Here is a 230,686-nt window from a genome sequence, read left to right on the forward strand (position 1 = left end):
CCCGAAGGCAAACGCGTGAACAAGGTACTTATAGCGGAAGATGTTTACTACCCCGGGCCCTCTGAGCCAAAGGAGTACTACCTGTCTATCCTGCTGGACCGGGCCAAAAACGCCAATGTAATTATGGCCTCCACCGAAGGAGGTATGGATATTGAAGAAGTAGCCGAGCACACGCCCGAAAAGATCATGAAGGAGTGGGTGGACCCTACCGTTGGATTGCAGCCTTTCCAGGCCCGCAAAATCGCGTTTGCGCTGGGACTGGAAGGAGATGCTTTTAAGGAGATGGTGAAGTTCGTATCGGCCCTGTACAAAGCCTACATGGAGAGTGATTCGTCAATGTTTGAAATCAATCCGGTTCTGAAAACATCTGACAACAAGATTTTGGCCGTTGACGCCAAGGTGAACCTCGACGACAACGCCCTGTTCCGTCACCCCGTCCTGGCCGAAATGCGCGATACCAACGAGGAAGATCCGCTGGAGGTAGAAGCCGGAGCCAACAACCTTAACTACGTAAAACTGGACGGTAACGTGGGTTGTATGGTAAACGGTGCCGGTCTGGCCATGGCTACCATGGATATTATCAAGCTGTCGGGTGGTGAGCCGGCCAACTTCCTGGACGTAGGGGGTGGAGCCAACGCCAAAACCGTAGAAGCCGGCTTCCGGATTATCCTGAAAGATCCTAACGTAAAAGCTATCCTGATCAACATCTTCGGAGGTATCGTACGTTGCGACCGCGTAGCGGCCGGGGTGGTTGAAGCTTACAAGGCCATCGGCGAAATACCCGTTCCGATTATCGTTCGTCTGCAGGGCACCAACGCCGAAGAAGGTGCCCGTATCATCAACGAATCCGGTCTGAAAGTATACTCAGCTATTGAGTTCAAAGAAGCAGCCGAGAAGGTATCTCAGGTACTTAAGGAGCTTGGCTTGTAGTTTTAAAACTACTATGTATCCGAAAGGCGGCCCGTTGGGTCGCCTTTTTTGTTAGCAGTTGGATACCAGGTATTCTACCTGGTACTACCTTTTATTAAAATTGATCATAACCACCCATTCCGTAGAACTTAAAAATCCCTTTCATCGTAACTACCCATCTCCTTAGAAATTATCTGCCACAAAAATTGCGTTTGGAGCAATTTTGCTGTACATTCACAGTAAAATTATTGCTATGAATATTAAAAAAGAAGAAACCGCAGGAAGTACCCAACGGTATAACCCCAATGGTAGCATTCAACGGGCAAGGGCCACAAAGCCTAAAAGCTATAAGTTCTGTATTAAATCTACTGGAAGTGAAATTGTATGGGCCACCAGGATGGATAGAGTAAATATTATCAGAAAAGGACTTCCCTACGAGTCAATTGAAGTGATAAGCAAAAGGGCCAATTTACCTATAAAACAGCTTTTGAACTTGTTTGGTGTCCCCCAAACTACCTACAATAAAAAAAAGAGGGATAAAGATCTACTGAGTGGCAGAGATAGTGAGATAGTGCTAGTAATGACCGAATTATTGGATTTTGGGGTAGAGGTTTTTAATAATGAAGAAGAAAAATTCCAACGTTGGCTTAAAAAACCTAACATTTCACTGGGAGGCGCTACTCCAGAAAGTCTCTTTGACTCTTTGACGGGAATTCAGGAAGTCAGAAACAGTCTTAATAGGCTGGAATACGGAAATCTGGCCTAATGAGGGTATATCGAATCGAAAGAGAAAAATACCTGGACCTAACCTTGAAAGGAATCGGAGCAGCACTAACGGAAGGATATCGTTGGAATAGCCTGAATACCTATTTGGTTTACACCGCCGAATCCCGGGCACTTGCCACGTTGGAAGTGTCCGTTCATCTTGACCTCAGCGAAGATTTACCCACGGATAGGTACTATGTAGAGATAGATATTCCGGATGATGTTGATCTTCTTGAATTAAGCAGCGAAGACCTGCCTGAAAACTGGGACGCCTCTCCACCAATCCTTGAAACCCAGTTCATAGGGGATGATTTCGTCCAGGAAAATAGTGCGGCAGTCCTGAAAGTACCGAGTTGCCTTGTTCCTCCCGAATTCAACTACCTAATCAATCCCAATCATTCTGATGCAAAAAAGATCACTGTCATTTCAATTGCACCGCTAAGATTTGATCAAAGGCTTAAGCAAAGCAAGAAAACATAATTACATTTCTATTCACGTAGGGTCTTGGTACCTAATACCCACATTATAGGCCTGGGAATGCAAGTACCCACACTTTCCTACTTAAGGTCACGCAACTTCCCCTGGTCAAAGGGCATCAATGCAAAAAGTAAGACCTTTGGCTATGGAATAGGTTGGCTAAGTGTAGAGTCCTATAAGGGTGGACAGTCAATGCAGCGGAATTTTAATAAAAAGAGATTTATCACTTATTCATGAATCCCAAAAGAGTAGCACACACACTTGCACGTGTCATACAGAACTAACCTGAACAACTCAGGAAATGAACGTCAGGTACCGGTGTGCCGGGAGGGTAAACCTCTAACCGATGATTAAACTGATTGATTCTCCGCTTGCTGTCAGACTGCCACAACCTGAGGCTCAATAGGTACCGTTTAATAAAATTCACTGACGTGGTCAATACTTTATTCCACTTTTTCTTACATTTAAAACTGGTAAGGTAGGGTTTATTACACCTTCTCTTTAAATAAGTACGACAGCAAAAGTACCATTATTTATTGGAAAAATATAAATAAATACAATAAGTACTGCAAAACTTGCGTATATTTACGAGTTGTATGCCACTTTAGACAGACCTCATGCCGAAGCGAAAAAACTTAAATAGAATTCCTCACAACATCACAAAGAGTTTTTTTGGGACAGAACGCTATTACAACGGCGGCTACATGGGTGATTGGTTATTAAATGCCGCTAAGAGACTTCATTTGACAAATGCTTCTTTAGATGTATTGCAAGTTTCATTCAGTCCGACAGAATTGAATATTCATCCTTTGACGCTAAATGCAAAAGATTTAAAAGCAATTATTGACAAGGAATTATTAGCAAATGGTTTTGACACAAACTTTATTAAAGAAGCCGTTATTGATTTTAAATTTCCAGACCCCAAGATTTATAGAACGACATTTTACTGCTTTCCTTACTTGGTTGATATAGACGGAAAGCGATACGACGCCGGACGAATAATTGAAGAAGGGCTTGAACCAGAATTTGACCCATTTGATGAATTGAATATTTATCCAACAAAAAAACAAACGGGGCTTCTTGACAAAATCAAAAGCCTTTTCGGTTGACAGAGAAAAGCGGCATACAACAATCGTATTGCCAATAGTTGGGCGGGACGTTGGAGCATTTGGCTTCACTTAGCTATTTGGCTTTTGTTCCAACGGAAGAATTTCTATTTGGCTTTTGAATATATTTTTAAACATTAGTAATTACATTGTACTTCGGTTGCCGGGCTGGAAGTTCAGTGAATACCCAACCATCGGCAATACGTAACGTTAGCGGTCATGTTATTTTCACCCGGAGATGTCATCGACTATTAAAAAATATTCGTAACCATGAAATTTCTTATCGCTCTGTCTCTATTGCTCTTGAAATGTATCATTGTCTATTCTCAAAATATCATTTCGTCGCCAACGAAGGCTGATTCTATTTTAATTAGTGTCTATGAAAAATTAAACAGCTTGAAAAACATTAAGTATGACAACATAAGAGAACTTAATTATTCTTCAGAGAACTATCACAATACTTCGAAATGGACTATTTATTCTGATTTTCAAACGGCAGACACAATAGTTGGACTGAAATATCAAATTGAGGATTCTACTTCAAAACAGGTTTTTAATGGTACGGAAAAATTTGATTTAGACAAGAAAGCCAAGACAATTCAATTAAACGACAATCCTAATAAAAACTCATTTAGTAGTCTTTCAGCTTTTTATAATTCAATCATTACACTAAAAAACGTACTACCTTTAATTACGGGCGATAAAACAGCAATAAAAGTTGTTACAGATACAACCATTAATAACAAGGTGTATAGTTTAGTTACCATTAATATCGGTAAACGACGAATACAAAATTTGGGTAATGGTTTTGATGCAATGACGACAAAAAGCAACTTTATTTATAAAATTATAATAGAGAAGAATAATTACCTGCCATTTGAAGTATTGCAGAAAAATGATGTAAACAATGATTTCATTAAAACAAGTTTCAGCAATATTGAAACCGATACAAATGCGCCATCCGAAATGTCATGGTATTACTCAACCTATGCAAACGATTATAAGCCACTAGCAGATGTATCCAGTCACAAATTATTGTCAAATGGGTCGTTATCCCCGGAATGGAAATTGGAAGCATATAACAAAGACAAGACGATTTCATTGAGCGATTTGAAAGGGAAAGTAATTTTATTAGACTTTTGGATAAAGAACTGCGGACTCTGCATACAAAGTATACCACATTTAAACGAACTAAAGAACAAGTTCAAGGATAAGGATTTTGAGATTATAAGTATCAATTCTTATGATTCTAAAGAAGAGGTAAATTGGTTTTGCAATAAACATAAAACTGATTATTCTGTATTGTTAATGGGCAAGGTAGTAGCTGAAAAATATGGTGTAAGTGCCTTTCCTACGTTCTTCATTATTGATAAAACAGGGAAAATTATTTATTCTAAGGCTGGATTTAATGCATCTGTCCAAACAGAAGTAGAACAAGTTATTCAGAAAGCATTATAACGAAATTACAGTAACATATAGTGATGCAAAACACGAACCTCTAACAGTGTGTTTAAAAAATTGTGGCTGGACGTTAAGCTTTCAACTATAAATCATTATTTTGCTTTTGTGGTTGATTGAAACTGACGTTTTTCAATTGCCGCCACATCGCAAACGCTTTTACGTTATGAGTAACCTTATGTGCGACGTATATCAAACTTAAAAAATCATTAAACCTACTTCAATTAATCCATTATACTTTGCTTGTAATCAGCAAGTTATCAAAGAAGCTTCTTCTACTTCAACAAAGCCAGCACCGCCTCATCCCCCACTACTGCATTGGCCGGACGGGGATGGGCTTCGTCAAACACCGTTAGTACTTTCCGGTCCAGTACCTGCACCCGGCTTTCATCTACCTGCTTCTCGTCCAGCTTGAGGTACTTCGCCATGAAGGGGTACATGGCCGCCCGCTTGTTGGGACCAAAGTCGTGCTTCTCAGCCGGGAAATGCACATTGGATACCTGGTCTTTTTTTCCGTAAAGCCCATAAATCTGCTGAATGTGCGGGTACTCTACTTTTGGGTTATTTTTGGTCCAGTCGCCGCCATCCGAAATCAGCAGCATGGGACGGGGAGCGGCCAGGGCGGCAATCTCTACGTTGTTGGTCTGAAATTCTCCTTTTTTATGAATGGGCATACCGCTCTCACAGGTGCAGCCACCAAAGAAGTAAGCCGATACCATTACGGTAGGTGCGGCAACCTTCACGCGGGAATCAAGGGCCGTTAACACGAAGGTTTGGGTACCACCTCCCGACTCCCCTACCACCGCCAGCCGCTCGGGGTCGGCATTGGGCAGGGACAACAGAAAATCCAGCGCCCGGATATTATTAATGGTCTGCAGCTTCAGGGCTTTGCTCAGCTTGTGTTCACACTGTTTCATATCGCCCTGTCCAATCATGTCGGGCACAAAAACCAGGGCTCCCATGCGGGCCAGGGTACCGCAGCGCTTCTGGGTCTGCTGGTGGAAGCGCATATCAGGGCCGTGGCCGTGCGGACTCAGGATAACGGCGTAGGACTTAAGCTGCCGGGCCGGCCGGTACAGATTGCCCGTAACGTAAATTCCCGGTAAGCTTTCGAAGGCTACATTTTCGACGGTGTAGCCGTCCATTTCCCGGCGGCTGTGGAGGAGTGGCGCCGATTGGGGCCGGGGCGGAACCTGCTGTAATTCCATGCCTTCCCGTAACCGCTCTTTTATCTTTTGCGACCGCTGCTGCCAGGCCGCCAGCGAAGCAGGTACCTGACTCTGTAAAAATGCCTGTCCCTGCTCTTCGGTGAAGTAAGGCCCCTGACATAGCTCTGATTGCGCCGAAACCGGCTTATTTAACAGTGTAAAAAAATATAACAACAGGAATGGGGCGTATTTCATAGCAGATGGGTCTTTGAGGTATATACCGGATAAAGACGCCAGCCCCCTCCGGTTACTGTTTCTGGCTAAATGGAAAATAAGATCTGCCGAAGAGTTACCCAATTTAGATTTTCATAAAAATGGAGGTACAATGAAGCATACCTCCTAACTTCGCCGCTCGAAACAAGTACTTGTCTGATGATAAAATTTTACAGAACTATTTTGTGGGTGGCCATGGGGCTGACGACACCAGCCCTGGCCCAGGTAGTACCCGATACCACCCAAAGCCGTTCGGGTGGTACCTTTAATGAAATCATAGTGTCGGCCTCCCGCACGGCCGAGCGGGTCATGGAAGCCCCCGTAACCGTAGAGCGTATTACCGGCGCGCAATTACAGCGTCTGCCGGGGACGGAGCTAATCTCGAGCCTTTCCCGCTATAAGGGTATTGATGTCAACCAGTCGAGCTGGTTGATTACCAGTTTTAGTACCCGGGGCTTCAACAGTTCCAAAGCCGAGCGGGTAGTACAGCTGGTTGACTACGTTGACGTAACTTCACCAACCGCTTCCCTGTACTACGGCAACTGGATGGGCGTACCTGACCTTGATCTGGAAAGTGTCGATATTATCCATGGTGCCAACTCGGCCCTGTACGGTTCCAATGCTATTAATGGAGTACTCCTTTTAAATACCAAAGATCCTTTCCGGACTCCGGGCCTTGCCGTTTCGTTGCGGGGTGGTAGCCGCAGTCTGCTGGATGCCCAGGTTCGTTACGCCAGGGTCTTCGGGGACCGATTGGCTTTTAAACTCAACGCCAATTACTTTACGGCCGATGAATTTATTGCCTCCGGCGAAGCCGCCATCAAACGTACTACCTCGGGCGGGCTGGCCGGTGCCGATCCGCTGAACAATCCGGCCGGTTCGCCGCTGGGCTGGAATGCCATTAATCGCTATGGCGACGTAGGTACTACGGTTTCCGCGCCCGTCTTAACGGCGTTAAATAATGGAACACCTTACCGATTATACGCTCCGGGGTACTCTGAGGCCGATATGCTGTGGGCCAACGCTCCGGGCGATCTGTTCAGCCTGAGCGGCAATCAGTACAAAGCGGGTAACTTTCGTATTAATCCGTCGCTGCACTGGCGGGTCAATGACCGGGTAAAGGCCGTGTACGAGTACCGCTATTCGTTTAGTAACGGAGTATTCCAGAGCAGCAGCCGCTACGCCCAGCGGGCCATGCAATATGACCTCCACCGGACCGAGGTAAGTGCGAAAGGCTGGTTCCTGCGCGCCTATACCATGTTCGATTACGGTGGAAAAGCCTACGATCTGGGTTCGTTGGGTAACGGTATCATGGGTGCCCCCATGGCAGTAGGTACCCAGGCTAACGGCAGCCGCTACCCCACCTTTGCCCAAAATTACTTTACCCTTTGGAACCAGGTTTTCAGCGCGGCCCGCACCGGCGGCTTACCGGCAGGTGCCAATCTGGGGGGAGTTTATCAACCCAATCCGGCTGGTGGTCCGCTGGCAGCCTATTCGCTACCCCAGGCTATTCCGGGTGGATTGGGCATTGAAGAGGCGCAACGCCTGGCAACGCAGCTTGCCGCAGGAGTACAGTTACCGGTGGGTAGCCCCCTCTTTAACCAAATGCGCGAACAGATTGTAAGTGGGGTTGGCACGATTGACGTGAATGGTACCCGTACGGTACGCGGAGCGGCCTTTGCCAATACCGCCCGCTTCTGGGACCTGAGCGGACAGCGTGAGTGGCAGCTGATGCCCAAAACCAACCTGGTGGCCGGTGCTTCTTACCGTACCCACATTCTGCGCTCGCAGGGTACCTTGTTTTCCGACGGCGACAAATCACCCATCCGGCCGGGAAGCAATGACGTACAGCAGCGGGATAAAATAGTTAACTGGGAAGGCGGTGCTTACGCGCAGCTACGCCAGGACCTGTTCAACGACCGTCTGCGCCTGGCCTTTGCCGGAAGATTCGACCAGTTCCGTAACTTTGGTGCCCGCTTTTCTCCCCGGATTTCGGGGGTACTTGCCCTGGGTGAAAACCGTGATCAAACCATCCGCCTCAGCTACGCCCAGGCCTACCGGCAACCCGCCCAACTCGACCAGTTTATTTACCTTGACTTTGGTTCGCTGCTGGTTCAGGGAAATATTGACCAGGGATACGAAGGACTCAATGCCGTTTCAACGTTACCCAACGGGCAACCTAACCCTAACTTCCTGAAGCCGCAGCGCGTCAATAACCTCTCGCCCGAAAAAGCCAATACCTGGGAAATCGGGTACCGGGCCCAACTAACCAAAGGCCTGTACGTTGACGCCAGCTACTACCGTTCCAGCTACCGTGATTTTATAGGTACCCTCCGCTTTTATGGTCGCGAAGATGGCCTGCCGGTAACGGGGGTTCCCCTCCCCGCCCCGACGGGTGACTTCGCCAAACCTACCACCGACCGTACCCGCGGACGGCTCATTCAGGTTTGGGCAAATGCCGAACAGCAGGTACAGACGCAGGGAGTGGTACTTTCGGCTGAATTTTTTCTGAACAAATATTTGCAGCTGTACTCCAACTACACCTGGTCCCATATCAACGAGGAAGATGTTCCCGGACTTATTCTGGGTTTCAACACGCCCGAACATAAGTTTAACGTAGGGCTGGGTGGTCAGCGCCAGAACCTGGTATACAGCCTCAATTACCGTCGCCAAACGGGTTTCACCTTTTTTATGCCCTTTGACGAGGGGTACATTGAATCTTTCGGAACGGTGGATGCCCAACTGGGATACCAGGTACCTTCTCTTAAGAGTACTCTGAAATTAGGCGGCACCAACCTCACCAATTCCAACGCGATTTACGCCTACGGTTCAGCTCCCATCGGTCGTGTAGTGTACGTAGGCTGGGTCTATGGTTTATAAGATAGGAATATTATCAGCTAAAAAAGGGTACCCCCAGAAGGCACCCTTTTTTATTTTTCCTACTTTAGGCAACTTGAGGGTATTAATTTTTGTCTATATAAATAGCGGGGTAAAATAAAAAAATACACGAAGCATTTATAACTTTTTCAATCTCAACCGTTAGAAACCTGGTATTCCTGCCTTACCTAATAAATAAAAAATTTTAATAATAGATGAAAAGACGATCAGCTATTAAAAGCTTAGGGCTAGCCCTGGGTGGTATAGTGAGCCTGCCCGCCTGGGCCAACGGCTGGAACCCTGAATCCGTAGCCGAGGTTACAACGCTTTCGGTCAATGATGAAGCCTTACTGGCCGAAATTGTAGAAACCATCATTCCCGAAACAAAATCAGGAAGCGTAGTTTCGCCGGGTGCCAAATCTCTAAAGGTACATCAGTTTGCCCAAAGAATGATTAAGGATTGCTATCCTGAGGCCGCGCAGGCTACCTTACAAAAAGGATTGACAGCCATTGATGAAACAGCCCAAAAATCGTTTTCCAAAACCTTTACTGCCCTCGCTCCTCAGGACCGTATTGAAGTTCTGAAACAGCTGAGTACTTCTTCCGACGCAACGGGCAAGCAATTCGTGAATATGATTAAGAACCTGACCATTCAGGGCTATACCAATTCGGAGTACTACCTGACCAACGTTCTCAAGTACAACATGGCCCCCGGCTTCTACCACGGCTGCGTACCAGTAGCGTCATAAGTTAATGAGTGAATGAGTGGATGAGTGAATACTAATTCAGCCATATAATTACTAATCAGCTCAGTTATTCTGTAGATAATTCAAAATTCCTAATCGCACCGGCGATCCGGTCAGCATTCAGAATTAAAAAGACATGTCATACTTCAATATAGATTCCCTTAACGAACGCACCTTTGACGCCATCGTCATTGGCTCAGGTATCAGCGGTGGCTGGTCAACTAAAGAACTGTGCGACAAAGGGCTTAAAACCCTGGTACTGGAGCGCGGCCGCGACGTTCGGCACGTTACTGACTACCCTACTACCATGATGCAACCCTGGGAGTTTGAGCATAACGGGCAGATCAAACGGGAGGTCCGGGAGGCGAATCCAATTGCTAGCAAGTGCTACGCTTTTCACGAAGGTTCCCAGCAATTTTTCCTGAAAGACGAGCAGCAGCCTTACATCCAGGACAAACCATTCGACTGGATTCGTGGTAATCAGGTTGGCGGAAAGTCGCTGATGTGGGCGCGGGGTACCCAGCGCTGGTCGCAGTACGATTTCGACGGTCCGGCGCGGGATGGCTACGCGGTGGAGTGGCCCATTGGCTATAAAGACATTGCCCCCTGGTACAGCTACGTTGAGAAATTTGCGGGTATATCGGGAAATAAGGACGGATTGGCCCAGCTACCGGACGGGGAGTTTCTGCCGCCGCACGAGCAGTCGTGCGTGGAGAAGCACTTCTCGAAGGAGATGGCTAAGCATTACAAAGGTACCCGGCCGGTCATTATCGGTCGCTGCGCGCACCTGACCAAACCCCAGCCTATCCATCTCAAGCAGGGACGTGGGCAGTGTATGAACCGTAACCTGTGCGAGCGGGGCTGTCCGTACGGAGGGTACTTCAGCAGTAATTCCTCTACCCTTCCCTGGGCGGCCAAAACCGGCAACATGACCCTGCGGCCCGACTCGGTAGTACATTCTATTATCTATGATGAGCAGAAAGGAAAAGCGACCGGCGTACGGGTTATTGACGCCAATACCAGGGAGATGACCGAGTACTTCGCCAAAATCATCTTTGTAAATGCCTCAACCCTTAATTCAAACCTGATCCTGCTGAACTCAACGTCCAATCGCTTTCAAAACGGATTGGGTAATGATAACGGTCTATTGGGTAAATACGTAGCTTTCCATAATTTCCGGACCACTATTTCTGCCGAGTACGAAGGGTACCTGGAAACTACTACCGCCGGTATCCGGCCCAATGGCAGCTACATACCGCGCTTCCGTAACGTGTTCAAGCAGGAAACTGATTTCCTCCGCGGTTATGCCGCCGGTTTCAGCGGTAGCCGGATTGTTACTACTGACCGTTCCGGCTTTGGAGAAGAATTAAAAGCCAACCTGATGCAGCGGAAGCACGGCAACTGGCGGGTGGGTTCTCACATGATGGGTGAAACTATTCCAAAAGAAACCAACTTTGTGGCGCTGGATAAAAGCCTGACAGACCCTTATGGTATTCCACAGCTACGCGTATCGGTAGGCTACGATGATAACGACGAAAAGATGATCCGAGATTTTCACCAGCAAATGACTGAAATGCTGACCGTAGCCGGTTTCAAAAATATTCAGACCCACGACAAGCCCGATAAGGCTCCCGGACTGGATATTCACGAAATGGGTGGGGTACGTATGGGTAAAGACCCGAAAACGTCCATGCTGAACAAGTGGAACCAGCTGCACAGCGTGAAGAACGTATTCGTGACCGATGGCGCCTGTATGACTACCAACTCCACCCAGAATCCTTCGCTGACCTTTATGGCCATTACCGCCCGTGCGGCCAATCATGCGGTTGAAGAACTGCGAAAGGGAAATCTGTAGGTAGCAGTTAGTTATCAGTCGGTAGCTTTTAGCTACTCAGGCAACTAAAAAAGTACTCTACTCCATAAAAAGTAAGCCCCGCCAGGAAGATTCCTGGCGGGGCTTTTCAATTCGAATAATACTTCAAAAAATTAGTCCATACCACCTTTACGGGTAGCGGTTCTTTGAGCAGGCCAGGCCGTGGGTTCGCCCCGTTGCCCCACCGGAACCCGTACCTCACGCGACGCTTTTTCGTTATCCTCACTGGCCATATAAGCCAGGATGGCCGCCAGGATTACATTGCTGCGTACGTCGTCAAAGACTATTTTGTCGTAGGTGTCGAGGTTGGTATGCCAGGTATAGTTGGAATAGGACCAACTCAGTGAACTTAGCGAAAAGGCCGGAACGCCCGCCGCTAGGAAAGAGGCATAGTCAGAGCCGCCCCCACCCGGATTACCCGGAAAGGTGTACTTGATATCCTTTGTTATTTCATCCGGTACTTTACTAATCCAGCGGCCCAGGTAGTCGTACGCTTTGACAAACCCCTGACCGGAAATAGTGGCTACCCGACCGGTACCGTTATCCTGGTTAAAAAGGGCCTGTATTTTAGGCATCATATCGGCATGGTCCTGCACAAACGCCCGCGAGCCGTTCAGGCCCTGTTCTTCACTTCCCCAGTGACCGACAAGGATGGTCCGTTTAGGATTAGGGTATACTTGTTTCAGGATTCGCATTACTTCCATCATCATGATGGTACCGGTACCGTTGTCGGTGGCTCCGGTGCCGCCGTCCCACGAATCAAAGTGCGCTGACAGCATGACGTATTCATCCGGCTTTTCGCTGCCTTTGATTTCGGCAATGGTATTAAAGGTAGGTACCACGCCCGTTTCTTTGGATTCGGCTACCAGGTTAAGCGTTGGTTTCTGGCCGCTTTCGGCCAGGCGGTATACCAGGCCGTAGTCTTCCAGGCTCAGGTCAATGGTAGGTACTTTTTTGGTGTAGGCGCTAAAAATTTTATTGGCCCCAAATCCCTGCGACCAGTAAGAAGTCACAATACCCACGGCTCCGGCCTGTTCCAAAGCAAGGGGCAGGCCTCTGCGGTCCTTCCCGGTGCGTTGCAGGCGTACCGCCCAGGCCCGGTTTGCCTCCTCTTTTTCCTTCCGTATTTTGGCAAGAGACTCTTCCGTGGCAAACTCCTTCCAGTTATAGTCAGGGCGGCCGGTGGGCTGATTCACCGAAATCATCACCAGTTTACCTTTTACGTTGGGTAGCCAGCGTTGAAAAGCCAGCGAATCCGCAAACTCGGGTAAAATAACTACCTCCGCCCTGACGCCCCCTTTGGGGGTAGCCGGTGACCAGGCCAATTGAGTACCTGACAGGGTTTTTACCCACGGACTAACCAGGTCGATGTGGGTGATGCCGCGCTGCCAGCCCCGCCATTCGCCCCACTTTTCGTTGCGGGCTGGTATACCCCAGGACCCATATTTCTGCACGGCCCAGTCGTGCGCTTTCTGCATCTGCGGACTACCCACCAACCGGGGACCAATGCCGTCCATCAGTTCATGGGCAATGGTTTCGAGTTGGGAGTTCGTATTGGCTTCTTTGATAATTTTGTCAATAACTTCATTCTGCGCCTGCGCAAACGTAAGCTGTCCCACCAGCAGGAACAGCACCATTAAATTTCGTTTTTTCATTGAATGGGTAGTTGTTTTGCTAAATATAAGAATAGCCTGTTAATAAACGTAACGGAGTCGGACTATCTAAACTGAACCCGTGGCACGGTTGCAACCGTACCACGGATAATTAACTTTCAAACGCCCGCAGGAATTCAAAATATTGCCAGCACCCCAAAATTTAATACCTTTACCTCATTAAAATCTCTCTGTAAAATATAGGTCCAATTCGCAGCTCAAGCTGAGCTGTTGCCGCTTTCACGCGAAAGCGCGGTAGAATTATTTATCCTGATTTTTACAGAGAATTATGAATCAAACTACCACAATTGCCCTCCTGGGCGGCGGAGGCAAAACAGGTACTTACCTGGTTAATGAGCTACTCAGCCGGGGCTATTCCCTCAAACTACTTCTGCGGAAGCCAGAAAATTTTACCCTACAAAGTACTGCCATTCAAATCTGTCAGGGTGATGCCCTGGACTATGAGGACATTTGTAGGCTGGTGACTGGTTGTCAGGCGGTGGTAAGTACCCTGGGGCAGCGACCCGGTGAACCGCTGGTAGCCAGTCAGGCCACCACACATTTGCTGAAAGCAATGCAGGACCAGCAAATCATGCGGTACATCCTGGTGGCGGGACTTAACTTGGATACCCCTACCGATAAAAAGGGAGCCCAAACCCGGATGGCTACCGACTGGATGAAGTCGACTTTTCCGGCCATTCACGAAGACCGGCAGCGGGCGTATTCCATTCTGCAACAAAGCCGGATCAACTGGACTAGGTGAGGGTACCTTTTATTGAATTTACCGAGCAAAAAGGGGCAACTGAGGTACTGCCAGACGATTGTCCCGGCGATAAAATCCGGGCAGCCGATCTGGCGGTTTTTCTGGCTGATCAGCTGACTGACACCCGGTACTTCCGGCTGTCCCCTTTTATTGCTAGCGTTTGAAAAGACGTATGAACCGGTGCCACAGTTGCAACTGAGTTCTATACCGGTGCCACGGTTGCAACCGTGGCACCGATATGGGTACCCCCAACTCACCTAGTACTACATTTCGGGTATACAAACTCACGTCCCCTATCTACTTCCAGTAGCCACTTTTGTAGCTAGACCATTTCAAAACTCCAACTGATACAGCAACTCCCCTAGCCCCTTTACACAACGCTCCACTTCCTCCCTTGTATTATAGTGCGAAAGGCTGATGCGGAGTACCCCGTCGTTCAGGTCCTTTACCCCCATAGTTTCCAGGAGGCGGTAGGCGTAAAAATGTCCGTTCTTGGCGGCCACATCGTACGCCACCAGTCCGTCGGCCAGGGCTTTGGCAGGTACCTTAGGGGAAGCAAGGGCTATGTTAGCTTCGCGCCCATCCGAGGTACTTCTTCCATAAATGCGAACAGGCAGGTCCTTCAAATGATCCAGCAGGTAGGCACTCAATTCGGTTTCGTGCTGGTGCATAAGGGCCGAAACGACACGGGCTTTTTCATGCAGAGGTACTTCTCCGGAGGAACCAAAGTTATGCTCATAGACCGTACTGAAATAGTCACCAATACCGGCCAGGGCGGCAATAGCGGCATGGTCGGGACCGGCGGCGTCCAGTTGTTTGTACGGGTAAGGTACATTAAAGAAATGGCACTGCGGCTCCAGTTCTTCCAGGAAGCTTTCTTTGACTACCATCACACCCTGGTGGGTTCCGTAGGTTTTGTAGGTACTAAAAACGTAGGCATCCACGTCCAGTTCATCCAGGTTTGGCCAGCTATGGGGCGCGTAGGATACGCCATCCACTACCAGACGGGTGTTGTTCTGCCGGGCCAGCCGGGCAATCCGGTTTATTGGATTGATAGTACCTATTATATTGGAGCTGTGGGTAACGCAGAGGATAACCGTCCGGGGACTTAATAACTTTTCCAGGTCTTCCAGGTCGAGTTCGCCGGTTTCGGGATTAACCTTCCAGAATGTAAGGGTAGCCCCCTGCCGCTGACACAGGCGTTCCCAGCCGCCAATGTTGGACTCGTGGTCTTGTTCAGTCACAATAACTTCGGTATCTTTTTGAACCAGCGGCGTGCAGGCAATGGTGAGGGTGTTGAAGTTCTGAGTGGAAGAAGCCCCCAACGTTACCCGCTCCATGGGTACATTCAGCAGGGCAGCCATGGTACTTCGCCCTTCATCCATGGCCTCACCGGCCTGGTTGGAAATTGGATTGGCCCCGTAGGGCTGTACTTTGTAATTGGTGTAAAAGTCGGTCAGGCGGTCAATTACGGCCCCGGCCACGTAACTACCGCCGGCATTGTCCAGAAAACCGACTTTTTGCCCCAGTTCCGTTTGAAACACCGGGAATTGCTGGCGTATGAAATCAATATCTAATACTTTCATGTGCTTCTAACTGGTTACTTTTTGGAATTGATGTGGCCAAAATAACAAAAGTTTACCATCCGCGCCCACCCTACATACTACTTTAAAATAACCCTTGACTTATATATAATTTGTTTATACATTAGTTCCATTTCAAACCTTCCTCCAATTCGTACTTTACCTATGAAAATAAAGCCAACGATCACAGCAACCCTTGTCGGTAGCCTACTTTTTATTTTATCCTGTAGCCAGTTTCAGGAACATGAAAGAAATGAAGAAGTGATGGTAGAAGTGGATTTAATGAAAGTTCCACTACCACCAGACGCGGCTTCAGTGCCACCCCAGCAAGGAGAGCCTTTGCCTTCTACGCCTCAGGCAAATCAACAAAAAACGGTACGAAAAATAATCAGGAGTGGAAGCCTCGGGTTTGAAACAATGGATGCAGAAAATACCCGTGGCCTTATAGATAAAAGCCTAACAACTTATAAAGGATATGTTTCCAATGATGAGATTGATAAAACCTCTGATAGAATTCAATATAGTTTGACGATAAGGGTACCTGCAGAAAACTTTGACCTATTTCTGGAATCAATTCAAAAAAGCACCTCGTCATTTATTGATAAAAAGGTTGAAGCACAGGATGTCACGGAAGAATATATTGACGTAGAAGCCCGGCTGAGAACAAAAAAAGACCTTGAAAGTCGCTATAAAGTTCTGCTTCAGCGTGCCAATTCTGTGCAGGATGTTCTGGCTATCGAAAAAGAAATTGGAAAGCTGCGAGCCGAAATAGAATCGACTGAGGGTCGTTTCAGGTACCTGAATGACAGAATTTCCTTTAGTACTGTCCGGATTGAGTACTACGTAGTAACAGGGCAATCCCTTGCTTTTATCTCCCAGGCAGGACCTGCATTTAAACAAGGCTGGGACAACCTTCTAACTTTCTTTATTTCCTTGATTTACGTTTGGCCTTTCTTGTTAATCGTAGTAGTGGCAACCTTGATTTTATTGCGATCGTTAAAGAAAAGTAGAAGTAATAGAGTGATTCCGGAAATACAATCTTGATAAGCACTCAAATTGGAAGCAAAAATCTACTTACGTTCGGAGAAGCATTTTGGTTATGAGCAATGAATAAAGGGTATAGTTTACCTTTACAACGAAGTCCGGGCGGTACCGCCCGGACTTCGTTGCTTAACGCTGTTCAAATGCTATCAGCCAATTACTGCTTCTTTAAAGTTGCCAGGAACTCTACTACGTCCCGAATTTCACGCTTGGACATAATGTAGCCCATGGGTGGCATGCTTGACGGCATGTTGTCGCGCTTGGCGATACGCGCTACGGCTACTTTCAAAGGCTCTGCTTCGGAAGTCTTAAGCTCCAGCAACTGGTCCGATTCGTGAAGTAAGGTACCGGTTACGGTTTGCCCGTCTTTCAGCGTCAGGGTAACTACCCCAAAGCCGGGGGCGAGGCGCGCACTAGGCTCAATGAGAGCCTGCAGGAGTTGCTCGCGGGTCAGTTCGTCGCCGATGGTAGTAAGCGAAGGACCTACGGCTCCGCCCCGGCCGCCAATGGAGTGGCAGCGTACGCACTGGCCGGTGGAGTTGGTAAAGAAGTACCGGCTACCTACCTGCCGATTGCCCCCGAACAGGGCCTCCTGGTACTCGGCCATGCCAGCACCAGTGGGTTTTAGGGCGGTCAGTCTGGCCCTGAGTGCCTCCGAGTGCGTTGAGTCAACAGCTTCGGCCAGTTCCAGATTCAGGCTGGGTGACAGCTCTTTATTGCCCATTCGGGTTACCAAACCTTCCAGTATTCGCTCGGTTTTGGAGGCAGGCATGGTACTGAGTACCCGTAGCATCTGCTGCTGTTCTTTTACACCTCCTTTTTCAAAAGTTAGTTTTACCACTTCTGCCAAAGCATCCTGCGACATATTCAACTCACTTACCAGTCCCAGGGCGGTGGTACGAACATCCTCATCGGCATCACTCATTCCTTTTTTGATAATAGAGTCCATGTCGCTGTACCGCAGCTTGTGCAGGGAAGTGAGCAGGGCCGAACGTACTTCCGGCGACTTGCTTTCGTTCAGCACCCGTACCAGACTGGTATTGCTATCGGTAATTCCCAGCTCACCCAGCATCTGGGCGGCGGCTATTACCACTTCATTGTTCTGGTCCTGCAGCAGGTCATTGATATGCGGCATAACTTTGGCGCGTACCAGCGCGGCGTCGCGCCGGAACTCTCCCCGGTAGCGGCCATCGACCCGGTCCAACACCGATGGATTGGCCCAGGTACCCAGGGCAGCCAGGGCTTCCGAGCGTATCTCTTTCGGCACATCGGTTCTTTTGGAAAAAGCAATCAGGTCGTTCAGCTCGTCCTCCCCACCAACCCGCAGCGCAGCATTGATGGCCCGGCGCAGCAGGGGCTCCGAAGTAAAGCGTTTTTCTTTCAGAATGGCGGCCAGATCCGGCAAAGCAGATGGAATTGACTCATCATCGTTGATGGCACGGGCCGCTTCGGTAACTATGTATTCGTCTTTATCCCGCAGGAAAAGCCTGACTTTATCACTTTTCAACCGGCGAAGAACCAGTACGCCCGCCAGACGAAGTGATTTGTTTGGGTTGTTTGCCAATGCGACAATGGGTTCAACTTCACCAATCCGGGTCAGGGCCATAACGCCGGCATGACGCAGGTACAAGTCCTCATCGTTGTTGGTCTGGATCATTTTCAGCAAGGGAGCCACGGCATCCCGGTAGCCAATCCGACCCAGGGCCTGAGCGCTAAAAAACTTCACCCGGGGATGGGTACTTGACAGCAAAGGTACCAGTACCGAACCGGCCTCCGCTATGTTGGCGTCGCCGATAACCTTGGCGGCCTGGGCTACGATTTCGGGATCAGAGTCTTTCAGCAGGGGCAGCAGACCACTGGCGTAGGACTTGCTCTGACGGGCCAGCTGACCCAGCCCCCAGATACCATGAATCCGGGCCAGTTGGCTTCCGGTCTGGGCGGTGGCTTTGCTCAGGATGAGAGCGCCTTTCTGACCACGACGGGCCAGTTCAAGCTGTGCCTTCTGCCGAATTCGCATATCGGCGAAAGACAACAAGGAATAGAGCCGGTCTTCGGACTGGGCCGCGTAGTCAAGCTGCATCAGCTGTTTGGTCTCAGCCCGCAGGTCTTTAAGATCATTTTTGTCATCACTTACATCCAGCTTCCACACCCGGCCGGCGTCTTTGGTATTCCAGCCGTTGATCCAGTCGGCAACGTACAGCGCGCCATCCGGGCCAAACCGAATTCCCGTGGGAAGAATGCCGCTTAGTACATCGGTTTCCCCGTCCAGTACAAAGGAAGCTCCTTTGGGCTTGAGGCCGAATGACCAGATGTGTGACCGGGAAGGATTCCCTACGAATTCCACCAGGAAAAACTTATTTTTCCAGGCGGAACCCAGGGCAGTACCGGGGTTGTAAACCATACCGGTAGGTCCGTTGTGGAAATTCTGAATGGGGGGAATGATGTAGGCAGCCTGGCCTTCCCAGCGGGGGGTGTACAGTTTTTCGTCCATCCATACCTTATAGGAATTGTTGCGGGGGTCGGTGTACTTACCGTACTGCCAGTTGGCCCGCCAGCCCGCATCCGATCCATCTACAATGTGAACCAGACGCTCGCTTTCGCCGGGGTGGTCTCCGTCGTTGTCGGCGGTAATGAGGTTACCGTAATCATCAAATACAAACTCGTGGGTGTTGCGCAGGCCGGCGGCAAATACCTCAAAGCCGCTACCGTCGGGGTTTGACCGTACAATAACGCCCTCGTTGGAGTACTTGTGGTGTACGCCTGCGGCGGTGGTAATATTGGCCCCAATATCACCTATACCCCAATAGATCCGGCCGTCGGGGCCTTCTATCGCGCCTGACATGCCGTGCCCGCCAAACCCGATGTGGATTCCATACCCATGACTAATAGAAGTCTTTTCGTCCAGAACCCCATCCCCATTGGTGTCGCGCAGGCGCCACATATCCGGCGCGATTCCCACAAAAACATCCTGGGCCCGTACCAGCAAGGCACCGGCGACATCGGAAACTTCTTCGTAGAAATCGTTCAGGATACGCATGGATACATCGGCCAGGCCGTCGCCGGAGGTATCTTCCAGGCGCCATACCTCTTCCTTCTCCACGGTCAGGTCGTGCCAGTCGTGGATACCATCTTCATTCAGGTCGGGCAGCCATTCGTTTTCCTTACTTTTCTCGGTAGCAAAGGTACTGCGCAAAAACGCCCGGCGGTCTTCTACGGTCTGTAGAGCAATGGATTGGGTCATCCAGTTGCGGTGCCCGCGGATATCAAACTCGGAGTTCCGGCCCCGGTTGGTACTTGTGAGGTATACCCTGCCTTGGTCATCAATGGACATGGCAATGGGATCCGGCGCCAGCGAATCGGTAGCCCACAGGTCCAGCTTGAGACCATCGGCAAGTTTAACGGGGGTATTTTCCCGGATTTCCTTGGCTCTTTGACGAGCCTGGGCGGGATCTTCCTTAATGGTTAAAGCCGTTGATTTGGTACCCGAAGGCGAAAGTTTCATACAAGATACCACTACCATAGCGGTCAGGGCCATGAGTGGTACTGGTTTTCGAAGTACTTTTCTAAAATTCATGGATGGAGTACTTAATATAAAAGGTTAATTGCCCTTGACTTGTAAAAATCGGCATTATTTAACCAATTAGAGCAGTAAAAAGAAGATTTTTACTGTAAAAACAACAGAATTTACCGAATACTACCGCCCGGAAACTATAACCTGATTACACTTCCAGGGGCTCGGGGATGGTTATGGAAAGTAGCTGAGGTACCATATGAGCGGTAACCTTTTTTACCTGTCCCTTGTATTCACCGTCAATTTGAAAGTCTACCTCCTGCTCAATACATTCAATTTCAGCCTGTGTCACCGAAAGAATAGTTACTACCTCGGGATCAAATTCGGTGTTGCCGGCAATTAATTTGGCGAGTTCAATGACGTCCCATTTTTTGGCAATTACAACTTCAAATTTACCATCCATAATACTGCCATGCGGGTTGATAGTTACCCCGGTACCGTACTTACGGGCATTGGCAATTATGACTATGATGGCATCGGATTCCACTACTTCCTCCCCCGCCCTGACCCGCACCCGGAAAACTTCGTGTTCGGTAAGGGTCTTAAAAACCTCCATGGCGTAGCCAATCTGCCCTCTGGTATCTCCCTGCTCGTAATTCTTGATCAGCAGCGCGTTTAGCCCCAAATCACTGAGATGAAGACTGATTTCACCATTTATTCTGACGCCATCCATCCGAATGACTTTATTGCTCATCGCTACCTCCAGCGCCTCCACCATGTCAGGCGGCACATTAAAACTGGTAGCCAATCCGTTGGACGACCCGGCGGGTAAAATACCCAATATGGCGCTACGCCCTTCCAGGGCCTCAGCGGCCAGGCAAATAGTACCATCGCCCCCCGCTACCAGTACGCGCGTTGGCTGAAGAGTGTCAATTATGGTTTTTATAGCCCGAAGGTCGTTTTCACCGGTTGTAGTATAAACTTCCAGTTCCTTGTTTTCCATCTGACAGCGGTTGACAATCATATCAACAATGTCCTCTTTTTCCAGGTTACCCGAAATAGGATTGACAATCAGTAATAGCTTTTCCAAGAATGGCATATTATTTTTTATAGTATTATCATTATTCATTAAAATGGACCTGAATGCGACAATGCGAACTTAAACTCTACCGCGGCTACGCCAACAACAACGAATTGGTGGTTTTCGGTCATGCTTTCCGTAAGTACCCTTCGGCGAATGATTTGTACGACCGGAAGGGCTTTAAGTACATTAACTCAATACTCCAGTTATTTACTATAAAAACTATTGCCAACGCCCGGGTAGTTCTCCATTTTGGGGATTTTAAGGTAGAAACCAAAACGCTCAATGATGGTTTTTTTGAGTTTAACCTGCCTCTCGACCACCCATTATCCTGTGGCTGGCACAACTACGAGGTTCGCTTAGAAGACACCGTAGAGGGCGATTGTATCAGTTTTAGCCGTAAAGGAGAGTTGTTGGTACCATACGAAGGTGCCTATACGATCATTTCTGATATTGATGATACGTTCCTGATTTCTTACAGCGGCCACCTGTTGAAAAAACTCTACGTAATGCTAACCAAAAATGTGGAGTCGCGGTTGCCCTTTGAAGACGTCGTTAAGCATTACCGCTTGTTAAGCTTTGCCGGCCGGGGCCAGAACGAAAACGATACCGAAAGCAACACCTTCTTTTACGTATCCAGCAGCGAGTGGAATCTCTATGAATTTATCACCCGGTTTACGAACTTTAATGGCTTACCGAAGGCAGTACTTAAACTTAAAAGTATTAAAAGCGGCCTGGGCGACTTTCTGATGACGGGTGGGGGCTCCCACGAGCACAAGGAACGTAAAATTCGTAACATCATTAAGTTTTATCCGCACCTGAAATTTATTCTGCTGGGTGACGATTCCCAGCGTGACCCGCACATTTACGAAGTCATCTGTAAATCGTTTCCGCTCAGCGTTCGGGCCGTATATATTCGTCAGACCGAATCCACCGAAAAAAGAGAAGCCCGAAGGCTCCTGGACAATATGACCGGTTTGGGGGTAGATATCTGCTATTTTCGGCACAGCAGTGAAGCCATTCTGCACTCGGTAAAGTCCGGAATTATTACCCAGGACCAGGTGATGGCGTTTGAGCGAAAGGAGGCCGAGCTACATCTGTAGTGATTTTTTATTGACAGTACCACCCAATTAACTACCTGCTTTCGGTCGGGCTTAATATCTTGCGGGCCTAAAATTATATTTCCTGCTCTATGGACCTTTCTTATATCCTGAATGAATTGGGCGAAGACCGCGCTGAGTACTTCAATGCGGTGGCTCCCCCCATAATCCAAACCAGTAATTTCTCGTTTAATTCGTTTGCTGAGCTGCGGGGCGCTTTTCAGGATGAGATGTCCACCTATGTATACTCCCGGGGTATTAACCCTACGGTTGATATTCTTCGCAAAAAACTAGCGGCCCTCGACGAAGCCGAAGACGCCCTTGTCTTCAACAGTGGAACTTCGGCCATCTTCTGCGCGGTGCTGGCCAATATAAAAGGTGGCGATCACATCGTGTCGGTCCAGAAACCCTACACCTGGGCCTACCGGATGTTTGACAATATCCTCCCGCGGTTTGGGGTAAGTACTACCTACGTGGACGGCACCCGCCTTGAAAATTTTGAGGAAGCCCTGCGACCCGAAACCCGGATTATTTACCTTGAATCTCCTAATACCCTGACCTATGAACTCCAGGATCTGGCGGCGGTAGCTGCCCTGGCCCGGAGCCGGGGCATTATTACCATTATTGACAACAGTTATTGTACCCCCCTGTACCAGAAGCCCCACAACCTGGGTATTGACCTCAGCCTGCAGTCGGCGACCAAGTACATTGGTGGCCATAGCGATACCGTTGCGGGGGTACTTACCGGTTCCAAGACCTTGCTCACCCGGATATTTAATGAGCAGCTGCTCAATACCGGCTCGGGTATTATGCCGTTTAACGCATGGCTGCTCCTGCGGGGCCTGCGTACGCTGCCCATGCGCCTGGACCGAATCAGTCAGACCACCCAAAAAGTAATCGAGTACCTGAAGCAACACCCCAAAATTGAAAAGGTACTCTTCCCGCTCGACGAAGACTTCCCCCAGCTTGACCTGGCGCGCAGGCAAATGACCGGTGCCTGCGGCCTCCTGACCGTACAACTCAAAGCGACCAGCGCCGAACAAATTGAGAAGTTTACCTACGCGCTGAAACACTTTCTGGTGGCAGTTTCATGGGGCGGGCATGAGTCCCTGATACTACCACAGGCCGCCGCCCTTCCACCCGATCAGTTTGACGCTACCAATGAGCGTCACCGCATGGCCCGGATTTACATTGGCCTGGAAGATGCCGATTACCTGATTAAAGATCTGGACCAGGCATTGGAAATGCTTTAATCTCCAATTGTTTAACCTGGAAAAAATATTAGACCTACCCGTTTTCCTGATTCCAAAGTGCAGTTCTGTGCCCGGTCATTTGGTGAAAAATCCTGAATAATAACTTTGGTTACAAAATATTTTGATGGAACGGCGATGCCATAAAAATATATCGTGATAATATATATCTTTACACAGTTAAAACAATACCCTTTTCGCCCATCCAATCCTTCATGCTAGTACCTATTACATGCTTTTTAATTGATGATGATCCTGACGATCAGGAGATATTTACCCTGGCTTTAAGCAAAGTCGATCCGGCCATTAGCTGCGTCACAGCTGATGATGGAATAGATGCATTACAAAAGCTAAAAAAAGACGAGAGCTTCGTTCCGGAGTTTATTTTTCTGGACCTGAATATGCCGCGCATGAACGGCAAACAATGCCTGGCCGAACTGGTAAAAATTGACCGCCTGGAGCAAACCCCCATTATCATTTACTCCACCTCCTCAGAGCCCCGCGACGTAATGGAAACAAAAGAACTGGGGGCCAGTGATTTTATTGTAAAGCCCTCTTACTTTGATGCCTTGGCGGCCTCGCTTTCAAAGGTAATCAAAGAAAATCCCAAGGGGTAAAAGCAGGAAACAGGAAGCCGGATATTACTTCATAGCCGCCCGTACTTCGGCCAGAAAACGGGGTATCTGTACCCGAGGGTCGCCGCTGAGGGTTTCCAGCGGAATATAGCCCCGGTATCCTGATTCTTGCACGATCCCGATGATTTTGCCGAGATCCGTTTTTTCTTCTTTGCCGTAGCGGTACACGTTTTCCTTGATCTGCCAGGTATAGGCGTAGGGAGCCAGTTTTTTTATTTCCTCATAGGGGTCACCCGCCCGCAGGCTACCGATATCCAGGTTTATTCCGAGCCAGTCGGAAGCAATTTTTTTACGAATATAAAGTACCTGTTCAACGGTTTTAAGCAACTCGTTGTGGTTTTGCAGGACAATCATCACGCCTTTCTGACGACCAAATTCCACGCACTGTCGGATGCTCTCTACCGCCCAATCCATCACCGTCCCTTCGGCATGTCCCTCAGGTACTCCTTTTCCCGCGAATACCCTAAGTACCGGCGCGTCCATTTTGGCCGCCACGTCCACCCACTTGCGCACCAGTTCCACATCAGCCGCCCGTTTTTCAGGATCGGGTGCCGAAAAATCAGTTCTGACGCCGGTGCCGCTAATATCCAGCCCCAACAAAAAGGCTTTCTTCTTGATTTCATACACGTACTCGTCCGCAGGTACCTTAGGGTAATCCGGAAAGTAATAACCCGTTGGGTCCACGGCTTCAAAGCCAGCATCGGAACAAAATTCAAGTACTTCGGCCAGGGTCATTTCCCCCTTTCGGAGCGGGTCATTGAAGGAGTACAAGTTGCAGCTCAGCTTGATTTTTGACGTACGGTTGGCTGGGGTTGCCAATGCTTCTGCATTTAAACCAGGGGCACTTATCAGGGCTGCCGCTCCCATTGGGGCTCTCTTAAGGAATTCTCTTCGGTTGAAAATCATAACCAGCATTTTATTTAAGGTAAGGCAAAAGCCACGTACCTGTCACCTGATTTTGTCTTGAGCTTACCTCCCCCACAGGCTATAACCACATACTGTTTTCCGTTGACGAAGTAAGTACTTGGGCTGGCATACCCTGCTGCCGGCAGGGGAGCCTGCCAGAGAGTTTTGCCGCTTTTCCGGTCGATGGCCCGGATCATCGCGTCACGCGAAGCCGCAATAAAGAGCAGTCCTCCTTTTGTGACTACCGCCCCGCCGTAGTTGTCGGTACCCGTGGGCGGAACGCCCTGAGCCGTCAGCTCCGGGTACTCGCCTAAGGGTACCTGCCAGAGGTGATCGCCGGTATTCATGTTGATAGCCGTAAGAGTTCCCCAGGGTGGCTGGCTAACGGGATAGCCTTTGGAGTCGTACCAGCGGTTGTAGCCGGTATGCGAATAAGGTAAAGTAGTTCGGGCGGGCCGGGGGTCTGCCGTTACGGATGATTCCTTTCCAAATAAAAAATCAACAATAGCCTTACGCTCAGCTTCTTTCAAATGGGTAAAGGCGGGCATCATTCCCCTACCCTTGCTCAGTAATTGATGAACGGCCGGTGCAGTTTGCCGGGCAGACACATTCAGCAGCGAAGGGTAGGTACCGTCATGGCTGCCTTCCCGCGTAGTACCGTGGCAGGCTCCGCAGTTAGTTTCATACAGTTTTTTTCCGGTCAATGAAGTGGTACCTGTCTGGGTTTTAGGAGCATCCCGGATAGCCGTATAAACGGGGTTTTCTTTGGCCGGAACGTACAGGATACCGTTTTCATCCACGGCGGCCCCTCCCCATTGGGGTCCGCCATCAGTACCCGGAAAAAAGACGGTTCGCTCGCGCCCCAGGGGAAGAAAAGGCTGTCCCGATCTGGACTGCTTTAATTCTGTCAGTACCCCGGCCCTGTCTTCCGCTGTCAATAGTGGACTCAGATCTTTTTCTGTAAAGCCCTGCCGGGTAAAGGGGGTCGGCTTGAGCGGAATGGGTTGCGTAGGCCACGTCTGCTCACCGGGAATGTCAGATGCCGGAAAAGCCCGTTCCTCAATGGGGAAAAGTGGTTTGCCGCTTACCCGGTCAAATACAAATAAAAATCCCTGCTTGCTAAGTACCGAAACCGCATCAATCTTCCTGCCGTTCTGATTAACCGTAAACAAATTTGGCGGAGCCGGAATGTCACGGTCCCAGATGTCGTGGTGGACGGTCTGGTAGTGCCAGAGTCGTTTGCCGGTTGTCGCGTCCAGCGCCAGCAGGCAGTTTGCAAAAAGGTTGGAGCCGTGCCGGTTGCCTCCGTAGAAGTCAAAAGCGGCGGAGCCCGTTGGGGCATACACAATGCCACGTTTCCGGTCAATGGCCATGCCCATCCAGTTGTTGGCCGCGCCTACGTTTTTATACCCGTCTTTGGGCCAGGTATCGTAGCCGTACTCACCCGGCCGGGGTACCGTCCGGAAGGTCCAGGCGAGTCGTCCGGTCCGGACGTTGTAGGCCCGAATATCCCCGGGAAGGGCGGCCGCGCTTTCATTGACCCGGGTACCCATGATGATGAGATCTTTAAAAATGGTCCCGGGGGTGTTGGAAATCACGTAGTCGTCGGCACCAGCCCGGTTGAGTCCTTCTTTTAAATCAATTTTTCCATTAGTACCAAAGCCCGGTATCGGTTTGCCGGTGCGGGAGTCCAGGGCATACAAAAAGGAACCATAGGCAAAGAAAATCCGGCTCTCCTTTCCGTCGGTCCAGTGGGTTAGGCCCCGGCTGGTCATGCTGAAGGTTTGGTCGGTGATGGATGTTTTCCAAAGCTCCCGACCCGTAGCCGCCTCCAGAGCAAAAGCCTGCGACCCAGCCGACACCCCGTAAAGTACGCCCTCAATAATGATGGGGTTGCACTGCATCTGAGTAGTATTACGTACGGTATCCGCTCCCCCCGAGGCGTATTCCCAGGCTACCTTTAGTTGCGCTACATTGGTTGTATCAATCTGGGTCAGGGGTGAAAAATGATTCCGGTCAGGGCCGCCGTTGTACTCCGGCCAGTCGTGGCCCGGCCAGTCGTGGCCCGGCCAGTCGTGGCTTGTAATGGCATTTTGGGGGTACTTGTTTACCTTGGGTTTTTCCCCCAAAGTACCCAACAGGGCAACCAGGAGCAGAGAAGGCAGGAGGTAGTATAGAGGATAATTAGACATGAAACGAGATCAATAGGTACGTAACCCGGGCGTTTTATTGTTTCTACTAAAAGTCCTTATTTAGTTAAGTCTACCTTAGGCTCGGAAAAACCCGTTGGCGAATGGAACAAGATGACCATTAAATGCCTTAATGACTCTATAAAAGTCTGGGTCAACGATGATTTTGTGAATTATGGCTACAATGCGACGGCCCGTTCCGGACAAATAGCCTTACAGGCGGAAGGCTCGGAAGTGGAGTTTAGAAAGGTGTTGGTAACGCCCATCAAAAAGTTAACGGAGTTAAATAAGTGCCTTATGAGCATGAGAAGGTCAAATAACCACTTTTTCATGCACATAAGGCCAACTGTTACATCAGGTGCCGGACTATACCTTAATCAACATTTTACCTCTGTTCTTACCCGAAAACAAGCCCAGAAAAGCCTCAGGAAGCTGATCGAATCCTTCTATAATTGTTTCTCGGTACGTTAGCTTTCCTTCCTGTACCCAACCCGTCAAATCCTTGAATGCCGTACCATACTCAGCTCTATAATCGTTCACGATAAAGCCTTTGATAAGCGAACTGGTCGTCAGGATTCGGGGCAGAAACCGGGGACCTACCGAAACGGAGGTTTCATTGTAAAGCGCTATTTGTCCGCAGAGAGCAATCCGCGCCTGAAAATTAAGAAGACTTATTACCGTATCCGTTATTTCTGCTCCTACATTATCAAAATATACATCCACTCCTTCGGGACAGGCCATTTTCAAATCACTCCGGAGGTTAGAGGTAGTTTTATAATTAACTACTTCATCGTACCCAAACTGCTCTTTCAGCAAAGCTACTTTTTCGTCCGTGCCCGCGATACCTACCACCCGGCACCCTTTCAGTTTGGCTATTTGTCCTACCACTATTCCCACGGCACCGGCGGCACCCGACACTACAACCGTTTCTCCGGGCTGGGGCTTACCAATGTCCAATAATCCAAAATAGGCGGTTAAACCCGGCATACCCAGGATGCCCAGGTAGTAAGTGGCCGGAGCGAGCTCTGAATCCACTTTTTGAAGCCCTTTCGCTTTTTTAACACTGTAAGTAGCCCAGGGAAGCATACCTGAAACCATTTCCCCTGTCTTAAAATAATCACTTTTTGACTCCACTACCCTGGCGACTCCTCCCCCTTCCAGCGGTACCTCCAACCGGAACGGTGGCACGTAGGATTTGGCGTCATTCATCCGGCCCCGCATGTAGGGATCCACCGACAGGTACAAAGATTCAAGGAGTACTTCTCCTTCGGCAACCGGTGGTACATCTACCTCTTCAAAACGAAAAGTTTCCGGTCCGGGCATGCCAACCGGACGACTGGCTAATACTATCTGGCGGGCTTTCATGAATTGCGCATTTAGTTGATTGATGAATAAATATTGAAGCGAATGTAGTCACATTTACCTGAATTGATCCGGGTTTAGCATCAACTTCACCACTCCCCAGGCCACACCCAGCATGAGTACTAAGGCCGGGAAGCCGCCCAGATTTGACAGGATCCGGATGCCGTCCAGCCCCTTGTTTTCCCCCGTACCGGCAAACGATACCATAACCCAGGCAACAAGACCGATCAGAATGCCCCAGGCTACTTTGATAACTAAAGGAGGTTCTTTCTCGTCGGAATTATTTACAACGCTGATACCACTCATGGCGGCGGTATTGGAATCGGCGGCAGTTACGTAGGAAAGAAATGCAGTACCCAGAAACACAAAACTGGTTAGTTGCGCCAACGGCAGCCGGGCCAAAATCTCAAATATAACCTGACTGGCACCTCCTTCCCGGCTGACTACCTGGTACAAGGGCGAACCTTCGCCGGCCATATCCAACTGAACGGAACTAACGCTGAATACCATGATCCAGACGCAGGCAAACAGCGCCGGAAACAGCAGGTTGAAGTGAATAAACTCCCGGACGGTATAGCCAACAGAAATTCGTCCCAGAAATAGAGCGGTAACGGGGGTCCAGGCGAGCCAGTTGGTCCAGTTGAAAAGAGTCCAGTTTTTGGCCCAGTCGGTATCGCTGGTGACGGTACCAATCAGGCTTCGCTCAAAAAAGTGGATGAAGTACTCGCCTAAGGCCTCCATTCCAAACGTCACCAGGTAGGCGGTAGGCCCGGCGATGAACATGAATACCGCCAGAATAATAAAAATTATAATGTTGATTTCCGAAAGGATACGTATGCCCCTGAGTAAGCCACTCGCCGCCGAGGCAACAAAGGTAACGATGATACCCAGGGCAATCAGGCCTAAGGAGGTGATAGAATAAGGGATGCCCGCCAGCTGACCCAGTCCGCCCGATAAAATGAGGATACCCGCCCCCAGCGAAGCCGACATACCTGCCACCAGACAAAAAAGACATATAGCATCAATAAAATTGCCAAGCGAACCATGCGCCCGCCTGCCCAGAACCGGAAAAAGCAGGGAGCCCAGACTAAAAGGCTGGCGCAGGTTGTAGTGGCATAAGGCAAAAGTGACACCCGCCAGGGTGTAGATGCCGTAAGGAATCAGGGACCAGTGCATGTACATGGTCGAAACGGCAAAGAGAGCCGCTTCGTGAGAAGTAGGACTTATACCCAGGCTGGGCGGAGGATTGTGCAGGTGAAAAAGCGGCTCGGCCGTACCCCAGAACAGGATACCGGTGGCGATGGTAGTACAAAGCGTAATGGCAAACCAGCGCCACCGGGTCAGCAACGGGCGGGCCTCAGCCCCACCTATACGTACCTTGCCCAGCGGTGATACGTAGACCGCCAGGCACAGGAGAAAAAAGAACAACGCCCCCAGCGAAAATAACCACCCGAACTGATCCATCATGCCGCTGTTGAGGGCCGTAATAGTACCTATCATTTCGTCCGGATTGAACAGGCTGTAAAGCCCGACCCCAATCAGGACCAGGTAAGGCGGCCAGAAAACACGGTGACGGAGGGTTGACATGCAGGGTTGGGACGGTTGAAGCCCACAAAGTACTAAATTACTTTGTTACCTCCACTCCCTTCCAGAATGCCACCATTCCTTCTATGCTTTTCGCCCGATCGGTAGGATTTGGGTAATACCAGGCCGCGTCAATATTTTGCTGACCCTCTACTTCAAGCGTATAGTAGGAAGCCGTTCCTTTCCAGGCGCAGGCGGTGTGGGTATCCGTTTCTTTAAAAAATTCTTTCCTGATGGAGTCGGCCGGAAAGTAATGGTTATTCTCAATTACAATGGTTTGATCACTTTCGGCAAGTACCTGGTTATTCCAAATGGCTTTCATAAATCAAGGTTGCTAGGTGTGAGTTGGTTCAGTAGCCGGATTGGGGCATTTGCCTCCCCTTCCTGCTCCTTAACTTACAATTTTAACTTTTGGTTATATTTGCGCCGGTTGTCCCGGTGGCAATGCCAGATTAATGATACCCCCAAATACTCAATCAAAATTCACTCATTCACCAATCAAAATGCTCAGCCGCGTTCACCACATTGCCATTATCTGTTCGGACTACGAAAAGTCTAAATCGTTTTATACGGATATTCTTGGCTTAACTCCTATTCGGGAAGTATACCGGGAGGCCCGGCAATCGTACAAGCTGGACCTGGCCCTCAACGGACAGTACCTGATTGAACTGTTTTCTTTTCCAGATCCCCCCGTTCGTCCGTCACGACCCGAGGCGGTGGGTCTGCGTCACCTTGCCTTTTTGGTCGAAGATCTGGATCTAGCTATTGCTCAGCTAAACGCCAAAGGGATTGAAACCGAACCAGTTCGTACCGATGAATTTACCAAAAAGCGGTTTACTTTCTTTGCTGACCCGGACGGCCTGCCCATTGAACTTTATTGCCAGTGATTTTTATCTGAGCCCTTATTTAGAACCTATTGGTCTGCAAAGCAGGTGTAAAAGAAAAAGGCGTCAACCTGTCAACAACTCATTGGTCATTGATCACTGGTTATTGATCACTGCCAATCGTTCATTGAAAAATACAATTCTGGATAAATATTATATAGCTCTTTTTCAGTCCCTTTTGGTTAATTTTGCCGGATAAAAATGATTGTTTATCCGCATCAACAAACTCATGAGTAAAAAGGAATTAAATAAAGTCATACTACTACTGGGAGTCCTGTCGGCACTGGGGCCTTTCAGTATTGACATGTACCTGCCGGGCTTTCCGGCCATTGCCAAAGATCTTAACGTAAGTATCGCTGATGTGGGACTGTCCCTCACCAGCTATTTTATTGGAATAAGTGTAGGGCAGCTACTCTACGGTCCCATTATTGACCGCTACGGACGTAAAAAACCGCTCCTTTTTGGCCTGGCTCTCTATACAGTGGCGGCGATAGTCTGTGCGCTGGCACCTACCATCCATTGGCTGGTTGCGCTGCGGGTCCTGCTGGCGCTGGGTGGTTGTGCGGGTATGGTAGCCGGTCGGGCCATTGTTCGTGATTTATTTCCTCCGGCCGATATTGCCAAAGTTTTTTCTACGCTGATGCTCATCATGGGGGTAGCGCCCCTGATTGCCCCTACCATGGGAGGCTTGGTGGTGGCTACCATAGGCTGGCGGTACATCTTCGGTTTTCTGGCGCTAATCAGCGCTCTTATGCTGGGGGCCGTTTTGTTGTATTTACCCGAAAGTCGCCAGCCCGACAAGTCCGTGACTCTTCGGCCTTCGGCGGTACTACACGACTATTGGGTCGTTTTAAAAGAACCGGCATTCCTTTTTTATGGGTTGGCGGGTGGTTTTGCTTTGGGTGGCCTGTTCGCTTACGTGGCCGGCTCCCCGTTTATCTACATGGACTTATTTCATTTTACCAATACCCAATACGGCTGGTTGTTCAGCTTTAATGCCGCTGGCTATATTGCGGGTAGTCAGGTAAATCGTTTTGTGCTGCGCCGCTCCAACAGCGCTCAGATTGCCAGTACCTCCTCCCTCTGTTTGGCAGGATTGGGCGTAGTAATGGCGGCCGGGGTGGCTGCCAACGCACTACCTATGGCCGGAATACTGGTCCTGATTTTTCTGTACCTGTTTGCCCTGGGCTTCCTGACCCCCAATACCTCCGCCCTTACGCTGGAGCCTTTTACCAAACATATCGGAAGTGCTTCGGCTTTTATGGGTTTTCTGCAACTTCTCTTTGGAGCTATAGCCTCGGCCGTAGTTAGTTTTCTGCACAACGGTACCGCCCTACCCATGACCGGCATTATGGCCGTTTGTGCCCTGGTTAGTGCCGGACTAATCGTGGTACAGCGGGTCCGGCCTTCGCAAAGGAGTATGGAAGTACCGGCCTGATATTTTCCGGTAGGTACTCAACTTGCTATTTTAGGAGTATATTTGGAGGCTTAAAACCCTTCTTTTTCAGAACCGTGATCACTTCCCTTTTAACCTGGTTAACGCGTCACCGCTGGCCCGCCTGGCTGTGGACCTTCCTGATACTGCTGGCCTGTACCTGGCCGGGGAAGGATTTGCCGGAGTCACCCATTACTTTTTTTGACAAAATAGTCCACATGGGCCTTTTTGGAGGCTGGACGTTCCTTTGGTTAGTAGCCCAACCAAAACATACGGGCCGGATTATTATCCTGGGACTGGCTTACGGAATATTTCTGGAATTTTATCAGCAATGGTTACCCTTTGACCGCAGCTTTGACTGGTGGGATATAATGGCCGATAGTGCGGGGGTACTGGCCGGGTACCTTTCTTTTTTGATTGTAAAACGATTTGTTCCTGACCATCGGCAACAGGTATAATTATCCGAAGTACCTAAAATTTTACCTACCTCAATGCAGCCCAATTCGGCTACTGATTTACCTGTAAAGTACCTCCATTCCTGAAATCGAGATTTCCTCCCTTGTATTGAATGGATTTTACCTGCCTACCCGGAATATCTATTTTTACGGTATGCCCAATATGCAGAACAATCTCCGTTTGGTTACCCGGAATACATCCGCACGACCAGGTCGCCGGATCATCCCAGGCACCACTTGCCAAGGTTTCAACGCTGGTAATTACGGAAACATTCAACGCGCTTTGTGCCTGACAACCGTAGCTATTGGTACCGGTTACCTGGTAAGTACCTGCCCGTGAAGCCGTTGCGTTGGGTATCGTTATGTTTGACAAAGTACTGTTAAAATCAGCCGGGCCATTCCAGGCAAAAGAACAGGCATTGGTGGTCAAAACCTGAAGCACAATATCGCTACCGGCTGCTACAGTACGATCTCCGTTACCGGAAACGGTGGCGGTTGTGGAAGCAGGTACCTGTACAAGCGGCGAATAAACCGTATTGTTCAGCGGGTCTTTTACTTTTAGCCGGTAAGTACCTGTGTTACCTGTCCACTGCGGCTGATCAGAAAGTACCTGATAACAATCCGACTGTGGCAGCCACTGATAGCTGGCCCAACCGGCAGGAGCACCGAAGGCAAGTGCATTGTCCCCACCACAGGTAGCACTCAATACGGGTGGCGGTGTGGGAAGGTAAGGGGTAGAGGCTGAGGTAAAAAAACTGGATGGTATACTGTTATTCCAGGCCTGCGCCAGAGCTATGAGACCATTTCCGGTAAAATGTATCCCATCAGGTGCTCTCATTCCCTCAACCATGGGGTCGGTTTCGGGACCGGCAAAAACCTGGGGAAGCGCAATAGCAGGATTGGGATCATTAAGGCCAATGACATCATTCTGGGCATCAATAACGGGTTGCCATATACGGGAGGTACCGTCTATTGTAAATCGGGAAGCCCGCGCCACCACCCACGCCAAATCTGCTTTTCCGCTCAGGGAGCGGCTGTTTTCGATTAGTTGCCGGAGATCAAAACGATAGTCTTCCCGGCTGCGGTTCTCGTAGTTATCGGCCTCGCCCTGGTGCCAGAGTACCGTTCGGTACCCTTGCTGGGCAATGTAGTAGTTTAGGGCCAGCCGTAAGTGCCCGTAGGGCATCCCCTGAGGATATGGATAACCAAAAGAACTAATTGTTGAGTCACTTGGATTGATTGTTTCACGCCAGTTCCGAATGCCTGAACCAGACCAGCCGGCATTAAATATCAGGACGGGTACATTAAGGCGACTGGTTACCATATCGCCAAATGCCCCCCAGCACCAGGCGTAATTACCGAATGGAGCCGTTTTTACCTCCGCATCCAGGTGAACAAATTCGGGACAGGGCAACTGAGCATTGGGGTAGCTAATGGGTCCCTGCTCGTTGAGATTCTGGAAGTTGACGCTATTAACCCGGTCGTCGGCGGCACCGGGACCATTGGGAAGTCCGTCGCCACCAGTCGCATTGGATTGCCCCGCCACCAGAAACACTTCCCCTACCCCTACCCGATCCAATATATTCTGGCCAAGTACCTGTTCGTCCCGAACCCCGCGAACTTCCAGCTGGTACCAACCCCCCATAACCGCCATAGAACCATAAAACTGCCCCCCCTGCGGATTATGCTGAATGGTAAACCAGCCACCGCCAAGGGGTGCCTCGGTGCCCTGCCCCGCTGCCCGGGGCACAAACCGAGCCTCTACCCTATCAAGACATTCGGAGTGATAACCCGCAATATAAACGGTGGTTTGGTTGGCATTATCCCGCTGGAAAACGGCTCTGGAAGTAGGAAATGTAATGGTGAGTTGGGCAAAGACCGTAAAAGGTAGTCCGACTACCAGGAGAAGGAAAGTAAACAGGTAACGTATAGTCATAGATGGTAGGATGAGTGCCACTACGGGTAGCCAAGCTTGTAACGACAATTGTCCAATGCTTGTTTTGTAGTGGCACTCCTCTTTAGTATACGTAACTACCGCCAGCGCTTATATTGATTAATCAGCCCGTTGGTAGAACTGTCATGGTCCGAAACCGGCCAGTCGTTTTGTAGTTCGGGATAAATTTTGTTAGCCAGCTGCTTCCCTAACTCCACCCCCCACTGGTCAAAGCTGAAAATATTCCAGATAACCCCCTGTACAAATATTTTGTGCTCGTATAGGGCAATTAAACTACCCAGTACACGGGGGTTAATTTTTTTAACCATGATAGAATTGGTAGGGCGGTTTCCATCAAATACCTTAAATGGTGCCAGAAACTGAACCTCTTCCTTGCTTTTTCCCGCCGATTCCAGTTCAGCCGCGGCCTGTTCGTAGGTTTTTCCGTTCATGAGCGCTTCCGTCTGTGCAAAGAAGTTGGACAATAACATCTTGTGGTGATCGCCAATGGGGTTATGGCTGTTGGCGGGGGCAATAAAGTCACAGGGGATAAGCTTGGTACCCTGGTGAATGAGCTGGTAAAACGCGTGCTGCCCGTTGGTACCCGGTTCTCCCCATATCAAGGGGCCCGTCTGGTAGTTAACCGGTTGTCCATCCCGACCTACCGACTTACCGTTGCTCTCCATATCGCCCTGCTGGAAGTAGGCCGCAAACCGGTGCAGGTACTGATCGTAAGGCAAAATGGCGTGGGACTCGGCCCCGAAAAAGTTATTGTACCAAATCCCCAGCAGGGCCAGTACTACCGGAATATTCCGCTCAAACTTGGTAGTCCGGAAATGGTTGTCCATGTCGTGGGCACCCGCCAGGAGTTGTTCAAAATTCTGGAAGCCGATAAAGCAGGCAATGGACAAACCGATGGCCGACCATAGCGAATAGCGGCCCCCGACCCAATCCCAGAAACCAAACATATTGTCCGGATCGATACCAAACTTTTCGACCTCTTTCCGATTGGTCGAAATCGCCACAAAATGCTTTTTCACGTACTCGTCTTTCCTGGCCTTTTCCAGAAACCAGGCGCGGGCGGTATGCGCGTTGGCCATTGTTTCCTGGGTGGAAAAGGTTTTGGAGGCTACCATAAACAGGGTCGTTTCGGGGTCAAGGCCCTTTAAGGTTTCGGCAATATGAGTACCGTCTACATTGGAAACAAAATGAACGTTCAGCCCTTTTTTTCCGTAGGCCTTTAGGGCTTCGGTAACCATCACCGGCCCCAGGTCGCTGCCTCCAATACCTATATTAACAATATCCGAAATCTCCCGGCCGGTATATCCTTTCCAGCCGCCCGACCGCACCTGGGTAGAGAAGCGCTTCATCTTTTCAAGTACTTCATTTACCTCCGGCATCACGTCTTTTCCATCAACCAGAATGGGGGTATTTGAGCGGTTGCGAAGGGCTACGTGCAACACGGCGCGATCCTCGGTGGCGTTGATCTTCTGGCCGGTAAATAGTTGTTCAATGGCATCCGGCAGGCCACATTCCTCGGCCAGTTGTACCAGATAAGCCCTGGTACGCCCGTTGATGCGGTTTTTGGAATAGTCAACCAGCATATCCCCCAGACGAATTGAAAATTTCTTAAAACGGTTTTCATCTTCCTCAAACAGTTCACGCAAGGGTTTCTTTGCGATGGTCTTGTGGTGAGCTTTGAGTTTTTTGAAAGCAGCAGTTTGGTCAAAGGGAGTAACTGGAAGCATAAGCAAAAAGAGATATTGTTAGTAATGTCAGATTCACGAAAAAATGCCGCAGCTCGTGCAGGTGCGGATTACAAAAGTAGCTGTTTATAGGATTTAATAGGAGCATTTGCCAGATTTTGTATATTCGCGTGGTTTTAACCCACACCTATTTACATGACTTCCTCCGTCAAGACCCCCTGGTCAGTATGGTTGCTGGCGCTATTCAGCGTAGCACTTCACCTTTCCTTTTATCCTAACCTCGAATACCACCGCGACGAACTGCTTTATTTTTCGCTGGGGAAACATCCGGCCTGGGGCTACGCGTCGGTGCCGCCGTTTATAGGTTTGCTGGCGTGGCTGGTACAAACGCTCGTTGGGTCCTCGGTATTTGCGGTAAAGCTGGTGCCAGCCCTGATGAGCGGGGTTATGGTACTACTGGGTGCTTTTACAGCCCGCGAACTGGGTGGCCGCACCTACTCCATGATTCTGACTTCCATTGGCCTGATTGTCCCCCCACTCATGTTAAGGGCCTTTTTTCTGTTTCAACCCGTTTTTCTGGATATTTTTTTCTGGACCCTGGCCTTCTACTGGCTCATCAGATACCTCAATACGGAGTCGGGCCGGTACCTGTACCTCCTGGGAGCTACGGCTGGTTTGGGGGTACTGAATAAGTACCTGATGGTACTGCTGGTACTTAGCATGATTGCCGCTTTTCTACTTTCCCCGCGCCGCAGACTGCTGCATACTATTCATTTTTACGGCGCTTTGCTGCTGGGCTTCGTCCTGGTGTTGCCTAATATTATCTGGCAATTTACGCATGACCTGCCGGTCGTTACGCACATGGAGGCCCTGAATGGCACTCAACTTACGCACGTTGACCGCGTTGAGTTCCTGCTGGAACAGATACTTATGCCTTTTGCGGCGGTAGTGCTGGTGGTACCCGGCCTGGTCTATCTGCTCCGAACCCGGCAGCACCGCATCGTTGCCATGACTCCCCTTCTGGTAGTGGGGGTACTTTTTTCCATTCAGGGAAAAAGCTACTATACCGCTGGTATTTTTCCGGTCCTGATTGCGGCCGGTTCCCTCTTTTGGGAACCGATCCTGAAAACTACTTTTACCCGAATGGCCCTGCCCATTGGTATGGTGGTACTTACGCTGCCGGTACTGCCTTTGGGGCTGCCGGTGTTTGAAGTGAAGGGACTGGTCGCTTATTTTAACAATCTGGAAGAAAACTACGGGATTGATTTTGGCCGGCGCTTTGAAGATGGTACCGTTCACCCGCTACCCCAGGACTACGCCGATATGCTGGGCTGGAATGAACTCACCTTGATTGTAGACAAGGCCTACCGGCAGACCCGGAATAAAAACAACACCCTGATTTACTGTGAGAACTACGGACAGGCCGGTGCCGTAACGGTCATCGGGCCCAGGTACGGGTTACCCGAACCCATGTCGTTCAATGAAAGTTTCTACTACTGGGCTCCCAGACATCTGAAAAAGGACATTCAGGAATTTATTTATGTCAATGACGAATTGGGAGAAGACATTCCCCAGTTGTTTGCCGAGGTAAAAGAAATCGGTCGCATTGCCAATCCCTACGCCCGCGAAAGGGGTACCCGCGTGTACCTTTGCCGCAAGCCCCGGCTGAATATGAATGAATTTCTGAGGGGGCGAATTGCCGAAGAAGACCCCTTTTAAGCTTGAACCATTAGCATTGAGAATAAATGGTATTTTATAGGCTCCCAACGCTCGCTATTTTCTTCTCAAAACCACCTGATAGGGCCCTGACTCTTTTCCCTCCTGCTCCACAACTACCCGAAGGTCGGTTGGTCCGGAGGGTAGGTTAATATTTTGGATAAAGCCTCGGCTACCATTGTCGGTGAGCGAACCTTTGAACGACCTGCCGCCACCAGTGAGGGTAAGTACCCCCCGCGGAAGCGGCTTTTCCAGAATAACTTCGGCCTCAAAACTGGCCGGTTGCGCTACGTCTACCTTCCATAAGCCCTGATCGCCCCAGCCTTGCCCTTCGGTAAGTAGCCAGTCCTGACGACTAAGTCGGGTGGTTGTTTCGTTGGGGGTACCCAGTATTATGCGCGGTTTGGCGTAGTTGTCGGGGCGGGTAGCTGACACTTCCCGAAACCAGACCATATAGTCCTCTTTCATCTGCTGCACTACCTGGGGTAACTCTTCAACCAGGTTTTGTTTCTCCCCCGGGTCCCGGAGAATATCGTACAACTCAAATTTTTTTCCGTCGGTACTTAGCAACTTATAGCGGGGGGCGCGGGCGGCAAAATTGACAAAGGGTAGAGGTTCATCGCCCCGGTGCCATTGCAAATACAAACTACGGTCCGGCCAGTGGGTGGTACGTCCCTCGGCTAAGGGAAGGAAGCTTCTTCCGTCGATTTTCCGATCAGTGGGAAGTGGCGCGCCTGCGGCATCCAGCAATGTGGGCATGATATCCAGGTGAGCCACCGGGCGGTCGCTGATGGTACCGGCTTTGATTCGGGCAGGCCAGCGCATAAAGTAGGATGTACGAATTCCTCCTTCCCTGGGTTGCCCCTTTCCTCCCCTAAACGGACCGTTATAGCGGGTAGTCTGGGGGCCATTATCCGTGAGAAATATAACAATTGTATTTTCTGTCAACTCCCATTCATCCAGCTTCCGAAGCAGTTTCCCTACATTCTGGTCCACATTCTCAACCATCGCGTAAATCCGGGCCAGGTCATCGGCCCGTTTTTTAGGGTTTGGGAAATCGCCGCGCAGGGCCGCCGCTACATTTTTGCTTTTGTATTTGGCCAGCAGTTCCTGGGGTACATCATGAAAAGGATCGTGAGGAGCATTGGTGGCAATGTAGGTAAAGAAGGGTTTCCGCTGCTGCGCACTTTGCTGAATAAAACTGAGGGCGTTGTCAAAGTAGACATCGGTACAGTACCCTTTGGTTTGTATTTCCTCCCCGTTGTGAAACAGGATAGGGTCCGTGTATCGACGGTTGTTATGCAGGGGCTCGGAAGGTTGGGCCAGGCCACCGCCAAAATGAACAAGTACTTCATCAAACCCCTGATCACCGGGACGCATGGGATAGGCATCGCCCAGGTGCCATTTGCCAAATATTCCGGTCTGGAAGCCCCGGGATTTAAGTACCTCGGCCACTGTTACCTCCTCGGTGTCCATCATTGAACGACCCAGGTAGGTATCAATAACCCGCGTCCGGTAGTTGTAACGGCCCGTCATGAGGCTAGCCCGGGTAGGGCTACATACCGGACTCACATAAAAATGGGTCATGCTCACACTTTGCCTGGCCAGAGCATCAATATGGGGCGTCTCAATAACCGGGTTCCCCGTTACGCCCAGGTCACCATAACCCTGGTCATCGGTCATGATCAGAATAATATTCGGAGGGTTATCCAACGAGTTTTGATTCCGGACCGCGCTGCTCCGGTGGCAGCTCAAACCGAATACGAATATAAAAAGGAAAAACGCGACAGTAAAGCGAAGCATAGTATTTAGGGAATATACAATACAAAGCAGCCGGTAAAATAGAGCTACTGACCCAAAGCGCCCTATTATTGTCAGGTACCTAATCGTAGGCTTCTTCGTCCTCGCCCCGGGAAGTACTCAGGTAAGAGCCTTCCTCGGTTTTTGTGGAGCCAGCGACCAGTTTATTGATTTGGTCCATTTCTCCGACCGTCAGGTTACGCCACTTGCCCGGGGGTAGGTCGCGCAGGGTAATGTTCATGATGCGTACCCGCCTGAGTCGGGTTACGCTGTAGCCCAGGTACTCGCACATACGGCGTATCTGGCGGTTAAGGCCCTGAGTCAGTATAATTGTGAACACATAACTGCTTTCCTTGCGCACGTAACATTTCTGAGTAACGGTATCCAGAATAGGTACTCCGTTGCTCATTCTTTGTATAAACTCCGGCGTTACGGGTTTATCAACCGTTACCAGGTACTCTTTTTCGTGGTTATTACCGGCTCGTAGAATCTTATTAACGATATCTCCGTCGCTGGTCAGGAAAATAAGCCCCTCCGAAGGTTTATCCAGACGGCCGATCGGGAATATGCGTTCAGGGTGGTTGATATAGTCAATAATGTTTCCTTTTATGTGTCGCTCGGTGGTGCAGGTAATACCTACGGGTTTATTAAAAGCCAGGTAGACTTCCGCATTGCGCCGGGCTTTAAGTAATTTTCCATTAATGCGGACCTCGTCTTCCCGGGTTGCTTTATCCCCCAGTACGGCCGGTCGGCCGTTAAGGGTTACCTTTCCCTGTTCAATGAGTTTGTCCGCTTCGCGGCGCGAGCAAAAGCCTGTTTCACTGATGAATTTGTTGAGCCGGGTGGCTGATGCGCTGTCGTCTGCCATTTTAGTTTTGCTTACTACTTTTCAAACTTTTCCCAGGTTTCGGCATCATAGAGGTACACATTAAAGTCGACGTAGCCCTTCACGCCGTCTACCCAACCTTTTTCGCTGTGCTGCCAGAATAGTACCTGGGAGTTGTCGGCCAGGTCGCCCAGGTGGGTGCGGGAGTAACCGGCCAGCCAAAGCGGATAGTCATTAAAATTACCGGCGATGTACTTCAGGTAAAAATGTTCGTTGGTATAAATTATCGGCCTGACTCCGTAGTGTTTTTCAATCAGGGTAAGCCAGTTCCGAACGCCTTTGATAATAATATCAGCGGGTTTTCCGGCCTCAACTTCCAGGTCAAGTACCGGGGGCAGGTCGCCCTTTTGCATTTTTACTCTTTTAATAAAATTTTCGGCCTGAAGGTTAGAGTACACCCTGGGATTATAAAAATGGTAAGCCCCCCGTTTCATCCCTACCCGACGCGCTTCCCGCCAGTTTCGTTCAAACTGCCGGTCGTAGTGGGAGGCACCCTCGGTCGCTTTGATATACACAAAATCAATACGGACTCCCTCGGATTTAACAGCTTTAAGTTTTTCCCAGTCAATGCGGGCATTGTGGTGGGAAATATCAATACCGTGTACCGGGTACTTCATGGGCAACCTGATTCCAAACCGCTTGATGTGGGTCCACTTGTTTTCATTGGGGGTTTTCATCCACCAGGCCAGGCCCGCCACGAGCAAAGCTACCCCCAACACAATACCCCAACCTACCAGGGGTAATGGTTTCTTTGCGGGTTCTTTTTTACTTCCTGACTTTCTTGCTTTAAGTGCCATACCATCACAAAAATACAAAAGCCGGTTGAAATGGCTCTGCCTCCCAAAAATTGTTTGCACCTTAAGTATTGACAAAATAAAAAGTCCCTCCTCAAGCAGAGGAGGGACCCGAAGGTACATATAAGTTTCAGCCAGCCAAATTACTTGTTTGGCTGCGGAGTATAGCGCAGGTAAGGCTTTACGATACGCAACCCTTTCGTAAATTTTTTCTCGGCATCTTCGGTACTTATCGCCGGTACCACTATCACATCGTCTCCGTCTTTCCAGTCGGCCGGGGTAGCTACTGAATGGTTGGCGGTAAGCTGAAGGGAGTCTACCACACGTAGTAGCTCGTTGAAGTTACGACCCGTGGACGCAGGATACGTCAGTGTCAATTTAATTTTTTTATCCGGACCAACGATAAATACCGAACGTACGGTAGTTTTTTCGCTGGCATTGGGGTGAATCATATCGTACAACTCAGCCACCTTGCGGCCTTCGTCGGCAATGATAGGAAAATTAACCTCCGAACCGGTTACTTCATTAATGTCCGGAATCCAGCGGTTGTGGGAGTCCAGGTCGTCTACACTTACGGCCAAAACCTTTACGTTGCGCTGCTCAAACTCACCTTTTAACAGGGCTGTTTTGCCTAGTTCGGTAGTACATACGGGGGTAAAATCGGCCGGGTGGGAAAAAAGCATTCCCCAACTGTTTCCTAGCCATTCATGAAAGCGGATGGAACCCTGGGTGGAACCTGCCTCAAAATCAGGGGCAATGTCTCCTAAGCGAAGTGACATAGTTGTGTAGGTTTTTAGGTTTTAAAATTAAACTCTATATAGTTTATAGACTTTAAACACAAAGATAAAAGATAAGATTCATACAAACCGGTCTTTTTCTGCACCACATTTTTCGGCTAATCAGAGAAACAGCATAAGTAAAAAATTGAACATTTCTAATTTGAAGTCAGAAATTACCAATAAAAAAGTTCTTTTCCCGCTTTTTGCTTTTCCCCTTATTTAACCAAAAAAATGAGAAAAGATACAGTTGGTCGAAATTTACGGAGATGGACTTATCATAACCGTTATTTTCATAATTGTAAATATCGCTTTTGTAAAGCATAAATGAATAAAGATAAAGCAAATTAAGAGGTAGGTCCTCCTGATCAGGCTTATCACACACACGGCTATGACATACGTAATGAATTCCCCGAAAAGCTCGCATACCGCGACCGAAACCCTTGCCCTGCTTATTCAGGGTATCAACGCCGGTGTTTGGGACTGGGATATCAGGTCAGGACAGGAATGGTGGAGTAACCGGTTTTATGAACTTCTGGGGTACGACGACCTTGAACTGGAAGCTTCTAACGAAAATTTTCTGAACGTACTGCTTCATCCCGACGACCGGGAAAGGGTAATAGAAATTACGAAACTTCACCTGAGAAAGCAGCTACCTTACCGGATAAATATCCGGCTGAAAAACAAAGAAGGCCGGTACCAATGGTTTGAAACCGCGGGACAGGCCAAATTTGATGACCTTGGAGAACCCATCCGGATGATTGGGTCGGTGGTTAATATTGACCAGAAAATCCGGAACCTCAACGAATTGGAACGCAGCAAGCGGTTTTTGGAAGAAACCGAGCGAATGGCCAAAGTCGGGGGCTGGGATTTTAACCTGGGTAGCGACGAAGTACGCTGGTCAAAAACGGTATACGATATTCATGAACTACCCCACGGGGGCAACATACGAATTGAGGAAGCCATTCAGTATTATACCGAGGAGTCACGGCAGGTTATCCGGGAAAAACTAACCTTGGCGTTGGAATTCAGAATACCCTTTGACCTTGAATTACAACTCTTGACGGCCAGAAATAACCGGATATGGGTCAGGGTGGCGGGTAAGCCTATTCTTAACCCGGAAGGAAAGGTCGTGGGGCTGATGGGTACTTTTCAGGATATTAATGAACAGAAAAAAAGGGAGATACAGCTGGAAGATTCGCTTCGGGTTATTTCCTGTCAGAATAACCGCATGCTGGATTTTGCCCATATTGTCTCCCATAATCTGCGGTCTCATACCAGTAATCTGCAAATGATGCTGGAAGTAATGAAAATCACCGATAGCAGTGAGGACAGAGCGGCCATTATCAACCACATTGACCAGATATCCGAAGAATTAAATCAAACCATAGTCCACCTGAACCAAGTACTTTTTGTTCAAAATAATATTGACCAGCATAAACAGGTACTTAACCTGGCCGACTATATTAAGGTGACGGAAAAAGCTTTGCAAAAGGAGATTGAGGAGCATGACGTACTGCTAGTACACGATGCACACGAATGTCCGGAAGTGGAAGGCCACCCAAAGTACCTGGAAAGTATCCTGATAAATCTGGTTTCCAACGCCATCAGGTACCGGCAGCCCGGGCGCGCGCCCATTATCACCCTAAGATCATTTCTGGAACACAATAAACCTGTACTTCTTGTTTCCGACAACGGCAGTGGTATTGACCTCTCGAGGTACGCATCTGATTTATTTGGTATGTACAAAACCTTTCACGGAAACCCGGAAGCCAGGGGCATCGGATTGTACCTAACCAGGAATCAGGTAGAAGCAATGGGTGGAAAAATTGAAGTCAGCAGCGAACCCGGCCTGGGTTCTACTTTTAAAATTACTTTTTTATGAAAAGGATTGAAACCGCCTACATTATTGATGACAGCCGGATCTATGTTTTTGGTTTGACCAAAATCATCCAGACCTACAAGCTGTGCGATAATGTAATGGTATTTGAGAACGGAGAAAAAGCAATAAGGTACATTGCTGATAATATTACTGATAAGGGCGCCTTGCCGGAAATTATTTTTCTGGATATAAACATGCCCATTATGAACGGCTGGGATTTCCTGGATGAGTTTATAAAGTTAAAAGACAGTATCCATAAAAATATTGTCATTTACATGGTAAGTTCATCCATTAACCCGCAGGATCTGGAAAGAGCTAAAACATACAGCGAAATTTCCGAATACATCATCAAACCCATTGCCATTAGTCGCCTAAGGGAGTTGCTGACTGAGGCGTAGGTTCGCAGGTACTAAAAAGGGGCTTTTACCATAATATAAAGCGGAGGATACTGGTTTACAGTACCCTCCGCTCGTTTATAAAGCCTACTGTACCTGTAAATTGACGGCAAAATCGGGTACCGGACCCAGTACTGTTTCCAGCCTGAACTTTACTTTGTTACCCACTTTACTTCCAGCCTTAGCCGACACGGGAATCTTTAATTTTTCACCCTTTTTTAGTACGAGCGGAAAAGCAGGCAGCTTTACCGAAAATTGCTCCAGTTCCTTACCTATCAGTTCGGCCGCAATTAGTTCGACAGCTTCTCCCTGGTTTTGTATTTCCAGGGTCTGAATTTCCTTTTCCGAAACCTTTACGTCCTGCCGGGTACTTACCAATTTAGGACGACCCACCTGGACAAAATTGACTGGTCGCAGTTCAATGTTTCGCAGGAAATGCTCCGCACCCTCGCTCTGAAACTGAATCTGCCCCCCGGTGGTTTGTTCCTGCAGGTCGGCCCGGTAAATATTATACAGTCGATTGACCACAAAACCATTGACAATAAATACTGCGTCGGCACCCCGTGCTACCAGCTCACCGGTCGTCCACTGGTCAGGGGCACTTTCAAAATTTCCCGACCGGAAAACGCGCTTGTCGGTAGGCTGGAGGGGTGCCAAGGGATCATACTGGTTTACCTCATCGGCATCATCTTTGGCGGGCGAAAAAGCCAGCTGCGGTACCCCGGCACCTACGTTGTGGTAGTCGCCGATATCAGTTTCCTGAATCTGCATTTCAATGGAGCGCATCCAACACTTGGAGCCGTAGTCGTAGGGCAGCGAACAATGAAACAGCAGTCCGCCGTCGGCCACGGCGTTTTGGCGGGGTGCCCATTTTTCTTTACCAAACTTCACCTGGTACCGCAGGTGGTAGTTGCCGTAAGACTGCTCGGTAAATACCCCGCCCCAGTCCTGACCGGATACCCGTATCATGCCGTTTTCTACTTTGAATACCCCGTGGGGATCTTTATTCAGGCCAATGGGGGTCTGGTCGGCGGCGGCTCTGGATGGTAAAAGATAAGTACCCCAGCCCCGGAGGTTTTTGCCGTTGAATAAGCTTTGCCAGGTACTAACCGGGCTGGGCTGTTCGCTCCCGGAAAACCCGGCGGACAGGACCGTAAGTACCAAAAACGAGAGAAGTAGTAAGATTGGCTTTTTCATAATACACAAATGGTTAGCTGTTACACTGGATTGAGCGTTCAACTTTCTGCTGAAAGATTGGTACGCCAAAAGTAGAGAAGGTAAGTACAATGCTTATTGTATAAATCTACTATTTATCGGTAAATACACTATATGAAGCGTTATATCCAGTACGAGCCATTCAATATCTACACGTTTGAGGCCAGTGAGTGGCCGCATCCGGTCCATAATCACAGCTATTTTGAAATCATTTTCATCCGCAGCGGACGGGGTAATCATTGTATAAACGACAACAGCTTCCACTATTCAGCGGGAGATGTTTTCCTGCTGGGGCCGGAAGACTACCACTATTTCGAAATTGCGGAGCTTACCGAGTTTTGCTACATCCGGTTTACCGAAGTTTTTCTGGAAGACCATACCCAACCCAAATCACCGAACTGGATACGCACCGTTGAGTCCCTCCTGAATTCGCCCTATCAGTCGTGTGGCTCCCTGGTTGCTGATCGGCAGGAAAAGACTTTACTCGAACACCTGCTTACGGTACTTATCCACGAATACACCCACCGGGAAGAAGGCTCCTACGACCTGATTATGAATGGCATTATGAAAGCTATATTGGGCATTCTGGCCCGAAACGGCGTCAGGGAAGACCTGGTCAAACGAAAGGATATTAAAAGCGCTAAGCTGATTGAAGATATAGTACTTTACGTAAGGCAGCATATCCGGGAGCCCGAACAGCTCCGGATCGAGCACCTGGTTGGCAGATTCAACTACTCGGCCAGCTACCTGAGCGCCCTGTTTAAAACCCAGACCGGCGAGTCGTTACAACAGTATATTCTGAAGTACAAGCTCAAACTTATTGAGAATCGCCTGCTGTACAGCAGTCTGAGCGTGTCACAGATAACCTACGAATTTGGCTTTACGGACGGAAGCCACCTGAATAAACTGTTCAAGAAGTACTATGGCATGACGCCGAATGAGTTTAGACATTCTCTTTCGGGCAAAGATGAGAAATCAGTGGGGTAGCAATTTAGGTTAAGATAAAGCGATTTTAGGTGGCACTCTGGTGGCAATTAATAAAAAAAACCTCCAAATTTTTAAAATTTGGAGGTTTCTGTGGAGAATATCGGATTCGAACCGATGACCTCTTGCATGCCATGCAAGCGCTCTAGCCAACTGAGCTAATCCCCCTTCGTGCCTATTACCGCTAACGGAGTGCAAAGATGTTGTACAGATTTTAGATACACAAGTTCAATCGCTATTTTTTTTCTTTTTTCTAAAGAAGTGTCACCTGTCCAACTTCGGAAGTTACTCCATTTTATTTGTTTGATACCAGACTAAACTATTTTTCGTTAACTTTGAAATTGGCTTTCAGGTAGGTTGATCTAATTTTTAAAGTTGGTTCTTCTATTTGTCTTCTGCCTCAGTACTAAAGAACTAAAGAGCAACCGATCCCTTCAATGAAACTTAAAGGAAAAGTTAAATTTGTTAACAAAGACAAAAATCAGTTCTTCCATACCCTACGGAAACGCGTCGATCAACATTTTATTGAAAAAAATATTTCCCGGCACGCCAACGGTACGATGGTCCTGAAATCGGTGGTCATGTTAGCCGCTTATATTCTGCCCTTTGTTTTTATTCTTTTATTTCAGCCCCCTTTTGCGCTTAGTCTGCTGTTATGGGTTGTGATGGGCCTGGGGGTAGCCGGCATCGGAATGAGCGTGATGCACGACGCCAACCACGGTGCCTATTCTTCGAATCCCCGCATTAATGACCTCATGGGTTGTACACTGAACCTGGCAGGGGGAGGAGTACTTAACTGGAAGCTGCAGCACAACATTCTGCACCATACCTACACCAATGTGGTACCCATGGACGAAGATATTCAGGACCGGGTAGTAGTACGTTTGTCCCCGCACACGGTTACCCGTTTTATCCATAAATTTCAGTGGATCTACGCTTTTTTCTTTTACGGAATCTTAACCCTTTACTGGGTGCTGCTCAAGGACTTTGTCCAGTTTGTATCTTTTATCCGCTCCGGAGTAAATACCCAAACCAAAACCGAAAACCAGCTTTTACTCGTAAAGATGATAGTAATGAAGGTGGTTTACTTCCTGGTTCTTTTTGGAGTACCTGTAATTTATTTCAACATTCCGTTTTCCTATATTCTCCCCGGTTTTCTGCTGATGCACTTCACCGCCGGAATGGTACTTACGGTGGTATTTCAGTTGGCCCATACGGTAGAAGGTACCGCGCATCCGGTGGCTAACGAACATGGTGTGATTGAAAACGACTGGGCAATTCACCAATTACAAACTACGGTCAATTTTGCCCGTCATAACAAATGGCTTTCCTGGTACGTTGGTGGACTGAACTTTCAGATCGAACATCACCTTTTCCCGCGCATCTGTCATGTACACTACCCCGACATAGCTCCCATTGTAAAACAGACCGCCGAAGAATATGGGCTGGTTTATATGGAAAATGAATCCTTTACGGCAGCCTTCCGTTCGCACGTAGCTACCTTACAGCGTTTTGGTACACTACCCGATATTAATGAAGCCATTGGCTGATGCCTTATAGTTGCTTCCTAACCCCAACAAAAAAGCTCCCCGGACCGGGGAGCTTTTTTGTTGGCAGGATAGCTCCTATACTTCGGGTACCTCTCTCCGTTTATCGCCTTCCGCTCATGAGCTTTGCAAAAAGCCATATTACCACCACAATGACCAAAATTACCATAATGGCACCAACCCAAACGCCCCCCTTGAAGATCGTGCCGATGAAATCACAGCTGGTTAAGCCCAGGGAAAGAAGCAGAATTATCAATAGATTCAGATAAGCTTTCATGATTTGTATGAGTTTGAGTGAAACTATATTCTAAAAAGTAAAAAATCATTCCAAGTCTTAAAAACAAAGCCTTTTACCTGCGTATAGCCTCCCCTACTCAGCGTTTCTTACTTTCCAAGTACCTCCCGCTCACATTAATTCTTCTTTTCCCCCTGAAAGCACCTTCTCTCCTCCAGGTTTTCTGCTCCTAAACCATCTGTGGATACTTTTTAAATAATTTCTTAAAAATCGGCACGGTAGTTGCCAATCACGTAGTAGTACGTACGCAATCACGTAGTTAATACCTGATTTTCATGGTCAAATACACACACAACCGCCGCCCGTTTGCCTTGCAAAGTTTTGATAAAGAAGCCTCTACGCCGACTGCTTCTGTCAACACTCAACTCCATTCCCAAAAATATCCCTGGCCCGGACCGCCCTGAGGCATTGTCCAAAAGGAAAGTACCTACTTCTTTTTCTATATATAATACCGTTTACCGTGACCCGTAAGTCCTCCCTCATGAAAAAATTTTACTCTCTGATTTTCCATAAAACTACCCTCCTGCTCGCCGGTGCGCTTCTGTTTTTTACAGCTTCTGTATCACGGGCGCAGATACTCTCGACGGGGGCGGTAAAAGCCAATTTTGGGGTCGATGCCGGCTTATATTCCGGTACCGTGGAGTTTGGTCTCGGCAGCCCGGCAGCGGGCACCAACGACTGGTTCAACGGGCCTTCCGGAAGGGGTCTCATCAGGGAACTGTATCCTGATTCAATCAAAACTCTGCTTCAAACCTCGGCGAACCCCACCTACGAACGCCGGATGAAGGGAAACCTGAGCAGTTTTGTAGACGTGGCAGGTACTAAAAGTCAGATACTAATTGATGGGGTTTGGGCCCGCGACCATTTTGGGGGTACCGGCGGAACTGATCAAACTTCCTATACCACGGCGAGTAAAAATGGCGAGGACCCGGCTATCTGGAGTCCCGGCTCTTCCAACGTGCTCGGCAAAAATGACTTATTAGACGTGGCCGGGCACATGGTGCGGGATATTGATACCGATCCGGCCAATGCAAAAAATAATCTCTGGTTTTTTGGTATAATCAACCGGGCCGAGCCCGGTGGTGACGCCTACATGGATTTTGAATTTTTTGCCAAGAGTATTTCCTACACCCCCGGCAGTGGATTTACGTCAGGAGGGGCTGATTTGGGACATACCGCTTTTCAATTTGATGCCCAGGGCAACATTACCAAGGTAGGAGACTTTATCTTCAACGTAGCCCTCACCGGCGGTGGCTCAACCCCCACCATTGAAGTACGGGTGTGGGTGAGCCGGACCGCCTACAACTCTATTACTCCCAAAACCTTTACCTGGGGCAGTAGTTTCGACGGGGCGTTTACCGGCTCTCCTTTTGGCTATGCCACTATCAATCCCCTGCCCGGAAATACCGATGCCGTTGGCCTGGTTAACCAGAGCGGACAAAATCCGGCCGCTCCTCCCTGGGGTACCAAAGGTACCAAATCCAATACCTGGGGTACCAGCTACCTTGACTACTCGGTGGCCGAGGTGGGTATTAACCTAACCGCCTTTGGGATGGACCACGCCTCTCTTTCCGGACTAGACCCTTGTCTTTTCCCGTTGCACACCTTTATAATCAAAACGCGGGCGTCCTCTTCTTTCACCGCCCAGCTCAAAGACTTTTCGGGCCCCTACAAATGGGGGCAGCCCAATGTGGATCCTACCATACTGGGTAATCCACTGCTCTCCTGCCTGAACCCGACCACCACCCTCTCTACTGATATTGACAGGAAGGACGTAGGATACGCCTGGACTACAATAAATGGCAAAATTGATACTGACCCCAACCAGAGGACAATTCAGGTGAGTAAGCCCGGTACCTATACGCTGGACGTCACACTACCTACCGGCTGTCATAATCAGAAGAGAAGTATCTCTGTTTCGTATGACCCTACCAAACCTTTTTTAAATACTCCCACTACAACTACCAAAGTGGCCTGCAATGGCAATGACGGCGCAGTAACCCTGAACGTAACGGGTGGCACGGCCCCGTACACCTACCTTTGGTCCAATGGGGCTACCACCAAAAACATCACCGGACTGGTACCCGATACCTATTCGGCTACCATAACCGATGGCAACAACTGTACTACCACGGCTTCGGCCACAGTGGCAGCGCGGGTTTCTACGACTATTACCCACTCGAGTACTTCGGCCACCTGCTTCGGTCTAAAAAACGGAGCTATTGACATTAGCACAACCGGCAAAACCCCGCTGACTTTTCTTTGGTCCAACGGAAATACCACCGAAGACATCTCTAAAATCGGAGCGGGCACCTACACCGTTACCGTAACCGATGCCGATGGCTGCAAGCAGTCTCAGCCGGTAGTTGTGGCGCAGCCAGCGGCCATAACGGGTACCATAGCTAAAACCGACGATACCGACCCCAGCCCCCTGGTGGCCACCGGTACTGCTAACCTGACGGCCAGTGGCGGAACGCCGGGCTACACCTACCTCTGGTCCAACGCGGCTACCACCGAGAATCTCTCGGGCCTCAGCCGCAACAGCTACACCGTGACCATCACCGACCAGAACGGCTGCACCGGGACCGCTACTACCCAGATCTGGGAGCCCGAAATCTGTAACGACGGCATTGACAACAACGGCAACGGACTCACCGACTGTCAGGACTCAGACTGTACCCCGGCCAGTCCGGGTACTATTACTACCAGTGACACAAAACCGTGCGTCGGGGAAAGTACCGTCTACTCAGTGACTGCGGTACCAAATCTTCAGTATACCTGGACGGTACCTGCCAACGCCACCCTGGTAAGCGGACAAGGTACTTCCAGCATTGCGGTGAGCTGGACAACTACTTCGCCCGGACAGATTTGTGTAGTGGCCGACAACGTAGGATGCACCAGCGCGCCGGCCTGCCTTTCGGCTACTCCCCGGGAAGCCCCCGCCACGCCCAGCCTTATTCTGAAAAACTAATAAACGCAGGGCCAATTCACTCACCCTCATGAAGATGTTAACTGTACAGAATCGAATGAAGAAACTTTTACAAACTACCTACTGGCTCCAGCCTATACCTGTATACAGGAAGGTAGCCCAGGCGGTGGTTCTGCTGGTAATTTTATTTGGTTTTTCCCGCCCCTTACTGGCTCAAACCGTTACCAAGCAGCTTTATCTGAAAAGCGGTAATATCCTAAACCGGACCGTACCAACCGGTAGTACGGTAACTTCCACTATATCCCTGACCAAACAAACTGCGGTTGTTACCGGCAGCGGCACCTTTCAGACCAGTAATAGTGGCTCATCTACTGGCTCTCTCTCCAGTAGTTCTACCTTTGCACCTACGGGTTCCAATCGGCTGCTACTGGTCAGTATTGCCTCCACCCCCGGAGCAAGTAATGCCGTAACCGGAGTCACGTTCGGGGGTACCGCCCTTACAAAATTGAATCAGGTTGTTACGGGAACGGACGCCAAAGCGGAATTGTGGTACCTGATTAATCCCTCCACTACAGCAGCTTTGGTTACCATATCCTGGCCAGCCGGACAGACCCTGGAAGCGGTGGTGGGGGTTGCTATGTTTGATAATGTAGACGTGACGGCCCCTTTTGGCACCAATGTTACGGGCACCGGTACTACCACACCGGCTTCGGTAGCGGCGCCATCAGCGCTGGGTGATATTGTGGTAGACGTTGTGGGTACACGCGCCAAGAACAATGCCAGCAGTGGAGGTCAGACAACCATTTTCAACAGCAGCACCAATAGCATCGGTGCCTTGTCCAGTTACAAAGGAGCTACCGCTGGTTCAACTAGTATGTCCTGGAATATTTCGGGAGGGCCAAGTCAGGCCTGGGCGCAGATTGGGGTGGCGGTGAAAGGTGCCTCTACGGATGCTTCTTTTACCTTGTCGCCAGCTCTCTGCAGTAGTTTTAGTATTCCATCCGGGCAAAACATCGTAGTTACGGCTCATGCTACTTCCTCCTCCCCAATCAGTACCACTAGTTCTTTCCCCTTTATTACTGCACTTCGATACGGCACAACCACTATCGCTACCAGTAATACCGCGACCTGGACGGCCGGAGCTGGTAATACCGGTATAATTACAGCAACTTATACGCTGGCAGCTCCCGTTACGGTACCAGCCGGGCAGGCAATAGTTCTGGAGCTGTCCAATGACTACACCAGTGCCAATGTAGTCGTGAACTACGATGCTTCCACCACAATATCAAAAATAGATATTCCCACTACTACTTATATAAACATTAATAGCCTTGACGGCTACAATGCTGCCTATGCCTCCGGGGGCTCGGTAGTTACACAACGCACCGTTGGTAATACCGTTTACATCAGGTCGGTAGTGAGTGACCCATTTGGTGAATATGATATTAACGGCCTGGACCTGCTGATTAGCCGTTCGGGTGGCGGGTCAACCACCGTCGCTGTCCCCTATGTGACCTCGGTGGGATGTACCAAAATATACGAGTACGCCTGGACGCCCACCCAGGCCGGTACCTATACCCTGCAGGGTACGGCCAAAGAAGGGACCGAAGGTACCGTTACCCATGTATCTTCAAAAAGCTTCACGGTGGTAGCCCCCTCTCTATCGGTTACCAAAACCATAACTTCGCCCGCATCAGGTCCCTACACAATCAATAGTACTATAACCTACAATATTGCCATTGCCAATACGGGTGCTACCAGTATTACGACGCTGCCATTAAAAGACATTTATTACAATTCCTGTTTACAGTACGTCAGTGCCTCCGTAACGCCTACTAATGTCTCGGGTGGTACCATTACCTGGAACAACCTGGGAACTTTGGCTTCGGGTGCTACTCAGAATATTACCGTAACCTTTAAGGTAATTGGCAACTATGACCCGGCCCGAAATATTGCTCAGGTTGATAATGCTACCGATAATATCGGAAACACGGTTTCGGCTGTCAGTAGCCCCCTTGATATCACTATTGAGGAACCTCCCGTAGTCAACGACGACCAGGCCTGTGTCCAGGGGGCTGCGGCCATACATGTACTAGCTAACGATACTGACCCCGATGCGGCAGGTTTTCTGTCGGCTCATGCCAATTCATACACCGTTACCATTCTATCGGCTCCTGCGGCCGGTAAAGCCACCGTAGCCGTTAACCCCGACAACACCATTCAGTTTACCCCGGTCGGAGTGGCCGAAAACGAAACCCTGACGGTTGTATACCGCCTTACCGACAACGCCGGCTATACCGATGACGCCACCGTGGCGGTGCTTTATTCTACGGTGAATAACGCCCCCGTCGCCACCAACGACCTGGCAAGTACCACCTCTGAACTGCCGGTTGTCATACCGGTACTGTCCAATGACAGCGACGCCGATGGTACCCTGCAAGCACCCACTATCGTTGCGCAGCCTTCCTTTGGAACCGTAATAGTGAATGCGGACGGAACCATCACCTACACCCCAAGCCCCGGCTTTACCGGAGTAGATGAATTTACCTATCAGGTATGTGACAACGGCTGCCCGTCTCCTGCCCAGTGTTCTGTCGCTACCGTATCCGTTCAGGTTGACTTTGCCGTGTACGTCTGTACTTCCGGTCCCAGTACATTGAAGGTTCCGGCCATCCAGGATGCAGTCAGCTATACCTGGGGTTTACCAGCGGGCGCTGTGATTGTCAGCGGTGCCAATACCAATGAAATTCTGGTTGACTGGTCCGCCGTGGTACCAGGCCCTTATAATGTTTGCGTAAAGTCGGTGAACGAATGCGGTGAAAGTGCCCAGCAGTGTGTGCAGGTGGTGGTCAATACCCTCCAGCTTTCGCTGGTACCTGCCAATGCTACCTGCTTTGGGGTAAGTAATGGTTCCATAAACCTCAGCGTGACCGGAGGCATTGGCCCCTATTCCTACGCCTGGTCCAATGGCGCTTCGGTAGAGGACCCGGGCGGACTAGCCCCCGGTACCTATACGGTTACCGTTACCGACAAGTATGGCTGTACCACTACCGGTAGTACTACCATTACCCAACCCGCCTCAGCTTTGAGTATCAGCGGAGCAGTCACCAATGAAAACCCCCACGGCGCTTCTAACGGATCCATAAGTCTTACCGTAAGCGGTAGTACCCCCGGCTATACCTACCTGTGGTCCAATGGTTCTACCACCAAAGACCAGAGCGGTTTACTGGGAGGTACTTATACCGTAGTGGTTACCGACGCCGCGGGTTGCAGCAAGGAAATGATTTTTACCGTCGACCGGGTAGGTGGTCCGTTGGCTATCAGCTCCCTATCCAAAACGGATGTACTTTGTTTTGGGGGTAGTACCGGAAAAATTGAGCTGGAAGTAATTGGCGGAACCAAGCCCTATACTTATAGCTGGACCCGTTCGGGTACAGTGGTAGGTACTTCGCAGGATTTATCCGGCCTTATCGCCGGTACCTATTCGGTTACTGTTACGGACAATGCGGGAGCTACTGCAACCGGTAGCATTAGCGTAGGTCAGCCCGCCGGTGCGTTAACCCTAACCAGGACTTCCGTTAACTCAACCTGTAACGGAGCCAGTAATGGCACCATTGACCTGACCGTAACGGGTGGTACGGCTCCTTATACTTACCTCTGGTCAAACGGCTCCACCACCCAGGACCTGAGTTCACTGGCGGCAGGTACCTATTCGGTTACCGTAACCGATGCCAATGGCTGTACGGCTACTTCCTCCGCTACTATCACCGAACCCGTCGCCCTGGTCGTTACGGGTCTTGTTACCAACGCCGTTTGCAGTCTGCCCAATCAGGGTGCTGTCAATATCAGCGTTTCGGGAGGTACCGGTCCCTATACCTACGCCTGGACCAACGGCTCCACTACCGAGGATCTTACGGGCCTGACTACCGGCCAGTACGCGGTTGCCATCACTGACGCCGCCGGTTGTAAAACAGTAACTACCTTCACCGTCGAAAACCTTTGCATTGGTGTTGCTAAAACCATCAGCAGCGCCCCGGTCAATAACCGCGACGGCTCCTACACCCTTACCTATCAAATTAAGGTAGAGAATAAAGGGAGCATAAACCTATCCGGAGTACAGGTGGTGGAAGACCTCACCGCTACGTTCCAGGGCGCGGCCTTTGCCGTGAACAATGTAGCGAGTGGTAAATTTGTAGTAAATCCTTTCTTCAACGGTAACTCTGATAAAAATCTGCTGGGCGCTTCCCAAAGCCTCGTGGTAGCGGAGTCAGGTATTGTAGAGTTTACCGTAACGGTTACCCCAGGAGCGGTACTTGGCGTGTATACTAATACCGCCACCGGCCAGGGTCAGGACACCAACGGACTTTCGGTAACAGATAATTCTCAGAATGGTACCTCTACCGACCCCGATACCGACGGCAACCCCACCAACAACGACGTAGCCACCCCGGTAACTTTTACCGAAGCCCCGCTCCTGGGGGTAGCCAAGGCTCTGACCAGTGCCCCGGTCAACAACGGCGACGGCTCTTACAATTTGACCTTTACTTTCACCCTGCAGAACATGGGGAATGTACCCCTGAAAAACCTGCAGCTGACCGACAACCTGACTACGACCTTCGGGGGCGCGCCCGTTGCGGTAACAAATCTGGCCGCCAGTTCGGGTCTGACGGTTAACGCTGATTTTAATGGTACCAGTATCCAGAATTTGCTGGCCGGTGCAGACGAGTTGCTGGTTAATGAAATAAAAACCGTTACCCTCAGCCTGACCGTAACGCCGGACGGTGCGGGTCCCTATACTAATTTCGCCACGGGAACGGCCAACGGTCCGGGTGGAACGCCCACCACCGACCGCTCACAGGATGGTACCAGCCCTGACCCGGATAAAGATGGCGACCCCGAGAATGACGATGAGGAAACTCCTATTTCATTTCCCGAAAATCCGGGCATAGGTCTGGCCAAGCAGCTGGTAGCCGCACCCGTTTCCAACAATGACGGTACCTTTACGTTCACCTACCGGTTTACCGTTGAAAACACCGGGGATGTAGACCTGAAAAACATCCAGATTACCGATGACCTGACTGCTACGTTTGGCTCCAGTACCTTTGTTGTGGAGAGCATCCTGAGTGAAAACCTGGCGGTAAATACGGCCTATACCGGTACTACGAATAAAAATTTATTAGCCGGTACTGACCTGCTGGAAGTAGGGGAACAAGGTACCTTGCTGTTAACAATAAAGGCCACCCCCGGCACCAACCTGGGACCTTACCTGAACAGTGCCACCGCCCGCGGAACCAGCCAGTTTGGTACTCAGGTAGAAGACCTTTCGACGGATGGTATTGATGTGGACCCCGAAAACGACGGTCCCGGTGATAACGATGAACCTACCCCGGTCAGCTTTACCGAAACTCCGTTGTTGGGGGTAGCCAAAGAAGTAGGAAGTAGTACTAATAACCGCGATGGCAGCTACGCCGTTTCCTTTACCCTGCGGGTCCGGAACATGGGCAACGTACCATTAACCGGGGTACAGATTACCGATGATCTGGCCGCTGCCTTCTCGGGCGCAACCGACTACGTAGTAACGGGAGTCAGTACTTCTCAAAATTTAACAGCCAATGGCTCTTACAACGGAAGCACCGACCTGAATCTCCTTGCGGTGCCCAGTTCGCTGGCCTTCAACGAAACCGGCACGGTTACGCTTTCGGTACGGGTAACACCCGGAAGCAAACTGGGTGTTTATACCAATTCGGCTTTCGGCAGTGGTGTGTCACCGGGCGGCGTAACCGTGACCGATGTATCGGAAGACGGTCCAGAAGTAGACCCCGATGATGATGGCAATCCCGGTAACAACAGCACCGAAACGCCGCTCACCTTTACCGAAGCGCCCCAGATAGGGCTGGCCAAACGGGTAACAGGTACTCCCCTTGCCAACGGAAATAACACCTATACCCTTACCTACGAAATCAGGGCGGAGAATACCGGCGATGTACCTCTGAGCAGCGTGCAGGTAGTAGAGAACCTAAGCGAAACATTTGAGGGAGTGGATTCTTTCGTGGTGAACTCGTTTGGCATTACCCAACAGCCCTCCAGCACGGTACTTGCCACCGACCCAACCTACGACGGTACCAGCGCAAAGCCTACCCTGCTTACCGGGACCGGCAGTTTAATGGCTGGTGAATTTGCCCTGATGCAGGTCACCGTGACCCTGGCCCCCGGCAAATTGGGCGGTCCTTTCGAAAACTCAGCCATTGGTACCGCCATGAGTCCGGGTGGAACCTTTGTGATTGACTACTCGGAAGACGGTACCGAGGTAGACCCCAACGAAAATGGCCTGACTTCCGATGACAATACTCCCACCATAACTACCTTCTTCGAAAATCCAAAGATTGGTCTGGCTAAAAGTGTCGTGAGTGTGGAAGACCAGGAAAATGGAAAGAAAAAAGTTACCCTTCGATTTGTCCTGCAGAACCACGGTGATGTTGACCTTTCGGACTTAACACTGCACGACGATATCGTTTCACAGTTTGGTACGGTTTCGCCAACTGAATTTACCGCCATTGAAGGTAGTCTGTTTGCCAACGAGGCCTGGGACGGTACTGCTGCTTCCAATATTCTGGTTGCTGGCCAAATGTCTGCCGTTGGGGCCGTAGACTCCGTGTTTGTCAGCTTCGTGGTGACGCCCGGTGCCACCACCGTACTGAATAACCGGGCCACCGCCGAGGGTAAAGGTCCCCTGGGAGGCGATACGACCGATACCTCCACCGATGGTACCGACCCGGACCCGAATGAGGACGAAGTACCCGACGAGGAAGTACCTACTCCGGTTTACTTCTTCGGTTCTTTTGTAGCCGCGACCTACGATAACCTCGGAACTCTCGTATTGGGTGACAGCATCAGTTATCCTATCCTGGCCAATGACACCCTCAACGGCGCCAGCCCTATTGACCCGGCCCTTGTAAACATTACCATTACCCAACAACCCACTAAAGGTACCGTAACCATAAATGCTGCGACCAGTGAAATAACCTACGTAGCGGGCCTGACTGAGTTCGGTATGGATACGCTAATATATCAGGTTTGTGATAAGTTGAATGAGTTGGTGTGCGATACGGCCCTGGTATTAGTGAACATGGAAGCCCCTTTGAGGTACCAGCCGCAGGTATACCTGCAGGGCGCCTTGTACGGGATTACCTACCCCGATGGGCCGGCCAATACGACCGTTGACTCCCTCATGCGAGACGACCTTCGTGCCAAAGGCTTACTGCCGCTTGCCTCGCCCTACGCCAGTTGGGGTGCTACTATGACGGCCGCAGCTCTTGACCCGGTGGTGTTGACTATAACCGGAAAAGACGCCATAGTTGACTGGGTTTTTGTTGAGCTTCGTAATGCTGCCGATCCGACCCAGGTAGTAAAGAGCCAGTCGGCCCTTCTTCAGCGCGACGGAGATATCGTTGAACTTGATGGGGAATCGCCCCTGGAAGTCATTGCTCCCACTGGCACGGCCTACTACATTACGGTGCGGCACCGCAACCACCTCGGGGTCATGACGGCCGCGGCCCTGCCGCTCACAAGTACTTCAACCCTAATTGATTTCCGGAAGCCTGCCACGGCCACGTACGTCAAAGTACCTTCCAATCCTATTCATCAGCCGCAGGTGGAGGTAGTTCAGGGCCGGGCGCTATGGGCTGGCAATGCCCAGCACGACCACGAAATAGGCTACCAGGGCACCGCCAATGACGTGGTGCGAATCGGTAACCAAATTATGGGAGCCCCCGCCAACCAGCTACAACTCCCCTTCTACCGATTGACCGGCTACTACGACGCGGATATCAACCTGAATGGAGAGGTAATCTATCAGGGCCACCAGAACGATATTGAATTTATTTACCAAAACATCATAAAAAATCACCCCGGCAATGTACTACTAGAAAACAACTTCATGATTCAGGAGCAACTCCCCCGCTAACCGATGAAGGGGGAGAAGATCCAGTATCCCTGCTACGTCACACTAATCTCATTTTCCAAAACAAAAACTTTAAAAAGTACCGTAAGCCCACTAATAAATTATGAACTATTGTATACAAAACCTTCCTGTGAAATTAAATAGACTCCGCCATCGGCTATCCCTGGTAGCTTTTCTTTGCTTATTTTTTCTAACCAAAACAGCTTTCAGCCAGGTATCGGACAATACCGTCAAGTACCGGGTTTCCTACGATCCTCAAGAATCGCTGTATACCGTTTGGGCGGTACCTCAATACAATACGCCCAACGCCAACAACCCCGCTACCGAGGAATTTGGCTCCACGGCGCAGGTAACTTTGCGGGTACCCGTAGCCTTTGAAATCCTGACCATAACCGACAGCCTAGGCAGCTGGGATAAAAATCCGACTAAATTGGGTGAGCAGGCTAACTTTGGTACGCCAGGTGCTTACCGATACTATGCCATAGGCAAAGCCCCCCAGGAAACCAACTACGGAACTTTCACCGCCGGTGATTCCGTAGCGCTGTTTTCCTTTACCGGAAACGCCTGTGCCGGTGCAGTAGAAATTATGCCGGTAGACGACCCTTTTGTAACGGCAGCCATGACGGCCTACAATCTGCATGTCCAGAGCAGCTTTTATTCCCGCTCTGGCCAACCCGCCGGTGGTAACGTAGTTCCGCTCGAACAGTACATTGGAGTAGACGGACCTCCTGCCTATTGCCCACCTATCGCTACGGATGACCTGGTATCGGGACTGGCTCCGGGCAGCAATGCCGTGGTGGCCATTCTTACCAATGATAAATTGAGCGACAGCGCTGTTCCCCTGCCTAATCAGGTGACTGTGTCACTTTCGGTGGAGGTACCTTCATCGGGCCCGGTTCCGGGTACTTATTCCAGTACCGAGGTGGACGGTAAAATAGTGATGGTAGTAACGGGCCAGGGTACCTGGACATACGATCCTTCCACGGGTGATCTGACCTTTGATCCCGAAGACGGCTTCACTGTTAACCCTACCCCCATTACCTACAAGCTAACCGAAACATTATCAGGCTTGTGGGATGAGGCAACCGTAACGGTGGAATACGAAAAAGTGCCGCCCGTTGCTGAGGACGATACCAATGCACCTGACCCGACAGTTCTGGCCCAACTCGCCAAACCCGGTGACCCCGTAGTACTTACTATACTTTCAAATGATGTACTGGCCGACTCTACCTCTGCCCTTCCTACGCTCGTCGATGTAGACCTGGATACTACTACTGTGGAGGTGCAACATGAACTGGTTGTGGCAAATGAAGGTACCTGGGCCTACAACCCCAGCACGGGCGAGTTGACCTTTACACCCGCTGAAAACTTTACCGGCGACCCAACGCCTATTGTGTATGAATTGATTGAAAATTACACGACGGAGTCTGACTTTGCTACCGTAACGGTACTTTACAACGATCCGCCGGTGGCTGTGAACGACAAGTACGAAACCGACGAAGACACCGAACTGGAAGTTTCTATTCCAGGAATTCTTGCCAACGACACCGACCAGGATACTCCCGCCGAGCAACTGACCGTGGAAATAGTGGAGTCTACTTCAAATGGTACTGTCACTTTGAATCCGGATGGTTCATTTACCTACATGCCTAAGCTGGATTACACCGGGGCCGACAGCTTTACCTACAAAGTATACGACGGCGTGTCGTACAGTAATGTAGCCACCGTTTCCATTACCATCAAGCCGGTTAATGATACCCTCCGACTGGCGGCAAAGGTATACCTTCAGGGAGCGCTTTACGGAGTTACCGAAGGCGCGCTGATGCGGGATGATTTGCGGGTGAAAAACCTGCTGCCACTGGCTTCGCCGTATGCGGCCTGGAATCCAGCTCAGGGCCTGGGCGACGCGGCCGAAAGCGTACCATCCGTAGCAGTATTTGACGCGGCCGACGAGGGCAATGACATAGTGGATTGGGTGTTTGTAGAACTACGCAATGCCGACGACTCCACCGTAGTAGTAGTTAGCCGTTCGGCTCTGCTACAACGTGACGGTGATATTGTTGCCGTGGATGGTACCTCACCCGTTGAATTTGTCATGACCAAAGAAGCCAGCTACTATGTGACCATTAAACACCGGAACCACCTGGCCGTGATGAGCGCAGAGGCCATAGCCTTTACCGCTACTCCTGCCACCGTAGATTTCCGCCAGGCCGGAACGCCTACCTTCGTGAAGGAAAAAAGCAATGCTATTCATCAGTCGCAGGTTGACGTACTGCAGGGCAAAGCCATGTGGGCGGGTAACAGCAACAGTGACGGCAAGGTAGGATTCCAGGGTACAGGTAACGACGTCGAAACCATTTCGACGCAGGTGATGGGTGCCCAGACTACCCCTGACCTGCAGTTCCCGAACTACGTGCTGAAAGGGTACCACACCGGCGACGTGAACATGAACGGGGAGGTGATCTTCCAGGGTACTTCCAATGATATTGAATTTATTTACCAGAATATCATTAAGAACCACCCTGGCAACGTCCTGAAGGAGAACAACTTCATTCTTCAGGAGCAACTACCAAATTAGTAAAACCGGTCAGCCGGGAGCGGATAAAATTTTCCACTTCCGGCTGACCAAATAAATAACCCATAAAAACAAATTGGCAAACCGATTCCCGCACTGGAAGAAAAGGCCCTGGTCCATTTTTTACTTATTTGCTAAATGAAAAAATTCACCACACTAGTAGCTATTGCTGGTTTACTGATAATGGGAGCCTTAACCTCCTATGCCCAGCTATCCACCAACCAGGTGAAGTACCAGATCACCTTTGACCAATCTACCCAAACCTACACGGTATGGGTGGTACCTCAATACAATACCCCCAACCAGCACAACAGCAGCGCCGACGAAACGGGAAGTACGGCCCAGGTCACGCTGAAAATACCCACGGACTTTGTGATGAAAAACATGAAGGACGTGAATGGTGTCTGGACCAAAACCCAAACCAAACTCGGTGACCCGGTAACCCAACCGAACTTTGCCAGCCAAACCTACGACAAGGACTTCCGGTACTGTGCTATCGGAAAAGTACCCGGCGAAACCAACTACGGAGCCTTTACCTCGGGTACTCCGGTGGCGTTGTTTACTTTCCAGAGCGCTGGTTGTACGGGTCCGGTTTCGGTATTGGAAAAAAATGATCCCTTCGTGGCCGCAGCCTACAACGCTTATTCCCTCAACGTGGAGTGTAGCTTTTATTCCCGCTCGGGTCAGCAACCCGGAGGTAATGTACAGCCCCTCGAACAGTTTGTTCAAACGCTGGGAGCCGCCGCGGAATGTAAGGTACCAACCAAAATGATTGACCTGTCCTTAACCTCCCGACTTGACAACAAACTACCTGCCGTTGATGACGTGGTTACCATAACCGTAGTAGTAAAGAATAGTGGCCCCGACGATGCAACGGGGGTAGAAGTAAAACACAGCTGGCCTTCGGGACTGGAAATGATGAAGTCGTCGGCTAATCAGGGTACTTATAACGGAGGTACCTGGACGGTAGGTTCCCTGGCCGTGGGTGACTCGGTCGCAATGACCTACACCGCCAGGGTAGTAGCCACGGGGGTACAGTACTACATAGCGGAAGTTTCCAAAGCCGACCAGGAAGACGTGAATTCGGTACCCGATAATGATATTCCTGAGGAAGATGACCAGGACATGGATTGTACGGGTGCGCCTATCCAGCTTTGTTCGGGACAGGCGGTGGAGCTGAGTATCCCGGCTTCCTATACCAATATTCAATGGTTCAAAAACGCAGTTCCTGTGCCGGGTGCCAACGCCGCTACCCTTAAAGTAACCGAACCCGGTAGCTACACATTTACCGCCACCAACGTCAGTTGCTCCACCGGAGCCTGCTGCCCCATAGTGGTGGAAGACGGCAACTGCTGCCCGGCCGAAGTATGCGTACCGGTAACTATTAAAAGAGTACGGACGGCCAAAAAATAGGTACTTGTAGACAGGCTACCAATCAGAAGCCCTCCCCGGTGCGGGGAGGGCTTCTTTGGTTAAAGGAGAGTAGGTTCGGTATCTTTCGGAATCAGACGCTGGTGGTCGTGGCGGAGGAGCATTTCAAAAAGCGTTACCGTGGCCTCCGCGTCGCCCGCGGCCCGGTGGCGATCCTTTACATTTATAGCAAGACTTTGGCATAGATTGCCCAGGCTATAGGACTTAAACCCGGGGAAAATACGTCGGCTAAGCCGAACGGTGCACAACTGATCGCGCTGGTAGTACTCATCCAGCCACAGAAATTCTTTTTTTATGAAATTGTAATCAAAACTTACGTTATGGGCCACAAACCAGGCATCCTGGGTAAGGGAACGAACCGGGTCGGCGATTTCGGCAAAGGTAGGGGCATCCTTGACCATTTTGTCTTCGATACCCGTTAGTCTGGAAATAAAGGGAGGAATAAAGGTTTCCGGATTAACCAGGGATTGAAACGAATCAACTACCTGTTGACCATCGTGACGATAAATAGCTACTTCAATAATACGCGTAGGGCCTTTTACTCCACCGGTCGTTTCAATATCCACTATGCAATACATGTATCAGAAAAGGGTAAAACGGGGCAGCCCGACTCGGTTAAAACCGACAAATACTGCCATCATGATTAGTTTTCAACTTGAATAATACAAAGAAATAAAAAAATTCACGCACACGGTTATTACCGCCCGGGAATATTCAGGAGTAGCAATAAAATTATCTGGAAAAATAAAGAGTGTGATTAGGCAAAAAAGTAGTGGCACAGGGCGGGCAAAAGACATATAACCCAGAATAGCATTAAGCCCAGTAAGGTAGCGATCATAACATGGCCGGGGTACTCCCGGCGAAGGACATACGCTCCGTAGAGTTGGTTCCGGTTTTCAAACACGATATCGGTCAGTGAGGCATCCGAAGCAAGCCAGTGCTTTCTTTCAATTTGCAGGTGAGTAAGTACCAGCGGGTCGGCCTCCTGGACCAAATCCTGCAAAACAAGCTCGAATGGATCACCTTCCCAAAGCCGCTCCTCCGCCTCGCAGGCCAGGTGGTCCAGCAGTTCGGGTAAAAACGCCGATTCTGTACCACTTTTTTCCAAATGGCGACGAAGCTCGTTCAGGCGATTTTCATTGAGCGATTTCATGGGTATATAGTAGTGTAGTGTGGAAATAGTTTATCATTTTTTGGGCCGCGCCGCTATTCAACCGAAAGCCGGGCTGGTTTGAGTAATAATTTCATGGCTTCCATAAACTTTTCCAGTTCGTGGGTTTTGGTCTGGGCGGTTTCACTTCCCAGGGTCGTGAGGGTATAGTACTTGCGCAACCGGCCATCCACCGCTTCCGACTCGGTCAGCAGGTGTCCTTCCTGCTCAAGCTTGTGCAGCACCGGATACAGCGCACCAAAGGTCAGGGTTATATTCCCATCCGTGCGTTCTTTCACTTCCTGCGTTATTTCATAGCCGTACATCCGGCCCCGCTCCGCCAAAAGATTCAGGACAATGGTCTTTAAGGTACCCCGTACGTATTCGTTACTTCCGTTATTTTCCATAATTGATTCACCAGTTACTACACAAATATATAAGATTCCGGCATATAAAAACCCAAAACCGAAAAAATTTATTCTCCCCAGCCCATTACTCCTCCCCCAGCGGAATGGACCGATTGATACGTTCGTCCAGCGAAATGAAGGTTTCGGTACGCTGAATGCCCTGTACCCGCTGAATTTTATCGTGCAGTACTTCGCGCAAGTGTTCGGTATCCCGACAGACAATTTTGGCAAATATGCTGTAAATACCCGTTGTGTAATGAATATTGACCACTTCGGGAATCCGTTCGAGTTGCTCGGCCACCTCTTCGTACAGGGAGCTTTTATCCAGATAAATACCCAGAAAGGCGCTGATGTCCCAGCCGAGTTTGGCCGGGTCAATGATAAGTTGGGAGCCTTTTACAATTCCCATCTGCTCCATTTTTTTCATGCGTACATGCACGGTTCCGCCCGACACAAATACTCTTTTTCCGATTTCGGTATACGGCAAACCCGCGTTTTCCATGAGTAAAGCCAGTATGCGCAAGTCGGTATTATCAATTTCTAAATTTTTGTTCATTTTTGCTCTCCATTTTGTGGATATTCTAATGTAACGGTACAAAAATTGAAAATTATCTAAATTTTAAGAAATTTTACTGCAATTATTTTAATTTTTCAGCTTTGTCCTATACATTTGTATTGTCAATTCAGCGAAAGAACAAGCATCGGACGGGAAGTGACAGCGTTTTTTGACTATACTGTAGGATGATGAAACTGGCAGCCATGCCCTCCTGTCTCGGGGGTGGTGAGAACGGGAAAAACGCGGTATAACGTCGGCCTTTGGCTGACTGGGGTTGACCACCAACTCTTTGTATCGTAGCTAACCGCACCTTGGGTGGTTCGACTCCCCCTCCTACAGCTCTGAAAAACTTGACAAGCGAGAATAATCGCAAAAGTTTTATTTGGTTTTTAGTTTGTTGATGAAGTGTAATTTGACACGCGGGTTCATTTTGAAACCTGCGTGTTTTTATTTTATCCCCTTTCCGGCTTTTGCCGCTACCTGCGCTGGCATCAAGTCTGATTCTTTGCCTATCTTGCGCCACAAATAAAGGTATTATAAGAAATATTTCCCGAATTATTTCTTCAGGTACCTTGAAAGCTAACAGCTGCTACCTCTCACCAAAAACCAACGTATGATTCAGAATGACGCAACGGTACTGGGCATATTGATGCTGGTACTGGCGCTGGTATTCTATACCGCTTCCCTGCCGCAGCGCGGCTGGCAACGCTTTTATGGTGTAGTACCTCCCCTGTTGCTCTGTTACTTTATTCCGGGGGTACTTAACTCCCTGGGGGTTATTAACGGAACTACCTCACAGCTGTACCCCGTGGTGTCTAGGTACTTCCTGCCTGCCTGTCTGGTTCTGTTCACGCTGGGGATGGACTGGCCTTCCCTGCGCAAATTAGGTCCGCAGGCTTTGATAATGATGTTTGCCGGTACGGTGGGAATTATGCTGGGTGGGCCCGTAGCGCTCTGGCTCGTCAGTCTTTTCAGTCCCGAAACCGTGGGTGGCGAAGGACCGGAGGCCGTCTGGCGCGGCCTGGCTACCATCGCCGGTAGCTGGATTGGCGGCGGAGCTAACCAAACGGCCCTGCGCGAGGTATTTACCCCCAGCGACCGGTTGTTTTCGCAGGTAGTGGCGGTGGATGTACTGGTGGCGGAGCTGTGGATGGCGGCTCTGATATATGCCGCCGGCTACACGACCCGCATTGACAAGGTACTTCGGGCTAACAGCGGCCACATTGTCCATATTCAGAAACGCCTGGAAGAAATTGAATTGACCAACCAACGTATTCCGGCCACCCGCGATCTGATATACCTCGGCGCGGTAGGCTTCGGTGCCACCGGACTGGCCCACTGGCTTTCGGAGCAGATAGTACCCTACCTGGCCACCAACTATCCCGACCTGGCTAAGTACAGCCTGACCTCTACTTTTTTCTGGATTGTAGCGCTGGTTACCTTTATGGGTATCATGCTGTCGCTCACGCCTCTGCGGAGACTGGAACACGTGGGTGCCTCCAAAATGGGAAGCGTATTTTTGTACGTCCTGGTCGCTACCATCGGGATGCAGATGGACCTGGGGGCCGTAGCCGACAATCCCGGCTTATTTGCCATTGGCCTCATCTGGATGCTTATTCACGCTGCTTTTATTATTGGCGTGGCCTGGTTGCTTAAAATACCTTTCTTTTTTGCGGCGGTAGGTAGTCAGGCCAACGTGGGCGGGTCGGCCTCGGCACCGGTAGTAGCGGCGGCTTTTCATCCTTCCCTGGCACCGGTCGGGGTATTGCTCGCGATCCTGGGCTACGCGGTGGGTACTTATGCCGGGTACCTGACGGCCCTGATGATGAAGTGGGTAAGCGAAATGTAACAGATTGCCCCACCGCTACGTTACAAAGCCGGAGAGAGGTTCTCCTGTTAAAATAAAAGGGATAATCTGTAATAATCCCCGCAAGGCTTGTAATTTTGTATCCTTAAAAATAAAGAACCCCTGTTACTACTTATAAACTTCCCTTGGGGGTTAGGGCTAATACCTACATGAAAAACATTCGCAATTTTTGCATAATAGCGCATATTGACCACGGTAAAAGTACCCTGGCGGACCGTTTGCTGGAATTTACCAAAACCGTAACGAATCGTGAAATGCAGGCTCAACTCCTGGACGACATGGACCTGGAGCGGGAGCGCGGTATTACCATCAAGAGTCATGCGATCCAGATGGACTACCTGCTCGATGGCGAGCAATACACACTCAACCTGATCGACACACCCGGCCACGTGGACTTTTCGTACGAAGTGTCCCGTTCCATTGCAGCCTGCGAAGGCGCGCTGCTGCTGGTGGATGCCGCCCAGGGAATCGAAGCCCAGACCATTTCAAACCTGTACCTGGCCATTAATCATAACCTGGTTATTATTCCGGTCCTGAACAAGATAGACCTGCCCGGTGCCATGCCGGAAGAAGTAACGGACCAGATCGTAGACCTCATCGGCTGTGACCGCGACGAAATCATCCACGCCAGTGGCAAGGAAGGTATCGGTATTGAAGAAATCCTGCACGCCATAGTACACCGGGTGCCGGCCCCAAAAGGGGACCCCGAGGCACCGCTCCAGGCCCTTATCTTTGATTCAGTTTTTAACTCCTATCGGGGAATCGAGGTAATTTTCCGGATCAAGAACGGCAGCGTCCGGAAAGGAGATAAAGTAAAGTTTATGGCGACCGGCAAAGAGTACTTTGCCGACGAGATTGGAACCCTCCGCCTGCAGAAACAACCCAAGGACGTAGTGGAGTGCGGAGACGTAGGGTACCTGATATCGGGAATTAAAGTAGCGCGCGAGGTAAAAGTCGGTGATACTTTTACGCACATTCATCGTCCTTCGACTACTATGATCAAGGGATTTGAGGAAGTGAAACCCATGGTTTTTGCGGGTATTTATCCCGTGGATACTACCGAATACGAAGACCTGCGCGATGCTATGGAAAAATTGCAGCTCAACGACGCGGCCCTGGTGTGGGAACCCGAAACGTCGATGGCGCTGGGTTTTGGTTTCCGATGCGGGTTTCTGGGTATGCTGCACATGGAAATTGTACAGGAGCGTCTGGAGCGCGAATTTGACATGACTGTGATCACGACAGTACCATCGGTACAGTTCAATGTGATCAACACCAAAGACGAATTGCTGAAAGTAAGCGCGCCCTCCGAAATGCCCGAGCCCAACCATATTAACTGGATCGAAGAGCCGTTCATTAACGCGCAGATCATTTCCAAGTCCGAGTACGTGGGCGCTATTATGACCCTGTGTATGGACAAGCGCGGCATGCTTAAAAACCAGATCTACCTGACCGCCGACCGGGTGGAACTACAGTTTACCATGCCGCTGGCCGAAGTAGTATTTGACTTTTTTGACCGGCTCAAGACCATCTCGCGCGGCTACGCTTCGCTTGACTACGAACTAAGCGGTTACGAGGAGTCAGACATGGTGAAGCTGGATGTCATGCTTAACGGTGACCGCATAGACGCCCTTTCGGCCATTGTACACCGTACCAAAGCCTACGAGTGGGGTAAGAAATTATGTGAAAAACTTCGGGAGCTGATTCCCCGCCAGATGTTTGAAATTGCCATTCAGGCCGCCATTGGACAAAAAATCATTGCCCGTGAAACCGTAAAGGCCATGCGCAAGGACGTATTGGCGAAATGCTACGGGGGAGATATTTCGAGGAAACGAAAACTGCTTGAAAAACAGAAAAAAGGAAAGAAACGGATGCGTCAGGTGGGGAACGTGGAGATTCCCCAGGAAGCATTCATGGCCGTACTGAAGATTACCTAAGGCGCCCGCCAGGCGACAATTTTAATTACAAAAGGACGTGCTTATCGTCCTTTTGTTGTATTTTTGGCTGATTAATACCAAAACTCCTGAATCTAAATATACTACCGAAGTAATATGGCAGAAGCAATCCGTATGCCCAAGATGAGCGACACCATGGAAGAAGGTGTCATTGCCGAATGGCACAAAAAAGTGGGTGATCAAATAAAATCAGGCGATGTAATCGCCGAAGTTGAAACCGACAAAGCGACCATGGACCTTGAATCGTATGAGGAAGGTACCCTTCTTTATATTGGCGTAGAAAAAGGAGCTTCTGTCCCTATCAACGGAATTATTGCGGTAGTTGGAAAGCAGGGAGAAGATTATAAAGCACTGCTGGATGGCGGTGGAAGCAACGGCAGTTCTAAAAAAGAAGAACCCGTAGAGGAAGTAAAGCAGGAGAAAGAAAAAGTTACTTCCAATGACGCCTCCCCGGCTCCTAAGAAGGAGTCCAAACCTGCCGCACCGGCCGAAAAGATAAACGCTACGGTAGTGCGCATGCCCAAGATGAGCGATACCATGGAAGAGGGTACGCTGGTGTCGTGGCAGAAGAAGGTAGGTGATAAAGTTAAGTCGGGTGATATTCTGGCCGAAGTCGAAACCGATAAGGCTACGATGGAACTGGATGCCTACGAAGAAGGTACCCTGCTGTATACCGGCGTCAAGGAAGGCGAAGCAGTACCCGTTAACGGTATTATTGCCGTTATTGGCGAAGAAGGTGCCAACGTTGAAGCCCTGCTGGCCCGAGAAAATGGCGAAGGATCTGACGAACAAGTGGAAGACATTACGGATACTGCCAGTAAAGTATCCGAAGTACCTTCTACCCATGAGTCTTCCAAAGAAACGGTTTCGGCCAATGATTCAGACCGTATCAAAGCCTCACCCCTGGCCCGTAAACTAGCCGAAGAAAAAGGAATTGATATAAGCAAGGTGGAAGGCAGTGGTGATAACGGTCGCATCGTAAAACGCGACGTCGACAGCTTTGTACCTTCCGCCAAAGCCGCACCCGCCGCTGAAGAACCCAAACAAACCGAAGCCAAAGCGCCCGCCGCTGCTCCCGAGCCCGTGGGCGACTACGAAGACATACCGGTATCGCAGATGCGCAAGACGATTGCCCGTCGCCTGAGCGATAGCCTCTTTACCGCACCGCACTTCTACCTGACCATGGAAATAAACATGGATAAGGCCATGGAGCTGCGCCCCAAACTGAACGAGGTAAGTCCGGCCAAGATTTCCTTCAACGACATGGTTATCAAGGCCTGCGCCGTTGCCCTGAAACAGCATCCAGCGGTTAACTCGGCCTGGCTGGGCGACAAAATACGCCGTTACAAATATGTCAATGTAGGTGTAGCCGTAGCCGTGGAAGAAGGCCTGCTGGTACCTGTAGTACGTGATGCCGACAAGAAAACACTCTCCGTAATTTCGGGGGAAGTGAAAGAATTTGCCAGTAAGGCCAAAGACAAGAAGCTGCAGCCCAAAGACTGGGAAGGCAATACCTTCTCCATCTCCAACCTGGGTATGTTTGGCATTGATGAGTTCACGGCCATTATTAACCCGCCCGATGCCTGTATCCTGGCGGTAGGTACCATTAAGAAGGTAGCCGAATTTAAGGAAGATGGCTCGGTGTATCCCGTCAATATCATGAAGGTGACCCTGTCCTGCGATCACCGCGTCGTGGACGGAGCTACCGGCTCTGCCTTCCTGCAGACGGTAAAGAAACTGCTCGAAGAACCAATGAGCATGTTGGTTTAAGCCCAATCATATAGTTCATAAAAAAGGAGCGTCGGCTAAGCTGTCGCTCCTTTTTTGTGTAGCTTTAAACCAGTAAGTACTATTATCCATCCGGCCCTTTTTTCCTGCTACCATGAACCGCCTTGACCGACTCACCTCCATCCTGATTCAGTTGCAGTCCAAACGGATTGTAAAATCGCAGGAAATCGCCGACCGGTTTGGAATCAGTTTACGTACCGTTTACCGCGACATCCGCACCCTGGAATTGGCCGGACTGCCCCTCATCAGCGAGGCCGGTGTGGGGTACTCGCTCGTAGAAGGGTACCGGCTACCACCCGTACACTTCACCCGGGAAGAGGCCATGTCATTTGTAACGGCCGGAAAACTGGTCCAAAAGCTAACCGACTCTACAACCCGGCAGTCCTACCAGTCGGCACTTTTCAAGATAAAAGCCGTTTTGCGCACCAATGAAAAAGAGCTGCTGGATGACATTACGAACTACATTGAAGTACTTGACAATAAGTACCTGCCCAAAGACCGGCACAAAAATCTTTATATAGAACAAATTCTGAATTGTATTCTGAACAGGTACCTGGTCCGGATTGCGTATTACTCCACCAAAACGCTCCAATCCTCCTCGCGCGACCTCGAACCCATAGGTATTTATTCCAATGGCCCCTACTGGTACCTTATTGCTTTTTGTAGGCTCCGGGCCAGTTATCGTAATTTCCGGCTGGACCGGGTTCAGTCCATTCAGGTTCTGGAGGAGCGCTTTTCGACCCGCCACCCTTCCCTCCAGAACTTTATCGAGGAAACATCCCAGCAGAAATCGGTGCAGAAGGTAGTGATACGCCTGGAAAAAACCTCCTACCAGTACCTGTGCGACCAGCAGTACTACCACGGTTTTATATCCCAGACCGAAATCGGTGACCAGATTGAGATGACGTTTTTAACGGCTTCCCTCCCTGGATTCGCCCACTGGTACCTGCTGTTGGGGGAAGTGGCCGAAATAGTGGAACCCGAGGAACTGAATGCGCTGGTATTGGAAAAACTGGAAAAGATACGGCTCAGAATTTCTCAAAGTCTGCTGACATAGGGTTGTCACGGGGGTACCTGACCTTTGTACCGTTCACCAAAAAAACAACTACCTATGATTTCATTTATTGAAGCTTTCCAGAGAGAATTAGCCGACGAAGCCAAAGAAACCCGCCGGATGCTGGCGATAGTACCCGCCGATAAAATGGATTGGCAGCCTCACCCCAAAAGCATGATCATCAAGTCCCTGGCCACGCACTTGGCCGAAATCCCGCTGATGATTCAGTTTGCGCTCGAACGTAACAAGTGGGATTTTGCCGATGAGCCTTACAGTCCTGCCGACTTTCCTAACGCAGAGGCGCTGCTGGCTCGCTTTAATGAATGCGTAGACCTGGCACAAAACGCGCTGGCAAATGCCTCGGATGATGTACTTACTGACACCTGGCAACTCTGCTCGGGTAACGTGATTTACCTGGAAATGCAGCGGTGGGAAGCCATCCGCCATGCTTTTGGCCAGAATGCTCACCACCGGGCTCAGCTGGGCGTGTATCTACGCTTACTGGATATCCCCATTCCGGGTCCCTATGGGCCGAGTGCCGACGAAATGTAAAACCCGGATGGTACCGGTACCCAAGTACCTATACTCCTGAACCTTACCGGCTAACGCAACTACCCAGGTTTCGCAGGTGGACAGGTACCTCCGGCACCTGAACGTTCCCCCCCGGTTTCCAGTTATATTTACAATTCGGCGCTGACTCAACAAAAGTTCGGCGCTGAGTTGTAAATTGCCTTTATTGTTTAACCAGGATTTATGGAAAAAATTCACGCAACTACCGTCCTCGGAGTACTGCACAATGGTACCGTTGCCCTGGGCGCGGATGGACAAGCTACCATGGGAAATACCGTAGCCAAAAGTAATGTCCGGAAAGTACGCACCCTGCACGGGGGTAAGGTACTGGCTGGCTTTGCCGGCTCCACGGCGGATGCCTTTACGCTGCTGGAAAAATTTGAAGAAAAACTCAACGGCTACGGCGGCAACATGAAACGCGCCGCTATTGAGCTGGCCAAAGACTGGCGCACCGACCGCTACCTGCGCAAACTGGAAGCCATGATGATTGTGGCCGGTAAGGACGAGATTCTGGTTATTTCGGGAACGGGCGATGTACTGGAGCCCGAAAATGGCATTGCCGCCATCGGCTCGGGTGGAAACTTTGCCCTATCGGCCGCCCTGGCCCTGAAAAAACACGCCTCCCAGCTTTCGGCCGAAGAAATGGTCCGGGAAGGACTTTCCATCGCCGCCGACCTGTGTATTTATACCAACCACAACCTGGTGCTGGAGAAACTAAGCTAATTGGCTCCGCTCTCCCAGGGTACTTACGCTGGGAGAGTCTTTAAATATTGCCCAGTAAAAGCATCAGTTTCACCAGTTCCTGCCCGATGGCCCGGCTGTTGTCAGGCTGGTATTTGTGGGCAATGATAGAAAAACTGAGCCGCTCGCCGGAGCGGGTAGTTACGTAGCCCGCGTAGGCGCGGCTCCCCTCAATACTCCCACTTTTCGCCCGAAGATTGCCCGCCGCCCGGCTGCCCTTCCCCAGATTCCGAACCGTACCCGTTTGCCCCATAACGGCAATGCTTCGGTAAAAATCATTAAAATTCTTATCCTTAGCCACGGCATTCAAAATATCCGTCAGGTTATGGGTGGTCAGGGAACCGGAGGGTGAAAGCCCGCTCCCATCCTTGATAAAAAAGCCCCCGGTATCTACGCCGCGACCTTTCCAGTAGTTGGCCACCGCCTCGGTCGCACTCTCAAAGTCCGAACGTTCCGTCAATTTTTTGGAAGTTGTTTTTAGCAAGGCGTCGGCGTACAGATTGATGCTCCACCAGTTGGTTTGCTGGCAAATATCCCGTAAATAGGGGGATGTATAGGTATCCAGGGTGACCCTGGTAAGCGGCTGGCTGGGCGTTTCGTTAAGTACCAGGGGTTCTCCGGCTACCCCGATGGAGTCTCTGATTAAACTTTGCTGAAGCGCATAGGCGGCGTAGAAGGCCGCGTCGGGAAGTGCGCCCCTGACCGAAAAAGACGAAACTCCGCGGGGTACGGTACCGGTCAGCCGGGCCCCGTTACTGGTAGGACTGGAATAAATTATCACCTGATCGCCCGAGCCGGACTCCCCGGTCGTGACGCGGTTGGTAAAGGTGAGGTAAGGTAAGGCGGGCGTGGAATAGAGTACTTCGGTGGGGTCGCCCAGGTTTTGGCCCGGCTTGAAGTACACCCGGTACTGATTTTCGGTAAAATTCAGCCCCTGGACTCCGGCCCCGTAGTAATTGCCTACATCGCCCCAAATCCAGCTATCGGCCAGTGGCTGGTCGTCGAAGTAACTGGCGTCGGCCACCACCTGCCCCTGCACGTAGCGGATACCGGCCTTGCGTACGACTTCTTTCCAGCGCCGGAGCAAGGCCTCGTCGTCGGGATAGCCTTTAAAACGGTCACTGCCCAGGGAAGGGTCGCCGGTACCGCGCAGGTACAGGTTCCCCCGCAGGGTGTCGTTGTCAATCTGTCCGTCGTACTCCAAAAAAGTCTGGTACCTGAAATCTCCTCCCAGCACCGAAAGCGCCGTTGCTGTGGTAACCAGCTTAAGCGTAGAAGCCGACGGCAAAGACTGCTGCTGATTCAGGGCGGCAATAATTTTGCCATCGTTTACATTTTTGACACAAACCGACAGCACACCGTACTGCATCAGTTCGCTGTTCTGCAACTCCACCACCGCATCCGTAAACTGGTTTACAGCTGCCGAATCAAGGGATGGTGGTGGGACCAGGCCCACCAATAGTAGCCAAAGAAAAAGACTAAGCTGATTCATCTTATCTGAGCGTAATATTGCACTTTACAGCACCTGTTGCACGTTTTTCGTGCCAGTCCCCGTAAAACATGGGGTAAACTGTCCTGTTTTTGGTACTTTTGCCTGAATTATACTATCGTAACAAATGAAAGGCGTTTGATGTTAAAGCTTTTGGCTAATAGCAGAAAAAGACCTGATTACTGCATAAATTTTCTATGAAATTGACATTTTGGGGAGCCACCCGACAGGTAACCGGTAGCATGTATCTTCTGGAAGTAGATGATTACCGTGTCCTGATTGACTGTGGCTCCGACTTTGACCTGGACTCAAAAGAAAAAGAAGTACTTTATCAACAACAAAAAAGTGTTTTCCCCTTTGATGCTTCCCTGATAAACACCGTTCTTCTTACCCACGCTCACATTGACCACTCCGGAAACATCCCGAACCTGTATAAGGAAGGCTTTGAAGGACGGGTAGTATGCACCGACCCCACCTTTGGTCTGGCGGCCCTGCTCCTGAAAGATGCGGCTATGCTGCACCAGAAAAAGCTGAACGCCCAAAATGGAGCCGGTACCCGCCGACGGGGGAAGAAAGCGAAAAATGTACCGAAGGATTTTTTCCTGGAAAAACAGGTAAACGAAGCCTTGGATAACTTTGTACCCGTGGCCTTCGGCCAACGCTACAAAATTGCCGACCACATTGCCGTTACCTACATTACAGCGGGACACCTGCTGGGGGCCGCCCATATTGTGGTGGAAACCTGGGAGAACGGCGAGAAAAAAACGCTTTGCTTTTCGGGTGATATTGGACGAAAAAACTACCCACTCCTGCCTGACCCACAGCCCATACCACAGGTTGATTACCTGATTTGTGAAAGTACCTACGGCAACCGGCTGCACGAAGACAAGCGAACGCCCGAGGCTGCCCTGGCCGATGTAATTAACCGGACCTGCGTCGAAATACCGGGCCGATTGATTATTCCTTCCTTCAGTGTGGGGCGCACCCAGGCGCTGCTGTATACCCTGAACCGGCTCTACGTGGAGCATAACCTACCGCCCATCAAGGTATTTACGGATAGTCCGCTGGGCTATGGCAGTACCAAGGTGTACCAGAAACACGTACGGCTGATGAATAAGGAAGCGCGGGAGTTCAAGGAAGAAAACGATATGCTTTTTGACTTTGAAAACCTGATTTATCTGGAAAGTACTGATGCCAGCCGGGCCGTTTCCAACTACAACGAGCCGTGCATTATTATTTCCTCGTCGGGAATGGTGCAGGGGGGGCGCGTGGAGCAGCACGTAGCCGCCAACATTGGCAATCCGTATGCTACTATTCTGATGATTGGTTACGCCTCCGAAGGTACCCTGGGCTGGCGACTGCTGAACGGACAGGATACCATCACCATTAAAGGCAAGCAGTTTCCGGTCTTGGCGAATATTGAAAAAATTGACGTATTTAGCGGCCACGGCGACCTCAACGACCTGCTGGGTTTTGTAAATTCGCAGGATGCCAGCCGGTTAAAAAAAGTATTTCTGGTGCACGGAGAGCATCAGAGCATGATTAATTTTCAGGAAAACCTGCAAAGCAAAGGCTATAATGATGTGCTAATCCCTGAGCGGGGACAAACTTTTGACTTATAATCGACGGTCCGACGCTTTGGACCACCGAAGCGTTGGACCGTCGAACCTATCTATATTGGACGAATTAGCATTATGAGAACGTATCTCGATTTTGAAAAACCCATCGCCGAGCTGGAATCCAAGCTCGCCGAAATGAAGAAACTGGCCGAAGAAAACAACGTGGACGTTTCGACGGCTACCTCTTCGCTCGAAAAAAGTATCATTACCCTCCGCAAAGAGATATTTGAAAACCTGACCCGCTGGCAGCGCGTACAGCTTTCCCGCCACCCCGACCGCCCCTATACCCAGGACTACATTAAACTGATGTGCGATGAGTTTATTGAGTTGCACGGCGACCGTCAGATCCGCGACGATCCGGCTATTATCGGGGGCTTCGCGAACGTAGGCGGACAAAGTATGTTGCTGCTCGGCCAGCAAAAGGGCCGTAATACCAAGGAGCGGCAGCACCGGAACTTCGGGATGCCTAATCCGGAAGGGTACCGCAAGGCACTCCGGCTCATGAAACTCGCCGAGAAGTTTAACAAACCTATAGTAACCTTCATTGATACGCCCGGTGCTTTTCCCGGTCTGGAAGCCGAGGAGCGCGGGCAGGGAGAAGCCATTGCCCGTAACCTCAAAGAGATGTTCATGCTCAAGGTACCCGTTATCTGTATCATTATCGGGGAAGGAGCTTCGGGGGGTGCCCTGGGTATCGCCATTGGCGACCGCGTTCTGATGCTTGAAAACACCTGGTACTCGGTTATCTCACCGGAGAACTGTTCAACGATTCTCTGGCGTAGCTGGGACTATAAAGAACAGGCTGCTGAAGCCATGAAAGTAACGGCCCGCGACATGAAGGATAACCGTCTGATTGATGGCATTGTCCCCGAGCCCCTGGGTGGTGCCCACCTGGACCACGCTGTTATGACCGAAATCCTGAAAAAGGTAATTCTGGATACCCTGAAAGAACTTTCCGCGCTCAGCCCCGAAGACAGGATAGATCAGCGAATTGAGAAATTCTGCTCCATGGGAGTGGTTGTTGAGTAGCCGAAGATTTCCACCACTGTTTACCCGAATAACCCCTATTCATGGCTTTACCGGAAAAAATAAAGAATATCATTTTCGATTTGGGTGATGTAATCATCAACATTGATGTTCCTTTGGCGGCCCGCTCTTTTGCCCAACTCTGCGGACAGGAAGAAACCGAAGTACTTGAGTTGTTTAAAGAAAAAGAACTGTTCCGGCAGTTTGAAACCGGGAAGCTCGACGAAGCCGCGTTCCGCACCTACGTGCGGGAAATTCTGAAACAGGAGCATTGGGACGATGCTGCCATTAACAAAGCCTGGAACGCGCTGCTGCTGGACATCCCCCCCGCCCGAATCGAACTATTACAGAAATTAAAGGAGCGCTACCGCCTCTTTCTGCTCAGCAATACCAGTTCTATTCATATTGCCGAGGTAAATCAGATCCTGGAATCAACCACGGGGATACCCCGCCTTGATGGCCTTTTTGAGAAACTGTTTCTTTCCTACGAAATGGGGCTTATGAAACCCGACCCGGAAATTTACCACCAGGTACTGCTAGAAGCGGGCATCCGGGCGGAGGAAACCTTGTTCCTTGATGATAACGCTGACAACATCCGAGCCGCCGCCGAAATAGGCATCCACACCATTCACGTCCAGAAACCAACCACCATACTGGACTATTTAAAAGATTATGTCGCCTAATACCCGAACGTACCTTATTCAGGGGCTGCTTTTTGTACTTACGCTTGTTACCACTACCCTGGCCGGAGCCGAGTGGATGTTCGGAAACTTGTTTGTATTCGTTGAAAAACCGATGGGTTGGGCCCAGTTCTGGCAGGGATTGCACTTCTCACTACCCTTTCTGTTTATCCTGACGGTACACGAATTTGGTCATTACTTTACGGCCAAGGCCCACCAGGTAGGGGTTACGCTCCCGTACTACATACCCATCTGGTTTGGTATTACGCAAAGCATAGGTACCATGGGCGCATTTATCCGGATTACGACCCTGGTTCGCTCGCGTAAGAAGTTCTTTGATATTGGTATTGCCGGGCCGCTGGCGGGTTTTGTCGCTGCCCTGTTTGTACTCTGGTATGGTTTTACTCACCTGCCTCCCCCCGAACATATTTTTACCATTCACCCCGAATACGAACGCTACGGCATCAGCTACCCGCAGTTTGTGTACGAAAATGCCACCGGTAACCTGCGCCTGGGCGACAACATCCTGTTCTGGTTTTTTAAGACCTACGTAGCGGACCCGGCGCTCGTACCCCATCCCAACGAAATCATTCATTACCCCTACCTCTTTGCGGGTTACCTGGCCTTATTCTTTACGTCCCTCAACCTTATCCCCATCGGACAGCTGGATGGCGGACACATTTTATACGGACTGCTGGGCAAAAAACGCTTTGACCTGATTGCCCCTACCCTTTTTGTTATTTTTGCGACCTATGCCGGCCTGGGCCTGTTTCGTCCGGAAGAATTCGGAGTACCCAACGACGAAGATTTCTTTACGCTGATGGCCTACCTGTTCTTTTATATCTATTTCCTGTACATCTGTCTGCGACGAATCAGCGAGAATGCACGCACGGCCCTGATGCTGAGCCTGATGGTAGTGGTAGTACAGTTTGCACTGGTATTTCTAAGACCCGAGTGGGAAGGGTATCCAGGCTTTCTGCCGTTTATCTTCATCCTGGGCCGTATCCTGGGCATCTACCATCCCGAAACGGAGGAGAATGAACCCCTGGGCAAAACCCGGATTTTGCTGGGTTGCCTGGCCCTGCTGGTGTTTGTACTCTGCTTCAGTCCCAAGCCTTTTGTTATTATCTAACAGAAACCCCCTTCCCCGTTTCTCCTATGCTTCGCCACCTCATTGCTTTCCTGTTCCGTATGGCTGGCTGGCGGGTAGTAGGTCCTTCACCCCGATTGGTGCCGAAGGCCATTTGGGTAGTGGCACCCCATACCTCGAACTGGGATTTTCTGGTAGGATTAGGTACCCGGGCTACGCTGGATATCTTTATCGGCTACTTGGCAAAAAAGGAATTGTTTACATGGTACTCGGGCTGGCTATTCAAAGCGCTTGGTGGCTATCCGGTGGATAGAAGCAAGAATAAAAATCAGGTAGATGCCGTAGTGGAAACGTTCAGGAACAATGACTATCTGCATGTTTCTTTAGCCCCCGAAGGTACCCGATCTGACGTAGCCCGGTTAAAAACTGGTTTTTACTTCATGGCACTGGGTGCCGGGGTACCCCTTATTCCCGTTGCCTTTGACCATGCCAGCAAAACGGTAACCGTGGGGGAAGCCCTTTACCTGACGGGGAAGTACCAACAGGACATGAAGCAGTTGTATGAATTCTACCTGGCAGCCGCCAGCGAAAAGAAAAGCTGGCTCAAAGAGTACGAACGCACCGGGACCATACCCGAGCCGGGGCGACAGGCAACGGCCTAATCCTGCTTTGCCATTAGTTCAATGGTAAACTCCGTCCAGCCATCGGGTTTTGAACGCAGCGAGAACGTAAAACCGTGATTCAGGAGAATGTCGCGGGTGAGGGTGAGACCAATGCCCTGTCCGTCGGGTTTGGTACTGAAAAATGGATTAAACAGCTGTGCTTCCACCGCGGCCGGTATGGGGCAACCATTGTTCCGGATAACAACCTGGTGTTCTGAGATAAGTACCTGAATTTCGCAGCCCTTTTCACAGGCTTCAATGGCGTTTTTGAAAACATTAACCAGTACCTGTTCCATCTGACCGGGGTCAAGCGGTATCCTTATGGACGTTTCGGCCGGGGAAGTACTTATTTTTACCCCCCGTTGCCCGGCCATGGGCTGCATAAAAAGTACCACTTCGTTCAGGAGCCTGTTCAGGTCGGTGGGTTCCCGGCGGGGCAACGGCAGGCGCACCACGTCGGCAAAGTTGCGCATGAAGCGGCTTAGCTGATTATTCCGGCCCGAGGCTACCCGTAGCGCTTCTTTTAGCTCCGGAAAGTCCGCGTCGGGGAGGTAGGTTAGGGTGGTTTGCATGATGGAATCCGTGGCTCCCAGCGTATTGTTTACCTCGTGCGCCATCATCCGGATTACCTTTCCGTAGGCTTTTTTCTCCGATTCCAGAATATCCACCGTCAGCTCCTCCACCATCAGAAACGACCGTCGAAATCCGCGGTCCATAAAGTGTGAGCGCTGTACCTTGTAGGTCTCTACCCCGTTGTTCTTGATCGTCCGTGACTCCCCGTCCTGGAAGGTCGCTAACTGATTCAGCAGGGGGTTATTGAGTTCATCGAGCCGTTTGCCCTGGTAGTTTAAGGTACCTAATTGCAGCATACTCCGGGCCCGGCTGTTAACGGTGGTGATTTTCTCATCAAAGTCCAGAATCAGGATGGCAATGGGAGAAGCTTCAATGAGTTTTTCCAGGAAATAGTGCTGCTCGTTGAGCTTGGTACGCTCCTGCCGGAGCTGGTCAATCATGAGGTTATACACGTTGATAAGTACATCAATTTCCTTTTTCCCGGAGGGAACAAACTTGATGGTAAAATCCCGCTCCTTGATGGCCTCAATTCCGGCCCGTACAAATTCAATGGGTTTCAGGAAATCGCGGTAAATCTGGACGGAGGCAATAATGGAAAGTACCAGCAGTACCTCAGAGGCGATAAACAGGAGTTCATCTTCTTTGAGCCAGTTAAAGGTCAGGAGAATTAAAGCCGCGTGCAGCAGAACGACAAACAAGATGTAACGGGTGCGGAGGGAAAACTTCATCAACTTTCGGTATCGTAGGAAATGCCAAATTTCTCCAGACGTCGGTAGAGCGCAAAACGGGTTATTCCCAGCGAACGGGCTACCTTGGATACCTTGTTCTGGTGGAATTCCATGGCCCGCCGTATCATTTGAAATTCTATTTCTTCCAGCGTCATGGTACCTACTTCGGGCAGCGACTTCTGCACGGAAGGCACCGGGCCGGACGTAAGATTACGCTGAAAATCGGCCGCTTCCAGCAAGTCCTGGTTGGAAAGGAGTACCGTTCGCTCCACGATGTTTTTCAGCTGACGGATATTGCCCGGCAGCTGTAGGGTGCCCAGCCACTTCATAGCCGCCGGACTGATGCGCAGGCTGGGGCGGTCGTAGATTGTTTTCAGGTTATTGACGAAGTACTCAGCCAGCAAGGGTATGTCGTCGGGGCGTTCGCGCAGGGCGGGAAGTTTGACCGTAATCAGGTTAATCCGGTAAAACAGGTCTTCCCGAAAAGTACCCCGGGCTACCATTTCTTCCAGGTTCCGGTTGGTGGCGCACACTACCCGCACATCCACCGTTCGGCTTTTGCTACTACCCAGTGGTTCAAAGGTGCGTTCCTGCAGCACGCGCAGGAGCTTCACCTGACTCGACAGGTCCAGTTCACCGATTTCATCCAGAAAAATAGACCCCCGGTGCGCCATCTCAAACCGGCCTATTCTATCGGACTTGGCGTCGGTAAAGGCTCCGCGCACGTGCCCGAACAGTTCGCTTTCAAACAGGGTTGATGAAATCCCGCCCAGGTTGACCTTGATGAACGGACGCAGACGACGCTTGCTGTTGAGGTGGATGGCCTCAGCTATGAGCTCCTTACCGGTACCACTCTCGCCCGTAATTAGTACCGGGGCTTCGGTATTGGCAATTCGCCCGATGGTTTCGAGGATTTCGAGTAGTTTGGGGTCCTTGCCTACGATATATTCAAACTGGTACTGCTTGTCCAGTTTGGCCCGCGTAGCCGACTGCGGTTTTTGATTGGCCAGATTCAGCGCCGTCCGTACCGACTGCAGCAGGTGCTCGTTTTGCCAGGGCTTGGTAATAAAATCACGCGCTCCGGCTTTCATGCCCTGCACGGCCAGGTCAATGCTGCCCCAACCCGTAATCAGAATTACAGGAATAGACGGATGCTTATTTCGAATGACGTTCAGGAGCCGCATGCCTTCTTCCCCCGAAGTTTCTATGGAAAAGTTCAGGTCAAGGATAATCAACTCAGGAGTTTCATGGCGCAGGAAGTCGAGGGTTTCGGTGGGCGAGCCGCAACTCTTCACCTCAAACCCTTCCTTCCTGAACAACAAAGTCATGGAGGTACGGATAGCTATATCGTCGTCAACTATGAGGAGCATGTGGTTTAATGTATAATTGATAATGTAGAATCAGTAGTGTACGAAGGAATTATTATTGGTGCAAAAGCGGCCCCAGAGGGGCTACACCTTAGTAGCAGAATAGCGACTAGGAGAGTTTTAAGCCCCATCGGGGCGACACTAGGTCTTACATGTGCCGCCCCGATGGGGCTCAAAACTACTTTGTCTACCCATTTCTACTGAGCTTTCGCCTCGCTGAGGCTAAACTTAAATTCTTTCGTACAATACTGATGTAGAATATAGAATGCATAATGGTAGTTTTAACCACCATTATACATTCTACATTATTCATTCTTAATTACTTTCTACTCCTCGTGCAGCGCTACGGCCGGGTGTATCCGGGAAGCCTGCTGACTGGGGTACCAGGCACACAGGGTTACGATCAGGTAAATAACCAGCATGGACACTGCCATGGCCACGACATAGGTACCTCCGGCTATCTCAAATACGTTAAGCAACGGAAACTGTACCGCAAACAACAGCCCCAGCAGGATACTGATGGTGGCCAGCACCCATATTTCGCCCAGAAACTGACGGGTTACCGCCTTTTCGGTAGCTCCCATGGCCCGGCGCAGACCGATTTCATTCTTGCGCTTGGCTATGTTGAGGTTCAGAATGCCGAAAAGTCCCAGGGCCACGTTTATCAGCAGAAAGCTACAAATAACCAGGAATATTATTACAGGTACCATGGTGAGAGAATGCTGGTTTTTCCGGGAGTCAGTCATGTAGGAGACCTCCACATTCCAGTCCTTAACCATACCGGCTATGTCTTTCACTAGTTTGGCCTCAAAGTTAGCATCCGTACCGGGCTTTACCTTCAGGATAAATTCTTTTTCCCAGGCATTTTTGTCTTTGATGAAGGTAAACAGACCTGGTTCATCACTCATAAACTCGCCCTTAGCCTTATAATTATCCACCACTCCTACTATCCGCCAAAACGTTTTATCATCCCGCTTTACCAGCTTCCCTACGGGATTTTCATTTCCAAACAGCTTTTCCCGGGCGGCATCGTTGATCACTATGGGTTCATGCTTAGCCACCGCATCGGCCTCTGTAAACCAGCGACCCGATGTAACGGGCAGGTCCATGGTGTTGGCGTAGTTTTCATCTACCGGATAAAAGTTAGTCATGGTGCTCGCATCCTTATAGCTGACCGAATTATTCATCGTATTCATCGAAAAAGGCGTATTGGAGTCCGTACGGGTTACCTCCTCTATTTCCGGATACTGATTCAGCCGTTGCATAATGCTGGCTACTTTATCGCCAACGGCTACGGTATCCTGGTTGTTGGATAGGTTCAATACCCAGCGATCTTCGTAGTCGAAGCCGATCGGCTCCACGTAGTTGCGGACGTTGTACACAATCAGGGAAAGTACCCCAAATAGTACCATAAAGGAAGCCCAGATCTCCACCATCAGCAGCGAATGTGCCCTTTTTTTATTCCATATCAATTTAAATAAATGCCGTATCATAGTAGGTGTTAGTTATTAGGAGTTAGCTTTTAGCTTTCGAAACACTTTGATTTTGATAGTTGAACTTATGTAAGCTTCTGTCCGGCTGAGCGTACAGGGCCGCCTGGCGGTCGCCTTCACTGCAATCGGACTGCCTTCGACTCCGCTCAGGCTGACCTATTCCTACGCTTTGAGCGCGTCCACGATTTTCATTTTGGACATCCGCAGGGCGGGAAGTACTCCTGACAGTAATCCAAACACCAGACATACCCCCATACTGACCGCAAACACGTTAAAGTTGATAGTCAGGTCAGCATAGGCAAGCCAGCCGCTGGAATTGATTAGCTGAATGATCAGGAAGGACAGCAACAGGGCCACCCCACCGCCTATAAAGGTGATGAAAATATTCTCTACTATAAATTGCCACAACAACGCGCGGGACGGAGCACCGAAAGATTTTCGAACCCCGATTTCGGAGGCTCTTTCCAGAATGCGGCTCACGTTTACATTCACCAGGTTGATAGCGGGCAGGCCCATCACCATCAGCATAATCAATCCTATGATGGAATAGAATATGGCCTTACGGGAATCCGAATCCTGAAAGAAGGTACTTATGAAATCGTCCAGGTACTGATTTGCCTGCACCTTAACAATGTGGAACTTAAAGCCATTTTCTATGCCAGGCAGTGGAATCCGTCTCACGGCAGTATCAAATTCTTCCCGGATAGCTGGTATATCCGCTTTATCCTTAGCCAGTACTATTCCCATATAGCTCCCTCTCAGGCCCGTCCCCTGGTAGTTGCTCTTGGGTGCGGTATAGGGGAAGTACACATCCCCGTAGGTGTACGGACGAGTAGCAGGACTACCCTTCACGACACCAATCACCCGGTAGTTGATATTTTCGATATCAATAGTTTTCCCAACTACTGACTCATCGCTGTCTTCAAAGTACTGCTTCCGCAGATCGTCGGTAATCACTACCACCTGCTCTCCGTTGGCAATATTCTGCTCGTTAAAGGGCTTACCTTCCAGAAACCGGAAGTCCGTCACGTACCAGAAGTCGGCGTCGGTGTACTTGGTATTCAGCTTGATGCGCTTGCCATTGATATAGGTATTGGCAAAGCCAAACATGGTAGTTACCCCCACTCGTTCGGGGGTCTTGAGGGTTTTGGCGTAATCCTTCAGAAAGCGGAAGCTCACCGGTCCCATGTTGCGGCCATTCTGGGAAGTATCCTGCTGCATCATGCGGGTAATGTACAGGGAGCGGTCACGCTTGCCTTCGGGGTAGTGCGTCCCGAACAGGTGGTCCAGGAAAGAGGTAAGTACCATCAGTACCGTGAGGGTAAGGCTAATGCCGAACAGGGTAATGAACGTATAGAAAGGGTGCCGCAGTAGGACCTTCCAGGCTATTTTTATGTAGTTTAAAATCATGGCTTTTGTAGGTGTTAGGTATTAGTAGTTAGCTTTTAAATGCTACACACCGGTAGCCAGATTGGTAGATAGTACTGAGTCGGTTACCTGGGTACCGTCGAAGAGGCGGATCAGGCGGTGGGTCCGTTTGGCCATGGCCTCATCGTGCGTTACCATCACAATCGTGGCTCCTTCTTTATTCAGGTTCTGCAGGATGCTCAGGATTTCGTTGCCCATAGCGCTGTCCAGGTTACCGGTAGGCTCATCCGCCAGAATGATTTCGGGTTTACCTACTATGGCCCGGGCAATGGCCACGCGCTGCTTCTGTCCGCCGGATAGCTCCTTGGGAAAGTGCTTCGTGCGGTTACTGAGTCCTACTTTTTCCAGGGCTTCCTGGGCCAGTTCCCGGCGCTCCCGGGCCGACGTAGAGCGGTACAGCAGCGGAATCTCCACGTTGTCCAGTACCGACAGGTCATTAATCAGGTGGAAGCTCTGGAAAATAAAGCCCAGCTTCTCGTTGCGCAGACGCGCCAGGGCCTTGTCGCGGTACTCATCTACCCGCTTGCCGGCTATCTCTATAGTACCTTTGGAAGGTTCGTCGAGTAGCCCCATGATGTTGAGCAGGGTACTTTTACCGCAACCCGAAGGGCCCATGATGGATACAAATTCGCCGGGGCGGATGTGGATGTTGACGTTGTTGAGAGCTAGTGTTTCGATGGAGCTGGTCCGGTACACTTTTTCGATGTTCTGTAATTTAATCATGGCTGGTAATTGATTTTTTGGTTTAGTTCAAAGTCGTATAATGTAAGTAAGCGTAAGGTATAGAAGGCTTGCCAGTAGTCGCGCAGGGCCAGTATATAGTCGCGGCGGGCGCGGTCTTTTTCCTGGGTAGCAATGCCCAGGTCCGTCACGCTCAGGTTACTCAGGATAAAACGCTCCTGGGCTATCTGGTACCGGTTGGCCGCAATCTGGTCGGCCAGCGCGGTGAGTCTGACCTGCTTTTGCAGCATCTGTAGAAGAGTTACCTGCGTAAAAATCTCCTGTTCAAAGGTAAGTTTGTTCTGGTCTACCGACTGCTGGGCCAGTTCCTGGTTGGCTTTGGCTACCTCGGTACGGGCCTGGTTGCGGCCCCAGGTCATAATAGGTACCGTAAACTGCACCTCCACAAACTCCCGGTCCTGCGGCCGCTGGTACACATCGCTGGGGTGCGCGCCCCGATTGGAAAGTCCGAAGGCTACATTAAGCGAAGCGTTTATTCCGTTTTCTTTTTTGGCCCGATTTACATCACGTTCGGCTTCCAGTAATCTGCGCCTAAACAGGATGGCGTCGGAGCGATTGGCAAAGGCTTCGTCCAGGGCTTTGCGGGGGTCCACTTCTATATCATTCATTTCTTTGGGAATTTCCAGCTGCAGCTCGCGGTCGTCCCGGGAGTTCAGGTACATTTTCAACCGCAGCGAGGCCACCGCCGCCGCCTGCCGGGCCGAGGCCAGGTCTTTCTGGGCGGTAAGTACCCCCATCTGCAATTGCAGCAGGTCATTCTGAGAAATTTTACCTAGTTCAAGCCGTTGCTGGGCAATCTTAAAGAGGGTGTCGTTGTTGCTGAGGTTCTTTTCGGCTATTTGTAGATTTACCTGCGCTACCAGCAGTTCAAAATAAAGTCCGGTGGCATTCAGGGCTACGTTTTCCATGGACTCAATAAACTGCTGATTTCCTTCCTGAAATTTCAGGGGCTCAATCCGGCGCTCCCACTTCATGGGGTTGAAGCGAAGCAGCGGCTGGTTCAGGCCAATGGCGAGCGGAATACCGTTATAAATCGTATTGTTGCGGGCAAAATCGTCAAACCGCTGCAACTGCTGCTGCACGAACACGGTACCTCCGGTCAGGGGCAGGCTCTGGCTCAGCGCCAGGTTGAGCATGGAGTTGTTGTTGGAGACCGGCAGGAATGACAAGGTCCCGTCGGGTTGAAGTACCTCCACAAAAGAGCGGGTAAAACCGGGCAAAGTACCGTTGAGGCTGAGCTGCGGCTTGTAGTCGGCCAGGAACGAACGGTACTGCCAATAGTTGTTCTTCTTCTGAGTGGTAGCCTGCCTGGACGCGATGGATTGCTCCCGGGCCATCTCTACCACCTGATGCAGACCGAGGCGCTGGGCTGTGAGCTGTACCGGTGCCAACAGCAGCCCGACCAGTACCCACAGCATTATTGATATACAGAGTAAATGATTTTTCATAACGGGAAGGGCTTATTGTGTGATATCCAGCTCTGACAAATGCTCGTACTGACTCAGATCCGTCAGAATTACCTTCTCCCCCGCCTGTACGCCACTCCTGATTTCCACAAAATCAAAGTTAGAAAGCCCTACTTCCACTTCCCGGCGCCGGGCCTTACCGTCGGCCAGTACATACAGGAATTGCTTACGCTTCCCCTTAAAGGCTGGACCGTTGGCTACGCGCAGACTTTGGGAACTACGGTCGGTTACGACAAATACTTCTACCTTCATATTGGGGCGCAGGGAGGCGTTCTGAGCGTCGTCCAGTTGTACCACAAATTCGACCACGCCATTTTTTACCACCGGCTTCACCTGGGTAATAGTACCCCGTAGCGAGGTTTCGTTGAGTTTGACTATGACTGGCAAGCCTGCTTTCAACTGGTCAGAATATACGTCGGAGCAGGTACCTTCGATTCGGAAGCTACCCAGGTCGGCCACCTTCGCCAGCATCTCCCCTTCGTTTACCGAGGAGCCAATGTTCTCGTTCACCCAGGTAAGTACCCCCTTCCGGTCGGCGACGATGTCGGCCATGCGTAGCTTGTGCTGCATTTCTTTCAGGCTCTTTTCTTCTATCTGGGCGCTTAGCTGCGTCTCGCGCAGGCTGGCTCCCATGGACTCGCGGTTGTAGGTAAGGTCGTTTTCCAACTGCTTCTTTTCCAGTTCGGCAATCCGGAGGGCGTTCTCGGCGCGGGTAACGTCCTCTACAGTACCACCCCCTACTTTTTGCAGCCGTTTGGCATCTTCATAATCGGCGCGCAACTTGTTAATGTTCAGGGATTTAATTTTATCATTGATTTCTGCGTCGTACAGATCTTTGTTGAGCTTCATCCGGAGTTGGTCAATGCTGTTGCGCTTAAGAGCTAGCTGGTCCTGCATTTTCTCAAATTCAATCTGCGTAAACGACTTGTCCAGCTCCACAATGGCCTGACCGGGGCCTACCTGGGTACCGGGCGTAAGCAGGATACGCTTGATGCTGGCCTTAATGGGGCTGATGATAACCTGCTCATAGGCGGGAATTACTTCACCGGAAGCCGTCAAAGTATTTTCCACATCCCCTACCTCCACGGCGGCGGTCCGGATGCGGGAGGCTTCGACGGAGCTGCGAAGCGAGTTTCGAAAGGCATACACGACGGTAAGCAGGACTACCAGGGCTACGGCACCCAGCAACCAGCGCCGGCTTTTTTGTTTTTTTAGGTACTCGGGGGCTACTTCTCGATCCATGGGAAAGGCAGGGTTGTTTCTTTGAAATTTTCATGGCTAATACACCACTATATATACTATACTATATATACTATTGCCGTGCCAATGTGTAACATCTTAAATATCAGTACATTACTCGAAGTACATAAAGAAAAAACCGTGCGGTTTCGCACGGTTTGTGTGATTTGGAACGGGGTAGGTACCTTAGCTTACTATTGGAAGTACCAGTAGAAAAAGTACCGTTGGATAAATTTTTGCTAGCGAAGTACCTGATAATAAATCTTTTCTTGTAAGTTACCTACGTCATTTATGATGGTCCTGTAAAATTACCATTAATCCGTTCATTTTTAGTATTGGGATGGGCCTGCGAGTCAGTGAGATTTTAAACCTTAAAATCAGAGACATTGACAGCCGGAACAAACAGGTCTTTATTGAACGGGCAAAAGGCAAAAAAGATCGCTATGTAAATCTACCTGAGAGCATTCTTGAACAATTGCGGGAATACTATAAAGAATACCACCCCAAAGTATATTTATTTGAAGGACAGCACGGTGAGCAGTATAATAGGCGCAGTGCCCAATTGGTTTTTAAACAAGCATTGAAGAAGGCTAGAATAAATAAGGACGTTGGAATTCATGGACTAAGACATAGCTATGCGACACATCTTTTAGAAACTGGAACTGATATCAAGTTTATCCAGGAACTCCTGGGCCATAATGATATTAAGACAACGATGAGGAACACGCAAGTCAGTAATCATAGCTTGAAAAAGGTTAGAAGCCCCTTAGATACCCTTTTTTAAAACTTCGCATTTTGTGTTGTCAATGCCACATAACAATACAAAATATGAAGTTCGCATTCTATATTGTTAAAACGCCTGGTCATCAATATCACTTATACAAGATGCTATGAATCAAATACCTGAAAGTAAATTTATGGCAAAATACTTAGCTTTCAACGCTAATAAATTAAATTAAAGTACAGATCAAACCTTCGCCTATTTACTAGTTGGCGGCAATTTTAAAAGCGAATGAAATCATCAGAATTAAACAAGTTTTTATATACGGGTTTGGGGGGTGATGATTTCAAGGCTTTAATTGAAAATGAAGCTGCTTCATACGGACAATTAATGGAGAAAGTAGGGTTACGTATTTCACTAATTTTTGACGAAGATGAAGAACTACTCTTAAATGATACATCAATTAAGAAACTGCTTCAAGAAACTCTATCAGGAAGTTTAAGTAATGTTGATTTAGCTTATATCTGTGACTGTCTGACTTTAGGAGAAAGGGTTGATTATGAAAGTGAAGAGGCAAAGAATATCATATTTGAGATTGCTGACCCAGAAATTAATGGAGGCTATAAATCTGACGAAGAACTAAAAAGTATGATAAACGCTCTGACCACCGAGTGAACTAAAACTGCCTGTAACATTGTGTTTATAAAATTGTGGCTGGACGCTAAGCATTCAACTATAAATCGCTATTTTGCTTTTGTGGTTGATTGAAACTGACGTTTTTCAAAAGCCACAACTTCATAAACACTTAAACGTTAGCTGTTATTTTATGAAAACTGTTGCAGAACAAAAATTTGACACAATAATTAAGGATTGCTTTCAAACTTTTTTAAAGCCATTGGAATTTAAGAAGAAGGGGAATAACTTTTATAGGCAGCTTGCGGACATTGGACAAATCGTAAATATTCAAAAAAGCTCATTTTACTCTAAAGAACATATTTCATTTACAATAAATACAGGACTTTTTATACCAGAATATTGGTTGACTTATTATACTTATCATAAAGGCGAAATACCTAATTATCCAACAGAACCTGATTGCGCAATCAGACAGAGAATTGGGAAGCTGAAATATAACATTGACAAATGGTTTGACATTGAAGCAGCAACCGAAATAAGCGAGTTGAAGCAGGAGATGACTGACAATGTTGTTAATTACATTATTCCTTATTTTGAGAGTAACAAAACCAAAGTTGACGTAGTACGAATATTGCAAGATGATAACCTAAACCTTCAAAATTTTACGAGATTGATAGTTTTTGGTGAGTACCAGCATTTTGACAAAGCCCAAGCCGAGTATAACAAACTGAAACAAGACAAGTATATCGTCAACAATATGAAGTCTTCGCTTGAGGAGTATAGAGATAAATACAAGCTGGTGGACTAAAAACAACAGCTAACATTGTGTTTATAAAATTGTGGCGGGTCGTTAAGCATTCAGCTATAAATCATTATTTTGCTTTTGCGGTTAATTGAAACTGACGTTTTTCAAATGCCACAACTTCATAAACACTTAGACGTTAGCTGAAACCTTTAGAATTACCTCTGGAACTTCAATTATGCTTACCAATAGAAATACTTATGATAAAGCAGTAGTGGAAGCCATTATGAAATGTAAAGAGTTTAGCGGGACTGAAGTACATAATCTGCGACGTTTGAAATCCCTATTTTATAAAGAAGACGAATATCAAAAAGTAATTCAACAGGTAAAAGATAAAAAGTTAGAGGAATTAAACGAATTGGACATTCATGGAGAAGGATTTAGGGAATACTTGGACATAATGAAGTTTCAGGACCAAAGTGGTACTGCATTTATTGTAACCATTTATGATAGCGATGAAATGTGGCAAGACCCACAAGTATTAGACGTTTTCCAATACGAACAGTAAGGCTTCAGCTAACAGTGTGTTTATAAAATTGTGGCGGGACGTTAAGCCATTCAGCTATAAATCGCTATTTTGCTTTTGTGGTTAATTCAAGCAGCCGTTTTTCAAATGCCACAACTTCATAAACACTTAAACGTTAGCGGCCATACTAGGACGACCAATCGATATAGAGACAATAAACACTAAACAAACAAAAAAATGACAAAACTACTGACATTGAAACACTGGCAATTATTTGGACTTATGATTGGCGTTATGCTTATTAGTTCATTTTTTGACATAGCAACAAGTCAAATTGCTTGGGCAATTTCAATGTTACTATTTGTTGCCGTTTACTTCGGTTGGTTTTGGGCAATGGGTATAAATCTTTATCACAAGCTTCCACCTAACACAAATATGAATTTGAGCAGATTTAAACTGTTTTTGTTTATTCCTGTTGTTTATATTGCCATCATATCTTTTATATTTGGCGGAATATCAGTAGGAACGCAAGGAGATAGCACAGGTGGCTATTCAGCTATTATAGTTCCGATACATTTATTCAGTATGTTCTGTATATTTTGGTGCTTAGCTTTTGTTGCGAAATCACTTAAAGCAATTAAATTACAAAGACCAGTTACATTTAGCGATTATGCAGGAGAGTTTTTTCTGATTTGGTTTTTCCCGATTGGCGTTTGGATTATTCAGCCGAGAATAAATAAAATTTTTGACTCGACAGTTAGTGCTGACAATAACCAAATACTTGATAACAATACGCAATAACATGACGACAGAAGAATCACGAACCGCTAACAGCGGCTTTGCAATATGGTGGCTGAAGAACAATTGCTAAGCAAATGAACTTTATTCAACTTTATCAATAAGTTTAAACTGATGGAACACGGAATACCGCTTCTGCAGAAAGCCGATGACCGTTAGCCGACATTGCACAAGCAGTCCTCAATTCACACTATGTTTTTCAAGAAGAAGCAAAAGAACTTTAAAGAAGCGGACAACACAGCCGTCTTTACGACCAAGTATGTTATCAAGGATAAAAAGCCAATCACTTATGTGACACACGAAGAAGAAGATGGCGCCTGGCAATTTTTCAGCAGTGACGAATTTGAGAACTTCGAAGAGGTAGCAATGATTGTCGGATTAGTAGAAATCGTTTCAATAGACTCTTCCCTATTAGAGTTGGCAGATATGCCTGTTGGACACTACGCAATACGGGAAACGGCTAATGATAAATGGAGTATCCGACAGCAGGTAAAGCCACCAAACGTCGGCTAACACAAGTTTGCCAAAATAGCGGCTCAGTGCTAAATTCAACTGTAAAACAATAATCAACGGATGGAAGTAAGCCAAACAGCAGGAACACAGACTTCTGCTACTACGGCAAGCCTCTTTCCATTAGGTGCAATTAATGGAAGCTAAAAAGAAAATAAGAGCAAAGGTGGGAGACCTGTTCCAAATTCCTATTGACAGCAGTCGTGTGTCATATGGACAAGTTGCAGAAAATAAAAGAGGCGTTCTGCGTATCATTACATTCAATAAACTTTTTCAAATTACAGACAACACAACAATAGCGGAGATTGTTGACTCAAACATTGTCCTTCTAACTGATACAATGGATGCAAAAATTTATAATGGTGATTGGAAAGTTGTCGGTAATGCACCAGTAAAGGCTAATCTTCCTGTACCCAAATTTAAGTTTGGACTTGACACTGTTTATATTACCGATTACAGCGGTAAGAGAAGACGCTTAGCGACACAAGAAGAAACTGTTAATTTAGACTTCCAATTTTCTGTAGCACCTATAAGAGTACAAAATGCAATGCAAGCTCACTTTGATGTAAAAGAATGGGATGCAGATTATGATAAGCTTACTTTTGATTACTGCTTTCAAAAGTCACTGATTGAACTTTAACTGCACCTAACCGTGTGTTTAAAAAATTGTGGCTGGACGTTATGCATTCGCCTATAAATCATTATTTTGCTTTTGTGGTTAATTGAAACTGCAAGTTTTTCAAATGCCACAACTTCATAAACACTTAAATATCGGGCGTAATTATGCCGAGACAGCTTAAAATATTTATTTCATTAGCAATATTGTTCAGTTTTTCCTTCGCTGGAGAAAAGCAAAAAGTATTGGTTTTTCCAGGAGTAGGTATAGCGATTAATAACGATACTATTTACATTGAAAAAACATCCCCTAAGCAATTATCAAAGACACTTAAAATCAAAGAGCAATTTGGTACGTCCGATAGAATATGGGATGGCTATAATCCGGAAACAGGAGAAAGTGTAAGTGGCAGTGAAATGGTAAAGAACATAATTTATAAAGGAATCGACTTTGAGTTTACAGGAAAAATAAGAGATAGCTTGACCCTGAAATGGATAAAGATTAAAGTCAATAAAAACTTCAATGTTTATATAAATGACTCATTGTATTTAGGACAAATAAATCCTCCATTGGATAGATACTTTAAAAAAAACAATAAGTACGATTACATATCTGATAGTCGGATGACTTATAACTTGTACAGTGTTGGAATAAGTTTTCAATTAGATAGTTTGAAAATGAAACGTTGTTTGAATGAAGTTTCAGTTCATTATACGATAAAAAGCAAATAACTATGCACAACAGTGTGTTTATAAAATTGTGGCTGGACGTTAAAAGACATGTCCATAACAATACAAAAAGTACGGCACCAAAAGTACCATATATTATCGTTAAAATACAAATAAATACAAAAAGTACTGCAAAACTTTCGTATATTTAAGAGTTGTACGCCACTTTTTATGACACTCACTTTAGAGCAATTAACGAAAGACATAACAAACACTGACCTTCACGACATCTTATCTTGTTGGCAATGGCGGTTAGCAGGCATGAAAGGTGTGGCGACAATTTCGGCTTTGGGTGACATTTTTCTGCTTGGAGACGACGGCGCTATTTACAGGCTTCAGACCGACACCGGCGACCTGACTAAAGTTGCAGACACGTTGGAACAGTATCAACAATTTTTAAGTAACGAAGAAAAGGTTGAAAACTGGTTTCTTCCCTTACTTGTAGAGAAATTATTAGCTGTCGGCAAAACGTTGAAAGAAAATGAAGTTTATAGCTATAAGAAGCTGCCTGTTATCGGCGGCGAGTATTCGGTTGACAATATTGAGCCGACCGACATGAGTATCCATTTTGCATTCAGTGGGCAAATATGCGAACAGATTAAAGATTTGCCAGACGGAACAAAAGTGAACATTAAGTACGAACAGTAGGACGGCGGCGTACAACATTGGGCTTTCTGCTATGCTGGCAGAAGAATAAATCATCAGCTTTGTATTGCTACTCATCTGCTGCTCCGGCTGACAGGAACGCTGATGAGGCTTTTGAATAATCAATGAACTGTTTATCTTTAATCACCTTCGGCACCGGGCTGACTGAACCCTGAATACCAGCACAGCAGAAAGCCCTGTCCGTTGTGCGCAATTATAAAACTCGATTTTGGAATCTTAGCAAATGACTGGACAAAGTGCTGATAGAGAAAAAATGCTTGCCGAACTATCATGTGAAATCCTAAACGCAAGCCAAGTTTCTTATATTCTTAATACCCCAAAAGAGTTTCCAACAACATTAATTGAGGCACTATCAATTAATGTTGCTTTAAAGTACTGGAAGGAACAATTAAGTTATGAAGCTGCTGATTGTATTATGAATAATCTTTATTCATTTTGGGTGACCAATGATTATTTCGTCAAAACCTATCCATTTACAGAAGTGGCGTGGGAATGTTATGAGGCTTTTGATGCTGGTGAATACTATCGAGACAACGATGACAAGAATGTTAGCCCTGATGTAAAATACACAAGACCACTTGTTGAAGAACTATTGAGGAAAAGAATGTTGATAAAATAAACTGCACACTACACGGGTTTTGCGTTAGGCGGGCTGAAGTGCAAAATTCAACAGCAGTTTTACAATTGAATTTTGGTAACCATATCAGATTTTGTGTTTTGATTGCCCGCCCGAACGCAAAGCCCGAAACCGATTGCTACTACCCCCTTCCTCCATATCCAAACCTCCATCCATGAATACCCCGACCCCTACCGTCGACTTCTACTTCACAAAAGCCCAAGAGTGGCAGCAGGAACTGGAGCATTTGAGAAGGATTGTTCTTGGCTGCGGACTGACCGAAGAGTTGAAGTGGGGTGTGCCCTGCTACACCTTTCAGAAGAGTAACGTCGTATTGATACACACGTTCACGGACTACTGTGCCCTTCTGTTTGTCAAAGGCGCCTTGTTACAGGATGCAGAAGGTATACTTGTCCAGCAAACGGAGAATGTGCAGGCCGCGCGCCAGGTCAGGTTTAGCAGTGTTGGGCAGGTAGTAGAGAAGGAGGCCATTCTGAAAGCCTACCTCTACGAAGCCCTGGAAGTAGAGAAAGCCGGTTTGAAAATAGATTTCAAAAAGACTACCGAATACCACATTCCCGAAGAACTGCAAAAGAAACTAGATGAAATCCCGGCCCTGAAAACGGCTTTTGAGGCCCTGACTCCGGGACGGCAAAGAGGGTACCTACTCTATTTTTCGGCACCCAAGCAAGCCAAAACCCGGGAGTCAAGGATTGAAAAATGCACGGAGCGAATCCTTAATGGAAAGGGACTGAATGACTAATCATTCATCATCATGCTTTTTACCTCTTTTGAGATAAATACTCCGCCTATACGCCTATCCATACCGCCTGGTTTAAACTTTTCCACCTTCTGTTTGACCGGTTTGAGAGTCTGCAGATAGGTGTACATGGCACCCAGGTCTTCTTCGGACATACCGCTGTAAAAGTTCCAGGGCATCAGGGTATTGTAGCCATCATGTACTTCAAAAGGAACAAAAGTACCGGGCTGGTACGCTTTGAAACGGGCAATAAAGGCTTCTTTGGTCCAGGTACCCAGGCCGGTTTCTTTATCGGGTGTCAGGTTGGCGGAGCTCAGGGTACCTCCGGGCAGCTTCATGCTCACGCCTCCGGCCATAGCCTTACGCTTGATGGGCATGCCCATGCGTCGTTTGGTGTGGCAGTCGTAGCAACCGGCGGCCCCTACCAGGTACCTGCCATAGGCAACCGTATCCTGAGGTGAGGGCATAGGTTGGTGAGCCGCTTTATGGGGCATCTTTTTCAGGATGGGTTTCGCCAGGGCCACGGGACGGGAAGGAGGTACTTCGTTGGTAACGGAGGGTAAGGTACGCTGGTAGGCAATGATGGATTTTACATCTTCCTGATCCATTTTTCCGTAGGCCAGGTAGGGCATCATCGGTAACAACACACCACCGTCTTTAGACACTCCCGAGGTGAGAGCCCGGTAAATTTCCCCGTCGGTCCAGGTACCGAGGGCGTGGGGAGTAATGTTTTTACCGTAAAAAGTACCCGGCAGGCCCATCTTTTTGTCAAATTGGTCCCCTCCTGCCCCTAAGGTACCCGGTTTTACGGGCCCGGCAAATTTTGAATAGTCGCGTTGGGAGTGGCAGTCGAGGCAGGCGGCCACATTATTGACCAGGTACTCGCCCCGCTGGAGGCGTTGGGGAGTGCGTTCTACTGTTAGGTCCGGTGCGGCACCGATACGTTTCTGGTAGCTGGTACAGCTGTTGGCCGTAACCAGGCAGCCCACCAACAGGAGTGGAAATAAGTCACTTTTTTTCATGGCTGATACTTTTAACTAAGATGCCACAAAATTACCGGGTATTTGCAGAATTAAATAACCGCTCAGCTACTTGTTTCAGCCTTTCAACAAGTACTTAACCATCAAAGCCCCGGCCCGCCGGGCAATGGAAGTGGAATGAAATTTTATTTTTATATTGAGGAGCGGTAATGGATGGATAGAACACTAAATCCCTGCACGCATAGAGACAGCTAAGTATGGCCAAAAATGCTTTTTGGTCTTTTTTATACCGTTAATATAAAAATTGTATGGCAACATCAGTAAACTTAAACGAAATTCTTTCGCAAGTAAAACAGCTTGATAAAGAAGATCAGCTCACATTACTTCAACGGATGGCTTATCTGCTTAGAAGAGGAGAAGCGCCAAAGAAAGCTTCCATGCGCCTGACTTCTCTTTCCGGACTGGGAAGCGGTATTTGGAAAAATACAGATGACATTGACCAATACATTGACGGAGAAAGGCAATGGTAGCCCAGAATTTCATATCATAAGTGGTCTACCTTGACACGGCCCCCTTGATCTACTTCATGGAAGGAAACAATCTGTATCAACCCATTCTTGCAAGTTTTTTTGACCTACATGATAATGAAGGCTTTTTGCTTATTACTTCTTCTATTACACTTCTCGAAGTATTGGTAAAACCTTTGCGGGAAGGACAAACAGCGATTGCTAAACAATACAGAGACATCCTGACCAATGCACCCGGCATGGAGATAATTGAGGTAACTTCTGCAATCGCTGAACACGCTGCCCGGCTAAGAGCCAAATACAATGTAAGTACACCGGACGCTATTCACCTTGCCACTTGTATTAAGGCAGGAGCTGACTACTTTTTGACAAATGACAATAGATTAAAAATAGTCAGCGAAGTAGATGTTGTGACAGTCATGGAATTAACAGAGTAGTTCTGCTCAGCTACTTGTATCAGCCTTTCAACAAGTACTTTACCATTAAGGCCCCGGCCCTCTGGGAAGCCCCCGGCCCGCCTACCAGTTCGTGGAGCCGGGCGTAGTCCTGCAACTGGACGGCCCGTTTGGTACCATCCGGCAGAATAGCCCTTAACTCTTCCACCAGTTGCCGGGTGTTCAGTTCATCCTGAATCAATTCTTTTACTACCTCTTTTCCGGCAATGAGATTAACCAGCGAAATGTAAGGTACCCGAATCAGGCGTTTGGCAATGGCGTAGGAAATACCGCTGGTGCGATAACACACTACTTCGGGAATATTGAGCAGGGCCGTTTCGAGCGTAGCCGTACCCGAAGCTACCAGCGCCGCCTCGGCCACCGACAGAATATCGTACGTAGCCTCAAAGACAACCTGCACGTTGGGGAGAGCTGCGTACTTTTCGTATAGGGAGGCCGGCAGATTATTAACCCCGGAAATCAGGAACTGGTGTTTGGGAAAGTGGGGTTGCACCGTTAGCAACGTATCCAGCATGTTGACGATTTCCTGGCGACGGCTACCCGGTAGCAGAGCGATAATGGGTTTATCGGCGGGAATGTGGTGCCTGGTTCTGAACGCCGGGTCGGGCCGGAAGGCCGCGATGGCATCCATCAGCGGGTTGCCAACGTAATCAACCTTGTAGTCGTATTGGTTGTAAAAGTCGGTTTCAAAGGGAAAGATCACAAACATCCGGTCCACCGTAGCCTTGATCTTCAGCGCCCGCTTCTGGTTCCAGGCCCATACTTTGGGCGATATATAGTAATATACCTTAATGCCCTGTTTTTTGGCGAAGGCGGCAATCCGCAGATTAAAGCCCGGATAGTCAATCAGAACGAGGGCGTCGGGCTTTTGGGTCAGGATGTCTTTCTTACATTTTTTCAGAAAGCCCGCGATTTTCCTCAGATTAAGTACCACCTCCAGAAACCCCATAAAGGCGGTATCCCTGTAGTGCGTTACCAGCTCCATGCCGGCTTCCGCCATCATGTCCCCTCCCCAGCCCCGAAACTCCGCTGCCGGGTCGTGCTGCCGTATTCCCTTTATCAGGTTGGCCCCGTGGAGGTCCCCCGAGCGTTCACCGGCTATGAGGTAATATTTCATGGTTTGGGGAGAAGGAAAGGTTTTAAGGAGGAGTAAAGGTTAAAGGGAGGAAAGGAGGAAAGAGAAAGGGTTAGGTAAAAATGGTCCGATGAGGCGGCAACAAAAGTATCAATACTTTACTTTTCGCTTCTCCCTCTACACAGCTACTCCCCGTAGTACTCTACGTAGTTTTTTGGAGTTTCAATGAGTTTGATGTAGTGCAGCTGCGCTTTGGGGGCAGCTTTAGAAATAGCGGGTGCCAGCAGTTGCCAGATTTCCATGACGAATATTTCGCAGGATGCCATTTTGCCCTGCATAAAATCCACATCTATATTCAGATTGCGGTGGTCCACTTTCTCTACTACTTCCTGCTTAATAATATCGCCAAGTACCTTTAAATCAATAACAAAGCCGGTATCCGGGTCGGGTTTGCCTTTGACCGTCACTATTATTTCAAAATTATGGCCGTGGTAGTTCTGGTTGGCACAGGGGCCAAATACTTCCCGGTTTTTTTCGTCCGACCATTTCGGGTTGTACAGCCGGTGGGCCGCGTTGAAATGCTCTTTTCGGGTTACATACATCATGGTACTCTATCCTTTCAAATCAGCCACAAAATTACACCTTATCCCGTTAGTTTGGAACCATTTAAGCGATCCGACTAAAAAAAATCCTACTTTGTGGGCGGAGCGGAGGTAGATTGGTAGCTGTATTTATTTTAACTTTACCTTTTGAACAGATTTGGCGTTCTTACTATATACTCATAATCTACACGTATGATCGTTGTCACGGGTGCTGCCGGTTTTATTGGCAGTTGTCTTATCAGTAAACTAAACCAGGAAGGTTTTAATTTCATCGTTGCCGTTGATGATTTCTCGAAGATAGAAAAGGCAGAGAATCTGGACGGGAAGACTATTCAGGAACGGGTCGAGCGCGATCAGTTTTTTGGGTGGCTGGACCAAAACCACGAGGAAGTTGAATTTATTTTTCACATTGGTGCCCGTACGGATACCACCGAGTTTGACCGGGCTATTTTCGAAGAACTGAACGTAAACTACTCCAAGGAAATCTGGAAGCGGTGCATTTCCTACCAGATTCCGCTGGTGTATGCTTCCTCGGCGGCCACCTACGGCCTGGGTGAGTTGGGCTACGACGATAACGAAACCATTATCCCTCAACTTAAACCGCTGAACCCTTACGGGGATTCCAAGAATGAGTTTGACCAGTGGGCGCTGGAACAGGAAGAGAAGCCTTTTTTCTGGGCCGGTCTGAAATTTTTCAACGTATACGGGCCCAACGAGTTTCACAAAGCACGCATGGCCTCGGTGATTTTTCACGCCTACAACCAGATAAAGGCCACCGGAAAAATGAAGCTGTTTCGCTCCCACCATTCCGACTTCAGGGACGGCGAACAAATGCGGGACTTTGTGTACGTGAAAGACCTGGTGGAAGTATGCTCTTATCTGATGCACCACCGCAAGAATTCGGGTATTTACAACCTGGGTAGCGGGAAGGCCCGCACGTTCCTGGATCTGGTTAAGAATACCTTTTACGCCATGGACCTGGAACCTGCTATTGAGTTTATTGATACTCCCGCCGACATCCGGGATAAGTACCAGTACTTTACCGAAGCCAACATGAGCAAGCTACAATCCATTGGCTACACCAAAGCTTTCCATACGCTGGAAGAAGGCGTTGAAGATTACGTAAAAAACTACCTGATACCACACAAATACTACTGATTCCCGGTTAATGGTCCGTAGCAGACCTTATCTATTCCAAAATTTTCCGTATTTTTGGCTTAGTCCAAAACTCAAGTCACATACACTTTGTTATCCTTTTGAACTAAGGTAGGTGACAAATATTATTATGAGCAAAGAAGCAGAATTATTAGAAGAGATCACCAGTTCGGAATATAAGTATGGCTTTGTCACGAACATTGAAGCAGATGAAGCCCCTCCCGGTCTGAGTGAAGATATTGTACGGTTTATTTCGGCTAAGAAACAAGAGCCGGAATGGATGCTGGAATGGCGGCTGAAGTCGTACCGCCTGTGGGTACAGCTGGTGGAGCCCACGTGGCCCAACGTATCTTACCAGCCCATAGATTTTCAGGGCATTAAGTACTATTCCGCTCCAAAAAAGAAAAAGCAGGTTGAAAGCCTGGACGATATAGATCCTGAACTGCGTAATACATTTGAGCGCCTGGGTATTTCGCTGGACGAGCAGAAACGCCTTTCGGGGGTAGCAGTAGATGCCGTTATGGATTCGGAGTCGGTATTTACTACTTTCAAATCGAGCCTGAGAGAAAAAGGTATTATTTTTTCTTCCATCTCCGAAGCCATTCGGGAGCATCCTGACCTGATCAGGAAGTACCTGGGCTCGGTAGTACCTCCCAAAGACAACTTCTACGCGGCCCTGAACTCGGCGGTATTTTCGGATGGTTCCTTCGTATATATTCCCAAGGGAGTACGCTGCCCGATGGAGCTTTCGACTTATTTCCGGATTAATGCCTCCGGTACCGGTCAGTTTGAGCGTACGCTTATTGTGGCCGACGAAGGTAGTTATGTAAGTTACCTGGAAGGTTGTACCGCTCCCATGCGGGACGAAAATCAGCTTCACGCGGCCGTGGTAGAGATATTCGCCCACGAAAAAGCCGAAGTAAAGTACTCGACCGTACAGAACTGGTACCCCGGCGATGCTAACGGTAAAGGTGGTATTTATAACTTCGTAACCAAGCGTGGTATTTGTGACGGAGCTAATTCTAAAATATCGTGGACGCAGGTTGAAACCGGTTCCGCCATTACCTGGAAGTACCCCTCGGTTATTCTGAAAGGTGATAACTCCATTGGTGAATTTTATTCGGTGGCGGTAACCAACAACATGCAGCAAGCCGATACGGGTACCAAAATGATTCACATCGGCAAGAATACCAAGAGCCGGGTGGTGTCGAAAGGTATCTCCGCCGGAAAGAGCCAGAATTCGTACCGGGGGCTGGTACAGGTATTTAAGCGGGCTGAAAACGCCCGTAACTTTTCCCAGTGTGACTCTCTCCTGCTGGGCGATCGCTGCGGAGCGCATACGTTCCCGTATATAGAGGTGAGTAATCCGTCGGCTACGGTGGAGCACGAAGCTACTACCTCGAAAATTGGGGAAGATATTCTTTTCTATTGTAACCAGCGCGGTATTCCTTCGGAACAGGCCGTTGCCCTGATTATAAACGGCTACGCCAAGGAAGTACTTAACCAGTTGCCCATGGAGTTTGCGGTAGAAGCGCAGAAACTACTTGAAATAAGTCTGGAAGGAAGTGTAGGATAATCAGGCTATTTCTTCCCCACATAAAGTAATTCTCAAAAAGCCTTTGCCTCGGTCAAAGGCTTTTTGTATTATATTGCCTGTCATTAAGTAAAGAATGCAGCAATAGGACCTATGAATCATGTACCTCAATTAATCGTTGATCTGGCCCTGATTCTTGGTGCGGCGGGAATCACTACCCTCATTTTCAGGCGCCTGAAACAGCCACTGGTACTTGGCTATATTCTGGCCGGGCTGTTGGTAGGACCTAACTTTCCCCTTTTTCCCACCATCCTCGACCTCGAATCCATCCGTATCTGGGCGGAAATCGGGGTAATATTCCTGCTTTTCAACCTCGGTCTGGAGTTCAGTTTCAAGAAATTGATGGTGGTGGGAAGTACCGCGGCCGTTACCGGGCTGTTCGAAATTGTGTTTATGCTGTTGTGTGGCTACACCGCCGGGCGAATCATGGGCTGGTCTTTTACGGACAGTCTATTTTTGGGAGGTATCATTGCCATTTCTTCGACAACCATTATTATCCGGGCGTTTGACGAACTTCGGGTCAAAACCCAGCAGTTTACCAGTGTCGTAATGGGTATCCTGGTCATTGAAGACCTGGCGGCCGTATTGCTTATGGTATTGCTCTCCACCATGGCTATCAGTCAGCAGTTTGCCGGGGTCGAAATGCTGGTTTCGGTGGGTAAGCTCCTGTTTTTTCTGATTCTTTGGTTTTTGGGCGGCATTTTCCTCTTTCCGTCTTTTCTCCGCACTTTCAAAAAGTTATTCAATGATGAAACTATCCTGATTACCTCCATTGCCCTGTGCTTCCTGATGGTAGTAATAGCGACTAAGGCGGGTTTTTCGGCGGCTTTGGGCGCTTTCATCATGGGTTCCATGCTCGCCGAAACTACCCAGGCCGAGAAGATTGAACATTTACTCAAATCCGTTAAAGAGCTTTTTGGAGCCATTTTCTTTGTTTCGGTAGGTATGCTGATTGACCCGCAGGTACTGGTGCAGTATGCCCTGCCGCTGGCCCTGCTGGTACTGATCGTTATTATAGGAAAAACAGTATTTGTTACCACGGGTGCGCTCATAGCGGGGCAGTCGCTGCGTACCTCTATTCAGGCCGGTATGAGTCTGTCCCAAATCGGAGAATTTTCGTTTATTATCGCCAATCTGGGCCTCTCGTTGGGCGTGGTGAGTAAGTTTTTGTATCCCATTGCCGTGGGGGTTTCGGTGATTACCACCTTCACCACCCCCTACATGATCAAAGCGGCGGTACCTTTCTACGGTTGGGTGAAACGAAAAATGCCGGAAAGATGGTACCATTCGCTGAACCGGTACAGCAATACGACCCAAACCATCAATGCTTCCTCCCACTGGGATGAGGTACTTAAAGACTACGCTCAGGTAATTGTTACCAATTCGGTGGTGATTGTAGCCCTGCTGCTGATTGCCTCTAACTTCCTGTTTCCCATAGTACAACAACGGATGCTGGACCCGATATGGGGCGGGATTATTACTACCGTGCTGACCCTGCTGACAATGGCTCCTTTTTTATGGGCGCTTATTTTTAAAAGGTCAAAACGTAGCTCTTATAAAGCCTTGTGGGTCGACCGTAAGTTTAACCGGGGGCCACTGGTACTGCTGGAGTTGTTACGGGTAAGCCTGGCGTTACTGTACGCCAGCCTGCTGCTGAATACCTTCTTCTCCATTGAGGTAGCTACCACCATAACGGCCCTCATCATAATCCCGTCGTTCGTGCTCTTTTACCGAAAGCTCCAGCAGTTTTACCACCGGATTGAACTACGGTTTATCCAGAATTTTCATTCGCGGGAGCAGGACGGCAAGTCAAAGTACATCCTTCCTCCCTGGAATGCTCACCTGGCTTTCTTTGATATTAGCCCCGACTCCCCCCTCGTTGGTAAATCGCTGCTCCATTTGAAACTCCGGGAAAAGTACGGCATCAATGTGGTGATGATCGAAAGAGGTAGCAGACGGATTCTGCTTCCCAACCAGCACCAGGTACTTTTTCCCAGCGACCGCATTGAGGTAATTGGTACCGACGAGCAACTTAGCGTTTTCAGGAGCCTGGTGGAGTCAACACCAGCCAACGGAGAGAACTTCCTGGCCGAAGACAACCCTATTGCCCTGGAACATATTAAAGTACTTAACGCGCATCCATTCACGGGCCAGACCATCCGGGAAAGCCGGATTCGGGAATATACCAACGGGCTTATAGTTGGGCTGGAAAGAAACGGGCAACGCATTCTGAATCCGGATTCGACCGAGGTGATAAAACCTGGCGATGTTATCTGGATTGCCGGCGATAAAAAGCTGATAAAGCAGATATTTCATATTTCCTGATGGAAGGGAGGCAGGCTCGCCAGCCGCCCCTGAAGCCCACCCGTATGAACGGCAACCAGGGTACTGCCGGGCTTAAAAAACCCCTTTTCCATCAAATCGTACAGGCCAAACAGCATTTTGCCCGTATAGACCTGTTCCAGGGGAATGTGGTGTCGCTGTTCAAATTCCCGAATGAAAGATAACAGGTCGTGGGTATAGCGGGCGTAGCCTCCGAAATGGTAGTCGGTAAAGAGCTGTAAATAGGCGGACTGGAACTCTGTTCCTGCCAACTTACTAATTTCCTCCCGCAGAAAATCACCACCTTTCAGGGCCGAAAAAGCCAGTACCGGAGCTGGCGCTGACAGGATTCCCGCCGAGGTGCCGCCGGTACCGGCGGCAACGGCATAGTAATCGGGCTTATACGTTAGTTGCTGCTCTACCTCCCTTACCATTTCCCTGACCCCCGGCAGGGCCAGTGGGTTACTGCCCCCTTCGGGTACCAGGTACGGCGCTTTTGCCTCTTCTACGATTTCCCTTACCCGGACCGATTCCTCTTTAAGTCGATATTCCCGGCGGCTTACAAAACAGAGTTTCATCCCCTGCTCCCGGCAAAACTGCAGGGTTGGCGATGAGTCAGGCGTCAGTTCTTCGCCCCGCACAATCCCGATGGTACCTATACCCGCCGCCCGACCCGCCGCCGCTACCGCAAACAGATGGTTGGAAAAGCCCCCGCCAAAAGTAAGTAAGGTACTATACCCGTTCTGCCGGGCGGTAAAGATAGTGTACTTCAGCTTGCGCCATTTATTACCCGAAACTGCCGGATGAATGAGGTCATCCCGCTTGATGAAAAGCTTCACTCCCGCCCGCCGGACTATCTCATCGGTCAGCTCCTGTAGGGGGGTGGGTTGATTTGGGGTCAGGAAGTCCACGTTTTTTGATATTTTTGCTAAATTACTCAGATACCCGACAAAAAACCGAGCAGAAATGCCCCTTGAAAATAGTGACCCCAGCGGTGCGGACGAAGATGAAGACCTGTACGAACATTACCGCATAGTAGCCGATAAAGGCCAGGGGCTGATGCGTCTGGACAAGTACCTGAGTCTGCACGTTCCCAACGCTACCCGAACCAAGATTCAGACGGGCATTGAAACCGAAGCGGTTAAGGTCAATAGCAAGCCTACCAAAGCCAGTTATAAAATAAAACCGGGCGATGTTATTACGCTGTCGCTGCCCGAGCCGCCGCGTGATACGGAACTTATTCCGGAGGATATTCCGCTGAATATTGTCTACGAAGACGAAGAACTGGTTATTGTAAATAAGCCCGCCGGTATGGTGGTCCACCCCGCCTTTGGTCACTGGAGTGGTACCCTGGTAAACGCGCTGGTGTACCATTTTCAGCACCTGCCCACTGCCCGCAACGGCGAAGTCCGGCCCGGACTGGTCCACCGCATAGACAAAGACACGTCCGGACTGCTGGTTATTGCCAAGACCGACTACGCCATGACGCACCTGGCCAAACAATTTTTTGACCATACCATCGAAAGGACCTACTACGCACTGGTATGGGGGGAACCCAAGGAATCAAAGGGTACCGTTACCGGTCACGTAGGGCGTAGCCCCAAGGACCGGCGCGTCATGGCGGTTTTTCCGGATGGCTCGCAGGGCAAACACTCGGTTACCCACTACGAAGTACTGAAATCCTTAAGGTACGTGGCATTGCTCAAATGCAACCTGGAAACCGGACGCACCCACCAGATTCGGGCGCATATGCAGTACCTGGGCCACCCGCTGTTCAGTGACGCTACCTACGGTGGCGACAAAATACGACGGGGTACTACCAGCGGTAGTTACAAGGCCTTCGTTGAAAATTGTTTTAAGCTAATGCCCCGGCAGGCGCTCCATGCCAAATCGCTGGGATTTCAGCATCCGCGAACCAGGGAATGGATGCAATTTGACACGGAAATCCCCCAGGATTTTAGGGAGGTTCTGGACAAATGGGAGGGCTATGTCAAGTTGTAAAAGAGGTTAGCCGCCTTTGACACCTAATTAAACCCTTAACTTTTTACACATTAATTATAATTTTTTTTAGTTTCGCATCCAAATCACTCCATACACCCTATGAACGTTACTACCCGCCAAGGCACCCTAGAAGATATTCCCGGCGTATTTGAGCTTGTAAAAGAGCTGGCTATTTTTGAAAGAGCCCTCGATCAGGTATCCAATACGGTTGACCGTATGAAGCAGGATTATGATAATAAACTTTATGATTTCTTTGTAGCCGAAAACGAGGAAAAAATAATCGGCCTGTCACTTTACTATTTTCGGTACTCGACCTGGAAAGGAAAGCGGCTTTACATGGAAGATATTATCGTTACGGAAGCGATGCGGGGCCATGGCATTGGTAAGCTGCTATTTGACGCTACCGTTCAGGCGGCTCATGATACCCACTGTACCGGTATGATGTGGCAGGTACTTGACTGGAATATTTCGGCGGTTGGTTTCTACCGGAAGTATGGTACCCGCTTTGACGATGAGTGGGTCAACTGCAACCTGGATTTTTAACAACAGAAAACCCGCCTCTTCCGGCGGGTTTTCTGTTGTTAGCCGGGGCTAATTTTTATCCAGCAAGTCCGGGCGTAGCTGCCGGGTGCGCTCTACCGATTGCTGATACCGCCAGTCCTCAATTTTGGCTTCGTGCCCCGACAGTAAAACGTCCGGTACGGTACTTCCCTCAAAATCGTAGGGCCGGGTATATACCGGAGGAGCAAGCAGATTATCCTGGAAAGAATCGGTAAGTGCGGAGGTCTCATCGTTAAGTACCCCCGGAACCAGCCGAATGATGGCATCGGCCAGAACTGCGGCGGCTAATTCCCCTCCCGAAAGAACGTAGTCGCCGATACTGATTTCTTTGGTAACAAAAAGGTCCCGAACCCGCTGATCCACGCCTTTATAATGGCCGCAAAGGAGCAAAAGGTTTTGCCGGAGGGACAGTTGATTGGCAATCCCCTGCTGGAGCGTTGCTCCGTCCGGGGTTAAGTATATAATCTCGTCGTAGGTACGTTCGCTTTGCAGGGCCCGAATACAGCGGGCTATGGGTTCTATCTGAAGTACCATCCCCGCGCCACCACCAAAAGCATAGTCGTCCACACTCTTGTGCTTATCGGTCGAGTAGTCCCTCAGGTCATGAACGTGTACGTAGGCGTGTCCTTTGTCCTGCGCGCGTTTCAGGATACTGTGGGCAAAAAAGCTATCTAACAAGCGCGGAACGCAGGTTATTATATCAATCCTCATTATCTTCGGATTCGGCTAAAGCCTCAGCGTCTGAGTCAGGATTCAGGTATACTTCCAGTAATCCTTCGGGGAGCTTTACCCTTACCTGCTTTTTTTCATGGTCAGCGCTAAGAACAATATCATCAACGATAGGAATCAGGACTTCGCTACCCTGGTAATCCATGGCTATCAGGTCCTGGGTATTAGGCGTATAAATAGCCCGGATAATGCCTAATTCACCCATAACTTCATCCACAACCGTGTAGCCCTGGATTTGGTGGTAATAGAAACCTCCCTCCCCCAGATCTTCCAGTTCTTCAATGGGCATATACAAGGCATTGCCCACCAGCGCCTGCGCCTGTTCAATGGAATCTACGTCTTCCAGTCGGACGATGGCCTTGTTCTGCTTCTGGATATTCATGTCCTCCACAAAATAAGGCACCAACTCGCCTTTTATTTCCACAAAGATAGAGTCTACCTCTGCGTAGTCTTCGGGATAGTCCACATCCAGGTGAATGGTGACGTCTCCCTTCGTGCCGTGGGTTCGAACAATGTACCCCAGCAGGTAATAATTATCGTGTGCCAAGAGTAGTTCAGGTTTAATTTGAAATTATTACGCTTAGTAAAACAAATATGGGTCTGTACGGCAAGCCGACAGACCCATATCTATACTTAGTATACCAGAATTATTCCGCCGATTGCTCTTCGGTCGCTTCCTCATTTGCGGCTTCTTCGCCAGCTTCTTCAGGTGCAGCCTCTTCAGCCGGAGGAGTATTCTTTTTGGTAATAGCTTCGAGACGAGTCTGATTTACTTTACGCTCGGCATCCATTCTGGATTCTTTTTCAGACACCTGCTTCTGCGTTTTAACATCGGCTTCCTGGGTCTTCTTGTTCTCTTTGGATTGCTTCCACTCCTCAAAACGAGAATCGGCAACTTCCTGGGTAATAGCTCCTTTGTTTACACCTACCTGTAGGTGCTTACGCAGCATTACACCTTCGTGATGCAGGATAGAACGGGCCGTGTCAGTAGGCTGGGCACCTTTAAGCAACCAATCTACTGCTTTGTCTGTTGCCAGTACTACTTCAGCAGGGTCATTGTTAGGGTTGAAAGTACCAAGCTTCTCAATAAAGCGACCATCCCGTGGTGCTCTTGCGTCAGCTACAACGATGTCATACATCGCTTTCTTTTTGCGTCCACGACGCGCTAATCTAATTTTTACAGCCATTCTGCTAAAAATGTTAGGTGGAGGAACTCGTCCTCCGGGTTAAACAGGCTGCAAATTTACGATAAAAATCAGTAACTACATCATCAGTACTAAAAAAGGAGCCAGGGTTACCTGACTCCTTTTTTTAGTACTTTATTGAAATATCTTAGTTCTGACGGTAACCGGCCGGATAAGTGGAGCGCAGGGTATTCATTGGCTCTATCTTTATCTCCACACGGCGGTTGGCCTGTAAACCTTCGGCGGTTGTATTCGGTGCTAATGGGCGGTACTCACCATAGTGTTCCACCAGAATACGGGACGGGTCAGCCAGACCGGCGCGGATCAGGTACCGCTTGGCTGCTTCAACCCGACGGCGGGACAGCGACATATTATATCCGTAACCAGCGCGGGCATCCGCGTGTCCAACCAGAACGATGCGGCAGTTAGGACGCATATTCAGAAGCTCAACTACCTGAGCCAGTACCGTCTGAGAAGCCTCGCGAATAATGGCTTTATCGGTATCAAACTCAACGTTACTGAACAGGGCTTCGCACTCATCCTTAGGCAGGTTGTTACGAATAGCGTCGCGAATGTACTTATCCAGGTCAATGGCCACCCCACCACCCGATACTACACTACCCGCCGGGGTATTGGGTTCTTTGTCAAACAGGTCAGCTACTCCATCACTATCCGAGTCAGTATACAGGCGGGGATCTACCGGTGGTGGCATATTGGCCTTGGCGATAGAATCGGCATCTTCCATGGTTGGGTTATACGGCGGCGGAATTAACGCTCTGGGGTCGGCCCAGCGAAGGTGATAACGACCTTTTGAAATATCGTAAACACCATTCTTAGACATCACTGCGTTTCGACCCAGCTTGTAAGTAAGGGCAATGGCTCCGTAGCCCCATTTGTCAAGCTTTGATTCTCCTTTCACAAAACCAAATATACCAGAAGAAGTAGCATGGCGTGTTAGATCACTGGCTGTTAAATCCAGCTTCTCAGTGTTTACATGATTGATAACAAAATCAAAACCCAGGTCTAAACGGCGGGTAAGTTCATAATGAATAGCTAACCCTAAGGGAACTACCCACTCACGGGTATATATGGTACCATTACGTTCCCAGCGCCCGGCAGTAGTTGAGCTACCTTCTGTGTTAGATGATACCAAGAGTTGAGTGGTATTCATATCAAACACATCTGTATGAAAATATATAAATCCAAAACCAGCGTGAGCATCAAACTTCCAACGACGAAGCTTATTAAACCCAAATAACAAACGGTTTAAGTTCATAGTACCATCCAGAGAAGCCTGTACAAATGATGGACTCTTGAAATACAAATCCCGACTTGTAGGAATAGTTTCACCAGGGACTAGGCTAGTATAGTTCCTTCTTGAACCGGTAAGGCTACCATTTAATACAGTAATCTGCGCGCCGAAAACGGGCGTGATCTGCTTGTTCAGTGATAGACCCCATACTCCCGTTATATCATCCCTTTCTCCACGTTTGAAGTCGTATTGGTTTAAATCACCAAAAAAACGGGTAATACCACCATAGCCGGTGACAGACCACGTATTCATTTTGTTTGTCCCTTCGTAGGGGTAATTCTGGGCGAATACGTCCGAAGCGAACAAGGACAAGCAGGATAGAACAACGTAAAGTTTCTTTTTCTTCATGAGGAAACACCAGTTATGTGATTCAAAAATTCAGCTTTAAAAAGCAATAATCGAAAGTAAAATAAGCCTGTAAGCCGGATTCTGTTCCCCGGATTACTCCGGTTCTCCTATCATTTGTCTGGGACTTCGGTCACCCGAAACCTCTAACGACCTACCCGTACTGATGTCCCGCTTGCGCGGAAGCTGGAACGGGTCGCTCCAAACTCAGTACCTATTTGGTCTTTCAGCCCGTAAGGTTTACCTTGCCCCGGCTGTTACCAGTCGGGCGGTGGTCTCTTACACCGCCTTTTCACCCTTACCTGAGCATAAAATATCATGCCAAGGCGGTATCTTTTCTGTGGCACTGGCTGTCAGCAAATCGTCACCAATCGGCTGCCTTCCCGTTAGGAAGTACGGTACCCTGTGCTGTCCGGACTTTCCTCCCCAAAAAATATTGGAGCGATAGGACGGCTTATCTACTTTCGTTGCCTGCAAAGCTAACACATTGTTGCTTTGATTAGCGACTAATATACTACAAAAACTAATAAATAATTGTTTTAAGACGCATTTTTAAAGGATTCCCAGCTTTCAAATCAGCCCTTCGATCCGAAGATTTACCTTGCCGGTTGCAAACACTACGGAGTAAATATGGCCGGGTGTAAGGTATACCCGATCCGGAATTATCTCATTCAGAGTACCGTTTAAATCAATGCCTTTGGATAGCAGGTTATGAGTCAGGGCCTGCTGAATTTTATTTCGTGCTTCTGCTATCTGGACCCCAACCGGAAATACCATCCTTTTCTGAATCATGCGGCTGAATGTACTCTGCAAAAGCCAGCTGGCCGTCCGGAATATTACATTTTGGGTATCAAGGTCATAGTCCATATCTTTCAGCGAGAGCAGTTGAGTCTCAGGATCATAATGCGGTAATCCCCGGAGGTAGATATACCCATTCAGGCTTCCCTTCAGCCCGGCTTTGATAATTAGCTTGTCGTCCTGTCCGTACATATCAATACTAGTGATCTGAACGGTATAACTATCCCCGCTAAACTTAAAAGTTTCTCCTACCAGCTTCTGGCTGGCCAGTCGCGCGGCGTCACGGTAGGTTATCCGGCTTATCAGGCCTACCCTGAAATTATCCGGGACCCGGTCTACCATCTGGAGCGGAGGCAGCTTGCTATCTGCACTGGTTTCCGGCCGGGTCGAGGCTGTAACGGTCTGGGTATACCCTTTAAGTCCAATGGTGGTCTTTAGGAGGCCGTTACTGGCAGCAAGCGGGGTCATTATGACTGAGGTTGGTACCACTACCAGCCAGGTCTGGTACTCTTCTGACATCAGCCGAGGTTGCCGGGCCAGGTCCCAGGCCTGCTGTACGTACTTTTTTAGGTCAATATTTTTGCTTACCTGCTCATCAATGGCTTTGGTAATTTTTTCAAAGTTCTTATTGAGCAATCGACTGACCATGGCTTTAATAGGAATCGTAAGACCCGCTACTTTGATGGAAGGCTCTGAAATCCAGTCGTAACTATCTACGTAGGTGTGGGTAGTAACCCGCCAGTCAGGCGTAACCCCTACCTTGGATAAAAACCGGATACGTAGTGAAAATTCGGTGTCCATGTAGCCAGACATGGTAAAGCCCAACGGACTGACTTTGTAGCCTGCACTTACCCAGATTCGAAGTGGTACATCAAAGAAGAAGGTAGAATCCTGGGCAGTCACCCGGATATCGTTCAGCTTCCATACTTTTGCTTTCAGGTTATCGTTTCCCTCGTCCTCGTAGCTATTGTCCTCATAGATAAGTCCCTGCAGCTGCGCATTGATTTGTTTTTCAAACTCGGCAATGGGCATTTCTACCGGTACGTTCAGTACCGATATGTGTTTTTCGTTTTGGATCTGCATATCCGAATAGAGGTATTTCTCAACGGGGGCAACTGGCTGTTGAGGCGCCTTAGGTTGACACTGCCAATGCAAACTACAAACAATTCCCCACAAAAACAGCCATAAGTACCCTGGGCTGCCATTTATGGCAAATTTATTTAATACGGACGAGGGTAGCTCCGTAGCCAAATTTTTCTTTTTGAGCATCTTTAAAAAAATCTACATGCTGGTGGCGGCTCAGCCGGCGGTGGAGTTCGTTTCGCAGTACCCCATTTCCTACACCATGAATAAAAGTCACTTCGTCCAGTCCGCCCGCAATAGCCTGTTCCAGTTGTTTTTCAAAGGTGGTCAACTGAGCTTCCAAAATCTCTGATCCGGAAATACCGGCGTGGTCGGTCCGGATTTTATCAATGTGTAAATCCACAACTGCCCGAACGGTACTACCCGGCGGAAGCGATGGAGGAGCCGGTTCCGGAGAAAGCATCTTCTCCCGGAGTTCCTGAGCAGTAACGGGTACCTGGGCTTTGGGACTATCACCTCCCTCTTCATCAAGCTGATACAGGTAAGCTTCTTTCAACAGCACAGGTACTTGCTGCTTACGTTTATAGAAGGACTGGGCCCGGCACTTCAGCCGCTTCTGAAAAGGGTCTTTAGCCTCCATGGCTCCCGGCTTAAAATACAAGGCCTGGAGGTCAAAGGTAGGCCAATTTTCAAATTCTTTGCTGAGTAAGTCGCTTAATTTCTGACTGCTACGCGGCGCAAGCGTGCCGAAAGCACCCCCGGTATGCCGCCCCTCCTGACTGGTTGAAAAAGTAAAGGGCAGGGTCCAGTCGGTGTTGTTGATAAGGTGAAGTGTGAGTTCGCGGTCATTGATCGGGACGAAGGCCAGATAAATTCCTTTTTGGGCAAAAACACCGGTACCCCTGGCCGAAGTAGCGGCTGTTCTGGGCTTTATTTCTTCCGGTACCGGAGTCTTTTTGAGTCGCTGGGCCTCCAGGGGGGAAATTACTACTACCTCCTGACGAAGTACCGGAATCCGGAATCCGTCCTCGATTTCAACTTCTACCTGATTACCAGGCAGGAAGCGGGAAATAATTCCTTCTTCCCGCCCGTGTACAAAGCGTACTTTATCTCCAATGTTCATTCTGTTGATGTCTTTTTAGTCCGGACCATTAGTTATTGGGAGGGCCAACGAGCCTGGATTTTAGTTAAAAATAAAAAGGTCTAAAAGCAAGTCCGTTCCGGTTGAATTCCAGGGCCGGGGCTGGTACTTTCAACGTATTGAACAAAAACCCTACGGTACGAACAAATTTATTTCGGGTTTTAATTTTGGTCAAATCTACATCCAGGGACAGGTAGTACTGGCGGTAAGGCCTGAATCCCCGCTCAATACTTTTATCTGTTTCACCGGCTACCATATCCTGAATTCCGTAGCCGGTTGAGATACAAAGCCAGGCGGGCCAGGCTGAGCCAGGAAAGAAGGTGCGGGGACTCCAGGAAAACCAATAGGTCTGCCCGTTATAGTCTTTCAGCCATCGCTCCGCTTTGTTATTTCCCAGGAGTCCGGGACGTTGCTCTGCCAGGGAAGTGTAGTGAAAGGAGAATTTTGGCTGAATGCGAATTTCGTCCCAAAGGAGGACCTGTCCGGCGTACAAAGCCGGCCCGGCCAGGTTGGCTACCATGTCGCCGGGAGAAAAGCCATAATCCGACGAAAACCCATCGAGAATTTCAATGGGGGTCTGAAAAAAAAAACCTGAAATAGCCCCGTAAATTACGGCCTGTTTCCGCGTTATTCCCGTCCAGCTGTACATTTGGGCGGTATGCCGGGAAATTTGAAAAGAAGTGTAAAGATGCCCCACTTTGTCCAACTGTTTCCACTCATGGGTATCGTCAGCTACGCCGAAACGCACAAGTGGGTTTTTGTACCAGGCTTTGCTCAGACCGTACAAACTACCGGCGTACAAGGCCGTCTGGGCGGCAAAAAGACCATGTAGTTGCTGATAGTTCGGCCGCTTGACCACCACCGAATCCGAGGGCCACATATCCTCTGCTTCTCCTCCCCGGGCAGAGAGAGGAAGTACCGCTATTACCAAAATTAAAACGACCTGCTTTATTTTTATCATGAAGTATCAGTAGCTACCGCTATACTTCCGCAGCCCCCACTCAGTGGTAGCCAGAAGCAACAACAGGAAGAACAGCCATTTGAGATGTACCAGCTCCACCATTTCTTCGCTACTTTCCAGTCGGTCGGGAGGGCGGTTGGCGGTCATCATCTGTACCAGGGTTTCCAGGGTGTTGGGCTGAACAAACTCCCCACCCGTACGCTGCGCCAACTCCCTCAATAAGCCAAAATCGGCCGTTGTATTTAAAGCTTCGATTTCAATATCACGCACTATAAATTGCCCGCTGACCTGCTCTTGTCCTCCCCGTAGGGTAGTAGTGGCCCGGTAGCGGTACACACCCTCCGCTAACCCGCTGATCTCAAACCGGGAATTTTCGGCCGAGTTGGTATAGGTATACGATTGGGCCTTACCGGCTTCATCGGTGATATTCAACTGAACTTCCTGACCGTAAATCTTTTCATAAATATCATTATAAATCTCAGTCTGAAAGGTCACACTTTCACCGGCGTCAAACTCTGCGCTGACCGGATAAACCCTGAATTTCCGTTTGTCTTCCTTAACTGACAACAACTGAATCACCTTACGGAACAGATCGTCGACGATCACCTGCTTTTCCGTTATCGAAAACTCTTCCTGCCGCCACTGCCAGAGTCCTTCTCCGGCCAGAATGGCTACTTTTCGGTCGCCGGCCGTATTCAGCGCCAGCAGGGGTTTGGTCGTGGCCACCGTACCTACCCGCTGGTACAAGACTACTTCACTTCCCGGACTTAGGCGGTACTCGCCAAAAGGTACCGAAAGCGGAGGAAGTCTTTCCAATAAATTCAGGCTTTCGGCGTCCAGGTTCAGCAGTTGAAAAGACGTATTAAACCGACCCGTTACTTTGTCAATCTGACCGGGGTTACCGGCAATCTGAACCGTTTGGCTGAGGGTACTGGTCGCAGCGGGAGCGGACTGATTGCCCAGGATAAAAAAGATGGGCTTGTTCTTCTGCATTAAACGACGTACGTACTCACTACCCAGGCCGCCCGCGTCGGGTAACTGATGCAGGATAATCAGGTCGTAGGGCTTCTCCATAATATCGTTCAGATTACCCATGGAAGAAAGCGCCCGGACATCCAGTTCGTAGTTTTCATTTTGTTCAATAATACTTCGGAGTGCTTTCAGGTCAGGGTGAGGTGCCAGGGCCAAAAGCAGGATTTTTTCCCGACCATCAATGATATCAATGTATATTTCCTGCCGGTTATTGCGGGTACTGAATTCCCCCGACATTCCCCCTACTTCAATGGTATAGTGTTGCACACCTTTCTGCGGGGAAGAAGTATTGAAGGTAACGGGTTTAAAGAAGTCATTTTTATCAATGACCACATTCTGGGTGGCAATGGTACGTCCGCCTTGCCGGAGGCTGACGGTAGTACTACGTCCCGCCAGGCCATTGGCTACGACATCGGCCTGAATCGGAAACTGGTTTCCCAGGTACGCTACCCGGTTGGCCGTAACATTCCTGATCTGTACGTCACGCTTGGGTACCGTATCGCCCACCGCCACGGTATGGACCTTGAAGGGGTAATTACCATAGGCAGGAGATACCCCCTGGTTTATTATCCCATCCGACAGCAGTATAACATCGGTTAGGTTGCGGCCTTCGTAGTTGGTCCGGACCCCATTCAGCAAGCCAGAGAGGTCAGTGGTTTTCTGATTAAATTTAACGGAATCAACTTCTACATTACCAGCGGCTTCGTCCAGCGTCTGGACACTTACATCGTACCCCTGCGAAGCCAATTGGCTCTGTACTTCACTCAGCGCGGCCAGGGTACTTTGGCCCGGCTGAGCCGTGGACTGGGAGTTATCAATGGCCAGAACTATCTTGGCTTTGTCCACGCTGGTCTCGGTGCTCCTTACCAGCGGGCTTAGCAAAAGAAAGCAAATAACCGACACCAGCGTTCCCCTCAGAACGGCCAGAAAAATATTGAGTCGCTTGCCCCACGATGGCTCGGGCTGATACAGAAAGAAGGCATAAAGTGCTCCTATCAGTAAGCAGAGTAGAATGAACCAGGGTGAAGTTGGAAAGAAAAGTTCGGATCGCATGGGTGAGGCGCAGGTCTCAGGTATATATGGGTATCAATAAGATAATTAACAAGATACAACCATAACGATAAAAAGCCCTACTGTGGTTTTAGGTGGACAGCAAAAACCCACCAAAAACCACAAAACACTGGAATTTTCTTTAAAACAGCAGGTATCAGGCTGGTTTAATAGACCTAAGTAAGCATACCGCCGTCTACCTGTAGTACCTGACCCGTAATGTACCGCGACATGTCAGAGGCCAGGAAAATGCAGGCGTCGGCCACCTCTTCGGCCTGGCCGCCCCGTTTCATCGGAATAGACTGCTTCCACTCCTCAATGGCTTTGGCATCAATGGCGTCGGTCATTTCGGTTTCGATAAATCCGGGGGCAACGGCATTAGACCTGATATTGCGCGAGCCCAGTTCGAGGGCAACCGACTTGGTAAAGCCAATAATACCCGCTTTGGAAGCAGCGTAATTGGCTTGTCCGGCGTTTCCCCGAATACCTACTACCGAAGTAATATTAATAATAGAACCACTTTTGGCCCGCATCATGGTTTTGATGGCGCCTTTGGTGAGGTTAAATACCGACTTAAGGTTAATGTTTATTACCGTATCCCACTGCTCCTCGTTCATGCGCATCAGCAGGCCGTCCCGGGTCACGCCCGCGTTGTTGACCAGTACGTCCAGTTTGCCAAAATCAGCTACGACGTCATTGATAAGGGTATCGGCGGCCTGAAAATCTGAGGCATCGGAGCGGTAGCCTTTAGCCTTTATTCCGTACTGTTCCAGTTCGGCTTCCAGCGCCTGGCCCTTTTCAACATTTGACAGATAGGTGAATGCAACATTGGCCCCTTCCTGGGCAAAACGAACAGCGATTGCACGGCCAATCCCGCGCGAAGCTCCCGTGACAAGAGCTACTTTATTTTCCAATAATTTCATGAAAGTAGAGAAAGCTAAAATTAATACGTAGGCCAAAAGTACATGATTGACACTCCCGGACAAAAAAGTAAGGGGAGGTTTCTAGAGTTGACTCTCTAAATGAATCGCTTTGCGGAACGCTACAGACAAAAAAGGCAGACCGACGGGTCTGCCTTTTACTTATTTATACAACGATTCTATTCGTTTGTTACTTCTTCTTCCTTTTTCCGGACCGAGATCGAAAGTTGCTCGCTGGTACCATCGTGGTCGGCAATCAGAATATCACCTTCCCGCAGGTCACCTTTGAGTATTTCCTCGGCAATTGGATCTTCGAGGTACTTCTGGATGGCCCGGTTCAGAGGACGAGCTCCGTACTGAGGATCATATCCTTTCTCAGACAGGAAGTCTTTGGCGGGAATGGTCAGCTCAATTTCATAACCAAGTCCTTTTACGCGGTGGAATAGTTTTCCGAGAGAAATGTCAATAATACGGTGCAGATCTTCACGTTGCAGTGAGTTAAACACAATCACATCATCGAGGCGGTTCAGGAACTCCGGCGAGAAAGCTTTCCGCAGAGCGCTCTGAATAGTATTTCGCATAATCTCGTCCTGATTTTCCGCTTTCGCCTTGGTGGAGAAACCGATTCCGCTACCGAAATCTTTCAGGTCACGCGCTCCAATGTTGGAGGTCATGATGATGATGGTATTCCGGAAGTCAACCCGGCGACCCAACCCATCGGTCAGGATACCATCGTCAAGTACCTGCAACAGGATATTAAATACATCCGGGTGCGCTTTCTCGATTTCGTCCAGCAGTACTACACTGTAAGGTTTGCGACGGATCTTCTCGGTCAGCTGTCCACCTTCTTCGTACCCAACGTAGCCCGGAGGCGCTCCCACTAAGCGCGATACACTGAATTTCTCCATGTATTCACTCATGTCAATGCGAACGAGGGCATCGTCTTTGTCGAACAGGTAGGTAGCAAGTACCTTGGCCAGCTCCGTTTTACCTACCCCGGTTGGTCCCAGGAAGATAAACGAACCGATGGGCTTCTTGGGATCTTTCAGACCAACGCGGGTACGCTGAATAGCTTTTACCAGTTTTTCGATCGGCGGATCCTGTCCAATTACTTTGCCTTTCAGCTCGTCGCCCATGTGCAGCAATTTCTTGCCTTCGTCCATGGATACGTTAGTAACCGGAATCCCCGTCATCATGGCTACTACTTCCGCTACGTTTTGCTCAGTAACGGTATAGCGCTTCTTCTTGGTCTCTTCTTCCCAGGCCTGCTTGGCACGGTCCAGCTGGTCAATCAGTTTCTTTTCCCGGTCGCGGAGCTGAGCGGCTTCTTCGTACTTCTGGCTCTTTACAACCCGGTTTTTCTCCTGCTTGATATTCTCAATCTGCTCTTCCAGTTTCAGGATATCTTCGGGTACTGTAATATTGCTGATGTGTACCCGGGCACCTACTTCATCCATGACGTCAATGGCCTTATCGGGCAGGAAACGGTCGGTAATATAACGCTCCGAAAGTTTCACCGCTGACTCAAGAGCATCTTCGGTGTAGTTGACGTGGTGGTGATCTTCGTATTTGTCTTTGATGTTTTCCAGAATCTGGATGGTTTCTTCCACGGAAGTAGCATCTACCATAACCATCTGGAAACGACGGGCTAACGCACCATCCTTCTCAATGTACTGGCGGTACTCGTCCAGGGTGGTAGCACCAATGCACTGGATTTCACCACGGGCCAGGGCTGGCTTAAACATATTGGAGGCATCCAGCGAGCCGGAGGCTCCACCCGCACCTACTATGGTGTGCAGCTCATCAATGAACAGGATCACATCCGGCGATTTTTCCAGTTCGTTCATCACGGCTTTCATGCGCTCTTCAAACTGACCGCGGTACTTGGTACCTGCTACCAGTGAAGCCAGGTCAAGGGTTACGACCCGCTTACCAAACAGTACCCGTGATACTTTTTTCTGGACAATCCGCAGCGCCAGACCTTCGGCAATCGCCGTTTTTCCAACACCCGGCTCCCCGATAAGGATGGGATTATTTTTCTTGCGACGACTTAGAATCTGGGCCACACGCTCAATTTCTTTTTCGCGTCCTACGATGGGATCAAGTTTACCAACTTCGGCCAGTTTGGTCAAATCACGGCCGAAGTTATCCAGTACCGGAGTACGGGATTTTTCCGCACTCTTGGATTCTTTACCTGAACCGCCGCCAAACATACCACCCCGTGGGTCGTCGTCGCCATCGTCGGTTTCGGGTCCCATGTGTGGACGGGTACCCGATGATTGATATTCCAACATTTCTTTAATGACTTCGTAGTTGACATTAAACTTATGGAGAATCTGGGTAGCTACGTTATCTTCGTCGCGCAGGATGGAAAGCAACAGATGTTCGGTCCCGATTAACGGGCTTTTGAAAATCTTGGCTTCCAGATACGTAATCTTCAGTACCTTTTCTGACTGACGCGTCAGCGGTATATTCTGAAGGTTTTTGACGTTGTTGGTAGCTGAACCTTTGGTGGCCTGCTCGACCGTCACGCGGACTTCATCAAGCGACACCCCCAGTTTTTTCAGGAGTCCAATGGCTACCCCTTCGCCTTCACGTATCATTCCCAGCAACAGGTGCTCCGCTCCAATATAATCATGACCTAACCGGAGCGCTTCTTCGCGACTCAGGGAGATCACCTCTTTGACTCTATTTGAAAATTTTGCTTCCATGTATAGGCAGGAATTAATTAGTATCTTTCTATAAGATTGTAACGAATATTTTTCTGGCTTTGTTCAATCAGACTTCAATTGCTGGCTGAATTGATTCGGCTAAAATTTGTCGGGCTTCGGGCCCCTGATTGAACAGTAAATCAAGTATGCTTAAGTTAGGTACAAAATCGTTGCCAAAGGTTTGGTAGTATGGCCTATTTTTGTAAAAAACAGTACCATTTGCCTCTTTTTTATCACTAATCAACGATCTGGCGTCAAAAATATAATTAGAAACGCTTTTTTCGTATGACAGATTGTACCCTACTTCTTTCCGGATGCCGATAAGTCGCAGACACAATGTCAGTAGTTCGTAGTTCAACTCTATAAGTAACTCCGGTTTGCGCTGATAGATATCTTCCAGGTAGGGCGCGTAATATTCAAAATAGGGTGATTTACCGTACGCTGATTGAAAACACCCCCAGTGGTTCCGGATCCAATCCTGATTGTAATCAATCCTAACCTCCCGGATTGCCCCCTTCTTACTCCCGGCCTGAACGGGTACCGTCAGTACTTCAACTTTGTTCGCTGTCAGTACATAACAACGGTTCCGGTAGGTTTGCTTCGGGTAGCTTTCCCAGGCTTCCAGCCATACTTTTTCGTGTTGTAAAAGACAGGTGAAGTAGGCAAGGCAGGGCAGGTAGTGCAGTTCTATCAGGACTTCCGTCGGGTCGGTTTGCTGCTTTGGTACTTCTGCCATTACCAAATATGGTAAAGGTGGGGGAATTTATCAAAAAAATGATAGAAAATATTTTAGAAAAGGCAAGAGGTAAAAATATTGCCCCAATAAGTTACAATTTCCGGGTTGTACTTTATGGCTACAATTCGATTTGCCCCAGGCCTTCCCGCACTATCTCAAAGTTATCCGAAGTGGCATCAATGATCGTAGAAGGGACGTTTCCCCCGTATCCGCCATCAATGACTATATCGACCAAGGCCTGGAATTTTTCGTAGATTAATTCCGGATCGGTAGAGTATTCAATGACCTCGTCTTCGTCCCGAATGGATGTAGTAATAATGGGGTTACCGAGTTCACGGACGATCTGACGGGGTATGTTGTTGTCCGGAACCCGGATGCCGACGGTTTTCTTGTTGGTATTTAAAAGGCGGGGTACCCGGTTGCTGGCTTCCAGAATAAACGTAAACGGGCCGGGTAAGGCTTTTTTCATCAGCTTAAAACCAGCGTTACTCACCCGGGCGTAGTCAGCTATGTGACTTAAATCGTAGCAGATAAACGAAAAGTCATTTTTCTCGGGCTTAATGCCTTTGATCCGTGAAACTTTCTCAACAGCCTTTGTATTGTGGATATCACACCCCAGACCATAGATAGTATCGGTTGGGTAAATCACCAGGCCACCTCCGCGGAGGCATTCTGCTACTTGACGAATCTTTTTTTCTTCAGGATTTTCCGGATATAGTCGAATTAGTTCGGCTGCCATAGGTTATATCAGGTTTCTGATATAACAAAGCTAGGGACTATTTGCTTTGAACGAAATTCAGATTTTTGAAAATAAGTCAGGTAAAGTCGGTAGAGTCCGGTCACCGGGAGGCGCAACCGGCACAAAATTACGATGGCCTCGGTCAGCAAATCGGGGTCTTCAATGTAATTAAGTAGCTTACGGTAACGCATGGCCAGTTCGAACTCCTGCGCGTAAAAACACTTCCGGATGAAGGTCCGGATCCGCCGGGCCAGTATATCAAACTCTTCCTGGGTCCGGTTCAGGTCGTAAGCTTTGTTACAAACGGCATAGGTTGACTCCAGTATACCGCTGTCCTTTTTATACACATAGGTCGAAAGCGAATCGGCTACGACCCGTTTCAGGGTAAGTACTTCATCCTGGTAGAAGTACTTGTACTTGACTGAGGAGCGCACCCAGAAATCAAAATCTTCGTAGCTGAGCGTTTCGTCGTACCCGCCCAGTTCTTCCAGCACACTCCGGCGCATCATCATGGTGGGGGTACATATAAAGTACTTCTTTAGAATCTCTTTGTATACATCGCCGGAAGGCACTGGTACTTCGGTTTTTTCTTCTTCGTCAACCTGGTAGTGGTAGTGCAGCAGGCGGTCGTTGGCATCGGTGTAGCGGGCATTGGAAAAAATCACCCCGTACTCGTACGATAGCATTTCAAAGGCCTCTACCTGCCGCTTGATCCGGTTGGGCAGCATGAGATCATCGGCAGAAAAATCAACGATATATTTTCCGGTGGCAAGTTTAAGTCCCTGGTTGAAGGCCACGCACAGGCCTTTGTTTGTATCGTTCCGGATGAATTTAACGGAAGGGTAAATATTCAGCAAATCTTCAATGGCGGAAACCGAGCCGTCAGTACTGGCATTGTCAATAACTATAAGTTCAATATTGGGGTAGGTTTGGTTTAATACTGACCTTAAGGCAGCCACTACGTAGGGCTGGTGATTATAAACAGTACAAATAACAGATACGGGGGTATATCTTGCCATATTTTTACGGATTTAAGTGTGTTGATTTCCAGAGCATACAACAAATTTTGTACTATTTACAAGTATTGTTTTAAAAAACATAAAAAATTGAGTGTACGGTAAAGCCCCTCCTGCCTCCTGTGCCCTTATTAAGAACTTTTGCACCTCTAATCCGCTGAAATACAAAGCACTAACTAAGTACATTGTAGGTACAACTATTTTTTGGCACAGTAATGGCTACAGAGGCTACAAATTGATGTGGTACGGAATCCCCGAACATCTGTTTTTATGGGTTAGGGTAATACATAAAATGCCAGGCCAAAGGTGGGTCTGGCATTTATTGTTTGGCCGTGGCCCGGTTACGACGAGCCAGAATTATGCTGGCGTTTATCTCAAACCCAAAAATGAGGAGTAACGCAATAAGATAGATCCAGATCATGAGGGCGATCATGGTACCGATTGATCCGTAAAGCTTATTGTAAGAACCGAAATTGGACAAATAAAAAGAGAAGGCCCAGGTTGCCAGTACTATCAGCGCGGAGGCCACCACTGAGCCAATGTTAAAGAAGGACATCCGGACGGAGCGGTTGGGGGCAAAACGGTAAATAAGGGAAACCGCCAGTGTAAGCGTGGCAAACGTAATCAGGTACCTGGTAATGTTGACCAGCGCAATGATACCCGCATCACGGAAAATATTCCAATCGGCTACTACGGCCATAACCCGGTCACCAACGACTAGCAGTACCACCGCCAGAAACAGTACTATAGCCAGTAATATGGTTAGCATGACCGCAATGCCCCGGGTTTTAAGGAAGCTCCGGTTTTCCACGTCGCGGTATACCATATTAAAGGCCCTCATCAACGACACCATTCCGTTAGTGGCCGTGACAACCGTTAGCAGGAAACCGACCGAAAGAACTCCCTTGCGCGGGCGGCTTACAATGTCCTGTATTGTTTGGTTGGCTTCGGCGTAAATACCCACGGGCATAACCTCCCGCATAAAAGACATGATCTGAACATCCAGGTCTTCAATGGGTATGTAGGGAATTAGGGTAAACAAAAATATTATCGCCGGAAAAGAGGCCAGCGTCAGGCTGAAAGCCACCGCAGTTGCCCTTTGATCAATGTCATGGACGAGGATTTTTTCCGTAAGATTTACCAGAATATCGTACAAAGAGACCGTCCCCCGGAACAACATTGTACCCCGCAACCATTGTCCTACTCGCATGAAATAGCGATTCTCCAATAGTTTCTGCAGCATTTTGTGCGTTAGTTTTTATCCTGATAAAAAGGCAGTAGTTTATCAATCAGGGCCGGAGGTGCGGTACACAGGCGACCCGTATCCCGACGCTGGAAAACCAGAGTTGTTTCTCCGACATTCAGCAATATACCATCCTGATTCCATAATTCATAGTCAAAAACTACCCGCGCCGTGGGAAGTTTACGGATGGACACTTTTATGGTCAGCAGGTCGTCGTAGCGGCCTGGCTGCAAATAGCGGGAGCGATTCTCATAAACCGGCATCATAACTCCCGAATCTTCCATGGCTTTGTAGTGAAAATCCAGACTACGCAGCGCCTCTACCCGCCCAATTTCGTAATAGCGCGCGTAGTTGCCGTAGTACACGTAGCCCATCTGATCCGTGTCGGCGTAGCGCACCCGGATTCCGGTCACTTCGTAAGTAAACATGAAGGAGTAGTTAAAACAAGTGGCCCCGATTGGGGCCACTTGCAGGTTATTGTTTAATATTCCGTTGGTTAAGCGCCTGCTGGTATTGGCGGGCATTTTTCAGGTGCTCCTGGTAGTTTTCAGCAAAGGCGTGGTAGCCGGAGAAATCGTCTTTTGCACAAAAATAGACGTAATCATGGTCCTCGTGGTTAAGCACGGCATCAATGGAAGACGGAGCCGGCAAATTGATTGGTCCGGGGGGTAAGCCGGTGTTCCGGTAGGTATTGTAGGGAGACTTAATTTCGGTATGGTAGTTGAGCACCCGCCGGATACCGAAATCCCGCCAGGCAAACACAATGGTAGGATCGGCCTGTAAAGGCATACCGTTTTCCAGTCGGTTGAGGTACACCCCCGCTACCCGTGGCTTTTCGTCTTCTTTTTTGGTTTCAGCTTCTACAATAGAAGCCAGCACCGAAACCTGTGCCGGAGAAAAATTCATGGCCTTCGCCTTGGCTTTACGTTCATCGTTCCAGAACTTCCCGTATTCGCTATGCATCCGGTCCAGGAATTTTTCCGTTGAAACATTCCAGTAAATCTCGTAGGTATTGGGCAGGAACATCGCCATAACCGTTGTTGAGTCAAAACCGTATTTCTGGCTTACCTCCGGATTATTCAGCGCCTCCCGCAGTTTCTCCTCACCAAACGCGAACCGGGGGCCAATGCGGGCAATCAGGTCATCCTTAAGGCGAATATTATTAAAGGTAAGACGTATGGGGTCCTGGTCGCCCGCTTTTAGTTTTTTAATAGCGGCGTAATTGGTAGTCTTGTACTTGATAACATAGCGGCCCGGCTTAACATTTTCGGGGTAGTCGAGGAGTTTGGCCACAAACCGAAATGATACCTGATCGTTTACTACCTCATGTTTTCTCAACGAGTCAAGTACCGTTTCGTAGGTGGCATTTTCGGGGATCAGGAGCGCAAAGCTTCCTTCCTTATTTACCCGGAGGTTAGGCGTTTTGAATATTTGCCAGAAATAAAACGTGAATGAGGTTACCATTATCGCTAACCCAATAAAAATTCCAATTTTAATGTTGCGTGACATAGTTGTTTGTTAACTGTCTTTACTTCGAAAGTGAGAACGAAGCCAGGTCGTTCATTTCCCCACGGTGGTACTGTAACTGCATTAACGAAAAAAAAGGCAAACCCGCTATTTCATCTCAAAATCCAGTCCAAAGCGCTGGGCCAGTTCACTCAGTGACTGTACAACGGGCGGGAGCAGGCTTACTCCTTCCCGACGGCGAATAGCTTCGGTTTCGCGCTCGGGATCGCCCGGGATAAGTACCTGCTTGCCCTCCACGGCGCGGGCCTTACGGAATGCCCTGATCCAGTTATCCATGTGGTTCCGGAACTCTTCGGCCGGACGAAATCCATCAACACGCATAGCACCCAAAAAGTGTCCTGTCCCCAGTCCCACTCCTTCCTGGGCCGTCATGAAGCCAGCCGTGGCAAAAGGAGGTACCCAGGGACCGTAATTGGCTCCTGAAAGTACCCCGGAGAAAATATCTACTATAGCCCCCAAACCATAGCCCTTGTGGCTGCCGTGCTCCCGGTCGGAGCCAAGGGGCAGCAACCCTCCCCCACTTTTCACCGCGTTGGAGTCGGTGGTTGGCTCGCCGCTGGCGTCCTGCGCCCAGCCCAGCGGAGCGGGTAAGCCTTTCCTCTGCAGGATTTCAAACTTTCCGTAGGCCACCGCCGTAGAGGCAAAGTCGGCCACAAAGGGTGGTTCCTCGTTGGCAGGCACCGCTACGGCAACCGGATTGGTACCCAGCATTTTGTCCAGGGAGAAAGTAGGTACTACCAGGGGCGCGGCGTTGGTCATGGTCCAGCCAATCATTCCTTTTTCCAGCGCCATCATAGCGTGGTACCCGGCTATGCCGAAGTGGTTGGAGTTACGAACCGATACCCAGCCTGAGCCTACTTTATCGGCTTTTTCCATGGCAATCTGCATGGCGTGGGGAGCTACCACCAGGCCCAGTCCCCGGTCCCCGTCCACTACGGCGGTACTGGGGGTTTCGTGTACTACTTTTATATCCGGCGTTGGGTTTAAGCGGCCTATGTCGTAAAGCCGGACGTAGCCAGCCAGCCGGGCTATACCGTGCGAATCAATCCCGCGCAGGTCAGCGCTGAGCAGTACTTCGGCGGCCAGGGCCGCCTCCTGATCCGGACATCCTAATTTCCTGAAAACCTCCTCGGTAAAATGCTGTAAATAATCAGCCTGGTACATAGTATTTATCCGGATTGAAAAATAAAAAAACTACTTCTGAATGATGTATTAAATGCTAACCTTTGTAGCAGTAACGGCGCAAATATCCGAATAGCCGCACACGATACAAAACCCAGCCTAAAATAAGGCCCTGGGTTCTGTTTTCCGTTCAATAATGGGGTAAGGCGGCTGGCAGGCAAAACAATTTATCAAACGGTACCTAATTCGTTGATTTTCCGGGAACCCAGACCCAAAAAAGCAGGTTGAACAAGTACCCCCTGCTGTTCCTGACGAAGCGTTGCACTGAATGAGCGGACAAGGGTAAAATTCTGGGTATTGTACATAACCTGACTATCTGAAATAACTAATTTACCAATCCTCCCCGATCCATGGAGATCAATAATGCTTTTCTGAAACGAATCCTAAACTACTTTGTACGGGGGCTGGTACTCGTCGCGCCTACCTACTTTACTATTCTTATTATCTGGTCAGGAGTGGAATTTCTGGATAGTATCCTCCCTATTTACATTCCCATTTCTGAAACACAATCGGTTTACCTGCCGGGTTTGGGGGTACTTATTATCCTGTCGGGAATTATTCTGCTGGGCTTCTTTTTCTCGACAGTAGTACCGCAGTCGTTTTTCAAATTTACCGAGGGCATTCTGCGCAAAATTCCCCTTGTGAGTATTATCTACTACTCCATCAAGGATCTCATTACGGCCTTTGTGGGCGACAAGAAAAAGTTTAACCAGCCGGTTTTGGTAACCATCAACCGCGAGTCTGACATTAAAAAACTGGGTTTTATCACCCAGACTGACCTGAGCCACCTGTACATCAAGGACTATATTGCAGTGTACCTGCCGCATTCCTACGCCTTCTCGGGGGAATTGTTTATTGTACCCGTGGGCAATGTCTCCCTGCTCAATGCGACCAGTGCTGACATTATGAAAATGATTGTGTCGGGGGGGGTGTCGGTTAAAGCTACGGTTGCCGAAGAAAGAGCAGAGGTAAGCTGATTTAAGTGAAAATCTGCAACAAAGGCACCAAAGTCCCCGTTGTATTTTTGGAGTGTTGACTTAAACCCTGTACCCGGGAACAAGCATGAAATTCGTAAACGTCATATTGTTTATTCTCGTAGCAGCTTTGCCCCTGGCCGCCCAGGATAACTATGATCCCGCCCGGGCCTTGAGTAGTGAAGAATTACTGCTGAAAAAAAATCCCTCGAACCGGGCCATTACCAAACCCGGGCAACGCTACCTGGTACTTGACGCCTCGCCCCGAATCGGGGCGTTCCGGCGCTACCGCTATTTCCCCGGCGACGACATCCGGTTTAAGCTTAAAGGCGAATTTAAACGCCGCCGTGAAAACATTCACAGTATTACCGATAGTACCTTTAGTATAGTCATCATTGATGAAACAGCCCGACGGATGTACTACCAGCCTATTTCATTGGGTCAGGTGAAGCAGATCAAACAATTCCAGCGCATACCCTGGGTGACCGAAGGCGCTTTTCTGTTTCCGATTGCCGGTTTGGTTTACGCGGCGGCCGACTTTTTCAACCCGGGCATTGACAACCAGCGCTTCACCACCGACACCCGGGCACTGGCCGTGGGCGGCGGACTGATTGTCACGGGTATTTTATGTTATAAAATAAGTTTTCCTTCCTACCGGATTAACAACCGGAACCGTCTCAAGGTACTCCAGACCTATTAATAAGTAGGTTTTCTTATTACTCGGCATTTTAACTCCCTACTTAACTTTTACCGTAATAAGCCCGGCGGCTGGTCAGCCGCCGCCACGAGGAATACTATTCTTCCTACTCCCGGGCAGTTTTCCTGCGTGCCGGGGAACTGCCTTTTTTGCTAAATAGCGCCTTATTTGGGCATTCTACTGGTACATCTTTGTGCCTTCCCTTCCAAAAAATATGTACCTTGCAACCGATTTTCCGGCTCTTTAAAAAAGCACAGGCCGGTCGCCCTTTCAGTTACAGAACTTAGTTTTAGATCAAGTGAAATCCATCCTGGTACATACCCCCCAGCAACCCATCCGGGCCGTTATTCGCCTGGCCTCTTCCAAGAGTGAAAGTAACCGTGCGCTAATCATCAACGCGCTTACGGGTTTTAGGAGTGAGCTAACCAATGTGTCGGAAGCCCGCGATACCCAGACCATGCTTCGCCTGCTGAACTCCACCGACCCGACCGCTGACGTACTGGATGCCGGCACTACTATGCGATTCCTGACGGCCTACTACGCTATTACTGGCCAGCAGAAGACTATGACCGGTACGCCCCGTATGTGCGAGCGCCCCATCGGACTACTGGCAGATGCCCTGCGTACTCTGGGAGCTGATATTACTTATATTAAGAACGAAGGCTTCCCACCGCTGCAACTGAATGGCTTTACCTACTCCGGCCAGTCGGAAGTAACCATCCGGGGCGATGTGAGCAGCCAGTATATATCGGCCCTGCTCATGGTAGCGCCTACCCTGCCCGAAGGCCTGACGCTCCGCCTCACCGGAGAAATAGGCTCCCGCCCGTACATAGAAATGACCCTGCAGCAGATGGCTCAGTTTGGCATATCGTACGAAGCTAACTGGGATGAAAAGGTGATACAAGTACCTGCTCAACCCTATAAACCTACTTCCTACGCCATTGAGTCGGACTGGTCGGGTGCCAGCTACTGGTACAGTATCGTCGCTCTGGCTGCTGATGCCAAAGTGGAGCTACTGGGACTGAAAGAAAATTCCCTACAGGGTGACAGCGCCATCGTTCAAATCATGGAGCAACTGGGCGTAAAAAGTACCTTCACCGGACGCGGCGTACTATTACAAAAGATCGAAGCCGCCCCTTCCCTGACCTGGGACTTTACCGATTGCCCCGACCTGGCCCAGACCGTGGCCGTTTGTGCCGCCGTAAAAAACATTCCTCTTTCCCTGACGGGGGTCGAAAGTCTTAAGATCAAGGAAACCGACCGAATCTTTGCCCTGCAGCAGGAGCTCTTAAAGTTGGGCGCTGAATTGACCGAAGTAGAAACAAACCACCGGTACGAGGTAAAGCGCAGGCAGGAAACGCCTCCCAGCCAAACCCCTTCTATCCATACCTACGACGACCACCGGATGGCCATGGCCTTTGCTCCGGCGGGTATGGTAACTCCTGTTATTATAGAGGAGCCGGGTGTAGTTGTAAAATCGTACCCTGGTTACTGGCAGGACCTGGCTACCATCACCAAACTGGAAGAATTACAACCTTCGTGAGAAGTTTGGGGTTGTTGTAGCAATAACAGGAGAGTTTTCCTGTCCGGATATTTCTCCTTTCAATAACCTTAATCTTCCCGTATGAACCAGTACGTTGAATATATCTATGGCTTACCCTGGTGGACCTACTTTCTGGTCCCCCTGGTGATGCTTGCTATCTGGGATATAACCCAGAAGAAACACACTATTCTGCATAATTTCCCGGTTATCGGACACCTGCGGTACCTGATTGAAACCATTGGTCCGGAGCTACGCCAGTACATCGTGGCGAATAACCGGGAAGAACTACCCTTTAACCGCCGGCACCGCTCCTGGGTGTATGCTTCGTCCAAAAACGAAAATAACTACCAGGGCTTCGGTACCGACCAGGACATCATGAGTGCGGGCTACGTATTCATTAAGCCCGCTTTGATTCCTTCTCCCCGCTCACAGAGGCGCCCCCGCGGCATTGACCCCGCTTTGCCTTTTGAATACGCTATTCCGGCGGCTAAGGTAATTGGTTTGTCCCATCACCGGCGGCGGCCTTACCGTCCCCACTCTGTGGTGAATGTCAGCGCCATGAGCTACGGCTCGCTCTCAGCCAATGCCATTGAAGCATTTAATAAGGGTTCGCTCAAATTTGGCAACTACCACAATACGGGCGAAGGCGGACTCTCGCCTTACCATAAGTTCGGGGCCGACGTGGTTTTCAACATGGGCACTGCCTATTTTGGAGTGCGGGACGACGATGGTAACTTCGTCATGGAAAAGCTCGTCCGGATGACCCAGGCCAACCCGTTTGTCCGGATGATAGAACTAAAACTGTCGCAGGGTGCCAAACCCGGCCGGGGTGGATTGCTGCCCGCCAGCAAGATTACGCGCGAAATTGCCGAAATCCGGCACGTAGCCATGGGCAAAGACATCATTTCTCCCCCTTTTCACAACACTTTTTCGGATGTGCGGGGTATGGTTGATTTTATTGAACTGATAGCCGAAGCCACGGGCCTGCCCGTGGGAATAAAGGCGGCCGTTGGTAAGCTGGAAATGTGGGAAGAACTGGCCGACATTATGGTGCTGACCGGCAAAGGTCCCGATTATATTTCAATTGACGGGGGCGAAGGTGGCACCGGCGCAGCTCCCCCCTCTTTTGCTGACCACGTAGCACTTCCGCTGGTGTACGGGTTTAGTAGCGTGTACAAGATTTTTCAGAAACGTAACCTTACCCACCGGATTACCTTCATCGCGGCCGGTAAGCTGGGGCTACCCGCGCAGGCTATCATGGCCTTTGCCATGGGTGCTGACCTGGTCAACATAGCCCGTTCGGCGATGCTGTCCATTGGTTGTATTCAGGCGCAGGCCTGCCACACCAACCGCTGTCCAACCGGTATCGCCACCAACAATGCCTGGCTGCAGTCGGGGCTGGACCCTAGCCTGAAAAGCGAGCGTTTTTTCAATTACATGAGGACCTTGTCGAAGGAAATTATGGAGATTTCCCACGCGGCGGGTTATGAGCATCCGTGCGAATTTGGCATGGACGATGTTGACGTGGCCATGGGTGATAACAACCACACGCAGTCGCTCCGCCTGACCTACGGCTACGCCAAAGACAAAGTACCGCACGAAGGCATTGCAGAAATGCTGGAATGTACGCATATTGGCGGTGTAAACAAGGAATTGCAAAAGGAGTGAGCTATTCGTTCAGCAGAAGACCGTTTATTTTTCAGCTATTCCTGCTGGGTTGGCTGCTTTCCTGCCAGTCAAAAACGCAGCCTGTTCCCGCCATTGGGTATGAGTACTTCCCCCTGGAGGTGGGGCAGTATGTTCAATACCATGTTGAAGAAACCCGCTACGCCCTGGCCCAGCCCCCTACTTCACGTACCTTCCAGCGCCGGGAAACCATCACCGACACCTATACCGACGCCAGCGGGCAAACCGTTTATACCATAGAGCGGGCTGTGTTACAAACCAATGGCCAATGGAAGGTTGATTCTTCCCTGACCGCCTGGCGTACCCCCGACCGCGCCCTGCGCATGGAAAACGGTGTGACAGAGGTTAAATTAAGTTTTCCGCTGAGTGAGCGGCAGCGCTGGAACGGAAACCTGTACAATCAGCAGGAGGAGCGACTATTTGAAGCAACCCGCGTAGCTAAACCCATTACACTGGGCCAGCAGAATTTTGATAGTACCGTGACTGTAGTCCAGCAGAATGATTCCTCACTCATTGCTCTGCGGCGGCTACGGGAAGTGTACGCGAAGGGTGTCGGGCTGGTGCAGCGGGAACGTACCTATCTTTACTATTGCAGTACTTCTGGTTGTGCCGGTCAGGGTAAAATAGATTATGGAATAAAACAGCTAAGTACCGTCAGCTCGTACGGAAAACGTTAAACAGTAACTACAATTCATGAAACTATACTTTACCGGACTACTGCTGGTACTAGGCACGTTCCTAAGCGACAATATACTGGCCCAGAATGCCCCCCGCTACCTGGTGCTTTTTAAGGATAAAACCGGTTCTCCGTTCTCCATCCAGAATCCCGAGGCGTATCTGTCCGGAAGGGCCATTGCGCGGCGGCAGCGGCAGAATATCGCCATCACGACCCAGGATTTACCCGTAAATCCTGCTTATGTTACCGCTTTGCGCCAAAGCGGAGCCCGGGTTTTTTATACCAGCCGCTGGTTTAACGGGGCCGTGGTGGAAGCTACGGATACCCAACTGGCCGCCATCCGGAACTTACCGTTTTTCCGGGGCCTGGAACGCAACCTGCCTCTGGCCAATATCAACAGTACTACCACGCCCGGGATAGCCCGCCTGGCTGAAACCGAACAAAAGCTGGGAACCACCGAAATTATTGATTACGGCCGCATGACTGACCAACTGGCCCTGCTGGGGGTACCTGCTCTCCATGAAAAGGGTCTACTGGGTCAAGGTGTACTTATTGCTGTTTTTGATTCTGGTTTTTCAAGGGCCAATCAACTTACCTATTTAAAACCACTTTTTGATACCAAACGGGTCTTGGACACCCAGGATTTCGTGGCCCGCGACGGCGATGTGTATCAGGACGACAACCACGGTCTCAATGTACTTTCAACCATTGCCGCCTACCAGCCCGGCGCCCTCGTCGGAGCCGCTTTCGGGGCTTCATTTGCGCTTTACCGCACTGAAAATGACCTTAGTGAGTCGCCCTACGAAGAAGTTACCTGGCTACTGGCCGCCGAACGGGCCGATAGCCTGGGGGCCGATATCATCAATAGTTCGCTGGGGTACTCTACCTTCCTGCGGGAATTTAATACCCCCGCCTACAACTACACCTATGCCAGCATGAACGGCAACACGACCATAGTTTCCCGGGCTGCCCGCTTTGCCGCGCGCAAGGGTATATTGGTGGTTAATGCCGCCGGAAACGACGGGGACGACTCCTGGCGCTACATCTCGGCTCCGGCCGACGTGGATTCGGTACTGGTGGTGGGGGCTACCTACCTCAACCGCGCCTACGCGCCCTTCAGCTCGGTGGGCCCTACTGCCAACGGAATCATGAAGCCCGACGTGGCAGCCCTGGGTGTGGGGGCTGTTATTGGTACTGATGCGGGCCAGGGGGGCGGAGCATCGGGTAATGGTACCTCTTTCGCGACTCCCCAGATAGCCGGACTGGCGGCATTACTCCTACAGGAATTTCCTTTCCTGTCGGCCCAGCAACTAAGTGAGGTACTTAAAAGGTCAGGGCATCAGGCCAGCCGACCCGATAACTTCCTGGGGTTCGGGGTACCTTCGGCTCAAAGGGCTGAGGATATTGTAATGCAGGAATTCGCCCCACTGGGTACCGAACCCGGCGCTTTAAGTACCGTTACGCTGTTTCCCAACCCCGTTACGGAAGAAATTTATTTGAATTCGGACGTTTTGCCGGCGGCTCCCTCAGGTACCTACCAGGTACTGAATGTGGCGGGTACTATTCTGCTTGAAATCAAAGAAACTACCCGCCCCGTGGCGTCCATTCCGGTAAAGCAGCTACCGTCAGGCCTGTACTTTCTACGAATTACGACCCCAGGTCAGGTTCGGACGTTTAAGTTTGTGAAGCAGTAAACGTGTTTAAAGTACACTAAAATAGTTACTGGAGGGCTTGTCCATGATTTCCGCTCCGTAAAACCGAGTGGGTGCTTATAGCGGGTTTCTGCAACCTCTAAGAAGTTAAACTCTTTTAAATTTAAGAACACGGTTGGAAGTATTATTCCTGACTGAAAATTCCCTTGTCTTCTTTTCAATTACAGAATAACTATTCCTCCCGGGCCGATAAAGTTGTAGTACCTCCCCTTTGCTCTGGTATGTCCAGGTCATCTCCTGCCACTTATGCCCAACGACTGGCGCATTGACTTCCGCCTCAAAAGTACCATCGCTGTACAATGTAATCATTGAAGTAGAGAAACGGCCATCTTGTACGTATAAGGGTGTACTTAGTAGCCATGTACCAACAAAATAGGCTGATCCTCGGGGCTCTATCTTTTCATAATGCTTCGAACAGGAAGAAAACGAGATAACTGTTAAAATAAGGAAGTAGAGAATGCTTTTCATAGTCAGTTTTTATTCAACAAATCTATATTTAATATGTATACTGCCATCGCTCAAGTAAATGTACCATCAAAACATACCCTTTCATCTTAGGGAGCAGCAATCTGCTGCAACTTCCGCACCATCCGCAGAATAGATTCAGAATTATTGTATTCAGCTACTTTATCCAACGATATCCACCGTACCTCCTTTGACTCCGCATTGCGTTCAATGGGCTGGTTAGGGTCGGCTTCCAGCAGGAACCGGATGTCGTAGTGGTAGTGAGCGGCTTCTTTGGAATTGGCCGGAATCAGGTGGACATCTACGTCAAAAATCTGGTCGCTGACGGGTGTTATCTGCCGGAGTCCGGTTTCTTCGGTGGCTTCTTTCATGGCTACTTCAAGTACCTGCGGGTCTCCATCGCAGTGGCCTCCCGGCTGAAACCACCTGTCGAGTTTCCGGTGGTGCATCAAGAGTACCTGTGCCCGGTCGGGCGACACCACCCAGGCCGAACCCGTCACGTGGCCAATGGCCAGCGTTCTCTCAAAGCAGTCAGGCTGAGTCCTGATAAACCTTTTTGTACTAAGGCACATTTCCCTTTCGTTTTCATCCAGTGGCGTATACTCCTCTAATCGTGACAGTAACCAATCTCTTTGCATGCGGGTAGTTATTGTTGGATTTTCCTCCTAATTTCGCCCCTAATAAAGGTCTATTTAAATAGTAAATCGCAAACTCATGAAAAAGTATTTTTTATCAATTGCCTTTGCCCTGGCTGTAGCGGGTACCTCCCTCGCCCAGCGTACTCCCCAGGCCAGTACCTCAGCCGGTGTCATGCAGACGGTGGGCGTTACTGATTTTACTGTAACCTACTCCCGGCCCAGCGCCAAGGGCCGTACTATATTTGGTGACAGTACTACCAAAGCCATAGTACCCAACGGTCAGTTGTGGCGCACAGGTGCCAATATGGCTACTACTCTCGAAGCCTCCACCGAATTTATGTTTGGTGGTACGCGGGTACCGGCCGGTAAGTACGCCCTCTTTACAATGCCTGGCAGCGGTGAGTGGACGGTAATCCTGAACAAAAATTGGAACCAGGGAGGTACTGCCGCCTACAAGCAGGCCGAAGACGTAGCCCGCCTAAAAACCTACCCTACTTCGTCTTCATTTAACGAAACCTTCCTGATTACCTTCACGAATGTTACCGATAGCTCGGCGAAGCTGAACCTGTCGTGGGGGTCGTTGACCGTACCGGTCCAGCTGGAACTGGCCACTACCCAAATGACCATGGCCGGACTGGACAAAGCCGTAGCCGAAAAACCGGAAGACCCTAACACGCTGATGAACGCCGCCAACTACATGATGGCCATCGGCAAAGACCTGGACAAAGCCCTGGCTCTGACCGACAAGGCCATTGGTCTTCAGCAGAACTTTCGGAATGTGTGGCTGAAAGCCCAAATCCTGAATAAAATGGGTAAAACCGCCGAAGCGCTCCCGCTGGCCCAAAAGGCGTTGGCCATGGGTAAAACTTCCAACGAAGGTGCCTTCTCTTTTATGGGTCCCCAGATTGAAAGCGGAATAAAAGCAATGCAGGCTAAGGTACCAGCCGCTGCCGCAACTGCCGCCAGCGCCGCAGGTACCGCCACTGCCAAAGGCAAGAAGAAAAAATAAGGGTCATAGTACCTCCTGACAAAAATGCCCGATGAATAATCATCGGGCATTTTTGTTGGTTAAAATTCAAATCTTTGAATCTGGCAGCTAATTCGGGTATTTTTGTTGACATGTGAATTACAATTATTTAAAAACTAAGATGAAATTGTTCAGGTCGTTCCGGCTTGCCCTCCTCCTGACCCTACTGGGTACTGGTACCTGGGGCCTGGCTGAATCCAAAATTCCCAACGGTCGGCAGCCTTCGGTTTCCGTTGACCAGCGGGGTATTGTCCGGATGGTGTATGGATTTCAAGACAGTATTTTTTGCGTAACCTCCCAAGATCAGGGAAGTACCTTTTCAAAGCCAGCGCTGGTGGCGGTGCTGCCGGGCCTGTACCTGGGCATGGCCTGCGGCCCCCAGCTGGCCTCTTCCCGCACCTTTTCCATGGTAACGGCCATTGATAAAAAAGGTACCATACACTCCTACTGCCTGAATCATCGCCTCCCGAACTGGCAGAAATTACCAACCGTCAATGACTCGGAGGGTTCGGCTGGCGAGGGACTCATGAGTTTAACCGCCGATACTGAAGACAATTTTTACGCGGTTTGGCTGGATATGAGAGAGGATAAAAAGAATACTGTCCATACCGCCACCTACAGTAACCAGCAAAAAGGCTGGAGCCCGAATAGATTGGTGTACAAGTCGCCCGAGGGGACGGTTTGTGAGTGTTGCCGCCCCACTATTCTTTTTCGGGACAATAAGCTCAGTATTACTTTTCGCAACTGGCTGGGCGGCGCCCGGGATATATATTACGTAGTCTCAACCGACCGGGGAAAAACATTTGGGAAAGCCGCAAAATTTGGCAACGGAACCTGGAAACTCAACGGCTGCCCCATGGACGGAGGCAGTGTGTCACTTAACCCAAAAGGCCAGGTAGTAGGGTTGTGGCGGCGAAATACTGACTTGTACCTGGCCGTGGAGGGGCAGGAGGAGATAAAAATAGGTACCGGCAAAAACGGTTCTCTGGTTTACTCCAACGGAAAAGCAGTACTAGCCTGGCAGGAAAATAATAGAATAAAATGGACGGTCTATTCAGCCAACAAACCACCGGTGGAGGTAGGAGGAGGTGGATTTCCGGTACTATGTGCCCTGCCCAATGGCAAGGTACTTTGTGCCTGGGAAGCAGACAAGAGCATAGGATACACGGTTTTGTAAAAATACACCATATGAAGGGTTTACGGAGGTACTTATCGGTTGGATTGCTGGTCCTTTTTGCCGGGCTACCGGTTGCATTGGCCCAAACTACCAACACCCAGGTACTGCTCCTGCCCACGCTGCACGGCGCGCATAAGCTCAATAAAAACTACACCTACGAGGATATCCGGACTATAATCGAAAAATTTAATCCGGATATTATTGGGGTGGAAATTCGCCCTGAAGATATGCAGCGTGATTCCACCTACCTGAAAGGTCTGTATCCCCACGAAATGAGGGCGGTTCGCGAACAGTTTCCCAATAAAACACTTGTCGGGGTGGATTACTACGGGGAGGAGTTCAGAGGTAAACCCATTCCGCCGGAGGCATTTAATCAGGGTACCAATGAGTTAAGAAAGTTCAAAAACTATGAACGGGCCATAAACCTGGACCCGATGGTACTTCAGAAAAAACGGGAGATGGGAATAGACTCACTGGCCAAAGAACAAATGAAAATGGTCATTTCTTCCACTGCCAACGAGCTGATGGCTGGTCCCCTCGATACACTGATGAAGGAGTACTACCAAAAGCTGGACACTCTTTACAGCGGAACCCGCTACGACTGGTACCTTAGGTTCAATACCCGGCGGGACATCCAGATTACCAACAACATTGTAGAAACTATCCGAAAAAACCCGAACAAAAGAATCCTTTTTCTCCTTGGGTCCGCGCACCGGTACCGGGCAGCCGAACAGGTCAAAAAATTGCCAAACGTTACTCTGATGGAAAAGATTTAGAGCTTTCCTTTTCAATCCAATTCTCTAAAAATAGTCTGGAAGGAACAAAAAAATTAAAAAAGACGAAACCGTGGGCTTCGTCTTTTTTAATTCAATAAACTTGCCCCTATACCTCCTTCACCTCGCCTTCGGCAGCAGCGGGTGCCGGACCGGTTTCATGCAGGCTTTTGCGGCCGTAAGCTACTTTGGCGATAAGCGCAAACAGGACAGGTACTATAAAAACGGCGATCAGGGTAGCGGCCAGCATGCCTCCCAATACCGTCCAGCCTATGGTATTGCGGGCGGCAGAGCCCGCTCCGCTCGAAAGCGCCAGGGGCAATACCCCCAGAATAAAAGCCAGGGAGGTCATGAGTATGGGTCGCAAGCGCAGAGTAACCGCTTCGAGCGTCGCATCCCAGATGGATACCCCGTGGTCGACCCGTTCCTTGGCAAATTCTACGATAAGGATGGCGTTCTTGGCCGCCAGACCAATCAGGGTTAACAGACCAATCTGGGCGTAGACGTTGTTGTTGATTCCGGGGAATAAGGATAACGTCACAATGGCACCAAAGGCACCGATTGGCACCGCCAATAGTACTGCGAAGGGTACTGACCAGCTTTCGTAGAGGGCGGCCAGGAACAAGAATACGAACACCACCGAGAGCCCAAAAATATAGATGGTACTGGAACCCGCGTTGATTTCTTCCAGGCTTAATCCCGAAAATTCGTACCCGTAGCCAACCGGAAGTACCTCGTCGGCTACCTCCCGGAGAGCCTGTATAGTCTCGCCACTACTATAGCCCGCAGCAGAGTTGCCGTTGATTTCAGTAGAGCGGAAAAGATTGTAATGTGAAATCAGCGGGGCGCTTTCAACTACCTTGTGCGACACCACCGCACTGATAGGTACCATTTCGCCGGACTGGTTCCGGACGTAGTAATTACCCAGTTCCTCAATATTGGACCGGTAAGCGGTATCGGCCTGGGCGACTACCCTGAAATTACGACCATACAGCGTGAAATCATTGACGTAGCGACTACCGAGGTAGGTTTGCATAGTACTGTAAACATCCGAGATGGAAACACCCAGCTGCTTGGCCCGGGCCCGGTCAACGGTGAGTTGATAGCTGGGAGTTTTGGCGGTAAAAAAGGAAAATGCACCACTAATCTCCGGCCGCTTATTTGCCTGGGCGACAAAGTTTTGTACTACCCCTTCAAATGCCTGAATGTCGTCGTTACTTTCCTGCTGCTCCAGTACAAAACTAAAACCACCCGTCCGACCCAGACCCGGAATGGCCGGTGGCGTAATAACGACTACATTGGCTTCTTTGAGTCCGGCAAATCGTTTCCGGAGGCGGGCCGCAATGTTTTCCACCGAAAGAGAATCGGCGGTGCGTTCATCCCAGGGGGTAAGTTGCGTAAATATGGTACCGCTGTTCGACTTGGACGCAAAGGTTACCACATTCAGGCCGCCGAGTCCCGCAAAGTGGTTGATACCCGGAGTTTCCTGCAGGATTTTCATCAGGGTATCCAGGGTCTCGAGGCTACGCCCGGTGGAAGCCGCCTGGGGTAGTTCGTAGGTAATAAACAAGCGGCCGCTATCTTCCGCCGGAATAAAACCGGTGGGTTTTGTGGCAAAAAGAAAACCGGTACCTACATACACACAGATAAGCATGACAAGTACCAGGGGCGTGGCTTTGATGGCTTTTTGTACCCCGGTAGAATACCGCGAGGTAACCCGACGGAACCATTCGTTGAAGCGATAAAAAAACCGGTTCAGGCCTTTGGACTCCCTGGACAACTTCATCGGCCGCAGTAGCATGGCGCATAGCGCAGGCGTTAGGGTAAGGGCTACAAAAGCGGAAATAACCACCGACACCGCGATTGTAATGGCAAACTGCTGGTACAGACGCCCCACAATACCGGGGATAAAGCCCACCGGCACAAACACCGCCGCCAGAATCAGGGCCATGGCAATAACCGGTCCCGAAATATCCTTCATGGCCCGGTAGGTAGCCTCGCGGGCCGAAAGCCCTTTTTCATCAATATAATGCTGAGCAGCTTCTACCACCACAATGGCGTCATCCACCACAATACCTATGGCCAGTACAAAACCGAACATGGTCAGCGTATTGATGGTAAAGCCCAGCGGAATAAAAAATACGAAGGTACCTATAATGGAAACCGGAATCGCCAGCAGGGGAATCAGGGTAGCCCGCCAGCTCTGCAGGAAAAGGAATACCACTATAATGACAAGACCCAGTGCCTCGAGCAGGGTTTTAACTACTTCATTGATAGAAACCTCAATAACCGATACCGCTTCGAAAGGTACTATATAGCCCAGGTCGGCCGGGAATGTTTTGGAGATTTTCTCCATAGCCGCATATACCCCGCGGGCTGTTTCAATGCTGTTACTTCCGGGCGCTTCGTACACCAGAAGATACGCGGCTTCCTTACCATCAACGTAGGAATTGGAAGCATAGCTGAATTTCCCCAGTTCCACCCGGGCCACATCTTTCAGGTAAACGATAGAGCCATCTTCCGGCCGGGTACGAACAATTACGTTTCCAAATTCTTCGGCAGTAGTGAGGCGGCTGTTGGTGAAAACCGTATACTCAAAGGCCTGAACGGAGTTCTGAGGAGGTGCTCCCACTGCGCCTACCGCTACCTGAATATTTTGTTCCTGCAGGGCCGCCATTACTTCACTGGTGGTTAATCCGAGTTGAGCCAGTTTGTCCGGCTGCAGCCACACCCGCATACTGAAATCATCGGCCCGGCTGAATATATCCCCTACCCCTTTGACACGCAACAAAGCATCACGGACGTAGATATTGGCGTAGTTGTTAATGAAGTTGACATTGTGGGTACCTTTAGGAGAATAAATAGCCACCAGCATCAGTATACTCGGACTCCGCTTGCGCACCGTTAATCCCAGGCGCGTTACCTCACTGGGTAATTGGGGCGTAGCCACACTGACGCGGTTCTGAACGTCCATAGCCGCCACGTCCACATCAGTACCTACCTCAAACACCACACTGACGGAGGTGCGTCCGTCGCTGGTACTGTTGCTCTGCATGTAGGTCATGCCGGGGGTACCATTCACCTGGGTTTCGATGGGAGTAGTTACCGTTTGTTCGACCGTAGACGCATCGGCGCCAGTAAAGGTTCCCGAAATCTGGATGGTGGGAGGCGTGATGTCGGGGTACTGGCTGACCGGCAAACTCAGGATCGCCAGCGTCCCCACCAGCAAGATTACCAGGGAAATGACAATAGCCAGAATGGGACGTCGTATAAATTTATCTGCAAACATAAGCTGGACTTACTCTTTAAAACCCGGGTAGTGTAGCCAGTACCCGGTTCTGTTTATGCTGTTTATCGGCTACCCGGAGTAGCCTGTATTTTACTTCCGTTTCTGAGTTTCTGAATTCCCTCCGTCACAATCGGTGTATTTTCGGAGATTCCCTCCCGTACTACTATCTGGTCCCCTACTACATTTCCCAGTTGTACCAATTGCTGCCGGACGCTGTCACCCTGAACCACGTACACAAAAAATTCCCCCATTTGCTCCATGACGGCTTTATTGGGTATTAGCAGCGAAGCACCACTACCGGTACTTTTTACCCGAACGTTAACGGTCATTCCAACTTTAAGCAAATCACCGGGGTTAGGAAAAATAAGCCTTACCTTAATAGTACCCGTCTGCGGATTAACGGCCCGGTCTATCAGATCAATTTTGCCGGGGTGAGGGTAAAGACTACCATCCGGCAGGGCCAGGGTAAAGGTAGAGTCCTGCCCATTGCCTTGCTGCAAAAGAGCCGTAAACCGGACTATCTCTTTTTGATTTACCTCAAAGTCAACGGCCATGGGATTATCCGTAGAAAGTGTATTTAGCAAAGTCTGATTCTGCGTTACCAGAGCACCCAGACGTACCTGCGAAATACCTATGGTACCGGCAAATGGGGCATTTATAGTAGAATAGTTCAGGCCGGTTCGGGACTGGTCAACGGCGGCTCGTGCCGCCCGGACCTGCATCTGTGCCGTTTCCAGGTCAGCCAGCGCGTTATCAAGTACCTGTTTGGCGATAGCTTCCTGCTTGTCAAGGGCCGTGTACCGTTCGGCTTCCCGCTGGGCCCGCCGCTCGTTCGCTTCGGCTACCCGAAGTTGTGCCACCGACTGGTCCACTGAGGCTTGGTACTGCTGCTGGTCAATCTTGTACAGACGCTGCCCTTTTTTAATTCGCTGGCCGTCTTCAAAGTAAATACCCGCCACGTAGCCGCTGGCCATTGCCCTTAGTTCAACCATCTTGAGGGGAGTTACCGCCGCCGGATATTCATCGTAGCTGGTGGCTTCCCCACGCTGAACCTGATAGGTCGTAACCTGCACCGGTGGTGGAGGTGCCTGTTGCTGGGTCTGTTTATCGCCGCAGGAAACCAGGATACTTACTAATCCTGGTACTAAAATGTAAAGCGGGCGTATCAATCTGTTCATTGTATGAAAACTTATATGCTATCGTTGGTTCAGTCAGTCTGCCCTACAGGTACTTAGGGCTGAATAGTCCCGAGTGCTCTCTCCACGTCCAGCTTGCTGCTAATCAGCTGGTACAGGGCGTTGGTGTAGTTGAACTCGGCGGTTTGCAGGTCAGTCTGGGCTATTATCACATCCAAATACGTCTTTACCCCCGACTTATACTGCAGCTGTATCACATCGTATACCTCCCGGGCCAGATCCACGTTTTCCTTCAGCGTCAGATAATAGGTCAGGTTGGCTTTATAACTCGCCAGCGCCTGTTCATACTCGGCATTTACAACATTCTGCAATCTGGTAAACTCCGAGTCCAGCCGGTTCAGCTCCAGTTCAGCAATCCGGATATTGTGAATTCGGCGTCCCCCCTGAAAAATGGGCAAAGCCAGCGACAGCCCAAAAAAGGAATTAGGGAAACTTCGGTTGTAAAGATTGCTGAACTCCTGATTTTGAAACACTGTATTATAGTTAAGAAACGCCGATACGGTGGGTAGGAAGCTCCAGCGGTTGTAGAGAATCTCCGACTGCTGCAGGTTGCGGCGGGTCTGCAGTAGCTGGTATTCAATGCGGTTGTTATAGTCCAGGGCGCGGGTTGTGTCCATGAAGGCTTCCTGGTCCAGGGAAGTATTGTTCAGTTCCAGGTCAATCGGCCGACCGGCCGGGTACCCCATCAGGCTTTTCAGATAGGCTTTTTTGGCGTTGAGTTCTTCGGACGCCTGCTTGTACCGGGCTTTGGAATTATTCAGGGCAATGGTAGCTCTTTTGTAGTCGGTTTTATCAACTATCCCGCCCTGAAACTGATTGAAAGCGTCGCGTAGGTTGCGTTCTGAGCGTACAATTTCACTTTCCACGATTTCCAGTTGCTGCTGGGTGAGCAGTACATCATAAAACGCCTTACTGACATCCACCACCACATCAACCTTGGTACGTACCGTGTTCTGGGCAGCCTGACGATATACTTCCTGCGCGGTCCGGTTGGCGAGCAGCAAATCACGGTTCAGCAGATTTTGATTCAGCGAAAAGCCCGCGGTGGAGGTATTGGCTACGCCCGACTGAACCTCCCGCCGCGCCCCCGAACCAGGATTGGCAAAATCAGGCAGGATAATAACCGGTAGCTTAAGGTAATGCTGAACGTTGTAGGTGAGGTTTAACTGCGGGTACCAGTCGGCCAGGCGGCTCTTTACGGTACGGGATACAATCTGCTCGTCCAGTTGTGCCTGTCTGACCAGCGGTTGGTGACTCAGCGCATACTCTATACATTCCTGAAGGGAAACACTTGGTGAAAGGGTATCCGCCGCCGGTTGCGACCTGACTAGTTGGGGAACAATAGCGAGAAACGCCCCCCAGAAAAGCATTGTGAATGCTCTCATCTGTTAACTTAATAAGAACTTAAGTATGTTTTGTGACTGCAGACGAAAATTAAGTTAATTAACCTACGGTCACTTTCTGATAATTAAAGATAAAGCGAGTGTACAAAAGAATAGTTTCAATAATTGTATCTACAACTACTAATTATTTACAGAATCCAATAACTCGTTGAAATATTTTTATCGGTAGGCTAAAAATTGCAAAGTCGAATTGATCCAAAATATTTAAACTCCTCATTTCTCACTTTTCTCTTTTCTTCCTTTCCTACCTCTACCCGGCTTTTCCCACCTGCTTCTGAGGCCATACTTTTTCAATTACCCCTGCAAAGACAATTACCAGCACACATCCGATCAGGTTAAGCCAGAGAAAAGCGGTTAGTTCCAGCCAGAAACTGATGATAACGAAAACTTCACCAATCAATGCACCCCAGAATACGGCCCTCGCTCCGATACTCTTAAAATAGAAAGCCACCAGGAATACTCCCAGAATTACGCCGTAAAACAGCGAGCCCAATACATTGACCGCCTCTATCATACTTCCCAGGCGGCTGGCATACTGGGCCACAAAAATACAGAATACCCCCCAGCCAAAAGTAATCCAGCGTGATACCGTAACGTAATGCCCCTCGGGAGCCTCCGGCCGGATCATACGCTTGTAAATATCTACAACTGTGGTAGAAGCCAGAGAGTTATAAGCGGCCGCTACCGAGCCCATGGAGGCCAGTAGGATAACGGCAATAAGCAGCCCCACAAGACCAGCGGGCAGGTACTGAATCACAAATCGCAGAAAAATATAATTTACATCGTTGACCGCCTCGCCGTTGGCCTTACTGATTAAATCCTGGGCATCTTTCCGCACCGCCTGTACCTCCCCTTCCAAGGTACCTAACACGCCCCGGGCCCGGTCAATAGCGGGCTGGTCTTCCCGGTTGAGGGCTTCGGACAAGGCTAGTACATGCTGGCGTTTTTGGGTTTGGATGGCATCGTGGCGGGATTCCAGTTGCTGGTACTCGCCCGCGTAGGCCGTTTGATTCACCTTGTCGACCTGGACCTGATTAAAAAAAAGAGGTGGCGTGGTAAATTGATAAAATGCGAAAACCAGGGCGCCAACCATGAGAATTAGAAACTGCATGGGTATCTTGAGTAGGCCATTCATGGCCAGGCCCAAGCGGCTCTGCCCCACCGAACTACCCGTGAGGTACCTGCCTACCTGCGACTGGTCGGTACCGAAGTAGGAGAGCTGCAGAAAGAAACCCCCAATAATACCCGACCAGACGTTGTACCGGTTGTTGAGGTCAAACGAAAAATCAATAAGGTTGGTCTTGCCCATTTTTCCGGCTACGTGCAGCGCATCCGTAAACGACACTTCATCGGGCAGCAGCATGACCACCGTAAATCCCGCGATAACCATGCCCAGGGTCACAATCCCCATCTGCTGCAGGTGGGTATGCGAAACCGCCTTAGCCCCCCCCGTGACGGTATATAACATCACCAGCCCGCCCGAAATAATATTGGTAATGGTAATGTTCCAGCCCAGAATTGAAGACAGAATTATGGCGGGCGCATAAATGGAAAGCCCGGTCGAAAGGCCCCGCTGAAGCAGAAATAGTCCCGCCGTTAGCCCGCGGGTGCGGAGGTCAAACCTGCCTTCCAGAAACTCGTAGGCCGTAAAAACCTTCAACTGATGAAAGCGGGGCACAAAGGTGATACAAAGCACTACCATAGCCAGCGGAAGCCCGAAATAAAACTGCACGAAGCGCATACCGTCGGTATAGGCCTGGCCGGGTGCCGACAAAAACGTAATGGCGCTGGCCTGAGTGGCCATCAGCGACAGCGTAACGTGGTACCACGGCAGGGACTGATCAGCCAGCAGGTACGATTCGATGTTTTTGTTTTCGCGGCTGCGGTAAATCCCGTAGCTGACGATAAAGGTGAGGGTTAGTACAAGGACAATCCAGTCGAGGTAGCTCATTGAAAATGGGTCATAAACAGATAAAACAACACGATCATCAGCACCAGGGTCGCAATAACAATGGTGTACAACTGCGGCCAGGTTTTCACAAAGGGCGGCAGACCGTCGGTACGTGGTTGTTTTTCGGGGTCGGGTTTAGTCATGGCTGGGCAGAAAAATTGTCAACTACCAGCAGAACGTAAGAAAACGCTGGTCAGTTAAGGCAAAAATAGGAGGCTTTTTGGAAAAGGATGGTTTTTTTTGCTAATAGTAGAGCTGCGTTGGGTAAAGTCCTCGTTTCGGCTGCTTGTTCTATTGACTTTGTACCAATCTTGATTCAACAATTTATTTAAATAGAAATTGCCAAATAGTAAAGGTATGCCACTAATTTAAGGGGCGGGAAGGACATTATCCTGTTGCCTCCTTTGGTGCTTTACTATTTCTTAATTCAACATTCTACTTTATACCTACTCACTTCTATGCCTGAAACTATAAAATGGGGGATCATCGGCTGCGGCGACGTGACCGAAGTCAAAAGCGGACCGGCCTTCTCCAAAGTACCCAACTCCGAACTGGTGGCTGTCATGCGCCGCGACGGAGCCAAAGCCGCCGACTACGCCCAACGCCACGGGGTACCCAAGTGGTACGACCAGGCTGATGATTTACTAAACGATCCCGAGGTCAACGCCATTTACGTGGCTACCCCACCCGATTCGCACGAAGAGTATACCCTGAAAGCCCTGCGCCTGGGTAAACCGGTGTACGTAGAAAAACCCATGGCCCGCAATGCCGCTGAGTGCGAAGAGATGGTGAGGGTAAGTAAGGAAACAGGTACTCCGCTTTTCGTTGCCTACTACCGCCGGGCCCTCCCCTACTTCCTGAAAGTTAAGGAACTGGTTGAGCAGGGGGTAATCGGGGATATAAGAATGGTACACGTGACGGTCTATAAATCTCCGTCCGGCGAAGAAACAAAACCCAATGCGCAACCCAGTTGGCGGGTACAACCTATGGTGTCGGGGGGAGGGCATTTCCACGACCTGGCCTCCCATCAATTCGATTTCCTGGAGTTTCTGCTGGGCCCGATCAGAAAAGCAGAAGGCGTAGCCCGTAACCAGGCCGGGCTGTATCCGGCCGATGACGCCGTGGTGGCTGCCTTTGCATTTGAGTCGGGCGTAGTGGGTTCGGGAAGCTGGTGCTTTACGGCTCCCAAAAATCAACAAAAAGAAGAAACGTACCTGCTGGGCAGCAAGGGCAAAATCACATTTTCATTTTTTGAAATGGGGAAAATAACCGTTGAAACAGAATCCGGTACCGAAGTACTTACTATACCGGCCCCTAACCATATTCAGCAACCCATGATTGAGACGGTCGTGGCAGCGATCCGTGGTGAGGGTACCTGTGCGAGTACCGGCGAAACGGGTGCACGGTCCAGTATGCTCCTGGAAATAATCACCCAGGGGTAGAGGCAGGAATTTCATTTCTTATTAATAGAATCAATTAAGACTTCAATGGAGAATTTTCAGAGTTTATTCAGCCTAAAGGATAAAGTAGCCATCATTACCGGGGCCAGCAAGGGTATTGGCGAGGCTACCGCCCGCTTTATGGCCGAAGCCGGAGCAAAAGTAGTAATCAGCAGCCGCAAGCAAGCCGATCTGGACGCGCTGGCCGGTGAAATGCGGGAGGCCGGGGCCGACGTAACCGCCATTGCCTGCCACGTGGCGGACAGCGAACAACTTAAAAACCTGGTTCAGCAAACCATCGAAGGGTACGGTGGGGTAGATATTCTGGTGAATAACGCGGCGGCGAATCCGCACTACGGTCCCACGGTAGAATTCCCGGAGGCGGCATTTGATAAAATTATGCAGATCAATGTAAAAGCTCCTTTTGAGCTGACCAACCTGGTACAACCCAGTATGAAAACCCGAGGGGGCGGAAGTATTATTAACATCAGCAGCATAGCGGGCCTGACTCCCGACCCCGGACTGGGTATGTACAGCGTATCTAAGGCCGCCCTGAATATGCTCACAAAAGTATACGCCAAAGAACTGGGCGCGGATGGTATCCGGGTCAACGCGGTGTGTCCGGGGCTCATTAAGACAAAGTTTAGTCAGGCGCTCTGGGAAAACGAAAAGACCCTGGCGCATTTTACCAAAAGACTACCCATTGCCCGCATGGGGACCGTTGAAGAAATAGCCGCGATGGTCTTGTACCTGGCGTCACCCGCTTCGGGCTACTGCACGGGTGGAATCTTTACGGCCGACGGAGGTACCACCATTTAATTTATTGGGAGATTGGGAGAATGAGTGATTGAGTGAGTTGTTTTGGGTGGTGCAGTGAATGGGGGTACTTGTTTTCTGGTTTCTTCGTTTATAATGAACTGAACTTGTAACATGCCGCTTCAACAACCAGCCCTGTCAGTAGTTTGAATAGTAGAATTTCTTTGTTAGTTTTGATATACGGAAGTACCGGCAATGGTACTTCCAACAGCTACCCTCCCCAAGTGCCTTTTGTAGCGTAGCGGCGAGCTCCCACCCGAGAGTTGGCAGATACAACGGCATATCCTCAGCAAGTCGGAAAGAAGTAATGTGGCGTCGGGATTTTTCATCCAAGTATTGACTTAGTACTACCTGGTACTCCCTTAAAAAGGATTGCCCTAAATGGATAAGGTTATGTTGAAAAAATACTTTACACTTTTGCTGGTAATGCTTTCTGTATCCAGCTTTGCCAACTCCATCCTGATTCCGATGGATGACAGACAGGCCAATCACCTCAAAGCTTACGGTATTGCTTTCTCCATCCTGAAACAGGACCTGGATGTAGACTGGCTGCTCAACTACCGCGGGGGTAGCTTCATGATAAAGTACACGCCTCTGGCCGAGAAGGAATGCCGGGTCCGGGGGGTATCCTACGAAGTAATTTCGGATGCCAATGCCAACGCCATTCTGGAACAGATTGCCGTACCGGAAGTGAATATGGCAATGGTAAAGTTACAGAAGGCCCCAAAAATAGTGGTGTACTCTCCGGTAAAGGTAGGTCCGGCCGCTTTTGAAGCCAACGATGCCGTTTTGCTGGTACTTAAGTACGCCGAAATACCCTTTGAAATAGTTTATGATGAGGAAATCCTGAAAGGTGACCTCCTTAAGTACGACTGGCTTCACCTGCACCACGAAGACTTTACGGGCCAGTACGGTCGTAACCTGCGTCGGATGTCGGCCGAAGATATTAAAGCCCAGGAAGATATCGCCAAAAAGTATGGGTACAGCAAAGTATCCCACATGAAACTGGCCGTGGCCAAAACAATTCGTGACTTCTGCGCGGGAGGCGGGTACCTGTTTGCCATGTGCTCCGCCGCCGAAACCTTTGATATAGCCCTGGCGGCCGAAGGGGTCGATATTGTGGATAGTCAGTTTGACGGGGACGGTATTGACCCCAACGCCCAGAAAAAGCTGGATTTTAACAAAACGGTGGCCTTTGGCAATTTCACCCTGGATTACGAAGAAGGCTACGGCGGAATGGCTTTTTCTGACATCAACTCCTCCGCCGGTGGCTACGGGTACGGCCAGAGCAATGAGTTCTTTTCCCTGTTCGACTTCTCAGCCAAGTGGGACGTTATACCCAGTATGCTGGTCCAGAACCACGAAAACTTCATCCGGGAGTTTATGGGACAGACTACTGCTTTCAACAAAAAAACGGTGAAGCCCAACGTGCTGGTAATGGGCGAAAGTAAGTCATCGGACCGGTACCTGTACGGAGAACTGGGGCGGGGGCAGTGGACCTTTTACGGAGGCCACGACCCGGAAGGCCGCCGCGGCGGGCACCGCATGACCACCGACCTGAACCTGTTTCCCCACTCGCCCGGTTATCGTCTGATCTTGAACAACGTGTTGTTCCCTTCGGCCCGCAAGAAAAAACGCAAAACCTGAGTAGCTGCCTTAGGGTACCTTATTTGTACATCAACTCAACTTTTACCGGAGTCCGGGCAGTGTCTGTCCGGATTTCTTTTTTCTGAGCAGCTTCACGGCGGGCCTGTTCCATTTCCCGCTCTTCCTGTTTGGCCTTATTGCGGAAAAAAGTCCGGAACAGGAAGCTGCTTTGCACGGCCTCCAGGGTACCGTCCAGTCGTTGACTGCCCCGGTTCAGGTTGCCCAGCGTATTTCTCAGGTCGGCGGCGGCCCTTTCGTCGTTGAGCAGGACCCCAACCGGACTGTCCGTATCTGTATTGAGCTTTTCGGTGGTTTGTTTCAGGTCTGCTACCATGGCGTCGGCGGTGGCGGCCGTTTCGTTAAGCTGCGTCATGGTGTTTCGGGCCTGTTCCATGGTAGAACGTACCTGGGGCATAATGGTCGTGTCCGTTACCAGTTCGTGGGCCAGGGAACCCTGCTGATTCAGCTTGGCCGTAAACTGAGAGAGTGAGGCCGACATCCGCTGGGCATTGGCCGAAGCCTGCTGCAGCCGGGCCATGGTACTTTCCAGTTCCGTATACAACGACTCATCATTGAGCAGTTTTCCTATACTTCCTTCCCCCTGACGAATACGGGCGCTTATGGCTTTAAAGTCACTGGTAATGGCCAGGATGTTGCGGTTGTTTTCCTGCAGGGTTTTCATCATTTGCTCGGTACCTTCCGTCTGCTCCACCGCCAGGCGCGCGCCGTCTTCAATGGGCGGTACTTTGGGGGTGCCGCCATAAATCACCACTATTTTATTGCCGATGAGTCCGTCGGTACTTATCCGGGCTTTGGCGTCCTGACGAATAAATTCCTGGGATTTCTCTTCGATATTCAGGGTCACTTCTACCTGCGATCTTCCCGAAAATTTTATTTTACTGACCGTACCTACCTTCACCCCCGAAAACCAGACGTTATTGCCGGCCTGTAGTCCTTCAACGTCTTCAAAGATGGCCGTAGCCATTACTTTTTTTCCAAATGCTTTCCGGATGCTCCCGATGGCCAGTACCCCTACCACCAGTACTACCAGCCCCAGAAATATAAATAGACCTACTGTTATCGCACGTTTATTCTTATTGGTTTCCATATTTTATTCTGTAAAGTTATAGTCATAAAAATTCCTGACTCTTTCCTCATCGGTATCAAATACTTCCTCAAAAGTACCTACCCGCAAAAACTGCCCGTCAAACAGCATGGCGATGCGGTCGCCGGTAAGTTTAGCGCAGGTCAGGTCATGGGTAATAATAATGGAGCTGGTATGGTACCGCTCCTGTACTTCATTGATCAGTTCATTGATTTCAATGGAGGTAATGGGGTCAAGGCCGGCGGTAGGCTCATCATAGAGCATGATTTCGGGTTTCAGAATCAGGGTGCGGGCTATGCCAATCCGCTTTTTCTGTCCGCCCGAAAGTTCCGAAGGCATCTGGTTAATGGTCTGTTCCAGTCCCACCGACTCAAGTACTTCTTCCACGGCCGTATTCACTTCCTTACGCGAAAGGTTCTTAACGTGCCGAACCAGCGGAAATTCCAGGTTTTCCCGAATGGACATACTATCATACAGGGCGCTGTTCTGGAAGGAAAAGCCTATTTTAAGCCGTAATTCCATCAGCTGTTTTCTATCAAGCGTATCTACCTCCCGGTCAAGCACCACTACTTTCCCAGTATCGGGCAGCAGTAAACCGGAAATAATTTTTATCAATACCGACTTCCCGGTACCCGACCGGCCCAGTACCACTACGTTCTCCCCTTTGAAAACATCCAGGTCCACGCCCCGCAGTACATGCAGGTCCCCGAATGATTTGTAGAGGTCCCGGATATGAATGACGGCCTGACTGGTATCGATATAGGATTTATCTTTCTGCATGGAGACAGTGGCTTAGTACCCTCTTATGGAGTTAGCTATTTGAACAATAATAACTTCTTCAATAAATATCAGGAACATGGAAAGTACCACCGAGGAGTTGGCCGCTTTACCGACGCCTTCGGTACCTTTGCTGGCGTAATAACCTTTATAACAACCCACTACGCCAATCGTAAAGCCAAAAACAATCGCCTTGATTACGGACGACCATACGTCCAGGAAGGTTATCTGGTCAAAGGCGCTCTCCCAGAAGGCAATAAAATTGGTTTCTTCGTTTTGAGACACATTCAGGAAGGCCCCCAACATACCCACCAGGGCGCAGTACAGCATCAGGATGGGAATGGTAACAGTGGTAGCCACTATCCGGCTCACTACCAGAAATTTAAATGGATTGACGGCCGATACTTCCATGGCGTCGATCTGCTCGGTAACCCGCATGGAACCCAACTCAGCCCCGATACTTGACCCTACCCTACCTGCACTGATCAGGGCGGTAATAAGGGGAGCCAGGGCCCTCAGAATGGCAATGGCTACCAGAGAAGGTAGCCAGGAAGCCGCCCCGAACTCGACCAGAGAAGGACGCGACTGTTTGGTAAACACGATACCCGTGATAAAACCCGTGAGACTAATCAGGGGGAGAGACCGGTATCCGATTTCATAGCATTGCCTTACTATTTCCTGAAATTCAAACGGTCTCTGAAACACTTCTTTAAAGAAGCGCCCTATAAAAAGAAAGGCATCATAAATACTGGAAAAGAAGGAATCAGCTTTTTTAGAAATTACGTATGGTTTACTCACGATGTATGATTTTTTTTCCTGGCTTTGCAAGTCCTACGAAAAGCGCTCCGGGGCTATCAAAAAATCTTTCCCTGATTCCGTCCGGCCTGGAAACGGGTCAGGAATGAAAGTTTCAGCAGGAGCGACTACTATACAAATGTGTAATAAAAATTACGTGCCAGGGCTAAACCTCATTGTTATCAAGAGCGGCTTTATCCGTTCGTTCCGTGGCCGGTCCCCGCGACAAATCGGACTCACTTTCGTAGCCACGCCGGGTTTTGTCTCCCCCTTCGACATTGTCCGGCAGAAAACGGTTGGCCAACCCCATCACCGCGTTCATCCATCCCGGAGCCACGCCCTGAAGTACCGTAGCCAACCGCGCCGACACCGTCAGGATTACCTCCCGCTCACCGTACTCAACCGCTTTTATGATAGTACGGGCCGCTACCCGGGCATCCTGGGAGAACAGCGGAGACGAATCCAGAAACTTAAACAAGGCGTACTCTACTTCGTGGTTTCCCTTAATGAAGGCGTTGCGCGGGCTACCGGTGCGCATCAGATGAGGTACTACGGTCGTGACTTTAATTCCAAATTTTCTAAGTTCATTGTGCATCCCTTCCGACAGCCCCACCATGGCAAATTTACTGGCCGAGTACGGTAACAGGTGCGGTACCGCCACCTTACCACCAATGGACGTGATATTGACAATCCGGCCGCTGCCCCGCTCTTTGAAGTGGGGAATCACGGCGTGCATGGTGTAAAGCGGTGCCCAGAAGTGGATGTTCATGGCCTGCCGGTACTCTTCAATACCCATACTATCCTGCGGGCCACCCGTTATGATACCAGCATTGTTGATGAGTACATCCAGATGACCGTAGTGCCCGATGACCCGTTGAATCAGCGACTGCACCTGCTCCTGACGGGTTACGTCCACGGTCAGGGCCAGTACTTCGGCTCCCCGCTGTTCAAGTTCTTTCCGGGCACGCTCTACCTGCTGTTCTGTGCGGGAACAGAGGGCGATTCGGGCCCCTTTGACCGCCAGCTGCCGCGCCATGATCAGCCCCAGCCCCCGGGCGCCTCCCGTTATCAGGACCACCTTCCCGTTAAAATCGTATTTGGTAAATTCCCGGTAAATAGCTTTGGTTGCCAGCAAGGCTCCCGCCCCCAGCGCGGCCCACCCCATGGCGCGGCTTAGTGATGAGTCAGAATCGGTGGTAGTACGGGCCATAGCTTCAGGATTTTTTTCGTGGATATTCGCATTCTGTAAGTACCTCATTAGCGCTAAAAATTGTATGCCATTTCCCAACTGGCTGCCGAACTCTCATTTGCTGACTCCTGCTATTTTTTTGCGTCCCTCTGCGAATTATCCTGTTGAAAAATCTTTAAGTACCTGTCTAATTTTACTTTTTTAGCTCCCCTTGCCATTTTATTTCCTCTAATTATTTATGTATATTTGTAGAAATCAAGCGGTTTGCTGACCAGAGAAAACAAAAGGTCAGCCATGTAGTATCTTTAATTTGCTGAGCTTTGTATTTCCAGGATTTTAATCTCCACGACGATCTTATCAGCGCCGTGGACTCAATGAATTACCAACAAACCACACCCATTCAGGAACTTGCTATTCCACGCATCCTCCAGGGCAAAGACCTTATTGCCTGTGCCCAGACGGGCACAGGCAAAACGGCTGCCTACCTGATCCCGATTTTGAATGAGATTGCTAAAAATCCCCAGGAGCACATCAGTACGCTGATTCTGGTACCAACCCGCGAGCTGGCTCAGCAGATTGATGAGCAGGTACAGGGGCTGGGGTACTTTGTGGGAGCCACGAGCATAGCTATTTACGGGGGTAATAAAGGCCCCGAATGGGACCAGCAGAAGAAAGCCCTGACGCAGGGAGCCGATATTATTGTGACTACACCGGGCCGACTCATTGCGCACCTGCAGTTGGGGTATGTGAAATTTAACCACATACGGCACCTGATCCTGGACGAAGCCGACCGGATGCTCGATATGGGCTTTCTGGGTGACATTATGAATATCATGAGTTACCTGCCCGCCAAACGTCAGACGCTGATGTTTTCGGCTACCATGCCTCCTAAAATCGGAGAGCTGGCCAAGCGGATTTTGCTGGAACCCGAAGAAATAAGACTGGCGGTGTCCAAACCCGCCGAAGGGATTGACCAGCAGTTTTATCTGGCCTACGACCAGCAAAAGCTTCCACTCCTGGCGCATTTGCTCAAGAAAGCCGACAACCCTAGCATGGTTCTTTTTACGTCCCGGAAGTCCGCCGTTGACTCCATTGTGAGGGCTTTAAAAAAGTTAAAATTTGAAGCACGCGGCATTTCGTCTGATTCAGAACAGGCAGAGCGGGAGGCGGTGTTACGGGATTTTAAAAACCGGAAGTTTCCCATACTGGTAGCTACCGATGTACTTTCTCGGGGAATTGATATTGACAACCTCAGCCACGTGGTCAATTTTGACGTACCCCGCGACCCCGAAGACTACATCCACCGCATCGGGCGTACTGCCCGGGCAGCTACCACTGGTACCGCTATTACCTTCATCAGCGACCAGGATCAGCATTATGTACTCAGGATTGAAAAGCTGCTGGATCGGGAAATGGAAAAAAGCGCCATAACTCAGGAACTTGGCCTGGGCGAAGCCCCTGACTTTGATCCCCGGCGTTCCAGGGGAAACCGGCCCGACCAAAACCGCCGGAAATCATCGAGGGGTCCTCGGGAGAAAGGTGCACGCGGTCATTCACCCCGGCCGCAGGCCGCTCAGACTTCGGCCTCCGCGGATACCAGTAGTACCCCGGCTGCCGCTGTGGAAGGCGAAGGGCAGGCTGCGGGGGAGGCCAAACCCCGGCGCCGGAAGTACCCCAGAAAAAAATCTAAAAACAGCCAACCTCAGAATAACGCGGACGCTGGCCAGCCAAAAGATCTTCAGTCGAGCTAATCAGCTAGGCCCGAAAATATATTGAAGAGGGTACTTACCACACGTGTAAGTACCCTCTTTCTTTTTATTCGTCGGACCGGAAAATCCTCCCCCTATTTCAGATTTCCCCATCAAAAAAGAAACGGGTCTTCGCTGCACCGGGTCAGAAAATACGGCTTAACTTTTTTTAACAGCCTGGTTTTCATCAATGTTATTACCTTGCCTCCTGAATTATAAAAGGGGCTCCTTATGTTTCAAAACTACCTGAAAATTGCCGGTCGGAACCTGCTGGCCCAACGCACCTACACGGCCCTGAATACCATAGGCATGGCAGTAGGAATGGCGGGGGCCGTATTGATTTTCCTTTATGTACGCCATCACCTCAGTACGGACCGGCACCACAGTCAGTTTGAAAAAATTTATCGGATCAATACCGACCTGTACCTTGAGGATGGCTCCATTGAGTATAATCCCGAGGCTCCCCTGCCGCTGGCCCAGGTACTTCGTACCGACTACCCACAGGTAGAAAATGCCGCCTTTCTCATCATGAACCGTGACCTGACCGTAAGCGTCCGACAGCGCGGTCAGGCGGCGCCACTGCGCATCAGGGAAGCTAAAGGTACCGGCCTGGTGGAGCCGACCTGGTTTAAAATATGGGATTATGAGTGGATACAGGGAAACCCCGAAAACGCCCTGCTGGCACCCAACACCGCAGTACTTACCCAAGCCTGGGCGAAGAAGTACTTTGGTGATACAAACCCAATTGGGCAAGTCCTGACCCTCAATAATAAAACTGAGGTTACAATAACGGGTCTATTGGCCGATGCGCCCCCTACAACCGACCTGAATCTGGGGCTGTTTATTTCAATGGCTACGCTGAAAGGACTTTATCCCGAATATGAACCGGACAACTGGTACTATCTCAACAGCACCAACCGGCTGTACGTTACCCTCCGGCAACCCGGTGCAGCGGCCAGTATTCGTCAGACTTTCCCGGCCTTGTCCCAAAAACAGTACGGGGCCGATGCCGACATTTTCCGGTTTGGAATCCAGCCCTTGCGGGAGGTCCATTTTGATGTGGCAAGAGGCGGGGGAGCCATTCGCGTGTCATTGCTCTGGTCCCTGGGGATAGTCGGTTTGCTTCTGGTAGTTGCGGCCTGCATCAACTTTATCAATCTGGCTACCGTACAGGCTCTTCGGCGCAGCAAAGAAGTAGGCATCCGGAAAACCCTCGGCAGTACCCGGGTACAGCTTATCCGGCAGTTTTTATCTGAAACAACCCTCGTTATTTTGGCTGCTGGTGGGCTGGCGCTGCTGCTGGTGGCCGTTTCGCTCCCGCTGTTTACCCGTTGGGTTCAGGTGGATCTATCCTTCCGGCTGGACGGGCTGACGGTGGCATTTTTTAGTTTGCTACCGGTACTGGTTATTCTTGTTGCTGGTGGCTACCCGGCTTTGGTACTGTCCGGCTTTTCGCCGCGGGCAGCTTTGCAAGGCAAATTTACTACGGGCACCGGGAGCCGGTTTACCGTGCGAAGGGCGCTGGTGATAGTCCAGTTTGCCGTTTGTCAGGCGCTCCTGCTGGCGGCGTTGGTAGTGGCTTACCAAATACGCTTCATCCGTAACGCTGATCTGGGCTTCCGGAAAAATGGGGTCGTGGTTGTGTCGGTACCACCCAAGCAAAACCAAAAACTGGATGCTTTCCGACAAAGCCTTTCGCAGTATCCCACTATAAAATCGATCAGTTTCAGCCACCGCCCTCCATCCAGCGACCAGTTGTTTGGCGGATCATTCAAATTTGACGGCAAACCCGATTGGGAACCTTACCCCATTCGTGATCGGCTGGCGGACGCCAACTACCTAAGTACCTACGGCCTGAAGTTGATCGCGGGCCGCAATATCCAGCCCAGCGATACCATTCGTGAGTACCTGGTGAACGAAACCCTGCTGCACAAACTGGGTTTCCGGGACCCGCAGGAGATCCTGGGTAAAAACCTACAGTATCATTTATCATCGGTTCCGCTCCCCGTGGTGGGGGTGGTAAAAGATTTCCACCAGAAATCCCTGCGCGAAGAAATCGGTCCCTGTATCATTGCCAGCCAGGCCGACTGGTACTCCAGGGCGGGCATCTGGATTTCCGGACAGGAAACCCAACAGACTCTTGACCATATCCGCCAAACCTGGCTCCGCTTCTTCCCCGACGAAGTTTTTGAATACCAGTACCTGGACGAACAACTGGCGCAGTTTTATGAAACAGAAACGCTGCTCGTCCGGCTGATCAATACCTTCACCGGCATGGCCATCCTGATCTGCTGCCTTGGTTTGTACGGGCTGGTGTCACAGGTGGTAGTACAAAGGACCAAGGAGATTGGTATCCGTAAGGTACTTGGAGCCAGCGTAAACAGCATCGTGGCCTTACTGTCCAGAGAATTTTTGCTACTGGTACTGCTGGCCATTGTTATTGCCTCGCCGGTCGCGTGGTACTTCCTGAATCAGTGGCTGCAGAACTTCGTCTATAAGGTGAGCGTGGAGTGGTGGCTTTTCGCCGTAGCGGGGGTACTGGCCACCGGCGTAGCCCTGCTGACGGTGAGTGTACAAAGTATCCGGGCAGCTTTAATGAATCCGGTAAAATCGTTAAAAACGGAGTAAGGGAGGAAAGGAAGAAGGGAGGAAGGGAGAAATGAAGGAAGGGGAAGTATCTGAATGTGGTAAGCTCTGCTGGTAATCTCCAATATGATTGAATAAAAGACTAAACAAGGAGTAGAAGTACCAGAATTAGAAACCTGTATGGGCAAGCCAACTTTTATTGCTATGTAGCGGCGGCTTTTGGACCATTTATTCTTAAACACAAATAACCATGATTAATAACTACCTTAAAATCGGCTGGCGTAATCTGCGGCGGCGCACGTATTACTCTGTCCTGAATTGTACGGGTCTGGCGGTGGGGCTTACGTTTTCCCTGCTGATTGGCAGCTACGTCTGGGGGGAGTTTCAGGTAAACCGAAAACTACGAAATGCCGGTCAGCAATACCTGGTGCAGAGCCGCTGGAAACAGGAAAACATGGGTATGGACATTACGACTTTGGCACCCATTGGCCCGGCACTAAAGGAGAAGTACCCTTCTCAGATTGCCAATTATTACCGGTTTCACGGCGTAAGCGCTACTCTGTCCAAAGGAACCAACCACTTCCGGGAATCTATTCAGATTGGGGACTCCACGCTGCTTACCCAATACGGATTTAAGCTCCTGGCCGGAAATCCGGAAACGGCCCTGACCGGCCCCAACTCCGTGGTCATTACCGCTGCCAAGGCCATGAAATTATTCGGAAAAACGGACGTATTGAATGAAACGGTTACGGTAGAAACGCCCCAGGCTGGGAAAAAGGAGTTTATGATAACGGCTATAATCCAGGAGCTTCCGCCCAATTCGGTTTCCCAACTTCTTCCGGAAGACAACGAGGTATTTATGGGAATGGGTGCCCTGCCCTACTTTGGCGCCTCCATGGATTCCTGGCTTAACCCCTATATTGTAAATTACGTGGAGCTACGGCCGGGTGTATCGCCCGAAGCAGTGGAGAAATCCCTTGCTCAATTGGTCGCCAACCATGCCTCCGCCGACATCCGGAAAAACCTGACGGTTTACCTGACGCCGCTGACAGACTACTACCTCCAAAGCAACAACGGACTGGTCAGAAAGATGATCTTAACGCAGATTATCGTAGCACTCTTTATACTGCTGATGGCCATTGTTAATTTCGTTACCATTTCCATCAGTAGCTCTTCAACCCGTCTGCGCGAAATTGGCGTCAGGAAGGTACTTGGCGGGCTACGTCGGCAACTCATTGCCCAGTTCCTGAGCGAAGCCCTGATCCTGACCCTGCTGGCGGCGGTACTATCCCTGGGGCTTTTCTGGCTTTTCCGTCCCCTGTACGGCGAAGTAGTAGGCAAATCAATCTTTCCACTGACCAGTTTGCCGTGGCACGTGAGCTGGCTGCTGCCGGTCCTGATTCTGGTCGTTGGCGGGCTGGCGGGCGGCTATCAGGCGCTTTATTTATCGGCCTATTCATCGGTCGACTCGCTGAAAGGAAAAGGTAAATCGGCCCGGGACACGGTTTTGTTCCGGCGGGGGTTGGTAACGGTGCAGTACAGCATTGCCATTTTTGTATTTATCGGGGCCGTCATCGTATCGCGCCAGGTTGGGTACTTCTTCCAGACGGACCTGGGTTTTCAGAAAGAAGCCGTACTGACGGTTTCGTCGCTCCCCCGCAACTGGTCCGCCGACGGAGTTAGCCGCATGCAGGCCGCCCGTGACCAGTTTGCGAGGGTACCTGGTGTGGAGTCGGCCAGCTTGTCTTTTGAAATTCCCAACGGCAACGTGGGCAACAGCGTCCCTATCTATGCCGAAGGTCAGGATTCGACGCAGGCGGTTAGTATGATGATAATGACCACGGATGAGCACTACGCCCGCACCTACCAAATCCCGCTGCGGGCCGGGCAGTTTTTTCAGTTTGAAAAGTCGGGTTTCGACCCCAACAACCTGGTACTTAATGAAGCTGCTGTGAAGGCCCTGGGCTTCCGGACCGCCGAGGCTGCATTGGGGCAAACTATCAGGGTACGGGGCGGCAGCAATCCATTACAGATTAAAGGCATAGTTAAGGACTTTCACGTAGGTACCATGCACGAAGCCATTAGTCCGCTGGCCATCGCGCACGTCCAGGTACGTCCTATTTACCGTTTTTTTTCTTTTCGATTAAACCAGGGTACTTCCCGCCAAACCATCGCCGCCCTGGAACAACAATGGAAGGAGTTGTTTCCGGATGCCCCTTTTGACTACTCATTTATGGACCAGACCATCCAGAAACTTTACCAGACCGAACTGCAGCTGGAAAAAGCCGCCTACGTTGCTACTTTCCTGGCTTTGTTCATTGTGGTACTTGGGGTTATCGGGCAGGTATCGCTAAGCGTAGTGCGGCGGACCAAAGAAGTCGGTATCAGGAAGGTACTTGGGGCTTCGGTGGCGGGCGTGGTCGTCTTGTTTATCAAAGAATATATCTGGATAATGGTACTGGCCAACGTACTGGCCTGGCCCCTGGCGTACTGGGTACTGTCCGACTGGCTGAACGACTACGTGTATCATATCCGAATGGACTGGCAGCCGTTTGTGCAGGTAGGTATTCTACTCGGTATCCTGACCGTTTTGCTGATTAGCCTGCAGGTAGTCAGGTCGGCGCTGAGGAATCCGGTGGAAAGTTTGCGAACCGAATAGATGACCCTGTTTTTCAAAATTAAAAGAGCCTGAAAGAGGCTCTTTTTTTATGCCCGAACCGGCCACTCTCCCTGGGTACTTGTCTCTGAATTTATTTTTTCGGTAACCTTGCATTTATTCGCCTGATTATTAGTTATTTTACTCCCTGATACTCACTATAACCACCTCCTCCAATGAAGAAATTGTTTCCTTCAGCCGCCCTGCTGCTGACTTTCCTGCTTACGGGTGTTGTTAACTTCGCCACGGCCCAGAATATCTACGAATGGGAAGACTACAAATTACAGATTTCGGTACCCAAAGATTTCAAAGTAAAAAAGAACACCAGTGAAACCTTTGAAATGAAAGGTGACGGCATGGAGCTGATCATGGAAATAGTAGAAGAGGACATTACCCTCGACGACCTGGAAGAGGCAACGGTTGAGGGAGCCGAAGAAATGGAACTGGACGAGATTGACCAGGCTACTTCGGTAAATTCCAACGGCCTGAAAGGTTTTTACGTAGAAGGCACAAAGGAGGGCTCACGCATTATGTTTGCCGGAATGCTCGATCCCCGCACCCAGACCAATTTCTTTATCGCCATCGTATTTGCCGACGACGACGCTCAGGCCGAAAAAGACGCGCTGAAAATATTAAACAGTATCAAAAGAATGCGTTGATTTCCGGGATGGTACTCATTGCGGCAGCGGGCCCCGGTCAACCACGGCCGGGGTTTTTCTTTTGTCCTTTGGTCAAGATATTCAACCGTTTATCCTCACTACGTAAAAGTATTTTACTACTAAATAGCTATATTAGCCTTATCTGCAACTATACGTTTATAACCCTACCATTGCTCTGCCTATGCAACTTATTATCCAAAACCTCAACAAAACGTACTCTAACGGGGTACAGGCGCTGAAAGATGTATCCCTGACCATTAACCAGGGTATGTTTGGTCTGCTGGGCCCGAATGGTGCCGGTAAGTCGTCCCTGATGCGAACCATCGCTACCCTGCAAGAACCTGATTCGGGACAAATACAATTAGGAGATACGGATGTACTGAAACAAAAGGATGAAGTGCGCCGGGTACTGGGCTACCTGCCGCAGGAGTTTGGGGTGTACCCCAAGGTCGACGCCGAAACACTGCTGAACCACCTGGCGGTACTTAAAGGCATTACCCAAAGCAGCGAACGCAAAGAGGTAGTAAAAGCACTCCTGCAAAAGACAAACCTGTACGACGCCCGGAAGAAAAACCTGGGTGGGTACTCCGGGGGAATGAAGCAACGCTTCGGCATTGCGCAGGCGCTGCTGGCCAATCCCAAGTTGATAATCGTGGATGAGCCTACCGCCGGCCTTGACCCCGCCGAACGCAACCGCTTCCTGAACCTGCTGAGCGAAATTGGAGAAAATACCATTGTGATCCTTTCCACGCATATAGTGGACGATGTGAAAGAACTTTGCTCTGACATGGCCATTATCAACAAAGGAGAGGTACTTTACAAAGGCAGTCCCCAACAGGCGCTGGCAAATATTGATGGCAAGATCTGGGAAAAACGGGTACCAAAGGCCGAACTGGAAGATTACCGCACGCAGTACACTATTATTTCAGAAAAACTGGTAGGCGGTACGCCCGTTATTCATATCATGGCTGATACAAATCCGGGCAATGATTTTGCGGCGGTCCAGGGCGATCTGGAAGATGTCTATTTCTCGCACATCTTTGGTCAGAAGCCGGCGGTTCCTGTTTCTACATTTCCCCAAACCAACTAAGCGCCCGGTATTATGTTGAAAGAAATAATTCGTTTTGAGCTGGACTACCGCAAGAAACGTCCGGCTACCTACCTGTATTTTGGCATCCTGTTCCTGTTGTGTTTCTTCGCCGTTACGTCCAAGTACGTCGTGATCGGGGGAGTAGCCGGGGGACAAATCGTCGAGAACTCGCCCTACAATCTGGCCTTCATGACGGTGATCATGACCTTTGCGCTGACGTTCATCGTGTCGGCTATTATGGGGGTACCTGTTCTTCGTGACTTTGAACACCATACCGATTCCATGCTGTTCACGACGCCAGTTTCCAAGTTTGCTTATCTCTTTGGTCGCTTCTTCGGGTCATTTCTGGTGGCTGTTCTGGTTTTCTGTGCCGTCTGGATGGCCTTTATTCTTGGCTTTGCCGTGGGTAAGTACCTGCCCTGGGAGCCTTCCTGGGCAGCAAAAGAAATCCTCCCCTTTAATTTCTGGCACTACATCCAGCCTTTTCTGACGCTGGGAATTACGAGTATTTTTATCCAGTCGGCGCTTTATTTCGCCGCCGGTACCCTTAGCCGACAAACTATCGTTATTTACGTGCAGGGTATTGTACTCCTCGTTCTTTACCAGATAGCGGACACCATGCTGGAAGACATTGACAACAAAACGCTGGCTGCCCTGCTCGATCCGTTTGGTTTCCGGGCGTTCCAGATCTATACCGAGTACTGGTCACCCGCCGAGAAAAACAGTCAGATGGTAGGGCTGGAAGGTGTACTTCTCTGGAACCGGCTGATCTGGGTTGGCTTTGCGGGTCTGGTCCTGGCAGGTACCTACTGGGGATTTAGCTTCAACGTTGTCCGTACGGGCTGGCGCAAGGCAAAGGCCATAGTGGCTGAAAAAGCTACTTTCCGCCCCGAGTCGGTGAAGATACCCGTTGTACAGCAATTCCTGACTACCGGCAGCTACCTGAAAATGCTCCAGCAGCAGGCGCTTTTCTACTCCCGCATGATAGTCCGGGATGTTCCCTTTCTGGGTATTGTGATTGTCGGGCTTATCAACCTCATTGTGGGGGCCTTCTATTTCGACAAGATGTACGGGACCAGCTCCTACCCCATCACGGCCAATGTACTGGGCTTGCTCAACGAGTTCGACCTTTTCTTCCTTATTATTGCCATTTTCTACTCGGGCGAGCTCATCTGGCGCGAGCGTTCGGTCAACTTCAATCTGATTATGGATGCGCTACCCGTACCCGACTGGGTTAATCTGGTGGCGAAGTTTGTGGGGCTGTTCCTCATTTACCTGGGGCTACTGCTGATCCTGATCGTCGTAGGCATGGGCGTTCAGGCGGCCCACGGGTACTTTAACTTTGAGCTGGCGCTGTACTTTAAGTCACTGTACAGCTCCACCCTGTTTTTTCTGGTGGCGTATACCCTGCTGGCCTTCTTCGTACAAATCATGGCTAACAATAAGTTTGTTGGTTACGCGCTCATGTTTGTGTTCTTCATTGTTACGTTCACCATCGGTGCCATGGGTGTGCAGCATCCGTTGTTTATGTTCAACAGCGGTAGCCTGGGCGAGTACTCCGACATGAACCGCTACGGACATTTCGTGACCCGATTCTCCTGGATGAAACTCTACTGGTTCACCTTTGTCTGCATCCTATTTTCGCTTTCGGTAGTGTTTGCGGTGCGGGGTTCGGAAGCAGCCCTGCGTACCCGCCTGCGCATTGGCCGGCTGCGCTTGTCGCGTCCGCTGGTGACTTTTGCCCTGGTAACTATTGTCGCCTTTACCGGTACCGGTTTTTATGTGTACTATAATACCAATAAACTCAACACCTACCAAACCAAAGAAGAGGAAGAGCAATGGGCCGTAGATTACGAAAAAACCCTTAAAAAATTTGAACACTTACCCCAGCCCAAGATAGTTGAAAGTAACCTGAAGGTTGAGCTGTACCCCGATACCCGCGACTTTACGGCCGAAGGATTCTACTGGTTAAAGAACAAAACGGAGCAGCCCATTACGGACATTCATATACAGGAAGATGTACCCAACGACGTCCGGACCGACTACCTGCGCTTTGGCAGCGGAGAGGCCAAAGTAAAGCAACAGTGGGAGGACTATGGCTACACGATTTATCAGCTTTCCCGACCGCTGGCCGCCGGTGATTCGGTCAGGATGGACTTCAAGGTTAACTTTACCACCAATGGCTTTACGGCCAGTGGAGGTAATACCAGCGTAGTCCAGAATGGTACGTTCATTAACAATACCTACTTCCCCTCCATTGGCTACGCCGAAGCCGCCGAACTGGGCGACGACGACCTGCGCCGCAAGCACCAGCTCCCCGAGAAAGATCGTATGATGGAGCAAACCGACCCGCGCGGCCTCAGCCAGAGCCTGTTCGGCGACGATGCTGACTACATCCGTTTTCAAATGGTAGTAGGTACTGAACCCGAGCAGATTGCCATTGCCCCGGGTTACCTCGAAAAAGAGTGGACCGACCAGGATAGCCTTGGCAACAACCGCAGGTACTTCCGGTACCAGATGGATGTACCCATGGTGAATTTCTATTCGATAGTATCGGCCCGCTACGAGGTAAAGCGTGATAAATGGGTAGGCCCGGATGGTAAACCGGTCAATCTGGAAATCTACTACAACAAGGGCCACGAGTACAACCTCGAAACCATGCTGGCTTCCATGAAGAAATCGCTGGACTACTTCTCCAAAAACTTCGGCCCGTACCAGTACCGTCAGCTGCGTATCATGGAGTTTCCGCGCTATGGCTCGTTTGCCCAGTCGTTTGCCAATACGGTACCTTTCTCGGAGGGAATAGGTTTTATTCAGAAAATCAGTGATCCCGAAAAAGACCTTGACATGCCCTACTACGTAACCGCCCACGAGATTGGGCACCAGTGGTGGGGACACCAGGTACCTGAGGCCGGCGTAAAGGGTAACGCCATGCTGTCGGAAACGCAGTCGCAGTACTCGGCCTTGATGGTGATGAAGCACAGCTTTTCGCCGGAGCTGATGCAGAAGTTCCTGAAATACGAGATGGACAAGTACCTGCAGGGCCGCGCCATGGAGCGCAAAAAGGAACAACCCCTGGTACTGACCGCGGGGCAGGGCTATATTCACTACAACAAAGGCTCGGTTATTATGTACGGTCTTCAGGACTACATTGGCGAGGATAAGGTCAACGCCGCCCTCCGCAATTTCCTGGCTGACTGGCAGTACCCCGGCCCGGACTCAAAACAGAAGCGCTACCCCACCAGCCGCGACCTGCTGGGGTACTTCAAGGCTCAGACGCCCGACTCTTTGCAGTACATCATAACCGACTGGTTCGAAAACATAACGCTGTACGAAAACAAAGCCACGGAGGCTACCTATGTCAAAAAGGGCGAAAAACAGTACGAGGTTACCCTCCAGTTTACTGCTGAGAAGTACGTAGCTGACAGCGCCGGTAACGAAAAACCAGTCCCGCTGGCTACGCAGTGGGTAGATGTTGGCGTGTATGCCAAAGACAAAGAAGGAAAGGACAAACTGGTGTACCTCAAGAAGCATAAGGTAACGGCCAAAGACAATTCCGTGAAGGTAACCGTAGCTGAACTACCTACCAAAGCCGGTGTTGACCCGATCAATAAACTCATTGACCGCCACCCGGACGATAACACTAAAAAGGTTAATGAAGGCAGTCCGACGACTTGAGAATGCTGAATTCTGAGTTTTGAATGCTGAATTCAACTATCCATCAGCCTCCCCGCCAGCCAAAGCGCTTTCGGGGAGGCTTTTTTAAACTTTTATATTAATGGAAGAATTAGACTCCCGCTCCTAATTCAAAATTCCTTATTAGTAGTGTACGAAAGAACAGAAGGTGCCGCTCCTACGGAGCTGGAGCTATCTATTCCCTTTATGGCTATTTCTTTCTACTAAGGTGCGGCCCGGCAGCGGCCGTCCGCCTCCGGGGCCCGCTTCCAGTGTCTGAAAGCTACTCATGCTCAGGAAATCATTCCTTCGCACACTATTGACTCAGCATTCAGAATTCAACAACTATTTCCTGCGGCGCTTGCCGGGGCCGTAGTAGATAAAAAGTATGATCAATAGGATACTTAGCGCTATACCTCCCAGGGCCATTTGGAGGTAGCTAAGCTGGTAGTTGAGGAAAACGGTCAGGCCCATGAAGGCAAATACGCCCACCACCATTATGATCATGTACAGAAAGTCTCTCATAGTCCGGCCGATTCTGCGGATTAATAAACCAATTCTATTATTCGTACAGATACAGGAGCCTGATCTTTTACTTAAGCCCCGGACGGCAATTTTGTTTTTGTTGTTCTCCAATCAAAACCTGATTAGTACCTCAGGCAAAGTAAATTAACAGCACAAGTACCTTATTAGATACTGGGGCCACTGGTACCTTTGCCATCAGGTTTTACTATTAAAAACAGTATTCATGGAAAATAACCGCCGCGACTTTCTGAAAAAAGGTGCTTCGTTAGCCGCACTTTCCGTGGCAGGCGTAAACACAACTCTTCCCCACTCCGAGACAAGTACCTCCCGGCGCTTTTCCAGAAACAACGACTTCCTGAAAGACGCCGGTATGCAGTTGTGCCTGGCGTACTTCTGGGGCATTGAAGAACGAAAGGCGGCACTGGCCCGGCAAATGAACGTGCTGGGGGCCGTTGGAGGAATTAATCCTCGTATGGCCGGATCAGCCCTGGCTGGACAAACCGATGTAAAGCCCTGGGATTTTAAAGCAATAGTGGCCGTAAAAGAAGCCTGGGAAAAAGTAGGCTTAACCCTGAAAGTTATAGAAGGGCCGCCGGCCCTGGGTACCCAAACCAAACTTGGCCTCGCCGACCGGGACGAAGAAATTGACAACTTCATAACCCTGATGAAAAATCTGAGTCGGGCGGGCATAGATACCATCTGCTACAACTGGATGCCGGTCATCAACTGGGCCCGTACCGCCCTCGACCGCCCCAGCCGGGGTGGCGCGCTGGTTAGTGCTTTCGATATTGAAGCTGTCAAAGACCAGGAAAAGATTACCGAGTTCGGCGAACTGACCCACGCTGCCATGTGGAAAAACCTGGAGTACTTCCTGAAAGCCGTGGTACCCGAGGCCGAAAAAGCAGGTATGAAGCTTGCCCTGCACCCCGACGACCCACCCATCGATAGTATACGTGGCATACCCCGGATTATGACTTCACCAGAAGCCTTCCGACGCCTGCTGGACCTCTACCCCAGCCCCAGCAACGGCATCACTTTTTGTCAGGGTAGCTTTGCCTCCATGGGAGATAAAGGCCAGGAGGTGGATATTCCCGCTACGATTGAGTACTTCGGAAAGCGGAACGCTATTCATTTTGTACACTTTCGTGATGTACGGGGGTATAAAGACCATTTTGAAGAAACCTTTCACGACGACGGCAAAACCGATATGTACCAGGCCATGCAGGCGTACTATAACGTAGGCTTCCGGGGGCCGCTGCGGCCCGACCATGTACCTACTATGGCCGGCGACAGTAATGAACACGCCGGTTACAGTACCATTGGTACCCTGTTCGCGATTGGCTATATACGTGGCCTGATGGAAGGTGTCGTAAAAAGTAAAGCGTAATAAATGAAGTAGGTCTATAAAAAAACAACTGCTACTTCCGGGATAATCCCGGAAGTAGCAGTTGTAAAGCTCTTGAATGCGCTACCGCTTTAAAGGACTCGTCCTCCCCGTATTACCCGTAGTAATATGGCAATAATAGCAATTACCAGTAGAATATGGATGATGTTTCCCATCCCATAACTATCAAAGCCCAGGAATCCGATAAGCCATAATATAATCAGAACTACAGCAATAATATACAGCAAGTTGCCCATTGTTTTGATGATTAAGAGTGAAGAAATGATTTGATCTATAAAGTAATAAATAAAGTACCAGAGGCTTTCTCCATCATTTTTAACCCCAAATCATAACAAATCCGCTTTTTGTGTAGAAAAAAAACCGCAAAAAGTATTTGGTAGTACCAAAGCTGTAGGTGTGTATACGCATGCCCGCCTCAGGCCAGCTTTTTGAAAGAACTTCTCCCGTCCTACTCATGCACCAAAACAAAATTAGCCTTCCAGTTTAGAATCCGGAAGGCTATCTCTTGCCAGCACTAAATAAGGCTATTACTCTACAATGCTATGGGCGAGTTTTACCTGAAGGCGAATATCCACTTCGCGGTCGGTGGTACCATTGCGGGAACCAGAACCCAGGCCCACCCCAACGCCTCCACCTCCCATACCAAAGCCACCCATGCCGGTGCCCATGCCTACACTAACCCGGGGTGAAATACCCGACTGCGACGATACGCCTTCGATCCGGATGCCTACATCCAGTACACTCGCCTGCTCGGGATTTACCCCAATCATGGAAAAGGGAATGGTAATTTGTTCGGTAAGCTCTCCGTTTTGATTCATGGAAATATGGGAGCGGATGCCCGTGTCGGTCGTAACCAAATTAATGAATCGTTGCCCCTGAGGAGCTTTCCAAAGAGCTTCCTTGTTAAAAACATCCAGCATACGGTTAAGGCTTAGGCTATTGGGCAGGTCTACCTCAATGTTCCGCATGGCTTTTTTGTCCTCCCGGCTTACCACCGGAAATACCAGTGAGTAGGCTCCTTTGCGGGTACCAGCCGGGCTCAGCGCAATATTCAATCCATTGCTCAGAATCTGTTTTACCGTTTGGGGGTCCTGCGTTTTCAGGGACAGGTACAGGAACTTATCATCGTTGATAATACCGTACTTCAGCCGGGACTTCTGGTCCTGCTGGTCCGGTTGCAGGCCGTCGGCGTAATTGAAAGGAGCATTCCATTTGGCCTGGTAAGGTACCGGTTTGGTGGTACTGCAGGCAGTAAGGAAAAGCCCCAGCAAAAAGAGCCAATAACTATTTTTTTTCATATTTAGTAATTCACAGATGGTAGTAAGTTCAACTATAAGTTAAAACGAACTATTAAAAAAATACGTATCCGGGGACTATCCCAGTAGTACCTTCTGGACCTTAAAAAAGGGTAGAATCAGCAGTTATTGCTGATTCTACCCCTTTTTCTCCTTGGTCAATGTAACCTACTACTACCTTCTGATCGAAGTATGTCCATCCATGGAATGTTCCAGTTCCAGCTCTCCTTCCGGTTGCGGCTTCAAGAAATCATCTGCTTTTTCACCCACGGGTCCTTTACCGATCGTTATTCCGCCATCTACCATATATAAATCTATTTCCCATTTTATTAGTAAAATTTGAAATTGAAACGCTAAAATTTTCACGGGGCATCTTTCAGCCGCGCTCCGATACATGGGCTCCAATCTGTTTCATAATGCCGAGTTCATCGGAACTTCCCCAACGTTCCACTAGCTGACCGTTTTCAAAGCGACCAATCTGCACTCCGCGAATACTGATCATCTGCCCGGTCCCTGCTATTCCTTTGTAGTCTCCCTGATGGGTTCCGGTTAGGGTATAGGCGATGGCTACCTTGTCTTCATCGGCTACCATCTGGTCGACCTGGATGTTCATGTCAGGAAACGCCGAACGCATCTTGCTGAATAAACCTATATAACCTTCCGGGCCGTAAGCCTGCCCTGGTGCCGGATCGTGATCAACGGCATTAGGCGCTACCACCTTTCTTAGTTCTTCCAGATTGCCGCTATTGACGGCCTCTCCGAATTTTTTCTGGGCCTGAATGTTATCTTGCTTGCTCATTATTAGTCATTTAAAAGTTATTACCACTATTGGCTTAATGGCTGCAAACAGTAAAAAGAAGTGCCAGTAAGGGTGCGATTTCCGGGTTTTATCAAGGTGATGCACCCCTTTTAAAGAAAGAAAAATAGCCCATACCACTAAAAATGAGATGCTTACGGGCATACTTTCAAAATAATTATAATCCATATCCGCGCTTTTTTATAAGAGGTAGTAGTGCAGAAGTGGGTAAATAATTCAAGTACCAGTAGCAGAGCATTTTACACACGACAGTAATCAAGGTATCACCACCAGCGCTTTGAAAACAGCCTGTTAGGAATAACTAATACCTGTTTTGAATGAAAACCTGATTGAAGCGGGTAGTGGATGGGCCGCAGGTACAGTTTTTATACCCCCTAACTGAAAAAACACTCATAGCTAGCTTACCATCCGGTTCCACCTTCACCAGACTGGAAATAAACTTAAAAGCCAGCATTCATTAATCACTCATAAAAAATTATGATACAAGACCTATGGTATAAAAATGCAGTAATTTATAGCCTTGACCTGGAAACCTTCATGGACCTGAATGGGGACGGCATTGGTGATTTTGAAGGCCTTACCCGCCGCCTCGACTACCTCAACGCGCTGGGTATAGATACTATCTGGCTGGCTCCTTTTCAGCCAACTCCCAATAAAGACAATGGCTATGACATCAAGGATTATTACGGGGTTGACCCGCGACACGGCTCAAGCGGTACCTTTGTTGAATTTATGCACCAGGCCAAACGCCGGGGTATCAAAGTTATCATAGACCTGGTCGTAAATCATTCTTCTGATGAGCACCCCTGGTTTCAGGATGCCCGGAGCAGCCCGGATGCCAAACACCGCGACTGGTATATATGGTCCAAAGAAAAGCCTTCTGACTGGGATCAGGGAATGGTATTTCCGGGGGTGCAGGAAAGTACCTGGACCTACGACAAAAAAGCCAAAGCGTACTATTTCCACCGATTTTATGACTTTCAGCCCGATCTCAACATGGATAATATTGAGGTTAGGGAAGAGGCGCGCCGGATTATGGGGTACTGGCTGGAGTTGGGGGTATCAGGTTTCAGGGTCGATGCCGTACCTTTTATATTGGAAAGTCCGGCACCCGGCGCGGCCGAGCCCGAAATGCGGTTTGAGTTCCTGAATGAATTACGAAAGTTTCTGCAATGGCGTAAGGGGGACGCGATACTGCTGGGCGAGGCTAATGTACTTCCCGAAGAAACCAAACAATACTTTGGCGAAAATGAGGGAGGCATCCACATGATGTTTAATTTTTATGTAAATCAATATTTGTTTTATACCCTGGCCACCGCCGATACCAAGCCGCTAATTAAAGCCCTGGAAGCCACCCGCCATAACCTGCCAACGGCCCAATGGGCGAATTTCCTGCGAAACCACGACGAACTGGACCTGGGTAGGCTTTCGGAGGAGGAACGCCAGAAGGTATTTGCCCGCTTTGGCCCTGAGGAAAATATGCAACTTTATAACCGGGGTATTCGGCGTAGGCTGTCCACCATGCTGGGCAACCGGGCGCAAAGTGAGCTGGCCTATAGCCTGATGTTCTCTCTGCCCGGTACGCCCGTGATCCGGTACGGCGATGAAATCGGAATGGGTGACAACCTAAGCCTGAAAGAGAGGGATGCCGTAAGAACCCCGATGCAGTGGTCCGACGACCCGCAGGCAGGTTTTTCGGAGGTCCGGGATTTAATTCATCCGATTATTACCGAAGGGCCCTATGCCTATACCCATACAAACGTCGATCAGCAGAAACGAGAGCCCAAATCGCTGCTCAATTGGATGACCTCCCTCATCAGGCTTCGCCAGGAATGCCCCGAAATTGGCTGGGGCGACTGGATAATTCTGGAAGTTAACCATCCCCAGGTACTTGCCATGATGTACACCTGGCAGGGCAGCTCGCTGGTTATCCTCCATAATTTCGACGAAAAAGCGCATGAGGTTATCCTGACTCTGAAACAGAAAAATGATGATACGCTGGTCGATCTTCACCAGGATAATAAATGCAAGGCTGATGAGAAGGGTACCTACCGCATAACCCTGGATGCCTACGGGTACCGGTGGTTCCGGGCCAGTGACCTTTCCCATTTGATCCACCGCCAAAACAAATAAATACTGGCCGGACGCTCACCCCTGGGTGAGCGTCTTTTTTGTGAACTACTTTTACACAATCAAAGTACTTACCTAATACATGGGTAATATTTACCATAATCGACTTTTGTACAAAAGACTTTTTCATCAAGTACTTGTGGGTAATAACCAATGAGACGATATAGTACCTGCTACCGATTTTTTTTCCTGCTGTCCTTCCTGTTACTTGGGCTAACCGAATTTACCCGGGCGCAGTCAGCTCCTGCTTTGGCATTCCGGCCCCTTTTCAACGGTAAAAACCTGGACGGCTGGGTAGATGTAAACACCTCGCCGGAAACCTGGAAAGTAAAGAAAGGTACCCTTATTTGCTCCGGCAAACCCATTGGCGTGATGCGGACCGACCGGCAGTACGAAAACTTTATACTGGAGATAGAATGGAAACACATGGAAGCGGGGGGCAACTCAGGAGTATTTGTATGGAGCGAAGGTACCCCTTTCGAAAATGACCCGCTTACCAAAGCCATTGAGGTACAAATGCTGGAACTGGAATGGGCCACCCAGCACAACCAGACCGACGCCTACGTGCACGGTGAATTGTTCCCGACCATGGGTATGAAAGCCATACCGGATAATCCCAGAGGTCCCCGGAGCAAGTCCCTTGAGAAAAGGTGCAAGGGCAAAGGCGAATGGAATAAGTACGTAGTGGTGTGCGTGGACGGCACGGTGAAGTTATCCGTCAACGGCAAATTTGTCAATGGGCTACGGGGGTCGGAGCGCAAAAAGGGCTATATCTGTCTGGAAGCCGAAGGAGCCGAAATCCACTTCCGGAACATCCGGATTCTGGAACTCCCGCCGGGGGTTACTTCGCCCGAGCAGACCGCGCCGCTGGTCAACTAAGCTCTTTTCTTTACAGCCACTTCTTAAAAAACGCCATAATGTCTTTTCGCATTTCGGCATTTTCCAGGTGCGGCACATCATAGATTTTTAACTGCCAGGCCTGGGGAGCGCCTTCCTTCTGGTACACCGCTTTTAAGTCCCGGTCAATTATTTCCAGACCTTTCAGCGGCGTGAGCGGGTCCTGCTTGCCGGCCAGCCCCAGGTGCGGACGGGGAGCGATAAGAGCGTTGATACCGGAGGTAGAAAAGTGGTTAAGGAGGTCCGGCACGTAGTAATAAATTCCGTGCAGATTAAGGCCTTTAACCTCAATCAACGTTTGAAAGTCGGTCAGGCAGTTCAGGTCTACGCACACCTTTATACGCTCGTCCAGGGCGGCCAGCCACCAGGCCATGGTACTTCCCATGGACATACCCATGGTACCTACCCGCTGCATGTCCACCTCGGGCCGGGTTTCGAGGTAATCCAGGGCGCGGAGGTTGTCGTACACCATCATTCCCCAAAGTACCTGTCCTTTCCAAATCATTTCCTTGAATAGTTCCAATTCGGTAGGGCCTTTGCGCTCGCCGAATCCCCAGCTGTCCAGACAAAGGCCCGCATAACCCGCGCGGGCCAGGGCCAGCGCGTAGGGCGGGCTCTGCATTTCTTTACGGCCCTGCATAAATTCATTTTTCCCAACTTCATACTGACCGAAGTGAGAATGGTTAAACAGGACTACCGGTACTTTGCCGGTTGCATTTTTGGGTCGGGTAAAATAAGCCGGTACCTGCTGAAAACCGTTGATATCCATCAGCAGTTTTTCCACGATTATCTCATCCGTTTCCTCCCGCGAAACTACCTTTACCGACAGGGGCCGGTGCCGGTCGGGAAGCCGACCCAACAGCTGGTACAGTTCCTGCCGCCGCTGATTTTTAGCCCCGGCACTGGTGTCTTCGGATATAGTCTGGCTCATAAGACCCCGGTGTTTTAATTCGTAAGGATTCCCTTGTCCCGGCGGTTGACTCCCCGGAAGTACCCCCTGCAACCAGCAAAAGGTTAGTAATAAAATGTTCATCGTCGACGGTTAAATTTACGTACCTCTACTACCCGAACCAGAAGCCGCTACCGGTACGCGCTGATGGTCTCGATGGTACCATCCGGCAGGTGCTTCAGCTCAGTCATTTTTATATTACGCAGGTGGGTTTGTCCGCCCGACAGTACGCTGTCGTGGTAGAACAGGTACCACTTACCTTTAAACTCCACAATAGAGTGATGGTTGGTCCAGCCAATGACCGGATTCAGGATCACCCCCTGGTAGGTAAACGGACCGTAAGGGCTGTCGCCCACGGCATAGGCAATAAAGTGAGTGTCGCCGGTGGAGTAGGAAAAGTAGTACTTACCGTTGTACTTGTGTACCCAGGCGGCCTCAAAGAAACGCCGGTCGTTTTCACCGGACAGAATGGGTAGGCCGTTGCTGTGCAGAATTTGTACATCCCGAACGGGTTCGGCAAAGCCGAGCATGTCTTTGCTTAATCTTGCAACTTTGGGGGCCAGGGCCGGCTGGTCTTTAACGGGCTCGGTCCGGGTGGTGTCGTAGGTGTTATCTACCCATCGCTGGAGCTGTCCGCCCCAAATCCCGCCAAAGTACATATAGTAGGAGCTGTCGGTATCCTGAAAGACCGCCGGGTCAATGCTAAAGCTGTTTTCTATGGGTTTAGGCTGGGCCTTGAAGGGCCCCGCTGGCCTGGTACTGGTGGCTACTCCAATCTTAAAAACGCCTTCTTTGTCCTTGGCGGGAAAGTACAGGTAGTACTTTCCGTTGGCAAAAGCAGCGTCGGGTGCCCACAACTGGCGACTGGCCCAGGGAATATTTTTTAAATCCAGCGCTACCCCGTGGTTCGTTACTTTTCCTCCGATGCTGTCCATGGAAAACACATGGTAGTCTTTCATGGCAAAGTGATCTCCCGCGTCATTGGACTTTATATCTGTCTCGACATCGTGGGAAGGGTAAATATAAATCCGGCCGTTAAACACGTGCGCCGAAGGATCGGCCGTATACATATCCGTTATCAGGGGCTCTGAAATGGAATTTTGCCCCAGTGTGTCCTGGCTTTCCCCGGAGGTTCCCTCCTGCTCTTCCTCTGAATTGTTCTGACACGAAATAGTAACTACCGAAACTGCGACTACAAAAAAGAGGAAAGCTTTAATATTCTGAAACAGAGACATTGGGATGAGGAATTATTAGTAAGTAATCTATCAGGAATAAAGCAAAAAATATTTTCTATCCTACTCAAAATCTGTTCCTAAAAACGTAAACGCTTTTTAAACTACCAGGACCCATCTACCAGGTACCGGCCGAAACTATCTGTTTTTAGAGGTCTGAAAAACCAACAAAGTTAGCACAAAAAACAACCTAAAATAGACAGACAAACTACCTCAACCTAGGGCCATTTAGTCGCTGCCGGTAAAACATTTTAATAAAGTTGCGGCTTTATTATATCATAACCACACCTTTAAATTTTGTAAAAAATGCGTTCAATATTACTTCTAATAGCTTTTTTAATCCTTCCGGTTGCTGATGACTGGGAAAAAGAATACACCAAAAATAACATTGCGGTCTATACCCGCAATGTTGACGGATCGAGATTCAAATCAGCCAAGGCTGAGACTACCTACGGCAGCTCTTGGCAGAACTTACAGCAGATGCTCTTTAAGCCTGAAATATATTCAGATTTGATCAATAACTGCGAATCTTCCGAAATGGTGAAGGCCATAGATCAGGACAGCTTCATTGCCTATCTGACCTTTGATTCTCCCTGGCCCTTCGAGAACCGGGACGTCTATATTCACTTCACCTCCAGAATGGACAACGGCAACCTGGTCATCAACCTCAAAGAGGATGAAAGCTACGACAAAAAAGATGAATATGTCCGAATAGAAAACCTGCGGGGAGAGTGGATAATTAATGGTAGCGGTGGCAATACAGCGGCGTCATTCACATTCTTTATGAACCCGGGCGGCAGTATTTCTCCCTGGATGGTAAATAAAAAAGCTGATGTAATCGTATTCAACATACTATTAAACATCAAAAACCGGTTGTAGCAGCTACTTTGTAAAACCAAATCCCAAAATTACAGAATAACCTTTCATTCGGCTGTTGTATTTCTGACTTCTACTGTTTATTTTCGAATCGTAGAAAAGCACGAAAATCAAAAACCCTCCATCACAACGGAAATCACCTCACCTTTGGCATAAACTCCAGCTACTTTGTGGAGCAAAACTGGTGTATTTTAAACCCTACACCGGGTATAAAAAGCTAAGTCGTGTGGGATAACTGTTGGGAAAGAATAGCCTAATTAAATGAAATATGCCATTTTGATCGGGCTTTTCGCCCTACTCGTTTCTTTTACCGGGACTCCCTACAAAAAGATTGCGCTTCAGCCCTTTGATGGATTTGACAAAGCTTTACTGGACACGGTAAAACTAACCATCAAGGACGTATATGGGTACCAGGTGGTAGTGATGGAAGACATTGCACTGCCCCGGCAGGCCTTTATCAACGTTAAATTCCCCCGCTACCGGGCCGATTCACTTATTCGCTTTCTGAGAGATAAAGACTATGGCTCCATGGATTACGTTATGGGCCTGACTCCAATGGAACTTTCTCATACGAAAAAAGACGCGGGAGGGCACGTAAAAAAGCCCGCCATGAAGTACATTGACTGGGGCGTACACGGCTTGGGGTACTGTCCGGGAACTTCCTCGGTGGCCTCTACTGCCAAAATCGAAAGCGATGAACCTTCGGTATTTATTTCAAGGCTTAAAAAAATATGTATTCATGAATTCGGGCATAACCTGGGGCTTCCCCATTGCCCTACCGACAAGTGTGTCATGCAGGATTCGGCCGAAAAAATGAGCACAATTGATGATGCTGAACTCCGGCTTTGTAACGACTGCAAAGACAAACTCGCTTCGATAAAGCAAAGCCCCTAGTTCAGGTAGGTTAAGGTAATACTGGTTGTATGGGTTTTGACCGGAAGCAGGACCGACATGCCCGCTTTACTGGCAAGGAAACTAAACCCTAGTCTAACTTAAGACTGGCATTCATTCCATACTGGGCGCGGCCATAATTTACCACCAGCACACACTTATAACTCCCCTTGGGCACGCCTTCAATGGCTACTTCGTACAGTTTACAGCTTTGGGGGTATATATTGCGAAAGGGTACCTCCATTTTCTTTACTTTTTCCTCGCTCCTGTTATACAACTCAAGTACTAGGGTCGGATTAACCAGGAAGATGCCGTTGTTTTTCAGGACAACCTGAATGGTAGTGCCGCCATTGGGCTGCTTTTGGAGTTTTATATCCTGGTAGGTAATTTCAGAAAGGCTCGTTGGCCCAACATCCGTAATTACCTGCACCGCATAACGTAATTTTGACCCGATTGAAACGCCGAGGCTGGTCTTTTCTTCCCGGATGGGGTCAACCACCTCCACCATCAGCAGCGACCAATAGGAACCCCTAAAGGTAGTATCCCTGGGAATGGCCATACTGTACACAACCTCGTAGCTTTCACCGGCCCGGAGCGTCCATTCCGAAACATTGAGTTTTATCCAGCTGCCCGAGGACCGGCTGTGACTGTTTACTTCGGCAAAGGCGGTCCGGTCATCGCAGCCCTGAAGCAGGTCATTTTTAAAAATCAGGACGCGCTCATCTTTTTTACCGGAATTAACCAGCTTTATAGTACCGGTCAAAACATCGCCCCAATTACCTTTGTGGGTGTGGCTAAGACCGTTTTCAACGGTGACGCCCGCGCGGGACAGGGAAGATATTAATAAGAAGAGGAGGATAATACGAATTGCACTTTTCATAGTAGAAAAAAGCCTGTTGAATAATGGTTCCCGGCGGCACGGGAGCTTTTACCCAAAGATACAGTCCTGGCAGCCCAAAGCTGTATCCCGTCTGTTTTTATTGTTGACCTCGTTGGATAGAAGTCCGGATTTAGTTTACCCGAATGGTTTAAGTTACTGAAAAGGTACCGCTTTTCTTAAAATCGAGGTTATCAAAAGCCGCATTATTGACCAGTGATAGTGAGGCCAGTTGACGGCCGTTTACAGGGCCTTTGCCCGTGCAGGTACTTCCGATGCCCGTAATAATATCCAGCGGAATAGGGCCCGGAATTACGCCCCCGCTGACCGGAGTACCCGGGGTACCTTTACCTGTTCCAGTGGCCGCGGCAGCTACCACTACCAGTTGTACTCCGGCGGGTACGGTACCGGTACTAATCTGAGCAGTACTTTTCAGGAATGCCGGGACTGGGAGCCATTGATAGAAGAATAATGCAGCCAAAGCTCAGAGTGCTTCCCGATAAGTACAATTACCAGTTTTTGATGACTTTTTATGTAATGCCGCTTCCGACTGAAATAGTTTTCAGAGAGAGGGCCTTGAAGGCACAATCTTTTTAAGAAATTACCTACTGTAAAGTGATTGTACTAACTTTTTTCAAGCATGAGCCATCCTGCCTATAAAGTACCGCAAGCCCAGACCCCGGCCCGGCCGGAAGAAAACCCGGCCCGACCTACTGATCCCGGCGCACCCGCCCCGGTAACACCTGGCAAAAAAAATAGCCCTACGGAGCCCGACCGGGAAGAAAACGAAACGGATTCAGGTCCGTCGTCCCCGGATGAGGACATCCCCGAACTGAACCCCGATCCGATTCCCGGCCAGGACCCGGTCAAGCCCCTGATGCAGAACCTTTGTTGAAAGATGGCAACCCGGGCCTACCCGCAGGCCAAATCGCATTGAACTACCTTATTTTATCAGATTTATTCAATTGCTTCTTTCATCAACACCGCCTGCCACCTAACCAGGCAGGCGGTGTTGATGTTGGTTTTCCCGCTGCCCCTACCTTTTTTCAATTCTAACCAAAACAAAGCTTGACGTATAGGGTTAATGCTACACTATTTTTTTGGTTCAATTGTGTGATTTAAGGAAGAGGGGATTGATTATGAACAGAATAAAAATGTGGGACTGGAAGAGGGGGAGCATTCTATTTGCGCTTTGCCTGCTTTCTTTGGGTTGTAAGAACAACCTTTCCCCCCAAAGCAATAACGATGACACGGTAACGCTGACGATTCCCCATCATCCGTTACGGAACGAGCAGGACCTGGATGTACTTCTTAATGAAATCGGGGATGCCCGGGTAGTACTCCTGGGTGAAGCCTCACACGGTACTTCGGAGTACTATACCTGGCGGGCGGCTATTTCCCGACGGCTGATTCAGGAGAAGGGATTCGATTTCATAGCCGTTGAAGGCGAATGGGCCGACTCCTACCGGGTAAATAACTTCATTAAAGGAGAAAAAAAAGACAGCGCGGCGGCGGTTAACGTACTCCGGCAGTATGACCGCTGGCCCACCTGGATGTGGGGAAACTACGAGGTAGCCTCGCTGGTAACCTGGCTCAATGCCCACAACCAGTCCCGGACCACCCAGGAAAAGGTCGGTTTTTACGGCCTGGATGTTTACTGCCTTTGGGAGTCCATGACCGAGCTGATGCCCTACATTCAGGGAGCAGACCCGGCCCTGGTTAAGGCAGCCCAGAATGTACACCAGTGTTTTCAGCCTTTTTCGGCGGACGCGCAGGAGTACGCCAGAGCCGTAGCCAACGCCTCGGCTGACTGCCGGGTCGAAACCAGTAAACTCTGGAACACCATCAGTAAGCAAAGCAATGGCACGCCTCGAATTGAAGCCCTGTTTGTAGCCCAGCAAAACGCGCTGGTGGCTTTAAACGGTGAACGCTACTACCGCTCCATGGTAAGCAGTAACACCGAATCCTGGAATATCCGGGACCGGCACATGGCCCAAACGCTCCGCCGGCTGCTCGACTTCCACGGTCCCGACTCCAAAGCCATTGTCTGGGAGCACAATACCCACGTGGGTGATGCCCGCTATACCGACATGGTCAACAGCGGCGAGGTAAACGTGGGGCAGTTGGCACGGGAAGAGTACGGTCAGGACAATGTATACCTAGTGGGCTTTGGATCGTACAGCGGTACGGTTATCGCGGGTAGCAGCTGGGGTGCTCCCCTCCAGACCATGCCGGTACCCGAAGCCATGCCCGGAAGTTGGGAACAGATACTGCACGAACTAAGCCCGACAAATAAAATTATTCTGTCTAAAGATATCCAGGCTAATGAGTACCTCAGTAAACGCATCGGCCACCGGGCTATTGGGGTAGTATACAACCCGGCTATTGAGCAGAGGGGCAACTATGTACCTTCGGTTTTACCCAAACGCTACGATGCTTTCCTGTTCATTGACCAGACCCGGGCCTTACGCCCCATCCTGCCGCCAACGTCAGCCACGCAGCCACCCGACACGTATCCTTCGGGCCATTAACTAACAGGCTTTCTAAAATGGGAGTATTCAGGAAGAGCAAGTCCCCGTTTGGTATTTCAAACGAGGACTTGCACTTTTGGAGCTCTACTACCTTCCTAAATTTTTAGTAGATTGAATACGTTCAACAACTCCTTTTGCCATGACTTCCACCATTTTTCAGGATTCGGTGTTGCTGATAACGGCTGCCGCCTTCAATATCACTGGCAAAAACACTACCCTCTACCCCGGCCTGACCTACCACTTCCGGAAGGAAACCAAGCGGTTCAGGCCGGACGTATACCAACGGGTCAGACAGGTACCTGCAACTAAAAACCCGGAGTCAGCGAGCCGGTAGAGCAAAAAGCTCTGCCTCCTCTTTATTTTGCTTTACCAGCCCACTCTCTATATTGGCAAACGTACTTTTTGTGTTATATTGATAAGAACAATTTAACTGGCATTCGCTTCGGATGCTTTCCATATCAGAAAGGGGATCAGACAAATTATGAAATGGTCATTTGTTATTCAGCAAAAAGTTAAGGCAGCCCTGTTGTTATGCTGCATTATGCTTATAATAGTGGGAAGTACCCTTATTTCAAGGAATAATATTGAAGGCATTGATAAATCGTTTTTGTCCATATATCAGGACCGGCTCATGCCCGCCATTGATATTGTATATCTATCCGAAAACCTGTACAACAAACGGCTCCTGCTCGAAAAGCATCTGCTGAGCGACCAGGGCCTTACCCAGGTACAGGTGCAGGAACAACTCACCCGGCACAACAGTACCATTGATTCACTCATCAATGTTTTCAGCAAAACCCACCTGGTGGATGAGGAGTCAAAAAGTCTGTTTGCGTTCAGGAAGCGGGTCCAGGAGTACGCCGGTATCGAACGGGAAATAATACGATTGAGCAAAGCCGGCGACAAAAAAGCCGGTCAGGCTCTTTTTGAAGGAACGGGTGCCTCTACTTTTCAAAGTACTATTTCCCGCCTCAACGAATTGACGCGTATACAGTCGGTGGTGGGGCAAGAATTGGTGAGGGACACCCATACCAGTGTAGCCCGCTTTATCAACCTTTCAAATCTGGAAATATCGCTGGCCGTCGTAATTGGACTCATGATTCTGGCCCTCATCCAAAGCGCCAAAATTATCAAACCTGACACCCAGCCATTTTATCTGAATTAAGCCGGACAGGTACCCACCAAAGGCAGCGGCCCCGAATCTTAACGATTCGGGGCCGCTTTGTACAAATTTCCAACGTTTGTTTATTGACCTCCAACGCGACGGCCCTTCTGGGTTTCGCGTTGTACGTTTACCTGCTTCAGGAGGTCTTTGTTGACGAACAGACGGGTACCAATACCAGCCTGGATATCAAAGAGACTGCCCTTATAATCAAGCTTGGCGTCTTCGGTGGTGGAGAGGTAGTACTGGTTGCCATTCAGATTAAAACGCATACCCTTGGTATCCTGCTGGGTGTCGTCCCAGGACACATTCATACTTCCTCCGCCGGTACCCAAAACCACCCCTGGTGTAAACGGGCGTACGTTGATCGTCTGGATTGTTTTTCCATTCTGAATACTGATACTCCCTTCCGAATTCACATTAATATCGTTGGGATTGATACCTTCCCGCTTCACTGTTATGGGCTTGTCGTTGTAGAACTGCACTTTTTCCAGCGGAATGCCGGCGTTTTCCAGATCCCGGCGGAGATCTTCGGTAAAGGCCGTAAAGTTGGTAAATGGTACCTGGCTGGGCGCACAGGCTGACACAGCTGTCATCAGGATTACACCTGCAAAAAGGTTTTTTACGTTCATTTTCATGACAAAGGGTTCCGCGTTATTTCCAGATTTAAAGTTCGATGGAGTTACCTCTCTGCGCAATATTACTAAAAAACACCAGGACAAACCAGCTTTCCGCAGTGAGAATACCTGCGGCTGTCAAACTGTCAGCGAGGAGGAGGTAATTTGGTATTGGAACGCAATTTTTTGAACGGTATTGCAAGTACGAAATCTTTCTAAGTAAAATATAATCCTTAAAACCGAACGACTATGGAATCAGTGGTACAAGAGAAAGGAAATCTCAGCATCCACACGGAGAACATCTTCCCTATCATCAAAAAATTCCTGTATTCCGACCACGAAATCTTCCTGCGCGAGCTGGTATCCAACTCGGTTGATGCTTCCCAGAAGCTGAAACAACTGGCTTCGTACGGCGAATTTAACGGAGAACTGGGCGAACTGAAAGTAACGGTAAAGGTAGATGAAGCGGCCAGAACCATAACGGTAAGTGACCGCGGCATCGGGATGACCGCCGATGAAATCAAGAAGTACATTAACCAGATTGCTTTTTCCGGTGCGGCCGAGTTTGTAGAGAAGTACAAGGATAAAGGCAACGACAAAGGCATCATCGGACATTTTGGTCTGGGTTTCTATTCGGCCTTTATGGTGGCCAGTCAGGTAGAGATAATTACCAAATCGTACAAAGAAGATGCTGAAGCGGCCCGCTGGGTATGTGATGGCTCAACAGAATTTGAGCTGACCACCGCTGAAAAAGCCGAACGTGGTACTGACATTATACTGCACATAGCACCCGACTCGGAGGAGTTTCTCAGTCCGCACCGACTGCGGACCATCCTGGAGAAGTACGGTAAGTTCCTGCCCATCGAAATTGAGTTTGAGGAAAAAATTATCAACAATCCCGCTCCCGTCTGGACCAAAAATCCGGCGGACCTTAAGGATGAAGACTACCTGAACTTCTACCGCGAGCTGTACCCCTACTCAGAAGAGCCTTTGTTCTGGATTCACCTCAACGTAGACTACCCTTTTAACCTGACGGGTGTACTTTACTTCCCTAAACTGAAAAATGATTTTCAGGTACAGCGGGAAAAAATCCAGTTGTACAGCCGCCAAGTGTTTATTACCGACGAGGTAAAAGACATAGTACCTGACTTCCTGCAACTCCTGCACGGGGTCATCGACTCCCCCGATATTCCGCTGAACGTGTCGCGCAGCTACCTACAGTCTGACAGCAACGTGAAGAAGATCAACGGGTACATTACCCGCAAGGTAGCTGACAAACTGTCGGAGCTGTTTAAGAATGACCGCGAAGGCTTTGAGAAAAAATTTGATGACATTGATTTGTTTATCAAGTACGGAATCATCAGCGACGAAAAATTCTACGAAAAGGCCAAGGATTTCTGTCTGCTTAAGAACACCGAAGGCAAGTACTATACCTTTGAGGAATACCGTGAGGCAATTAAAGAAAACCAGACCGACAAATCGGGCAACCTGGTATGGCTCTATACCTCCGACCCCCGGAAGCAGGATGCTTTTATAGAATCGGCCAGGAAGCGTAGCTACGATGTACTGGTACTTGATACCGTTATTGACTCGCACTTTATCAACGCCCTGGAAAGCAAGCTGGAAAAAACCAACGTTAAACGGGTAGATGCCGATACCGTTGATAAACTGATCGAGAAGGATGTGACGCTGGAAAGTGTTCTTTCTAAAAATGACGAAGAGAAAGCTAAAAAACTCTTTGAAGACCTGCTCACCAGCAAGGCAAGTACTGTAGTGGTGGAGGCCATGCCTACCGACGAACTTCCGGTGGTTATCACGTTCCCGGAATTTATGCGCCGCATGACCGACATGCAGGCCACCTCCGGGCAGCGTAGCATGTTTGGCGACATGCCCATGATGTTTACAGTATCTATCAATGCCAACCATCCGCTGACTTCCCGCATCCTCAACACCGAAGATGCCGACCAGCAAAAGGCGCTGGCCAAGCAAGCCTACGACCTGGCGCTGCTCTCGCAAGGTATGCTCACGGGCAACGAACTAACCCAGTTTATCAAGCGCTCGGTAGAGATATTGTAAGTACTTTATAGTACCCTTATATAAAAAGTGAACGCTCCGGCTATTGGTCGGAGCGTTCGCATTAAAAGACATTAACCTTTACAAGTCCTCTATTTTAAATCGCGTTTTGCCCCTTGGTACCACCCGACTGGTCGTCTTCCTTATTTCGGCCTTTGCGGCTGTTACTGATCTTTTCGGTGTCTTTGTTTTTCAAGTGACCGGTCTGGCCCGGGACCCGCTTCACATCCTCCTGCGACTGATGGGCATCGTTGCTTCCTTTATTATGTCCTTTGGTCATAGCGTTTAAAGTTTGGTGTATGATTCCATAAACCCACGGCCCCGGGTATTGTTGAATAAATCACCCTGAATTTCTTCTGATAAACTTCTGGTCACGCAAGCCCCGGCCAGTTACCTACCAGCAACCACCCAAGTATTGGTACCTTTTAAAACAGATAGCCCCACCAGATTACTCGGGCGGGGCTTTTCAAGAGGAAGGATTTACAAGATCTTATCTATTCATTGATATTAGGAACTCGTCGTTGTTGCGGGTACCTTTCATATTGTCAAGCAGGAAGTCCATCGATTCCATCTGGTTCATGTCAGACATGTGCTTGCGCAGAATCCAAACTTTCTGCAGGGTTTCCTTGTCAAGCAACAAATCCTCCCGACGGGTACCTGAGGTCATGACGTCAATAGCCGGGAATACCCGCTTGTTCGAAAGCTTGCGGTCGAGCTGGAGTTCCATGTTACCGGTACCTTTGAATTCCTCAAAGATTACTTCGTCCATTTTAGAACCTGTATCAATCAGGGCCGTGGCGATGATGGTCAGCGACCCTCCGTTTTCTACGTTACGGGCCGCCCCGAAGAAACGCTTCGGCTTATGCAGCGCATTGGCGTCTACCCCACCCGACAGGATCTTACCGGACGAAGGAACGACGGTATTATACGCACGAGCCAGACGGGTGATTGAATCCAGCAGAATTACCACATCATGACCGCATTCCACCATACGTTTTGCTTTTTCAAGCACGATGCTAGCCACTTTTACGTGGCGGTCGGCCTGCTCATCAAAAGTAGAGGCAATTACTTCGGCCCGTACGCTACGCTGCATATCGGTTACCTCTTCCGGACGCTCGTCTATGAGCAATATCAGCAGGAATACCTCGGGGTGGTTGCGGGTAATGGCGTTGGCTATTTCTTTCAGCAAAACGGTTTTACCGGTTTTAGGCTGCGCCACGATCATACCACGCTGTCCTTTCCCGATAGGAGCAAAAAGGTCCAGAATACGGGTCGAAATCTGATCGGGACGGGTACTTAGGTTCAGGCGTTCCTCGGGAAAAAGCGGAGTAAGGTACTCAAACGGAATCCGGTCGCGGATTTCTTCGGTGGTTTTACCGTTGACGGTTTCAACGCGTAGCAGCGCAAAGTACTTCTCCCCTTCTTTGGGCGGACGAATCTGCCCTTTTACCGTATCGCCGGTTTTAAGACCAAAAAGTTTTATCTGCGAAGGAGAAACATAAATATCATCCGGGCTGGCGAGGTAGTTATAGTCGGCCGAGCGCAAAAAGCCGTAGCCGCCATCCTGCATTATTTCCAGTACACCTTCGTTCAGGATCAGGCCATCAAACTCCCGTACGTAGTTGTTGTAGTGGCGCTTGATTTTATTGGTCTGGTCTTCACGGGCTTGAGAGGGAGCGGACGGACGCTCAGAACGGTCATTTCTTTCGTTTTCTTCCTGGCGCGGCTGGGGGGTAGTTCTTTCTTCATCCCGGCCGTTAGAATCATCGTCTTTTGCCTCCATGGTTTCGGTACGGGTTTCGGGCACCTGTACCTCAACGGCTGCTGCGGTTCCCAGGTCATCCGAAAGGTCCAGGTCTTCCCCAACTTCTACGCTGGTATCTACTTCATTGGCTGAGGCAACCGGGCGGTTTGGTTGATTGTCGGCAGGACGGCCCCGGCGGCCGGCGTTTTTGTCATCCCGGGTTTCCCGATTATCCCGGGGGGCATTACTCCTGGCGGCGGGAGCCGCGACACTTCTGGGTTCAGCATCAGCCATTTCTTTGGGCCGACGCGCACGCTTCCGCTTGGGCTCATCGTCGGCTTTATCGGCGGTTTCCTCAGAAGGCATTATGGCCTGTTGGCTAAGTATTTTATAAACAAGGTCTTTCTTGGTGAGTTTGTTATAGTCTTTGATACCAAACTTCTCCGCGATTTCCTTTAACTCCGAAAGAAGTTTAAGGTTCAATTCATCAATTGTAAGCATAAAGAAATGGGAAGTAAAGCTTGACTTTACCTGGATAAATGATTGATTATGATGGTAGAAACAATAACTTTAAAGGACAGACTATGACGAGGGATCACGTTTTGGAATTAAATGCGTGAAATAAGAATACAGGTGGTGTGTATCGGCAACCGACAACTTGAAACTTTGATGAGAATAATAGGCTGGAATCGGACGCAATGATAGTGCGAAAAAACCGTGTTGTCAATAAGTGAATGCCTATTTTTTTCTAATGTAACGCTTTTGGTAGAAAAACGTTCAGAAGCCCTTTTTATTTTCAGTATCGGCGGAGATAGATGGGGTGTATTCATTGCGAATGTACAGCTCACGGGCCGGAAATGCAAACCTTGCCCCGTGTTTCTCTACTATTTTTATTATTGCCAGGTTTATTTCCTCCTTTACCTGGTTAAATTCCTTGATGTCCTGCGTCAAAACGTAAAAGATAATGAGCAGGTCGAGTGAGCTTTCTCCAAATTTATCAAAACGCACCACCCCCGGCTCCTGCCGGGTTTTTTCGTGCTCGTTCAGGGTAGTCTGGATTTCGGCTACAATGGCCTGAAGGGCCTCCGAAGGAGTATCGTAGGCCAGTCCTATGTAGTACCGGGCTCTTCTTAAACGTCGTTCGGTCAGGTTGTCGAGGGTTTGGGACGTGAGCAGCCGGTTGGGTATGGTAACCAGGCTCCCGTCAAAGGTCCGGAGGCGGGTACTTCGGAAACCGATGGTTTCGATAGTACCCTCGGTACCGCCTACGTTGATAGAGTCGCCCAGAGTGAAGGGGCGGTCCAGCATAAGGGCAAAGGAGGCAAAAAGATTTTCGAGGGTTTCGCGGGCGGCCAGGGCTAAGGCCAAACCACCAATTCCCAAACTGGTAACCAGGGTCAGTACATCCACCTCGAATACTTTGCCCAAAACGATAAAACAAATGGCAATGACAAATAACAGGATGGTCAGGTCCCGGAAAAAGGGGACCAGCTGATCGTCCACCCGGGATTCGGTCTTTTCGGCTTTCCGGATAAAAACCAGCCCCACGTATTTTATAATACGCACGCCGGCCCAGGCCATACCTATGATAAATACCACCTGGTAAAGTTTATCAATAAAAACCCGTAAGGCGGTTTTTCTTACATTCAGCCAGGGCCAGATCTCAGGTACTTTCAGTTGTTCAAAAGCCAGGTACACTATAAGCAGGATGAGCAGAAACTCCACCGGCGGCCGGATAAGCCGTAAAAATTCAGAAAGAGGTACCCCTTCGGATTCTTTCCTGACCATACGGAACACCCACTTGCTCATAATGCGGGAAACCGCCCTTTTAATAAAAAACCCAACCACCAGAATCCCCAGAGCCCACAGGTAGTCCTCAATTGAATTTCGCCATATTTCCTGCCGAAGCCATCGGTTTATTTCTACCAGGTCCAGTTTCATGCTTTACTTTAATCCGGTCTGTTTTGAACTATCTGCAAATTGAAAATATCCGAAAACCGGCAAACCTTGCCTTCCGGTGCCCGATTCTAAATCAAACATACAGGTAGTGAGCGATGTTTGCAAAACTTCTTTGAATGCGCGGCCGGGTACTTTCAACGAAAGGGTGCAAATAGCCCGTACCAACTAAAAGCCTCAACCCGGACCGGCATGGTTAAAAAATGTTAATAAATTTGGGAGCATGGTACTTTACTGCCTGACCTCTTTATCTTTATGCCCGGTTTGGAAATTACCCGCTGCCAGGTACCTTGGATTTACAATTTGATTTTTCCTGTGTTCCCAATGTTACAATGTCATTCTAAAAGAGGAATTTTGCCGGCAGATGAATATTGTAGTTGATTCAGGCAATACCTTTTCAAAAATCGGCTGGTTTGAAGGGGACACCCTGGTGGAATACCGGGTAAGGCTTACCTTTGAGGAATTGTTGTCGGCAATCCGCACACAACCTCCTGAGTACCTTATTTATTCGTCGGTCAGCCATCCGGTGGAAGAATTTCGGGAAAGGCTCCAACTAAATACCCCGGTTCTGAATCTTACGGGTAGTACCCCGGTACCTATTACCAAAAATTACGACACGCCCCATACCCTGGGAGCTGACCGGATTGCGGCCGCGGTGGGGGCGGTTGCACTTTTTCCGGAGGAAGACCTGGTGGTAATTGACATGGGTACCTGCATTACCTACGACTATGTAACCCGGAGCGGGAGCTTTGAAGGAGGACTGATTTCTCCGGGAGTACGTATGCGATTCAGGGCTATGCACTCGTTTACAGAAAGGCTCCCCCTGGTTGAACCCGATGGTTTACCGCTCTTTCCTGGAAAAAGCACCAGCAGTGCCATGCAAAGTGGTGTTATGAATGGCTTGCTGGGCGAAATCAATGGAATTATCGAGGCTTACCGCCAAATTTGCCCGGCCTGCCGGGTAGTGATGTGCGGCGGAGATGTGCCGTTTTTTGAAAGTCGTCTGAAACCGACCATATTTGCAGTGCCAGAACTGGTACTGATTGGACTGAACCGAATATTACTATACAATGTCGCTTTACAGCAGGATTAAACTTCTTACCGCCGGGCTGCTGCTCGGGGGGCTTTCTTCAACCTACTTTTCACCACTCTACGGACAAGGATTAGGTAACTCTCCCTACACAGTACTGGGGCTGGGCGAAACTTACAGCGATGCTTTCGCCGCCAGCCAGAGCATGGGTGAAGCCGGAGCCAGCACCAGCAATGGGATTCATATCAACAACCTCAATCCGGCCCTGTGGGTGCGCAACCGCTTTACATCGGTTGAGTTTGGTACCATTGGTCAGTACAAGCAGATAGCCAGTCCTACTTTGACCCAACGGGACTTCGGTGCCAACCTGGCCTACCTGGCTATAGTATTTCCTGCCACCCCCAGGTGGGCAGTTGGTTTTAGTCTGAAACCCTACAGCTTTGTTGATTACGAAAGTCGCACTACGGCTAAGGTGCCGGGTACCATATACGACGCCTACTACTACTATACCGGCAAAGGAGCCATTAGTAAAGCTTCTTTTACCAATGCCTTTCAGATCGGAAGGTACCTGAGTGTGGGGTTGGAAACATCCTACCTGTTTGGCAACGTACGCAGAGCCTCCGAATCGCAACTCCTGATTGGCGACGGCCGCGACTACCTGGTAAGCCGCAATGAGCGCACCAGCTATTCTGACATTTCTTTTAGGGGAGGAGCTGCCTTACAACTCCCACTAAAGCCTGACAACAAGCTGAACCTTAATATAGGGGGGGCCTACAGCTTTGGTACCAACCTAAACGCCCAACAAACTACCAGCTTCGAATTGTCGAATAATACTTTTCCCGTTGGGCTACCCGATACACTTACCAATAATGCTCAGGGCGGGGTATACCTGCCTTCGCAGTACCGCATGGGGGTAAGTCTGGAATGGCCTTTCAAATTAACCCTAGCGGCCGACTACGAGCACCAGTCCTGGTCTAATTACCAAAGCTTTGGCAACACCAATGAAGGCCTTAACAACGCCGGCAGAGTCCACGTTGGAGCGGAGTATATACCGCGCTTTACCTCTACCCGCTACTTTGACCTGGCGGCTTACCGTTTGGGCTTTTCCCACGGAAAATCGCCTTACAACCCCGGCGGAACCCAGCTGAACGATTCCAATGTGAGCATGGGGATTACGCTGCCCATTGGAAGTGGAGGAAACTCATTTACCCTGAGCCTGATTGGCGGACAACGCGGGGTAATGAGCACCCAGGCCATTCGCGAGCGGTATGCCAGGGTACTTCTAGGCCTGACCCTTGTTGACAGAGGTTGGTTTGTAAAACCCAGACTTGACTAAGGAGGTAGGTACTTACGGTTATCCGGGTTAAGCAGCTAAAAATGGCCGCCCCGGAAACGTACTTGCCCGTACAGTTGTTACTGTTGCAGGATGTCAGATTCAATTAAAATAAAACCAGGGCTGAAAGCGGGAGGCAAGTACTTATCTCCGGTGTTCTTCGTGTTATTGTCGTTGCTATTCGTGGCCTGCGAAGACGACAAGAACAAAGCCAGCATACCCTATACCGGCCCCATTGAAGAGGTTAACGATGTGCGGGTACTTTACAGTGAGAATGGTTTTCTGAAGGTAGAGATGAAAACCCCCAAGCAGTATCGCTTTCAAAACGAAGATAAAGTCTTTCCGGATACCGTCAATATCAATTTCTTCGATGATACCGGAAGTACTGTAACTACTACGCTCCGCTCCGATTCAGGCCGGTATGACAACACAAAAAGCCTGTACGTAGTAAAAGGTAACGTGCGGGTAGTAAATTCGCAGACGCAGGAGCGGCTATCAACTTCCGAACTATACTGGAATCCGAATACCAAGAAAGTCTATACTGATAAGGAGGTCACCATTGAAAAACGAAAAACCGGTGATATTGTAAAAGGAATCGGACTGGATGCCGAGCAGGATTTCTCCCAGACTTCCATCCGGAAGCCAACCGGGATATTCAGCATTGATGGTGCTTACTAAGCATTCTACAACACTAAAAGCCCCGGAATACCAACTTCCGCATTATTTATTCACCGCAGGTACCCAGTACTTCCGTAACCATTTCGGTACTGGTATAGGTACTGTCCTTTCCCCAGGTTGTATACACGTAGGTAGCTATTTCGGCAATTTCCAGGTCTTTCAGCTGCGGATTAGCCGGCATAGGCCGGTTGTAGGTTTTTCCGGCCACGGTAATTTCCCCACTCAGCCCGTAGCGCGTAATGCAGATAAACCGCTCCTTATCGGCCAGGTACTCCGAACCGGCCAGCGGCGGGTAAAGATTGGCCAGTCCCTGGCCTTCAGCCTGGTGGCAGTTGGCACAGTGGGTAGTGTAAAGCTGATAGCCTTCGGCGTAGTACTGGTCTTTTTTGAGTTCATCCGCCGTACTACAACTAAGTACCAAGGCCAGAAAAGCACCGGCGGCAAAAGTACTAATACGTGGAAAACAGAGCGGCATCACGACTTTTTTGACTCGGCTAGGAGTACTTTTATATCCTGAATAAGCTTTTGGGTACCTTCCTCGGTGGTACCATCGTACATACCGCGCACCCGTTTTTGCTGGTCAACCAGAATAAACGCCCCGCTGTGAATGTACCCGCCCTGGGCGGTTGAATCTTCGTTGGCGGTTACCATGTAGCTCCCCTGCCCTATCTCGTAAATCTTCTCTTTGGGACCCGTTACAAACTGCCACTGCCTACCGGTTACACCCAGGTCCTGAGCGTATTCTCTAAGTACTTCCGGAGTGTCGTGCACCGGGTCAATGCTGTGCGAAAGTATCATCACGTCCGGGTTGGATTTGATCTCCTCGTACACCTTGATCATCTGCTTTTTCATAACCGGACATATCGTCGGACAGGAAGTAAAGAAGAAATCGGTAACGTAAATTTTCCCCTCTACATCTTTCTGCGTAACCGTATCACCGTACTGGTTGACGAAAGCAAACGGAGGAATAGTATGGTAAACAGTATCTACTACTTCTTTGCCGTTCACGGTTTTGGTAACCGTATCGCGCTCACCCAGGATGGGCAGTTTCTTCTCGGAGGTACCACAACCCGCTACCATGGCAGTAAGGAATACGCCCGCCAGGCCGGTTGCCCATTTTATTTTTTGTACTATCATAGCTATTCCCGATAAAAAAGGAAACGTCTCATTTCCGGATTATCTGTCCAGAAAACCTTCCGCTTCCTTAATACTTTTCAATGTTTTATCTTTTACTACTGTTATTTTTTCTTTTTCCTTATTGAAATAGTCCATGGCCTGGTCGGATGGTAACGCCTTGGCCGAATCGCCCCGGTATTGGTACATCCACTCCATCATCAGGCTATCGGCCAGGACCAGCTGCCGGTTCAGGTCCGATGCCTTGATTCGTTCCTCCGCCATGGTGTTGCTGCTAATTCCTTCCTGCTGCAAACTGTCCAGATTGGCTAATTTAGTTTTCAACTGCTGCTTAAGCTTCATGACATCGTCCATTTTGGGCATTACCTCGTCATGAATGTCCAGTACTTCCTGCTCTATTTCTTTAACCTTATCCGCATCCTGAGTACAACTCCCGAGGGCAATTACGGCTAACATAGTGAGTGTTTTTCCCTTTAACATGTGGTGGCTCTAATTGGGTTTACTTCAAATTTTTAATCAACAATCTTATTTTCAGAATAACCTGGTCTGATTCTTTTTCCGGGACAGGGCCTCGGTGGTACTTAAAATTTCGCGGGCATTGTGTACCACCGTATCCGATGGAGTGCGTCCGCCAATCATCTGGGCTATTTCCATAACGCGCTCCTCAAAGCTCAGACGGCGAATACGGCTGACGGTTTTGGCTGACGAATTATCCTTGTACACAAAGTAGTGCGCAGTACCCTGGGCGGCTATCTGGTGCAGGTGCGTAATGGCAATAATCTGGTGGCTTTTGGCCATGTGCTGCATCATGTTACCCATTTTAATGGCAATCTCGCCGGATACCCCCGTATCAATTTCGTCAAAGATAATGGTAGGCAATTTACGTTTATCGGCCAGAATGTACTTAAATACCATCATCAGACGCGAAAATTCCCCTCCGGAGGCTACGTTGCGCAACTCCTGCGGGCGAATGCCTTTGTTGGCACTGAACAGGAAAGAAATAAAGTCAATGCCGTCCACCGTTGGGGCCACCTGCGACACTTCAATGGCCAGCGTGGCATTGGGCATACCCAGCTCAATCAGCCAGCTGCACATCTGCTGCTCTATGTCTTTCGTAACACTTTTACGCGCTTCCGATAGCCTGGTCGCGCTTTGCATCATCCGCTCCTGCGTAAGCTCTACTTCCTGCCTGGCCCGGGCCAGTTCATCGTCCAGGTTCAAGACTTTGCCAACTTTTTCTTCCAGTTCGTGCTGTATCTGTAGGAGTTCCGACAGGGTGCGTACGTGGTGTTTTTGCTGGAGCTGATACAACAGGTCAAGGCGCTCACGAACCACTATGGTGCGCTCATCGTCCAGGTCGACCATAGCACCGGCGTTGCTTATTTCGTCGGCCAGGTCGCGCAGTTCAATCAGAGAGCTTTGTGCCCTTTCGCGGAGTGGCTCGTAATCAGGTACCAGCCTGCTTACCTGGGTCAGGCTGGCAACGGCGCTTTTCAGCATATCCAGCACCGACTGCTCCGGATTATCGAGGTAGTCGTAGGCCAGTTGCAGGCGCTCTTTTATTTCCACGGCGTTTTCCAGCAGGTTCAGCTCCCGTTCGAGCTGGTCCTGCTCATCCGGCTGCAGATTGGCCTCGCTGAGCTCCTGGTACAAAAAGTTATTGAAGTCAAATTCTTTTCGCATCCGGGCCGCTTCGGCATTCAGCGACTCATACGTATCACGGGCCTGGCGAAAAGCCCGGTAGTCGGTCCGGTAGTTTTTAAGCAGCAGGTCATTGGTCGCATAGGTATCAACTACCTGCAACTGAAATTCGTTATTACCCAGCATAATGGAATCGTGCTGGGAATGTATATCCATAAGTTGATTAGTAACCCGGCGGAGCGTTTCCAGGTTCACGGGTGTGTCATTCACAAAAGCACGTGACTTGCCCGTGGGACTAATTTCCCGCCGCACAATGCAGCTGTCGGCAAAGTCCAGTTCTTCTTCTTCAAAAATATGCTCCACCGCGTAGCCTGACACGTCAAAGGAACCTTCAATGACGCATTTGGTGGTGGGATCGTACAAGGACTTGCTGTCGGCCCGGTTGCCCAGTAGCAGACCAATGGCTCCCAGCATTATAGATTTCCCGGCACCTGTTTCCCCCGTAATTATATTCAGTTCCGGATCGGGAGAAAGTTCAAGGTGTTCTATCAGGGCGTAATTCTTGATCAGTAAGTTTGCAAGCATGTTGTAGTGAGTGGACAGTTTAGAGCGTCCGTGGCAAAAGCGGGTAAATACCTTACCCAAAGGTACCTGGCTTTACCGGTTCTTTCTGCGAAGTTAATCAAGTATTCAACAAATCAGAAGCGGCCGGGGTTCGGCTGTATTAAAAGATATTTAGCAGGGTACTTCGGCCTTAGTAAGGGCTTTTCCGGTCATAAATAACTTCCTCAATTTCAGGCAGGGAAATTTGGTGTGCGTGGCCGCGGGTATCGCGCAGGGTCAGTACACCGGCGGCAAGTGTTACCAGGGTACCCAGGTAGGTTTGCCCGTTGCGAAGTACTACGTGGAGGTCTTGTCCGGATAGTTCGTTGAGGCGGGCTGGTACCTCAGCCACAAATATCCGGATCAGGCGTTTACTCATAAAGGCTGGGCGGGTTTTACTGAATCAGCTTGCGGTACAATTCGGTTTTGGCCGGGTCCATGGAGGAAAGCAGGGTATATACCTGCTGACGCTCGTCGGGACTCGCCTCTTTCATGATTTTATACAGTTCTTCGGACTTGGCATCAAAAAACGAATTAATAACAATGGCTCCCGGCCGAAGCTGCGATACCTGCCTAAGGGCCTGAAGTACCTCCAGTACGGTTTTACGGGATTGCCCGGGGGTTTCGGTAGCCGTATCGAGCGCCAGCCGGTGGTAAGCGTACACACCTTCCCGGAAAGGGAGAAACTGCTGACTCATGAGGTTCTCAATGAGCCAGTAGCGGTTGCGGGTATCGGAGCCGGTAGCCCAGGCCTTGGGAAAAGTTGAGGCGTTGCGAGCTAGCGTGGCCAGATTAAAAGCCCGCTGAATAAAGGGGCTACCGCCCTGCTTGCTGAACGAGTCGTAGTCCAGCGCCAGGGCTATGTAGGAATAAAACGCCAGGGTAAAAGGCAGCTCGTCGGTGTAATTATTTTCGTTAAAAAATAGGGGGCTGTTGGGCAGGTAGGTGAAGTTAAAGTTCCGGTCGACATAGGTAAATAGTACCGACTCGTAGGTAGAGTTATAGACCGGACGGGTAACAATCAGCTGAGCGGTGGCTTCGAAACTACCCTGCGTCACCGACCTAATCAGGTTGATGTTGAGCTTACACTTGACGCGTTCTTCGGGAGCAAACTGGTCGTTGGTCCAGCGGGTATTGTTCAGGAAATCCGTAATGTACGTCTTGAGCTGCTCCATGGTCTGCGCGTCAGTTTTCTGTTGCGCAAAAAGCTGATCATAGTTCAGACTCACCGTGAAATTCAGCTCCTGGGCCTGTCCCTTGGTACTTATTGCCAGCAGCAACACCCACAACCAAACGTAAAGTCCCTTTTTCATACTTCGCTCCATTTATCAATAATAATTTCCATGATGTCGCGGGCGGCCTTCTGCTTGGATTTCAATTCAAAGTACCGGATCCGCTCCTCCTTGTCAATAACGGTTATTTTGTTGGTATCGTGTGCAAAGCCCGCTCCGGCATCGTTCAGCGAGTTCAGAACTATATAGTCCATGTTCTTACGCTGAAGCTTTTCCATGGCGTTGGCCAGCTCATTGTCCGTTTCGAGGGCAAAGCCAACCAATAGTTGTCCGTCGCGCTTCTGTTCCCCCAGCGAAGCCGCAATATCCACGGTCCTGAGCAATTCCAGATCTAGCGTTTCACCCTTTTTCTTGATTTTCTGAACCGCCGGATGGGCCGGTCGGTAATCAGCCACGGCTGCCGTCAGTATGGCCAGCTCAGTCCAGGGAAAGTACTCCTTTGCCGCCTCGTACATCTCCCGGGCCGACTCAACCGGTATTACCTGAATGCTTTCATCAGGAACGGGCAGCGAGGTAGGCCCGCTCACCAGCGTTACCTGGGCTCCCGCGTAGGCAAAAGCCTGAGCCAGAGCGTACCCCATTTTTCCGGTGGAATGGTTACTAACGTAACGTACCGGATCAATGGCTTCCCGGGTGGGTCCGGCGGTAATGAGTACCCGCTTCCCTACGGCCACCTCCCTCCTGAAAAAATACTTCTCAAGTACCTCAAGAATCTTTTCGGGTTCGGCCAGACGGCCATCCCCCACCAAACCGCTGGCCAGCTCACCAAAACCGGCCTCAATAACCCGGTTGCCGTAAGAAACGAGCCGCTGCAGGTTGTGCCGGGTACTGGCGTGATGGTACATGTCCAGGTCCATGGCCGGGGCAAAAAACACCGGACATCGCGCCGACAAATACACCGCGGTCAACAGGTCATCGCAGAGGCCATTGGCACACTTTGCCAGCGTATGGGCCGTAGCCGGTGCTACCACGAAGGCATCAGCCCACAGGCCCAGCTCTACGTGGTTATTCCAGGTACCCTGGTCATCCTTTATATAGGAAGAGAGCGCCGGGCGTTTGGAAAGGGTAGCCAGGGTTAAGGGGGTAATAAAGTCACGGGCGGCTTCGGTCATAATGACCTGTACCTCCGCCCCGGCTTTGACCAGCAACCGTACCAGCAGCGCCGATTTATAGGCTGCTATACTGCCACTTACGCCAACTATTATTTTTTTGTCTGCCAGAAACAAGATAGTGCTGATTTGGGATGGTACTACTTACGGAACGGGTACTTAGTCTTGTTTCAAAAGTGACAGTACCTGGTTTTCTTTGAAGCAATACTAAAAAAAGCAGCCGTACGAACAAAATAGTAGTTCGTACGGCTGCGCTTCACTGCCTGATTTTCTTATGCCTCGTCTTCGGCGTTGCGGTGGCTATAATAGGTTTTGCCTTCCAAAAACTCGTCAATTGCCATACTACCCGCTTTGGGCATACGCTCGTAAAACTTGGAGATTTCTATTTGCTCGCGGTTTTCGAATACCTCTTCCAGGTTATCAACGCCCGATGCAAATTCGGCCAGTTTATTATTTAACTCTTCTTTCATCTTGCTGGAAACCTGACGGGCGCGCTTTGAAATAATAGAAACCGATTCGTACAGGTTACCGGTAACCGCAGCAATTTTGTCAGTGTCTCGCGTTACGATAGATGGATTCGTTGCCATAGTGTTTTCTTGTTATCTACTTTAGTTATTGTCGCTTATTTTATGGAGGAAGAGGCCTCGGAGGTCGTAACCCGGGCCGGCTTGGTAGTTGGTTCTTCCTCTTTTTTCTTTTGACGGGCTTTCTCAATTGTAGCAATACGTTCCAGCTCCTGCTGGCTACTACCATAGAGTTTTTCCGCGTCGCGGACGTACCGGCTTTGGGGGTACTTATCTATGAAAGTCTGATAGTACTTAACCGCCTCCTCGTAGCGCTCTTTTTGCTTATTGGCAAAACTGCTTTTTGCCAGATTGTACTGAGCATCTACCCGCAGGTACGAAAGCTCTTCGTTAAAATTGGAGTCCGGAAAATCTTTCTGGAAATTATCAATTGAAATAACGGCTGACTTGAGCGAAGCGAGGTTAAAATCACTGATTTTGTAGTACAACCTGGCCTTTTCGTAGGCTTTCAACTCCAGTTTGTTACGCAGCTCCATGATGAAGCGGGTACACTCATTCCGGAAAGGGCTCTCCGGGTAGGTGTTGATAAAATCCTGCATGGCCGATATAGCCGTCAAAGTACTGGCTTGGTCCAGCGAATGCGGGGCCGAGTCTTTATACAGCGAGTAAGCGTGCATGTAAAATGCCTCCTGAGCGTAATCACTCCGGGCATACGTATCATAAAATTTCTTGAACAGGTACTGGCTCATGTTGTAAAGCCCCTGGTGGTACTGGGTGTAGGCGTAGTAAAACTGCGCCATTTCCGACTCGGTACTCCCTTTCAGAATTGGAATTAATTCCTCAAACAGCAGACCGGCTTTATAGAAGTCTCCTTTCTTGTAGTAGTTTACCGCCGCCTCGTACTTCTTCTCGTCGGTACCAGACTTCTGCAGTTTGGCAAACTTGCTGCACGACGTAAAAAGGAAGAGGGTGATAATCAGTAAGAGATAACCCGCAGATTTGTTCTTTCGCATAGGGTTGCAAATGTAATAAAAAAAGCTACACCATTCTAACGAAAGTGTAGCTAAGAAAGTGCCTTAGTATAAAGTTATTGCTGATGGCGAATCAGCATTTTTTTGGTTGCCACTTTTTTCCCTTCTACGGCCAGCTGGTAGAAATAAACGCCGGTTGGCAGCTCACGGGTATTAACCCGAAGTTTACGGTCATTCTTATCCAGCGAAAACTCCGCTACTGGAGAACCAAGTACATTATAAAATATCAGCTTAACGTCCCGAACGGATTGGTTTACGCTATAATCTACCTCAGCGTACTCACTGGCTGGATTGGGATAAATGTTAGAGACGGTAATACGGTCGCTGGTGTACAGTTGCTCTTCGCCGCCTTTTTCACTAAACCCAGCACCACGACGTTCGTTGCGATCAACCGGAGCGGCCACGGGGGCAGCTTCGCCGGGCGCGGTAGCCTGCGCTACGGCCGGATTGGCAAACAGCAACGACCGGTAGTAGTTGTTCAGGGCAGTCGGCTTGGGCAGAGCCAGCGGCTTGTATTCAATCACCGAAGGCTGACGCACCAGAGCTGGGCGATCCAGGGACGTCGGCTGCTTCTTGTAAGCCATATCCAAACGACTACTGGTAGCCGTGGTCTGGGCCTGAACGGAAGTCAGGGCAGTGATGAGAACTATATATGTAAGAAGTAAAGTTTGTTTCATGGCACTGGGTTAGGTCTGTGCCAGTAAAAGCCGTGGCTGAACTGGTCTTGTTTACAAAAATATACATAAAAAATTGTACTATCAAAATTTATTGTGCGGATGCAAAAAATTTTTTAGAAAAATTCAGAATCTCCTTTAAGTAGCTAGTTTGTTATTAATCAGGAACAAAAAGTATGCTATAAAGATTCTGGGGAATTTTCTCAACGAATTTTCGCTTCCAGGGTTGCCCTGGGCTTTTTTTGTCGGCCCTCCGCGGGTGGCTCCGACACCGGAGGCACCTCTTGCCAGAGGGTTTGGGCCCGGGTAGGTTTCTCGTTAATTCGCCAGTTAAACCCCTCGAGCTTCGTTTGGTCGGGTTGGATTTTTTGGGGAGGGATAAGTTTACCATCGGGTCGTCCCACAAAGGCTATCCGCTTTACCCTGTTCTCCACAAACTGGATATTCATTTTTCCGCACTCTACTCTGTTTAAGCCAATTAAGGTTTCTTCATCTCCAACGGCATAGTAGGCGCTTTGTCCGTTCCCATCCACCAGTACCTGTCTGAGCTTATTCTCGGAATTGAAATATGCGTTGATCGTCCTGCCCTTAACCTGATTGTGCTGGTGCAGGAGGGTATCTTCGGATATGACAAATGAATTGCTTTTCAACAGCATCCGATTTATCTTGTTATTGACCAAAAAAGCATTTATCGAGTCGGCTTCCAGCTGAAAGTTGTCACTCCACAATATGGGGTTCCGGAAGAACATGATTGTAGAATCAGCCGTATTATAAATCAGAGAATCACACTTGCCCTGAAAGTCGGTTTTGTACATAAAAATGTTTTTGTTGCCTACCAACCGGCGGGTACTATCTACCTTATTTTCGTACGAGTACAGCGTATCGGCCCGGATAAACAGGGTATCTTCGGATACCACGCTTCGTACCACCGCATGCCCGTACACCTTTGAGAATCCTTCCTGCCCCCGGTAAAATCCTTCGTCGCCCGTCAGCAAGGTCTTATCGTTCTTGGCGAATATTTCTACGTTGCCTTTGGCAAAGCCCAATTCGTTCTGGTTGTCAAAGGACAACGAGTCGCCCGTCAGGGTATAGGATTCATTGTCCACCGAGGTTCGGGTATTAAATATGGCTTCCCTCGTTTCGGTGTTGTACCTGCCCTTTTTGGCTACCAGGGTACCGTCCTCACTTACAATACGGGTTGCGCCCTGAAAGTACGACCACTTGGTTATGGAGTTGAACAGCAGGGTATCGGTAGTGAGTGTGTACTTCGGATTGACAATCTTCACATTTTTATAGTATGTAAACTCCTTGGTACGGGTATCGTAAAATCCTTCGTCACTGGTCAATACACTTTCTTTATCGACGGTACGTCCCGGCAGGGGATAGCTCGCAATTCCCATGGCCATGTCGTACACTAGTTTCCGCGAGGTGAGCGTACTTTTTTTATCTTTCAGCGTAGCCCGACGGCCACTGACCAGGGCCAGGCGGGTATTGCCGTAGTAGTAAAGCGTGTCGCCCGTAACGGTAATGGTATCGCCCTGTACTATTTTTACGTTTCCGTAGGCCTCAATTACGTTAGAGGCCACGTTATGGATGGCCAGGTTACAATACAAAATTGATCCTTTATGCCGAAAACGTACATTATTTACGACGCGCCGGGTTTCCACTCCTCCCTCGTTGAAAATAACCAGGCTATCGGAGCCGGGCAGCAGCTCAACTCTTTCGGAGGCCCCACCGGGTACTCCCTGCGCCCATCCCCAGGACGAAGCCAACAGCAAACCAAAGAACAACAGTAGTTTCATCCCTCCTTTGAGTATAATGATTCCCGAAGGTTTAAAAGGGTTGCCTCTGTTTTCAATTTTTTTTGTTTGCTTCATGTGGTGGTGGTTTCTGCCTACCTTTGGTTTATTACTCATTGACTCGTAAAATTACTTGATTAACCTCAGCCCGGGTTATGCTCGACGATTTTTTAACGTTTATTAACGCCCATAAGATTCCCCTGTCCTCCAAACGTACCCTGCTTACTGTGAGCGGGGGGATCGACTCGGTTGTGATGGCAGACCTTTTTTATAAGGCAGGATTCGGGGCGGGCGTAGCACACTGTAACTTTGGGTTGAGAGGAGAAGAGTCCGAAGGCGACGCCGTATTTGTAAAGAGACTTGCCGCCTCCTACGGATTTTCCTTTTACACCCAAAGATTTGATACAAATACGCTGGTACAACAAAAAGGGATCTCGACCCAAATGGCTGCCCGGGAATTACGGTACCGCTGGTTTGAGGAGATTCGGCGGGCCGAAGGCTACGACTACATAGCTACCGCCCACCACGGCAACGACGCTCTGGAAACAGTGCTGCTGAACCTGGTAAGAGGTACGGGCCTGGCTGGCCTCAAAGGAATCGCCTTTCAGACCGGATTCCTGATTCGTCCGTTTTTGTTTGCCACCCGGGAAACCATTGACCACTATGCCCGGGAAAATAACCTGATTTGGCGCGAAGACAGTTCTAATCAAAGTACTTACTACCGGCGCAACCTGATCCGGCACCGGGTGGTACCCATCCTCAAGGAAATCAATCCTTCTTTGGAAACTACTTTTCAGCTGACGGCGGAGCGACTTCGGGCGGCGGAGGTACTTCTGACTGCTCACCTGAACGAATGGCAGACCACAGCCGTACGTACTGAAGGTACTACCCTACGGGTGTCGATTGCCGCTCTTCGGCAAACCAACGAACCCGTATTCCGGCTGGCCGAGGTTTTACAACCCTACGGATTTTCCTACCCGCAGGTCCGGCAAATTTTTGATTCACTCGGAGGGCAGGTCGGCAAATTGTTTCATTCAGCCACCCATACGCTGGTCAAAGACCGAACCGAACTCCTTTTGACACCTACTGCACTCCCGCCCTCGGAAGTAAGTATTGCCGAAACCGAAAGTGAAGTACCTTTTCGGGAGGGTACGCTTAGGATACACCGTCAGGTCAGGTCTCCCGATTACCAGCATCCGGCTTCCCCCCAAACCGCCAGCTTTGACTCCAGTCTCTTACAGTACCCGCTTTGTCTGCGGCAGTGGCGGCAGGGCGACTGGTTTTGTCCGTTGGGGATGGGCGGAAAAAAGAAAAAGATAAGTGACCTGCTGATTGACTTGAAAATTCCCCGTAGTCTGAAAGAAACCGTTTCGGTGCTAACCGACAACCAGGGCCGGATCTTGTGGGTAGTAGGGTTGCGCACCGACCATCGCTTCCAAATTACCGGGCACACCACCAAAATTACCCAAATCTCCATTGTCCCTACCTCCTGACCATCGGGTCCTAAACCAGACTTGACTAAGGAGGAGCCCGGTTGAGGTACTTCGTAATTTCCTGATCCTGAGTTAGTAGCTAAAGTAGGTACTTTCTGGCAGGAAACTTGCTGTAAATGAGCTATTAGGATTAATAATTAGAAAGAAATTAAAATTTGGCACTATCTTTGCTAATGACCCTCACAGGATAACACCAGATTACCCTGAAACCCAACAAACACACATGAAAGTTAACTACCGACAAACCCTGCTGCTGCTGGCTCTGCTGCTATTTTCGCTCGGAGCTATGGCACAAAGCACACGTCTGCGGACTGCCAATAAGCAGTTCGACGACATGAGCTACACCAGCGCTGTGAGATTGTATGAGGAGTTTTTGAGAATTGACAGAAAGAAAGAGCCGATCGAAACCCGCGAAGCCCTCACCAAACTGGGCTACAGCTACCGTCGCCTGCAGGATACCCGAAATGCCGAAAGGGTGTACGCTGAGGCGGTCAACAGTTTCAACGACCTTCCCAGTGAGGTGTACCTGTATTACGCCCAGGCGCTGGCCTCGAACCGTAAGTACCGCGAGTCCCAGAAAATGTACGCCCGCTACGGTGAAAAACAAACCGAAGACCTGCGCGGACGACGATTTACCGTATCCTACATGGATATGAACCGCTTTTACCAGGATTCTTCTTCCTACAAGCTAGAGTACATCCCCATAAATTCCCGGCAGGCCGATTTTAGTCCCATGTACTACCAAAAGGGACTGGTGTTTGTATCGGCCCGAAACGAGAGCGGTCCCATCAAGCGGGTTTTCAACTGGAATCAGACGCCGTTTCTGGACCTGTACTTTCATCCGGATACGGCTGATTTACGGGGCGTACCCGAGTCGGTAACGGCCGCTTCGCTGGGCGGAAGTACCATCAATAATGCTTCTGAAAGTACCACTCCCAACGAAAATAGCCTCAGCCGGACGGAAGTATTCAGCCGGACGCTGAATACCAAGTACCACGAAGGCCCCATGACCTTCTTTCAGGACCAGAAGCGAATTGTATTTACCCGCAACAACGACGACAGGGGCAAGTCCGGAAAGAGTGACCAGGGAGTACGAAAATTAAAATTGTATTCTGCAGAACTCAGCAGCGGCAACAAGTGGGGAAATATCCAGGAACTTCCCTTCAACAGCAAAGACTATTCGTGCGGGCACCCGGCGCTTTCTCCCGATGACTCCAAACTGTACTTTGTGTCGGATATGCCCGGCGGCTACGGTGGTACCGACCTGTACGTCGTAGATTTTACCAACGGACAATGGGGTATCCCGGTCAATATGGGTCGCGAGATCAATACCGAAGGAAACGAGATGTTCCCCTTCGCAGATGCCAATGGCAACCTGTACTTTTCTTCGGATGGTCACGAAGGACTGGGCGGTTTGGATGTTTTTCTGGCGGAATTAAAGGATGATATTCCCATAAAAGGTGTAGAAAACCTGGGCGCGCCCATTAACTCCGAACGTGATGATTTTGGCTTTATTACCGACGCTACCCGTACTTCGGGCTACCTGAGTTCCAACCGCAAGCGGGGTGCATCGGACGACAACATTTACAGTTTTCGCCGGGTGTGTAAGCAGCTGAATGTGTTTGTGTACGATGCCAAAACCAAAGCCCCGCTGGAAGCAGCCGACGTTCGGATGATGAAGAACGGGGTTAATCAGAATCTACAGCAAACCGGACTGGATGGCAGCATAAGGATGTGTCTGGATGTAGCTACTGAGTACGAGTTTAGGGCCATAAAAGAAGGGTATGCGGCCAACAGTGTCCGTTTCTCATCGCAGACGCAGTCTTCCCAACCTACGATGGGGCTTTCGATTTACCTGGAACGCAGTGACAATACTATTGTAAAAGGGGTAATCAGGAAAGAAGTGGATCAGCAACCGGCCGATGGCGTACGGGTAACGCTGCGCAACGAAAAGAATAATGCGCAGAAAACCGTGACTACGGGTCCGGATGGTAGTTATGAGTTTGATATGGACCCCAACTCCAACTATACCATCACGGCCGAAAAAGATCGCTACGCTACCGATAAAAATCAGCTTAAATCAGCCAAACGGAGTAATGTCGTAGAAAACAACATCGGGATTTATGGCGAAGGGGATGTGTTCCGGCTGGATAACATCTACTACGATTTAGACAAATTCTTTATCCGGCCCGATGCCGCCAAAGAACTGGAACGGGTCGTAACCCTGATGAAGAAGTATTCCGACATGACGATAGAACTCCGCTCTCATACCGATAGCCGATCGAGTGCGGACTATAACCAGAAACTTTCCGAACGCCGGGCCCGGGCCGCCTATGATTACATCGTAAGAAGAGGTATCAGCCCGATGCGCCTGATTGCCCGGGGCTACGGAGAAAGCGAACTTATGAACGATTGCGCCGACGGGGAAAACTGTCCGGAAGACGAACATCAACTTAACCGCCGGACCGAATTTAAAATCTTAACTGTCAAGTAAAATAGTTAACGTGTGTGTAGATTGTCGAAAAGCCCCAGTCATCTTGACCGGGGCATTTTTTTGTTTTACGTCCACAGAAAATTCACTTGCCTGTTCTGCCGGGCGGCCAATGCTACCCGGCTGACCTCAGGACCACTTGCGGGTAGCCAGTACGCCAAAAGTAAATGCTACCGAAGCCAGCGCCCCCCAAACCACGGCTTTATGCGTAGCCGCCCATACCTGAGGGCTGAAGTCCCATGACTGCGCATCAAAATCGCCGTGGGCTCCGTAGTCGCCGGGTAGCGGCTCATAAAGGTTATTCTTACGATTTGGGTCTTTGGGTTCATCGGTTTGTTGCCCTTCGTAGCCAATGCTACCCAGGTACTTATCAAGTAGGCCGGGAACAAACTTATTACCCAGAATGGCCTGCACCGTAGGGTACCCTACATATAGCTCACGCTGTGGATTTAAGGCTACGTGTACAATGGCCCGGGCCGCCACTTCGGGCTGGTAAATAGTACCCATGGGACGAGGCTTATTAGGCAGCAGACTTTTAACGAAACTAAACTGCGTAGTATTCATTGCGGGTAGCTGAACCATACTCAGGTGTACCTTGCTGTTATCGTGGTACAGTTCGGAGCGCAGCGAATCAAAGAATCCCTGAATACCGTGCTTTGCCCCGCAGTAGGCCGACTGTAGCGGTATGCCCCGGTACGCCAGCGCCGAACCTACCAGGATAATACTTCCCGAGTCGCGCGGAAGCATTCTTTTCAGGGCGGCCTGGGTTCCGTAGACCTGACCCAGGTAGGTAACTTCGGTTACCCGCTTAAAATCGTTGGGTTCAATCTTCTTAAACGGCCCAAACACACTGATCATCGCATTATTTACCCAAAAATCAATGGGTCCTAATTCTTTTTCAATTTGTTCGGCGGCTGCTTCAACCTGGTCCGGATCGGCCACGTCAGTAGGTACTATCACCGCTTTGCCGCCGTATTCTTCAACTTCTCTTTTGGCTCCTTCCAGTCCATCCTTACCGCGGGCCAGCAAGCCCAGGTGCGCTCCGTGTTTGGCAAATTCCCGCACAATGGCCCGGCCAAGTCCGGCCGAAGCCCCTGTAACTACTACTACTTTTCCTTTTAGTTCTGTATTCTCTTCCATGATTCCGTTTCTGTTTGTTTCTGAAAGCCCGAAAGGCTACTAGTAAGATTTTGGAATATTCAATTTCACGCTGGTATTCTACTCCTGGTTCATGATTGCATCATACACAAGACCCGCCGTTATTGCATAAACAGCATGGTGGAGGGCATCGGTAGCGATGGCTTCGGGTGCTTCCTCGGTAACGGGCGGTGCCACGTCGAGGCTGGGCAACATCACAAGTTCGGTACCCCATACGGCCGCGAAATGTGCCGCCGTGGCCGGTATTCCGGATAGACCGGCCAGCGAAAGAAGGCCCCTGGGTACCCCCCAGCTAATGCCGTAAGTCCAGTGGATCTCCTGAATAACTTTGGGCTTTTTTTCTTTATTTACCGGCTTTACATTCAATACTTTGGACACCGCCTTAGTAGGTGAATCACTCCCTTTTCGCTTGGTAATTTTCATTTCTATCATCTGGGAAATGGTAATGGCGGCGGTACCTGCGAGTCCGGCAATCAGCCCTACTCCAATGGCCGTGCCCAGTTCTTTGAGTGGATTGTTGATCATAGTTTGCGTGTGGTTAATTATTTAAAAGATGAGTGTACTGGAATGACGCGTGCACAGCGTCACCTATTCCCACCAAAATATCCTGCCACCGCGGCGGCTGCTTTGCCAAATCAACTCCCTGAAAGACAACATATAGTTCTTAAATACAAAAAAATCCGGAGCAGAAGAATCTCTGCTCCGGATTTAGGACGGGTACCAGTACCTTGCAACTAAGGCAGATACTCCTTTACCACATCTTTAAATGACTGCTTTATTATGCCCGCCTGTTCGGGATCCCCTTTGAGCATTGATTTAGAAAAATTCATAAGCTGACTCATGCTGATATTGGGCGGTAAAGTAGGTACATTCGGGTCCGTTACCATGTCCAATACGGTGGGCCGATCCGCCGCCAGAGCCTGGTCCCAGGCGGCGCCAACCATTTCCGGAGTTTCCACCCGAATACCGTTCAGGCCCAGCATTTCGGCATAGCGGGCGTAGTTAAAATCAGGAATATCCTGCGAGGCTTCAAACTTGGGATCACCACTCATTATCCGTTGCTCCCAGGTAACCAGGTTAAGGTCCCGGTTGTTGAGCACCAAAATCACCAGGCGCGGGTTACTCCACTTTTTCCAGTACTTGGCAATGGTGATAAGCCCGTTGATCCCCAGCATTTGCATGGCCCCGTCCCCAACCAGGGCAATGGCCACCCGGTCGGGGTAGGCAAATTTGGCCGCGATGGCGTAGGGTACCCCGGGGCACATAGTGGCCAGATTTCCCGACAGAGAAGCCATCATTCCTGCCCGAATTTTTATAAATCGTGCAAACCAGAAGGCCGCAGTACCCGAGTCCGCAACCAGAATGGCCCGATCGGGCAGGCGGGAAGAAAGCTCCCAGAAAACCCGTTGCGGATTAATAGGATCCGCTTCGTTCATAGCCTTGCCCTCCACTACTTTCCACCATTCCTGTATATTAGATTCAATCCGTTCCCGCCACGAACGCTCTTCTTTGTACCTGAGGTAGGGAATCAGGGCGCGCAGGGCTTCCTTGCTGTCACCAATCAGGTTTACTTCCATGGGATAGCGCAGACTTAACCGGCGCTCGTCCACATCAATCTGCACGGCCCGGGCCTGCCCTACTTTGGGCAAAAATTCGGTATAAGGAAAGCTGCTTCCTACCATCAGGAGCGTATCGCATTCGGTCATAAGGTCCCAGGAGGGGTTGGTACCTAATATGCCGATCGAGCCGGTCACAAAGGGCAGGTCATCCGCCAGGGCGGCTTTACCCAGTAATGCCTTGGCCACACCGGCACCAAGTAGCTCGGCCACTTCTTTTACTTCTTCGGAGGCACCCAGGGCCCCCGCGCCAATCAGGATGGCCACCTTTTGCCCTTCGTTCAAAATTGCCGCGGCTTTTTCCAGCTCAGTGGCCGGAGGTACCAGGTGTAACTGGGCATAACCAATACCCGAATGGGTGGTACCATGCTCGTGGGGCGGCTCTTCTACGGCATCCAGCGCCTGCACATCGTTGGGAATAATAATGCAGGTTACGGTACGCTGGGCTTTGGCAATCCGAAAGGCCCGGTCAATGACGTGCTTGGTCTGGGCCGGGTCCACGATCATCTGAACGTACTCGTGGGCTACATCCTTAAACAATGAAATAAGGTCCACCTCCTGCTGGTAATCGCTTCCCAATGCGGCCCGGGCTTGCTGACCAATTATAGCTACCACGGGCTGATGGTCCAGCTTGGCATCGTATAATCCATTCAGCAAATGAATGGCACCGGGCCCGGAGGTAGCCAGGCAAACGCCCACTTCACCCGTAAACTTCGCGTGCGCACAGGCCATAAAACTGGCCATCTCCTCGTGCCGGACCTGAATAAAATCCATTTTATCCTCCGCCCGGTTCAAAGCACCCATGATACCGTTAATACCATCACCGGGAAAACCAAAAATTCGGTTAACCCCCCATTCGCTCATTCTGTTAATCAGAAAATCACCTACCTGTATGCTCATAATTGGTCGTTTGTTGTGTGGATATTTTTTAAAGAAATCTATGCGTATTGCAAAATTAGGTCTGTCAGGAGGAATAAACGAGGACCAGTAGCTATGGCTAAAATCTCATTCCAACTAAAAGTACCACTTACCAATGCAGTACCCTGCTCCCACGGCCACTCGACCTGAATTCCTTTTATTTACGATCAAAAAGTAGAAAGCTCACCCTTTCTCGGGTAATATTTTCCTCACTTTCAAATTTTTTACTACCTGTTTACTCCCCCGCTTCTTTATGCCCTAAATAGCCATGATTACCACCAATAACCGCAAAAAAACCAGGCAATTGGGGATATGGTGTTTAATTTCAAAGTCCAAAAATGGACTTTGGTGCCTCCTTTGGCGATTTACGCGCCGGTTAGGACTACGGAAACCCAGCTACTTATTTCATCAATTCAACTTCCCCTGTAAACCAGCTGTATTTAAAGGTACTTCCTAATGGCCTGTTTTTTCTGTTGCTTCTGGTGCACATCATCCACTCACGTACCACTACATAGGCTATGTTTGAAAATAATAAAGCAGACAATCCGCCCGGCTGGAGCTATAATCCATCTGCCTGGGACCAGCGACTCCCCATTATTATTTTGGCTTTGATAGGTACTGGTATTGCTACCTATCTGGCGTTATACCAACTCAGGGTAATCAGCAACGTGTGGGAGCCCTTTTTTGGGAATGGCAGTGAAAAAATCCTGAATTCCAAAGTCTCAAAAATATTACCTATTCCGGACGCGGCACTGGGAGCTTTGTCTTATCTGGCCGACGTCGCCACGGGAATTATTGGAGGTACCCGCCGCTGGCGTACCATGCCCTGGATTGTTATTTTATTTGCGGTGGCGGTAGGCCCGCTGGGGGTAGTAAGTATTACGCTGGTTATACTACAGCCCGTCATGTTTGACGCTTATTGTACTCTCTGTTTATCCTCGGCTATTATTTCCCTCTGGATGATTGGCCCCGCTATGGATGAAATGCTCGCTTCGCTGCAATACATGAGACGGGTAAAAAACAGCGGCCATTCAATGTGGAAGGCCTTTTGGGGAGTTGATGAAGTAATTAGCCAGGTAAACTAACTGTACTATGTGGGCACAACTCATTAATGTATTCCTGGGGCTTTGGCTTATGGTAGCCCCGGTTTTTCTTACCTATAATAAACAAGGTACTGACAACTGCCACGTTGTAGGTCCTTTGGTAGTTACGTTTGCTTTTATCGCGTGCTGGGAGATAACCAGGCCGGTTCGTAAAACCAATTTTTTGACTGGGCTCTGGTTACTGGCGGCTCCCTGGGTATTTGGGTACAGCGAAACCATGCCCATTATAAACGACATGGCAGTGGGCGCCCTGGTCCTGGTATTTTCATTTGTGGAGGGTAAAATAGAAGAATCGTACGGCGGCGGATGGAAATCGGTCTGGCAGTCGGGGCCTACGCTGCACGAAAAAGAGGCTAATAATTGACTGCCGCATCAGCCTTTTTGGAAGGAGTACTGAATTGGTGTAACTTGAAAACCATTTAGTAATCTTTTCACCATGCGTACCTTCTTCTTCAGCCTTTTTCTGTTAAGTCTGTCCCTTTCGGCATTTTGCCAGTACGAAACCCGCTTTGAAAAAAGCGGTGGTACCCAAACCCCTACCTACGAGGAAGCCATGGCCTTTTATTCAAAACTGGCCAAAGATTTTCCCCAGATACGACTTGTCGAAAAAGGACCCACGGATAGTGGTAAACCGCTTCATCTGCTGCTGTATTCCCGCAGCCGGGAGTTTGATATGGCCAGACTCAAAGCGCAGGGCAAGGCCATTTTGCTCATCAACAATGCCATTCATCCCGGCGAATCTGACGGTGTGGACGCTTCCATGATGCTCCTCCGCGACATAGCTCTGCATCCGGAACGCTTCCCGCAGCTCGACAGCCTGGTACTTGCCATTATTCCTTTTTATAATATCGGGGGCGCGCTCAACCGGAACAGTACTACCCGGGTTAACCAGGATGGCCCCGAAGAGTATGGGTTTCGGGGCAATGCCCGCCACTACGACCTCAACCGTGATTTTATTAAGGCAGATACCCGCAACGCCCGTAGCTTTGCCGCTATTTTTCACGAGCTGGACCCCGACCTGTTTGTGGATACCCACGTGAGCAACGGCGCCGACTACCAGTACGTTATGACGCTGGATTACACCCAGGAGGATAAACTGGGGGGCGTGCTGGGCGACTTTCAACGAAGTACTTTCCTGCCCTACCTGTACCGGCACATGAAGGAAGCCGGCTACGAGGCGACTCCCTACGTTAATGCCTGGGGCCAGACCCCCGACAAGGGTTTTGTGCAGTTCCCCGACTGGCCCCGTTACTCCACTGGCTACGCCGCCTTGTTCCATACCATCGGGGTTATGACGGAGACTCATATGCTTAAACCTTACGACCAGCGCGTAAAAGCCACCTATGCTTACCTGGAAGGTACCACCCGGCTCCTGGCCCGGTACCGTCGTCAGTTACTGCGCATGAGACAGGATACTAAAGAGGCCGTAAAGCAACAGGAGAAATTTGCTGTAACCTGGCAGGTTACCAAGGATCAATCCACCCAGATCCAGTTTAAAGGGTACGAACCTGAGTACTTCCCCAGCCAGGTGAGTGGTTTGGAACGGCTACACTACAACCGTTCCAAACCTTTTACAAGAACAGTTCCTTTTTTCAATACCTACGAGCCGGTAGACGTCATAAACCGACCCGCTGCTTACGTTATTCCGCAGGGGTGGCACCACGTTACTGAACTACTACGACTTAATCAGGTACAGATGCAGGCTTTGCCCCGGGATACTGTTATGGAGGTAGAAGTGTACCACATCCGGGATGTAAAAACCGCCGGGCAGCCCTACGAAGGACATTACTGGCATACGGGTGTTACCCTTGAAACCCAGACCCAAAAAGTCTCCTTCTGGAAAGGCGACTGGTACATTCCGGTTAACCAGTGGGTAAACAGGTACATCATTGAAACCCTGGAACCCAGGGCGGTTGATTCGTTTTTTAAGTGGAACTTCTTTGATACCATTTTACAACAGAAGGAAGGTTTTTCGGCCTATGTATTTGAAGACCTGGCGGCCGAACTTTTAAAGAAATCACCGGATTTGCAAAAAGCCCTGGAAGAAAAAAAGAAACAGGATGCCACCTTTGCCAACAGCGCCGAAGCCCAACTGGAATTTATTTATGAAAATTCGCCCTACCGGGAAAAAGAGTACCTTCGGTACCCGGTTTTCAGGATACCCGTGAAATAGCGGCGGTTTGTTTTTTTGATAATCACTCTGAAAGTATGCCCAGAAGTACTTATTTTCTTTTGATACCGCTGCTGCTCGGTGCCTGCCAGGGTAGTCAGCAGAACCAGTCCGCCGAAAAAGCGGATGCTACTGGCAGCTACTGCTTTGGCTCCACCTTCCCGACCGATGCCCCTCCGGACCGGCAGGACGTGACCGAACTGCGGTGGGAGGTGGCTCCCGATGGCAGCGTCAGCGGGGTGTATAACCGGCTGCCGTTAGAAAAAGACAGCCGCAAAGGTACCCTGCGCGGTAATACCGAGTCCGGTCATATTGACGGTTTTGTGGTACATGCTACCTACACCTACCAGCAGGAAGGTACCCAGTCTGAAGAAAAAATCAACATCATTGTCCGCGGTGACCAGGCCATAGTACTGCCCGACGGGGAGTTTGTGTGGGTAAACGGCGTGGCTTATCCCCGCGAAATGGGCCTGGCCGATACCCTACAGCGAGTAGATTGTAAAAAAATAAAAGGGCAGTAAAACGGGCAACCGAACGAATATGCGGCAAAATGGGTTATTTGTCCGACCATAGAGGTCAATTTCATATTTCGGACTTTCTCTTGAAGTTTACCTGGGTGGGTCCTACTACAACAATTACATGACATTTCAGGATTTAAATCTCATTGAGCCTATTCGTAAGGCTCTGAACAACGAAGGCTACACCCAACCTACTCCTATTCAGGAACAAGCCATCCCCCTCCTGCTGCAAGGCAAAGATTTATTAGGCTGCGCCCAAACCGGTACCGGCAAAACGGCGGCTTTTGCTATACCTATTCTCCAGCTTCTGTACGAAAAACAGAATTCAGAACTTCGTAAAGGCAGAAAACAAATCAGAGCACTTATCCTGACCCCCACGCGCGAGCTGGCCATCCAGATTGGCGAAAGCTTTTCGGCCTACGGACGACATACGGGCATCAGGCATACTGTTATTTTTGGTGGAGTGGGCCAGAAGCCGCAAACCGATGCCTTAACCAATGGTATTGATGTACTGATTGCGACCCCGGGTCGTTTGCTTGACCTGATGAACCAGGGCTATGTCCATCTCAAAGGCCTGGAAATGTTTGTCCTCGACGAGGCCGACCGGATGCTGGATATGGGCTTTGTACACGATGTTAAGAAGGTCATTGCGGCCCTGCCCTCCAAGCGGCAATCGCTGTTTTTCTCGGCGACCATGCCCCCGGCTATTACCAAACTGGCAGATACCATCCTGACCCGACCCGCCAAGGTGGAGGTTACTCCGGTGTCTTCCACAGCCGAAAAAATCCGGCAGGCGCTGTACTACGTTAATAAAGGCGATAAAAACAACCTGTTGCTTCACATTCTGAAAGATGCGTCCATTGAAACGGCCCTGGTATTTACCCGGACCAAGCACGGAGCCGACAAGGTAGTAAAGGTACTTAAGAAAGCGGGGATTTCGGCCGAAGCCATCCACGGCAACAAGTCCCAAAACGCGCGACAGAATGCTTTGAGTAACTTTAAAAGCCGCAAAACCCGGATTCTGGTCGCAACGGATATCGCCGCCCGGGGTATTGATGTGGACGACATGACGCACGTGATTAACTTTGAAATACCCAATATTTCGGAAACCTACGTACACCGCATCGGTCGGACCGGACGCGCCGGGGCCAGTGGCATAGCTTTGTCATTCTGTGATGCGGAGGAGAAAGCGTACCTGCGGGATATTCAAAAGCTGATTGGAAAGCAGATACCCGTGGTGAAGGAGCACCCCTACGCACCCAAGTCATAAGCTTGGTGTAGTAAAAACTCTTTTTTAGCATGCCCCGCAAAAACTACACAGATGTTTCGCTGGCGGAAATGGAGGAACTGAGGAAGAAGTCCCGGACCCTGGTGGTGGATGTACGGGAGCCCTGGGAATTTGAAGAATTCAATGTAGGGGGTGTGAATATACCCCTGGCCCACATCCGGGAAAAACGACCTGAGTTGGAACCCTACGACATTATCATTGTGATTTGTACCAACGGTGCCCGAAGCAAGGTAGCGGCCATGGATTACTGCCGCGTCCCAGACTGGCCCGATAAAACTATTTTCCACCTCAAAGGAGGAATTCTGGAAGCCGAATAACAGGTCTTCTTTATTTCAAAACCCTGACCGGTCAGTTCCTTATCCGAATTGACCAGTCAGGGTTTAGTTTTTTACATCAAAATAGTACCTTCAAAGACACGCACCGCCGGGCCAATCAGGTAAATATCACAGAACTCATCAGGTGCCGACTGACTGAAAGCGACCTGTAAGGTACCTCCCACCGTTTCGATGGTGACTGGCCCCTCCCAGCCATGGTGCAGATGTGCTGACAAAACACAGGCTGTCACTCCCGTTCCGCAGGAGTAGGTTTCGTCTTCTACACCCCGCTCATAGGTCCGTACCTTTAGATGATTATGATCGAGTACTTCCACAAAGTTTACATTGGTACCACCCTTGGGGCCAAATTCCTCATTGTACCTGATAGCCCTGCCGTTACCCACTACGTCCGCTTCATCCACTTCGTCAACAAACGTTACGTAGTGGGGTGAGCCGGTATTCATAAAGTCGTGGGTGTCGTGGCGCTGTACACCTTTTACGTCCCCCATCTTCAGGCTTACCAGGGCTGGCGTGGCCGTCGCCCTATGCGGGCCGTCTACGGCCAGAAAATGGGCAGACTCGGTAAACATACCCAAATCATTGGCGAACCTGACGGTACACCGGCCGCCGTTCCCACACATACTGCCTTCGCCGCCATCGGCATTATAGTATACCATTCTGAAATCGTAACCCGGCTCATGGCGGAGCAGAATCAGGCCATCGGCCCCAATCCCAAAGCGGCGGTGGCACAGCCGGGCTACCTGTTCGCGGCTGGCGTTAAAAGTTTGCTCCCGGTCATCAATCATGATGAAGTCATTGCCGGTGCCCTGGTATTTATAAAAATGAAGTAGCATTAGCTAATCTGGATTCGGCCTTTTCGGGCCAAGGTAGTGGAATATAAAAATAAAGCCCCGCAGGCGACTAAACACGTGCGGGGCTTGGGAGTCTGCTCGGAAAGCAGGAAATTACTTGGTAGTTTTTAGCTCCTTGATACGTGCTGCCTTACCCTGACGACCACGGAGGTAGAACAGGCGTCCGCGACGTACTTTACCGCGGCGTAGCAGTTCGATCTTAGCAAGGCTTGGGGAAAGAATCGGGAAGATCCGCTCTACACCAATACCGTTGGATACTTTACGAACAGTGAAAGTTTCGCCTACATCGTTAAGATTACGACGCTGGATAACAGTACCCTGAAACTGCTGGATACGCTCCTTGTTACCTTCTCTGATCTTAACGTGTACGTTAATTGTGTCGCCCGCCTTAAATTCGGGATACTCCTGCTTACGGTTCTCGACCGTAGATTCAACGAGTTTAATAAGTTCGCTCATGACGATTATTGAATAAAAAGATAAATTTGGTTGGGTCTGCTTCCAGCGGACGGGGTGGCGCCCCTTCATTCAAAACAGCCTGTGCGAAAAACGAGTGCAAATATAGCTCTTCTGTTTTGCTTTAAAAAGGTTTCTACTTTTTTTCTATAAAAGACAACAGATAAAGAAGTTGACCTACCCTAATGGCAAGTACTTTTAGTACTTGCAGTACCTAATCCTTACTAGTAAAACCATGAAGATCTTCACCGTCCCGCAGATTCGCGCGCTTGACGCTTATACCATCCAACACGAGCCCATTTCCTCCGTAGACCTGATGGAGCGGGCCTCCCGGGCCTTTGTCCAGTGGTACTGTAATCGCTTTACCACCCAGCAGCCCGTCAGTATTTTTTGTGGGAAGGGCAACAACGGCGGCGACGGACTGGCCATTGCCCGGCTGCTGTCCGCAAGGGGATACGGTGTAAAAGTTTTCCTGGTAGAACATTCTGACAGAGCCTCGGCCGATTTTCGCCATAACCTGGACCGACTGCCCGTTTCAATTACTAGTACTACCATCAAACAGGCGAATGACCTTTCAGCCCTGCTTATGGGTATGGTGGTCATCGACGCGCTTCTGGGCTCCGGCCTGACGCGCCCCTTGAGCGGGCTGCTGGCTGAGGTAGTGGAGGTACTTAACGACAGTGGATGTACCATAGTAGCTGTGGATATTGCCAGCGGCCTGTATGCCGACCAGCCTAATCAAGATGGGGACTCTATTATCAGTCCCGACTATACCGTTACCTTTCAGCTGCCGAAACTGGCGTTTATGCTACCGCAAAACGAGCCATACGTGGGCGAATGGCACACGGTAGACATTGGCCTTTCGACAGAATTTATAGAAAAAGAATCTACTCCCTACTACTACACCGACCAGGCAGTAGCGGACGATCTGATAAAACCAAGAGAGAAATTTTCGCACAAAGGTACCTTTGGCCATAGCCTGCTGGTAGCGGGGAGTTTTGGAAAAATGGGCGCTGCCCTGCTGTGCGGCCGGGCCTGTCTGCGGTCGGGGATTGGGCTGCTTACCATGCACATACCCCGTTGTGGTTACGATATTATTCAGACGGCGGTACCCGAATCGATGGCCTCCGTTGATCCGCACGAACAGCTCATTACTACGCTACCACCGCTGCAGTCCTATAAGTCCATCGGGATGGGGCCGGGTATCGGAAAAGATCCACAAACGCTAAAAGTACTTCAACAACTGATTACACAAAGTGAAGTACCGCTGGTGCTGGATGCCGATGCGCTCAACCTGCTTTCGGAAAATCCGGAACTCCTACCGCAACTACCCAAAAACAGCATACTAACCCCCCACCCCCGCGAGTTTCAGCGGTTGGCGGGTGAAAGTCAGGATGAGTACCACCGACTGCAGCTCGCCCGGGAGTTTGCCGCGCAGTACCAGGTCGTACTTTGTCTGAAGGGGGCGCACACGGCGGTGATACTACCAGATGGTACTGTGCATTTTAACTCAACCGGTAACGCGGGGATGGCAACCGGCGGTACCGGCGACGTGCTGACGGGTATCATTACCAGCCTGGCCGCCCAGGGGTACAGTCCGGTCCAGGCGGCTCAATTGGGTGTATACCAGCACGGTGCAGCCGGGGACAAGGCGGCTAATGCCAAAACAAAAGTGGGGATGATTGCGTCGGATATTGTGGAATATTTGGGATGGTAATTTTGGGCCAAGGAATTTTTTTCCACATTTTGAGTAATGCGGCAGAGAAGCTATAAGGGGAGTATTTCTAATTTTTTTCTAGGCTATTCCAACCAATTTAAATCCTGGCTGCTCTTTTTCTCGTAACTAAGGGCATACCTGCTTTTACTGGTAAAATTTACAGGCCAGCCCTGGTACGACCTCCACGCAACAGGCATATATTTTGTAAAAACCTATTCGCACCGTTAAACCCATTATAGAAATGAAATTAGCTCAGCGCAATTGGGAGGGTTTCAGCACCTCAAAAAGAAACAGTTCATTCACCATTGATCAGGCCACTCTGCTGGGAGGATTAGCCGTTTTGATTTTTGTTTACATTCTTTTCCGCTTTATTTATCCCCTGATTTCCAAAGGAGTTATTTTTTAAACATTAGCTCATCAGCTGATACACTACAAAAGCCGAAGCATAGGCCAGCACCATCATATAAAGTAGCTGGATCATTGGCCACTTCCAGCCGTTCGTCTCGCGATAAACAACCGCCAGGGTACTCATACACATCATCGCAAACGCATAAAACATAAGCAACGAAAACGCCACCGCCGGAGTGTACATAGGTCCTCCGGTGGATGGATTTCGTTCACTTCGCAGTTTTTCCTTAATAGTCTTTACTTCTTCGTCTTCATCGGTTGTGGTACCTATACTGTAAATAGTTGCCATAGTACCTACAAATACTTCCCGTGCGGCAAAGGAGGTAAATAGCGCAATCCCGATTTTCCAGTCGTAGCCCAGCGGACGAATTGCCGGCTCAATGAATTTACCAAAACGCCCGGCGTAGGAACTTTCCAGACGGGCCGAAGCAATAGTTGCTTCCCGGACCTCCGGTGTAGCCTGAGCCGTTTGGGCAATGGCCCTTTCCTCGGCCCGTTCCAGACTATCGCCCGGTCCGTAGGAAGCCAGTACCCACAGTACTATGGCAATGGCCACGATAATCTTACCAGCTTCCAGGACAAAGGCCTTGACGCTTTCAAACATCATGATACCCACGTGGTTCCAGCGGGGCAGTTTGTAAGTAGGCATCTCGAGGATAAAGTAGCTGGTCTCGCGGCGGCGGATAAACTTTGAAAACAACCAGGCCGAAAGCAAAGCCCCCACCAAACCCAGCAGGTACAACCCAAGGAGTACCAGTCCGGCCAGATTCAGGAAACCCAGTACCGTGCGGTCCGGTACAATCAGGGCAATCAGAATAGTATAGATGGGAAGCCGGGCGGAGCAACTCATCAGCGGAGTGACCAGGATAGTCAGAAGCCGCTCGTAGCGGTTGTTAATGCTACGGGTAGACATAATGGCCGGTACCGCGCAGGCTACTCCCGATATGAGCGGCACTACGCTTTTTCCGTTGAGCCCGAATTTTCGCATCATCCGGTCCATAATAACCATGACCCGCGCCATATACCCTGACTCCTCCAGCAGTGACACCAACCCGAACAGAAAGGCAATCTGGGGAATAAAAATGATTACCCCCCCAATACCAGCCATTAGTCCGTCGGTGAGCATGTCGTTGAATACTCCCTCGGGCAGGGTCTGCTTGGTCCACTCAATCAGATTGGCAAAGCCCAGGTCCAGCCAGTTCATGGGGTATTCGGCCCAGGCAAATACCGCCTGAAAAATGACCAGCAACACCAGCAAAAACATGGCGTACCCCCACACCGGATGCAGCAACAGCCGGTCCAACCGACGCGTCCACAGGGGTTGTTCGGTTTTGCCTTCCGCCTTCACTACCTTAGCCACCAGGGGTTTCAGGCGTTCGTAACGCGTTATGGTTTCTTCGGCCAGAAATTCCGTTTCGTCAAAACCATGCTTCTCAATTAATTCATCAAGCCTGGCCCGCCGCGGCTGATCCAGAAAAGAGAAGGTATCGTGCTGACAGACGTACTGTAGCGCCAGGTAGTTGTTGGTGAGGCCGTAGCTTTTCTTTACCTCCTCAATCAGCGCGGGAATTGTTTCCGCCGGATCGAAGAAGTACGTAGCAGGCGGCACAAAATCGCGCTCCAGGACCTGCCGAACCGCAATTTTTAAGTTTTCTTTTCCTTCCCCGGTACGGGCGTTAATCTTTACCACCGGTACCTTCAGTTGCATGGCCAGTTGGGTGGCATTGACCGAAAGTTTCATACTGTCGGCAATATCCAGCATGTTCAGGGCCAGGATGGTCGGAAGTCCCAGGTCAGCAATTTCGGAGTATAGCAACAGGTTACGCTGCAGGTTAGAAGCATCCGCTACCACCACCACTACATCGGGGTAATCGGGATGGGCCGGGTTAGCCAGGATGTCCATGACCACCTGCTCATCGTAAGACTTGGGATAAATACTGTAAATACCGGGAAGGTCCACCAGGATGGCTTCCTGAGAAGCCGTGGTCAGAACGGCTTCGGCGGCCGGCGCTCCGGCGACCGGCGCTCCGGCGACCGGCGCTCCGGCTTTGGCAGTACTTAGAGTCGGGGTATCGGCCGTGACCGCTTCGGCTACCACCACCTCAGAAGCGGAATGGCTGAGCCGGAAGGTTCCCGATTTTTTCTCTACCGTTACGCCCGGAAAGTTTCCGGTTTTCTGGCGCAGGCCGGTTAGCTGGTTAAACAGGGAAGATTTCCCGCAATTGGGATTCCCTACCAGCGCAACTATATATTTATTTGATTTCAAAAGAATATGGATTCACCCTACAGTACCTGACGCGTAGCCTGATTATTCAATAATAATGGTAGCTGCCTCGTTGAGTCGTAAGGATAATGAATAAAAACCACCAATGTTGACACAAATGGGATCGCCGAAGGGGGCCACCGCGTCCAGCCGGATTTCACTCCCCGGCAAGCAGCCCATTTCCAGCAATTTAAGGGACATCGGGCGATCTGTAAATGACTTGATGACGGCCCTTTCACCTTTTTTCAAGTCAGCTACACTTCTTTTAGTCATAGCAGCTGCTTATTTAGAATAAATATAATTAATACAAAGTAACTACGCAATCCTGATATTATCAAACGGAGCCGGACCTGATTGGCGTACTCCCTGATAAAAGTCTCTTAAAAACATGGCTGAGGTCTTACCACCCTACTGTTTTATAGTGTACTTTTGTGCAAAAATGCAGGTACTGGTACCTGATAGCCGGGCCGGGAAGAAATTGCCGAACGACGGGAGAGTAGTTCCTAAGGTACCTGTCAGCTATTTACCGATTTACGTCTTGAACGAAGTTAAGACCCTCATCTGGAAAGAAATAACCCTCGAATGGCGGCAGCGTTACGCCCTCAACGGGATGTTACTTTACGTAGTAAGTACGGTCTTCGTGTGCTATCTCAGCTTCAACCTCCGCCGCAACCTCCTGACCCCCATTGTCTGGAATACCCTTTTCTGGATTATTCTGCTTTTTACGGCGGTCAACGCCATTGCCAAAAGCTTCGCTCAGGAACGGTACGGCCGGTTGCTTTACTACTACACCCTGAGCAGTCCGCACGCCATTATTATTTCCAAGATTATCTACAACTCCCTGCTGATGCTGGCCCTGTCGCTGACGGGTTTTGGGTTTTATATGGTGGTAATGGGTAATCCGGTGGGTAGCCTGCCGATGTACCTGACCAGTATTGTGCTGGGCAGCCTGGGGTTTTCGACTACGCTAACGCTGGTGGCGGCCATTGCTTCCAAAGCCGAGAACAACGGCGCGCTTATGGCTATCCTGAGCTTTCCCCTGATTATCCCGATGCTGCTAATGGTGATTAAACTGGCTAAAAACGCGCTTGATAATCTGGAAATGAGCGCTAATCAGGATGAAATACTGGTACTGCTGGCCATGGATGCCATTGTGGTAGCGCTATCTTTGGTATTATTTCCTTATTTATGGCGTTCTTAGGATAATTTTGTTGTAATTTTTTGTTAGTAAAAATATGAAAAAGAACTGGTGGAAAATACTGACGGTCGTACTGCTGTTCTACGTACTCGTTATGGGGCTGGTAGGCCGGGTACCCCGCCAACCGATCCTGAACGAAACCGTGCGCAACCTGTACTTCCACGTAACCATGTGGTTCGGGATGGTAATTTTCCTCTTTATATCCCTGGTATACGCCATCAGGTACCTGCGCAGCAATAACCTGACCGACGACGACAAATCGGCCGAATTTGCCAAGACGGGTATCCTGTTCGGGTTGATTGGCTATGTAACGGGCGCTCTCTGGGGAAGCGCCACCTGGGGCGACCCGCTGCCCAAAGACCCTAAGATTATCAGCGCGGCCATTGCTATGCTAGCCTACTTTGCTTACCTGGTGCTGCGTGGTGCTTTTGAAGATGAACAAAAAAGAGCCAGAATATCAAGTACTTATAATATCTTTGCATTTGTGATTTTTAACGTCCTGATCTGGATTCTGCCCCGGCTCACCGACTCGCTGCACCCCGGCAACGGCGGTAATCCCGGCTTTAAGATTTATGATTCGGATAATGTCATGAAACCAGTCTTTTACCCGGCTATTCTGGGCTGGACGCTCCTGGGGGTATGGATTACCACCCTGCGGGTCCGGCTCAAAAACCTGGATCGGAAGCTGACTGAAAATTAACCATAATCCTCCTACCCAAAGTACCCTGTATTGAAATGATACACCTAAAAAAACTTGTTGCAACCGTACTACTGTTTTTATCGGTAACCGTAAACCTCATGGCTCAGCAGGCTGCTACTCAGGATATTGAAATGGCGGACCGGCTACGTGAAGATGGCAAAATATGGGTGGTAGTGGGGGTAATTGCCTTGATATTTGCCGGCATCGTTATCTATCTGGTCCGGTTGGACAGTAAAATCAGCAAACTAGAAAAGAAAATCTCCTGAGGAACGTTTCTTCCCCGAAGGTTGTGTAAACCATACAATTTTTCACAAGTACCTGTATATGAAAAAGACCCATATTTTCGCCCTCATTATTATTGCCGTGGCCGCCGGTATTATTATGTCAACCGCCGGTGACGCCAGTACCTACGTTGACTTCACACAAGCCGAAGAACTGGCCCTGAACGGCGACAACGGCAGTATCCACGTGGTTGGAAAACTAAAGAAAGACACCCACGGACAAATCGTAGGCCTGCAGTACCAACCCGAGGTGGACCCCAACTACTTTGCCTTTACCCTGCTGGACAATAATAACCGGGAGCAAAAAGTAATTTACCAAAGCCCCAAGCCGCAGGATTTTGACAAGTCGGAGCAGGTGGTGGTTATTGGCCGAATGGAGAAAGACCATTTTGCCGCCGAGAAAATCCTGCTGAAATGTCCTTCCAAATACGAAAACGGAGAACTCGAAACTACTGAATTTAAGGCCGCTACGTTATGATTCATACTGCCGTGGGCCAGTTTGGCCATTTATTTGTAATTCTGGCGTTTGTGTCGGCGCTTGTGGCCACCTTTGCCTACTTTAAGTCCGGGCTCACCACCACTGCTCCCGACGAGATTACCTCCTGGCGACGCTTTGCCCGGATAACTTTCTTTGTACACGCTGCGGCGGTACTGGGCGTGGTATTTTGCCTGTACTGGATCATTGGAAATAACTATTTTGAGTACCACTACGCCTGGGACAACTCCTCCCTTTCCCTGCCCACTGAATTTGTCATTTCCAGTTTCTGGCAGGATCAGGAAGGTAGTTTTCTGTTGTGGATATTCTGGAACGTAGTACTTGGACTGGTACTTATCGTGACCAACCGCTCTTGGGAAGCTCCGGTAATGACCGTTTTTGCTCTGGTGCAGGCGTTCCTGGCTTCCATGATACTGGGTGTAATTGTTCCGGGTATAGACCTGAAAATTGGTTCTACTCCATTCCTGCTCCTGCGAGAATCCATGCCCGACCTGCCGGTCTGGAAAATGAACCCCGACTTCATTCCCGCGGATGGTAATGGTCTGAATCCCCTGCTCCAGAACTACTGGATGGTGATTCACCCGCCTACTTTGTTTCTGGGATTTGCTTCTACGCTGATACCCTTCTCTTTCGCCATTGCCGGCTTGTGGCTCCGCAAGACCCAGGACTGGATTCGCCCGGCCCTGCCGTGGGCGCTGTTTTCGGCCCTGGTGCTGGGCGTAGGTATCCTGATGGGGGCTTACTGGGCGTACGAGACCTTGAACTTCGGAGGCTACTGGAACTGGGACCCCGTCGAAAATACCTCTTTTGTACCCTGGCTGGTGCTTATTGCGGCCATTCATACCATGATTATCGGCCGCCGCAATGCAACCGCCCTCAAGACGGCTTTCATCCTTTCCATTGCTACCTTTATTCTGGTTCTGTACTCGACCTTTATGACACGAAGTGGTATCCTGGGCAACGCCTCGGTACACTCCTTTACGGATTTAGGACTGTCGGGTCAGTTGCTGATTTACCTCCTTACCTTTACGATTGCGGCCATTGGACTGCTGATCTACCGTTGGAAATCTCTGCCCTCCGACGAAGAGGAAGTTTCTACCTACTCGCAGGAATTCTGGATTTTTATCGGGGCTACTCTCCTGTGTCTTTCCAGTTTCCAGATCCTGGCAACTACCTCCATTCCGGTGTATAACAGCATTGCCGAGTCCTTCGGCGTTGTGCTGAATCTGGCTCTGCCCGCCGATCAGATTGCCCACTTCAACAAGTTTCAAATCTGGTTTTTCTCCCTGATTATTATTCTGACGGGCATTGGTCAGTACTTCTGGTGGAAACGGGCTGGTAAAGAAAAGTTGCAGGTACTTTACATTCCTCTAATGATCACCCTGCTTATCAGTGCAGCGGCCATTACTATTGGTAAGGTGAGCAATATCTCTTACATCGTTCTCCTGACCGCCTCCATATTCGCGCTGGTTGCCAATGGCAGTATTCTGCTTGATATTATCCGGGGCAACTACCGTCTGTCGGGTGGCGCGGTTACCCATATTGGCGTGGCGCTCATGCTGATTGGTATCCTGTTCTCCTCGGGTTATACCCAGGTAGTTTCCATCAACAATTCCGGGCTTATGATTTCCCGTTCGGAGGAATTTACGGCCAATGACAACAAAGAAAACAAGGAAAATATAACCCTTTGGCGCAACAAACCCGAGCGCATGAACGACTTCCTGCTGACCTGGCGGGATGTTCGTATTGAAGGCCGGGATGTACCGGGCTATATCCCTATGAGTTGGGTAGAAATGATCGAGGGCGACTTCCACGCCGTTGCGATGCGGGATATTGTCGTCAATGACAAAGTCTACCACGAAAAAGGCGATACGCTGGAAATTTATCCGGAGAATTTCTACTACGAAATTGAATACCGCGAACCGTCGGGTAAGATATTTACGCTGTACCCCCGGGCGCAGATTAACCCGCGCATGGGCCTGATTTCTTCGCCGGATATTCAGAGCAAATACAACAAAGACTTGTATACGTATGTATCCATGGTGACCAACCCAACCGCCGAGCCGCAGTGGAGCCCGACCGAGGAGTTTACCGTGGCCATGAAGGACACTTTCTTTGTCAACGACTACGTGGCTATTCTGGAAAATGTAGTACGTACCGAGGAAGTGGAAGGGGTAGCCCTGGGGCCCAACGACGCCGCCGTAAAAGCGGTGATTCGGGTACTGGACAAAGAGCAGGAGTTTGTGATAACGCCTTCGTTCATCATTCGTGACCGCGCCATCGGCCGTAAGCCTGAGGTGAGCGAGGAACTGGGTTTGCGTATTCAGTTTAATGAAATCAATCCGCAGACGGGACAGTTTACCTTTGCTGTCAATACCACCCAGCGGGACTTTATAGTGATGAAAGCGCTGGAGAAGCCCCTGATCAACGTACTTTGGCTGGGTACTTTCGTCCTGATAATTGGCTTTATTATGGCCACCTTCCGCCGCTTCCGCGACTTTGTCAAGATGCGCGACAAGGAGGCCCGGGAAACCGCCGCCCCCAAATCACCCAAAATGAAACCCCAGCGGGTGTAGTACTTTTTGATAGTTAAAATGCAAAAGCCGAAGTACCACCAGGTACCTCGGCTTTTTTATGGGTTATTGACTAGCTTTTACGAATGTAGCCCTATTAGTACAAGTACTGGCTACTCCGTATATTAGCCCTTTCAACGCCAATACTAAACCCTTCACCATGAAAGTACTCTTCTACTGCCCCATGTGGGGTATGGAAAGCCTGAGCTACGCTGAGGCAGCCCGACGGGTCAAGGCCGCCGGGTACGACGGTATGGAAATAGCCGTCTGGGACAATAAGTATGACGAAGCGGTACAGGCCGTGCGGGACAACGGACTGGACTTGATCCTGATGGCTTTTTCGATTGGTGATTCGTTTGCCGAAATGAAAAAGAACTACCGGGGCTGGCTCGACAAAGTGACCTCATACCAGCCCCGCCTCATCAACTCCCATACGGGCAAGGACTGGTACTCATTTGAACAAAACAGCGAGTTGATTCAGCTGGCGATGGAAGTACAACAGCAAACCGGGGTAGCTATCCTGCACGAAACCCACCGCGGCCGGTTTACCTACAGTGCCCCGGCCGTGCAACCCTATATCACCGCCTTTCCACAGCTTCGGCTCACGGCCGACCTTTCCCACTGGGTCAATGTGTCGGAGTCGCTGCTGACCGACCAGCCCGATAACGTACAACGGGCCATACAACGCACCGACCATATTCACAGCCGCGTGGGGCATCCGCAGGGGCCTCAGGTCAACGATCCGCGGGCACCCGAATGGAAGGAAGCCCTTGAGATACACCTGGCCTGGTGGGACGCGATGGTAGAAACGCACCGGGAAAAAGGTACCACTACCCTGACCATTACCTGCGAGTTTGGTCCGGCCCCTGGCTACCTGCCCACCCTGCCGTACACCAACCTGCCCGTTGCCAGCCAGTGGGACATTAACCTGTACATGAAAGACCTGCTGAGCAGGAGGTACAACCGGTCCTAGGCCGTAATCTCGATGCGGTTCCCGTCGGGGTCAAGTACTACGCTTTCGTAGTAGCCGTCGCCGGTGGTGCGCGGTTCGCCCACGACAGGGTACCCGTCGGTACGGAGGCGCTCAGTGAGGCGGTTGACGGCATCGTGGGTACCTACTGCCACGGCCAGGTGGGTAAGGCCGGTAAGCTCAGCACCCGGCTCACCACTGTGTTCGGGTACGCTCTGCTTTTGCATAATCTCGAGCTGGGCTCCCCCGTCAAAGCTCAGGAAGTAAGATTCGAACCTTTTGGTAGGGTTGGTATATTTTTCATTGGAAGTAGCGTCGAAGTACTTTTCGTAAAACTCCCGGAGTACTTCCAGCTGACGGGTATAAAGGGCAATGTGCTCAATGTGCATGGTAAATCAGGAATGTAAAGTAGTGGGGTAAAATAAATAAAATGCATTCAGTATATTGAAAAAAATATCCTCCTCATGGTTCGTAAAGCTTTATTGATACTGGGCCTGGCCCTGCTGGTACTGGTAGGTGTGCTACTCTGGAATACCTTTACCTTCACCTCCCGACAACTGACCGATGTTCCGCCGGCACCACCGGTTGCCATCAGCGATTCGGCCATTGTTCACCTGAGCCGGGCCATACAGTTCCGGACGGTTTCTTATCAGGACCCTTCCCTTACCGACACCACTCAGTACGACGCTTTTCTGTCGTTCCTGGCTACTACCTACCCCAGGCTCCATAGTCAGCTGACGCTCGAGCGCATCAATGGCTACGGCTTACTTTTCCAGTGGAAAGGAAGCGATTCTACCCAAAAACCCATGCTCCTGATGGGGCACTACGACGTAGTACCAGTTATACAAGGTACGGAGCGGATGTGGAAGAAGCCGCCTTTTGCGGGTATCATCGAAGATGGGTTTGTGTACGGCCGTGGTACCCTGGATGACAAAAGTACGGTGATTGGTATTCTGGAAGCCGTTGAGTACCTGCTAAAAAATGGGTACGCCCCTACCCGCACGGTGTACCTTTCCTTCGGGCACGATGAAGAGGTGAGTGGCCGACAGGGGGGCAAGGCCATTGCCACTTTACTCGAACAGCGCGGCATTCGGATGGAAATGGTACTGGACGAAGGAGGTACTATAAAAACCGATGGCGCGGCTGGTATTACCTCGCCGGTGGCGCTGGTAGGAATTGCCGAAAAGGGCTACACCAGCCTTGAACTTACCGCCACGGGGGAAGGTGGTCACTCGTCCATGCCTCCGCAGCAAACCAGCATCGGGAGGCTGGCCACGGCCCTGGATAAGCTACAGAATACCCCCTTCCCCTCCACCCTGGGAGGTACCGTGGGTGAAATGCTAACTTATCTGGGACCTGAAATGTCCTTTGGCCAGCGACTTGCCGTTGCGAACAAGTGGCTGTTTGAACCCGTACTTATCAACGCCTTTTCGGCCACCAATGCCGGGGCCGCCAGTACCCACACCACCATTGCACCTACTATCCTGCGGGCTGGTATCAAAGATAATGTACTTCCCGGCGAAGCGACCGCCATTGTTAACTTCCGGATCTTACCCGGCGATTCGGTACAGGGTGTGATGGAGCACGTCAAAAAAGCCATTGACAATCCGGAAGTTTCCGTAAAAACGCTGGGTGAATTTGACACCGAGCCCTCGCCCGTTTCATCGCCGGATGCGGAGGCTTTTCAATTGCTGCACCGGACCATCCAAAGCTGCTACCCCCAGGTACTGGTAACTCCCTACCTGGTGGTAGGGGCCACCGATGCCCGGTACTTCCGCAACGTGAGTGACAACGTGTACCGGTTCACGCCTTACCAGCTCAACGACGAAGATCTCAAACGCATTCATGGTACCAATGAGCGGATACAGGCGGACACCTTTAAAGAAATGATTCGCTTCTATACTACCCTGATCCGGAATATGGCTCAGTAAGGTTGGTTAACTAAAAAGCAAATCCGATACCACTTTCGTAGCCCGCTGCCAGCGGGCTTTTTTGCAAAATATAAGGTGGAAGTAAAGACAGTTTTCCACTATTAGCCTACTAAATAAATAGACAAAAACCGGATTTGGTGGTTAATGAGGTAGTTATTGGTACACAGGTAAGATTAAATACCAGCTATGTTCGACAAAGTTTCCAAATGGTTTCGTCAGCGTTATTCCAACACTGTAAATAGTATTGCCTTTTATCCGGCCCTCATAGCCATCGGATTTCTTGTCCTTTCCTACGCGGCCCTGCTGCTCGATTTTTCAGATATAGGCAAAAATATTAAGCAGAATTGGGACTTCATTAGCCTCCAGGATGCCAGTACCGCCCGCTCTATTGCCACTACCATTGCGGCGGGAATCCTATCGCTGACGGTGTTCAGCTTTTCAATGGTGATGATTCTGCTGAACCAGGCGGCTTCCAATATGAGCAACCGGATACTTGACAGTATGATCGGCAACCGGTTTCAGCAGGCAGTACTTGGTTTTTATATAGGTACCATTGTGTACGCCCTCTTTCTGCTAAGTACCATTCGGGATATCGACTCGGGCATCTATATACCAGCTCTTAGCATTTACCTGTTAATCCTGCTCACGGTTATTGACATCTTTCTTTTCATTTATTTTCTGCACTACATTACGCAGTCAGTCAAGTACCAGACTATTATTGAAAGACTGCACAGGGAAACGCGGAACGCTCTGGAACATTGCGACCGAAGTAACCCTGAGGAGGATGATTCCGAAATCCGCTTTCCGGACCTCTCGGGAAAGGAAATAAAGCTGAAGGTAGGCAATTATTTTCAGGGATTTGACGAAAAAAGTCTTGTTCATTTTTGCGAGGAAAACGACTTGCTCATTAGTTTTCCCTACACCATAGGTACCTACCTGCTCGCCGGGTCAACCTACATGGTAGTGCAGTCGAACGAGGAGATTACGTCCGAAAAAATAGATACGCTCAAGGTACTGGTTGACTTGCATGCCGGTCAACCCATTAAAAAAAATCCTTACTACGGCTTTGAACAACTGACCGAAGTAGCTTTGAAAGCCCTGAGCCCGGGAATCAATGATCCCGGAACGGCGGTTTTGTCCCTGCACGTGCTGGCCGACCTGCTAACCTATCAGCAGGAGTTTCACCCCCGTACGGTACTGCGCGACAGCAAGGGTCAGGTACGAATTGTGGCCCGGCGTCCTTCGTTTACTGCTTTGATTGAAAACTTCCTGCTACCCATTTGGGACTACGGTAAAAACGACCGGGTACTACGGCAGGAGATGCACCGGATGCTGGAACAACTTGTGACTGCTCTTAATAAGGTGGAAGACCAGGTACCGGTGGTAAAGCTGCTGGAGCTGGTTAAGCAGGCTGTCCGACAAAACAGCCTCAACAGCCTCTCCTATTCCCGCCCCGACTAAGTACTATATTTTTCCTAAACGTTCGAAAGCCGCACTTTCCAAATCTTCCCGGTGGTCAGGGTGGGCTATATTGATCAGGGCCCGGGCCCGTTGCCGCAGGCTTTGTCCAAACAGGCTGGCTACCCCGTATTCCGTCACCACGTAGTTCACGTGCGCCCGGGTCGTCACTACGCCCGCTCCCGGTTTCAGAATCGGGACAATCTT

General features: G+C 49.6%; 198 protein-coding genes, 1 tRNA gene and 1 other RNA gene (2 of these 200 only partly in view). 105 read left to right on the top strand and 95 right to left on the bottom strand.

The genetic code is table 11. The annotated features are described in order from the left end of the window. The 5 genes from sucC to VGN67_RS15845 form a co-directional block, all read left to right on the top strand. Positions 1–930, top strand: partial view of an ADP-forming succinate--CoA ligase subunit beta gene (sucC, locus tag VGN67_RS15825; protein ID WP_327487824.1) — the 3' portion only. 294 nt of this gene lie to the left of the window's left edge; 930 of the gene's 1,224 nt are visible here — the last part of the coding sequence; its start codon lies off the left edge, out of view; the stop codon is at positions 928–930. 232 nt (positions 931–1,162) lie between these two features. Next, a complete protein-coding gene (parS, locus tag VGN67_RS15830; protein WP_327487825.1) occupies positions 1,163–1,675 on the top strand; it encodes a type II toxin-antitoxin system Xre/ParS family antitoxin in 513 nt (170 codons plus the stop codon). Next, positions 1,675–2,154 carry an RES family NAD+ phosphorylase gene (locus VGN67_RS15835; RefSeq protein WP_327487826.1) on the top strand — a complete coding sequence of 160 codons (480 nt, stop codon included), beginning with the start codon at positions 1,675–1,677 and terminating at the stop codon, positions 2,152–2,154. Before parS ends, VGN67_RS15835 begins: the two co-directional genes overlap by 1 nt. A 614-nt stretch (positions 2,155–2,768) precedes the next feature. Next, entirely contained in the window at positions 2,769–3,260 is a 492-nt protein-coding gene (locus tag VGN67_RS15840; protein WP_327487827.1) for a hypothetical protein, read from the top strand. A gap of 267 nt (positions 3,261–3,527) precedes the next feature. Then, positions 3,528–4,715 (top strand): TlpA disulfide reductase family protein, encoded by a 1,188-nt coding sequence (locus VGN67_RS15845; RefSeq protein WP_327487828.1) that lies wholly within the window; start codon positions 3,528–3,530, stop codon positions 4,713–4,715. A gap of 275 nt (positions 4,716–4,990) precedes the next feature. On the opposite strand, the gene VGN67_RS15850 is transcribed toward VGN67_RS15845, so the two are convergent. Then, positions 4,991–6,118 (bottom strand): alpha/beta hydrolase family protein, encoded by a 1,128-nt coding sequence (locus VGN67_RS15850; protein WP_327487829.1) that lies wholly within the window; start codon positions 6,116–6,118, stop codon positions 4,991–4,993. 177 nt (positions 6,119–6,295) lie between these two features. On the opposite strand from VGN67_RS15850, the gene VGN67_RS15855 reads away from it, so the two are divergent. From VGN67_RS15855 to VGN67_RS15865, 3 genes are all read left to right on the top strand, one after another. Next, entirely contained in the window at positions 6,296–9,016 is a 2,721-nt protein-coding gene (locus tag VGN67_RS15855; protein WP_327487830.1) for a TonB-dependent receptor plug domain-containing protein, read from the top strand. A 212-nt stretch (positions 9,017–9,228) separates the two neighbouring features. Beyond that, positions 9,229–9,762 (top strand): gluconate 2-dehydrogenase subunit 3 family protein, encoded by a 534-nt coding sequence (locus VGN67_RS15860; RefSeq protein WP_327487831.1) that lies wholly within the window; start codon positions 9,229–9,231, stop codon positions 9,760–9,762. A 133-nt stretch (positions 9,763–9,895) separates the two neighbouring features. Then, positions 9,896–11,614: a GMC family oxidoreductase gene (locus tag VGN67_RS15865; RefSeq protein WP_327487832.1), complete on the top strand. Its 1,719-nt coding sequence runs from the start codon at positions 9,896–9,898 to the stop codon at positions 11,612–11,614. Between the two features lie 131 nt (positions 11,615–11,745). Here VGN67_RS15865 and VGN67_RS15870 read toward each other — a convergent pair whose 3' ends face one another. After that, positions 11,746–13,287: a M20/M25/M40 family metallo-hydrolase gene (locus tag VGN67_RS15870; RefSeq protein ID WP_327487833.1), complete on the bottom strand. Its 1,542-nt coding sequence runs from the start codon at positions 13,285–13,287 to the stop codon at positions 11,746–11,748. Between the two features lie 286 nt (positions 13,288–13,573). Between VGN67_RS15870 and VGN67_RS15875 the strand changes: the two genes are divergently transcribed. Both VGN67_RS15875 and VGN67_RS15880 read left to right on the top strand, forming a co-directional pair. Next, complete coding sequence (locus VGN67_RS15875) at positions 13,574–14,047, top strand: NAD(P)-dependent oxidoreductase (protein WP_327487834.1); 474 nt, start codon at positions 13,574–13,576, stop codon at positions 14,045–14,047. After that, a complete protein-coding gene (locus VGN67_RS15880) occupies positions 14,044–14,211 on the top strand; it encodes a hypothetical protein (protein WP_327487835.1) in 168 nt (55 codons plus the stop codon). The genes VGN67_RS15875 and VGN67_RS15880 overlap by 4 nt, the downstream gene beginning before the upstream one ends. Positions 14,212–14,379: 168 nt before the next feature. Here the strand turns inward: VGN67_RS15880 and VGN67_RS15885 are convergent, their stop codons facing one another. Beyond that, a complete protein-coding gene (locus tag VGN67_RS15885) occupies positions 14,380–15,633 on the bottom strand; it encodes an aminotransferase class V-fold PLP-dependent enzyme (RefSeq protein ID WP_327487836.1) in 1,254 nt (417 codons plus the stop codon). 162 nt (positions 15,634–15,795) lie between these two features. Between VGN67_RS15885 and VGN67_RS15890 the strand changes: the two genes are divergently transcribed. After that, the gene (locus tag VGN67_RS15890; RefSeq protein WP_327487837.1) at positions 15,796–16,674 is read left to right on the top strand and encodes a DUF4349 domain-containing protein; all 879 of its coding nucleotides are present in this window, start codon (positions 15,796–15,798) and stop codon (positions 16,672–16,674) included. Between the two features lie 154 nt (positions 16,675–16,828). On the opposite strand, the gene VGN67_RS15895 is transcribed toward VGN67_RS15890, so the two are convergent. Continuing rightward, positions 16,829–20,245: a DUF7133 domain-containing protein gene (locus VGN67_RS15895; RefSeq protein WP_327487838.1), complete on the bottom strand. Its 3,417-nt coding sequence runs from the start codon at positions 20,243–20,245 to the stop codon at positions 16,829–16,831. A gap of 145 nt (positions 20,246–20,390) precedes the next feature. Then, positions 20,391–21,272 (bottom strand): diacylglycerol/lipid kinase family protein, encoded by an 882-nt coding sequence (locus tag VGN67_RS15900; protein WP_327487839.1) that lies wholly within the window; start codon positions 21,270–21,272, stop codon positions 20,391–20,393. 53 nt (positions 21,273–21,325) lie between these two features. On the opposite strand from VGN67_RS15900, the gene VGN67_RS15905 reads away from it, so the two are divergent. The 3 genes from VGN67_RS15905 (at position 21,326) to VGN67_RS15915 (ending at position 24,230) form a co-directional block, all read left to right on the top strand. Next, entirely contained in the window at positions 21,326–22,366 is a 1,041-nt protein-coding gene (locus VGN67_RS15905; protein WP_327487840.1) for an App1 family protein, read from the top strand. Positions 22,367–22,455: 89 nt separating this feature from the next. Then, on the top strand, positions 22,456–23,616 hold the full coding sequence (locus VGN67_RS15910; RefSeq protein ID WP_327487841.1) for an aminotransferase class I/II-fold pyridoxal phosphate-dependent enzyme: 1,161 nt from the start codon (positions 22,456–22,458) through the stop codon (positions 23,614–23,616). 212 nt (positions 23,617–23,828) lie between these two features. Further along, positions 23,829–24,230, top strand: a complete 402-nt coding sequence (locus tag VGN67_RS15915) for a response regulator (RefSeq protein WP_327487842.1) — start codon at positions 23,829–23,831, stop codon at positions 24,228–24,230. A 24-nt stretch (positions 24,231–24,254) separates the two neighbouring features. Here the strand turns inward: VGN67_RS15915 and VGN67_RS15920 are convergent, their stop codons facing one another. Together VGN67_RS15920 and VGN67_RS15925 are read right to left on the bottom strand one after the other, a co-directional pair. Next, entirely contained in the window at positions 24,255–25,067 is an 813-nt protein-coding gene (locus tag VGN67_RS15920) for a sugar phosphate isomerase/epimerase family protein (RefSeq protein WP_327487843.1), read from the bottom strand. Between the two features lie 101 nt (positions 25,068–25,168). Then, positions 25,169–27,346, bottom strand: coding sequence for a PQQ-binding-like beta-propeller repeat protein (locus tag VGN67_RS15925; RefSeq protein ID WP_327487844.1), 2,178 nt, complete (start codon positions 27,344–27,346; stop codon positions 25,169–25,171). Positions 27,347–27,382: 36 nt separating this feature from the next. Here VGN67_RS15925 and VGN67_RS15930 point away from each other — a divergent pair, with 36 nt between their 5' ends. Beyond that, positions 27,383–27,814, top strand: coding sequence for a DUF1080 domain-containing protein (locus VGN67_RS15930; RefSeq protein WP_327488415.1), 432 nt, complete (start codon positions 27,383–27,385; stop codon positions 27,812–27,814). Here the strand turns inward: VGN67_RS15930 and VGN67_RS15935 are convergent. Genes VGN67_RS15935 through VGN67_RS15945 form a run of 3 tightly spaced genes read right to left on the bottom strand, consistent with a single transcriptional unit; the run spans position 27,710 to position 30,611 of the window. Further along, positions 27,710–28,708 (bottom strand): NADP-dependent oxidoreductase, encoded by a 999-nt coding sequence (locus VGN67_RS15935; RefSeq protein ID WP_327487845.1) that lies wholly within the window; start codon positions 28,706–28,708, stop codon positions 27,710–27,712. The two genes, VGN67_RS15930 and VGN67_RS15935, sit on opposite strands and share 105 nt — an antisense overlap. A 54-nt stretch (positions 28,709–28,762) precedes the next feature. Continuing rightward, complete coding sequence (locus VGN67_RS15940) at positions 28,763–30,292, bottom strand: BCCT family transporter (RefSeq protein ID WP_327487846.1); 1,530 nt, start codon at positions 30,290–30,292, stop codon at positions 28,763–28,765. A 37-nt stretch (positions 30,293–30,329) separates the two neighbouring features. Then, positions 30,330–30,611, bottom strand: coding sequence for a DUF427 domain-containing protein (locus tag VGN67_RS15945; RefSeq protein WP_327487847.1), 282 nt, complete (start codon positions 30,609–30,611; stop codon positions 30,330–30,332). Between the two features lie 181 nt (positions 30,612–30,792). Between VGN67_RS15945 and VGN67_RS15950 the strand changes: the two genes are divergently transcribed. The 3 genes from VGN67_RS15950 to VGN67_RS15960 all read left to right on the top strand — a co-directional run bounded on the left by VGN67_RS15950 (position 30,793) and on the right by VGN67_RS15960 (position 33,066). After that, the gene (locus VGN67_RS15950; protein WP_414717332.1) at positions 30,793–31,176 is read left to right on the top strand and encodes a VOC family protein; all 384 of its coding nucleotides are present in this window, start codon (positions 30,793–30,795) and stop codon (positions 31,174–31,176) included. A gap of 226 nt (positions 31,177–31,402) precedes the next feature. Beyond that, complete coding sequence (locus VGN67_RS15955) at positions 31,403–32,611, top strand: multidrug effflux MFS transporter (protein WP_327487848.1); 1,209 nt, start codon at positions 31,403–31,405, stop codon at positions 32,609–32,611. Between the two features lie 74 nt (positions 32,612–32,685). After that, entirely contained in the window at positions 32,686–33,066 is a 381-nt protein-coding gene (locus VGN67_RS15960; protein ID WP_327487849.1) for a VanZ family protein, read from the top strand. 49 nt (positions 33,067–33,115) lie between these two features. On the opposite strand, the gene VGN67_RS15965 is transcribed toward VGN67_RS15960, so the two are convergent. Together VGN67_RS15965 and pgi are read right to left on the bottom strand one after the other, a co-directional pair. Next, on the bottom strand, positions 33,116–34,999 hold the full coding sequence (locus tag VGN67_RS15965; protein ID WP_327487850.1) for a sialate O-acetylesterase: 1,884 nt from the start codon (positions 34,997–34,999) through the stop codon (positions 33,116–33,118). Positions 35,000–35,094: 95 nt separating this feature from the next. Then, positions 35,095–36,744 carry a glucose-6-phosphate isomerase gene (gene pgi / locus VGN67_RS15970; RefSeq protein ID WP_327487851.1) on the bottom strand — a complete coding sequence of 550 codons (1,650 nt, stop codon included), beginning with the start codon at positions 36,742–36,744 and terminating at the stop codon, positions 35,095–35,097. Between the two features lie 153 nt (positions 36,745–36,897). Between pgi and VGN67_RS15975 the strand changes: the two genes are divergently transcribed. After that, complete coding sequence (locus tag VGN67_RS15975) at positions 36,898–38,421, top strand: glycosyltransferase family 39 protein (RefSeq protein ID WP_327487852.1); 1,524 nt, start codon at positions 36,898–36,900, stop codon at positions 38,419–38,421. A 54-nt stretch (positions 38,422–38,475) separates the two neighbouring features. Here VGN67_RS15975 and VGN67_RS15980 read toward each other — a convergent pair whose 3' ends face one another. The 4 genes from VGN67_RS15980 to VGN67_RS15995 form a co-directional block, all read right to left on the bottom strand. Continuing rightward, positions 38,476–40,221: an arylsulfatase gene (locus tag VGN67_RS15980; protein WP_327487853.1), complete on the bottom strand. Its 1,746-nt coding sequence runs from the start codon at positions 40,219–40,221 to the stop codon at positions 38,476–38,478. A gap of 79 nt (positions 40,222–40,300) precedes the next feature. After that, a complete protein-coding gene (gene rluF / locus VGN67_RS15985) occupies positions 40,301–41,086 on the bottom strand; it encodes a 23S rRNA pseudouridine(2604) synthase RluF (RefSeq protein ID WP_327487854.1) in 786 nt (261 codons plus the stop codon). 14 nt (positions 41,087–41,100) lie between these two features. Continuing rightward, the gene (locus VGN67_RS15990; protein WP_327487855.1) at positions 41,101–41,901 is read right to left on the bottom strand and encodes a glycoside hydrolase family 25 protein; all 801 of its coding nucleotides are present in this window, start codon (positions 41,899–41,901) and stop codon (positions 41,101–41,103) included. Between the two features lie 140 nt (positions 41,902–42,041). Beyond that, entirely contained in the window at positions 42,042–42,677 is a 636-nt protein-coding gene (locus VGN67_RS15995; RefSeq protein ID WP_327487856.1) for a peroxiredoxin, read from the bottom strand. 400 nt (positions 42,678–43,077) lie between these two features. Here VGN67_RS15995 and VGN67_RS16000 point away from each other — a divergent pair, with 400 nt between their 5' ends. Further along, a complete protein-coding gene (locus VGN67_RS16000) occupies positions 43,078–44,559 on the top strand; it encodes a sensor histidine kinase (RefSeq protein ID WP_327487857.1) in 1,482 nt (493 codons plus the stop codon). Beyond that, entirely contained in the window at positions 44,556–44,954 is a 399-nt protein-coding gene (locus tag VGN67_RS16005; RefSeq protein WP_327487858.1) for a response regulator, read from the top strand. The genes VGN67_RS16000 and VGN67_RS16005 overlap by 4 nt, the downstream gene beginning before the upstream one ends. 84 nt (positions 44,955–45,038) lie before the next feature. On the opposite strand, the gene VGN67_RS16010 is transcribed toward VGN67_RS16005, so the two are convergent. Continuing rightward, entirely contained in the window at positions 45,039–46,148 is a 1,110-nt protein-coding gene (locus VGN67_RS16010) for a DUF1080 domain-containing protein (RefSeq protein WP_327487859.1), read from the bottom strand. A 132-nt stretch (positions 46,149–46,280) separates the two neighbouring features. Between VGN67_RS16010 and VGN67_RS16015 the strand changes: the two genes are divergently transcribed. Further along, positions 46,281–47,153 (top strand): AraC family transcriptional regulator, encoded by an 873-nt coding sequence (locus VGN67_RS16015; protein ID WP_327487860.1) that lies wholly within the window; start codon positions 46,281–46,283, stop codon positions 47,151–47,153. Between the two features lie 91 nt (positions 47,154–47,244). Here the strand turns inward: VGN67_RS16015 and VGN67_RS16020 are convergent. Further along, positions 47,245–47,318: transfer RNA gene (locus VGN67_RS16020), tRNA-Ala, on the bottom strand. 269 nt (positions 47,319–47,587) lie between these two features. Here VGN67_RS16020 and VGN67_RS16025 point away from each other — a divergent pair. From VGN67_RS16025 to VGN67_RS16050, 6 genes are all read left to right on the top strand, one after another. Beyond that, complete coding sequence (locus tag VGN67_RS16025) at positions 47,588–48,700, top strand: acyl-CoA desaturase (RefSeq protein WP_327487861.1); 1,113 nt, start codon at positions 47,588–47,590, stop codon at positions 48,698–48,700. Positions 48,701–49,267: 567 nt separating this feature from the next. Continuing rightward, entirely contained in the window at positions 49,268–49,396 is a 129-nt protein-coding gene (locus tag VGN67_RS16030) for a hypothetical protein (protein WP_327487862.1), read from the top strand. Positions 49,397–49,473: 77 nt separating this feature from the next. Next, positions 49,474–51,963 (top strand): hypothetical protein, encoded by a 2,490-nt coding sequence (locus VGN67_RS16035; protein WP_327487863.1) that lies wholly within the window; start codon positions 49,474–49,476, stop codon positions 51,961–51,963. Positions 51,964–52,018: 55 nt separating this feature from the next. Then, entirely contained in the window at positions 52,019–59,884 is a 7,866-nt protein-coding gene (locus VGN67_RS16040; RefSeq protein WP_327487864.1) for an Ig-like domain-containing protein, read from the top strand. A gap of 127 nt (positions 59,885–60,011) precedes the next feature. Next, the gene (locus VGN67_RS16045; RefSeq protein ID WP_327487865.1) at positions 60,012–62,459 is read left to right on the top strand and encodes an Ig-like domain-containing protein; all 2,448 of its coding nucleotides are present in this window, start codon (positions 60,012–60,014) and stop codon (positions 62,457–62,459) included. A gap of 135 nt (positions 62,460–62,594) precedes the next feature. Then, positions 62,595–63,869 (top strand): DUF11 domain-containing protein, encoded by a 1,275-nt coding sequence (locus VGN67_RS16050; RefSeq protein WP_327487866.1) that lies wholly within the window; start codon positions 62,595–62,597, stop codon positions 63,867–63,869. A 59-nt stretch (positions 63,870–63,928) separates the two neighbouring features. Here the strand turns inward: VGN67_RS16050 and VGN67_RS16055 are convergent, their stop codons facing one another. The 4 genes from VGN67_RS16055 to VGN67_RS16070 form a co-directional block, all read right to left on the bottom strand. Beyond that, entirely contained in the window at positions 63,929–64,465 is a 537-nt protein-coding gene (locus VGN67_RS16055) for a 3'-5' exonuclease (RefSeq protein ID WP_327487867.1), read from the bottom strand. A 179-nt stretch (positions 64,466–64,644) separates the two neighbouring features. Then, entirely contained in the window at positions 64,645–65,040 is a 396-nt protein-coding gene (locus VGN67_RS16060; protein ID WP_327487868.1) for a hypothetical protein, read from the bottom strand. Between the two features lie 53 nt (positions 65,041–65,093). Further along, positions 65,094–65,444: a PadR family transcriptional regulator gene (locus VGN67_RS16065; protein WP_327487869.1), complete on the bottom strand. Its 351-nt coding sequence runs from the start codon at positions 65,442–65,444 to the stop codon at positions 65,094–65,096. A gap of 85 nt (positions 65,445–65,529) precedes the next feature. Continuing rightward, positions 65,530–66,000: an Lrp/AsnC ligand binding domain-containing protein gene (locus tag VGN67_RS16070; RefSeq protein WP_327487870.1), complete on the bottom strand. Its 471-nt coding sequence runs from the start codon at positions 65,998–66,000 to the stop codon at positions 65,530–65,532. Positions 66,001–66,613: 613 nt separating this feature from the next. Here VGN67_RS16070 and VGN67_RS16075 point away from each other — a divergent pair. The 6 genes from VGN67_RS16075 (at position 66,614) to hslV (ending at position 73,957) form a co-directional block, all read left to right on the top strand. Next, a complete protein-coding gene (locus VGN67_RS16075) occupies positions 66,614–67,849 on the top strand; it encodes a DUF819 domain-containing protein (protein WP_327487871.1) in 1,236 nt (411 codons plus the stop codon). A 167-nt stretch (positions 67,850–68,016) separates the two neighbouring features. Continuing rightward, positions 68,017–69,804 (top strand): translation elongation factor 4, encoded by a 1,788-nt coding sequence (lepA, locus tag VGN67_RS16080; RefSeq protein ID WP_327487872.1) that lies wholly within the window; start codon positions 68,017–68,019, stop codon positions 69,802–69,804. 114 nt (positions 69,805–69,918) lie between these two features. Continuing rightward, on the top strand, positions 69,919–71,592 hold the full coding sequence (locus tag VGN67_RS16085; protein ID WP_327487873.1) for a pyruvate dehydrogenase complex dihydrolipoamide acetyltransferase: 1,674 nt from the start codon (positions 69,919–69,921) through the stop codon (positions 71,590–71,592). Between the two features lie 112 nt (positions 71,593–71,704). Further along, the gene (locus tag VGN67_RS16090) at positions 71,705–72,667 is read left to right on the top strand and encodes a YafY family protein (RefSeq protein ID WP_327487874.1); all 963 of its coding nucleotides are present in this window, start codon (positions 71,705–71,707) and stop codon (positions 72,665–72,667) included. Between the two features lie 54 nt (positions 72,668–72,721). Continuing rightward, the gene (locus VGN67_RS16095; RefSeq protein ID WP_327487875.1) at positions 72,722–73,216 is read left to right on the top strand and encodes a DinB family protein; all 495 of its coding nucleotides are present in this window, start codon (positions 72,722–72,724) and stop codon (positions 73,214–73,216) included. Between the two features lie 201 nt (positions 73,217–73,417). Next, positions 73,418–73,957 (top strand): ATP-dependent protease subunit HslV, encoded by a 540-nt coding sequence (gene hslV / locus VGN67_RS16100; protein ID WP_327487876.1) that lies wholly within the window; start codon positions 73,418–73,420, stop codon positions 73,955–73,957. Positions 73,958–73,997: 40 nt separating this feature from the next. Here the strand turns inward: hslV and dacB are convergent, their stop codons facing one another. Beyond that, positions 73,998–75,467: a D-alanyl-D-alanine carboxypeptidase/D-alanyl-D-alanine endopeptidase gene (dacB, locus tag VGN67_RS16105; RefSeq protein WP_327487877.1), complete on the bottom strand. Its 1,470-nt coding sequence runs from the start codon at positions 75,465–75,467 to the stop codon at positions 73,998–74,000. 194 nt (positions 75,468–75,661) lie between these two features. Between dacB and VGN67_RS16110 the strand changes: the two genes are divergently transcribed. The 5 genes from VGN67_RS16110 (at position 75,662) to VGN67_RS16130 (ending at position 80,541) form a co-directional block, all read left to right on the top strand. Further along, the gene (locus tag VGN67_RS16110; RefSeq protein WP_327487878.1) at positions 75,662–77,086 is read left to right on the top strand and encodes an MBL fold metallo-hydrolase; all 1,425 of its coding nucleotides are present in this window, start codon (positions 75,662–75,664) and stop codon (positions 77,084–77,086) included. Positions 77,087–77,158: 72 nt separating this feature from the next. Then, complete coding sequence (locus VGN67_RS16115; protein WP_327487879.1) at positions 77,159–78,112, top strand: acetyl-CoA carboxylase carboxyltransferase subunit alpha; 954 nt, start codon at positions 77,159–77,161, stop codon at positions 78,110–78,112. Between the two features lie 41 nt (positions 78,113–78,153). Beyond that, a complete protein-coding gene (locus VGN67_RS16120; RefSeq protein WP_327487880.1) occupies positions 78,154–78,792 on the top strand; it encodes an HAD family phosphatase in 639 nt (212 codons plus the stop codon). Beyond that, positions 78,782–79,921, top strand: a complete 1,140-nt coding sequence (locus VGN67_RS16125; protein ID WP_327487881.1) for a site-2 protease family protein — start codon at positions 78,782–78,784, stop codon at positions 79,919–79,921. Before VGN67_RS16120 ends, VGN67_RS16125 begins: the two co-directional genes overlap by 11 nt. Positions 79,922–79,947: 26 nt before the next feature. Beyond that, positions 79,948–80,541, top strand: a complete 594-nt coding sequence (locus VGN67_RS16130; protein WP_327487882.1) for a 1-acyl-sn-glycerol-3-phosphate acyltransferase — start codon at positions 79,948–79,950, stop codon at positions 80,539–80,541. Here VGN67_RS16130 and VGN67_RS16135 read toward each other — a convergent pair. The 7 genes from VGN67_RS16135 to VGN67_RS16165 all read right to left on the bottom strand — a co-directional run bounded on the left by VGN67_RS16135 (position 80,538) and on the right by VGN67_RS16165 (position 89,579). Beyond that, positions 80,538–81,842, bottom strand: a complete 1,305-nt coding sequence (locus VGN67_RS16135) for a sensor histidine kinase (protein ID WP_327487883.1) — start codon at positions 81,840–81,842, stop codon at positions 80,538–80,540. The genes VGN67_RS16130 and VGN67_RS16135 overlap by 4 nt on opposite strands. Further along, complete coding sequence (locus VGN67_RS16140; protein WP_327487884.1) at positions 81,842–83,212, bottom strand: sigma-54 dependent transcriptional regulator; 1,371 nt, start codon at positions 83,210–83,212, stop codon at positions 81,842–81,844. The genes VGN67_RS16135 and VGN67_RS16140 overlap by 1 nt, the downstream gene beginning before the upstream one ends. A 323-nt stretch (positions 83,213–83,535) precedes the next feature. After that, complete coding sequence (locus tag VGN67_RS16145; RefSeq protein WP_327487885.1) at positions 83,536–84,702, bottom strand: ABC transporter permease; 1,167 nt, start codon at positions 84,700–84,702, stop codon at positions 83,536–83,538. Positions 84,703–84,864: 162 nt separating this feature from the next. After that, the gene (locus VGN67_RS16150; RefSeq protein WP_327487886.1) at positions 84,865–86,112 is read right to left on the bottom strand and encodes an ABC transporter permease; all 1,248 of its coding nucleotides are present in this window, start codon (positions 86,110–86,112) and stop codon (positions 84,865–84,867) included. Positions 86,113–86,154: 42 nt separating this feature from the next. Further along, positions 86,155–86,853, bottom strand: coding sequence for an ABC transporter ATP-binding protein (locus tag VGN67_RS16155; RefSeq protein ID WP_327487887.1), 699 nt, complete (start codon positions 86,851–86,853; stop codon positions 86,155–86,157). After that, complete coding sequence (locus VGN67_RS16160) at positions 86,850–88,319, bottom strand: TolC family protein (protein WP_414717333.1); 1,470 nt, start codon at positions 88,317–88,319, stop codon at positions 86,850–86,852. Before VGN67_RS16160 ends, VGN67_RS16155 begins: the two co-directional genes overlap by 4 nt. Before the next feature lie 12 nt (positions 88,320–88,331). Then, complete coding sequence (locus VGN67_RS16165) at positions 88,332–89,579, bottom strand: efflux RND transporter periplasmic adaptor subunit (RefSeq protein ID WP_327487888.1); 1,248 nt, start codon at positions 89,577–89,579, stop codon at positions 88,332–88,334. Positions 89,580–89,916: 337 nt separating this feature from the next. On the opposite strand from VGN67_RS16165, the gene VGN67_RS16170 reads away from it, so the two are divergent. From VGN67_RS16170 to VGN67_RS16220, 11 genes are all read left to right on the top strand, one after another. After that, entirely contained in the window at positions 89,917–90,360 is a 444-nt protein-coding gene (locus VGN67_RS16170; RefSeq protein WP_327487889.1) for a tyrosine-type recombinase/integrase, read from the top strand. 228 nt (positions 90,361–90,588) lie between these two features. Then, complete coding sequence (locus VGN67_RS16175) at positions 90,589–90,972, top strand: hypothetical protein (RefSeq protein ID WP_327487890.1); 384 nt, start codon at positions 90,589–90,591, stop codon at positions 90,970–90,972. Positions 90,973–91,123: 151 nt separating this feature from the next. Beyond that, positions 91,124–91,741 (top strand): DUF4304 domain-containing protein, encoded by a 618-nt coding sequence (locus VGN67_RS16180; RefSeq protein WP_327487891.1) that lies wholly within the window; start codon positions 91,124–91,126, stop codon positions 91,739–91,741. A gap of 172 nt (positions 91,742–91,913) precedes the next feature. Then, positions 91,914–92,243: a hypothetical protein gene (locus tag VGN67_RS16185; protein ID WP_327487892.1), complete on the top strand. Its 330-nt coding sequence runs from the start codon at positions 91,914–91,916 to the stop codon at positions 92,241–92,243. A 195-nt stretch (positions 92,244–92,438) separates the two neighbouring features. Then, on the top strand, positions 92,439–93,002 hold the full coding sequence (locus tag VGN67_RS16190; RefSeq protein ID WP_327487893.1) for a hypothetical protein: 564 nt from the start codon (positions 92,439–92,441) through the stop codon (positions 93,000–93,002). 189 nt (positions 93,003–93,191) lie between these two features. Continuing rightward, positions 93,192–93,512, top strand: a complete 321-nt coding sequence (locus tag VGN67_RS16195) for an immunity protein Imm33 domain-containing protein (protein WP_327487894.1) — start codon at positions 93,192–93,194, stop codon at positions 93,510–93,512. Between the two features lie 133 nt (positions 93,513–93,645). Continuing rightward, positions 93,646–94,149 carry an Imm26 family immunity protein gene (locus tag VGN67_RS16200; protein WP_327487895.1) on the top strand — a complete coding sequence of 168 codons (504 nt, stop codon included), beginning with the start codon at positions 93,646–93,648 and terminating at the stop codon, positions 94,147–94,149. A gap of 143 nt (positions 94,150–94,292) precedes the next feature. Then, complete coding sequence (locus tag VGN67_RS16205) at positions 94,293–94,856, top strand: hypothetical protein (protein ID WP_327487896.1); 564 nt, start codon at positions 94,293–94,295, stop codon at positions 94,854–94,856. Positions 94,857–95,024: 168 nt separating this feature from the next. Continuing rightward, a complete protein-coding gene (locus tag VGN67_RS16210; RefSeq protein ID WP_327487897.1) occupies positions 95,025–95,501 on the top strand; it encodes a T6SS immunity protein Tdi1 domain-containing protein in 477 nt (158 codons plus the stop codon). Between the two features lie 241 nt (positions 95,502–95,742). Continuing rightward, positions 95,743–96,138: a hypothetical protein gene (locus VGN67_RS16215; RefSeq protein WP_327487898.1), complete on the top strand. Its 396-nt coding sequence runs from the start codon at positions 95,743–95,745 to the stop codon at positions 96,136–96,138. A 172-nt stretch (positions 96,139–96,310) separates the two neighbouring features. Beyond that, on the top strand, positions 96,311–96,898 hold the full coding sequence (locus VGN67_RS16220) for a YdeI/OmpD-associated family protein (protein WP_327487899.1): 588 nt from the start codon (positions 96,311–96,313) through the stop codon (positions 96,896–96,898). Here the strand turns inward: VGN67_RS16220 and VGN67_RS16225 are convergent. After that, positions 96,895–97,917, bottom strand: coding sequence for a cytochrome C (locus VGN67_RS16225; RefSeq protein ID WP_327487900.1), 1,023 nt, complete (start codon positions 97,915–97,917; stop codon positions 96,895–96,897). The genes VGN67_RS16220 and VGN67_RS16225 overlap by 4 nt on opposite strands. A 266-nt stretch (positions 97,918–98,183) precedes the next feature. Between VGN67_RS16225 and VGN67_RS16230 the strand changes: the two genes are divergently transcribed. Both VGN67_RS16230 and VGN67_RS16235 read left to right on the top strand, forming a co-directional pair. Next, positions 98,184–98,405, top strand: coding sequence for a hypothetical protein (locus VGN67_RS16230; protein ID WP_327487901.1), 222 nt, complete (start codon positions 98,184–98,186; stop codon positions 98,403–98,405). Between the two features lie 20 nt (positions 98,406–98,425). Beyond that, positions 98,426–98,839 carry a type II toxin-antitoxin system VapC family toxin gene (locus VGN67_RS16235; RefSeq protein WP_327487902.1) on the top strand — a complete coding sequence of 138 codons (414 nt, stop codon included), beginning with the start codon at positions 98,426–98,428 and terminating at the stop codon, positions 98,837–98,839. 19 nt (positions 98,840–98,858) lie between these two features. Here VGN67_RS16235 and lpxB read toward each other — a convergent pair whose 3' ends face one another. Both lpxB and VGN67_RS16245 read right to left on the bottom strand, forming a co-directional pair. Beyond that, positions 98,859–99,974 carry a lipid-A-disaccharide synthase gene (gene lpxB, locus VGN67_RS16240; protein ID WP_327487903.1) on the bottom strand — a complete coding sequence of 372 codons (1,116 nt, stop codon included), beginning with the start codon at positions 99,972–99,974 and terminating at the stop codon, positions 98,859–98,861. Positions 99,975–100,117: 143 nt separating this feature from the next. Beyond that, positions 100,118–100,537: a 6-carboxytetrahydropterin synthase gene (locus VGN67_RS16245; protein ID WP_327487904.1), complete on the bottom strand. Its 420-nt coding sequence runs from the start codon at positions 100,535–100,537 to the stop codon at positions 100,118–100,120. A gap of 189 nt (positions 100,538–100,726) precedes the next feature. On the opposite strand from VGN67_RS16245, the gene rfaD reads away from it, so the two are divergent. From rfaD to VGN67_RS16260, 3 genes are all read left to right on the top strand, one after another. Continuing rightward, entirely contained in the window at positions 100,727–101,692 is a 966-nt protein-coding gene (rfaD, locus tag VGN67_RS16250; protein WP_327487905.1) for an ADP-glyceromanno-heptose 6-epimerase, read from the top strand. A 127-nt stretch (positions 101,693–101,819) separates the two neighbouring features. Next, positions 101,820–103,265 (top strand): Fe-S cluster assembly protein SufB, encoded by a 1,446-nt coding sequence (gene sufB / locus VGN67_RS16255; RefSeq protein WP_327487906.1) that lies wholly within the window; start codon positions 101,820–101,822, stop codon positions 103,263–103,265. A gap of 111 nt (positions 103,266–103,376) precedes the next feature. After that, complete coding sequence (locus VGN67_RS16260; RefSeq protein ID WP_327487907.1) at positions 103,377–105,608, top strand: cation:proton antiporter; 2,232 nt, start codon at positions 103,377–103,379, stop codon at positions 105,606–105,608. Here VGN67_RS16260 and VGN67_RS16265 read toward each other — a convergent pair. Next, complete coding sequence (locus tag VGN67_RS16265; RefSeq protein WP_327487908.1) at positions 105,596–106,516, bottom strand: 1-aminocyclopropane-1-carboxylate deaminase/D-cysteine desulfhydrase; 921 nt, start codon at positions 106,514–106,516, stop codon at positions 105,596–105,598. The two genes, VGN67_RS16260 and VGN67_RS16265, sit on opposite strands and share 13 nt — an antisense overlap. A gap of 55 nt (positions 106,517–106,571) precedes the next feature. Between VGN67_RS16265 and VGN67_RS16270 the strand changes: the two genes are divergently transcribed. Then, positions 106,572–107,606: an RluA family pseudouridine synthase gene (locus VGN67_RS16270; RefSeq protein ID WP_327487909.1), complete on the top strand. Its 1,035-nt coding sequence runs from the start codon at positions 106,572–106,574 to the stop codon at positions 107,604–107,606. Between the two features lie 99 nt (positions 107,607–107,705). Further along, positions 107,706–108,149, top strand: coding sequence for a GNAT family N-acetyltransferase (locus tag VGN67_RS16275; RefSeq protein WP_327487910.1), 444 nt, complete (start codon positions 107,706–107,708; stop codon positions 108,147–108,149). Between the two features lie 48 nt (positions 108,150–108,197). Here VGN67_RS16275 and trmD read toward each other — a convergent pair whose 3' ends face one another. The 19 genes from trmD to VGN67_RS16370 all read right to left on the bottom strand — a co-directional run bounded on the left by trmD (position 108,198) and on the right by VGN67_RS16370 (position 128,181). Next, positions 108,198–108,878, bottom strand: coding sequence for a tRNA (guanosine(37)-N1)-methyltransferase TrmD (gene trmD / locus VGN67_RS16280; RefSeq protein WP_327487911.1), 681 nt, complete (start codon positions 108,876–108,878; stop codon positions 108,198–108,200). Next, positions 108,868–109,443 carry a ribosome maturation factor RimM gene (gene rimM / locus VGN67_RS16285; RefSeq protein ID WP_327487912.1) on the bottom strand — a complete coding sequence of 192 codons (576 nt, stop codon included), beginning with the start codon at positions 109,441–109,443 and terminating at the stop codon, positions 108,868–108,870. Before rimM ends, trmD begins: the two co-directional genes overlap by 11 nt. A gap of 100 nt (positions 109,444–109,543) precedes the next feature. Beyond that, positions 109,544–110,035 (bottom strand): 30S ribosomal protein S16, encoded by a 492-nt coding sequence (locus tag VGN67_RS16290; RefSeq protein WP_327487913.1) that lies wholly within the window; start codon positions 110,033–110,035, stop codon positions 109,544–109,546. Positions 110,036–110,228: 193 nt separating this feature from the next. Continuing rightward, positions 110,229–111,740, bottom strand: a complete 1,512-nt coding sequence (locus tag VGN67_RS16295) for an OmpA family protein (protein WP_327487914.1) — start codon at positions 111,738–111,740, stop codon at positions 110,229–110,231. A 54-nt stretch (positions 111,741–111,794) separates the two neighbouring features. Next, positions 111,795–112,198, bottom strand: an RNA gene (rnpB, locus tag VGN67_RS16300) — RNase P RNA component class A. Between the two features lie 109 nt (positions 112,199–112,307). Beyond that, positions 112,308–113,618 (bottom strand): DUF4403 family protein, encoded by a 1,311-nt coding sequence (locus VGN67_RS16305; protein WP_327487915.1) that lies wholly within the window; start codon positions 113,616–113,618, stop codon positions 112,308–112,310. Between the two features lie 133 nt (positions 113,619–113,751). After that, positions 113,752–114,741 carry a Smr/MutS family protein gene (locus VGN67_RS16310; protein ID WP_327487916.1) on the bottom strand — a complete coding sequence of 330 codons (990 nt, stop codon included), beginning with the start codon at positions 114,739–114,741 and terminating at the stop codon, positions 113,752–113,754. A gap of 64 nt (positions 114,742–114,805) precedes the next feature. Then, positions 114,806–115,720, bottom strand: a complete 915-nt coding sequence (locus VGN67_RS16315) for a DUF2279 domain-containing protein (protein ID WP_327487917.1) — start codon at positions 115,718–115,720, stop codon at positions 114,806–114,808. A gap of 6 nt (positions 115,721–115,726) precedes the next feature. After that, complete coding sequence (locus VGN67_RS16320; RefSeq protein ID WP_327487918.1) at positions 115,727–117,805, bottom strand: VWA domain-containing protein; 2,079 nt, start codon at positions 117,803–117,805, stop codon at positions 115,727–115,729. A 173-nt stretch (positions 117,806–117,978) separates the two neighbouring features. After that, positions 117,979–118,725: a 3-oxoacyl-[acyl-carrier-protein] reductase gene (gene fabG, locus VGN67_RS16325; protein WP_327487919.1), complete on the bottom strand. Its 747-nt coding sequence runs from the start codon at positions 118,723–118,725 to the stop codon at positions 117,979–117,981. Positions 118,726–118,901: 176 nt separating this feature from the next. Continuing rightward, positions 118,902–121,433 carry an ATP-dependent Clp protease ATP-binding subunit gene (locus tag VGN67_RS16330; protein ID WP_327487920.1) on the bottom strand — a complete coding sequence of 844 codons (2,532 nt, stop codon included), beginning with the start codon at positions 121,431–121,433 and terminating at the stop codon, positions 118,902–118,904. Positions 121,434–121,500: 67 nt separating this feature from the next. Further along, positions 121,501–122,169, bottom strand: a complete 669-nt coding sequence (locus VGN67_RS16335) for a WbqC family protein (RefSeq protein WP_327487921.1) — start codon at positions 122,167–122,169, stop codon at positions 121,501–121,503. A gap of 118 nt (positions 122,170–122,287) precedes the next feature. Further along, entirely contained in the window at positions 122,288–122,908 is a 621-nt protein-coding gene (locus VGN67_RS16340; protein WP_327487922.1) for an L-threonylcarbamoyladenylate synthase, read from the bottom strand. An 8-nt stretch (positions 122,909–122,916) separates the two neighbouring features. Next, positions 122,917–123,927 carry a glycosyltransferase gene (locus tag VGN67_RS16345; protein ID WP_327487923.1) on the bottom strand — a complete coding sequence of 337 codons (1,011 nt, stop codon included), beginning with the start codon at positions 123,925–123,927 and terminating at the stop codon, positions 122,917–122,919. Between the two features lie 316 nt (positions 123,928–124,243). Then, positions 124,244–125,167: a YihY/virulence factor BrkB family protein gene (locus tag VGN67_RS16350; protein ID WP_327487924.1), complete on the bottom strand. Its 924-nt coding sequence runs from the start codon at positions 125,165–125,167 to the stop codon at positions 124,244–124,246. Between the two features lie 8 nt (positions 125,168–125,175). Then, positions 125,176–125,595, bottom strand: a complete 420-nt coding sequence (locus VGN67_RS16355) for a thioesterase family protein (RefSeq protein ID WP_327487925.1) — start codon at positions 125,593–125,595, stop codon at positions 125,176–125,178. Between the two features lie 46 nt (positions 125,596–125,641). Continuing rightward, a complete protein-coding gene (gene mltG / locus VGN67_RS16360; RefSeq protein WP_327487926.1) occupies positions 125,642–126,676 on the bottom strand; it encodes an endolytic transglycosylase MltG in 1,035 nt (344 codons plus the stop codon). Between the two features lie 105 nt (positions 126,677–126,781). Next, positions 126,782–127,858 carry an Ldh family oxidoreductase gene (locus tag VGN67_RS16365; RefSeq protein ID WP_327487927.1) on the bottom strand — a complete coding sequence of 359 codons (1,077 nt, stop codon included), beginning with the start codon at positions 127,856–127,858 and terminating at the stop codon, positions 126,782–126,784. A 188-nt stretch (positions 127,859–128,046) separates the two neighbouring features. Then, positions 128,047–128,181: a hypothetical protein gene (locus VGN67_RS16370; RefSeq protein ID WP_327487928.1), complete on the bottom strand. Its 135-nt coding sequence runs from the start codon at positions 128,179–128,181 to the stop codon at positions 128,047–128,049. Between the two features lie 45 nt (positions 128,182–128,226). Here VGN67_RS16370 and VGN67_RS16375 point away from each other — a divergent pair, with 45 nt between their 5' ends. The 6 genes from VGN67_RS16375 (at position 128,227) to VGN67_RS16400 (ending at position 135,146) form a co-directional block, all read left to right on the top strand. Beyond that, a complete protein-coding gene (locus tag VGN67_RS16375) occupies positions 128,227–128,853 on the top strand; it encodes a DUF502 domain-containing protein (RefSeq protein WP_327487929.1) in 627 nt (208 codons plus the stop codon). 85 nt (positions 128,854–128,938) lie between these two features. Beyond that, positions 128,939–129,550, top strand: a complete 612-nt coding sequence (locus VGN67_RS16380) for a hypothetical protein (RefSeq protein ID WP_327487930.1) — start codon at positions 128,939–128,941, stop codon at positions 129,548–129,550. Between the two features lie 295 nt (positions 129,551–129,845). Next, positions 129,846–131,090 carry a 3-phosphoshikimate 1-carboxyvinyltransferase gene (locus tag VGN67_RS16385; protein ID WP_327487931.1) on the top strand — a complete coding sequence of 415 codons (1,245 nt, stop codon included), beginning with the start codon at positions 129,846–129,848 and terminating at the stop codon, positions 131,088–131,090. 81 nt (positions 131,091–131,171) lie between these two features. Next, positions 131,172–132,758: an FMN-binding glutamate synthase family protein gene (locus VGN67_RS16390; protein ID WP_327487932.1), complete on the top strand. Its 1,587-nt coding sequence runs from the start codon at positions 131,172–131,174 to the stop codon at positions 132,756–132,758. Next, the gene (locus VGN67_RS16395) at positions 132,755–133,453 is read left to right on the top strand and encodes a hypothetical protein (protein ID WP_327487933.1); all 699 of its coding nucleotides are present in this window, start codon (positions 132,755–132,757) and stop codon (positions 133,451–133,453) included. The genes VGN67_RS16390 and VGN67_RS16395 overlap by 4 nt, the downstream gene beginning before the upstream one ends. Positions 133,454–133,469: 16 nt before the next feature. Beyond that, a complete protein-coding gene (locus VGN67_RS16400; protein ID WP_327487934.1) occupies positions 133,470–135,146 on the top strand; it encodes a S8 family peptidase in 1,677 nt (558 codons plus the stop codon). A 572-nt stretch (positions 135,147–135,718) separates the two neighbouring features. Here VGN67_RS16400 and VGN67_RS16405 read toward each other — a convergent pair. Continuing rightward, positions 135,719–136,267, bottom strand: coding sequence for an NUDIX hydrolase (locus tag VGN67_RS16405; RefSeq protein ID WP_327487935.1), 549 nt, complete (start codon positions 136,265–136,267; stop codon positions 135,719–135,721). 76 nt (positions 136,268–136,343) lie between these two features. Here VGN67_RS16405 and VGN67_RS16410 point away from each other — a divergent pair, with 76 nt between their 5' ends. The 3 genes from VGN67_RS16410 to VGN67_RS16420 all read left to right on the top strand — a co-directional run bounded on the left by VGN67_RS16410 (position 136,344) and on the right by VGN67_RS16420 (position 139,247). Then, positions 136,344–137,276, top strand: coding sequence for a DUF2911 domain-containing protein (locus VGN67_RS16410; RefSeq protein WP_327487936.1), 933 nt, complete (start codon positions 136,344–136,346; stop codon positions 137,274–137,276). A gap of 139 nt (positions 137,277–137,415) precedes the next feature. Beyond that, positions 137,416–138,471 (top strand): exo-alpha-sialidase, encoded by a 1,056-nt coding sequence (locus VGN67_RS16415; protein ID WP_327487937.1) that lies wholly within the window; start codon positions 137,416–137,418, stop codon positions 138,469–138,471. 11 nt (positions 138,472–138,482) lie between these two features. After that, positions 138,483–139,247: a hypothetical protein gene (locus VGN67_RS16420; RefSeq protein ID WP_327487938.1), complete on the top strand. Its 765-nt coding sequence runs from the start codon at positions 138,483–138,485 to the stop codon at positions 139,245–139,247. A gap of 106 nt (positions 139,248–139,353) precedes the next feature. On the opposite strand, the gene VGN67_RS16425 is transcribed toward VGN67_RS16420, so the two are convergent. The 5 genes from VGN67_RS16425 to VGN67_RS16445 all read right to left on the bottom strand — a co-directional run bounded on the left by VGN67_RS16425 (position 139,354) and on the right by VGN67_RS16445 (position 147,226). Then, a complete protein-coding gene (locus VGN67_RS16425) occupies positions 139,354–142,533 on the bottom strand; it encodes a multidrug efflux RND transporter permease subunit (protein WP_327487939.1) in 3,180 nt (1,059 codons plus the stop codon). Between the two features lie 62 nt (positions 142,534–142,595). After that, positions 142,596–143,711: an efflux RND transporter periplasmic adaptor subunit gene (locus tag VGN67_RS16430; RefSeq protein WP_327487940.1), complete on the bottom strand. Its 1,116-nt coding sequence runs from the start codon at positions 143,709–143,711 to the stop codon at positions 142,596–142,598. Positions 143,712–143,764: 53 nt separating this feature from the next. After that, positions 143,765–145,114, bottom strand: coding sequence for a TolC family protein (locus tag VGN67_RS16435; RefSeq protein ID WP_327487941.1), 1,350 nt, complete (start codon positions 145,112–145,114; stop codon positions 143,765–143,767). A gap of 268 nt (positions 145,115–145,382) precedes the next feature. Then, positions 145,383–147,083, bottom strand: a complete 1,701-nt coding sequence (locus tag VGN67_RS16440) for a sodium:solute symporter (protein ID WP_327487942.1) — start codon at positions 147,081–147,083, stop codon at positions 145,383–145,385. After that, positions 147,080–147,226 (bottom strand): hypothetical protein, encoded by a 147-nt coding sequence (locus tag VGN67_RS16445; protein ID WP_327487943.1) that lies wholly within the window; start codon positions 147,224–147,226, stop codon positions 147,080–147,082. Before VGN67_RS16445 ends, VGN67_RS16440 begins: the two co-directional genes overlap by 4 nt. A 315-nt stretch (positions 147,227–147,541) precedes the next feature. Between VGN67_RS16445 and VGN67_RS16450 the strand changes: the two genes are divergently transcribed. The 3 genes from VGN67_RS16450 (at position 147,542) to VGN67_RS16460 (ending at position 150,985) form a co-directional block, all read left to right on the top strand. Beyond that, positions 147,542–148,525, top strand: coding sequence for a Gfo/Idh/MocA family oxidoreductase (locus VGN67_RS16450; RefSeq protein ID WP_327487944.1), 984 nt, complete (start codon positions 147,542–147,544; stop codon positions 148,523–148,525). Between the two features lie 45 nt (positions 148,526–148,570). Continuing rightward, positions 148,571–149,341: a glucose 1-dehydrogenase gene (locus VGN67_RS16455; protein ID WP_327487945.1), complete on the top strand. Its 771-nt coding sequence runs from the start codon at positions 148,571–148,573 to the stop codon at positions 149,339–149,341. A gap of 423 nt (positions 149,342–149,764) precedes the next feature. Then, positions 149,765–150,985: an asparagine synthetase B gene (locus VGN67_RS16460; protein WP_414717335.1), complete on the top strand. Its 1,221-nt coding sequence runs from the start codon at positions 149,765–149,767 to the stop codon at positions 150,983–150,985. A gap of 19 nt (positions 150,986–151,004) precedes the next feature. On the opposite strand, the gene VGN67_RS16465 is transcribed toward VGN67_RS16460, so the two are convergent. From VGN67_RS16465 to VGN67_RS16480, 4 genes are all read right to left on the bottom strand, one after another. Further along, the gene (locus tag VGN67_RS16465; RefSeq protein ID WP_327487947.1) at positions 151,005–152,093 is read right to left on the bottom strand and encodes an MlaD family protein; all 1,089 of its coding nucleotides are present in this window, start codon (positions 152,091–152,093) and stop codon (positions 151,005–151,007) included. A gap of 3 nt (positions 152,094–152,096) precedes the next feature. After that, the gene (locus VGN67_RS16470; protein ID WP_327487948.1) at positions 152,097–152,870 is read right to left on the bottom strand and encodes an ABC transporter ATP-binding protein; all 774 of its coding nucleotides are present in this window, start codon (positions 152,868–152,870) and stop codon (positions 152,097–152,099) included. Positions 152,871–152,882: 12 nt separating this feature from the next. Continuing rightward, positions 152,883–153,665 carry an ABC transporter permease gene (locus VGN67_RS16475; protein ID WP_327487949.1) on the bottom strand — a complete coding sequence of 261 codons (783 nt, stop codon included), beginning with the start codon at positions 153,663–153,665 and terminating at the stop codon, positions 152,883–152,885. Positions 153,666–153,828: 163 nt separating this feature from the next. Beyond that, positions 153,829–154,920 (bottom strand): SDR family oxidoreductase, encoded by a 1,092-nt coding sequence (locus VGN67_RS16480; protein WP_327487950.1) that lies wholly within the window; start codon positions 154,918–154,920, stop codon positions 153,829–153,831. A gap of 305 nt (positions 154,921–155,225) precedes the next feature. On the opposite strand from VGN67_RS16480, the gene VGN67_RS16485 reads away from it, so the two are divergent. The 6 genes from VGN67_RS16485 to VGN67_RS16510 all read left to right on the top strand — a co-directional run bounded on the left by VGN67_RS16485 (position 155,226) and on the right by VGN67_RS16510 (position 167,268). Continuing rightward, on the top strand, positions 155,226–156,602 hold the full coding sequence (locus tag VGN67_RS16485) for a DEAD/DEAH box helicase (RefSeq protein ID WP_327487951.1): 1,377 nt from the start codon (positions 155,226–155,228) through the stop codon (positions 156,600–156,602). Between the two features lie 228 nt (positions 156,603–156,830). Further along, positions 156,831–159,227: an ABC transporter permease gene (locus tag VGN67_RS16490; RefSeq protein WP_327487952.1), complete on the top strand. Its 2,397-nt coding sequence runs from the start codon at positions 156,831–156,833 to the stop codon at positions 159,225–159,227. A 208-nt stretch (positions 159,228–159,435) separates the two neighbouring features. Continuing rightward, positions 159,436–161,844: an ABC transporter permease gene (locus VGN67_RS16495; protein WP_327487953.1), complete on the top strand. Its 2,409-nt coding sequence runs from the start codon at positions 159,436–159,438 to the stop codon at positions 161,842–161,844. A gap of 173 nt (positions 161,845–162,017) precedes the next feature. After that, the gene (locus VGN67_RS16500) at positions 162,018–162,500 is read left to right on the top strand and encodes a hypothetical protein (protein ID WP_327487954.1); all 483 of its coding nucleotides are present in this window, start codon (positions 162,018–162,020) and stop codon (positions 162,498–162,500) included. Positions 162,501–162,681: 181 nt separating this feature from the next. Further along, on the top strand, positions 162,682–163,590 hold the full coding sequence (locus VGN67_RS16505) for an ABC transporter ATP-binding protein (RefSeq protein ID WP_327487955.1): 909 nt from the start codon (positions 162,682–162,684) through the stop codon (positions 163,588–163,590). A 12-nt stretch (positions 163,591–163,602) separates the two neighbouring features. Further along, positions 163,603–167,268 carry an ABC transporter permease/M1 family aminopeptidase gene (locus VGN67_RS16510; protein ID WP_327487956.1) on the top strand — a complete coding sequence of 1,222 codons (3,666 nt, stop codon included), beginning with the start codon at positions 163,603–163,605 and terminating at the stop codon, positions 167,266–167,268. Between the two features lie 342 nt (positions 167,269–167,610). On the opposite strand, the gene VGN67_RS16515 is transcribed toward VGN67_RS16510, so the two are convergent. After that, positions 167,611–167,790, bottom strand: coding sequence for a hypothetical protein (locus VGN67_RS16515; protein WP_327487957.1), 180 nt, complete (start codon positions 167,788–167,790; stop codon positions 167,611–167,613). A gap of 223 nt (positions 167,791–168,013) precedes the next feature. Between VGN67_RS16515 and VGN67_RS16520 the strand changes: the two genes are divergently transcribed. Beyond that, positions 168,014–169,177 (top strand): mannonate dehydratase, encoded by a 1,164-nt coding sequence (locus VGN67_RS16520; protein ID WP_327487958.1) that lies wholly within the window; start codon positions 168,014–168,016, stop codon positions 169,175–169,177. 89 nt (positions 169,178–169,266) lie between these two features. On the opposite strand, the gene VGN67_RS16525 is transcribed toward VGN67_RS16520, so the two are convergent. The 3 genes from VGN67_RS16525 to VGN67_RS16535 form a co-directional block, all read right to left on the bottom strand. Further along, entirely contained in the window at positions 169,267–169,431 is a 165-nt protein-coding gene (locus VGN67_RS16525) for a lmo0937 family membrane protein (protein ID WP_327487959.1), read from the bottom strand. Between the two features lie 291 nt (positions 169,432–169,722). Further along, positions 169,723–170,493: a hypothetical protein gene (locus VGN67_RS16530; protein ID WP_327487960.1), complete on the bottom strand. Its 771-nt coding sequence runs from the start codon at positions 170,491–170,493 to the stop codon at positions 169,723–169,725. 373 nt (positions 170,494–170,866) lie between these two features. Further along, complete coding sequence (locus VGN67_RS16535) at positions 170,867–171,289, bottom strand: ester cyclase (protein ID WP_327487961.1); 423 nt, start codon at positions 171,287–171,289, stop codon at positions 170,867–170,869. A 495-nt stretch (positions 171,290–171,784) separates the two neighbouring features. Here VGN67_RS16535 and VGN67_RS16540 point away from each other — a divergent pair, with 495 nt between their 5' ends. Continuing rightward, a complete protein-coding gene (locus VGN67_RS16540) occupies positions 171,785–173,440 on the top strand; it encodes an alpha-amylase family protein (protein WP_327487962.1) in 1,656 nt (551 codons plus the stop codon). 150 nt (positions 173,441–173,590) lie between these two features. Next, entirely contained in the window at positions 173,591–174,316 is a 726-nt protein-coding gene (locus VGN67_RS16545) for a DUF1080 domain-containing protein (protein WP_327487963.1), read from the top strand. A 10-nt stretch (positions 174,317–174,326) separates the two neighbouring features. Here the strand turns inward: VGN67_RS16545 and VGN67_RS16550 are convergent, their stop codons facing one another. Then, positions 174,327–175,265: a dienelactone hydrolase family protein gene (locus tag VGN67_RS16550; protein WP_327487964.1), complete on the bottom strand. Its 939-nt coding sequence runs from the start codon at positions 175,263–175,265 to the stop codon at positions 174,327–174,329. A 149-nt stretch (positions 175,266–175,414) separates the two neighbouring features. After that, on the bottom strand, positions 175,415–176,518 hold the full coding sequence (locus tag VGN67_RS16555) for a glycoside hydrolase family 43 protein (protein WP_327487965.1): 1,104 nt from the start codon (positions 176,516–176,518) through the stop codon (positions 175,415–175,417). Positions 176,519–176,821: 303 nt separating this feature from the next. Between VGN67_RS16555 and VGN67_RS16560 the strand changes: the two genes are divergently transcribed. Together VGN67_RS16560 and VGN67_RS16565 are read left to right on the top strand one after the other, a co-directional pair. Next, the gene (locus tag VGN67_RS16560; RefSeq protein WP_327487966.1) at positions 176,822–177,394 is read left to right on the top strand and encodes an START domain-containing protein; all 573 of its coding nucleotides are present in this window, start codon (positions 176,822–176,824) and stop codon (positions 177,392–177,394) included. Between the two features lie 258 nt (positions 177,395–177,652). Then, on the top strand, positions 177,653–178,285 hold the full coding sequence (locus VGN67_RS16565; protein ID WP_327487967.1) for a matrixin family metalloprotease: 633 nt from the start codon (positions 177,653–177,655) through the stop codon (positions 178,283–178,285). 88 nt (positions 178,286–178,373) lie between these two features. Here the strand turns inward: VGN67_RS16565 and VGN67_RS16570 are convergent, their stop codons facing one another. Further along, the gene (locus tag VGN67_RS16570; RefSeq protein WP_327487968.1) at positions 178,374–179,162 is read right to left on the bottom strand and encodes a hypothetical protein; all 789 of its coding nucleotides are present in this window, start codon (positions 179,160–179,162) and stop codon (positions 178,374–178,376) included. A gap of 148 nt (positions 179,163–179,310) precedes the next feature. After that, positions 179,311–179,640 carry a hypothetical protein gene (locus VGN67_RS16575; protein ID WP_327487969.1) on the bottom strand — a complete coding sequence of 110 codons (330 nt, stop codon included), beginning with the start codon at positions 179,638–179,640 and terminating at the stop codon, positions 179,311–179,313. A gap of 159 nt (positions 179,641–179,799) precedes the next feature. Between VGN67_RS16575 and VGN67_RS16580 the strand changes: the two genes are divergently transcribed. The 4 genes from VGN67_RS16580 to VGN67_RS16595 all read left to right on the top strand — a co-directional run bounded on the left by VGN67_RS16580 (position 179,800) and on the right by VGN67_RS16595 (position 182,855). Further along, positions 179,800–180,054 (top strand): hypothetical protein, encoded by a 255-nt coding sequence (locus tag VGN67_RS16580; RefSeq protein ID WP_327487970.1) that lies wholly within the window; start codon positions 179,800–179,802, stop codon positions 180,052–180,054. Between the two features lie 244 nt (positions 180,055–180,298). Then, a complete protein-coding gene (locus tag VGN67_RS16585) occupies positions 180,299–181,690 on the top strand; it encodes an erythromycin esterase family protein (protein WP_327487971.1) in 1,392 nt (463 codons plus the stop codon). Between the two features lie 139 nt (positions 181,691–181,829). Further along, positions 181,830–182,024, top strand: a complete 195-nt coding sequence (locus VGN67_RS16590) for a hypothetical protein (protein ID WP_327487972.1) — start codon at positions 181,830–181,832, stop codon at positions 182,022–182,024. 147 nt (positions 182,025–182,171) lie between these two features. Beyond that, positions 182,172–182,855, top strand: coding sequence for an MCP four helix bundle domain-containing protein (locus tag VGN67_RS16595; protein WP_327487973.1), 684 nt, complete (start codon positions 182,172–182,174; stop codon positions 182,853–182,855). 80 nt (positions 182,856–182,935) lie between these two features. On the opposite strand, the gene VGN67_RS16600 is transcribed toward VGN67_RS16595, so the two are convergent. Then, positions 182,936–183,490, bottom strand: coding sequence for a hypothetical protein (locus VGN67_RS16600; RefSeq protein ID WP_327487974.1), 555 nt, complete (start codon positions 183,488–183,490; stop codon positions 182,936–182,938). A 228-nt stretch (positions 183,491–183,718) separates the two neighbouring features. On the opposite strand from VGN67_RS16600, the gene htpG reads away from it, so the two are divergent. After that, on the top strand, positions 183,719–185,545 hold the full coding sequence (htpG, locus tag VGN67_RS16605; RefSeq protein WP_327487975.1) for a molecular chaperone HtpG: 1,827 nt from the start codon (positions 183,719–183,721) through the stop codon (positions 185,543–185,545). Between the two features lie 94 nt (positions 185,546–185,639). On the opposite strand, the gene VGN67_RS16610 is transcribed toward htpG, so the two are convergent. From VGN67_RS16610 to VGN67_RS16620, 3 genes are all read right to left on the bottom strand, one after another. Continuing rightward, on the bottom strand, positions 185,640–185,822 hold the full coding sequence (locus VGN67_RS16610) for a hypothetical protein (RefSeq protein ID WP_327487976.1): 183 nt from the start codon (positions 185,820–185,822) through the stop codon (positions 185,640–185,642). A gap of 210 nt (positions 185,823–186,032) precedes the next feature. Next, positions 186,033–187,787 carry a transcription termination factor Rho gene (rho, locus tag VGN67_RS16615; protein ID WP_327487977.1) on the bottom strand — a complete coding sequence of 585 codons (1,755 nt, stop codon included), beginning with the start codon at positions 187,785–187,787 and terminating at the stop codon, positions 186,033–186,035. 276 nt (positions 187,788–188,063) lie between these two features. Beyond that, positions 188,064–189,227 (bottom strand): mechanosensitive ion channel family protein, encoded by a 1,164-nt coding sequence (locus tag VGN67_RS16620; RefSeq protein WP_327487978.1) that lies wholly within the window; start codon positions 189,225–189,227, stop codon positions 188,064–188,066. A 379-nt stretch (positions 189,228–189,606) separates the two neighbouring features. Between VGN67_RS16620 and VGN67_RS16625 the strand changes: the two genes are divergently transcribed. The 3 genes from VGN67_RS16625 to lptC all read left to right on the top strand — a co-directional run bounded on the left by VGN67_RS16625 (position 189,607) and on the right by lptC (position 192,283). After that, the gene (locus VGN67_RS16625) at positions 189,607–190,335 is read left to right on the top strand and encodes a type III pantothenate kinase (protein ID WP_327487979.1); all 729 of its coding nucleotides are present in this window, start codon (positions 189,607–189,609) and stop codon (positions 190,333–190,335) included. Further along, positions 190,313–191,608, top strand: coding sequence for a hypothetical protein (locus VGN67_RS16630; RefSeq protein ID WP_327487980.1), 1,296 nt, complete (start codon positions 190,313–190,315; stop codon positions 191,606–191,608). Before VGN67_RS16625 ends, VGN67_RS16630 begins: the two co-directional genes overlap by 23 nt. 90 nt (positions 191,609–191,698) lie before the next feature. After that, positions 191,699–192,283 (top strand): LPS export ABC transporter periplasmic protein LptC, encoded by a 585-nt coding sequence (gene lptC, locus VGN67_RS16635; RefSeq protein WP_327487981.1) that lies wholly within the window; start codon positions 191,699–191,701, stop codon positions 192,281–192,283. A 46-nt stretch (positions 192,284–192,329) separates the two neighbouring features. Here lptC and VGN67_RS16640 read toward each other — a convergent pair whose 3' ends face one another. From VGN67_RS16640 to VGN67_RS16690, 11 genes are all read right to left on the bottom strand, one after another. Then, positions 192,330–192,758: a cytochrome c gene (locus VGN67_RS16640; protein ID WP_327487982.1), complete on the bottom strand. Its 429-nt coding sequence runs from the start codon at positions 192,756–192,758 to the stop codon at positions 192,330–192,332. After that, complete coding sequence (locus VGN67_RS16645) at positions 192,758–193,420, bottom strand: SCO family protein (protein WP_327487983.1); 663 nt, start codon at positions 193,418–193,420, stop codon at positions 192,758–192,760. Before VGN67_RS16645 ends, VGN67_RS16640 begins: the two co-directional genes overlap by 1 nt. Before the next feature lie 39 nt (positions 193,421–193,459). Continuing rightward, a complete protein-coding gene (locus VGN67_RS16650; protein WP_327487984.1) occupies positions 193,460–193,873 on the bottom strand; it encodes a viral A-type inclusion protein in 414 nt (137 codons plus the stop codon). 75 nt (positions 193,874–193,948) lie between these two features. After that, a complete protein-coding gene (recN, locus tag VGN67_RS16655) occupies positions 193,949–195,643 on the bottom strand; it encodes a DNA repair protein RecN (RefSeq protein WP_327487985.1) in 1,695 nt (564 codons plus the stop codon). A 169-nt stretch (positions 195,644–195,812) separates the two neighbouring features. Next, the gene (locus VGN67_RS16660; RefSeq protein ID WP_327487986.1) at positions 195,813–196,040 is read right to left on the bottom strand and encodes a hypothetical protein; all 228 of its coding nucleotides are present in this window, start codon (positions 196,038–196,040) and stop codon (positions 195,813–195,815) included. A gap of 16 nt (positions 196,041–196,056) precedes the next feature. After that, complete coding sequence (locus tag VGN67_RS16665; protein WP_327487987.1) at positions 196,057–196,974, bottom strand: DUF4835 family protein; 918 nt, start codon at positions 196,972–196,974, stop codon at positions 196,057–196,059. Next, positions 196,971–198,179, bottom strand: a complete 1,209-nt coding sequence (coaBC, locus tag VGN67_RS16670; RefSeq protein WP_327487988.1) for a bifunctional phosphopantothenoylcysteine decarboxylase/phosphopantothenate--cysteine ligase CoaBC — start codon at positions 198,177–198,179, stop codon at positions 196,971–196,973. The genes VGN67_RS16665 and coaBC overlap by 4 nt, the downstream gene beginning before the upstream one ends. Before the next feature lie 155 nt (positions 198,180–198,334). Further along, positions 198,335–198,649: a DNA-directed RNA polymerase subunit omega gene (locus tag VGN67_RS16675; protein WP_327487989.1), complete on the bottom strand. Its 315-nt coding sequence runs from the start codon at positions 198,647–198,649 to the stop codon at positions 198,335–198,337. 35 nt (positions 198,650–198,684) lie between these two features. Continuing rightward, positions 198,685–199,599, bottom strand: a complete 915-nt coding sequence (locus VGN67_RS16680; protein WP_327487990.1) for an outer membrane protein assembly factor BamD — start codon at positions 199,597–199,599, stop codon at positions 198,685–198,687. 74 nt (positions 199,600–199,673) lie between these two features. Further along, positions 199,674–200,294, bottom strand: a complete 621-nt coding sequence (locus VGN67_RS16685) for a T9SS type A sorting domain-containing protein (RefSeq protein ID WP_327487991.1) — start codon at positions 200,292–200,294, stop codon at positions 199,674–199,676. Between the two features lie 200 nt (positions 200,295–200,494). Beyond that, on the bottom strand, positions 200,495–202,168 hold the full coding sequence (locus VGN67_RS16690; protein ID WP_327487992.1) for an OstA-like protein: 1,674 nt from the start codon (positions 202,166–202,168) through the stop codon (positions 200,495–200,497). Positions 202,169–202,245: 77 nt separating this feature from the next. On the opposite strand from VGN67_RS16690, the gene tilS reads away from it, so the two are divergent. Next, positions 202,246–203,583 (top strand): tRNA lysidine(34) synthetase TilS, encoded by a 1,338-nt coding sequence (tilS, locus tag VGN67_RS16695; protein ID WP_327487993.1) that lies wholly within the window; start codon positions 202,246–202,248, stop codon positions 203,581–203,583. 223 nt (positions 203,584–203,806) lie between these two features. Beyond that, positions 203,807–206,077, top strand: a complete 2,271-nt coding sequence (locus VGN67_RS16700; RefSeq protein WP_327487994.1) for an OmpA family protein — start codon at positions 203,807–203,809, stop codon at positions 206,075–206,077. A gap of 126 nt (positions 206,078–206,203) precedes the next feature. Here VGN67_RS16700 and VGN67_RS16705 read toward each other — a convergent pair whose 3' ends face one another. The 3 genes from VGN67_RS16705 to VGN67_RS16715 form a co-directional block, all read right to left on the bottom strand. Then, on the bottom strand, positions 206,204–207,214 hold the full coding sequence (locus tag VGN67_RS16705) for an SDR family oxidoreductase (protein WP_327487995.1): 1,011 nt from the start codon (positions 207,212–207,214) through the stop codon (positions 206,204–206,206). A 78-nt stretch (positions 207,215–207,292) separates the two neighbouring features. Continuing rightward, entirely contained in the window at positions 207,293–207,757 is a 465-nt protein-coding gene (locus VGN67_RS16710; RefSeq protein WP_327487996.1) for a hypothetical protein, read from the bottom strand. 209 nt (positions 207,758–207,966) lie between these two features. Beyond that, entirely contained in the window at positions 207,967–209,748 is a 1,782-nt protein-coding gene (locus VGN67_RS16715) for a thiamine pyrophosphate-requiring protein (protein WP_327487997.1), read from the bottom strand. Positions 209,749–210,284: 536 nt separating this feature from the next. On the opposite strand from VGN67_RS16715, the gene VGN67_RS16720 reads away from it, so the two are divergent. The 6 genes from VGN67_RS16720 to VGN67_RS16745 all read left to right on the top strand — a co-directional run bounded on the left by VGN67_RS16720 (position 210,285) and on the right by VGN67_RS16745 (position 215,162). Next, positions 210,285–210,851: a vitamin K epoxide reductase family protein gene (locus VGN67_RS16720; RefSeq protein ID WP_327487998.1), complete on the top strand. Its 567-nt coding sequence runs from the start codon at positions 210,285–210,287 to the stop codon at positions 210,849–210,851. 7 nt (positions 210,852–210,858) lie between these two features. Next, on the top strand, positions 210,859–211,233 hold the full coding sequence (locus VGN67_RS16725; protein ID WP_327487999.1) for an SPW repeat protein: 375 nt from the start codon (positions 210,859–210,861) through the stop codon (positions 211,231–211,233). A gap of 72 nt (positions 211,234–211,305) precedes the next feature. Then, the gene (locus VGN67_RS16730; protein ID WP_327488000.1) at positions 211,306–213,042 is read left to right on the top strand and encodes a M14 family metallopeptidase; all 1,737 of its coding nucleotides are present in this window, start codon (positions 211,306–211,308) and stop codon (positions 213,040–213,042) included. Positions 213,043–213,077: 35 nt separating this feature from the next. Further along, positions 213,078–213,560 (top strand): hypothetical protein, encoded by a 483-nt coding sequence (locus tag VGN67_RS16735; RefSeq protein ID WP_327488001.1) that lies wholly within the window; start codon positions 213,078–213,080, stop codon positions 213,558–213,560. Positions 213,561–213,678: 118 nt separating this feature from the next. Further along, a complete protein-coding gene (locus VGN67_RS16740) occupies positions 213,679–214,827 on the top strand; it encodes a DEAD/DEAH box helicase (RefSeq protein ID WP_327488002.1) in 1,149 nt (382 codons plus the stop codon). Positions 214,828–214,856: 29 nt separating this feature from the next. Continuing rightward, positions 214,857–215,162, top strand: a complete 306-nt coding sequence (locus tag VGN67_RS16745) for a rhodanese-like domain-containing protein (RefSeq protein WP_327488003.1) — start codon at positions 214,857–214,859, stop codon at positions 215,160–215,162. Positions 215,163–215,233: 71 nt separating this feature from the next. On the opposite strand, the gene dapF is transcribed toward VGN67_RS16745, so the two are convergent. Together dapF and rplS are read right to left on the bottom strand one after the other, a co-directional pair. Further along, a complete protein-coding gene (dapF, locus tag VGN67_RS16750; RefSeq protein ID WP_327488004.1) occupies positions 215,234–216,013 on the bottom strand; it encodes a diaminopimelate epimerase in 780 nt (259 codons plus the stop codon). Between the two features lie 111 nt (positions 216,014–216,124). Beyond that, entirely contained in the window at positions 216,125–216,487 is a 363-nt protein-coding gene (rplS, locus tag VGN67_RS16755) for a 50S ribosomal protein L19 (RefSeq protein ID WP_327488005.1), read from the bottom strand. Between the two features lie 232 nt (positions 216,488–216,719). Here rplS and VGN67_RS16760 point away from each other — a divergent pair, with 232 nt between their 5' ends. Then, positions 216,720–218,201 (top strand): NAD(P)H-hydrate dehydratase, encoded by a 1,482-nt coding sequence (locus tag VGN67_RS16760; protein ID WP_327488006.1) that lies wholly within the window; start codon positions 216,720–216,722, stop codon positions 218,199–218,201. Between the two features lie 409 nt (positions 218,202–218,610). Here the strand turns inward: VGN67_RS16760 and feoB are convergent, their stop codons facing one another. Further along, entirely contained in the window at positions 218,611–220,875 is a 2,265-nt protein-coding gene (feoB, locus tag VGN67_RS16765) for a ferrous iron transport protein B (RefSeq protein ID WP_327488007.1), read from the bottom strand. A 42-nt stretch (positions 220,876–220,917) separates the two neighbouring features. Further along, on the bottom strand, positions 220,918–221,145 hold the full coding sequence (locus tag VGN67_RS16770) for a FeoA family protein (RefSeq protein ID WP_327488008.1): 228 nt from the start codon (positions 221,143–221,145) through the stop codon (positions 220,918–220,920). 265 nt (positions 221,146–221,410) lie between these two features. On the opposite strand from VGN67_RS16770, the gene VGN67_RS16775 reads away from it, so the two are divergent. From VGN67_RS16775 to VGN67_RS16800, 6 genes are all read left to right on the top strand, one after another. Further along, a complete protein-coding gene (locus VGN67_RS16775; RefSeq protein WP_327488418.1) occupies positions 221,411–222,073 on the top strand; it encodes a heme exporter protein CcmB in 663 nt (220 codons plus the stop codon). Positions 222,074–222,107: 34 nt separating this feature from the next. After that, positions 222,108–222,770, top strand: coding sequence for a cytochrome c biogenesis protein CcsA (gene ccsA / locus VGN67_RS16780; RefSeq protein ID WP_327488009.1), 663 nt, complete (start codon positions 222,108–222,110; stop codon positions 222,768–222,770). Positions 222,771–222,805: 35 nt separating this feature from the next. Then, on the top strand, positions 222,806–223,036 hold the full coding sequence (locus VGN67_RS16785) for a CcmD family protein (protein WP_327488010.1): 231 nt from the start codon (positions 222,806–222,808) through the stop codon (positions 223,034–223,036). A 58-nt stretch (positions 223,037–223,094) separates the two neighbouring features. Continuing rightward, on the top strand, positions 223,095–223,529 hold the full coding sequence (locus VGN67_RS16790) for a cytochrome c maturation protein CcmE (RefSeq protein WP_327488011.1): 435 nt from the start codon (positions 223,095–223,097) through the stop codon (positions 223,527–223,529). Then, positions 223,526–226,123 (top strand): cytochrome c biogenesis protein CcsA, encoded by a 2,598-nt coding sequence (gene ccsA, locus VGN67_RS16795; protein ID WP_327488012.1) that lies wholly within the window; start codon positions 223,526–223,528, stop codon positions 226,121–226,123. The genes VGN67_RS16790 and ccsA (VGN67_RS16795) overlap by 4 nt, the downstream gene beginning before the upstream one ends. 157 nt (positions 226,124–226,280) lie before the next feature. Next, positions 226,281–227,093 carry a sugar phosphate isomerase/epimerase family protein gene (locus tag VGN67_RS16800; RefSeq protein WP_327488013.1) on the top strand — a complete coding sequence of 271 codons (813 nt, stop codon included), beginning with the start codon at positions 226,281–226,283 and terminating at the stop codon, positions 227,091–227,093. Here VGN67_RS16800 and VGN67_RS16805 read toward each other — a convergent pair. Continuing rightward, positions 227,090–227,479, bottom strand: coding sequence for a VOC family protein (locus VGN67_RS16805; protein WP_327488014.1), 390 nt, complete (start codon positions 227,477–227,479; stop codon positions 227,090–227,092). The two genes, VGN67_RS16800 and VGN67_RS16805, sit on opposite strands and share 4 nt — an antisense overlap. Before the next feature lie 75 nt (positions 227,480–227,554). Between VGN67_RS16805 and VGN67_RS16810 the strand changes: the two genes are divergently transcribed. After that, positions 227,555–229,021: a M20 family peptidase gene (locus tag VGN67_RS16810; RefSeq protein WP_327488015.1), complete on the top strand. Its 1,467-nt coding sequence runs from the start codon at positions 227,555–227,557 to the stop codon at positions 229,019–229,021. A gap of 186 nt (positions 229,022–229,207) precedes the next feature. Next, positions 229,208–230,482, top strand: coding sequence for a DUF2254 domain-containing protein (locus tag VGN67_RS16815; RefSeq protein ID WP_327488016.1), 1,275 nt, complete (start codon positions 229,208–229,210; stop codon positions 230,480–230,482). 3 nt (positions 230,483–230,485) lie between these two features. Here VGN67_RS16815 and VGN67_RS16820 read toward each other — a convergent pair whose 3' ends face one another. Further along, positions 230,486–230,686, bottom strand: the 3' portion of a protein-coding gene (locus VGN67_RS16820) for an acetyl-CoA hydrolase/transferase family protein (RefSeq protein ID WP_327488419.1). The gene runs 1,074 nt beyond the window's last position; only the last 201 of its 1,275 coding nucleotides appear in the window; its start codon lies off the right edge, out of view — the gene reads right to left on this strand; it ends in the stop codon at positions 230,486–230,488.

It is taken from the genome of Telluribacter sp., assembly GCF_035998675.1.
Classification (GTDB): domain Bacteria; phylum Bacteroidota; class Bacteroidia; order Cytophagales; family Spirosomataceae; genus Telluribacter.

Bases quoted from the DNA above. Each gene is read 5' to 3' on its own strand.
- parS (WP_327487825.1), top strand. From the start codon at position 1,163: ATGAATATTAAAAAAGAAGAAACCGCAGGAAGTACCCAACGGTATAAC.
- VGN67_RS15835 (WP_327487826.1), top strand. From the start codon at position 1,675: ATGAGGGTATATCGAATCGAAAGAGAAAAATACCTGGACCTAACCTTG.
- VGN67_RS15840 (WP_327487827.1), top strand. From the start codon at position 2,769: ATGCCGAAGCGAAAAAACTTAAATAGAATTCCTCACAACATCACAAAG.
- VGN67_RS15845 (WP_327487828.1), top strand. From the start codon at position 3,528: ATGAAATTTCTTATCGCTCTGTCTCTATTGCTCTTGAAATGTATCATT.
- VGN67_RS15850 (WP_327487829.1), bottom strand. From the start codon at position 6,118: ATGAAATACGCCCCATTCCTGTTGTTATATTTTTTTACACTGTTAAAT.
- VGN67_RS15855 (WP_327487830.1), top strand. From the start codon at position 6,296: ATGATAAAATTTTACAGAACTATTTTGTGGGTGGCCATGGGGCTGACG.
- VGN67_RS15860 (WP_327487831.1), top strand. From the start codon at position 9,229: ATGAAAAGACGATCAGCTATTAAAAGCTTAGGGCTAGCCCTGGGTGGT.
- VGN67_RS15865 (WP_327487832.1), top strand. From the start codon at position 9,896: ATGTCATACTTCAATATAGATTCCCTTAACGAACGCACCTTTGACGCC.
- VGN67_RS15870 (WP_327487833.1), bottom strand. From the start codon at position 13,287: ATGAAAAAACGAAATTTAATGGTGCTGTTCCTGCTGGTGGGACAGCTT.
- VGN67_RS15875 (WP_327487834.1), top strand. From the start codon at position 13,574: ATGAATCAAACTACCACAATTGCCCTCCTGGGCGGCGGAGGCAAAACA.
- VGN67_RS15885 (WP_327487836.1), bottom strand. From the start codon at position 15,633: ATGAAAGTATTAGATATTGATTTCATACGCCAGCAATTCCCGGTGTTT.
- VGN67_RS15890 (WP_327487837.1), top strand. From the start codon at position 15,796: ATGAAAATAAAGCCAACGATCACAGCAACCCTTGTCGGTAGCCTACTT.
- VGN67_RS15895 (WP_327487838.1), bottom strand. From the start codon at position 20,245: ATGAATTTTAGAAAAGTACTTCGAAAACCAGTACCACTCATGGCCCTG.
- VGN67_RS15905 (WP_327487840.1), top strand. From the start codon at position 21,326: ATGCGACAATGCGAACTTAAACTCTACCGCGGCTACGCCAACAACAAC.
- VGN67_RS15910 (WP_327487841.1), top strand. From the start codon at position 22,456: ATGGACCTTTCTTATATCCTGAATGAATTGGGCGAAGACCGCGCTGAG.
- VGN67_RS15915 (WP_327487842.1), top strand. From the start codon at position 23,829: ATGCTAGTACCTATTACATGCTTTTTAATTGATGATGATCCTGACGAT.
- VGN67_RS15925 (WP_327487844.1), bottom strand. From the start codon at position 27,346: ATGTCTAATTATCCTCTATACTACCTCCTGCCTTCTCTGCTCCTGGTT.
- VGN67_RS15935 (WP_327487845.1), bottom strand. From the start codon at position 28,708: ATGAAAGCCCGCCAGATAGTATTAGCCAGTCGTCCGGTTGGCATGCCC.
- VGN67_RS15940 (WP_327487846.1), bottom strand. From the start codon at position 30,292: ATGTCAACCCTCCGTCACCGTGTTTTCTGGCCGCCTTACCTGGTCCTG.
- VGN67_RS15945 (WP_327487847.1), bottom strand. From the start codon at position 30,611: ATGAAAGCCATTTGGAATAACCAGGTACTTGCCGAAAGTGATCAAACC.
- VGN67_RS15950 (WP_414717332.1), top strand. From the start codon at position 30,793: ATGCTCAGCCGCGTTCACCACATTGCCATTATCTGTTCGGACTACGAA.
- VGN67_RS15955 (WP_327487848.1), top strand. From the start codon at position 31,403: ATGAGTAAAAAGGAATTAAATAAAGTCATACTACTACTGGGAGTCCTG.
- VGN67_RS15965 (WP_327487850.1), bottom strand. From the start codon at position 34,999: ATGACTATACGTTACCTGTTTACTTTCCTTCTCCTGGTAGTCGGACTA.
- pgi (WP_327487851.1), bottom strand. From the start codon at position 36,744: ATGCTTCCAGTTACTCCCTTTGACCAAACTGCTGCTTTCAAAAAACTC.
- VGN67_RS15975 (WP_327487852.1), top strand. From the start codon at position 36,898: ATGACTTCCTCCGTCAAGACCCCCTGGTCAGTATGGTTGCTGGCGCTA.
- VGN67_RS15980 (WP_327487853.1), bottom strand. From the start codon at position 40,221: ATGCTTCGCTTTACTGTCGCGTTTTTCCTTTTTATATTCGTATTCGGT.
- rluF (WP_327487854.1), bottom strand. From the start codon at position 41,086: ATGGCAGACGACAGCGCATCAGCCACCCGGCTCAACAAATTCATCAGT.
- VGN67_RS15990 (WP_327487855.1), bottom strand. From the start codon at position 41,901: ATGGCACTTAAAGCAAGAAAGTCAGGAAGTAAAAAAGAACCCGCAAAG.
- VGN67_RS15995 (WP_327487856.1), bottom strand. From the start codon at position 42,677: ATGTCACTTCGCTTAGGAGACATTGCCCCTGATTTTGAGGCAGGTTCC.
- VGN67_RS16000 (WP_327487857.1), top strand. From the start codon at position 43,078: ATGAATTCCCCGAAAAGCTCGCATACCGCGACCGAAACCCTTGCCCTG.
- VGN67_RS16005 (WP_327487858.1), top strand. From the start codon at position 44,556: ATGAAAAGGATTGAAACCGCCTACATTATTGATGACAGCCGGATCTAT.
- VGN67_RS16010 (WP_327487859.1), bottom strand. From the start codon at position 46,148: ATGAAAAAGCCAATCTTACTACTTCTCTCGTTTTTGGTACTTACGGTC.
- VGN67_RS16015 (WP_327487860.1), top strand. From the start codon at position 46,281: ATGAAGCGTTATATCCAGTACGAGCCATTCAATATCTACACGTTTGAG.
- VGN67_RS16025 (WP_327487861.1), top strand. From the start codon at position 47,588: ATGAAACTTAAAGGAAAAGTTAAATTTGTTAACAAAGACAAAAATCAG.
- VGN67_RS16030 (WP_327487862.1), top strand. From the start codon at position 49,268: ATGGTCAAATACACACACAACCGCCGCCCGTTTGCCTTGCAAAGTTTT.
- VGN67_RS16035 (WP_327487863.1), top strand. From the start codon at position 49,474: ATGAAAAAATTTTACTCTCTGATTTTCCATAAAACTACCCTCCTGCTC.
- VGN67_RS16040 (WP_327487864.1), top strand. From the start codon at position 52,019: ATGAAGAAACTTTTACAAACTACCTACTGGCTCCAGCCTATACCTGTA.
- VGN67_RS16050 (WP_327487866.1), top strand. From the start codon at position 62,595: ATGAAAAAATTCACCACACTAGTAGCTATTGCTGGTTTACTGATAATG.
- VGN67_RS16055 (WP_327487867.1), bottom strand. From the start codon at position 64,465: ATGTATTGCATAGTGGATATTGAAACGACCGGTGGAGTAAAAGGCCCT.
- VGN67_RS16060 (WP_327487868.1), bottom strand. From the start codon at position 65,040: ATGAAATCGCTCAATGAAAATCGCCTGAACGAGCTTCGTCGCCATTTG.
- VGN67_RS16065 (WP_327487869.1), bottom strand. From the start codon at position 65,444: ATGGAAAATAACGGAAGTAACGAATACGTACGGGGTACCTTAAAGACC.
- VGN67_RS16070 (WP_327487870.1), bottom strand. From the start codon at position 66,000: ATGAACAAAAATTTAGAAATTGATAATACCGACTTGCGCATACTGGCT.
- VGN67_RS16075 (WP_327487871.1), top strand. From the start codon at position 66,614: ATGATTCAGAATGACGCAACGGTACTGGGCATATTGATGCTGGTACTG.
- lepA (WP_327487872.1), top strand. From the start codon at position 68,017: ATGAAAAACATTCGCAATTTTTGCATAATAGCGCATATTGACCACGGT.
- VGN67_RS16085 (WP_327487873.1), top strand. From the start codon at position 69,919: ATGGCAGAAGCAATCCGTATGCCCAAGATGAGCGACACCATGGAAGAA.
- VGN67_RS16090 (WP_327487874.1), top strand. From the start codon at position 71,705: ATGAACCGCCTTGACCGACTCACCTCCATCCTGATTCAGTTGCAGTCC.
- VGN67_RS16095 (WP_327487875.1), top strand. From the start codon at position 72,722: ATGATTTCATTTATTGAAGCTTTCCAGAGAGAATTAGCCGACGAAGCC.
- hslV (WP_327487876.1), top strand. From the start codon at position 73,418: ATGGAAAAAATTCACGCAACTACCGTCCTCGGAGTACTGCACAATGGT.
- dacB (WP_327487877.1), bottom strand. From the start codon at position 75,467: ATGAATCAGCTTAGTCTTTTTCTTTGGCTACTATTGGTGGGCCTGGTC.
- VGN67_RS16110 (WP_327487878.1), top strand. From the start codon at position 75,662: ATGAAATTGACATTTTGGGGAGCCACCCGACAGGTAACCGGTAGCATG.
- VGN67_RS16115 (WP_327487879.1), top strand. From the start codon at position 77,159: ATGAGAACGTATCTCGATTTTGAAAAACCCATCGCCGAGCTGGAATCC.
- VGN67_RS16120 (WP_327487880.1), top strand. From the start codon at position 78,154: ATGGCTTTACCGGAAAAAATAAAGAATATCATTTTCGATTTGGGTGAT.
- VGN67_RS16125 (WP_327487881.1), top strand. From the start codon at position 78,782: ATGTCGCCTAATACCCGAACGTACCTTATTCAGGGGCTGCTTTTTGTA.
- VGN67_RS16130 (WP_327487882.1), top strand. From the start codon at position 79,948: ATGCTTCGCCACCTCATTGCTTTCCTGTTCCGTATGGCTGGCTGGCGG.
- VGN67_RS16135 (WP_327487883.1), bottom strand. From the start codon at position 81,842: ATGAAGTTTTCCCTCCGCACCCGTTACATCTTGTTTGTCGTTCTGCTG.
- VGN67_RS16140 (WP_327487884.1), bottom strand. From the start codon at position 83,212: ATGCTCCTCATAGTTGACGACGATATAGCTATCCGTACCTCCATGACT.
- VGN67_RS16145 (WP_327487885.1), bottom strand. From the start codon at position 84,702: ATGATACGGCATTTATTTAAATTGATATGGAATAAAAAAAGGGCACAT.
- VGN67_RS16150 (WP_327487886.1), bottom strand. From the start codon at position 86,112: ATGATTTTAAACTACATAAAAATAGCCTGGAAGGTCCTACTGCGGCAC.
- VGN67_RS16155 (WP_327487887.1), bottom strand. From the start codon at position 86,853: ATGATTAAATTACAGAACATCGAAAAAGTGTACCGGACCAGCTCCATC.
- VGN67_RS16160 (WP_414717333.1), bottom strand. From the start codon at position 88,319: ATGAAAAATCATTTACTCTGTATATCAATAATGCTGTGGGTACTGGTC.
- VGN67_RS16165 (WP_327487888.1), bottom strand. From the start codon at position 89,579: ATGGATCGAGAAGTAGCCCCCGAGTACCTAAAAAAACAAAAAAGCCGG.
- VGN67_RS16170 (WP_327487889.1), top strand. From the start codon at position 89,917: ATGGGCCTGCGAGTCAGTGAGATTTTAAACCTTAAAATCAGAGACATT.
- VGN67_RS16175 (WP_327487890.1), top strand. From the start codon at position 90,589: ATGAAATCATCAGAATTAAACAAGTTTTTATATACGGGTTTGGGGGGT.
- VGN67_RS16180 (WP_327487891.1), top strand. From the start codon at position 91,124: ATGAAAACTGTTGCAGAACAAAAATTTGACACAATAATTAAGGATTGC.
- VGN67_RS16185 (WP_327487892.1), top strand. From the start codon at position 91,914: ATGCTTACCAATAGAAATACTTATGATAAAGCAGTAGTGGAAGCCATT.
- VGN67_RS16190 (WP_327487893.1), top strand. From the start codon at position 92,439: ATGACAAAACTACTGACATTGAAACACTGGCAATTATTTGGACTTATG.
- VGN67_RS16195 (WP_327487894.1), top strand. From the start codon at position 93,192: ATGTTTTTCAAGAAGAAGCAAAAGAACTTTAAAGAAGCGGACAACACA.
- VGN67_RS16200 (WP_327487895.1), top strand. From the start codon at position 93,646: ATGGAAGCTAAAAAGAAAATAAGAGCAAAGGTGGGAGACCTGTTCCAA.
- VGN67_RS16205 (WP_327487896.1), top strand. From the start codon at position 94,293: ATGCCGAGACAGCTTAAAATATTTATTTCATTAGCAATATTGTTCAGT.
- VGN67_RS16210 (WP_327487897.1), top strand. From the start codon at position 95,025: ATGACACTCACTTTAGAGCAATTAACGAAAGACATAACAAACACTGAC.
- VGN67_RS16215 (WP_327487898.1), top strand. From the start codon at position 95,743: ATGACTGGACAAAGTGCTGATAGAGAAAAAATGCTTGCCGAACTATCA.
- VGN67_RS16220 (WP_327487899.1), top strand. From the start codon at position 96,311: ATGAATACCCCGACCCCTACCGTCGACTTCTACTTCACAAAAGCCCAA.
- VGN67_RS16225 (WP_327487900.1), bottom strand. From the start codon at position 97,917: ATGAAAAAAAGTGACTTATTTCCACTCCTGTTGGTGGGCTGCCTGGTT.
- VGN67_RS16230 (WP_327487901.1), top strand. From the start codon at position 98,184: ATGGCAACATCAGTAAACTTAAACGAAATTCTTTCGCAAGTAAAACAG.
- lpxB (WP_327487903.1), bottom strand. From the start codon at position 99,974: ATGAAATATTACCTCATAGCCGGTGAACGCTCGGGGGACCTCCACGGG.
- VGN67_RS16245 (WP_327487904.1), bottom strand. From the start codon at position 100,537: ATGATGTATGTAACCCGAAAAGAGCATTTCAACGCGGCCCACCGGCTG.
- rfaD (WP_327487905.1), top strand. From the start codon at position 100,727: ATGATCGTTGTCACGGGTGCTGCCGGTTTTATTGGCAGTTGTCTTATC.
- sufB (WP_327487906.1), top strand. From the start codon at position 101,820: ATGAGCAAAGAAGCAGAATTATTAGAAGAGATCACCAGTTCGGAATAT.
- VGN67_RS16260 (WP_327487907.1), top strand. From the start codon at position 103,377: ATGAATCATGTACCTCAATTAATCGTTGATCTGGCCCTGATTCTTGGT.
- VGN67_RS16270 (WP_327487909.1), top strand. From the start codon at position 106,572: ATGCCCCTTGAAAATAGTGACCCCAGCGGTGCGGACGAAGATGAAGAC.
- VGN67_RS16275 (WP_327487910.1), top strand. From the start codon at position 107,706: ATGAACGTTACTACCCGCCAAGGCACCCTAGAAGATATTCCCGGCGTA.
- trmD (WP_327487911.1), bottom strand. From the start codon at position 108,878: ATGAGGATTGATATAATAACCTGCGTTCCGCGCTTGTTAGATAGCTTT.
- VGN67_RS16290 (WP_327487913.1), bottom strand. From the start codon at position 110,035: ATGTATGACATCGTTGTAGCTGACGCAAGAGCACCACGGGATGGTCGC.
- VGN67_RS16295 (WP_327487914.1), bottom strand. From the start codon at position 111,740: ATGAAGAAAAAGAAACTTTACGTTGTTCTATCCTGCTTGTCCTTGTTC.
- VGN67_RS16305 (WP_327487915.1), bottom strand. From the start codon at position 113,618: ATGCAGATCCAAAACGAAAAACACATATCGGTACTGAACGTACCGGTA.
- VGN67_RS16310 (WP_327487916.1), bottom strand. From the start codon at position 114,741: ATGAACATTGGAGATAAAGTACGCTTTGTACACGGGCGGGAAGAAGGA.
- VGN67_RS16315 (WP_327487917.1), bottom strand. From the start codon at position 115,720: ATGATAAAAATAAAGCAGGTCGTTTTAATTTTGGTAATAGCGGTACTT.
- VGN67_RS16320 (WP_327487918.1), bottom strand. From the start codon at position 117,805: ATGCGATCCGAACTTTTCTTTCCAACTTCACCCTGGTTCATTCTACTC.
- fabG (WP_327487919.1), bottom strand. From the start codon at position 118,725: ATGAAATTATTGGAAAATAAAGTAGCTCTTGTCACGGGAGCTTCGCGC.
- VGN67_RS16330 (WP_327487920.1), bottom strand. From the start codon at position 121,433: ATGGAAGCAAAATTTTCAAATAGAGTCAAAGAGGTGATCTCCCTGAGT.
- VGN67_RS16335 (WP_327487921.1), bottom strand. From the start codon at position 122,169: ATGGCAGAAGTACCAAAGCAGCAAACCGACCCGACGGAAGTCCTGATA.
- VGN67_RS16340 (WP_327487922.1), bottom strand. From the start codon at position 122,908: ATGGCAGCCGAACTAATTCGACTATATCCGGAAAATCCTGAAGAAAAA.
- VGN67_RS16345 (WP_327487923.1), bottom strand. From the start codon at position 123,927: ATGGCAAGATATACCCCCGTATCTGTTATTTGTACTGTTTATAATCAC.
- VGN67_RS16350 (WP_327487924.1), bottom strand. From the start codon at position 125,167: ATGCTGCAGAAACTATTGGAGAATCGCTATTTCATGCGAGTAGGACAA.
- VGN67_RS16355 (WP_327487925.1), bottom strand. From the start codon at position 125,595: ATGTTTACTTACGAAGTGACCGGAATCCGGGTGCGCTACGCCGACACG.
- mltG (WP_327487926.1), bottom strand. From the start codon at position 126,676: ATGTCACGCAACATTAAAATTGGAATTTTTATTGGGTTAGCGATAATG.
- VGN67_RS16365 (WP_327487927.1), bottom strand. From the start codon at position 127,858: ATGTACCAGGCTGATTATTTACAGCATTTTACCGAGGAGGTTTTCAGG.
- VGN67_RS16370 (WP_327487928.1), bottom strand. From the start codon at position 128,181: ATGTACAATACCCAGAATTTTACCCTTGTCCGCTCATTCAGTGCAACG.
- VGN67_RS16375 (WP_327487929.1), top strand. From the start codon at position 128,227: ATGGAGATCAATAATGCTTTTCTGAAACGAATCCTAAACTACTTTGTA.
- VGN67_RS16380 (WP_327487930.1), top strand. From the start codon at position 128,939: ATGAAATTCGTAAACGTCATATTGTTTATTCTCGTAGCAGCTTTGCCC.
- VGN67_RS16390 (WP_327487932.1), top strand. From the start codon at position 131,172: ATGAACCAGTACGTTGAATATATCTATGGCTTACCCTGGTGGACCTAC.
- VGN67_RS16400 (WP_327487934.1), top strand. From the start codon at position 133,470: ATGAAACTATACTTTACCGGACTACTGCTGGTACTAGGCACGTTCCTA.
- VGN67_RS16405 (WP_327487935.1), bottom strand. From the start codon at position 136,267: ATGCAAAGAGATTGGTTACTGTCACGATTAGAGGAGTATACGCCACTG.
- VGN67_RS16410 (WP_327487936.1), top strand. From the start codon at position 136,344: ATGAAAAAGTATTTTTTATCAATTGCCTTTGCCCTGGCTGTAGCGGGT.
- VGN67_RS16415 (WP_327487937.1), top strand. From the start codon at position 137,416: ATGAAATTGTTCAGGTCGTTCCGGCTTGCCCTCCTCCTGACCCTACTG.
- VGN67_RS16420 (WP_327487938.1), top strand. From the start codon at position 138,483: ATGAAGGGTTTACGGAGGTACTTATCGGTTGGATTGCTGGTCCTTTTT.
- VGN67_RS16425 (WP_327487939.1), bottom strand. From the start codon at position 142,533: ATGTTTGCAGATAAATTTATACGACGTCCCATTCTGGCTATTGTCATT.
- VGN67_RS16430 (WP_327487940.1), bottom strand. From the start codon at position 143,711: ATGAACAGATTGATACGCCCGCTTTACATTTTAGTACCAGGATTAGTA.
- VGN67_RS16435 (WP_327487941.1), bottom strand. From the start codon at position 145,114: ATGAGAGCATTCACAATGCTTTTCTGGGGGGCGTTTCTCGCTATTGTT.
- VGN67_RS16440 (WP_327487942.1), bottom strand. From the start codon at position 147,083: ATGAGCTACCTCGACTGGATTGTCCTTGTACTAACCCTCACCTTTATC.
- VGN67_RS16445 (WP_327487943.1), bottom strand. From the start codon at position 147,226: ATGACTAAACCCGACCCCGAAAAACAACCACGTACCGACGGTCTGCCG.
- VGN67_RS16450 (WP_327487944.1), top strand. From the start codon at position 147,542: ATGCCTGAAACTATAAAATGGGGGATCATCGGCTGCGGCGACGTGACC.
- VGN67_RS16455 (WP_327487945.1), top strand. From the start codon at position 148,571: ATGGAGAATTTTCAGAGTTTATTCAGCCTAAAGGATAAAGTAGCCATC.
- VGN67_RS16460 (WP_414717335.1), top strand. From the start codon at position 149,765: ATGCTTTCTGTATCCAGCTTTGCCAACTCCATCCTGATTCCGATGGAT.
- VGN67_RS16465 (WP_327487947.1), bottom strand. From the start codon at position 152,093: ATGGAAACCAATAAGAATAAACGTGCGATAACAGTAGGTCTATTTATA.
- VGN67_RS16470 (WP_327487948.1), bottom strand. From the start codon at position 152,870: ATGCAGAAAGATAAATCCTATATCGATACCAGTCAGGCCGTCATTCAT.
- VGN67_RS16480 (WP_327487950.1), bottom strand. From the start codon at position 154,920: ATGAGGTACTTACAGAATGCGAATATCCACGAAAAAAATCCTGAAGCT.
- VGN67_RS16485 (WP_327487951.1), top strand. From the start codon at position 155,226: ATGAATTACCAACAAACCACACCCATTCAGGAACTTGCTATTCCACGC.
- VGN67_RS16490 (WP_327487952.1), top strand. From the start codon at position 156,831: ATGTTTCAAAACTACCTGAAAATTGCCGGTCGGAACCTGCTGGCCCAA.
- VGN67_RS16495 (WP_327487953.1), top strand. From the start codon at position 159,436: ATGATTAATAACTACCTTAAAATCGGCTGGCGTAATCTGCGGCGGCGC.
- VGN67_RS16500 (WP_327487954.1), top strand. From the start codon at position 162,018: ATGAAGAAATTGTTTCCTTCAGCCGCCCTGCTGCTGACTTTCCTGCTT.
- VGN67_RS16505 (WP_327487955.1), top strand. From the start codon at position 162,682: ATGCAACTTATTATCCAAAACCTCAACAAAACGTACTCTAACGGGGTA.
- VGN67_RS16510 (WP_327487956.1), top strand. From the start codon at position 163,603: ATGTTGAAAGAAATAATTCGTTTTGAGCTGGACTACCGCAAGAAACGT.
- VGN67_RS16515 (WP_327487957.1), bottom strand. From the start codon at position 167,790: ATGAGAGACTTTCTGTACATGATCATAATGGTGGTGGGCGTATTTGCC.
- VGN67_RS16520 (WP_327487958.1), top strand. From the start codon at position 168,014: ATGGAAAATAACCGCCGCGACTTTCTGAAAAAAGGTGCTTCGTTAGCC.
- VGN67_RS16525 (WP_327487959.1), bottom strand. From the start codon at position 169,431: ATGGGCAACTTGCTGTATATTATTGCTGTAGTTCTGATTATATTATGG.
- VGN67_RS16530 (WP_327487960.1), bottom strand. From the start codon at position 170,493: ATGAAAAAAAATAGTTATTGGCTCTTTTTGCTGGGGCTTTTCCTTACT.
- VGN67_RS16535 (WP_327487961.1), bottom strand. From the start codon at position 171,289: ATGAGCAAGCAAGATAACATTCAGGCCCAGAAAAAATTCGGAGAGGCC.
- VGN67_RS16540 (WP_327487962.1), top strand. From the start codon at position 171,785: ATGATACAAGACCTATGGTATAAAAATGCAGTAATTTATAGCCTTGAC.
- VGN67_RS16545 (WP_327487963.1), top strand. From the start codon at position 173,591: ATGAGACGATATAGTACCTGCTACCGATTTTTTTTCCTGCTGTCCTTC.
- VGN67_RS16550 (WP_327487964.1), bottom strand. From the start codon at position 175,265: ATGAGCCAGACTATATCCGAAGACACCAGTGCCGGGGCTAAAAATCAG.
- VGN67_RS16555 (WP_327487965.1), bottom strand. From the start codon at position 176,518: ATGTCTCTGTTTCAGAATATTAAAGCTTTCCTCTTTTTTGTAGTCGCA.
- VGN67_RS16560 (WP_327487966.1), top strand. From the start codon at position 176,822: ATGCGTTCAATATTACTTCTAATAGCTTTTTTAATCCTTCCGGTTGCT.
- VGN67_RS16565 (WP_327487967.1), top strand. From the start codon at position 177,653: ATGAAATATGCCATTTTGATCGGGCTTTTCGCCCTACTCGTTTCTTTT.
- VGN67_RS16570 (WP_327487968.1), bottom strand. From the start codon at position 179,162: ATGAAAAGTGCAATTCGTATTATCCTCCTCTTCTTATTAATATCTTCC.
- VGN67_RS16580 (WP_327487970.1), top strand. From the start codon at position 179,800: ATGAGCCATCCTGCCTATAAAGTACCGCAAGCCCAGACCCCGGCCCGG.
- VGN67_RS16585 (WP_327487971.1), top strand. From the start codon at position 180,299: ATGAACAGAATAAAAATGTGGGACTGGAAGAGGGGGAGCATTCTATTT.
- VGN67_RS16590 (WP_327487972.1), top strand. From the start codon at position 181,830: ATGACTTCCACCATTTTTCAGGATTCGGTGTTGCTGATAACGGCTGCC.
- VGN67_RS16595 (WP_327487973.1), top strand. From the start codon at position 182,172: ATGAAATGGTCATTTGTTATTCAGCAAAAAGTTAAGGCAGCCCTGTTG.
- VGN67_RS16600 (WP_327487974.1), bottom strand. From the start codon at position 183,490: ATGAAAATGAACGTAAAAAACCTTTTTGCAGGTGTAATCCTGATGACA.
- htpG (WP_327487975.1), top strand. From the start codon at position 183,719: ATGGAATCAGTGGTACAAGAGAAAGGAAATCTCAGCATCCACACGGAG.
- VGN67_RS16610 (WP_327487976.1), bottom strand. From the start codon at position 185,822: ATGACCAAAGGACATAATAAAGGAAGCAACGATGCCCATCAGTCGCAG.
- rho (WP_327487977.1), bottom strand. From the start codon at position 187,787: ATGCTTACAATTGATGAATTGAACCTTAAACTTCTTTCGGAGTTAAAG.
- VGN67_RS16620 (WP_327487978.1), bottom strand. From the start codon at position 189,227: ATGAAACTGGACCTGGTAGAAATAAACCGATGGCTTCGGCAGGAAATA.
- VGN67_RS16625 (WP_327487979.1), top strand. From the start codon at position 189,607: ATGAATATTGTAGTTGATTCAGGCAATACCTTTTCAAAAATCGGCTGG.
- VGN67_RS16630 (WP_327487980.1), top strand. From the start codon at position 190,313: ATGTCGCTTTACAGCAGGATTAAACTTCTTACCGCCGGGCTGCTGCTC.
- lptC (WP_327487981.1), top strand. From the start codon at position 191,699: ATGTCAGATTCAATTAAAATAAAACCAGGGCTGAAAGCGGGAGGCAAG.
- VGN67_RS16640 (WP_327487982.1), bottom strand. From the start codon at position 192,758: ATGCCGCTCTGTTTTCCACGTATTAGTACTTTTGCCGCCGGTGCTTTT.
- VGN67_RS16645 (WP_327487983.1), bottom strand. From the start codon at position 193,420: ATGATAGTACAAAAAATAAAATGGGCAACCGGCCTGGCGGGCGTATTC.
- VGN67_RS16650 (WP_327487984.1), bottom strand. From the start codon at position 193,873: ATGTTAGCCGTAATTGCCCTCGGGAGTTGTACTCAGGATGCGGATAAG.
- recN (WP_327487985.1), bottom strand. From the start codon at position 195,643: ATGCTTGCAAACTTACTGATCAAGAATTACGCCCTGATAGAACACCTT.
- VGN67_RS16660 (WP_327487986.1), bottom strand. From the start codon at position 196,040: ATGAGTAAACGCCTGATCCGGATATTTGTGGCTGAGGTACCAGCCCGC.
- VGN67_RS16665 (WP_327487987.1), bottom strand. From the start codon at position 196,974: ATGAAAAAGGGACTTTACGTTTGGTTGTGGGTGTTGCTGCTGGCAATA.
- VGN67_RS16675 (WP_327487989.1), bottom strand. From the start codon at position 198,649: ATGGCAACGAATCCATCTATCGTAACGCGAGACACTGACAAAATTGCT.
- VGN67_RS16680 (WP_327487990.1), bottom strand. From the start codon at position 199,599: ATGCGAAAGAACAAATCTGCGGGTTATCTCTTACTGATTATCACCCTC.
- VGN67_RS16685 (WP_327487991.1), bottom strand. From the start codon at position 200,294: ATGAAACAAACTTTACTTCTTACATATATAGTTCTCATCACTGCCCTG.
- VGN67_RS16690 (WP_327487992.1), bottom strand. From the start codon at position 202,168: ATGAAGCAAACAAAAAAAATTGAAAACAGAGGCAACCCTTTTAAACCT.
- tilS (WP_327487993.1), top strand. From the start codon at position 202,246: ATGCTCGACGATTTTTTAACGTTTATTAACGCCCATAAGATTCCCCTG.
- VGN67_RS16700 (WP_327487994.1), top strand. From the start codon at position 203,807: ATGAAAGTTAACTACCGACAAACCCTGCTGCTGCTGGCTCTGCTGCTA.
- VGN67_RS16705 (WP_327487995.1), bottom strand. From the start codon at position 207,214: ATGGAAGAGAATACAGAACTAAAAGGAAAAGTAGTAGTAGTTACAGGG.
- VGN67_RS16710 (WP_327487996.1), bottom strand. From the start codon at position 207,757: ATGATCAACAATCCACTCAAAGAACTGGGCACGGCCATTGGAGTAGGG.
- VGN67_RS16715 (WP_327487997.1), bottom strand. From the start codon at position 209,748: ATGAGCATACAGGTAGGTGATTTTCTGATTAACAGAATGAGCGAATGG.
- VGN67_RS16720 (WP_327487998.1), top strand. From the start codon at position 210,285: ATGTTTGAAAATAATAAAGCAGACAATCCGCCCGGCTGGAGCTATAAT.
- VGN67_RS16725 (WP_327487999.1), top strand. From the start codon at position 210,859: ATGTGGGCACAACTCATTAATGTATTCCTGGGGCTTTGGCTTATGGTA.
- VGN67_RS16730 (WP_327488000.1), top strand. From the start codon at position 211,306: ATGCGTACCTTCTTCTTCAGCCTTTTTCTGTTAAGTCTGTCCCTTTCG.
- VGN67_RS16735 (WP_327488001.1), top strand. From the start codon at position 213,078: ATGCCCAGAAGTACTTATTTTCTTTTGATACCGCTGCTGCTCGGTGCC.
- VGN67_RS16740 (WP_327488002.1), top strand. From the start codon at position 213,679: ATGACATTTCAGGATTTAAATCTCATTGAGCCTATTCGTAAGGCTCTG.
- VGN67_RS16745 (WP_327488003.1), top strand. From the start codon at position 214,857: ATGCCCCGCAAAAACTACACAGATGTTTCGCTGGCGGAAATGGAGGAA.
- dapF (WP_327488004.1), bottom strand. From the start codon at position 216,013: ATGCTACTTCATTTTTATAAATACCAGGGCACCGGCAATGACTTCATC.
- rplS (WP_327488005.1), bottom strand. From the start codon at position 216,487: ATGAGCGAACTTATTAAACTCGTTGAATCTACGGTCGAGAACCGTAAG.
- VGN67_RS16760 (WP_327488006.1), top strand. From the start codon at position 216,720: ATGAAGATCTTCACCGTCCCGCAGATTCGCGCGCTTGACGCTTATACC.
- VGN67_RS16770 (WP_327488008.1), bottom strand. From the start codon at position 221,145: ATGACTAAAAGAAGTGTAGCTGACTTGAAAAAAGGTGAAAGGGCCGTC.
- ccsA (WP_327488009.1), top strand. From the start codon at position 222,108: ATGAAAAAGAACTGGTGGAAAATACTGACGGTCGTACTGCTGTTCTAC.
- VGN67_RS16785 (WP_327488010.1), top strand. From the start codon at position 222,806: ATGATACACCTAAAAAAACTTGTTGCAACCGTACTACTGTTTTTATCG.
- VGN67_RS16790 (WP_327488011.1), top strand. From the start codon at position 223,095: ATGAAAAAGACCCATATTTTCGCCCTCATTATTATTGCCGTGGCCGCC.
- ccsA (WP_327488012.1), top strand. From the start codon at position 223,526: ATGATTCATACTGCCGTGGGCCAGTTTGGCCATTTATTTGTAATTCTG.
- VGN67_RS16800 (WP_327488013.1), top strand. From the start codon at position 226,281: ATGAAAGTACTCTTCTACTGCCCCATGTGGGGTATGGAAAGCCTGAGC.
- VGN67_RS16805 (WP_327488014.1), bottom strand. From the start codon at position 227,479: ATGCACATTGAGCACATTGCCCTTTATACCCGTCAGCTGGAAGTACTC.
- VGN67_RS16810 (WP_327488015.1), top strand. From the start codon at position 227,555: ATGGTTCGTAAAGCTTTATTGATACTGGGCCTGGCCCTGCTGGTACTG.
- VGN67_RS16815 (WP_327488016.1), top strand. From the start codon at position 229,208: ATGTTCGACAAAGTTTCCAAATGGTTTCGTCAGCGTTATTCCAACACT.